At 62.2% G+C, this 230686-nt stretch carries 170 protein-coding genes and 7 pseudogenes (2 of these 177 only partly in view); 97 read left to right on the plus strand and 80 right to left on the minus strand.

All coding sequences use genetic code 11. The annotated features are described in order from the left end of the window. Both xylF and xylA read right to left on the minus strand, forming a co-directional pair. On the minus strand, positions 1-583 hold the 5' portion of the coding sequence (gene xylF / locus AYR47_RS18430; protein ID WP_061436220.1) for a D-xylose ABC transporter substrate-binding protein. Its footprint begins 410 nt before the window's first position; the window shows 583 of its 993 coding nt (coding positions 1-583); its start codon is at positions 581-583; its stop codon lies beyond the left edge, outside the window. Positions 584-630: 47 nt separating this feature from the next. Further along, positions 631-1947, minus strand: a complete 1317-nt coding sequence (xylA, locus tag AYR47_RS18435; protein WP_061436221.1) for a xylose isomerase — start codon at positions 1945-1947, stop codon at positions 631-633. A gap of 139 nt (positions 1948-2086) precedes the next feature. On the opposite strand from xylA, the gene AYR47_RS18440 reads away from it, so the two are divergent. Together AYR47_RS18440 and AYR47_RS18445 are read left to right on the plus strand one after the other, a co-directional pair. Then, complete coding sequence (locus AYR47_RS18440) at positions 2087-3259, plus strand: XylR family transcriptional regulator (RefSeq protein WP_061436223.1); 1173 nt, start codon at positions 2087-2089, stop codon at positions 3257-3259. An 88-nt stretch (positions 3260-3347) separates the two neighbouring features. Then, the gene (locus AYR47_RS18445; protein ID WP_033903113.1) at positions 3348-4325 is read left to right on the plus strand and encodes a sugar-binding transcriptional regulator; all 978 of its coding nucleotides are present in this window, start codon (positions 3348-3350) and stop codon (positions 4323-4325) included. A 71-nt stretch (positions 4326-4396) separates the two neighbouring features. Here AYR47_RS18445 and dhaL read toward each other — a convergent pair whose 3' ends face one another. Genes dhaL through AYR47_RS18470 form a run of 5 tightly spaced genes read right to left on the minus strand, consistent with a single transcriptional unit; the run spans position 4397 to position 9320 of the window. Continuing rightward, on the minus strand, positions 4397-5044 hold the full coding sequence (gene dhaL, locus AYR47_RS18450) for a dihydroxyacetone kinase subunit DhaL (protein WP_061436225.1): 648 nt from the start codon (positions 5042-5044) through the stop codon (positions 4397-4399). A 3-nt stretch (positions 5045-5047) separates the two neighbouring features. Beyond that, complete coding sequence (locus AYR47_RS18455; RefSeq protein WP_061436226.1) at positions 5048-6049, minus strand: dihydroxyacetone kinase subunit DhaK; 1002 nt, start codon at positions 6047-6049, stop codon at positions 5048-5050. 36 nt (positions 6050-6085) lie between these two features. Then, entirely contained in the window at positions 6086-6844 is a 759-nt protein-coding gene (locus tag AYR47_RS18460) for an SDR family oxidoreductase (protein WP_061436228.1), read from the minus strand. Positions 6845-6858: 14 nt separating this feature from the next. Continuing rightward, positions 6859-7836 (minus strand): ABC transporter permease, encoded by a 978-nt coding sequence (locus AYR47_RS18465; protein ID WP_061436230.1) that lies wholly within the window; start codon positions 7834-7836, stop codon positions 6859-6861. Further along, entirely contained in the window at positions 7833-9320 is a 1488-nt protein-coding gene (locus tag AYR47_RS18470; RefSeq protein WP_061436231.1) for a sugar ABC transporter ATP-binding protein, read from the minus strand. The genes AYR47_RS18465 and AYR47_RS18470 overlap by 4 nt, the downstream gene beginning before the upstream one ends. 256 nt (positions 9321-9576) lie before the next feature. Between AYR47_RS18470 and rpiB the strand changes: the two genes are divergently transcribed. Continuing rightward, complete coding sequence (rpiB, locus tag AYR47_RS18475) at positions 9577-10059, plus strand: ribose 5-phosphate isomerase B (protein ID WP_038844192.1); 483 nt, start codon at positions 9577-9579, stop codon at positions 10057-10059. Between the two features lie 6 nt (positions 10060-10065). Here the strand turns inward: rpiB and AYR47_RS18480 are convergent, their stop codons facing one another. The 5 genes and pseudogenes from AYR47_RS18480 to AYR47_RS18495 form a co-directional block, all read right to left on the minus strand. Next, positions 10066-11331 (minus strand): carbohydrate porin, encoded by a 1266-nt coding sequence (locus AYR47_RS18480; RefSeq protein ID WP_061436233.1) that lies wholly within the window; start codon positions 11329-11331, stop codon positions 10066-10068. A gap of 56 nt (positions 11332-11387) precedes the next feature. Beyond that, entirely contained in the window at positions 11388-13796 is a 2409-nt protein-coding gene (locus AYR47_RS18485) for a glucose/quinate/shikimate family membrane-bound PQQ-dependent dehydrogenase (protein ID WP_061436235.1), read from the minus strand. Positions 13797-14143: 347 nt separating this feature from the next. Continuing rightward, positions 14144-14680: pseudogene (locus AYR47_RS33435) on the minus strand (methyl-accepting chemotaxis protein); the annotation flags it as partial. A 375-nt stretch (positions 14681-15055) separates the two neighbouring features. Beyond that, positions 15056-16087 (minus strand): annotated as a pseudogene (locus tag AYR47_RS33440) (cache domain-containing protein); the annotation flags it as partial. 146 nt (positions 16088-16233) lie between these two features. Further along, positions 16234-17124 (minus strand): bestrophin family protein, encoded by an 891-nt coding sequence (locus AYR47_RS18495; protein ID WP_016978827.1) that lies wholly within the window; start codon positions 17122-17124, stop codon positions 16234-16236. Positions 17125-17494: 370 nt separating this feature from the next. On the opposite strand from AYR47_RS18495, the gene AYR47_RS18500 reads away from it, so the two are divergent. From AYR47_RS18500 to AYR47_RS18510, 3 genes are read left to right on the plus strand one after another with little or no spacing between them, the layout of a single operon-like run. Then, positions 17495-18358: a hypothetical protein gene (locus AYR47_RS18500; protein WP_061436239.1), complete on the plus strand. Its 864-nt coding sequence runs from the start codon at positions 17495-17497 to the stop codon at positions 18356-18358. Between the two features lie 26 nt (positions 18359-18384). Further along, a complete protein-coding gene (locus tag AYR47_RS18505; RefSeq protein ID WP_033903139.1) occupies positions 18385-19425 on the plus strand; it encodes a GGDEF domain-containing protein in 1041 nt (346 codons plus the stop codon). 10 nt (positions 19426-19435) lie between these two features. Then, a complete protein-coding gene (locus AYR47_RS18510; RefSeq protein ID WP_061436240.1) occupies positions 19436-19630 on the plus strand; it encodes a hypothetical protein in 195 nt (64 codons plus the stop codon). A 7-nt stretch (positions 19631-19637) separates the two neighbouring features. Here AYR47_RS18510 and AYR47_RS18515 read toward each other — a convergent pair whose 3' ends face one another. After that, on the minus strand, positions 19638-19949 hold the full coding sequence (locus tag AYR47_RS18515; protein ID WP_061436242.1) for an ArsR/SmtB family transcription factor: 312 nt from the start codon (positions 19947-19949) through the stop codon (positions 19638-19640). 78 nt (positions 19950-20027) lie between these two features. On the opposite strand from AYR47_RS18515, the pseudogene AYR47_RS18520 reads away from it, so the two are divergent. Together AYR47_RS18520 and AYR47_RS18525 are read left to right on the plus strand one after the other, a co-directional pair. Then, a pseudogene (locus AYR47_RS18520) lies at positions 20028-21120 on the plus strand (NADH:flavin oxidoreductase/NADH oxidase). Positions 21121-21320: 200 nt separating this feature from the next. Then, the gene (locus AYR47_RS18525; RefSeq protein WP_061436243.1) at positions 21321-23447 is read left to right on the plus strand and encodes a TonB-dependent siderophore receptor; all 2127 of its coding nucleotides are present in this window, start codon (positions 21321-21323) and stop codon (positions 23445-23447) included. Between the two features lie 36 nt (positions 23448-23483). On the opposite strand, the gene AYR47_RS18530 is transcribed toward AYR47_RS18525, so the two are convergent. From AYR47_RS18530 to AYR47_RS18555, 6 genes are all read right to left on the minus strand, one after another. Continuing rightward, a complete protein-coding gene (locus AYR47_RS18530; protein WP_061436244.1) occupies positions 23484-24650 on the minus strand; it encodes a M20 aminoacylase family protein in 1167 nt (388 codons plus the stop codon). Further along, entirely contained in the window at positions 24640-25869 is a 1230-nt protein-coding gene (locus AYR47_RS18535; protein ID WP_033903144.1) for a diaminopropionate ammonia-lyase, read from the minus strand. The genes AYR47_RS18530 and AYR47_RS18535 overlap by 11 nt, the downstream gene beginning before the upstream one ends. 31 nt (positions 25870-25900) lie before the next feature. Further along, complete coding sequence (locus tag AYR47_RS18540) at positions 25901-26677, minus strand: amino acid ABC transporter ATP-binding protein (RefSeq protein ID WP_033903145.1); 777 nt, start codon at positions 26675-26677, stop codon at positions 25901-25903. Further along, the gene (locus tag AYR47_RS18545) at positions 26670-27335 is read right to left on the minus strand and encodes an amino acid ABC transporter permease (RefSeq protein ID WP_033903146.1); all 666 of its coding nucleotides are present in this window, start codon (positions 27333-27335) and stop codon (positions 26670-26672) included. The genes AYR47_RS18540 and AYR47_RS18545 overlap by 8 nt, the downstream gene beginning before the upstream one ends. A gap of 8 nt (positions 27336-27343) precedes the next feature. Next, positions 27344-27985, minus strand: a complete 642-nt coding sequence (locus tag AYR47_RS18550; RefSeq protein WP_061436245.1) for an amino acid ABC transporter permease — start codon at positions 27983-27985, stop codon at positions 27344-27346. 76 nt (positions 27986-28061) lie between these two features. Next, positions 28062-28952 carry a transporter substrate-binding domain-containing protein gene (locus tag AYR47_RS18555; protein WP_061436247.1) on the minus strand — a complete coding sequence of 297 codons (891 nt, stop codon included), beginning with the start codon at positions 28950-28952 and terminating at the stop codon, positions 28062-28064. 267 nt (positions 28953-29219) lie between these two features. Between AYR47_RS18555 and AYR47_RS18560 the strand changes: the two genes are divergently transcribed. After that, on the plus strand, positions 29220-29684 hold the full coding sequence (locus tag AYR47_RS18560; RefSeq protein WP_033903149.1) for an Lrp/AsnC family transcriptional regulator: 465 nt from the start codon (positions 29220-29222) through the stop codon (positions 29682-29684). An 84-nt stretch (positions 29685-29768) separates the two neighbouring features. On the opposite strand, the gene AYR47_RS18565 is transcribed toward AYR47_RS18560, so the two are convergent. Beyond that, entirely contained in the window at positions 29769-30491 is a 723-nt protein-coding gene (locus AYR47_RS18565; protein ID WP_010211221.1) for a FadR/GntR family transcriptional regulator, read from the minus strand. 48 nt (positions 30492-30539) lie between these two features. Further along, positions 30540-32276, minus strand: a complete 1737-nt coding sequence (locus tag AYR47_RS18570) for an IlvD/Edd family dehydratase (protein WP_061436249.1) — start codon at positions 32274-32276, stop codon at positions 30540-30542. Positions 32277-32468: 192 nt separating this feature from the next. On the opposite strand from AYR47_RS18570, the gene AYR47_RS18575 reads away from it, so the two are divergent. The 7 genes from AYR47_RS18575 to araH are packed head-to-tail and all read left to right on the plus strand — an operon-like array spanning position 32469 to position 40807. Further along, complete coding sequence (locus AYR47_RS18575) at positions 32469-33791, plus strand: MFS transporter (protein WP_061436250.1); 1323 nt, start codon at positions 32469-32471, stop codon at positions 33789-33791. A gap of 15 nt (positions 33792-33806) precedes the next feature. Further along, positions 33807-34796: an AraD1 family protein gene (gene araD1, locus AYR47_RS18580; protein ID WP_061436252.1), complete on the plus strand. Its 990-nt coding sequence runs from the start codon at positions 33807-33809 to the stop codon at positions 34794-34796. Between the two features lie 11 nt (positions 34797-34807). Continuing rightward, the gene (locus AYR47_RS18585; protein ID WP_061436253.1) at positions 34808-36388 is read left to right on the plus strand and encodes an aldehyde dehydrogenase (NADP(+)); all 1581 of its coding nucleotides are present in this window, start codon (positions 34808-34810) and stop codon (positions 36386-36388) included. A 36-nt stretch (positions 36389-36424) separates the two neighbouring features. Next, positions 36425-37288, plus strand: a complete 864-nt coding sequence (locus AYR47_RS18590) for an SMP-30/gluconolactonase/LRE family protein (RefSeq protein ID WP_061436255.1) — start codon at positions 36425-36427, stop codon at positions 37286-37288. A gap of 37 nt (positions 37289-37325) precedes the next feature. After that, complete coding sequence (locus AYR47_RS18595; protein WP_016976497.1) at positions 37326-38330, plus strand: substrate-binding domain-containing protein; 1005 nt, start codon at positions 37326-37328, stop codon at positions 38328-38330. Further along, positions 38327-39829: an L-arabinose ABC transporter ATP-binding protein AraG gene (gene araG, locus AYR47_RS18600; protein ID WP_061436256.1), complete on the plus strand. Its 1503-nt coding sequence runs from the start codon at positions 38327-38329 to the stop codon at positions 39827-39829. Before AYR47_RS18595 ends, araG begins: the two co-directional genes overlap by 4 nt. A gap of 9 nt (positions 39830-39838) precedes the next feature. Continuing rightward, positions 39839-40807 (plus strand): L-arabinose ABC transporter permease AraH, encoded by a 969-nt coding sequence (gene araH, locus AYR47_RS18605; protein ID WP_033903156.1) that lies wholly within the window; start codon positions 39839-39841, stop codon positions 40805-40807. 249 nt (positions 40808-41056) lie between these two features. Here the strand turns inward: araH and AYR47_RS18610 are convergent, their stop codons facing one another. Then, the gene (locus AYR47_RS18610) at positions 41057-42205 is read right to left on the minus strand and encodes an aldose epimerase family protein (protein ID WP_061436258.1); all 1149 of its coding nucleotides are present in this window, start codon (positions 42203-42205) and stop codon (positions 41057-41059) included. Between the two features lie 137 nt (positions 42206-42342). On the opposite strand from AYR47_RS18610, the gene AYR47_RS18615 reads away from it, so the two are divergent. Then, positions 42343-43110, plus strand: a complete 768-nt coding sequence (locus tag AYR47_RS18615) for an SDR family NAD(P)-dependent oxidoreductase (RefSeq protein ID WP_033903158.1) — start codon at positions 42343-42345, stop codon at positions 43108-43110. Here the strand turns inward: AYR47_RS18615 and mug are convergent. Both mug and AYR47_RS18625 read right to left on the minus strand, forming a co-directional pair. Further along, complete coding sequence (mug, locus tag AYR47_RS18620) at positions 43085-43618, minus strand: G/U mismatch-specific DNA glycosylase (RefSeq protein ID WP_033903159.1); 534 nt, start codon at positions 43616-43618, stop codon at positions 43085-43087. The genes AYR47_RS18615 and mug overlap by 26 nt on opposite strands. After that, positions 43615-44613, minus strand: coding sequence for an AraC family transcriptional regulator (locus AYR47_RS18625; protein WP_061449446.1), 999 nt, complete (start codon positions 44611-44613; stop codon positions 43615-43617). The genes mug and AYR47_RS18625 overlap by 4 nt, the downstream gene beginning before the upstream one ends. Positions 44614-44678: 65 nt before the next feature. Here AYR47_RS18625 and AYR47_RS18630 point away from each other — a divergent pair, with 65 nt between their 5' ends. Continuing rightward, positions 44679-45905: an MFS transporter gene (locus AYR47_RS18630; RefSeq protein ID WP_061436260.1), complete on the plus strand. Its 1227-nt coding sequence runs from the start codon at positions 44679-44681 to the stop codon at positions 45903-45905. A gap of 1 nt (position 45906) precedes the next feature. Here the strand turns inward: AYR47_RS18630 and AYR47_RS18635 are convergent, their stop codons facing one another. Next, positions 45907-46764 carry a LysR substrate-binding domain-containing protein gene (locus tag AYR47_RS18635; RefSeq protein WP_033903161.1) on the minus strand — a complete coding sequence of 286 codons (858 nt, stop codon included), beginning with the start codon at positions 46762-46764 and terminating at the stop codon, positions 45907-45909. Between the two features lie 134 nt (positions 46765-46898). Between AYR47_RS18635 and AYR47_RS18640 the strand changes: the two genes are divergently transcribed. The 5 genes from AYR47_RS18640 to yghU all read left to right on the plus strand — a co-directional run bounded on the left by AYR47_RS18640 (position 46899) and on the right by yghU (position 52030). Continuing rightward, positions 46899-47948, plus strand: coding sequence for an agmatine deiminase family protein (locus AYR47_RS18640; protein ID WP_061436262.1), 1050 nt, complete (start codon positions 46899-46901; stop codon positions 47946-47948). Further along, positions 47945-48826, plus strand: a complete 882-nt coding sequence (gene aguB, locus AYR47_RS18645) for an N-carbamoylputrescine amidase (RefSeq protein WP_061436264.1) — start codon at positions 47945-47947, stop codon at positions 48824-48826. Before AYR47_RS18640 ends, aguB begins: the two co-directional genes overlap by 4 nt. After that, positions 48823-49896, plus strand: a complete 1074-nt coding sequence (locus AYR47_RS18650) for an extracellular solute-binding protein (protein ID WP_033903164.1) — start codon at positions 48823-48825, stop codon at positions 49894-49896. The genes aguB and AYR47_RS18650 overlap by 4 nt, the downstream gene beginning before the upstream one ends. A 166-nt stretch (positions 49897-50062) precedes the next feature. Next, a complete protein-coding gene (locus AYR47_RS18655) occupies positions 50063-51163 on the plus strand; it encodes an agmatine deiminase family protein (RefSeq protein WP_061436265.1) in 1101 nt (366 codons plus the stop codon). Between the two features lie 33 nt (positions 51164-51196). Next, positions 51197-52030, plus strand: a complete 834-nt coding sequence (gene yghU / locus AYR47_RS18660; RefSeq protein WP_033903166.1) for a glutathione-dependent disulfide-bond oxidoreductase — start codon at positions 51197-51199, stop codon at positions 52028-52030. Between the two features lie 131 nt (positions 52031-52161). Here yghU and AYR47_RS18665 read toward each other — a convergent pair whose 3' ends face one another. From AYR47_RS18665 to AYR47_RS18675, 3 genes are read right to left on the minus strand one after another with little or no spacing between them, the layout of a single operon-like run. Continuing rightward, entirely contained in the window at positions 52162-53088 is a 927-nt protein-coding gene (locus AYR47_RS18665) for a sugar ABC transporter substrate-binding protein (protein WP_061436267.1), read from the minus strand. Positions 53089-53107: 19 nt separating this feature from the next. Next, positions 53108-53887 carry a TIM barrel protein gene (locus AYR47_RS18670; protein WP_061436269.1) on the minus strand — a complete coding sequence of 260 codons (780 nt, stop codon included), beginning with the start codon at positions 53885-53887 and terminating at the stop codon, positions 53108-53110. After that, a complete protein-coding gene (locus AYR47_RS18675; protein ID WP_061436271.1) occupies positions 53884-54888 on the minus strand; it encodes a Gfo/Idh/MocA family oxidoreductase in 1005 nt (334 codons plus the stop codon). Before AYR47_RS18675 ends, AYR47_RS18670 begins: the two co-directional genes overlap by 4 nt. 184 nt (positions 54889-55072) lie before the next feature. Here AYR47_RS18675 and AYR47_RS18680 point away from each other — a divergent pair, with 184 nt between their 5' ends. Next, on the plus strand, positions 55073-57034 hold the full coding sequence (locus tag AYR47_RS18680; RefSeq protein WP_061436272.1) for a sigma-54 interaction domain-containing protein: 1962 nt from the start codon (positions 55073-55075) through the stop codon (positions 57032-57034). Between the two features lie 52 nt (positions 57035-57086). On the opposite strand, the gene AYR47_RS18685 is transcribed toward AYR47_RS18680, so the two are convergent. Next, complete coding sequence (locus AYR47_RS18685; protein ID WP_061436274.1) at positions 57087-58136, minus strand: LacI family DNA-binding transcriptional regulator; 1050 nt, start codon at positions 58134-58136, stop codon at positions 57087-57089. A gap of 162 nt (positions 58137-58298) precedes the next feature. Here AYR47_RS18685 and AYR47_RS18690 point away from each other — a divergent pair, with 162 nt between their 5' ends. The 4 genes from AYR47_RS18690 to AYR47_RS18705 are packed head-to-tail and all read left to right on the plus strand — an operon-like array spanning position 58299 to position 61764. Beyond that, complete coding sequence (locus AYR47_RS18690; protein WP_061436276.1) at positions 58299-59393, plus strand: fatty acid desaturase family protein; 1095 nt, start codon at positions 58299-58301, stop codon at positions 59391-59393. Positions 59394-59421: 28 nt separating this feature from the next. Next, entirely contained in the window at positions 59422-59742 is a 321-nt protein-coding gene (locus AYR47_RS18695) for a MocE family 2Fe-2S type ferredoxin (protein WP_028619741.1), read from the plus strand. A 2-nt stretch (positions 59743-59744) separates the two neighbouring features. Continuing rightward, positions 59745-60944 carry an NAD(P)/FAD-dependent oxidoreductase gene (locus AYR47_RS18700; protein WP_061436278.1) on the plus strand — a complete coding sequence of 400 codons (1200 nt, stop codon included), beginning with the start codon at positions 59745-59747 and terminating at the stop codon, positions 60942-60944. A gap of 1 nt (position 60945) precedes the next feature. Further along, entirely contained in the window at positions 60946-61764 is an 819-nt protein-coding gene (locus AYR47_RS18705) for a sugar phosphate isomerase/epimerase family protein (RefSeq protein WP_033903174.1), read from the plus strand. On the opposite strand, the pseudogene AYR47_RS18710 reads toward AYR47_RS18705, so the two are convergent. Further along, a pseudogene (locus AYR47_RS18710) lies at positions 61765-62638 on the minus strand (undecaprenyl-diphosphate phosphatase). Between the two features lie 179 nt (positions 62639-62817). Here AYR47_RS18710 and AYR47_RS18715 point away from each other — a divergent pair. Next, positions 62818-63324, plus strand: coding sequence for a GNAT family N-acetyltransferase (locus AYR47_RS18715; protein ID WP_033903176.1), 507 nt, complete (start codon positions 62818-62820; stop codon positions 63322-63324). Here the strand turns inward: AYR47_RS18715 and AYR47_RS18720 are convergent. Further along, the gene (locus AYR47_RS18720) at positions 63302-64246 is read right to left on the minus strand and encodes a GlxA family transcriptional regulator (RefSeq protein ID WP_033903177.1); all 945 of its coding nucleotides are present in this window, start codon (positions 64244-64246) and stop codon (positions 63302-63304) included. The two genes, AYR47_RS18715 and AYR47_RS18720, sit on opposite strands and share 23 nt — an antisense overlap. Positions 64247-64405: 159 nt before the next feature. Between AYR47_RS18720 and AYR47_RS18725 the strand changes: the two genes are divergently transcribed. From AYR47_RS18725 to AYR47_RS18735, 3 genes are all read left to right on the plus strand, one after another. Next, complete coding sequence (locus tag AYR47_RS18725) at positions 64406-65035, plus strand: TetR/AcrR family transcriptional regulator (RefSeq protein ID WP_033903178.1); 630 nt, start codon at positions 64406-64408, stop codon at positions 65033-65035. Beyond that, on the plus strand, positions 65032-65709 hold the full coding sequence (locus AYR47_RS18730; RefSeq protein WP_038841760.1) for a type 1 glutamine amidotransferase domain-containing protein: 678 nt from the start codon (positions 65032-65034) through the stop codon (positions 65707-65709). The genes AYR47_RS18725 and AYR47_RS18730 overlap by 4 nt, the downstream gene beginning before the upstream one ends. Before the next feature lie 79 nt (positions 65710-65788). Next, positions 65789-66913, plus strand: a complete 1125-nt coding sequence (locus AYR47_RS18735; protein WP_061436279.1) for an alkene reductase — start codon at positions 65789-65791, stop codon at positions 66911-66913. Here the strand turns inward: AYR47_RS18735 and AYR47_RS18740 are convergent, their stop codons facing one another. Both AYR47_RS18740 and AYR47_RS18745 read right to left on the minus strand, forming a co-directional pair. Continuing rightward, positions 66914-67900 (minus strand): NAD(P)H-quinone oxidoreductase, encoded by a 987-nt coding sequence (locus AYR47_RS18740; protein ID WP_061436281.1) that lies wholly within the window; start codon positions 67898-67900, stop codon positions 66914-66916. It lies immediately after the preceding gene. A 111-nt stretch (positions 67901-68011) separates the two neighbouring features. Beyond that, positions 68012-68830 carry an alpha/beta fold hydrolase gene (locus AYR47_RS18745; RefSeq protein WP_033903182.1) on the minus strand — a complete coding sequence of 273 codons (819 nt, stop codon included), beginning with the start codon at positions 68828-68830 and terminating at the stop codon, positions 68012-68014. 147 nt (positions 68831-68977) lie between these two features. Here AYR47_RS18745 and AYR47_RS18750 point away from each other — a divergent pair, with 147 nt between their 5' ends. Then, entirely contained in the window at positions 68978-70045 is a 1068-nt protein-coding gene (locus AYR47_RS18750) for an NAD(P)-dependent alcohol dehydrogenase (RefSeq protein ID WP_033903183.1), read from the plus strand. A 42-nt stretch (positions 70046-70087) separates the two neighbouring features. Here the strand turns inward: AYR47_RS18750 and mntP are convergent, their stop codons facing one another. Both mntP and AYR47_RS18760 read right to left on the minus strand, forming a co-directional pair. Next, positions 70088-70651, minus strand: coding sequence for a manganese efflux pump MntP (gene mntP / locus AYR47_RS18755; RefSeq protein ID WP_061436282.1), 564 nt, complete (start codon positions 70649-70651; stop codon positions 70088-70090). A 221-nt stretch (positions 70652-70872) separates the two neighbouring features. Continuing rightward, positions 70873-71184, minus strand: coding sequence for a hypothetical protein (locus tag AYR47_RS18760; RefSeq protein ID WP_033903185.1), 312 nt, complete (start codon positions 71182-71184; stop codon positions 70873-70875). Positions 71185-71385: 201 nt separating this feature from the next. Between AYR47_RS18760 and AYR47_RS18765 the strand changes: the two genes are divergently transcribed. Genes AYR47_RS18765 through AYR47_RS18775 form a run of 3 tightly spaced genes read left to right on the plus strand, consistent with a single transcriptional unit; the run spans position 71386 to position 73551 of the window. Next, a complete protein-coding gene (locus tag AYR47_RS18765; protein WP_051422269.1) occupies positions 71386-72045 on the plus strand; it encodes a TonB family protein in 660 nt (219 codons plus the stop codon). Beyond that, positions 72042-72587, plus strand: coding sequence for an RNA polymerase sigma factor (locus AYR47_RS18770; RefSeq protein WP_038841783.1), 546 nt, complete (start codon positions 72042-72044; stop codon positions 72585-72587). The genes AYR47_RS18765 and AYR47_RS18770 overlap by 4 nt, the downstream gene beginning before the upstream one ends. A 37-nt stretch (positions 72588-72624) precedes the next feature. Next, the gene (locus AYR47_RS18775; protein ID WP_033901546.1) at positions 72625-73551 is read left to right on the plus strand and encodes a FecR family protein; all 927 of its coding nucleotides are present in this window, start codon (positions 72625-72627) and stop codon (positions 73549-73551) included. On the opposite strand, the gene AYR47_RS18780 is transcribed toward AYR47_RS18775, so the two are convergent. After that, positions 73548-74168: a type II secretion system protein GspJ gene (locus tag AYR47_RS18780; RefSeq protein WP_061436283.1), complete on the minus strand. Its 621-nt coding sequence runs from the start codon at positions 74166-74168 to the stop codon at positions 73548-73550. The two genes, AYR47_RS18775 and AYR47_RS18780, sit on opposite strands and share 4 nt — an antisense overlap. Beyond that, positions 74165-74617: a type II secretion system minor pseudopilin GspH gene (gspH, locus tag AYR47_RS18785; protein WP_061436286.1), complete on the minus strand. Its 453-nt coding sequence runs from the start codon at positions 74615-74617 to the stop codon at positions 74165-74167. The genes AYR47_RS18780 and gspH overlap by 4 nt, the downstream gene beginning before the upstream one ends. Before the next feature lie 93 nt (positions 74618-74710). Between gspH and AYR47_RS18790 the strand changes: the two genes are divergently transcribed. Next, on the plus strand, positions 74711-75142 hold the full coding sequence (locus AYR47_RS18790; RefSeq protein WP_033901549.1) for a type II secretion system protein N: 432 nt from the start codon (positions 74711-74713) through the stop codon (positions 75140-75142). Here AYR47_RS18790 and gspI read toward each other — a convergent pair. Next, positions 75129-75494, minus strand: a complete 366-nt coding sequence (gene gspI / locus AYR47_RS18795) for a type II secretion system minor pseudopilin GspI (protein ID WP_033901550.1) — start codon at positions 75492-75494, stop codon at positions 75129-75131. The genes AYR47_RS18790 and gspI overlap by 14 nt on opposite strands. A 148-nt stretch (positions 75495-75642) precedes the next feature. Between gspI and gspG the strand changes: the two genes are divergently transcribed. The 9 genes from gspG to AYR47_RS18840 all read left to right on the plus strand — a co-directional run bounded on the left by gspG (position 75643) and on the right by AYR47_RS18840 (position 98047). Then, entirely contained in the window at positions 75643-76092 is a 450-nt protein-coding gene (gene gspG / locus AYR47_RS18800) for a type II secretion system major pseudopilin GspG (protein ID WP_033901551.1), read from the plus strand. An 8-nt stretch (positions 76093-76100) separates the two neighbouring features. Continuing rightward, positions 76101-76970, plus strand: a complete 870-nt coding sequence (gene gspK / locus AYR47_RS18805) for a type II secretion system minor pseudopilin GspK (RefSeq protein ID WP_156487804.1) — start codon at positions 76101-76103, stop codon at positions 76968-76970. After that, positions 76967-78025 (plus strand): type II secretion system protein GspL, encoded by a 1059-nt coding sequence (gene gspL / locus AYR47_RS18810; protein WP_061436289.1) that lies wholly within the window; start codon positions 76967-76969, stop codon positions 78023-78025. The genes gspK and gspL overlap by 4 nt, the downstream gene beginning before the upstream one ends. After that, positions 78018-78530, plus strand: coding sequence for a type II secretion system protein GspM (gene gspM / locus AYR47_RS18815; protein WP_061436291.1), 513 nt, complete (start codon positions 78018-78020; stop codon positions 78528-78530). The genes gspL and gspM overlap by 8 nt, the downstream gene beginning before the upstream one ends. Next, the gene (gene gspD, locus AYR47_RS18820) at positions 78527-80824 is read left to right on the plus strand and encodes a type II secretion system secretin GspD (protein ID WP_061436293.1); all 2298 of its coding nucleotides are present in this window, start codon (positions 78527-78529) and stop codon (positions 80822-80824) included. The genes gspM and gspD overlap by 4 nt, the downstream gene beginning before the upstream one ends. Before the next feature lie 823 nt (positions 80825-81647). Beyond that, entirely contained in the window at positions 81648-83066 is a 1419-nt protein-coding gene (gspE, locus tag AYR47_RS18825) for a type II secretion system ATPase GspE (protein WP_033901448.1), read from the plus strand. Continuing rightward, a complete protein-coding gene (gene gspF, locus AYR47_RS18830) occupies positions 83066-84277 on the plus strand; it encodes a type II secretion system inner membrane protein GspF (RefSeq protein ID WP_033901449.1) in 1212 nt (403 codons plus the stop codon). The genes gspE and gspF overlap by 1 nt, the downstream gene beginning before the upstream one ends. 336 nt (positions 84278-84613) lie before the next feature. Next, on the plus strand, positions 84614-85804 hold the full coding sequence (locus AYR47_RS18835; protein WP_033901450.1) for a substrate-binding domain-containing protein: 1191 nt from the start codon (positions 84614-84616) through the stop codon (positions 85802-85804). 204 nt (positions 85805-86008) lie between these two features. Continuing rightward, positions 86009-98047 carry a filamentous haemagglutinin family protein gene (locus AYR47_RS18840; protein ID WP_061436295.1) on the plus strand — a complete coding sequence of 4013 codons (12039 nt, stop codon included), beginning with the start codon at positions 86009-86011 and terminating at the stop codon, positions 98045-98047. A gap of 67 nt (positions 98048-98114) precedes the next feature. On the opposite strand, the gene AYR47_RS18845 is transcribed toward AYR47_RS18840, so the two are convergent. The 3 genes from AYR47_RS18845 to AYR47_RS18855 all read right to left on the minus strand — a co-directional run bounded on the left by AYR47_RS18845 (position 98115) and on the right by AYR47_RS18855 (position 103292). Continuing rightward, a complete protein-coding gene (locus tag AYR47_RS18845) occupies positions 98115-99701 on the minus strand; it encodes a hypothetical protein (RefSeq protein ID WP_082781510.1) in 1587 nt (528 codons plus the stop codon). Positions 99702-99768: 67 nt separating this feature from the next. Beyond that, entirely contained in the window at positions 99769-101502 is a 1734-nt protein-coding gene (locus AYR47_RS18850; RefSeq protein ID WP_061436297.1) for a hypothetical protein, read from the minus strand. Then, positions 101499-103292: a tyrosinase family protein gene (locus AYR47_RS18855; RefSeq protein WP_061436298.1), complete on the minus strand. Its 1794-nt coding sequence runs from the start codon at positions 103290-103292 to the stop codon at positions 101499-101501. The genes AYR47_RS18850 and AYR47_RS18855 overlap by 4 nt, the downstream gene beginning before the upstream one ends. A gap of 158 nt (positions 103293-103450) precedes the next feature. Between AYR47_RS18855 and AYR47_RS18860 the strand changes: the two genes are divergently transcribed. The 11 genes from AYR47_RS18860 to AYR47_RS18910 all read left to right on the plus strand — a co-directional run bounded on the left by AYR47_RS18860 (position 103451) and on the right by AYR47_RS18910 (position 114907). Continuing rightward, on the plus strand, positions 103451-103915 hold the full coding sequence (locus AYR47_RS18860; RefSeq protein ID WP_033901455.1) for an Lrp/AsnC family transcriptional regulator: 465 nt from the start codon (positions 103451-103453) through the stop codon (positions 103913-103915). A gap of 958 nt (positions 103916-104873) precedes the next feature. Further along, a complete protein-coding gene (locus tag AYR47_RS18865; RefSeq protein WP_028619777.1) occupies positions 104874-105467 on the plus strand; it encodes a transposase in 594 nt (197 codons plus the stop codon). 59 nt (positions 105468-105526) lie between these two features. Then, complete coding sequence (locus tag AYR47_RS18870) at positions 105527-107110, plus strand: ShlB/FhaC/HecB family hemolysin secretion/activation protein (RefSeq protein WP_038850813.1); 1584 nt, start codon at positions 105527-105529, stop codon at positions 107108-107110. A gap of 24 nt (positions 107111-107134) precedes the next feature. Then, on the plus strand, positions 107135-108934 hold the full coding sequence (locus AYR47_RS18875) for a DUF2341 domain-containing protein (protein ID WP_061436299.1): 1800 nt from the start codon (positions 107135-107137) through the stop codon (positions 108932-108934). Positions 108935-108945: 11 nt separating this feature from the next. After that, positions 108946-109371 (plus strand): ExbD/TolR family protein, encoded by a 426-nt coding sequence (locus AYR47_RS18880; RefSeq protein ID WP_016980095.1) that lies wholly within the window; start codon positions 108946-108948, stop codon positions 109369-109371. 3 nt (positions 109372-109374) lie between these two features. Continuing rightward, positions 109375-110079 carry an energy transducer TonB family protein gene (locus AYR47_RS18885; protein WP_033901608.1) on the plus strand — a complete coding sequence of 235 codons (705 nt, stop codon included), beginning with the start codon at positions 109375-109377 and terminating at the stop codon, positions 110077-110079. A 42-nt stretch (positions 110080-110121) separates the two neighbouring features. Next, positions 110122-111822, plus strand: a complete 1701-nt coding sequence (locus tag AYR47_RS18890; RefSeq protein ID WP_033901607.1) for a putative porin — start codon at positions 110122-110124, stop codon at positions 111820-111822. Between the two features lie 18 nt (positions 111823-111840). Continuing rightward, positions 111841-112467 (plus strand): hypothetical protein, encoded by a 627-nt coding sequence (locus tag AYR47_RS18895; protein ID WP_033901606.1) that lies wholly within the window; start codon positions 111841-111843, stop codon positions 112465-112467. Between the two features lie 20 nt (positions 112468-112487). Continuing rightward, a complete protein-coding gene (locus AYR47_RS18900) occupies positions 112488-112940 on the plus strand; it encodes a YbjN domain-containing protein (RefSeq protein ID WP_080642458.1) in 453 nt (150 codons plus the stop codon). Further along, complete coding sequence (locus tag AYR47_RS18905; protein ID WP_061436300.1) at positions 112937-113878, plus strand: peptidylprolyl isomerase; 942 nt, start codon at positions 112937-112939, stop codon at positions 113876-113878. Before AYR47_RS18900 ends, AYR47_RS18905 begins: the two co-directional genes overlap by 4 nt. Positions 113879-113929: 51 nt before the next feature. Then, a complete protein-coding gene (locus AYR47_RS18910; RefSeq protein WP_061436301.1) occupies positions 113930-114907 on the plus strand; it encodes a LysR family transcriptional regulator in 978 nt (325 codons plus the stop codon). Here the strand turns inward: AYR47_RS18910 and AYR47_RS18915 are convergent. After that, positions 114904-115770: a LysR family transcriptional regulator gene (locus AYR47_RS18915; RefSeq protein WP_061436303.1), complete on the minus strand. Its 867-nt coding sequence runs from the start codon at positions 115768-115770 to the stop codon at positions 114904-114906. The genes AYR47_RS18910 and AYR47_RS18915 overlap by 4 nt on opposite strands. A 93-nt stretch (positions 115771-115863) precedes the next feature. Here AYR47_RS18915 and AYR47_RS18920 point away from each other — a divergent pair, with 93 nt between their 5' ends. The 4 genes from AYR47_RS18920 to AYR47_RS18935 are packed head-to-tail and all read left to right on the plus strand — an operon-like array spanning position 115864 to position 118546. Continuing rightward, the gene (locus tag AYR47_RS18920; RefSeq protein ID WP_061436305.1) at positions 115864-116406 is read left to right on the plus strand and encodes a DUF4865 family protein; all 543 of its coding nucleotides are present in this window, start codon (positions 115864-115866) and stop codon (positions 116404-116406) included. Positions 116407-116459: 53 nt separating this feature from the next. Beyond that, positions 116460-117014, plus strand: coding sequence for a histidine phosphatase family protein (locus tag AYR47_RS18925; protein ID WP_061436306.1), 555 nt, complete (start codon positions 116460-116462; stop codon positions 117012-117014). Positions 117015-117059: 45 nt separating this feature from the next. Further along, positions 117060-117815, plus strand: coding sequence for a precorrin-6A synthase (deacetylating) (gene cobF, locus AYR47_RS18930; protein WP_033901602.1), 756 nt, complete (start codon positions 117060-117062; stop codon positions 117813-117815). Positions 117816-117826: 11 nt separating this feature from the next. Then, entirely contained in the window at positions 117827-118546 is a 720-nt protein-coding gene (locus AYR47_RS18935) for an alpha/beta hydrolase (protein ID WP_033901601.1), read from the plus strand. An 11-nt stretch (positions 118547-118557) separates the two neighbouring features. On the opposite strand, the gene AYR47_RS18940 is transcribed toward AYR47_RS18935, so the two are convergent. Next, the gene (locus AYR47_RS18940) at positions 118558-119112 is read right to left on the minus strand and encodes a hypothetical protein (protein ID WP_033901600.1); all 555 of its coding nucleotides are present in this window, start codon (positions 119110-119112) and stop codon (positions 118558-118560) included. A gap of 72 nt (positions 119113-119184) precedes the next feature. Then, a pseudogene (locus tag AYR47_RS18945) lies at positions 119185-120994 on the minus strand (monovalent cation:proton antiporter-2 (CPA2) family protein). Positions 120995-121237: 243 nt separating this feature from the next. On the opposite strand from AYR47_RS18945, the gene AYR47_RS32190 reads away from it, so the two are divergent. Genes AYR47_RS32190 through AYR47_RS18960 form a run of 3 tightly spaced genes read left to right on the plus strand, consistent with a single transcriptional unit; the run spans position 121238 to position 122830 of the window. Next, positions 121238-121603 carry a type II toxin-antitoxin system RelE/ParE family toxin gene (locus AYR47_RS32190; RefSeq protein ID WP_082781571.1) on the plus strand — a complete coding sequence of 122 codons (366 nt, stop codon included), beginning with the start codon at positions 121238-121240 and terminating at the stop codon, positions 121601-121603. Beyond that, positions 121596-121901 (plus strand): XRE family transcriptional regulator, encoded by a 306-nt coding sequence (locus AYR47_RS18955; RefSeq protein WP_033901597.1) that lies wholly within the window; start codon positions 121596-121598, stop codon positions 121899-121901. The genes AYR47_RS32190 and AYR47_RS18955 overlap by 8 nt, the downstream gene beginning before the upstream one ends. Positions 121902-121933: 32 nt before the next feature. Next, entirely contained in the window at positions 121934-122830 is an 897-nt protein-coding gene (locus tag AYR47_RS18960) for a LysR family transcriptional regulator (RefSeq protein WP_237142482.1), read from the plus strand. On the opposite strand, the gene AYR47_RS18965 is transcribed toward AYR47_RS18960, so the two are convergent. The 5 genes from AYR47_RS18965 to AYR47_RS18985 form a co-directional block, all read right to left on the minus strand. Further along, positions 122820-123221, minus strand: a complete 402-nt coding sequence (locus tag AYR47_RS18965) for a RidA family protein (protein WP_061436309.1) — start codon at positions 123219-123221, stop codon at positions 122820-122822. The genes AYR47_RS18960 and AYR47_RS18965 overlap by 11 nt on opposite strands. Positions 123222-123303: 82 nt before the next feature. Further along, a complete protein-coding gene (locus AYR47_RS18970; RefSeq protein WP_033901593.1) occupies positions 123304-124206 on the minus strand; it encodes an EamA family transporter in 903 nt (300 codons plus the stop codon). 53 nt (positions 124207-124259) lie between these two features. Then, positions 124260-126164: an asparagine synthase (glutamine-hydrolyzing) gene (gene asnB / locus AYR47_RS18975; protein ID WP_061436310.1), complete on the minus strand. Its 1905-nt coding sequence runs from the start codon at positions 126162-126164 to the stop codon at positions 124260-124262. Positions 126165-126209: 45 nt separating this feature from the next. Beyond that, positions 126210-127169 carry a diiron oxygenase gene (locus AYR47_RS18980; protein WP_033901590.1) on the minus strand — a complete coding sequence of 320 codons (960 nt, stop codon included), beginning with the start codon at positions 127167-127169 and terminating at the stop codon, positions 126210-126212. Positions 127170-127249: 80 nt separating this feature from the next. Next, the gene (locus AYR47_RS18985; protein ID WP_033901589.1) at positions 127250-128035 is read right to left on the minus strand and encodes a crotonase/enoyl-CoA hydratase family protein; all 786 of its coding nucleotides are present in this window, start codon (positions 128033-128035) and stop codon (positions 127250-127252) included. 107 nt (positions 128036-128142) lie between these two features. Here AYR47_RS18985 and AYR47_RS18990 point away from each other — a divergent pair, with 107 nt between their 5' ends. The 3 genes from AYR47_RS18990 to AYR47_RS19000 all read left to right on the plus strand — a co-directional run bounded on the left by AYR47_RS18990 (position 128143) and on the right by AYR47_RS19000 (position 131961). Beyond that, on the plus strand, positions 128143-128940 hold the full coding sequence (locus AYR47_RS18990; RefSeq protein ID WP_028619798.1) for an AraC family transcriptional regulator: 798 nt from the start codon (positions 128143-128145) through the stop codon (positions 128938-128940). Positions 128941-129043: 103 nt separating this feature from the next. Continuing rightward, complete coding sequence (locus AYR47_RS18995; protein WP_033901587.1) at positions 129044-130597, plus strand: DUF726 domain-containing protein; 1554 nt, start codon at positions 129044-129046, stop codon at positions 130595-130597. A gap of 41 nt (positions 130598-130638) precedes the next feature. Continuing rightward, the gene (locus tag AYR47_RS19000) at positions 130639-131961 is read left to right on the plus strand and encodes an Nramp family divalent metal transporter (RefSeq protein ID WP_061436313.1); all 1323 of its coding nucleotides are present in this window, start codon (positions 130639-130641) and stop codon (positions 131959-131961) included. A 24-nt stretch (positions 131962-131985) separates the two neighbouring features. Here the strand turns inward: AYR47_RS19000 and AYR47_RS19005 are convergent, their stop codons facing one another. The 3 genes from AYR47_RS19005 to AYR47_RS19015 form a co-directional block, all read right to left on the minus strand. Then, positions 131986-132363: a type II toxin-antitoxin system VapC family toxin gene (locus AYR47_RS19005; protein ID WP_033901585.1), complete on the minus strand. Its 378-nt coding sequence runs from the start codon at positions 132361-132363 to the stop codon at positions 131986-131988. After that, positions 132360-132719: a type II toxin-antitoxin system Phd/YefM family antitoxin gene (locus tag AYR47_RS19010; protein ID WP_237142483.1), complete on the minus strand. Its 360-nt coding sequence runs from the start codon at positions 132717-132719 to the stop codon at positions 132360-132362. The genes AYR47_RS19005 and AYR47_RS19010 overlap by 4 nt, the downstream gene beginning before the upstream one ends. Positions 132720-132860: 141 nt before the next feature. Beyond that, positions 132861-133793, minus strand: a complete 933-nt coding sequence (locus AYR47_RS19015) for a LysR family transcriptional regulator (RefSeq protein WP_061449448.1) — start codon at positions 133791-133793, stop codon at positions 132861-132863. 118 nt (positions 133794-133911) lie between these two features. Here AYR47_RS19015 and AYR47_RS19020 point away from each other — a divergent pair, with 118 nt between their 5' ends. The 3 genes from AYR47_RS19020 to AYR47_RS32195 all read left to right on the plus strand — a co-directional run bounded on the left by AYR47_RS19020 (position 133912) and on the right by AYR47_RS32195 (position 135117). Further along, on the plus strand, positions 133912-134400 hold the full coding sequence (locus tag AYR47_RS19020) for a DMT family transporter (RefSeq protein WP_033901583.1): 489 nt from the start codon (positions 133912-133914) through the stop codon (positions 134398-134400). 4 nt (positions 134401-134404) lie between these two features. Next, the gene (locus AYR47_RS19025; RefSeq protein ID WP_033901582.1) at positions 134405-134857 is read left to right on the plus strand and encodes a DMT family transporter; all 453 of its coding nucleotides are present in this window, start codon (positions 134405-134407) and stop codon (positions 134855-134857) included. Between the two features lie 89 nt (positions 134858-134946). Next, positions 134947-135117 (plus strand): metallothionein, encoded by a 171-nt coding sequence (locus AYR47_RS32195; protein WP_016977247.1) that lies wholly within the window; start codon positions 134947-134949, stop codon positions 135115-135117. 29 nt (positions 135118-135146) lie between these two features. Here the strand turns inward: AYR47_RS32195 and AYR47_RS19030 are convergent, their stop codons facing one another. Then, positions 135147-135419 carry a hypothetical protein gene (locus AYR47_RS19030; RefSeq protein ID WP_033901581.1) on the minus strand — a complete coding sequence of 91 codons (273 nt, stop codon included), beginning with the start codon at positions 135417-135419 and terminating at the stop codon, positions 135147-135149. Positions 135420-135565: 146 nt separating this feature from the next. Here AYR47_RS19030 and AYR47_RS19035 point away from each other — a divergent pair, with 146 nt between their 5' ends. The 3 genes from AYR47_RS19035 to AYR47_RS19040 all read left to right on the plus strand — a co-directional run bounded on the left by AYR47_RS19035 (position 135566) and on the right by AYR47_RS19040 (position 137584). Beyond that, the gene (locus AYR47_RS19035) at positions 135566-136330 is read left to right on the plus strand and encodes an AraC family transcriptional regulator (RefSeq protein WP_033901612.1); all 765 of its coding nucleotides are present in this window, start codon (positions 135566-135568) and stop codon (positions 136328-136330) included. Positions 136331-136420: 90 nt separating this feature from the next. Further along, positions 136421-136594, plus strand: a complete 174-nt coding sequence (locus AYR47_RS32200) for a DUF1427 family protein (protein ID WP_080642457.1) — start codon at positions 136421-136423, stop codon at positions 136592-136594. Between the two features lie 30 nt (positions 136595-136624). Further along, entirely contained in the window at positions 136625-137584 is a 960-nt protein-coding gene (locus tag AYR47_RS19040) for a quinone oxidoreductase family protein (RefSeq protein WP_061436315.1), read from the plus strand. A gap of 9 nt (positions 137585-137593) precedes the next feature. Here AYR47_RS19040 and AYR47_RS19045 read toward each other — a convergent pair whose 3' ends face one another. The 3 genes from AYR47_RS19045 to AYR47_RS19055 all read right to left on the minus strand — a co-directional run bounded on the left by AYR47_RS19045 (position 137594) and on the right by AYR47_RS19055 (position 140675). Next, complete coding sequence (locus tag AYR47_RS19045; RefSeq protein ID WP_061436317.1) at positions 137594-138619, minus strand: purine-nucleoside phosphorylase; 1026 nt, start codon at positions 138617-138619, stop codon at positions 137594-137596. Between the two features lie 14 nt (positions 138620-138633). Continuing rightward, the gene (locus AYR47_RS19050; protein ID WP_061436319.1) at positions 138634-139581 is read right to left on the minus strand and encodes a nucleoside-specific channel-forming protein Tsx; all 948 of its coding nucleotides are present in this window, start codon (positions 139579-139581) and stop codon (positions 138634-138636) included. A gap of 155 nt (positions 139582-139736) precedes the next feature. After that, on the minus strand, positions 139737-140675 hold the full coding sequence (locus AYR47_RS19055; protein WP_061436321.1) for an AraC family transcriptional regulator: 939 nt from the start codon (positions 140673-140675) through the stop codon (positions 139737-139739). Positions 140676-140936: 261 nt separating this feature from the next. Between AYR47_RS19055 and AYR47_RS19060 the strand changes: the two genes are divergently transcribed. Next, positions 140937-142196: an ABC transporter substrate-binding protein gene (locus AYR47_RS19060; protein ID WP_420492068.1), complete on the plus strand. Its 1260-nt coding sequence runs from the start codon at positions 140937-140939 to the stop codon at positions 142194-142196. A gap of 18 nt (positions 142197-142214) precedes the next feature. Next, complete coding sequence (locus tag AYR47_RS19065; RefSeq protein WP_061436324.1) at positions 142215-142988, plus strand: L-iditol 2-dehydrogenase; 774 nt, start codon at positions 142215-142217, stop codon at positions 142986-142988. A 76-nt stretch (positions 142989-143064) separates the two neighbouring features. Here AYR47_RS19065 and AYR47_RS19070 read toward each other — a convergent pair whose 3' ends face one another. Continuing rightward, positions 143065-143757 carry an NUDIX hydrolase gene (locus AYR47_RS19070; protein ID WP_061436325.1) on the minus strand — a complete coding sequence of 231 codons (693 nt, stop codon included), beginning with the start codon at positions 143755-143757 and terminating at the stop codon, positions 143065-143067. Between the two features lie 147 nt (positions 143758-143904). On the opposite strand from AYR47_RS19070, the gene AYR47_RS19075 reads away from it, so the two are divergent. The 3 genes from AYR47_RS19075 to nadE are packed head-to-tail and all read left to right on the plus strand — an operon-like array spanning position 143905 to position 146592. Next, on the plus strand, positions 143905-144552 hold the full coding sequence (locus tag AYR47_RS19075) for a nicotinamidase (RefSeq protein ID WP_033901989.1): 648 nt from the start codon (positions 143905-143907) through the stop codon (positions 144550-144552). A gap of 11 nt (positions 144553-144563) precedes the next feature. Beyond that, the gene (pncB, locus tag AYR47_RS19080) at positions 144564-145781 is read left to right on the plus strand and encodes a nicotinate phosphoribosyltransferase (RefSeq protein WP_061436326.1); all 1218 of its coding nucleotides are present in this window, start codon (positions 144564-144566) and stop codon (positions 145779-145781) included. 1 nt (position 145782) lies between these two features. Further along, on the plus strand, positions 145783-146592 hold the full coding sequence (nadE, locus tag AYR47_RS19085; protein ID WP_061436327.1) for an ammonia-dependent NAD(+) synthetase: 810 nt from the start codon (positions 145783-145785) through the stop codon (positions 146590-146592). Between the two features lie 8 nt (positions 146593-146600). On the opposite strand, the gene AYR47_RS19090 is transcribed toward nadE, so the two are convergent. Then, positions 146601-147089 (minus strand): Hcp family type VI secretion system effector, encoded by a 489-nt coding sequence (locus tag AYR47_RS19090; protein ID WP_061436328.1) that lies wholly within the window; start codon positions 147087-147089, stop codon positions 146601-146603. Between the two features lie 185 nt (positions 147090-147274). Here AYR47_RS19090 and AYR47_RS19095 point away from each other — a divergent pair, with 185 nt between their 5' ends. Then, entirely contained in the window at positions 147275-148189 is a 915-nt protein-coding gene (locus AYR47_RS19095; protein WP_061436330.1) for a hypothetical protein, read from the plus strand. Beyond that, entirely contained in the window at positions 148186-148674 is a 489-nt protein-coding gene (locus AYR47_RS19100; RefSeq protein ID WP_050572437.1) for a hypothetical protein, read from the plus strand. Before AYR47_RS19095 ends, AYR47_RS19100 begins: the two co-directional genes overlap by 4 nt. Before the next feature lie 4 nt (positions 148675-148678). On the opposite strand, the gene AYR47_RS19105 is transcribed toward AYR47_RS19100, so the two are convergent. From AYR47_RS19105 to AYR47_RS19135, 7 genes and pseudogenes are all read right to left on the minus strand, one after another. Beyond that, on the minus strand, positions 148679-149710 hold the full coding sequence (locus AYR47_RS19105; RefSeq protein WP_061436331.1) for an ABC transporter substrate-binding protein: 1032 nt from the start codon (positions 149708-149710) through the stop codon (positions 148679-148681). A gap of 14 nt (positions 149711-149724) precedes the next feature. Continuing rightward, positions 149725-150768, minus strand: coding sequence for an NAD(P)/FAD-dependent oxidoreductase (locus AYR47_RS19110; RefSeq protein WP_237142567.1), 1044 nt, complete (start codon positions 150766-150768; stop codon positions 149725-149727). A 50-nt stretch (positions 150769-150818) separates the two neighbouring features. Then, the gene (locus AYR47_RS19115) at positions 150819-152162 is read right to left on the minus strand and encodes an FAD/NAD(P)-dependent oxidoreductase (RefSeq protein ID WP_061436333.1); all 1344 of its coding nucleotides are present in this window, start codon (positions 152160-152162) and stop codon (positions 150819-150821) included. Further along, positions 152159-152449: a (2Fe-2S)-binding protein gene (locus AYR47_RS19120; protein WP_038846668.1), complete on the minus strand. Its 291-nt coding sequence runs from the start codon at positions 152447-152449 to the stop codon at positions 152159-152161. The genes AYR47_RS19115 and AYR47_RS19120 overlap by 4 nt, the downstream gene beginning before the upstream one ends. After that, complete coding sequence (locus AYR47_RS19125; protein WP_028619822.1) at positions 152449-153243, minus strand: ABC transporter permease; 795 nt, start codon at positions 153241-153243, stop codon at positions 152449-152451. The genes AYR47_RS19120 and AYR47_RS19125 overlap by 1 nt, the downstream gene beginning before the upstream one ends. 4 nt (positions 153244-153247) lie before the next feature. Continuing rightward, entirely contained in the window at positions 153248-154093 is an 846-nt protein-coding gene (locus AYR47_RS19130; protein ID WP_033897415.1) for an ABC transporter permease, read from the minus strand. Beyond that, positions 154090-155119 (minus strand): annotated as a pseudogene (locus AYR47_RS19135) (ABC transporter ATP-binding protein). Before AYR47_RS19135 ends, AYR47_RS19130 begins: the two are co-directional and overlap by 4 nt. 242 nt (positions 155120-155361) lie before the next feature. Here AYR47_RS19135 and AYR47_RS19140 point away from each other — a divergent pair. Both AYR47_RS19140 and AYR47_RS32795 read left to right on the plus strand, forming a co-directional pair. Then, positions 155362-156192: an IclR family transcriptional regulator gene (locus tag AYR47_RS19140; RefSeq protein ID WP_061436335.1), complete on the plus strand. Its 831-nt coding sequence runs from the start codon at positions 155362-155364 to the stop codon at positions 156190-156192. 66 nt (positions 156193-156258) lie between these two features. Further along, entirely contained in the window at positions 156259-157425 is a 1167-nt protein-coding gene (locus AYR47_RS32795) for a hypothetical protein (protein WP_208603906.1), read from the plus strand. Positions 157426-157457: 32 nt separating this feature from the next. Here the strand turns inward: AYR47_RS32795 and AYR47_RS19150 are convergent, their stop codons facing one another. The 3 genes from AYR47_RS19150 to AYR47_RS19160 form a co-directional block, all read right to left on the minus strand. Further along, positions 157458-158846, minus strand: coding sequence for a class II fumarate hydratase (locus AYR47_RS19150; RefSeq protein ID WP_061436336.1), 1389 nt, complete (start codon positions 158844-158846; stop codon positions 157458-157460). Between the two features lie 12 nt (positions 158847-158858). Then, complete coding sequence (locus AYR47_RS19155) at positions 158859-160163, minus strand: cation:dicarboxylate symporter family transporter (protein WP_033897419.1); 1305 nt, start codon at positions 160161-160163, stop codon at positions 158859-158861. A 128-nt stretch (positions 160164-160291) separates the two neighbouring features. Beyond that, complete coding sequence (locus AYR47_RS19160) at positions 160292-161647, minus strand: class-II fumarase/aspartase family protein (protein WP_061436338.1); 1356 nt, start codon at positions 161645-161647, stop codon at positions 160292-160294. 113 nt (positions 161648-161760) lie between these two features. On the opposite strand from AYR47_RS19160, the gene AYR47_RS19165 reads away from it, so the two are divergent. Next, positions 161761-162492: a GntR family transcriptional regulator gene (locus AYR47_RS19165; protein ID WP_177052244.1), complete on the plus strand. Its 732-nt coding sequence runs from the start codon at positions 161761-161763 to the stop codon at positions 162490-162492. Here the strand turns inward: AYR47_RS19165 and AYR47_RS33445 are convergent. Beyond that, positions 162489-163547 carry a methyl-accepting chemotaxis protein gene (locus AYR47_RS33445; protein ID WP_420492069.1) on the minus strand — a complete coding sequence of 353 codons (1059 nt, stop codon included), beginning with the start codon at positions 163545-163547 and terminating at the stop codon, positions 162489-162491. The two genes, AYR47_RS19165 and AYR47_RS33445, sit on opposite strands and share 4 nt — an antisense overlap. A 114-nt stretch (positions 163548-163661) precedes the next feature. Beyond that, positions 163662-164129, minus strand: a pseudogene (locus tag AYR47_RS33450) (methyl-accepting chemotaxis protein); the annotation flags it as partial. Positions 164130-164400: 271 nt separating this feature from the next. Between AYR47_RS33450 and AYR47_RS19175 the strand changes: the two are divergent. Together AYR47_RS19175 and AYR47_RS19180 are read left to right on the plus strand one after the other, a co-directional pair. Continuing rightward, positions 164401-164973 (plus strand): DUF2239 family protein, encoded by a 573-nt coding sequence (locus AYR47_RS19175; RefSeq protein ID WP_051421959.1) that lies wholly within the window; start codon positions 164401-164403, stop codon positions 164971-164973. A 25-nt stretch (positions 164974-164998) separates the two neighbouring features. Next, the gene (locus AYR47_RS19180) at positions 164999-166354 is read left to right on the plus strand and encodes an MATE family efflux transporter (RefSeq protein ID WP_033897424.1); all 1356 of its coding nucleotides are present in this window, start codon (positions 164999-165001) and stop codon (positions 166352-166354) included. Here the strand turns inward: AYR47_RS19180 and AYR47_RS19185 are convergent. Further along, positions 166338-166925, minus strand: coding sequence for a TetR/AcrR family transcriptional regulator (locus AYR47_RS19185; protein ID WP_033897425.1), 588 nt, complete (start codon positions 166923-166925; stop codon positions 166338-166340). The two genes, AYR47_RS19180 and AYR47_RS19185, sit on opposite strands and share 17 nt — an antisense overlap. Positions 166926-167066: 141 nt before the next feature. On the opposite strand from AYR47_RS19185, the gene AYR47_RS19190 reads away from it, so the two are divergent. Next, a complete protein-coding gene (locus AYR47_RS19190) occupies positions 167067-168239 on the plus strand; it encodes an MFS transporter (RefSeq protein ID WP_033897426.1) in 1173 nt (390 codons plus the stop codon). Here AYR47_RS19190 and AYR47_RS19195 read toward each other — a convergent pair whose 3' ends face one another. Together AYR47_RS19195 and AYR47_RS19200 are read right to left on the minus strand one after the other, a co-directional pair. Beyond that, a complete protein-coding gene (locus AYR47_RS19195; protein ID WP_033897427.1) occupies positions 168240-168605 on the minus strand; it encodes a type II toxin-antitoxin system HicB family antitoxin in 366 nt (121 codons plus the stop codon). It lies immediately after the preceding gene. Beyond that, positions 168602-168853: a type II toxin-antitoxin system HicA family toxin gene (locus tag AYR47_RS19200; RefSeq protein WP_033897428.1), complete on the minus strand. Its 252-nt coding sequence runs from the start codon at positions 168851-168853 to the stop codon at positions 168602-168604. The genes AYR47_RS19195 and AYR47_RS19200 overlap by 4 nt, the downstream gene beginning before the upstream one ends. Positions 168854-169062: 209 nt before the next feature. Here AYR47_RS19200 and AYR47_RS19205 point away from each other — a divergent pair, with 209 nt between their 5' ends. After that, positions 169063-185334 (plus strand): non-ribosomal peptide synthetase, encoded by a 16272-nt coding sequence (locus tag AYR47_RS19205; protein WP_061436341.1) that lies wholly within the window; start codon positions 169063-169065, stop codon positions 185332-185334. Positions 185335-185490: 156 nt separating this feature from the next. Here the strand turns inward: AYR47_RS19205 and AYR47_RS19210 are convergent, their stop codons facing one another. Together AYR47_RS19210 and AYR47_RS19215 are read right to left on the minus strand one after the other, a co-directional pair. After that, on the minus strand, positions 185491-187863 hold the full coding sequence (locus AYR47_RS19210) for a TonB-dependent siderophore receptor (protein WP_061436342.1): 2373 nt from the start codon (positions 187861-187863) through the stop codon (positions 185491-185493). Positions 187864-188017: 154 nt separating this feature from the next. Beyond that, complete coding sequence (locus AYR47_RS19215) at positions 188018-189670, minus strand: cyclic peptide export ABC transporter (protein WP_061436343.1); 1653 nt, start codon at positions 189668-189670, stop codon at positions 188018-188020. A gap of 200 nt (positions 189671-189870) precedes the next feature. On the opposite strand from AYR47_RS19215, the gene AYR47_RS19220 reads away from it, so the two are divergent. Next, the gene (locus AYR47_RS19220) at positions 189871-190701 is read left to right on the plus strand and encodes a N(5)-hydroxyornithine transformylase PvdF (protein ID WP_033897432.1); all 831 of its coding nucleotides are present in this window, start codon (positions 189871-189873) and stop codon (positions 190699-190701) included. 58 nt (positions 190702-190759) lie between these two features. On the opposite strand, the gene pvdO is transcribed toward AYR47_RS19220, so the two are convergent. The 3 genes from pvdO to pvdM are packed head-to-tail and all read right to left on the minus strand — an operon-like array spanning position 190760 to position 194297. Next, positions 190760-191620 (minus strand): dihydropyoverdine dehydrogenase, encoded by an 861-nt coding sequence (pvdO, locus tag AYR47_RS19225; RefSeq protein WP_033897433.1) that lies wholly within the window; start codon positions 191618-191620, stop codon positions 190760-190762. Positions 191621-191654: 34 nt separating this feature from the next. Next, positions 191655-192929 carry a pyoverdine-tailoring periplasmic protein PvdN gene (pvdN, locus tag AYR47_RS19230; protein ID WP_061436344.1) on the minus strand — a complete coding sequence of 425 codons (1275 nt, stop codon included), beginning with the start codon at positions 192927-192929 and terminating at the stop codon, positions 191655-191657. 18 nt (positions 192930-192947) lie between these two features. Beyond that, the gene (gene pvdM / locus AYR47_RS19235; RefSeq protein ID WP_061436346.1) at positions 192948-194297 is read right to left on the minus strand and encodes a pyoverdine-tailoring dipeptidase-like protein PvdM; all 1350 of its coding nucleotides are present in this window, start codon (positions 194295-194297) and stop codon (positions 192948-192950) included. Positions 194298-194439: 142 nt separating this feature from the next. Between pvdM and pvdP the strand changes: the two genes are divergently transcribed. The 5 genes from pvdP to AYR47_RS19260 all read left to right on the plus strand — a co-directional run bounded on the left by pvdP (position 194440) and on the right by AYR47_RS19260 (position 224336). Continuing rightward, a complete protein-coding gene (gene pvdP, locus AYR47_RS19240; protein WP_061436348.1) occupies positions 194440-196065 on the plus strand; it encodes a pyoverdine maturation tyrosinase PvdP in 1626 nt (541 codons plus the stop codon). Between the two features lie 234 nt (positions 196066-196299). Further along, a complete protein-coding gene (locus tag AYR47_RS19245) occupies positions 196300-209127 on the plus strand; it encodes a non-ribosomal peptide synthetase (RefSeq protein WP_061436350.1) in 12828 nt (4275 codons plus the stop codon). After that, positions 209124-220418, plus strand: coding sequence for a non-ribosomal peptide synthetase (locus tag AYR47_RS19250; protein ID WP_061436352.1), 11295 nt, complete (start codon positions 209124-209126; stop codon positions 220416-220418). The genes AYR47_RS19245 and AYR47_RS19250 overlap by 4 nt, the downstream gene beginning before the upstream one ends. A gap of 804 nt (positions 220419-221222) precedes the next feature. Beyond that, positions 221223-222374: a macrolide transporter subunit MacA gene (gene macA, locus AYR47_RS19255; RefSeq protein WP_061436354.1), complete on the plus strand. Its 1152-nt coding sequence runs from the start codon at positions 221223-221225 to the stop codon at positions 222372-222374. 3 nt (positions 222375-222377) lie between these two features. Then, positions 222378-224336 carry a MacB family efflux pump subunit gene (locus AYR47_RS19260; protein ID WP_033897439.1) on the plus strand — a complete coding sequence of 653 codons (1959 nt, stop codon included), beginning with the start codon at positions 222378-222380 and terminating at the stop codon, positions 224334-224336. A gap of 69 nt (positions 224337-224405) precedes the next feature. Here the strand turns inward: AYR47_RS19260 and AYR47_RS19265 are convergent, their stop codons facing one another. Continuing rightward, complete coding sequence (locus AYR47_RS19265; protein WP_082461441.1) at positions 224406-225077, minus strand: response regulator transcription factor; 672 nt, start codon at positions 225075-225077, stop codon at positions 224406-224408. A gap of 155 nt (positions 225078-225232) precedes the next feature. Then, positions 225233-226468: a methionine gamma-lyase gene (locus AYR47_RS19270; protein WP_033897441.1), complete on the minus strand. Its 1236-nt coding sequence runs from the start codon at positions 226466-226468 to the stop codon at positions 225233-225235. 123 nt (positions 226469-226591) lie between these two features. On the opposite strand from AYR47_RS19270, the gene AYR47_RS19275 reads away from it, so the two are divergent. The 4 genes from AYR47_RS19275 to ycaC all read left to right on the plus strand — a co-directional run. Beyond that, positions 226592-227062 carry an Lrp/AsnC family transcriptional regulator gene (locus tag AYR47_RS19275; protein ID WP_061436356.1) on the plus strand — a complete coding sequence of 157 codons (471 nt, stop codon included), beginning with the start codon at positions 226592-226594 and terminating at the stop codon, positions 227060-227062. A gap of 891 nt (positions 227063-227953) precedes the next feature. Further along, positions 227954-228544 carry an antibiotic biosynthesis monooxygenase gene (locus AYR47_RS19280; protein ID WP_033897151.1) on the plus strand — a complete coding sequence of 197 codons (591 nt, stop codon included), beginning with the start codon at positions 227954-227956 and terminating at the stop codon, positions 228542-228544. Next, the gene (locus tag AYR47_RS19285) at positions 228541-230379 is read left to right on the plus strand and encodes an amidohydrolase (RefSeq protein ID WP_033897152.1); all 1839 of its coding nucleotides are present in this window, start codon (positions 228541-228543) and stop codon (positions 230377-230379) included. Before AYR47_RS19280 ends, AYR47_RS19285 begins: the two co-directional genes overlap by 4 nt. 28 nt (positions 230380-230407) lie before the next feature. Beyond that, a protein-coding gene (ycaC, locus tag AYR47_RS19290; RefSeq protein ID WP_016980087.1) for an isochorismate family cysteine hydrolase YcaC crosses the window boundary here: on the plus strand, positions 230408-230686 show its beginning. It continues 336 nt past the right edge of the window; 279 of the gene's 615 nt are visible here — the first part of the coding sequence; the start codon lies at positions 230408-230410; its stop codon lies beyond the right edge, outside the window.

The following is a 230686-nucleotide window of genomic DNA, read 5'->3' on the forward strand; positions in this document are numbered from 1 at the left end:
CTTCAATGGGGTTCCATTCCTTGACCCACTGCTGGCCGACGATCTTGATGTCGCCCGTGTCGATGGCTGGTTGCAACACCTTCATCTGGCCTTCGCGCAACACCTTGGCGTTGTTGTCGGTGGGCGCGCCGCCGAGCAGGAAATAGTTGCCCTTGGGCGCCGCTTGCAACACGCCGCTGGCCTGCATCTCGCCGACTTTTTCGTTATCGAAGGAGATGTAGGCGTCGATGTCCGCGTTGAGAATCAGCCGGTCATAGGACACCACCTTGATTCCGGCTTTCTTGGCTTCGGCGACGGCATTGGTGAGCACTGTGGCATTGAACGGCACGATGACGATCACGTCGACGCCACGGGAGATCAGGTTTTCGATCTGCGAGATCTGCTTCTGCTCGTTGGCATCGGCTGATTGCACGAAGACCTTTGCGTCGAGTTTTTCTGCGGCGGCAACGAAGTAGTCGCGGTCGCGGGACCAGCGTTCCAGGCGCAGGTCGTCGATGGAGAAGCCGATTTTCGGGTGCGCTGAGTCGGCCATGACGGGCAAGGCGAGCAGGGCCAGGGCAGTGGCGATGAGTGTACGTTTCATGGTTGTGCGTCCTTTTATTGTTGTTGGAAGACTCTAGACAAACACGGTCACCGGTAGATAAAGCGATTCACAACACCCTCAAGCATCTCCTGCCGACCACTCACCGCCTGCGGGTTCAGCTCATGGGCAAACGCGTGCTCGGCCAGTGATTCCAGGCTGAACTCACCCGCCAGCACGGCCTGCCCCAACGGCTGCTGCCAGCCGGCATAACGCTGGTCCTTGAATTGCTGCAGCCGGTCGTTCTCGACCATCGCCGCCGCGCGTTCCAGTGCCAGGGCCAGTACATCCATGGCGGCCACATGCCCGTGGAACAGGTCCACATCGTCCAGGCTCTGGCGGCGCACCTTGGAGTCGAAGTTATAGCCGCCATTTTTGAATCCGCCAGCTTTAAGGATTTCATAGGTGGCGAGCGTCATTTCCTCGACGCTATTGGGGAACTGGTCGGTGTCCCAGCCGTTCTGCGGGTCGCCCCGGTTGGCGTCGATGCTGCCGAAGATCCCCAGGGACACGGCGGTGGCAATCTCATGATGAAAACTGTGCCCGGCCAGGGTCGCGTGGTTGGCCTCGATGTTCACCTTGATCTCCTGTTCCAGCCCGTACTCATGCAGGAAGCCGAACACCGTGGCGCTGTCGTAATCGTATTGGTGCTTGGTCGGTTCCTGGGGCTTGGGCTCGATCAGCAGGTCGCCCTTGAAGCCGATCTTGTGCTTGTGCTCCACCACCATGCGCATGAAACGCCCGAGCTGTTCGCGCTCGCGCTTGAGGTCGGTGTTGAGCAGGGTTTCATAGCCCTCGCGGCCGCCCCACAGCACATAGTTGGAACCCTTGAGCCGCAGGGTGGCGTTCATCGCGCTAAACACCTGGGCGGCGGCGTAGGCAAACACTTCCGGGTCCGGATTGCTGGCGGCGCCGGCGGCAAAGCGTGGGTTGCTGAAGCAGTTGGCGGTGCCCCACAGCAGCTTGATCCCGGTCTGTTCCTGATGCCGCTCCAGATGATCGACCATCTGCGCGAAGTGGTGGCGGTATTCCTTGAGCGAACTGCCTTCGGGGGCGACATCCGTGTCGTGAAAGCTGTAGTAGTCAATGCCCAGCTTGGAGAAAAACTCGAAGGCGGCGTCCGCCTTGCCGATGGCCAGTTCCATCGGGTCGCCAGTGCGCTGCCAAGGCCGCTTGAAAGTGCCCACCCCAAACATATCCGCCCCCGGCCAGACGAAGGTGTGCCAATAACAGGCGGCCATGCGCAGGTGTTCGCGCATGGGTTTGCCGAGGATGAGCTTGTTGGCGTCGTAGTGGCGGAAGGCGAGGGAAGCATCGCTGTGGGGGCCTTCGAAGCGAACCTTCTCGACACCGGGGAAGTACGGCATGGCGTTTTCCTTATTGTTCTTGGCGGTGGCTCGATACTAGCAACGGCGTTGGGCCTGCCGATTATGAAAATCATCAAGGGAGAGTGCGATTTTGCGTAGCAGGGGCTAGTCTGTTTCGACCGGCCCCAGGATAAAAACAATGAAAACCCTACCGCCCGTGCACCGCATTGCCTTGCTGTTCAACGGCAGCAAAATCTATGACCGTGGCATCATCGCCGGCATCGGCAATTACCTGAGCAGCACCCGCGCGTCCTGGGACTTGTTCCTCGAAGAAGACTTCCTGTGCCGCCTCAAGGGCATCGAGCGCTGGCAGGGCGACGGCATCATTGCCGACTTCGACGACCCGCTGATTGGTGAGGCGCTGGCCGGGAGCAAGGTGCCGGTGGTGGCGGTGGGCGGTTCCTATGAGGATGTGCGGGCCTATCCCAAGGGCATTCCCTACGTGGCCACGGACAACTACGCCTTGATCAAACTGGCCTATGAACATTTGATCGAAGCCGGCCTGACGCAGTTTGCCTGTTTCAGCCTACCCGAAGCCCAGGCCAATCGCTGGGCGCAGGAGCGCGAAAAAGCCTTCAAGCGCTTACTGCGAAGGGATGGCTTGCCCGTGCAGATCTATCGCGGCCTCGGCACCAGTGCGCCGCTGTGGGACAGCGCCGTCGAGCAACAGATTGCCTGGCTGCAAAGCCTGCCCAAACCCATCGGCATTATCGCCGTCACCGACGCCCGCGCGCGGCAGTTGCTGCAGGCCTGCCTGACAGCCGGCATTGCTGTGCCGGAAGAAGTGGCGCTGATCGGCATCGACAACGACCCGCTGACCCGTACCCTCACGCGGGTGCCATTGAGTTCGGTGATCCAGGGCACCGAAACCATGGGCCGCACCGCCGCTGCGCTGTTGCATCAGATGTTGCACGGCAAGCCCTGCGCGGGCACGCAGGTGCTGGTGCCGCCGGATGCGATCAACGTGCAGGCGTCCAGCTTGCATCAACCCTTGGGTCATCCTTATGTGATGCAGGCGCTGCTGTTTATCCGCCAGTACGCCTGCCAGGGCATAAAGACCGCCCAGGTGGCGGCCTATGTTGGCGTGTCCCGTTCGTCCCTGGAGGCGCATTTTCGCAAGGTGCGCGGGTGCAGCGTGCATGACGAGATCCTGCGCTTCAAACTCGCCAGTGCCGCCAAGGGGCTGGAGGACGATCACCTGGCGATTGCCGATATCGCCCAGCAATGCGGCTTCAAGTCCGCGCAGTACCTGCACACGGTGTTCCGTCGCGAGTTCGGCTGCACACCACGGGAATACCAGCAGACCCATTAGAAACTTTGCCGACTTGGCCCATTCGCCGCTGGACTTGCACCGTACAGACTAGGGAGAATGGTTTTTTGTGGCGTAAATGGAAGCTCCCATGACCGACAGTGCCCAGCGTGCCGCCAGCGACATCGACCTGATGACCGAAGTGGCCATGCTTTATTACCTCGACAACATCACCCAGGAAGCCATCGCCAAGCGCTTCGACCTGTCGCGGGTCAAGGTCAGCCGGCTGCTCAAGCGCGCCCGGGATGAAGGGGTGGTAGAGGTGCGGGTGTTGCAGCATCCGGCGTTGAACACGGAGCTGGAGCAGGCGCTGGTCGAGCGTTTCCAGCTGGACCGCGCGTTGATCGCGGTGGACCATGGCGACCCTGACACCCAGCGCTCGGCCGTGGCCAGCCTGGTCGCCAACTACCTGAACAAGACCCTCAGTGACGGCATGATCATCGCCGTTGGCATGGGCCGCAACGTCGGCGCGGTGGCCGAGAATGTGTTCCTGCCGGTGACGCGCAACTGCACGTTTGTGTGTGCGATTGGCGGCTCGCTCAAGGCGGGCGAATACATGAACCCCGACCATATCTGCCGGCGCCTGGCCCTGCGTTTTGGCGCCGAGAGCGAAACCCTGTACGCCCCGGCCCTGGTGGCCAATCCGGAACTGCGCAGCGTGTTGATCAACAACGACACCGTGCGCTCCACCCTCGACCGCGCGCGCCGCGCCGATATTGCCTTGATCGGCATCGGCGACATGAGCGAGAACAGCAACATGGTGCGCATGGGCTGGTTTTCACCTCAGGAAATCGCCCAGGCCCGTGTGTCCGGTACGGTGGGCGACATGATGGGCTACGACTTCATCGACATCCACGGCCAACCGGCGGTCAACGCCATGCAGGGCAGGGTGATCGGCTTGACGGTGCAGGAGCTGGTGCGTATTCCCGATGTGGTGGCGATTGCCAGCGAGAACACCAAGGCAGCGGCCACCCTCGGCGCGTTGCGCTCCGGGGTGATCAACACCCTGGCGACGACCGTGTCGAATGCCTACACGATCCTTGCCCTGGATGATGCGACGCGTCGCTAACGACGACCACATCCTTGTGGTGGGCAGGGCTATTGTGGAAAGCCCGCTCACCACGGGAAGTCTGCTGCCAACTAAGCAACCAACCGCGCCTCCACCGATTCGGCGAGGTCGGTGAGGATCAGGCAGCACGACACCGCGCCGGCATCCAGTACGCCGAGGGAACGTTCCCCGAGGCGGCTGGCGCGGCCGATTTTTGCCACCAGGTCGCGGGTGGAATCACGGCCCTGGGAGGCCGCGCTTTTCATCTGGCGCAAGGCCTCGCTGAACGACGCGTCGCTGGCCTGGGCCTGTTCAAAGGCTTCCACCGCCGGGATCAGCGTGTCCATCAGGCATTTGTCGCCCACACCGGCATCGCTGATGTCCTGCAAGGACGTGAGACCACCGCGCAGCAGCTTGGCGAAGGTCGCCGCGTCAATGCTGTCGCGGCCGCGCACTTCGTCGGCCATGCCGATGAACAGGCTGCCGTAGAGCGGGCCCATGGAGCCGCCGATGCCTTCCATCAGCGCCAGGGTCAGTTCGTCCAGTGCCTCGGCCAAAGACAGCTCGCGGCCTTCGAGGGTCTTGCCGCAGCGTGAGAACCCCTTGGCCATGTTGATGCCGTGGTCGCCGTCGCCGATGGCGCCGTCCACTTCGCTGAGGTATTCGCGGTTGGCGACGATGATCGACACCAGGTTGGTGACGATGGCGCTACCGGTGTTGCTGGGGAAATGCTCGCTCATGCTCTACTCCGACTGGGTCATGCCGATGGAGCGGCAGGGTTGGTCGATCAGGCTGCTCAGTTCGGCGTCGAGGCCGAGCAGGGTCAGGGTCACGCCCATCATTTCCAGCGACGTGAAATAGTTGCCCACATAGCAGCGGTGAATGCGCAGGCCCTTGGTGCGCAGTTGGCGCTCGACCTCGGCGTAGAAAATATACAGTTCCATCACCGGCGTAGCGCCCAGGCCGGAGACCAGCACCACCACGCTCTCATCTTGGGTGAAGTCGCGGTCGGCCAGGATCGGCGCGAGCATGCGTTCGGCCATGGCGGCGGCGGATTCCACCGGCACCACTTCAATGCCGGGCTCGCCGTGATGGCCGATGCCCAGTTCCATCAGGCCATCGGCAATCTGGAAGTTCGGCTTGCCCACTGCCGGGATGGTGCAGGGCGTGAGGCCCACGCCGATGGAACGGCAATGGTCCACGGCCTTCTGCGCCACACGGATCACGCCGTCGAGGTCGTAGCCCTGGGCGGCGGCGGCACCGCCGACTTTCCACATGAAAATCTCACCGGCCACGCCGCGACGCTTGGCGATGTCGGCAGCTGGGGCAGAGGCTACGTCGTCATTGGCGACCACGGTGCGAATGTTCATGTCTTTGCTGGCGGCCATTTTCATCGCCAGCTTCACGTTCATGTTGTCGCCGGCATAATTGCCGTACAGGCACGCCACCCCCGCGCCCTGGTCAGCGGCGCGGAATGCATCGAAGAAACTCTTGGCGGTGGGCGAGGAGAAAATCTCGCCGACGGCGACCGCATCCACCAGCCCTGGCCCCACATAACCCAGAAACGCCGGCTCATGCCCCGAACCGCCACCCGTGACAATGCCCACCTGGCCGGCCGGTGAAGTCTTACGCTTACCGATGACCCGTGGGTTGCTCTCGTACTGCACCAGTTCCGGGTGCGCCAGGAGGATGCCCGCGAGCATGTCCTCGACCACCAGGTCCGGATCGTTGATGACTCGATTCATAGGGTGTTTCCTTGTTCTTATCTGTCTGGAATCGGATTACTGAATGCTGTAGCCGCCGTCGATCACCACGTTTTCCCCGGTGATCATCTTGGCCGCATCGCTGACCAGATAAAGCACCAGGCCGGCGATCTCTTCCGGCTGGGCGAAGCGCCCCACCGGGATCTGCAATTTGGCCTTCTCACCCAGTTCGCCGGCCCACGCCTTCTTACCCAGGGCGGTCTCGACGATGGTCGGCGACACGGCGTTGACGTTGATGCCGTGGGGTGCCCATTCCATGGCCAGCACTTTGGTCATGCCGACCACTGCCGCCTTGCTGGCGCAGTAGGCCACATGGCGATCAAGGCCAATCACCGCCGCTTGGGAGGCCAGGTTGACGATGCGCCCGCCGCCTTGTTCGATCATATGCCGGGCACAGGCCTGGGCCACGAAGAAGCTGGCCTTGAGGTTGATGTCCAGGGTGGTGTCCCAGGCGTTTTCGCTGACGTCCAGGGCCTTGTCCAACAGCGCGACACCTGCGCTGTTGACCAGGTAATCAATGCGCCCGAGTCCGGCGTGGGCCTCGTCAATCGCAGCCTGTACCGAATCGAGCTGGCGCAAATCAGCCACCAGGCCCAAATGCCCCGTGCCGAGGCTGGCGGCCACTTCGACCACCGCGGGGTCACGATCCAACAGGACCACCCGCGCACCGCGCTCCACCAACAAACTCGCGCAGGCCAGGCCGATCCCGGCGGCGCCTCCGGTGATCACGGCGCAACGGCCGGTGAGGTCGAACGCCTGGTTCCAGAAATTGGACATTGCACACACTCCACTTAGCGTTTTTTCTTACGCCAGACATCGATCAGCACCGCAAGCACGATGATCAACCCCTTGGCCACTTGTTGGTAATACGACGACACCCCGAGCAGGTTCAAGCCGTTGTTGATCACACCGATCAGCAGCGCGCCAAACAAGGTGCCGACGATGCTGCCGGTGCCACCGGACAGGCTGGTGCCGCCGATCACCACGGCGGCAATCGCGTCCAGCTCATACGACACGCCGGCCTGGGGCAGGGCCGAGGTGGTCCGCGCCGCCAGCACCACGCCCGCGAGTCCCGCCAGCACGCCCGAAATCACATACACCGAAAACGTCACCTTGCGTACGCCAATGCCGGAAGTGCGCGCGCTTTTTTCATTGCCGCCCACGGCATACACATAGCGACCGTAAGTGGTGTAGCGCAGCACCATCCAGAAGATCAGCGCGACCACCGCAAAGATAATGATCGGCACGCCGATGGGGCCGAGCTTGCCGATACCCATAGCCAGGAAACTGTCCGGCAGGTCGGTGACCGGGCTGCCATCGTTGAGGATAAAGGTCATACCCCGCGCCACGCTGAGCATGCCGAGGGTGGCGACAAAGGGCGGAATGCTCAAATTGGCAACCATGAACCCGTTGACCACGCCCAGCATGGCCCCGGCAAACATCCCGGCACTCACCGCCGCCAGCAGGCCGAAGCCCTGGGTCGCGACCAAGGCGCTGCACAAACCGGCAAACGCCAGGATCGACCCCACCGACAGGTCGATGCCCTTGGTCAGGATCACGTAGGTCATGCCCACGGCGAGAATGCCGTTGATGGAAGTCTGGCGCAGGATGTCCATCCAATTGCGCCAGGTCATGAAGTATTCGCTGGAAAACGCCATTACCAGGCACAGCAGGATAAACACCAGCGGCAGGCCAAAACGGTCGAGGGACAGGCGCAGGCGGTTGCGCGGCGCGGCGGTAACGGGGGCGGGGAGGACTTTGCTATTCATGAGGCAAGACTCAACAAGGCTTCCTGGGAAAGGGCGGTGTCGGTGCTGACGGTCACCAGCCGGCCGCCCTTGAACACGGCGATGCGATCACTCAGGTGCAGCAGCTCCGGGGCTTCGGACGAAACCACGATGGCCGCGCCACCGGCGCGCACGAATTCATCCAGCAAGTGATAGATCTCCTGCTTGGCGCCTTCGTCGATGCCGCGCGTGGGCTCGTCGCAGAGCAGGCAGATCGGCTGCGTCGACAGGCATTTGGCGAGCACGACTTTCTGTTGGTTGCCGCCGCTCATGGACTCCACTGGCAGGTCCAACGAGGAGACTTTGATCTGCAGACGCTTGACCATGCTCTGGGCCAGGGCGTTTTCCTTGCGCGCATTGATCACCGACCAACTCGACAGCTGCTTATAGGCCGACAACGCAATGTTGGCGAGGATGCTGCCACTGAGCACCAGGCCGCTGTCTTTGCGGTCTTCGGTGACCAATGACATACCGGCGCGAATCGTCGCCGCCGGCGTGCCGGTCGGCAACGGCTGGCCTTGCAGGGTAGCGCTGCCGGCGTCTGGCAGGGTCAGGCCGTACAGGCAGTTGAGGAATTCGCTGCGCCCCGAGCCCATCAGGCCGTAGATGCCGAGGATTTCGCCCTGGCGCAGTTGCAGGCTGATGTCCTGGAACTCGCCGTCGCGGCTCAGGCCACTGACGTCCAGGCAGGTGGTGGCGGCGCATTCGCGGCCGACCTTGTGGTCGATGCGTTGCAACTCCTGTCCGACGATGCCGCGCACCAGGTGGGCGCGGTCAATATCCGCCATGCGCCCGCTTTCCACAAAGGCGCCGTCGCGAAAGATGCTGTAGTCATCGGCGATCTGCGCCAATTCGCTGAGGCGGTGGGACACGTAGATGATGCCGGCGCCCCGCGCCGTCAGGCGGCGGATCGCCTTGAACAGGGTTTCGGCTTCGCGCTCGCCGATGGCTGAAGTGGGTTCGTCCATGATCATCACCTGGCAGTCATGGCTGAAGGCCTTGGCGATCTCCACCAACTGAATCTGCGCCACGCTCAGGCGATGCATGGGGCTGGTGGCGTCGACGTCGAATTCCAGGCTTTGCAGCAATTCGCGGGTGCGCCGGTTCAGTTCCTTGCTGTCGACGATGCAGCCAGCGCGGCGCGGCTCGCGACCCAGCCAGATGTTCTCGGCCACGGTCATGTAGGGGATGGGTTCCAGTTCCTGGGTGATCATCGCCACGCCTGCGGCGAGTGCCGCACTGGGGCGGTCGAACTGCACCGGTTCGCCGTTGAGCAGGATGGTGCCGGCGTCACGCTGGGTGATGCCCATGAGGATACTGAGGAAGGTCGATTTGCCGGCGCCATTGCCGCCGCACAGTGCGTGCACGCTGCCGGCCCGCAGGGAGAGACGCCCGTCGCGCAGGGCAGGGACCCCGGCATAGGCTTTGGAAACTTGTTCAGCCTGGAGCAGTAATGGCGTGGCCATTGGTGTGTCCTCTTGCTGATTTTCTTATTAGGTAGGCTTAACCAACAGCCTGATCATATGATCGGATAGTGATCATATGTTTAAACTGCTTGAGGCGGTTTTGTCAATCCTTTGCCCACGGCTCTCGCCGAGGTTTTGGCGTTATTTAGTGTTTGGGTCTTTAAATAAGCCTTGACAGCGACCTGCTCATCGCCCGCTAATGATTGTGCATAATTTCAGTGAGTGATCATTTGATCGGTCTGATGGAGAAACAGTAATGGGTGCACAAACGACGTTTTCGGTGGCCATCGGATGCGACGAGGCGGGCTTCGAGCTCAAGGAATTGCTCAAGCGCTTTATCGAAGGCCTGGGCTATGGGGTCGAGGATTTTGGCTGTCATTCGTCCAGCCCGGTGCTGTATCCCGATATCGCGGCGGCGGTGGCCATGGCGGTGGGCGCGGGTGAGCAGCGCCTGGGCGTGTTGATTTGCGGCACGGGCATTGGCATGGCGATCTCTGCCAATAAGATCAAAGGCGTGCGGGCTGCACAGGCTCACGACACGTATTCGGCCGAGCGTGCGCGCAAGAGCAACGATGCGCAGATCCTGTCCATTGGTGCGCGGGTGATCGGGCCCGAGCTGGCCAAGAGCATCGTCAAAGTGTTTCTGGAATCGGAGTTCGAAGCGGAGCGCTCCGGCAAAAAAGTCGAGCGCATCACTGCGCTCGAACAGGCGAACAGGGCGTTGCCGTCAGACGACTGAGCCGTTTCAGAACACCGCCTTGACCTGCAGGCCCAGCACCAAGGCGTTGTCGATGTTGTCACCGGAAAACGCACCCGGCTCGATGATGTATTGCACATCCGGGCGCAGGGTCAGCCAGGGCGTGGCCTGGCAGCCGTAGCTGAGTTCGATCAGCTGTTCGGCATTGCTCAGGTTGGGGTATTCGTTGCCGGCGTTGAAGGCTGCCAGCTCCTGCACCTCGCGGCTGCGCGGGTTGGGCACGGCGCGACCGTAACCCAGGGCCAGGGTGTCACGCGGCCGGCCTTCGAACGGCTTGTACAGCACCACGCCCGCGCCATACCACTTGCTGAACGGCGAAGCCGCTTCACTGGCGGCAGAGTATTGACCGAAGGCGTGCAGCACGCGGCCGGCGGAGGAGTCGGAAGCCCAAACGGCCTGGTCGATCAGCAGGTAGTGGCCGCCGCGACCGCTGACTTCCTTGCTGCTGCCGATGCGTTTCACGTCGGAGCTGTCGTAGTAATAGCCCAGCTTGTATTCACCCGGCAGGTTGCCCGCGTGTTTGTACACCAGCTCGATCGGCACCACGGTGCCGGTGGTGTGTTTGGGTCCCAGTTTCCAGGCGCGGCTGGAGTTGCCGTTGCTCTCCGGGTCCACGTTGAACGCGGCGACGCGCAGTTGCCAGTTGGGCGCAAAGTCGTATTTCACCCGCGCACCCAGGCGCGCATTCGGGTAGTTGGTCCAGCCGCTGCCGCCGGACATGTTCAGCGGGTGCCCGCAGAAACCGGCGTTCATGAAGTTGCACAGAATACCGCTGTCCAGGCCGCCGAGGTCATTGCCCATGGCCATGTAGCCGAGCTTGACGTTGAGGGCTGGCGTGAACAGCGTGCGCTCGTAGCTCAATTCGGTCAGGCGCGTGTAGAGGCCACCGTAGTTTTCCTGGATCGGCAGGCGGTTGCCCACCAAATCTTCGGAAGCGCTGTTGCCGCGACGGTCGTTAATAGTGACTTGGATGCGGTCGCCATTATTGAAACCGTAGAGCTTGCCCAGGTCGAACTGCACGCCCAGCTTGAGGTTCTGCGAGTAGCGCGCCGAGCGGTGCTGGCCACCGTGGGCGTTGTAGGCGGTTTCACCGCTGTAGTCGCCGGTAAAGCGGATGCCTTGCGCGTCGAGTTCGCGGCGCAGGCCGCCCCAGTCACCGGTCAGGGTGGTGTCATCGGCTTGCACGGGCAGGGCGGCACCCAGGGCGAGGCCCAGCAACAGGCGCCCAAGGGGAATATGAGAAGTGGGGGTCATGCGGGTTTTTCCAGGCAGAAGGCGCGGCGCCGGGGGAGGCGCCGCGCGAACAGGGGTTATGGCAGGGCGTAGGCGATCACGTAGTCGCCACGGTCGGTGGACTGGCGTGCGCCACCGGCGGTGATCACGATGTATTGCTTACCGGTTTTCGGCGACACGTAAGTCATCGGGCCACCTTGGCTGCCCACGGGCAGGCGGGCTTTCCAGACTTCATCACCGTTACCGCTGTTGAAGGCGCGCAGGTAGAAATCCTGGGTGCCGGCGATAAAGATCAGGCCGCCCTGGGTCGACAGGGTGCCGCCGAGGGTTGGCAGGCCGATCTTGATCGGCAGGTGCATGCGAATGCCCAGCGGGCCGGTGTCTTCCACGGTGCCGACCGGCACTTGCCAGGCGACCTTTTGCGTCTTCATGTCGATCGCGGTCAAGGTGCCGAACGGCGGCGCCTGGCACGGAATACCGGCCACCGACAGGAATCGGTTCTTGTTCACGGCATACGGCGTGCCCTTGAGCGGCACGGCGCCCATGCCGGTGTTGAGCGCTTCGCCACCGGACGCGGCCTGGGCCTTGTTCTGCGACGGCACCATCTGGATCCACAGGCCCAGGCGCATGTCATTGACGAAGATAAAGCCGTGTACCGGGTCGGTGGAAATACTGCCCCAGTTCATGCCGCCCAGCGAGCCCGGGAAGCTCAGGGATTTATCAGTGCCCGGCGCGGTGTACAGGCCGTCGTAGCGCATGCCCTTGAAGTCGATACGGCACAGCAGCTGATCGTAGGGAGTGGCGCCCCACATGTCCGATTCGGTCAGGGTTTGCGCGCCGATCTGCGGCATGCCCACTGATTTCGGCTGGGTCGGGGAGTAGGGTTCGTTGGGGATGTTGGCGGCCTTGACCGGGACTTCTTTAACGTCGGTCAGCGGTTTGCCGGTGGCGCGGTCGAGCACGTAGATCTGCCCGGCCTTGGTGCCGATCACGACCGCAGGTACGGCTTTGTCGCTGCCCGGTGGCGTGAAGTCGATCAGGCTTGGCTGCATCGGCAAGTCGAAGTCCCACAGGTCATTGTGGACGGTCTGGTACACCCACTTCTCCGCGCCGGTGGAGGCGTCCAGCGCCAGCACTGAGGCGCCGTACTTGTGGTTGAGCTGGGTGCGTTCCACGCCGTAGATGTCGGTGGACGAGCTGCCCATCGGCAGGAAGACCGTGTTCATCAGCGGGTCGTAGGACATCGGCGCCCAGCTGTTCGGCGTACTGCGCACGTAAGTGCTGCCGTCAGCCGGGGCTGTTTTGTCTTCCGGGTTGCCGGGGTCGAAGGCCCAGCGCATCTGGCCGCTGATCACGTCGAAGCCACGGATCACGCCGCCGGGCATGTCGGTCTGCACGTTGTCGGCCACGCGGCCGCCGACTACCACGGTGGTGCCGGCGATCAGGGGTGCGGAAGACAGTTGGTAGTAGCTGTCCGGCACGTTACCCAGGCCGGCTTTCAAATCCACCTGGCCGTGGGTGCCGAAGTCTTCGCAGAATTTGCCGGTGTCGGCATCTACGGCGATCAGGCGCGCATCGATGGTGTTGGTCAGCAGGCGGCGCTGGCACTGTGCGCCGGCCGGCACACTGGCGGCAATGATCGGTGAACTGTTCGGCTGGGTCGGCTGGGCAATCGGCGCGGTGGCGTCGAAATACGCCATGCCACGGCAACGCTGCCACACCGCCGATTTGGCGTTGACCTCGTTCTTCCACAGCTCTTTGCCGGTGTCGGCGTCCAAGGCGATCAGGTTGTTATGGGGTGTGCAGATGAACACCTTGTTGCCGATCTGCAGGGGCGTCAGCTGGTCTTCGGCACCGTTGCCGTCGCTGATGGCCACGTCGCCGGTGTGATAGGTCCAGGCCACTTTGAGCTTATTGACCGTGTCACGGTTGATCTGGTCCAGCGCGGCGAAGCGGCTGCCGCCTTCGGTGTTGCCGTAATGCGCCCAGTCTTTCTGCGCGTCGGCCGCAGCCACCGGGGTGATACCTGGGCCGGCACCGGTCGGCGCCACGCTCGGGTGGGCGACGAACATGTTGCCCGTCGCGACTGCCACGCCCAACGCCAGTACGCCAGCCACCGCATAGGCGCCACGTGCAGGCCGGTTGACGAGCAGCGGGTACACCAGCGCCACCACCATGCCGATGGCTGCGAACATGAACACGCGGGAGAACAGCGGCCAGAACACCAGGCCCACATCCGCCACTGCCCAAATGGCCGTGCCGATCAAGAAGGCGGCGAATAACCAGGCACCGGCTGGCTTGCGGCCAGCGATCAACAGGCCGGCAATCGTCATGACTGCGCCGCCGATCAGGAAGTACCAGGAACCTCCCAGGCTGACCAATTTGACGCCGCCAATGGCCAGCGCGAGGCCGAGCAGGGCGATGATCACGCCCAGGCCCAGCAGTAATAATCTAGAGGCGCCAGCGGCGCGCGATGCTCGTTTCATGTCGACAGGACTCGAATGTGAGAGGGCAAAGACGCGATTTTAGCAAGATAAGTAACTGGTTAGTACATTAGAGTCCTGCAATAGACTATTACAGGTGCTGCGATGATGGGATGTGGTGGAATGTCGCTCAGGGTGCGATCCAACAATTGATGAGAAACCTTTGGAAATCGGGCTTGTTGTGGAGACCGGGCTTGTTGTGGTGAGCGGGCTTGCCCCGCGCCGGGCTGCGAAGCAGCCCCAAACCGGGACACCGAGATATGCCTGGATTAACTCAGTGGCCCGAGTGGGGCGGCTTCGCCACCCAGCGCGGGGCAAGCCCGCTCACCACAGGAAAAAAACCGCCTCTATTAGAACTTGAACCGACCCACCAACCCCTTGAGCTGACCCGAAATATCCGTCAACCGAGCTGACCCGGTCTGCGCCGAGTGGGCGAAGCCTTCGACCAGCTGCGCGTCGGCATGGATCTGCGCGATGTGTCGGTTGATCTCTTCTGCCACCTGGTGCTGTTCCTCGGCGGCGGTGGCGATCTGGGTGTTTTGATCGCGGATCGAGTCCACTGAACCGCGGATCTTGTCGAAGCTGTCGCGGGCCTGCTGGATACGTTCCACGCTGGTGTGGGACACCAGCAGGCTGCCTTGCATCTGTTGCGTCACTTCTTGGGTGCGGCGGGCGAGGTTGCCGAGCAGGCTGTCGATCTCGCCAGTGGAGTCGGCGGTGCGACGGGCGAGGGCGCGGACCTCGTCGGCGACCACCGCGAAACCTCGGCCTTGATCCCCAGCACGGGCAGCTTCAATCGCTGCGTTGAGCGCCAGCAGGTTGGTCTGCTCGGCAATCGAACGGATGGTGTCGAGGATGGTGTTGATGTTCTTGCTGTCCTGCTCCAGCAACTGCATGGTCTGGGTCGACTTCTGCAGGTCTTCGCTGAGCTTGAGCACGCTGCCGGTGGCTTCACCGATGTGGTGCTGGCCGTCGTGCACATCGCGGTAGCCTTCGTCGGCACTGGTGGCGGCGGCGCTGCAGGAGCGCGCGACTTCGTTGGCGGTGGCGACCATTTCGTTGAACGCCGTGCTCACCAGTTCCACGGCTTCGCGCTGGCGGCCGGCGGCCTGGTTCATGTTGTTGGCGACTTGGCTGGTGTCGGCGGCGGCGGTCTGCAGGTCCGACGAGGCGTTGCCGATTCGCTGCACCAACTGGGCGATCATGCTCAGGAACTGGTTGAACCAGCCGGCCAGGCTGGCGGTTTCGTCCTTGCCTTGCACCTTGAGCTGACGGGTCAGGTCGCCTTCACCTTCGGCGATCTCTTGCAGGCCGTCGGCCACGCCGCGAATCGGCCGCACGATCACGCTGGCAAAGCTGGCGCCGACCACCGCGAACACCAACGCCAATACCGCAGCGATGGCCGCGATCAACCAGGTCAGGCGGGTGGCGCCGGCCATGACTTCGTCGCGCTTGATCAGGCCGATAAAACGCCAGCCCAGGTCTTTGGAACTGACCATATTGGCCATGTAGGCCACGCCATCGATCTCGATCTGGGTCACGCCGTCGCCACGCTTGGCCAGTTCGGCGTAGTTCGGGCCCAGGTCAGCCAGGGGCTTGAAGTTGTGCTTGGCATCGCTGGGGTCCACCAGCACGTTGCCGTTGCCTTCCACCAGCATCAAGTAGCCGCTGTCGCCGAGCTTGATGTTGCGCACCAGTTCGGTGAGCTGCTTGAGCGACACGTCCAGGCCGACCACGCCAAGGATATTGCCGCTGGCATCGGCGACGGTGTGTACGGTGCCGATCAGCGTCACATCGTCCGGCGCCCAATAATAGGCGCCAGTGCGCACTGTTTTGCCCGGTGCGGCGATGGCCGCCTGATACCAGGGGCGTACGCGCGGGTCGTAGTTGTTGAGTTTGGTGTCGTCGGGCCAACTGGCGTAGCCGCCGTCTTTCAAGCCCAGGGACAGGTAGGCGGTGCTCGGATGGCTCTTCGCGAACTGGTCGAAAATCTCCAGCAGTTCTTTATTGGTGGGGGTGAGGGGGATTTGTGCGGCGTCGGCGCCGGCGTAGCTCTTGAGGTCCTTGGCCGCGACAACGCGCGGGTCCTTGGCCACATAGTCGACGTTCTGGCTGATGCCGTCGAAGAACTGCTTCATGCCATTGTCGATCTGGCGGATCTCACGGCCGCTGCTGTCGAGGAAATTGGCCTGGGCCCCCTCACGCAGATTCAGCACAACCAGTACCGCGACCAAAATAACCGGGACGCACGCGATGGCGGCAAACGCCCAGGTCAGCTTTTGCTTGATATTCATGACTTCACCCGCGGGTATTTATAATTTTTGGCAAGGAGAAAACAGTAGCGTCGAGCGTCGCATGTGTTGTTTTGAGAGGGGTGTGGCCCATGCGTACTCCCTGTGTATCGACTGCGGGAGCACGCACTTGAGGGCCAGAGGAGGGTTTAACCGATGCGCTCGCCACCCAGCGCATCACGCTGCATCGACTGCAGGTTTTTCTCGATGGTTTCGCAGATGGTTTCCATCTGGATCTGGTGTTCGCTGGAGTTGAACGGGCTTTGCAGGTCGGTGCCGATGCGCTCGATGGCCAGCAGCATGAAACCCACCACCGTCGAGGCCAGCGGGGTGAACCAACCCAGGGATTCCACCAGGCCCACCGGTACGATCAGGCAGAACAACGAGATAAACAAGCGCGGGAAATACACGTAGGGGTAGGGCAGCGGGGTATTGGCAATCCGTTCCATGCCGCCCTGGGCGTTGGACAAGTCCACCAGGGTCGACTCCAGTCGCGCCAGGCGGATGCTGTCCAGATGACCGGCTTTATATTCTTTGGCGAGCAGCGCGGCAGAGCCGGTGAGGATGTCGTTGGCGAAGTTGTTGGTCGCGCCATTACGCGCGAACTCTTCGCTGGGAATGAACGCGCGGACTTCTTCAGGGCATGGCTGGCCCTTGAGATGGGCGGCCAGGCAGTTCACGTACGCTACATGACGGCGCAACAGGGTGGCCTTGACCGGGTTCACTTCGCCGTCGGGGTCGTCCAGCAAGGTCAAGACCTGGCGCGCAAAGCTGCGCGAGTTATTGACCATCGCGCCCCACAGCGTGCGGGCTTCCCACCACCGATTGTAGGCGCTGCTGTTACGGAAACTGATCAGCACCACCAGCGCCGAACCCAGCAGGGTCAGGGGCATCAGCGGCAAATTGATCTTGGCGGTGAGAAACAGCATGAAGTCCACGGTGACGGCGACGTCCCACAGCAACAGCCAGAACAGCGCCCAGCCCACGTAACCCATGGTCTTGATGATCAGGCGGTACTTTTTGAGGATGGCAGCTTTCAAACGAAGACCTCGCGGCGAGCGGTAAGCAACAGTGCCTTAGCTCGGACGCCGGCGGGTGGGTAAGGTTCGCCCCGAAGACTGAAACGTTTAAGTCGGCTTGGCTGGATTTGGCTTACACCGCTTGGCTTTCAAGTGTGCGGGCGATATGTAAGTAAATGTCACAAGAGTTTTGCTGCTCACCCAGTTGCTACGGGCCATTGGAACAATTTTGGTAGCGATGGGGTCCCGTACTGTAATCACGATAGATTGCGCTTCGAGGCAAAACGCCATTAGTGGCTTTTATTCTGACGTGAGTTGTTGTGAGACCTGGTTGCATAAAGAGTGCAATTGATATCAATGAATTCAGGTTGTTTGATCAGGGCTCTTTCTCATGTGTGGTCGTTCGTTGAAGTTGGCGCTGGAGCATTCGGCACGTGTAGCCGAATGCCATGTGGAATTTGAGGCGTGCATCCGCACGCATTACACACTGCTGCTGGAGCCTTATTCAAAAAGGCCGTTTTTTTACAAGACGGCGTTTAAGTTCAATCGTTTGATGGTGTCTTTTGCGTTATTGAGTGCCTATTTTTCTCGGCCGTTGCCGTTACTTTCCGAAGTGAAAGCATTGTGTCTGGCGCGCGGATTTTGCTCGAGGAACGGCCTGGAATCGATCTTCCTGTTGTTCAGGGCCTTGGGGTTCATGAAAGTGACGGGACACCTGGAAGATAGCCGTTTCCGCGTTTTCAGCCCGTCGTCCCAGGCGTGCCAGGAAGTCAGGGCGATGCTCACTTCGGTCGTGGACCCGCTGGGCACGCTCTATCCGGAAAATACAATGATTCGGCATTTGGGTGGGGTAGATGACCGTGCTTTTCTGGCCGTTTATTTCAAAGGCTTTGCGACGATCCTTGAATGTAATTCGACCATTGATCAGTTGTTGCCGGATTGTTATTGGTTGGTCAATCGTGATGCCGGTCACTTGTTGATGTTGGCTATCTATAACGACGCGTGTGCGTTGGACAACACCGGTGCCAGTTTCCGGTCTTCCTCTTATCTTTCACTTGCCGAACAATTATCGGTCTCCAAGACGCACGTTATTCGCTTGGTTCGGGAAGGGGTGGACAGGGGATATTTCAAAATTCATTCCAAGACGCAACTGGAGGTGCTACCGCCGTTTGTGATGTTGGTCAGACGCTTCATGGCCTATTCATTTGCGATCAGCCTGCACAGTCTCCAATTGGGTCATAGCGACGGTCAGTAGGCGACTCATGTACAGGGAATGAACGAATGCCGGCGAACTTGAAGCTTCGGCCACGGATGCAAAGGCTATTGTCACCGGCGATCTTGCAGGCTGAAATCATCGGGATTATCGCCTGGTTGGGCGTATTGCTGGTCGATCCATCGATGAAGTTTGATGTGCACAAACTGATTGTCACGCTGTGTCTGCTGGTGGTCTGCCGGCTTCACCGCGCGGTGACCCACTACTACGTGTGGCGGCTGCTTGGCGTTGCCTACATGGTGTTGCTGGCTGTTGGATTCGCTTACGTGTTGCACGCCAATCTCGAACTGCAAGTATTTGCCTTGCCGCTGGCGTTGACGTTGGTGCTCAGCAGCGCAGTACTTTTTATCACGCCCCGGGATTTTCTGATGTGTGCAGCGTTGGTCTGGTGCGTGATGTGGCCAAATATCCAGATCGGTGTGTACGCTGGCGTCGAGGTTTACCTGTTCATATTTTGTCTGTCATCAGTGTCTATTGGCTTCATCCTGAATTTCTCTTACTTGAAGAACTTGCGCTCCGTGCTGCTGGTTGAAAGTGAGTTCCGCGAACTGGCACACACTGACCACCTGACGTCCCTATTGAACCGGCGCGCCTTTATGGAAAGTTTCGCCAAACTGATTGCAGCCGGTCATACCGGCTATTTCATGATGTTGGATATCGACAGTTTCAAGTTGAAGAATGACCAATTCGGGCATGACGTCGGTGACAGGATTCTCTGCGCGATGGCCGCGTGCCTGAAATCCACTCCTGGCAGCCACAGTTTCGGCAGGATCGGCGGCGAGGAGTTCGGCGTATTACTGGTCTGTGATGATCCCCACACGGCGACCGATTATGCGCTACGCCTGCTGCATGCCATTCGCTGCAGTGTCGCGCCGCCCCATGACTACACCTGCAGTGCGGGCATGACGTGCTTTACGGCGGGCGCTGAGCTGTCTGCGGTACTCAAGTGTGCCGATCGCAATCTCTATGCATCCAAGCGCAACGGCAAGGATTGCGTGCATCTGGATGGCAACCCTGTGCGACCGCGTTTGCCCGCGGCAGTTGAATAAACGAGGACGTATGAAGATCGAATTGGAAGACGTGGGCTCACCCGAAGGTTGCCTGCTGCGGCTGGGTGAATTGAGCATGATGTTCAACACGCGTCTGGAGGCGCAGCAATTTGTCGACCAACTGCAAGGGCGTATTGGCGCAATGAAGTTTGGCAGTGCGCCGGACCGAGGCGTCGAACAGGGCGAAGACGATCCGCTGGCCTGATTTTGGTTCAGTGCTGGGCGAGGATGCACCCGAGCAAACCGGGAAAGCGTTCCTCAAGCAAATCGCCGCGCAATGAATTCATGTGCGTGGTCCCCACGCTGCGGGTCTGCACCAACCCGGCATCGCGCAACACGCGAAAGTGATGGGACATGCTCGACTTGGGCCGCCCGCCGTCCAACTCGCCGCAGGTGGCTTCAGGCACGCCGGCCAGGCAGCGCACGATTTCCAGGCGCACCGGATCGCTCAGGGCGTACAGCACGCGTTCGAGGGTCAGGTCTTGAAGGGGAGGGTGTTTGAAGGCTCGCATGAAACGAATCATAACAGGGGGCTATCGTTGAACACCATAGTTCGATTACCATCGAACTATCGAATCAACCAACCACTGGCTGGAGTCAACATGTCCGCATTGTTCGAACCGTTCACACTCAAAGACGTCACCCTGCGCAATCGCATTGCCATTCCGCCGATGTGCCAGTACATGGCCGATGATGGCATCGTCAACGATTGGCACCTTGTGCACCTGGCCAGCATGGCCCGTGGCGGGGCTGGCCCTGGTAGTGGTCGAAGCTACCGCCGTCTCGCCGGAAGGGCGTATCACCCCAGGCTGCGCCGGGCTCTGGAGCGATGCCCACGCCGAGGCTTTCGTGCCGATGGTCAAGGCCATCAAGGCCGCCGGTTCGGTGCCGGGCATCCAGATCGGCCATGCCGGTCGCAAGGCCAGCGCCAACCGTCCGTGGGAAGGTGACGATCATATGGCCGCGTCCGATGAGCGCCGCTGGGAAACTATTGCACCATCGGCCATCGCTTTCGGCGCCAACCTGCCGCAAGTGCCGCGCGCCATGACCCTGGACGACATTGCCCGTGTGCGCCAGGACTTCGTCGACGCCGCCCGCCGTGCCCGCGACGCCGGTTTCGAGTGGATCGAGCTGCACTTCGCCCACGGCTACCTGGGCCAGAGCTTCTTCTCCGAGCACTCCAACCAACGCACCGACGCCTATGGCGGCAGCTTCGACAACCGCAGCCGTTTCCTCCTGGAAACCCTGGCCGCCGTGCGCGAAGTGTGGCCGGAAAACCTGCCGCTCACCGCACGTTTCGGTGTGATCGAATACGACGGCCGCGACGAGCAGACCCTCACCGAATCCATCGAACTGGCCCGTCGTTTCAAGGCCGGTGGCCTGGACCTGCTGAGTGTCAGTGTCGGCTTCACCATTCCCGACACCAACATTCCATGGGGCCCGGCGTTCATGGGCCCGATTGCTGAGCGCGTGCGTCGTGAAGCCGGCATTCCGGTGACATCGGCCTGGGGCTTTGGCACGCCGCAACTGGCGGAAGGCGCCTTGCAAGCGGGGCATTTGGACTTGGTTTCGGTGGGGCGTGCGCACCTGGCTGATCCGCATTGGGCGTACTTTGCGGCCAAGGAGCTGGGCGTCGAGAAGTCGTCGTGGACCTTGCCTGCACCGTATGCGCATTGGTTGGAACGTTATCGCTGAGGCGGTAAGGGCGTGACAGAAGCCACTCGTGAGAGTGGCTTTTTTTTGCGCGGGTTTTGCCGTGCGTTGCTACGAAGCGGTTACTCGATAAGTCGTTAATGAGAATAAATGCCAAACGGTAATGATTTGACATATCATGCCGCGCAGAATAATTGGCAGATATGCCGCCCCATCTGGCTCTTTCACTAGGTTTATCCTTCATGCGTCGTACCCTGCTTTCCGTGTGTGTGCTTCAGGCGTTTTCCCCGTTGAGCTGGGCGGAGGTCGAACCGCTTGAAAAAGCTGCGATCGAGCTGCAAACCACCAGCATTACCGGCGCGGCCGACTACGAAACCGCCCAGGGTCCGGTGCAGGGCTACCATGCCACCCGCTCGGCAAGTGCGACGCGCACTGATACCTCGATCCACGAAACCCCGCAGTCCATCAGCGTGGTGTCCAAGGCGGTGGTCGAGGACATTGGCGCCACCCGCTTGCAGGACGCGCTGGACTACGCCGGTGGCGTCGGCCGGGCCAACAACTTCGGCGGGCAGGGGCTCACCACCTTCACCGTGCGCGGCTTTACCACCGGCGAGTTCTACCGCAATGGTTTCCCGATCAATCGCGGCTACCCGAACATGCCCGACGCCAACACCATCGAACGCCTGGAAGTGCTGCGCGGCCCGGCGACCATGCTCTACGGCCGTGGCGATCCCGGCGGCACCTTCAACGTGGTCTCCAAGCAACCGCTGGCCGAGCCGACGGTGACCCTCGGTAGCCAACTGGATGACCAGGGCATGCAGCGCGCCACCCTCGACGCGTCCGGCCCGCTGGATGAAGACGGCCGCCTGGCCTATCGCTTGAACGTGGTGGGCGAGGGCGGCGACACCTTCCGTGATCACGTGGAAACCGAGCGCTACGGCGTGACCCCGGTGATCACCTGGCAGGCCACCGATGACACCAAGGTGATCTTTGAAGGTGACTTCATGCGCAACAATCACCCGCTGGACCGTGGCTTGACGCGTTACCCCAATCAAAAAGGCACGCCTTCGCGCGACACCTTCTGGGGTGAAAAAGACGCCGGCAAACTGCACAACGACAACAGCATGGCGCAACTGCGTTTCGAGCACCTGCTCAACGAAAACTGGACCCTGGGCGGCGGTTTTCAGTGGCTCGACGGCACCCTGCAAGGCAATGCCATCGAAGCCAACGGCCTGGCCGCTGACGGTCGCACCCTGGGCCGCAACTTCAACTACCGCAAGCTGGAGTGGACCGACAAGGACACCCAACTCAACCTCACCGGGCATTTCTCCATCGGCGGTTTCGACCACACGCTGCTGACCGGCGTCGAGTTCGAAGACTACGACTACAAGTCGATCATCCAGCGTTCCAGTGGCGCGGTGGGTGCCTACCCCATCGACATCTTCAACCCGGTCTACGGCCAGCCGCGCCCGGCACTCACGCGCACGCCGACCCACGACAAGGAAAACCTCAAGACCTACGCCGCCTTCGTCCAGGACCAGGTCGCCCTGACCGAGCGCCTCAAAGTGCTGGCCGGTGCCCGCTTCGAGCGCTTCGAACATGACTACCACACCTACGTGCCAGGCGGTAAAAGCTGGGAAGCCAGCGATAACGCGGTTACCCCGCGCATGGGCGTGATCTACGACCTCACCGACACCGTCGCGGTGTACGCGGACGCAGCCCGTTCGTTCAAGCCCAACACCGGTGCCAGCCGTCAGGGGGGTGGTTTTGAGCCGGAGAAAGGCAAGTCCTACGAGATGGGCATCAAGTGGGAAGCGCTGGATCGCCAACTGAGTGTCGACGCGGCGATCTACCAGATCGAGAAGAAAAACGTGCTCACCACCGACCCGCTGGACTCAACCTTCAGTGTCGCCGCCGGCCAGGTGCGCAGCCGAGGTTTCGACCTCAACGTTGCCGGCAACATCACCCCGCAATGGCGCGTGATTGGCGGCTATGCCTACGTGGACGCCGAAGTCACCAAGGACAACACCCTGCACACCGGCACCCGCTTGCTGAACATTCCGCGCAACAGCTTCAGCCTGCTCAACGTCTACGAATTCCAGGACGGCGCACTCAAGGGCCTGGGCCTGGGGGCGGGCGGCAAATACGTGGATGAGCGCGCGGGGCAGACCTCCAACACTGCGTTCTCGATGGATGCCTACACCGTGGTCGACCTGCTCAGCTACTACAAGGTCAACGACAAGATCCGCCTGAACCTGGACGTGAAGAACCTGTTCAACCGCGACTATGAAGAAGGCGCGTTCGGCAACGTGTATGCGTATCCGGGTGAGCCGCGCACGGTGCAGGTGGGGATCGCCTACACCCTGTAAAAAAACGGGGAAGAGCGGGGCGCTCTTCCCTCGATTTCACGACGCCAATGCCGCCACCGCCACCTGCGCGAAATACTGCGCGCCCGTCTCCAGCACCTGGTCGTTGAAGTCATACCGCGCGTTGTGCAGTGGCGTGCCGCCTTCGCCAGCCTGTTCCCCGTTGCCGATGAACACAAAGTTGCCCGGCACCCCTTGCAGGAACGCACCGAAGTCTTCGGAAATCATCATCGGTTGAACCTCCGGGTTCACCCGTTCAGCCCCCACCACCGCCGTCGCCGCAGCAACGGCAATCGCTGTGCAGTGTGCCCAGTTTACGGTGGGGGCGAACTCATGGGTGTACTCGAATTCACACGATGCCCCGTGCAACCGGCAGATACCTTCGCTGATTTCGCGCATGCGCTTGGCGAGCATGGCCTGCACTTCGGGCGCGTAGCTGCGCGTATCACCCTTGATCACCACGTGGGTGGGAATCGCGTTGCGGATACCGTCGGTGATGAACTCCGTGCAGGAAATCACGGCCGGCACGCTCGGATCGAGGTTGCGCGAGATGATGGTTTGCAGGGCCAGCACCACCTCGGCGGCAATCACAATCGGGTCGACACCCATGTGCGGGCGTGCCGCGTGGGTGCCGGTGCCGGTGATGCGGATCATGAAGTTGTCTTCGCTGGCCATGATTGCGCCGCTGCGTGTGGCGATGCTACCGGCGGGCAGGCCCGGCATGTTGTGCGCGCCGTAAATCGCGTCCACCGGAAAACGTTCGAACAGGCCGTCGGCGATCATGGCCTTGGCGCCGCAGCCGTGTTCTTCGGCCGGCTGGAAGATAAACCGCACGGTGCCATTGAAGTTGCGGCGCTCGGTGAGTAGCTTGGCGGCGCCCAGTACCATCGACATATGCCCGTCGTGCCCACAGGCGTGCATCTTGCCGGCAGTGACCGAAGCGTGTGCGCGGTCCGGTGCGTTTTCGTGGATATGCAGCGCATCCATGTCAGCGCGCAGGCCGACCGTGGCCGGGCTGTCCCCCAGCGTCAGGCTGGCGACCAGGCCGGTGCCGCCTATACCACGGTGTACTTCCAGGCCCATCGCCGTCAGGGCATTGGCAATGTAGTCGGCGGTCTGCACCTCTTCAAACCCGACTTCCGGATGTTGGTGCAAGTGGTGGCGCCAGCGCACCAGTTGCTGCTCAAAGGCAGTGTCATTGCTCACGGGAAACCTCCTGGGTCAGCCAATCGCGTTGGCGGGCGAGCACCGATGGCGCGGTTTCTCCCACCAACTCTGCGTAGACGGTGGGCGCAGTGGCCCCTTCGGTATTGATGATCAGCACACGGGCGTGGGGCCCCAGGCCGATTTGCTGCGCGGCGTTCGGGTCGTTCGCCAACTGCTGCAAGGCCGCCAGCCCGGCCACGCCCGACTCGCCGGCCAGGATCGGGATATCCGTCGTGCTGCCTCGCGCCAAGGAGCCCATGGCCGACACGGCAGCGTCATCGCTGATGGTCATGAAAAAGTCGATGCACGGCGCTAGAAAGCGCCAGGCCAACGGCGAAGTCTCACCGCAGGCCAGGCCGGCCATCACCGAGTCGACTGAACCGGTGGCGCTCGCCGGACGCCCTTGCAATGCGCTTTGATACAGGCAATCGGCTTGCTCCGGCTCGACCATCACAAACACCGGGCGCTGCGCCTGGGCGTGCTCCCACAGATAACTGCTGATACCGGCCGCCATTCCGCCCACGCCCCCTTGCAGGAACACATGGGTAAACGGCGGGGTGCCGGCGGTTTGCTCGATCAATTCGGCAACCAGCGTGCCATAGCCCTGCATCACATCACGGGGAACGGTTTCGTAGCCTTCGTAGGAAGTGTCGGAAACCACCGGCCAGCCGTGTTCCTCGGCCAGTTGCGCGGTATGCGCCACCGACTCGTCATAATTGCCCCTGATACGGATCACTCGCGCCCCGTACTCGGCAATCGACGCCTCGCGCTCCAGGCTGACATTCGTGTGCAGCACGATCACGCAACGACAGCCGACACTCTGCGCTGCCGCCGCCAAGGCGCGGCCGTGGTTGCCATCGGTGGCGCTGATCACCGTGAAATCCTGCAAACGCTGGCGGTATTGGCCGGTGATCAGGCCTTCGGGTTCGAACGCCTCCTGCGGCAGCATCCGCAGGATCAACCGGATCAACGCAATCGGCGCGCCCAGCGCCTTGAAGCTGCCCAGGGGCGAGCGGGTCGATTCATCTTTCACGCAAAAGCTGCCGACGCCGAGGCGGGCGGCAACCCCTGGCAAATCCCATAGCGGCGTCGCCTGGGGGCTGAGTTGATCCCAGTGCGCCAGCCAGCGCCGAGACTGCAGGGCGGCCTCGATATTCATGACCTGTTTCAGGCTGTCCGGGTACGGGCCTCGGATGGCTCGCGGATTAACACACAACATGAAAGGCTCCTTGTTGATGGAAGTGGCAGGCTTAGGCGGTCGCGGTGCGGTAGCGGCCCAAAAACTGGCGGACCCGCTCGCTGTCCGAATGGGTGAAGAATTTTTCGGGCGCAGCGCGTTCCACCACCAGGCCCTTGTCGATAAACACCACCTCATTGGAAACCGCGCGGGCGAACTCCATTTCGTGGGTGACAATCACCATGGTGAAGCCGTCTTCGGCCAGCGCACGCATCACGGCCAGCACCTCGCCGACCAGTTCCGGGTCGAGGGCCGAGGTGGGTTCGTCGAACAGGATCACCTCAGGGTTCATCGCCAGCGCACGGGCGATCGCCACGCGCTGGCGTTGCCCGCCGGACAGCGACCAGGGATAGGCATCGTGTTTATGCGACAGCCCGACCTTGTCCAGCAGTGCCGCTGCCTGTTCGTTGGCCTCTTTGCGGTTGACCCCCATGACATGGATCGGCGCCTCGGTCACGTTTTGCAGCACCGTCAAATGCGGCCACAAGTTGAAACCCTGGAACACCATCGCGGTGCGTGCGCGCATGGCGGCCAGTTCGCGGTTGGACATGGGCTTGAGGCTGTCGGGCTTGAGGCCCATGCGGTCGCCGCCCAGGTAGATCTCGCCGGCATCCGGCACTTCCAGCCAGTTGATGCAGCGCAGCATGGTCGACTTGCCGGAGCCGGAGGAGCCCAGGATGCTGACGGTCTGCCCGCGCTCGACGGTCAGGTTGATACCACGCAGCACTTCGATGCCGCCAAAATGTTTGTGCAGGTCGCGGATTTCCACGACGGGCGCTGATTTATTCATGGACCAATCCTCTTTTTTGCGCGCGCCGCGCCAGGCGCTGCAGCAGCGCTTCGACGATGAGCGTGATCGACCAGTACAGCGCGATCACCAGAATGAACGGCGGCAGGGGTACGAAATATTTGGCTTGAACAGCGGACGCGGCGGCGGTCAGGTCCATCAACGTGATGATCGAGAGAAACGCCGTGTCCTTGAGCACACACACCAGTTGGTTGCCGAACAGCGGGCCCGAGCGCATGACCATCTGCGGCAGCAGGATCCGCCAGTACATCGTTGCGTTGATAAACCCATGGGCCCACGCGGCTTCCGCCTGGCCGGCAGGCAATGCGATGCGGGCGGCACGCAGGATCTCGGCGAAGTAAGCGCCGTGGTAGGTGATCAGCGCGATAAAGCCAGCGGTCCACACGTCCAGGCGGACTCCCGCATTGGGCAGCCCGTAATACAGCAGGTACAAAAAGATCAGGAAGGGCAGCATGCGCATCAGGTCCAGCAGGCCGCGCAACAGCCTGCGTGGGAGGTTCTGCCGACCTTCGAGCAAAAACGCAATGCCGCATGCCAGCCCGAAGGCACACACCGCCGACACGCAAAACAGCAACAGGGTGTTCTGCAAACCGGTGGCAAACAGCGCGGCGTTGTCCCACAACATGGTCAAACCGTTCATGGGGCCTCCTACATGGCCAGGCGCTTGGCACGCGCATCAGCGATTCGTTGAAAGCGCACCAGGGCGCCGATGATCAGGATGTAGAACACCCCGGCGGCGAGGATCGGTGGCAGCGGGTCGTACGTGACGGCAGCGATGCGGTTGGTCACGCGGGTCAGGTCGACGATGCCGATCATCGCGATGGCCGGGCTGCTCTTGACCAGCAAAGACATCTCGTTGACCAGGCCGGGCAGGCTGGTGGTCATCATCTGCGGCAACATGATCCGGCGCAGGGTCAGGCCGGTGGTCATGCCGGCCGCCTTGGCCGCTTCCACTTGTTCGCGGGAAAAACTGTTGAGCGCGCCGCGCCAGATTTCCGCATTGAAGGCGGTGGTGTTGAGGGTCATGGCACCGATGGCGACGATGCGTGGGTCGATCTCCCAGCCGATGGACGGGGCGATCACAAACAGGAACAGCACCAGCGTGACCATGGGCGTGGCCCGGATCAGGCTGACATACAGCGCCAATAAGGGGCTGAGAAGCGGGATCTTCGCGGCCCGGAGCATCGCGACAACCAAGCCCAGCACCACCCCCAACAGGATGGAGATGCCGGATATCCAGATCGTCGTCCAGGCGGCATGAAGGAGCGTGAGCCAGTCACTGCCAGTCATCATGAATTCCTTGGATCGAGCGCGTTGCCCGGCCGCCAGCGGGCCGGATCAACGCGGGTGATAGACGCCGTGCGATCTACTGCGCGGTCAACTGCTTGAACTGTTCGACCGAGGTGATCGGCTCGCGTGGCAGGTTGTCGAAGGCTTGGCCCAGCCATTTCTTCTGCAGTTCGGCCAACTTGCCGGTGTCGCGCAAGTGATTGACGAAACCGCTCAGGTACTCCAATAGCGCGGTGTTGCCTTTTGCCACGGGCCAGGCAATGAAGCCCATGCCCGAGGTGGGCTCACCCACAGCGAAGACCTTGGGGCGTTCCTTGACCAGCATATTGGCCGGCACGATGGAGTTGACCACGTAGTCCAGACGGCCGTTGGCCAGGTCGGCGTAGGCTTCCGGATAGGATTGGTACTGCACGACCTTGCCCAATGAGCCGCCGAGGGACTTGAGCTTGGCGTCGAGCTGGGTCAGGCGCGCCAGTTGCGCACCGCCGGCCTGTACGCCCACGGTCAGGCCGGACAAGTTGGCGAGGCCCTTGATGCGCCCGTCATCCGCGCGCTTGATGTAGTAGGACACCTCGGGGGCCACCGGCGCCACGAAGTCGAAGGCGCCCAGGCGCTCTTCGGTCACGCCGGCGCCGGTGATGGCGCCGTCGTATTTGCCCGAGGTGATCCCGGCCAGCAGGCCGGTCCAGGGCATGATGTCCTGGTTGACCTTGAACGGCGCGTACTTGCGCAGTTCGGCGATCACGTCTTTATGAAAGCCGTCGGATTCGCCGTCCTTGATGAATTCGAAAGGGTAGTAGCTGTCTTCGGTGGCGACGCTCAATACGCCCTTCGCCTCGATTTGCTCCAGCGTCGCTGCCTGGACACCCAGGCTTGTGCCCAGCAGCAGTGCTGCCGCGCCAAGGATGAGATAACGCCGTGCCGTGGAGACGAAGTTGTGCCGGTTTTGCTGCTGATCAAGTTTCATGAAGGATTCCCAGTGAAAAGGCGAAGGGCAGTGGCGAGCACAAAGGGAGGGGGGCATGTGGTCTCCTTTCTTATTGTTTTTTGCGGTGCAGATGATGCTAAGGCCTGCCTTGCGCACGATTGGCCGAAAATGCACGGCGTAAATGCACCATTCTTGCGTTTTGGCATTTTGTTGCGTGGTTGGCGTGGGAAGTTGCTAGATTCTCGGTGGCTGGCGCAACGAATCTGCGTCAACCGGCGTTTTGCGCCCTTCACCGAGGAATGCCCTATGCAGTTGGATGCTTACGACAGGAAGATCCTCAGTGTTCTGCAGGAGAACAACCGGCTGTCCCAGCGCGAACTGGCAGAGTTGGTCAACCTGTCACCGTCGGCGGTGAACCGACGTATCGTCGCGCTGGAGAAAGCCGGGGTGATCAGCCAGAACGTGAGCATCGTCGACCCCACGGCCGTGGGGCGGCCGATCACGGTGATCGTTGAAGTGAAGCTGGAAAATGAACGCCTGGACCTGCTGGACGAGATCAAGCGGCGTTTCGTGGGCTGCCCGCAGGTGCAGCAGGTGTACTACGTGACCGGTGATTTTGATTTTTTGCTGGTGATGAATGTGAAGGACATGAGCGAATACGAGCAACTGACCCGTGAGCTGTTCTTTTTCGGCAACATCAAACAGTTCAAGACCTTTGTCGCCATGCAAAACAACAAGCGCACGTTTGCCATGCCCATTGAGCTGGAGTAACCGTGCAACCTGGTTTTATGGGCCGGCACGCGCCCACATTTGAATCAGTTTGCACCTGATAAAGCGTGGTTGTCGGCCTGAATGTCAAAGTGGCGTGAGCACATTCATCACCGTATCCAACGCCACCCGCGTGTCATCCAGTTGCACCAGCGACGCGTGCCGTGCGCCCAGGGCATCGCGGTTCTGAATGGCAGTGAGGATCGCCTTGTGCCGGGGCAGGCTCAGGCCCTGGATGTCCGGGCGGCGGTTGGTGATGTTGATCGACTCGCGCAACGGCAGCGACAGCATGTTGCACATGTAGGCCAGCAGGTCATTGCGGGTGGCGTCGGCAATCGCGCGGTGGAAGTCCAGGTCAGCCTGCAGCAGCTGTTCGTGGGTCTGCGCGGTTTCCATGCCCAGGTAGGCTTGCTCGATGGTGGCGATGTCTTCGTCGGTGGCGGTGGTCGCGGCCATGGCGGCGATTTCCGGTTCGAGGATGCGCCGCACGCCGGCCAGGGTGTTGAAGAACTCGCTGTGGGGCGTGGATTGCATCAACCAGGACAGCACGTCCGGGTCGAGCAGGTGCCATTTCAAGCGTGGCCGCACCACCGCGCCCACCCTCGGCTTGGAATACACCAGGCCCTTGGCGCTGAGCACGCGGGTCGCTTCACGCAACACCGAGCGGCTGACCTTGTACTCCTCGCAGAGCGTGGCCTCCATGGGCAAGCGTTCTTCGGGCTTGAAGCGACCGGAAACGATGTGCATGCCCAAATCCTGGACGATCTGGGCATGCTGGCTCTTGCGCGGCTTGGACGGCTGGTGATCCATGTCTACAGGGAGGCTCTGGCTTGAATTCGCCGCATCATAGCATCCCAATTAGTGGGAATGCCTTGGGACTTCCGCCCCGCGGCAACCCACCAGGAAGTCAAAGTCGCAGCCCTGGTCGGCCTGCAGCACATGGTCGATATACAGCTGGCGATAGCCACCGACGATCAGCTTCTCGGGTGGCGCCAGGTCGGCCATGCGGGCCGCCAGCTCTGCGTCGGGGATGTCCAGGTGCAGACGGCCGTTGGCGCAGTCCAGTTCGATCCAGTCACCTTCCTTGACCGTGGCCAACGGACCGCCGGCCGCCGCCTCCGGCGCCACGTGCAACACCACCGTGCCGTAGGCCGTGCCGCTCATGCGCGCGTCGGAGATCCGCACCATGTCGGTCACGCCTTGGGCCAATAGCTTGGCGGGCAAGCCCATGTTGCCGACTTCGGCCATGCCTGGGTAACCCTTGGGCCCGCAGTTTTTCATGACCAGGATCGAGTTGGCGTCGACGTCCAGCTCCGGGTCGTTGATACGTGCCTTGTACATGTCGAAGTTCTCGAACACCACGGCGCGGCCTCGGTGCTGCATCAGTTCAGGGCTGGCGGCGGACGGCTTGAGGACTGCACCGAGAGGCGCCAGGTTGCCGCGCAGCACGCAGATACCGCCGTCGGCGCGGATCGGGTTGTCGAGGGTGCGGATCACTTCGTCCTGGCCGTAGATCGGCGAGTCCTGGGTGTTCTCGCCGAGGGACTTGCCGTTCACGGTCAGGGCATTCGGATGGGGAATCAGGTTGGCTTCACCGAGGCGACGCAAAACAGCGGGTAGGCCGCCTGCATAGTAGAACTCTTCCATCAGGAAACGCCCCGATGGCTGCAAGTCGACGATGGTCGGCATGCCACGGCCCATGCGGGTCCAATCGTCCAGATCGAGTTCGACGCCAATGCGCCCGGCGATGGCCTTGAGATGGATCACCGCGTTTGTCGAGCCACCAATGGCGGCATTCACGCGGATCGCGTTTTCAAACGCTTCTTTAGTGAGGATCTTCGACAGCTTCAAATCTTCGCGCACCATCTCCACCGCGCGCATGCCGGACATATGCGCCAGCACATAACGCCGTGCATCCACCGCCGGAATCGCCGCGTTGTGCGGCAGCGAGGTGCCCAGTGCCTCGGCCATGCAGGCCATGGTCGACGCGGTGCCCATGGTGTTGCAGGTGCCGGCCGAGCGCGACATGCCGCCTTCGGCCGCCAGGAAATCATCCAGGGTAATCGTGCCAGCTTTCACCTGCTCGCTGAGCTGCCACACCACCGTGCCCGAGCCAATGTCCTGGCCCTTGTGCTTGCCGTTGAGCATCGGACCGCCGGTGACCACGATGGCCGGCACGTCGCAGCTGGCGGCGCCCATCAGCAGGGCGGGGGTGGTCTTGTCGCAGCCGGTCAGCAGCACCACGCCGTCAATCGGGTTGCCGCGAATCGCTTCTTCCACGTCCATGCTCGCCAGGTTGCGCGTGAGCATGGCGGTGGGGCGCAGGTTCGATTCGCCATTGGAGAACACCGGGAATTCAACCGGGAAGCCACCGGCCTCGATCACGCCGCGTTTGACGTGCTCGGCGATCTGGCGGAAATGCGCGTTGCACGGGGTCAGCTCCGACCAGGTGTTGCAGATGCCGATGATCGGTTTGCCATGGAACTGATGGTCGGCAATGCCCTGGTTCTTCATCCAGCTGCGGTACATGAAGCCGTTCTTGTCGGCAGTACCAAACCACTGGGCGGAGCGTAGGGCGGGCTTTTTATCAGACATGATCGATTCTCTTATTGTATGACTATATGTGCTACGTGTGCTTAAACATAAGCGTAAAAACCCTGCTTTGGAAGAGTTGTTTTGAAAATAGTCATACTATATAGTCGGCTTCAACTGAGGTATGGCCCTGGCGGATTTTCGCGAGAGGCGTCCCCCGAGCTTCTATAAAAACAACAATCGGAGATCGACCCCATGAGCCAGGAACTGCGGCTTATTCGGCGCATCACGCTGAAACTGATTCCCTTCCTGATCCTGCTGTACCTGATCGCCTACGTGGACCGCTCCGCCGTGGGCTTCGCCAAGTTGCACATGGGCGCCGACGTCGGCATTGGCGACGCCGCCTACGGCTTGGGTGCAGGGTTGTTCTTCATCGGCTATTTCCTCTTTGAGATCCCCAGCAACCTGATGCTTGATCGCTTCGGCGCCCGGCGCTGGTTTGCGCGGATCATGATCACCTGGGGCGCCATCACCATCGGCATGGCCTTCGTGCAGGGGCCGCACAGCTTTTACGTGATGCGCTTTTTGCTCGGCGCGGCGGAGGCGGGGTTCTTTCCGGGCGTTCTGTACTACATCACCCAGTGGTTCCCGGTGCGCCATCGCGGCAAGATCCTCGGGCTGTTTATCCTGTCCCAGCCCATCGCGATGATGATCACCGGGCCGGTGTCCGGTGGTTTGCTGGGCATGGACGGCATCCTTGGCCTGCATGGCTGGCAGTGGCTGTTCATCGTCATCGGCACGCCGGCGATCCTGCTGACCTGGCCGGTACTGCGCTACCTGCCGGACGACCCCAAGCAGGTCAACTGGATGAGCGAGGATGAAAAAGCCTGGCTGACCGGCGAACTCGCCAAAGACCTGCAAGCCTACGGCCAGACCCGTCACGGCAACCCGCTGCATGCCTTGAAAGACAAGCGCGTGCTGCTGCTGGCGCTGTTCTACCTGCCGGTGACCCTGAGCATTTATGGCCTGGGCCTGTGGCTGCCGACCTTGATCAAGCAATTCGGCGGCAGTGACCTCACCACCGGTTTCATATCTGCCGTGCCGTACATCTTCGGCATCATCGGCCTGCTGATCATCCCGCGCAGTTCCGACCGTTTGAATGATCGCTACGGCCATCTCGCCGTGCTTTACGTGCTGGGCGCCATCGGCCTGTTCTGCAGCGCCTGGCTCAGCGTGCCGGTGCTGCAAATGGCCGCGTTGTGCCTGGCGGCGTTCGCGATGTTTTCCTGCACGGCGGTGTTCTGGACCTTGCCGGGACGGTTCTTTGCCGGCGCCAGTGCGGCGGCGGGCATCGCGTTGATCAACTCGGTGGGCAACCTCGGCGGCTATATCGGCCCGTTCGTGATCGGCGCGCTCAAGGAATACACCGGCAACCTGGCGTCGGGCTTGTACTTCTTGTCCGCAGTGATGGTGTTTGGCTTGCTGCTGACGGGGGTGGTCTATCGCCTGCTCGAACGCCGGCATGTGTTGCCTGCCGACCAATTCGCCGCCAGTGCCCGTGGCGCTACACGTACTTGATTCAGGAGAAATGACATGCGTTTGGTTCAGTTTGAATTACGTAACGGTGAACGCCGCGTTGGCGTGGTGGAAGGCAGTAAAGTGCGTGAGGTCAACAGCGCCCGCACAGTGCGCGAACTGGCCCTGGCTGCGATAGACGCCGGTGTCGGCCTGGCGCAACAGGTGGACAGCCTGGGCTTGGGCGACAGCTACGATTACGCCACTTTGCTGGCCGACCTGAAAATCCTGCCGCCGTTGGACCACCCGGACCCGGCCCACATGCTGATCAGCGGTACCGGCCTGACCCACCTGGGCAGCGCCTCGGCGCGGGACAAGATGCATCAGGCCGGTGATGACACCGCACTGACCGACACCATGCGCATCTTCAAATGGGGCGTGGAGGGCGGCAAGCCGGAATCCGGTCAGGCAGGCGTGCAACCGGAGTGGTTCTACAAGGGCGACGGCAGCATTGTGGTGCGCCCCGGCGCTGCCTTCCCGTCGCCGCCTTTCGCGGAGGATGCGGGGGAAGAGCCCGAGATCGGCGGCCTCTACGTCATCGGCCCGGACAGCCAGCCCTATCGCGTTGGTTTCGCGGTGGGCAACGAGTTCTCCGACCATGTCATGGAGCGCAAGAACTACCTGTACCTGGCCCATTCCAAACTGCGCAGTTGCAGCTATGGCCCCGAGTTGCGCGTGGGCGAGTTGCCCCAACACCTGGCGGGCACCAGCCGCATTCTGCGCGACGGCGAAGTGATCTGGCAGAGCGAATTCCTCAGCGGCGAGGCCAATATGTGCCACAGCCTGGAAAACCTCGAGTACCACCACTTCAAGTACCGTCAGTTCCTCACGCCGGGCGATGTGCACGTCCACTTCTTCGGCACCGCGACCCTGTCATTCGCTGACGGTATACGTACCCAGGCTGGCGATGTGTTCGAGATCAGCCAGGCCGAGTTCGGCGCGCCGCTGGTCAATAGCGTCGGCAGCAGCGATGCGGCATTCGAGCCCGGCCACGTCATCACCCTTTAAAGGAGATTTTCATGACCCAGTCACTTGGCCACAACTACATCGGCGGCCAGCGCAGCGCCAACGGCAGCGTTAAACTGCAAAGCGTCGATGCCGCCACTGGCGAAGCCCTACCGCAGGATTTCTACCAGGCTACTCCGGAAGAAGTCGACGCCGCCGCCAAGGCCGCCGCGCAGGCTTACCCTGCGTACCGAGCGTTGAGCGCGGCGCGCCGTGCGCAGTTCCTCGATGCGATTGCCGATGAACTGGATGCGTTGGGGGATGACTTTGTCGAGCTGGTCTGTCGCGAAACCGCCTTGCCCGCCGCACGCATCAAGGGCGAGCGCGGGCGTACCAGCGGCCAGATGCGCCTGTTCGCCAGCGTATTGCGTCGCGGTGATTTCTACGGCGCGCGCATCGACAAGGCTTTGCCAGATCGCCAGCCGATGCCGCGCCCGGATTTGCGTCAATACCGCATCGGCCTGGGGCCGGTAGCCGTATTTGGTGCAAGCAACTTCCCCCTGGCGTTTTCTACTGCGGGCGGCGACACCGCCGCCGCGCTGGCGGCAAGCTGCCCGGTGGTGTTCAAGGCCCACAGCGGGCACATGGCGACGGCCGAGCGGGTTGCCGATGCAATCATCCGCGCGGCCGACACCACCGAGATGCCCGCCGGTGTGTTCAATATGATTTTTGGCGGTGGCGTCGGTGAAGCGCTTGTCAAACACCCGGCGATCCAGGCGGTGGGCTTTACCGGCTCGCTCAAGGGCGGTCGTGCGTTGTGCGATATGGCGGCAGCGCGCCCGCAGCCGATCCCGGTGTTTGCCGAAATGTCGAGCATCAACCCGGTGATCGTGCTGCCCAAGGCGTTGAAAGCGCGTGCCGAAAGCGTCGCACGTGACCTGACTGCCTCGGTGGTCCAGGGTTGCGGCCAGTTCTGCACTAACCCAGGCCTGGTGATTGGCATCGCATCGCCTGAGTTCACCGCGTTCACCCAACAAGTCGCGCAATTGATCGGCGACCAACCGGCGCAGACCATGCTCAACGCCGGCACCCTTGGCAGCTATGGCAAGGGCCTGGAAAAGCTCCTGGCACATCCGGGCATCCAGCACCTGGCGGGCCGCCAACAGGCCGGCAACCAGGCGCAACCGCAGTTGTTCAAGGCCGATGCGAGCCTGTTGATCGACGGCGATGCAGTGCTGCAGGAAGAAGTCTTCGGCCCCACCACGGTGTTTGTCGAAGTGGCCGACCAGGCCCAGCTCAGCGCCGCCTTGCAGGGGCTACACGGCCAACTCACCGCCACGATCATTGGCGAGCCGGCTGATCTGCAACAGTTCGCCGAACTCACGCCCCTGCTGGAACAGAAGGTCGGCCGCATCCTGCTCAACGGTTACCCGACCGGTGTGGAGGTCTGCGATTCAATGGTGCACGGCGGGCCGTACCCGGCCACGTCGGATGCCCGTGGCACGTCGGTCGGTACCTTGGCCATCGACCGTTTCCTGCGCCCCGTGTGCTTCCAGAATTACCCTGATAGCCTGCTGCCCGACGCGTTGAAAAACGCCAACCCGTTGCGTATCCAGCGGCTGGTGGATGGCACGCCATCTCGCGACCCGCTGTAACGCGCACCTGAGAACAACAACAATCCAGGAGGCATCATGTCGTGTATCGCCGTTACCCCGCACCGTGCGCAGTTGGGCGAAGGTCCGTTCTGGGACGCGCCGACCCAGGCGTTGTACTGGGTCAATATCGCCGGTAAACAGGCGCTGCGCCTGATGGACGGGCAATTGCAGGTGTGGCAATTGCCCGAGCATGTCTCAGCCTTCATTCCGTGTGAAAGCGGCGATGCCCTGGTGACCTTGAGCAGCGGCGTGTATCGCCTCGACCTGGCCACCGAAGCCCTGACCCTGCTGTGCGTCGCGGACCCGCAACCGGGCAACCGTGGCAATGAAGCGCGCTGCGATGCCCAGGGCCGCCTGTGGCTAGGCACCATGCAGAACAACATCGGCGAGCAGGGCGAAGATCTGCCCATCACCCGACGCTCCGGCGGCCTGTTTCGTATCGATGCTGATGCGCAGGTCACGCCGTTGCTCAGTGGCTTGGGCATTCCAAATACCTTGCTGTGGAGCGACGACGGCCGCCATGTGCACTTTGGCGACAGCCTGGACGGCACGTTGTACCGATATGGAATTAAAGCCGACGGCCAACTCGGTCCCGCGCAAGTCTGGTTCGGCCCCCACGAACGCGGCGGGCCGGATGGCTCGGCCATGGACGTTGACGGTTACACCTGGAACGCCCGCTGGGACGGCAGTTGCCTGTTGCGCCTCACGCCCGACGGCGAAGTAGACCGCATCATCGAACTGCCCGTCAGCCGCCCCACCAGTTGCGTGTTTGGTGGCCCGGATCTCACCACCCTCTATATCACCAGTGCCGCGAGCCCTTTGGCTCACCCCCTGGATGGTGCGGTATTGGCCATCGAAGTTGATGTACCTGGAAAACCCTGTCACCGCTTTGCCGGATAAACCCAAGACTTAAAAACAACAACAAGGAGTCACCCGTATGAATCGTCGTCGTGGTTTGCGTTCCCTGTGCTGCGCCGCTGTGGCGGTCTCGGCCATGAGCTTGAGCGGGCTGTTGCTGGCCGCTGAAGAAGTGAAGATCGGTTTCCTGGTCAAACAGGCTGAGGAACCGTGGTTCCAGACCGAGTGGGCCTTTGCCGAGAAAGCCGGCAAGGAACATGGCTTCACCGTGATCAAGATCGCTGTGCCCGATGGTGAGAAAACCCTCTCGGCCATCGACAGCCTGGCCGCCAACGGTGCCAAAGGCTTTGTGATCTGCCCGCCGGACGTGTCCCTCGGCCCGGCCATCGTCGCCAAGGCCAAGGCCAACGGCTTGAAAGTCATTGCAGTGGATGACCGCTTCGTCGACGCCAAAGGCAACTTCATGGAAGACGTGCCGTACCTGGGCATGGCGGCCTTCGAGGTCGGCCAGAAGCAAGGCGCCGCCATGGCCGCCGAAGCGAAAAAACGCGGCTGGGACTGGAAGGACACCTATGCGGTGATCAACACCTTCAACGAGCTCGACACCGGTAAGAAGCGCACCGATGGCTCGGTCAAATCCCTGGAAGAAGCCGGCATTCCCAAGGATCACATCTTGTTTACGGCCGCCAAGACCCTGGATGTCCCAGGCAGCATGGACGCCACCAACTCGGCCCTGGTGAAACTGCCCAGCGGCGCGAAAAACCTGATCATCGGCGGCATGAACGACAACACCGTGCTCGGCGGCGTACGCGCTACTGAAAGCGCCGGCTTCAAGGCGGCCAACGTGATCGGCATCGGCATCAATGGCACCGACGCCATCGGCGAGCTGAAAAAACCGAGCAGCGGCTTCTTCGGTTCGATGCTGCCGAGCCCGCACATCGAGGGCTATAACACCGCGCTGATGATGTACGAGTGGGTCACAAAAGGCACCGAGCCGCCGAAGTACACGGCCATGGACGAAGTGACCCTGATCACCCGTGAAAACTTCCAAGCCGAGCTGACCAAGATCGGGCTGTGGCAATGACTGCTGCCGCCTTGCGATTTGACGGCATCGGCAAAACCTTTCCGGGGGTCAAGGCGCTGGATGGCATCAGCTTCAGCGCCCACCCTGGGCAGGTGCACGCGTTGATGGGCGAGAACGGCGCGGGCAAGTCGACGCTGCTGAAGATCCTCGGCGGCGCCTACATTCCCAACAGCGGCACGCTGCAGATCGGCGAGCAGGTCATGGCCTTCAAAAACGCTGCTGACAGCATTGCCAGCGGCGTGGCGGTGATCCATCAGGAACTGCACCTGGTGCCGGAAATGAGCGTGGCCGAGAACCTGTTTCTCGGGCATTTGCCATCGAGGTTCGGCGTGGTCAACCGGGGGCTGCTGCGAGAGCAGGCCCTTGCTTGTCTGAAGGGCCTGGCGGATGAAATCGATCCTGCCGAGAAGCTCGGGCGTCTTTCCCTGGGCCAGCGCCAACTGGTGGAAATCGCCAAGGCGCTGTCCCGTGGTGCCCATGTGATTGCGTTTGATGAGCCCACCAGCAGCCTTTCCGCACGGGAGATCGACCGCTTGATGGCGATCATCGCGCGCCTGCGCGATGAGGGCAAAGTGGTGCTCTACGTGTCGCACCGCATGGAGGAAGTGTTCCGTATCTGCAATGCGGTGACGGTGTTCAAGGACGGCCGTTATGTGCGCACCTTCGAGGACATGAGCACGCTGACCCATGACCAGTTGGTGACCTGCATGGTCGGCCGCGATATCCAGGACATCTACGACTACCGCCCGCGTGAGCACGGCGAGGTGGCGCTCAAGGTCGACGGCCTGTTGGGGCCTGGCCTGCGTGAGCCGATCAGTTTCGACGTGCGCAAGGGCGAGATTCTTGGCCTGTTCGGGCTGGTCGGGGCAGGGCGCACGGAGCTGTTCCGCCTGCTCAGTGGCCTGGAGCGTGCCAGCGCCGGGCAACTGCAACTCTGTGACGAGCCGCTGCATCTGCAGTCACCACGTGACGCCATCGCGGCCGGTGTGCTGTTGTGCCCGGAAGACCGCAAGAAGGAGGGCATCATTCCGCTGTCCAGCGTCGCCGAGAACATCAATATCAGCGCGCGGGGCGCCCATTCCACGTTTGGCTGGCTGCTACGCGACGGCTGGGAGAAGGGCAACGCCGACCAGCAGATCAAGGCCATGAAGGTCAAGACGCCCAACGCCGCGCAAAAAATCATGTACCTCTCCGGCGGCAACCAGCAAAAAGCCATTCTCGGCCGCTGGCTATCGATGCCGATGAAAGTGTTGCTGTTGGACGAACCCACCCGTGGCATCGATATCGGCGCCAAGGCCGAGATCTACCAGATCATCCATAACCTCGCTGCTCAGGGCATTGCGGTGATCGTGGTGTCCAGCGACCTCATGGAAGTGATGGGCATCAGCGACCGCATCCTGGTGCTGTGCGAAGGCGCGCTGCGCGGCGAACAAATCCGCGAACACGCGACTGAATCCAACCTGCTGCAATTGGCCTTGCCGCGCAGCCTGGCGAACTGAGAGACGATTATGACCCCTCAACACAACGTGCTGCCCACCGCGCGCAAGCCCTTGGACCTGCGCGCATTGCTGGACAACTGGGCGATGCTGCTGGCCGCCGTGAGCATCTTTTTGCTGTGCGCCTTGCTGATCGACAACTTCCTTTCACCGTTGAACATGCGCGGGCTGGGCCTGGCGATTTCCACCGTGGGCATCGCGGCTTGCACCATGCTGTTCTGCCTGGCATCGGGGCATTTTGACTTGTCGGTGGGCTCGGTCATCGCCTGCGCCGGGGTGGTGGCGGCGATTGTGATGCGCGACACCGACAGCGTCATGCTTGGCATTGGCGCGGCGCTGCTGATGGGCCTGATGGTGGGGCTGATCAACGGCATCGTCATCGCCAAGCTGCGGGTCAATGCGCTGATTACCACGCTGGCGACCATGCAGATCGTGCGTGGCCTGGCGTACATCTTTGCCAACGGCAAGGCGGTGGGCGTGTCCCAGGATCAGTTCTTTGTCTTCGGTAACGGCCAGTTGTTTGGCGTGCCGGTGCCGATCCTGATCACCATTTTGTGCTTCCTGTTCTTCGGCTGGCTCCTCAACTACACCACCTACGGGCGCAACACCATGGCCATTGGCGGCAACCCGGAAGCGGCGTTGCTGGCGGGGGTGAACGTGGACCGCACCAAGATCCTGATCTTCGCTGTGCATGGGGTGATCGGGGCGTTGGCTGGGGTGATATTGGCGTCGCGCATGACCTCCGGCCAGCCGATGATTGGCCAGGGCTTTGAGCTGACAGTGATTTCGGCGTGCGTGCTGGGCGGGGTTTCGTTGAGTGGCGGGGTAGGGATGATCCGCCATGTAATCGCCGGAGTGTTGATTTTGGCAATCATCGAGAATGCGATGAACCTGAAGAACATCGACACGTTCTATCAGTATGTGATCCGGGGTTCGATCCTGCTGCTGGCCGTGGTCATCGACCGCATGAAACAACGCTGATTGTGGAGACTGGGCTTATGTGGCGAGCGGGCTTGTTGTGGCAGCCGAGCTTGTTGTGGCGAGCGGGCTTGCCCCGCGTTGGGGCGCGAAGCGGCCCTAAAACCTGCAACGGGGTTCGGACTGGAAGAATGCAGTGACTGTATTGGGGCTGCTTCGCAGCCCAACGCGGGGCAAGCCCGCTCGCCACAACAAGCCCTCTAGCCACAAACAACGGACCCGCCTCGTTAACCGAAGCGGGTTTAGGTCAGATCAGTCGGTGGTGAATTTGAAGACGGTGTTCTGGGTATAGGTCTGACCTGGGTTCAGGCGCGTAGAGGCAAACGCCGGCTGGTTAGGCGCATCCGGGAAATGCTGGGTCTCCAGCGTAAACCCGCTCCAGTGCTGATAGGTCTTCCCAGCCTTGCCCTTCACCGACCCATCCAGGAAGTTGCTGGTATAAAACTGCACCCCAGGTTCGGTGGTAAACAGCTGCAAGCGCCGCCCCGACTCAGGATCATGCACCTCGGCCGCAAGCTGCTTCACATCACCTTTGTTATCCAGCGCCCAGTTGAAGTCAAACCCACCCTGTTTCGGCTCGGCAAACTTGAGCTGCGGGTGATCCTCCTTGATGTGCTGGCCGATGGGTGTCGGTTTCAGGAAGTCCATCGGCGTGCCCATGACGGGTGCCAGTTCGCCGGTAGGGATCAGGGTGGCATTCACCGGCGTGTAATGGCTGGCGTGCAACGTGGCAACCTGCTTGAGGATGTCGCCATTGCCCGCGCCGGCCAGGTTGAAGTAGCTGTGGTTGGTGAGGTTGAGCACCGTGGGTTTGTCGGTGGTGGCCTTGTAGTCGATGTGCAGTTCGTTGTTGTCGTTGAGGCGGTAGGTGACCTCGGTCTTCAGGTTGCCGGGGAAGCCCATTTCACCGTCCTTGGACAGGTAGGTGAGGGTCACGCCCACCGAGTCCTTGGCCTTGACGGGCGTGGCTTTCCATACGTGCTTGTCGAAGCCCTGGGCGCCGCCATGCAGCGAATTGGGGCCGTCGTTGAGCGGCACCTGGTAGCGCTTGCCGTCGAGCTCAAAAGCGCCACCGGCCAGGCGATTGCCGAAGCGCCCGATGGTCGCGCCGAAAAATGCGGTGCCGCTTTGATAGCCCTGCACGTCGTCGAAGCCCAGCACCACGTCCTCGACCTTGCCGTGTTTGTCCGGCACCTTGAGCGATTGCAACACGCCGCCGTAGGTGATGACCGTGGCTTGCATGCCGTGGCTGTTGCGCAGGATGTACTGTTCGACGGCGATGCCGTCGTAGGTTTTACCGAAAGGTTTGTGTTCGCTGGTGAGGCCTGCGGCCTGGGTGCCGCCGCTGGCGATCAGCATGGACATCGCCAGGCCCGACAGCAGGTATCGAGGGTGCTTCATGATCGAACTTCCTTTTGTTGTTTTGAGTGGAATAGTTCTACTAATGTGCGATATTTTGTCGATAGAGCAGCAAATTTATAGCCTTTAACGCCATTTTTGCAAAATAAAATAAGACTAATTAAGCGAGGCAAGCTTTCATGACGACCCAGCACGCTGTTTACCCCGACCTCGAAGGCAAGACGGTCCTGATCTCCGGAGGCGCTTCGGGCATTGGCGAATTCATGGTGCGCGCCTTTGCAGCGCAAGGTGCCAAGGTCGGCTTTGTCGACCGCGCTCAAAGCCAGGGCGAACGCTTGGCGGCGCTGCTGAGTTTGCGCGGGCACACGGTTGAATTCGTAAATTGCGACATCACTGATGAGATCGCCTACAAGGCCGCCATCACGCGTTTCGAACACTCCCTGGGGCCGATCACCGTGCTGGTGAACAACGCCGCCAATGACGTGCGCCACACCTTGGAAGAGGTCGACTCGGAAATGTTCGATCGGCTGATTTCCGTCAACCTCAAGCACGCCTTCTTCGCCGCCAAGGCGGTGGTGCCGATGATGAAAAGCGCGGGCGGCGGGGCGATCATCAACCTCGGTTCAGTTGGCTGGATGATGGCCTCCGCCGGCTACCCGGTGTACGCCGCCAGCAAGGCCGCCGCCCACGGCATGACCCGCGCCCTGGCCCGGGAACTGGGACCGAGCCGGATCCGTGTGAATACGCTGGTGCCGGGGTGGGTGATGACGGAAAAACAATTGGCGATGTGGGTCGACGATGCGGCTAAAGAGCTGATCAGCCGCAGCCAGTGCCTGCCGGGCAGTGTGCTGCCGGAACACATCGCCAATATGGCGTTGTTTCTCGCCTCCGATGCCTCGGCGATGTGTTCGGCGCAGAACTTTATTGTGGATGGCGGCTGGGTGTAGGTGTTTGGCAAGCCAGGCACAGCTCGCGGTAGGCATTCACAAGCTGTTCCAGGCTGAACGCCAGGTTGCGCCCGCTGGGGTTGGGTAATACCCACACGGACGCGCCGCCCAGCAACTGCGGCTGTAATCCCCAATCAACCTGGCGCTGGCCCGACAACGCGCTATAACCGGCCTTGCCGAGAAAGGCCACGAAGCGTGGCTGATAGCGTCGGATCTTGTGTTCGAACGCCGCTGCGGCATCCGTGAACTCATGCCGGGCCAGTTCTCCGGCGCTGGCCGTGGGCCGTTCTACGACCGTGGTCAGGCCGCAGCCATAGTGCGGCAGTGTAGGGCCGTCCTCGGGACGTATCTCATGCGGCGTGAAACCGGCCAGGTGCAAGGTGCGCCAGAAACGGTTGCTGCGATTGGCAAAGTGCAGGCCCAGTGCGGCGGAGCCTTTGCCGGGGTTGATGCCGCAGAACACCACGTTCAGGTGATCGGCCAGGATGTCTTCGAGGCGGTCGTTCATGTTGGGCTCCTGCCGCGCTGACGGCTGGCCCCAGGGGGTTGGCCGGTAATACGCTTGAACGCACGGCTGAACGCTGCCTGAGAGGTATAGCCCAGGCGCAGCGCCACTGCCTCGATAGGCAAACGCTCCAGGGTCAGCCATTGGCTGGCCAGGCGCATGCGCAATTGCGTCACGTAGCGCAGGGGCGGGATGCCCAGGGTGGCCTGGAAGCGCTCGGCGAACACCGAACGGGAGGTGTGACAGTGCGCCGCCAATTCGGCCACGCTCCAATCGCGGCCAGGTTGCTGGTGCAGGACGAGCAGGGCACCGGCCAATCGCGTGTCGCGCAGCGCCGCCACCAATCCCGATGCATTCCCGCAGGCACATTCCACCCAGCCCCGCACGATCATGGCGGCGACCACATCGGCCAGGCGCGCGAGGATGCCGCAGTAGCCGATGCGGGCAGCGGACACTTCACGCTCCATCACCGCCAGGATCGGCATCAGGCCGGGGTAACGCTGGCCCTGGGCATCGATCAGCATCAAGGCCGGCATCAGGCTACCGAGCCCCTGGAGACTGCCGAGTTCGAACGCCATGCAGGCGCTGAACAGCAAGGTGCTGGGGGGCGTATCAGGGGACGCATCCACGGCGCAGACGGTATCGCCCAACGCGGTCGCGGCAAAGCCGTCAATGTCCTGCACAGGCCTGTCCGCATCGGAGGACAGCGCATGGGCGCCGCCGTGGGAGATGAACACGGCATTGCCTGCCGACAATTCAAACAGGCCACCGTCGTCGGTTTTCAGGGTGGCCGTGCCTGCGGCCAGGAAGTGGAAGTAGGCATGTCCGGGTTTGGCCGCAAAGCCCATGCCGAAGCTCGGTCCGGCCTGGATGCGCCGGTACTGCACCCCACTCAGGCGCATGCCGCGCAGCAGTTCGTCGATGAGGTCGGAGGACTGATTGAAAGGGGCCATTGCAGTCATGGTCGGGGTTTTGGTCAAAAACTCAAGGGTCTGCATCATAGATCATCCGGATGGGCGAACCTAGACTGGCCGTCGCGCTAATTTCCCGAGGATGTTGTGTGATGAATGATTATGTAGTCCAAACCGCTCACCCTGCCCAAGTGGCGCCCGATGCGCCCGCCTGGATGGCGGTGTTTTCCCTGGCCATGGGGGTGTTTGGCTTGTTGACGGCGGAGTACCTGCCGGCCAGCTTGTTGACGCCAATGGCGCTGGACCTGGGCGTGTCCGAGGCGCTCGCTGGCCAGGCCGTGACGGTGACGGCAGTGGTGGCGTTGTTCGCCGGGCTGCTGGTGCCCGGCCTCACGCGTGGGATCGACCGACGCGTGGTGCTGCTGGGTTTCTCCCTGCTCATGATTGCCTCAAACCTGTTGGTGGCGTTCTCTTCAAGCCTGGCGGTGCTGCTGCTGATGCGCATCCTGCTGGGCGTCGCCCTGGGCGGTTTCTGGAGCATGGCAGCCGCCGTGGCGATGCGCCTGGTGCCGGCGGCGCTGCTGCCCCGAGCGCTGTCGATCATCTTCAGTGGTATTGCGGTGGGCACGGTGGTCGCCGTGCCGCTGGGCAGCTACCTCGGTGGTCTGTATGGCTGGCGCAGTGCGTTCATTGCCGCCGCCGCTGTTGGTGGCGTGACGCTGGCGTTCCAACTGTTCACGCTGCCACGCCTGGCGCCCACGGGCACCGCACGTCTGCGCACGGTACTGGACGTGCTGCTGCGTCCGGGCATCGCCATCGGCATGTTTGGCTGCGTGCTGGTGCACACCGGGCACTTTGCGCTGTTCACTTACATCCGGCCTTTCCTGGAAAGCACCACGGGGGTGGGGACAGAAGGGCTGGCGTTGATGCTGCTGGGGTTCGGCGCAGCCAACTTCATCGGTACGCTGCTGGCCGGTTGGATGCTGGTGCGTTATCCACGTGGCACGTTGGTGCTGATGCCGGTATTGGTGGGCGTTGCGGCGCTCGCCTTGGTGTTGCTGCCGGCCTCCCTGCCAGGCCAGGCATTGCTGCTGGCGCTGTGGGGCATGGCGTTTGGCGGGGTGCCCGTGGCGTGGTCGAACTGGGTGGCCCGCGCCGTGCCGGATCAAGCTGAAAGTGCCGGTGGCATGGTGGTGGCGTCCGTGCAATCAGCCATTGCGGCGGGCGCGGCCGGTGGAGGAGCGATGTTCAGTCTCAGTGGCATCAGCGGCGTGTTTCTGGGCGCGGGTGTACTGATGCTGTTGGCCGCCTTGTTGATTGCGCTGCGAGTGCAGGTGCCACGCACCGAGGCAGGTATGGGCGTGGCGCTGCACCTTTGAACTAGGTCTCCAGGTGGCTCAGCAACCACGCCGTGAAACTGCGCGCCAGCGGATCCTGCTCGCTGTCGCGATGGGTCAGCAGCGCCCAGCTCGGCCCGCGAATCGTCGCGTCGACCAATGGCGTGAGCAACCCGTCGGTTTGCGCCTGACGGCTCAGCAACTGGCTGACCAAACCAATTCCCAGGCCGGTACATACGGCATCGAGCAACAGGCCGGGGTCGGAGAAATTCAGGCCCTGGTCCTGCTGCCCCACATCAATCCCGGCTTCCACCGCCCAATGGCTCCAGTCCATTTCCCGTTCACCGTGGAGGGTGGTGCGTTGTGCCAGGGGCAGCTTCAACAGCCGTGGGTGGCAGGCGGGAAACAGCCGGTCGGCGTGCAGCACCTTGAAGCTGCATTCGGCCTGGGAGCTGATGTCGTCGCGCACGGCCAGGTCGATGGTCTGGCTGGCCATGTCGGGCACTTCGTCGGTGCTGAAGATCCACAGGTCGACTTCCGGGTGTTGCTGGCGGAAATCCGCGAGCCGTGGCAACAGCCAGTGCCGGGCAAAGGTCGGCGTGGTGTTGAGCACCAGTTGGTTGGGCTTGCGGTACTGCCCCAGGCGCCGCACGCCCACCGCCAGTTGCTGCAGCAGCGCTTGGGTGGTGCTGAGGAAGTCATGGCCCGCGTCGGTCAGGCTCACGCTGCGTCCGCTGCGGAAAAACAGCGGCTGTTCCAGGTATGCCTCCAGGCTGCGGATCTGCTGGCTGATCGCCGATTGGGTCAGGTGCAGTTCTTCGGCGGCCTTGTGGAAACTGCCCAGTCGCGCCGCAGCTTCAAAGCCGCGCAGGGTGCCGAGGGGCGGCCAGTGGTTGAGCATGCTGATAAGTTCCTCTAATCAGTTTTCTACAAAATCCATCGTTTGTCCGGCTTTGCAAGCCGCAATAGCATGTATGGCAAGACTCCGTGGGCAGTTTTCACTGAACACAATGACTTAACTGAAGGGTACTTGTCATGCAGCAGAATGCAATGCAAAGCAACGGTTGGTGGATGCCTGCGGAGTGGGCCCGGCATGCGGCGACGTGGATGGTCTGGCCGCACAACCGGGCCTTGTGGGAAACCACGTGGGGCGTGACCCTGGCGCACGTGCAGCAGGATTTTGCGCGGGTAGCCAATGCGATCGCACGCTTCGAACCGGTGAAAATGCTGGTTGATCCGTCTGCCGTGGCGGGCGCCAAGGCGCTGTGCGGGCCGGGCATCGAGCTGATCGAACAGGCCGTCAACGACAGCTGGTGCCGCGATTCCGGCCCGACCTTTGTCTGCCATCCGCAGCTGGGCACGGCCGGTGTGAGCTGGCGCTTCAATGCCTGGGGTGGCAAGTCGGCCCATGATTTGGACGAAAGCCTGGCACGTCGGGTGCTCAATCACCTGGGGCTGGAATGTTTCGGCACGCCCCTGAGCAATGAAGGCGGCGCGATCCATGTGGACGGCGAGGGCACGCTGATCACCACCGAATCGGTGCTGCTAAACCCCAACCGCAACCCCGGCGTGAGCAAGGCCGAGATGGAAGCCATCTTCACGCGCCTGCTGGGCATCAAGAAGACCATTTGGTTGCCCGGCGACCCGGACTACGTCACGGGCGACATGACTGACGGGCATGTTGATGGTGTCTGCGCATTTGCCCGCCCTGGCGTGTTGCTGGTCGATGCAACTCACGATCAAAGCTCTGTATACGCCGAAGTGGTGCGGGAAAACCGTCGCGCCCTGGAACTCGCCACCGACGCCCGAGGCCGCCATTTCGAGCTGATCGAGCTGTATGAAGCCACCGATGCGGTCGACACCGACGCCGAGGTGTTCTGCGCCTCCTACACCAACTTCTACATTGCCAACGGCGCAATCATCATGCCGGCCTATGGCATTGCAGCCGATCATGTCGCGGCAGAAGTCCTGGCCCAGGCGTTTCCTGGTCGCGAGATCGTACCGGTGCAGATCAACCACCTGGCCCATGGCGGCGGCGGCGTGCACTGCATCACCCAGCAACAGCCAGCCTGGGTGAAGCCATGAGTATTCTGACCATTGCCACTACCCAAATGCCCTGCACCTGGGACCTGCCGGGCAACCTCGACCGTGCCGAGCAACTGGTGCGAGACGCGGCGGCGCAGGGCGCGCAGGTCATTCTGTTGCAGGAACTGTTTGCCACGCCGTATTTCTGCATCGAGCAGCACCACAAGCACTTGGCGCTGGCCGAGGACTATCAGCACAGTCACGTGCTCAAACGCTTCGCCGCACTGGCCAAGGAGTTGGGCGTGGTACTGCCGCTGAGTTGGTTCGAAAAGGCCGGCAATGCATTCTTCAATTCCCTCAGCGTGGCGGATGCCGACGGGCGCTTGCTCGGCGTGTACCGCAAGACCCATATCCCGAACGCCATCGGCTATCAGGAGAAGGAATATTTCAGCCCCGGCGACACAGGTTTTCGCGTCTGGGAGACGGTCTTCGGGCGCCTGGGCGTGGGCATCTGCTGGGACCAGTGGTTCCCGGAGACCGCGCGCTGCCTGGCGTTGCAAGGCGCCGAAGTGCTGCTGTTTCCCACCGCCATCGGCTCGGAACCCGGTTGTGCCACGCTCGATTCGCGGGACCATTGGCAGATGACCATGCGCGGCCACGCGGCAGCAAACCTGTTGCCGGTGGTGGCGGCCAATCGCGTCGGGCGTGAAGTGGCGACCACTGATCCGGACCTGCAAATGGACTTCTACGGCTCATCGTTCATCTGCGACCACAAGGGCAAGCTGCTGGCTGAAGCGGATCGCGACTCTACCGGCGTGCTGCTGCACCGTCTCGACCTGTCCGCCATGCGCGAAGACCGCCTGACCTGGGGCATCTATCGCGACCGTCGCCCGGAGATGTACAGCGGACTGCTGACCCTGGATGGGCGTCCATCATGAAGCGGCTATTGAGTTGTGCGCTGATCATGACGAGTGTCTGCGCCTTGGCTGAGGACAAAACCCTCAAGCTCTACAACTGGGCCGATTATTTCGCTGCCGACACCTTGTCCAGGTTCACCGCCGAGACCGGGATCCGGGTGATCTACGACGTGATGGATGGCAGCGAAACCCTGGAAGCCAAGTTGATGGCCGGCGGCAGCGGCTACGACCTGATCTTCCCCGGCGATACCGTGGCCGAACGCCTGATGCGCGCCGGCAGTCTGCAAGCACTGGACCCCGCCAAGCTCAGCGCCATGAGCGACATCGAGCCGGGGCTGCAGAAACTGCGCACCCACTACGTCAATTCGAACAAAGCCACGGTGCCCTACACTTGGGGCACGATCGGCCTGACCTACAACACCCAGCAGATCCAGCAGCGTATGCCAAATGCGCCGGTTAACAGCCTCGACCTGTTGTTCAAGCCGGAGAACGCGGCGAAATTCGCCGATTGCGGCATCTCGCTGATCGACTCGCCGGACGAAGTACTCGCCGTGGTGCTCAACTACCTGGGCCGCGACCCGCGCAGCGCCAAGCGTGAAGACCTGGCGGCGGCCAGCGATCTATTGCTCAAGGTGCGCCCGTACATCCGCAAGTTCCAGTCGCAACCGGTGACCGACCTGGTCAATGGCAACCTGTGCCTGTCCCTCGGCTACAGCGGCGACATGACCCAGGCCCAGCGCGCCGCCGATGCCGCGGGCAAAGCGGTGACCTTCGGTTATCACATCCCCCGCGAAGGCACTACGGTGTGGATGGACACCATGGCCATCCCGGTCGACGCCCAGCACCCGGAATACGCTTACGCCTTCATCAACTTCGTGATGCGCCCGCAAAACATGGCGGCCATCACCAACCTCACCGGCTACCCCACGGCGAACGCCAAGGCGCGGCCGGACGTGGAGGCAAGCATGCGCGATAACCCGGACATCTACCCGGACGCTGCCACCTTCGAACGGTTGATCGCCGGCAAGGACATCCCCCAGGCCGATATGCGCGCACGAATGCGTGTATGGACTAAATTCAAAACCATGTAGCTGAGGGGCTTTTGTGGCGAGGGGGCTTGTCCCCCGTTGGAGTGCGTAGCGCTCCCGCTTTTTTTGGGGCCGCTGCGCAGCCCAACGGGGGACAAGCCCCCTCGCCACAAAACGCTCTTCATCACAATGAACTCCATTCAATCCGAACCTTAGGCAAGAGAACCCCATGCCAACCCGTCGCACCTTCATCAAACAAGCCAGCGTGGTCTGCGCCATGACCCTGATCGCCCCCCACCTGCGCGCTGCCGCGAGCGGTCGCTTCTACATGCCCGACGAGGGCGAAAAACACCGTCAGGCCTTCATTGCCTTTGGCGCCCAGGACGCCATCTGGGAAGACTTTACCGCCGACGTGCAGGCCGCTTTGGGCCGTATCGCCAGGGCGATTGCTGATCACGAACCGGTCACCGTGTTCTGCCGTGAAGACGAACGCCATCTTGCGGAAAAACACTGCGGCACCCGCAACATCACCTTCGTGGAAACCGAGCTGGATGACATCTGGATGCGCGACACCGGCGCCAACTTCGTCATCGACGGCAGCGGCGGCCTGGGCGCGGTGGACTTCAACTTCAATGGCTGGGGCAACAAGCAGCAGCACGACGATGACGCGCTGCTGGCGGCCCAGATCGCCGAAGCAACCGGCGCCCGGCCTATCCGCAGCGAATTGGTGGGCGAGGGTGGCGGGATTGAGGTCGATGGCCTCGGCACCGGCATCATGACCGAAAGCAGTTGGATCAACCGCAACCGTAACCCGGACTGGAGCAAGGCCGAGGTCGAGGCGGAGCTGAAGGAGCGCCTGGGTCTGCGCAAGATCATCTGGCTGCCGGGCATCAAGGGCAAGGACATCACCGACGCCCACGTCGATTTCTACGCACGCTTCGTCTCCCCCGGCGTGGTGCTGGCCAACCTCGATACCGACCCTGAGTCCTATGATCACAAGGTCACTCTGGCGCACCTGGAAATCCTTAAAAAGGCCACCGACGCCGATGGCCGGCCTTTGCAGGTGCACACGGTGTCGCCACCGCTCAACCCGCGTAAAAGCAAGTTCAGCAAGGGCAATGCGGATTTTGCGGCGGGCTACATCAATTACTTCGTGATAAACGGTGCGGTGATCGCCCCGGAGTTTGGCGACCCGGTGGCGGACCGCAAGGCGCTGGACCTGCTGGCCCGGCTCTACCCGGACCGCAAGGTGGTGGCGCTGAATATCGATGCCATTGCGGCGGGTGGCGGTGGCATTCACTGTGTGACGAGCCATCAACCTTTGGTTTAGTCTGGGATCGCAAACGCCTCTGGAGCCGTCAGCATGACCGATTACGTACCCCCGAAAGTGTGGACCTGGGACACCGAAAATGGCGGCACCTTCGCCAGCATCAACCGACCGATTGCCGGTGCCACCCACGAAAAAGACTTGCCGGTGGGCAAGCACCCGCTGCAGCTGTATTCCCTGGCCACGCCTAATGGCCAGAAGGTCACGATCCTGCTGGAGGAGCTGCTGGCGCTGGGTCACAGCGGTGCGGAATATGACGCCTGGCTGATCAAGATCGGCGACGGCGACCAGTTCGGCAGCGGTTTTGTGGGGGTGAACCCGAACTCCAAGATCCCGGCTCTGCTGGATCGCAGCGGCACCACGCCCATTCGCGTATTCGAGTCGGGCGCGATCCTGCAGTACCTGGCCGAGAAGTTCGGCGCGTTCTTCCCCACCGAGCCTGCGGCCCGTGCCGAATGCCTGTCGTGGCTGTTCTGGCAGATGGGCAGCGCGCCCTACCTGGGCGGTGGTTTCGGGCATTTTTATGCCTACGCGCCGAGCAAGATGGAGTACGCGATCAACCGCTTTGCCATGGAAACCAAGCGTCAGTTGGACGTACTCGACCAGCGCCTGGCGGTGAGCGAGTACATTGCGGGTGATGAATACACCATCGCCGATATCGCTATCTGGCCGTGGTATGGCGGGTTGGTCAAAGGTCGTCTGTATGGCGCGGCGGAGTTCTTGTCGGTGCATGAGTACACGCACGTGTTGCGCTGGGCGGAGGCCATCGAGGCACGGCCGGCGGTGCAGCGCGGCCGGCGGGTGAATCGGGTGTCCGGTGAGCCCCATGAGCAATTGGCCGAGCGCCATAACGCCAGCGACCTGGACTAAAGGCCTGACGCTGTAAGAAATGTGGGAGCGGGCTTGCTCGCGAATGCGGTGGATCAGCCAATAAATTTGTTGACTGACACTCCGTATTCGCGAGCAAGCCCGCTCCCACATTTGGATTGTTGTATTTCACTCTATTTGTAGCGCTGCTCAAACACCGCCACCTGCTCCGGCTTGATCAATTCAAACGGCACCCATACCTCCGGCTCAATCGCCTCGCCCTTGATCATCCGCACCGCCGCCTGCACTGCCTGGGTTGCCTGGGCTTTCGGGTCCTGGAACACCGACGCCGTCAGCAACCCCCGCTTGATCGCCGCCAGCCCATCGGGCAAGCCATCGATGCCGACAATCGCCACGTCACCCTTGGCTTTCCCTGCCTGCTGTAACGCCATGGCCGCGCCAATCGCCATTTCATCGTTATTGGCCACGATGGCATCGAACTGCGTGCCCGCCAGCAGCCAGTTGCTGGTCAGGTCCATGCCCTTGCTGCGTTGCCATTCGGCGCTTTGCTGCTCGACCACCTTGATTCCGGGAAAGTCCTTGAGCACTTGTTTGGCGCCCTCGGTGCGGTCATGGGTGGCGTTCTGTGCAAGGTCGCCCATGATGATCGCCACATTGCCCTTGCCGCCGAGTTTTTCCGCCAAGTAGCGCATCTGCAATTGCCCGGCCTCGATGTCGTTGGAAGCCACGGTGACCACGCCCTTGGGCAAGGTGCGCTCGTCCGGATGGCGGTTGACGTATACCAGCGGCGTCTTGGCCGCCACGGCGGCGCGGGTCATGTTGGCGGTGGCGGCGGTGTCCACCGGCAGCACGATCACCGCGTCGACCTTCTGGTTGAGAAAGCCTTCGACCTGATTGAGCTGGCGCACCACATCGCCCTGGGCATCTTCGAACTGGATCTGCACATCCTGCTGCTGGGCGGCCGCTTCCAGGCCGGTGCGCACGTAGGTCATGAAGTTGTCGTCGACCCGGGCAATGCTCACGCCGATGCGATAAGCCGCGAACGTCCATTGGCTGAACAGCAGCAACAAGGTGGCAGCAAACAACGAATAGCGATTCATAAGGGTGATCCTTTTATTGTTATAGGGTGAACGCCTGGCGGAAACGCGCCAAAGCCAACTCGCTGTCGCCGCTGGCCCAGCCTTCCAGACCGACCACGCCGCTGTAGCCCATGGCGTGCAAGGCCCTGGCGATGGCCGGGTAGTGAATTTCACCGGTGCCGGGCTCCTTGCGTCCCGGCACGTCGGCCACCTGGATTTCACCGATATGTGTGCCGGCGCGCTGGATCAGTTCGATCAGGTTTCCTTCGCCGATCTGCGCGTGGTACAGGTCCAGGTTCATCTTCAGGTGCGGGCTGCCCACGGCCTCGATCAGCGCCAGGGTATCGTCGGCGCGGGCGAAGGGGGTGCCGGGGTGGTCAACTTCGGTGTTGAGGTTTTCCAGCAGGAACACCCGGCCGGCGTCTTCCCCCAAACGGGCGATTTTTTCCAGGGTCTTGCAGGCGCTCAGCCACATGCGGCCGGTGGTCTGGCTCACGGGCTGCACGGGCAGGCCGCCGTCACCCAGGCCGGTGCCGTGCAGGTTGAGGCTGGGGCAATTCAATTGCTCGGCCACCCCTAAGGATTCGCGGGCGCTGTCGAGCAGTTGGCGGATACCGTCGGGGTCGGTGAGGGTGCCGCTGATGTAGCCGGTCATAGAGGTGAAGTCGGCACCGGTAGCAGCCAGGGCGGCGATGTCCTTGTTTGTCCAGTTCCAGATTTCGGCACTGAAGCCCAGCGCATGAATGCGCTTTACGCGCTCGACAAAGGGCAGGTCGAGAAACACCATCTCCGCGCTGACAGCCAGCTTGAATGGGCTCATACGGCCACCGCCTTGCCGGTTTCGAACGACTCGATGCAGGCGCGGGCAATCGCCAATGCCGCGCGCGCGTCTTCACCGCTGGCCAGGGGTTTGGCGCCGCTGCGCAGGCAGTCGACGAAGTGGTTGAGCTCGGCGATGTAGGCGTCGCGCAACAGGTCGGTGTCCAGGCGCTGGGTGTCGGCCTGGATGCCCTCGGCCAGGTAGCGCACCAGGTCGCAATCGTTGAGGCTGCCCATGCTCAGCATGCCGGCACTGCCAAACACTTCGCCGCGCACGTCGTAGCCATACACGGCCTGGAAGTTGGCCTCGGCAGTGGCAATGGCGCCGTTGTCGAAGCGGATCGCGACCACGGCGGTATCGAGGAAGCCTTTGCTTTTGTATTCCGGGGCGATCAAAGCGTCGGCCATCACGTAGACCTGCACCGCCTCGGCGCCAGGGTTGAGGTAGCGCAGGGTGTCGAAGTCGTGGATCAGGGTTTCCAGGAAGATCACCCATTGCGGCGACTTCGCCGGGTTGTTCAACGCCGGGTCGCGGGTCAGCGAACGCAGCAGCTGCGGGGTGCCGATGCGGCCGGCGGCGACGTCGAGGTGCGCGGTGCGAAAGCTCTTGGCGAAGCGCCGGTTGAACCCGACTTGCAGCGGCACCCGCGCATCGGCCGCAGCGGCGATGGCGCGGTCAGCTTCATCGAGGGTGATGGCCATGGGTTTTTCGCAGAAGATGCCCTTGCCGGCGCGGGCGGCGCTGATCACCAGCTCGGCGTGGCTGCGGGCGGGGGCGGCGATCAGCACGCCATCGATGTCCGGGTCGTCGAGCAACTGCTGCGGGTCGGTGTAGACCTTGCTCACCCCCAGTTCAGCGGCGAGGCGGGCGGCCTGGCCTGGCGTCGGGTCGGCAATCGCTGCCAGGCTGGCGTCGGGGATATGCCGCGCGGCGGTCAGGCCGTGGAAGCTGCCCATGCGTCCGGCACCGATCAAGCCCAGGCGGATGTTTTGTGTACTCATGAAATAACCCCTTGTTGTTATTAGCCTCAGGACGGTCCTGATGGCAAAGGGGTCAGAGCAAGGGCTGTGCCATTTTGTAAGATGTTGATAAATAACGATTAATAATTATCTATAAACAAAAAGTGTTCATTTCGATGACATGCCTATACTGACATGTCAAAAACATGAACATGGATACCGCCCAATGAGCCTGGCGTTCAGCGTGCAAGACCTCGACTACCTGACGGCCCTGGGGCCTGCCGCGCTGAATGATGGACCGGTCGCTGCACTGGAACAGGCCTGGCGCGACTGCCTGGCCGGCCAGGTCGAACGCCCGGCGCACGTGCGCCAAGTGATCTGGGATTCGTGGCGGCGCAGTGTCCAGGCCGGTATCGACCCGGCCGACAACGCGTACCGCTTCGTTGCCGCCGATACGCTGGCCGCCGCCCAGGCCACCCACCGCGTGCTGATCGAGGCCGCCGCGCAAGTCATGCATGGCTTGCTGGCCTACAACCCGCGCGGTCATATCAACCTCACCGATGCCGACGGCACCACCCTGTATTTCTGTGGGCTGGACATCACCCCCGTGGGCAGTCGCCTGCTGGAATCGGTGCAAGGCACCAACTGCACCGGCCTGGCGCTGGCCGAGGATCGCCTGGTGTACGTGCTGGCCGAGGAAAACTTCGGCGTCGGCCTGCGCCAGCGCCGCATGCATTGCGCCGCCGCGCCGATCAAGAATGCGCAGGGCCAGACCGTGGCCATGCTGACGCTGACTGCCGAGCCCGGCTGGTTTCACTTCCATACCCTCGGCACGGTGCAGGCTGCGGCCGACGCGGTATCGCGGCAGATGGCCCTGCAAGGGCTGTTGGAAGAACAGCAGGCCGTCCTCGAAGTGCTCAACGAGGGCCTGGTGGTGCTGGACGATCGCGGCTGCATCAAGGCGCTCAACCGCTACGCCCGGCAGCTGTTTGGCGTTGGGCTGGAGTTGATCGGGCGGCCTTTCCAGCAACTGGGTCGTAGCGAACTGAGTAACGTTCTTGGCGAGCCCGTGCGCGACCTCGACTGCACCTTCCACCTGCACAACCGCAGTCAACTCGCCTGCCTGGTCTCGGTGTGCCCGCTGGAGCAGGGCGGGGTGATCGTGTCACTGCGCGAGAACCGCCGCATTCGCGAAATCACCCGGCGCATTATCGGCACCCAGGCCAGCTACACCTTCGACACCATCCAGGGCAGTTCGCGGGCGATCCAGGACGCGCTGCACTTGGGACGCATCGCCAGTCGCAGTGATTCCACCACCCTGATCCTCGGTGAAAGCGGCACCGGCAAGGAGCTGTTCGCCCAGGCCATCCACAATGGCAGTGAGCGCTGCAACGGCCCATTTGTGGCGGTCAACTGCGGTGCGATTCCACGGGACCTGGTGCAAAGCGAGCTGTTCGGCCACGTCGAAGGCGCGTTCACCGGCGCCACCCGTGGCGGCTCGGCGGGCAAGTTCGAACTGGCGGATGGCGGCACCATCTTTCTCGATGAGATTGGCGACATGTCCTTCGATGCCCAGGTCAGCCTGCTGCGGGTGTTGCAGGAGGGTGAAATCACCCGCGTGGGCGCGAAAAACTCGCGGCAAGTGAACGTGCGCATCATCGCCGCCACCCACCGCAACCTCAGCCAGGCGGTCGCGGAAGGCGCGTTTCGCGAAGACCTCTACTACCGCCTCAACGTACTGAACCTGACCGTGCCACCGCTGCGCATGCGCCGCGAAGATATTCCGCTGCTGGCGCGGCATTTTCTGGTCCGGTGCGCTCGTTCACTGCGTAAATCGGTGCAGGGATTTTCACCAGACGCCCTGGCGCTGCTCACCGCCTACGGCTGGCCGGGCAATGTGCGCGAGTTGGAAAACAGCATTGAACGGGCGACCAACCTGGCGATGGGAGCGCTGATCGAAACGGTGGATCTGCCGCTGGAAAGCCGACAACGCATCCCGCTGCGCACCCACGAAGCGCCACCCGCCCAGGACTTGAGCAGCCACGAAATGCACGCCATCGTCGCCGCGCTCAACAGTACCGGCGGCAACATCCGCCTGGCCGCGCAGCAACTCAACGTGTCGCGGGGTGGGCTGTACAACAAGATGAGTCGGTTTGGCTTAAGCGCCGGGGATTTCCGTCGCAACTGAGAGCCAAGAACCCCCTGTGGCGAGCGGGCTCGCCACAAAAAAACCAGCGCGTTCAGTTGCCCCTATTTTCGGACGTCACAATCTGTGGTGGCACATACACCCGCTGCCGCACCGGATCGAACCCCTCGGCACTCTGCAATTCCACCATCAACCGCACCAACGCCGTCGCTGTCTGCCCCGGCTGCGAATCCATCACCACATCAATCAACCCCTGGCCCAACGCCTGGCGCGATAGCTCGGTCGACTCCTGCAGGATGCAGCACAACGCCGGACGCTTGGGCAACTGCGCCAAGGCGCTGATGATACCGTCGCCGCCGCCGCCCACCACGCACAATCCGCGCAGGTCGCTGTGGCGGCTGATCAGGTCGAGGGTGGCTTCTTCGGTGATGTCGCAGTTGTCCAGGTTGATCAGCGGCTCCAATGGTTTGAGCGCCGGCGCGTGTTCGGCCAGGTAGCTGTGCAGGCCTTCGACCCGTGCCTGGTGGCCGAGGAAACGGTGGCCGCCGAGCAGGATGCCCACGCTGCCTTTGCGGGCGCCGCAGGTGCGGGCGAGCAGCCAGCCCATGGTGCGGCCGACCACATGGTTGTCCTGGCCGACGTAGGGTTCTTCGGCCTGTTCGTGGATACCCGAAAGCAGGGCCACCACGGGCACACCGGCTTCGCGGATCTGCTTGAGGCAGGCGTTGATCAGCGGATGGGCAAAGCTCACCACCGCAAGGCCATCGCATTGCACGGCCAGTTGTTCAATCTGCGCGACGATAGCGCTGGGCGTGCGATCGACGATGTACTCGAACTGGCACGTCAGGTTGGCGCCGGCATGCTGCTCGGCGGCGGCGCTGATGGCCTGCGCCAGGCTGGCATAGAACGCCTGGGCGGTGGCCAGCAACAGGATGCCGAAACGATAGGTCGGCCGGCGTTCGCGAATGCGCTGGCCGATCAACCTCGCCGCAAAATAGCCCACGGATTCGGCCGCCTGGAACACCTGCTCGGCGGTCTCGGGATTGACCGGCGCACGTGCATTCAACACACGGTCGACGGTGGCCACGCTGAGCCCCGCCTGGGCGGCAACGGTGGCGATGGTCGGGCGTTTATTGTTGTTCATGACAGGCCCCTTGAGCGTCTTGATAGAAAACTATCAAGCCCCGCTGGGCCTGGATGATAGCTTGATAGGGAATGGATTCAAGGCCTTGAGGGTGATTTAGGCGTTCTCTATCGTGGGTTTCACACAGCACCTGATACCACCCGCTTGCGGAGAACAATAACAATGCCTGAACACACCGCTCACACCGCCCGGCGCGACTATAGCCTCACCGGCCCCGAAGCCGCCCGCGCGGCTGAGAAGGGCCTGGTCTCGGCCAGTTGGTACCAGTCGCCCATCTCGCGCAAACGCATGAAAGAACTGATGCAGCGCCGCGACGGCCCGGCTTTGCTCGACACCGCCATCTGGCTGATCGCGCTGTTGGCCACCGGTTTTGGCGGCTACTGGTTCTGGGGCACCTGGACCTGTGTGCCGTTCTTCCTCGCCTACGGCGTGCTGTACGGCACTGCGTCCAACCCACGTTGGCACGAAACCGGCCATGGCACGGCGTTCAAGACTCGGTGGATGAACGACGGGCTGTATCAGGTCGCGAGTTTCATGTGCATCTTCGAACCTCACGTGTGGCGCTGGAGTCATGCCCGTCACCACACCGACACCATCGTGGTCGGCCGCGACCCGGAGATCGTCGAGCCGCGTCCGCCGAGCCTGTTGATGATGTTTCTGAGCCTGTTCAACCTGCCCCTGGCCTGGAAAACCTTCAGCGGTGTGGCGCGGCATGCCATCGGCAAGATGAGTGCCCAGGAGGCGGATTTCATCCCCGAGTCCGAATGGCCCAAGGTGTTTCGTGCGGCGCGGATCTGGGTCGGCATTTATGCCGTGGTGATTGGCACCGCGTTGTACCTGCACAGCTGGCTGCCGCTGATGCTGATTGGTCTGCCGAGCCTCTATGGTGCCTGGCTCGGCTATATCTTCGGCCTTACCCAGCACGTCGGTCTGGCCGAAGACGTGCTGGACCACCGTAGCAACTGCCGCACCATTTACATGAACCGCGTGCTGCGCTTTATCTACATGGACATGAACTACCACCTCGAACATCACATGTACCCGATGGTGCCGTACCACGCCCTCGCGCAACTGCACGAAGAGATCCGCAGCGACTGCCCGCCGCCGTACGCCAACCTGTTCGAGGCGTACAAGGAAATCCTGCCGACGATCTGGCGGCAGCGCAGCGATCCGACCTATTTCATCCAGCGCCCGATTCACTTGAACACTCATCCGGCTGCCTCTACCCCGGTGCATGCAGAAACCGCTGCTGGCTGATCTCCACCCAAGAACAAGAGAAAACACCATGAACGATCAATGGATCGACGTCTGCGCCGTGGGCGAAATCGACGAAGAAGACGTGCTGCGCTTCGACCACGGCCCGCACACCTATGCGCTGTACCGCTCGGCCGAGAATGAATTCTTCGCCACCGCCGGCCTCTGCACCCACGAGAAAATCCACCTGGCCGATGGCCTGGTGATGGACCACGTGATCGAATGCCCCAAGCACAACGGGCGCTTCGACTACCGCACCGGCAAGGCCCTCGGCGCGCCAGTGTGCGTCAACCTCAAGACCTACCCGGTGCGGGTCGAAGCGGGGCGGGTGTTGCTCGCGGTCACGGCCTGATGATGAACGCTCCGTTGATTATCGTCGGGGCCGGTCATGCCGGTGGCCGGGCGGCGCTGACCTTGCGCGAAGAAGGTTATACCGGGCGCTTGATTCTGATAGGCGATGAACTGCACTTGCCCTATGAGCGGCCGCCGTTGTCCAAAGGCCTGTTGCAGGGCACGACGGACCTGGCCGGCTACAGCTTGTGCGACAGTGCGCGACTGGCCGAACTGGGCATAGAGCACATCGCCGGTAACCCGGTGACTCATCTGGAACCGCAGCAGCATCGCCTGCAACTCGCCGATGGCCAATGGTTGCCCTACGCCGGTCTGCTGTTGGCCACGGGCGGCCGGGCGCGACGTTTGCCCCAGGCGCAGGCCAATGTGCTTTACCTGCGCACTCACGATGAGGCGCTCGCGTTGCGCAGCGCTTTACGCCCCGGCACGCGGCTGGTGGTGGTGGGTGGTGGTTTTATCGGCCTGGAAGTGGCGGCAACGGCACGTAGCCTCGGCTGTGAAGTGACGGTGTTGGAAGCCGGGCCGCGCCTGGCGGGGCGTGTATTGCCGCCGGTGATCTCCCAGGCGCTGCTGGATCTGCATCGCGAGCACGGTGTGCAGGTGCGTTTGAATGTGGCGCTGGAATCCATCCAGGCCGACGCCGTGCTGTTGGTGGATGGGCACCGCTTGCCCTGTGACCTGATTGTGGTCGGCATCGGCATGCAACCCAATCTCGAATTGGCGGCAGCAGCAGGGCTGGAGGTGGGGCAGGGCATTCGTGTTGATGCGTGCCTGCGCACCAGCGCGCCGAACATCTATGCCGCCGGAGATGTGTGTGAGTTTCGCCTTGACGGTCTCTATCAGCGCCAGGAAACCTGGCGCAATGCCGAAGCCCAGGGGCGGCATGCGGCGCTGAATCTGCTGGGGCGCGAAGTGCCGTTCGAGGCGCTGCCCGGTTTCTGGTCCGATCAGTTCGACTGGGGCTTGCAGACTGTCGGCGTGATCACACCGACAGTGGTCAACCGCCCATTACCGAGCGGCGGCCTGTTGCTGTTCTACCTCGATGGCGATCAGCACTTGCAAGGCGCCTGTGGTTGGGCGCCGGGCAACAGCGTGGCCAAGGACATCAAGCTCTGCGAGCGTCTGATCAGCGCGCGGATTGCGCTCGATACCGCCAGCCTGGCCAACCCCGAACTGTCCCTCAAACTCTTGCTGCGAGGCTGATATGCGCCAATTCCTGGTGTTCCAATCCCTGTGGGCGATGCAGACCGAACCCGGCTGTCTCGACACCCAACTCGACCGCATCCAGGCCGCCGGTTTTGACGGCATTACCGATCATTACTGGCAACCTGCCGATGTCGCCCGTTTGCACGCGGCGGCTAGCTCAAGAGGCTTGCAGATCGAGGGCCAGCTGTTTCCGCAATCGATCGATGACCTGGCCGCCGCACTCGATGTGATCACTCGCTACGGCTGCCACCACCTCACCCTGCAAGCCGACGTACGCCCGCGCACCCAAGCCGAGGCGGCCCGGTTGATCGAAGGCTGGCAACGCCTGGCTGAGCAGGTGGACTTTCCGGTGTTGCTGGAAACCCACCGTTATCGCCTCACCAACGACCTGCTGTTCACCCTCGACCTGCTGGCGCAAATGCCGGATTTGAAGCTGCTGGCCGACTTGTCCCACTACGTGGTCGGGCGTGAACTGCCCGAACCGGGCGCGCCGGAAGACGACACACATATCCGCACGATTTTGCGCCACAGCTGGGGGTTTCACGGTCGTGTCGCCAGCAGCGAGCAGGTGCAAGTCTCCCTGGACTTTCCCCAGCACCAAGCCTGGGTACAGCGTTTTACCCAGTGGTGGCGCTACGGGATCGAGGACTGGCTGGCCCGGCCCGACACGCCGCAGAGCCTGTCCTTCACCTGCGAACTGGGCCCGCCGCCCTATGCGATCACCGGCGCGGACGGGCGTGAGATCAGTAATCGCTGGGCCGAAGCGCTGAAAATGCAGGCGTTGATTCGCGAGGTATGGCGCAGCAGTCAGGCATGATCAGCTCAACAGCCCGGTGCTGACCGCCACAATCAGGAAGATCCCCAGCAACGCGCGATAGATCACGAACGGCCAGGTGGAGAACCGCTCCAGGAACTTCATCAGGCCCCAGATCGCAAAAAACGCCGAGAGGCTCGCGACCACCAGGCCGAACAGCAAATGCGGCCAGGCATGGGCCGGCATGTCGGCGTGCAGCAGCACCCACAGTTCCTTCAGGCCGGCGAGGGCGATGGCGGGCAAGCCGAGCAGGAAGGAGAACCGCGCGGCTTCCTCACGCTTGAAGTTGAGGAACAGCGCGGCGGTCAACGTAGAACCGGACCGCGAAACCCCTGGAATCAGCGCACCGATCTGCGCAATCCCCACGATCAACGCATCCCGCAGGCGCATCTCGCTCACCTCGCGGGTGTGGCGTGCGCGCACTTCAGCCACCGACAGCAGCACGGCCATGACCACGCAGGAAATACCGATCACCATCAACCCGCGCAACGGTGAGTTGCAGGCGTTCAGGGTCGAAGACAGCGCCAGGGCCGGCGATGCCGATGGGGAGGGTCGCCAGCACAATCGCCACCGCCAGCTTGAACCAGCGGTCGTTGTAGTCACCCCGGCGCACCGCACCAATGCTGCCGGTGGTCACCTGGCGCACATCCCGCCAGAAGTAACTGACCACCGCCGCCAGCGCCGCCAACTGCATGGCCGCCGAGAATGCTGAGCCAGGATCCTGCCAGCCGAGCAGGGCGGGGACCACGCGCATATGGGCGGTGGATGACACCGGCAGCAGCTCAGTAATGCCCTGGATCACGCCCAGGATGAAGATCTGCAGGTAATCCAGGGAGGCAAAACCCACGTCCAGGCCGGCGGTACAGGCGTTTGTCAAAATACGTGTCCTTGAAAGAGAGCGTCAATTTCGCGGAGTTTATTCGAAATGTTTCAGGGTTTCGGCCGAGGCAACACCTATTTGCAATCGGTTCAGCAAGTAGAAAGGTTGGCCGCTCTCTTGGCCTGCCCCCAGGTTTTGTGAACAATGGCGCCCTGTGTTTTTTCACCGAGAGTCTCATGCCCGAAGTCACCGTCGAATTGATCCAGACCGGCCCGGAGCACGCCGAGCTGATCCGCAATCTTTACCAGTACTACGCCTATGAATCCTCTGACTGGGAACAGGAAGATGTGGAGGCCGATGGCCGTTTCTACATCCATGACGAACACCTGGTCCGTTACTGGGAGGACCCGCAATGGAGCGCCAACCTGCTGTTGGTGGATGGTTATATCGCGGGCTTTCTGTTGATCGAAGGCAGCGAGCTGCCGGGCATCCACGCCCTGGAGCTGGCCGACTTGTTCGTCCTCAAGCGTTACCGCCGCAAAGGCATCGGCCGCGCCATCGCCAGCCAGGTGCTGTGCAGTGGCGAGGCTGATTGGCTGGTGCGCTTCTATGATCAGGACGAAGTGTCCCAAGCGTTCTGGCGCACGGTGCTGGATAACCTGCCGCGTCCGGTGCAGACGATTGAGCTGGAGGATGACCCGCAGCTGGTGAGTTACCTGATTACGCGGGCGGCACTGCATTAAACGCCTGCTGCATCACCTGCGGCGGCTGCCCGAACGCCCTTAAAAATGCCTGGCGCATGCGCTCGCGATCACCAAAGCCGGTTTCGCGGGCGACGACCTCGACCGGGTGGCGACTGGTTTCCATCATCGCCCGCGCCGCCTCTACCCGCAGCGACTCGATGGCCTTGGCCGGTGTTTGCCCGGTCTCTTCCCGGAATACCCGGCTGAACTGGCGCGGGCTGAGGCGGGCGACATCGGCCAGCGCATCTACCGACAAGTCGTGGGTCAGGTTCTCGCGGGCATAGGCCAGGGCCAGTTGCACGCGGTCCGACTTGGGGTCCAGCTCCAACAGCGCCGACAACTGCGATTGTTCACTGCCCCGGCGTTGGGCGATCACCAGTTTGCGCGCAATGCGCCGGGCGAGGTCGCTGCCCAGGTCGTTTTCCACCATGGCCAATGCCAGGTCAACCCCGGCACTCATGCCGGCGCCGGTCCACACCTGGCCGTCCACCACAAACAGCTTGTCTTCTTCCAAGTGAATGTGCGGATAGCGCTTGCGAAAGGCCGGCGCGTGAATCCAGTGGGTGGTGGTGCGCTTGCCTTCCAGCAAGCCTGCTTCGGCCAGCACGAAGATGCCCATGCACAACGAGGCGACGCGTCGCGACTGGGCGGAGGCGGCCTTGACCAGTTCCAGCAGGTTGGCCTCCGGCAGGCGGAACTCCAGGTAGCCGCTGACGATGAGGGTATCGTAACCCTCCGGCCGGATCGGCGTGGTGTTCACCGAAAAGCCCTGGGACGTCATCACCGCGCCGCCGCTTTCCGACACCAGGTGAAACTCATAGGCCGGCTCGCCACGCAACAGGTTCGCGCACTCGAACACCGAGCCCAGGCTGAGACTCAAGGACTGGAAGTTCGGGTAAACCATCAGCGCAACGCTGTGCATCGCATGTCTCCGGGTGGGGGGAGCAGGGATTGTCGGCGGCTGCCGGGAAAACGGCAACCGACTTTGGCGCATGTCCGAAATCCTTGCGGATCTGACATTGTGCGGGTTTGCCCAGGCTCCTAACATTCCCTCAACGAACTAGACGACTGGTCTAATCCGATGAGCAGCGAAACTAAAACAGTACGCCAGAGCATTCTTGACACGGCGCAATTGATTGTTGGCCGCAAAGGTTTTTCTGCGGTGGGCCTGAACGAAATACTGCAAACCGCCGAAGTACCCAAAGGTTCGTTTTATCACTACTTCACCTCCAAAGATGCGTTTGGCGTTGTATTGCTCGACCACTACTTCGACAACTACGTGCACGGCATGCAGCAACTGTTCGAGCAACCGGGTTTAACCCAGCACACCAAGTTGATGCGTTATTGGCAGTGCTGGATTGATAACCAGACCGGCTGCACCGACGCAGGCAAATGCCTTGCCGTCAAACTCGGTGCGGAGGTGTCAGACCTTTCAGAGCCGATGCGCCTGGCCCTGCAACGTGGCACTGCACGCACCATCGGTTTGCTGGCCGAGGCCTTGCAGCAGGGCGTCGAAGACGGCTCGGTAGTGATTACGCAACACCCGGACAGCCTGGCCCAGCGCCTGTATGCGTTGTGGTTGGGGACCAGCGTCATGAGCAAGATCACCCGTACTACGGCGCCTTTTGATGAGGCGTTGGGGTTGACCCGGCAGTTGTTGGGTCAGCCGCAAGAAACTGACATTCACACCTATCGAGGCACTGGAAAATGAAAGTATTAATGGTACTGACCTCTCACGACCAGCTTGGCGATACCGGGCGCAAGACCGGCTTCTGGCTCGAAGAGTTTGCTGCACCCTATTACGCGTTCAAGGACGCCGGCGCCGAGATCGTGCTGGCTTCACCGGCCGGCGGCCAGCCGCCATTGGACCCGGTGAGTGATCTGCCGGACTTCCAGACCGAACAGACGCACCGTTTCGCCGCCGACCCGGCTGCCCAGCAAGCCCTGGCCTCCACGGTGAAACTGGACTCGGTCAACGCCGACGATTTCGACACCGTGTTCTACCCCGGCGGCCACGGCCCGCTGTGGGACCTGGCCGAATCGCCGGTGTCGATCGCGCTGATCGAGTCCTTCGAGCGTGCTGGCAAGCCGATCGGCTTTGTCTGCCACGCACCGGGCGCTTTGCGTCACGTCAAGGCGGTCAATGGTGAGCCGCTGGTCAAGGGCCGTCGCGTCACCGGGTTCTCCAACTCGGAAGAGGCGGCGGTGGAGTTGACCGATGTGGTGCCGTTTCTGGTGGAAGATGAATTCAAGAAGCTGGGCGGCCTTTATGAAAAAGGCGCTGACTGGCAGTCTTTTGTCATTACCGATGGCTTGTTGGTTACCGGGCAAAATCCTGGCAGTTCCAGTGATGTCGCTAAAGCCCTGCTGAAACTGACCGCTTAATTAATTAGACCGCTGAATTCATTGGCGACTTTTATAAGTCGCCAATGCTTTAACACGTCCAGAATTTGGAAATCCTTAAATGACTGATAATGTTTTAAGTACCCCAGTAAAGTTGGGTCACCATACGCTGAACAACCGTGTTGTCTTGCCGCCGTTGACGCGCCAGCGCAGCGCCCAACCGGGTGATATCGCCACCGACTTGATGGCCGAGTATTACCGCCAGCGGGCCAGTGCCGGTTTCATGGTCAGCGAAGGCACGCAGATCGAGCCGCGTGGCCAAGGCTATGCCTGGACACCGGGCATCTACACCCCGGCGCAGATCGATGGCTGGCGCAAGGTCACCGACGCGGTGCATGCCGAGGGTGGGGTGATCTTTGCCCAGTTGTGGCATGTGGGCCGGGTGTCCCATAACGCTTTGCAGCCTGAAGGGGCGGCGCCGGTTGCACCGTCGGCCCTGCAGGCCCTGCAAGCCAAGGCCTTTATCGAAACCGCGCCGGGCGAGGGTGAGTTGAAACAGCCGCCGGTGCCACGTGCGTTGGCTACGCAAGAGGTCAAGGACTTGGTTGGGCATTATGCCCAGGCGGCACGCAATGCGCTGGATGCGGGGTTTGACGGGGTGGAAATCCATTCGGCCAATGGCTACCTGGTGAACCAGTTCATCTCGGCCCACGCCAATCAGCGTGACGATGAGTACGGTGGTTCGTTGGAAAACCGCCTGCGTTTTCTGCGCGAGATCGTCGAAGCAGTGAGCGCGGTGGTCGGGCCGGAACGCCTGGGCGTGCGCTTCTCGCCGTTGTTCAGCGGCACCGATCAGGACCGTGTGTACATCGGCCTGGTGGAAGACGACCCGCACCACACCTACATCGAAGCCATCAAGGTGCTCGAAGCGTCGGGCATCGCCTACGTCTCCATCGCCGAAGCCGACTGGGACAACGCGCCCGACCTGCCTGAAACGTTCCGCCGTGCCGTGCGCGAGACGTTCAGCGGGCGGATCATCTACGCCGGCCGCTACACCGCTGAGCGCGGTGCGCGGTGGGTAGAGGCCGGGCTGGCGGACTTGATCGCGTTCGGGCGGCCGTTCATCGCCAACCCGGATCTGCCGCAGCGTTTGTTCAATGGGTGGCCGTTGAATCCGCTGCGGGTTGAAGGGATGTACGGCGGTGGTGCTGAGGGCTATATCGATTACCCGGTTTACGCCGAATAATCAGGCAACCCGCAATACAATCTTGCCAATATGATCCCCACCTTCCATCCGCGCATGCGCCTGATCGGCCTGGGTGTAATCGAACACCTGGTCGATCATCGGCAGGCAGCGCCCGGCTGACAGCACCGGCCATACGTGCTCGCGCAGTTGGTCGGCAATTGCGGCTTTCTCGGCCTTGGTCCGTGCGCGCAGCAGCGAACCGGTGACGATTGCGCGTTTGCCTAGAATGGTCAGCAAGTCCACCTCATTGGCCTTGGCACCGCCGAGGAACCCCAGCATCACTAGGCGGCCGTCCATCGCCAGCGCCTTGAGGTTGTTGTTGAGGTAGGAGGCACCCATGATGTCGAGGATCACATTCACGCCTTGATCGCCGATCACCTGGGCAAAGTCTTGTTCGCGATAATTGATCGCTTCTGCGCCAAGCGCACGGATGGCCGTACATTTTTCCTCACTGCCGGCGGTGGCAAACGCCTGGATGCCGAACTCGCGGCACAGCATCAGTGCGGTGGTGCCGATACCACTGGTGCCGCCATGGATCAGCACACGCTGGCCCTTGTGGGCGCCGCCGATGCCGAACAGGTTGGCCCATACGGTAAAGAAGGTTTCCGGGATGGCCGCCGCTTGAATCCAGTCCATGCCTTCGGGAACCGGCAACGCCTGGCTGGCGGGCACTGCGCAGTATTGGGCGTAGCCACCGCCATTGGTGAGGGCGCACACCTTGTCACCGACGGCGTACTCGGTCACGCCGTAGCCCAGGGCCACCACTTCACCCGCCACTTCCAGGCCGGGGATCGGGCTCATGCCGGGTTTCATCGGATATTTGCCGGCGCGCTGCAAGGCGTCCGGGCGGTTGACGCCGGCGGCGTGCACGTGGATCAGGATTTCACCGGCTGCCGGGGAGGGCAACGGCGCCTGGCGCGGCTTGAGCACCTCGGGTCCGCCAGGGGTGGTGATTTCAATCAGGGTCATTTCGGTAGGCAGGGACATTTTGCGGGTCCTGTGGCGGTGAGCGTATGAAGTGGGACCACCTTACCTGGCTGTTGATTCAATCGGAACCCCGCCCTACCAGCGCATACGCGCCAGTAGGGGGAGGACGTTTCAGCGGTTCAGAAACGCCAGCAAGTCTTCGTTCAACTGCTGGGTATGGGTGGCGGCAAACCCGTGCGGCGCATCCTTGTAAACCTTCAGTTCGGCACCTTTGATCATCTGCGCCGCGACTTTACCGGTGGTTTCGAACGGCACGATCTGGTCGCCATCGCCGTGGATCACCAGGGTCGGCACGTCAATCTTGGCCATGTCCGGGCGGAAGTCGGTTTCGGAGAATGCGGTGACGCAGTCCACCGTCGCCTTGAGGGACGCCTGTAGGGCAATCTGCAACGTCTGGGTCTGCACGCCTGCGGAGACGACCTGGCCTTTGTTGAGGCCATAGAACGGCGTGTTGAAATCGCTGATGAATTGCGCGCGGTCTTTCAGCAACTCAGCCTTGAAGCCGGCGAACACGTCGAGCGGCACACCCTGCGGGTAATCGGCTTGCTGGCCGAAGATCGGCGTCACCGCACCCAGCAATACCAGGCCGGCCACGCGTGCGCTGCCATGGCGTGCGATGTAGCGCGCCACGTCGCCGCCGCCCATGGAGAAGCCCACCAGGGTCACGTCCTTGAGGTCCAGGTGCTCGATCAGTTGGGCGATATCGTCGGCGAAGGTGTCGTAGTCGTTGCCGGTCCACGGCTGATCCGACCGGCCGAAACCGCGGCGGTCGAACGCGAGGGTGCGAAAGCCACGACTGCTCAGGTATTCCATCTGGTATTCCCACATATCGGCATCCAGCGGCCAGCCATGGCTGAACAACACGGGTTTACCGCTGCCCCAGTCCTTGAAGTAGATCTGGGTACCGTCTTTGGCAACGAATGTGCTCATGGAAAACTCCTGGGAGGGTGGAAAGAGAATGCTAGCTCACTATTGCGTTAAACCGGACGAAGGGCTTGTACGCCTGTGCTCGGTTGAACGGTTGAGCGTCTATGCTGGTCGATTGACTTCCAACGTCAGATCACACAGGTGAACGAAATGGCCAAGACTTACAGCTACGCCGCCCAGAACGCCAAGGACTCCCTCAAGCCCTACACCTTCGAGCGCCGCGCGCCGGGGGCGGATGATGTGCAGATCGACATTCTCTATTGCGGGGTCTGCCACTCCGACTTGCACACCGTGCGCAACGAGTGGAACAACACCCTGTATCCATCCGTGCCCGGCCATGAAATTGTCGGTCGTGTGACTGCCGTGGGTGGAAACGTCAAGACGTTCAAGGTCGGTGACCTGGCCGGCGTCGGCTGCATGGTCGACAGCTGCCAGCACTGCGCGTCCTGTGCCGAAGGCGAGGAGCAATACTGCGAGAACGGTTTTACCGGCACCTACAACGGCCCGGTGTTCGGCGGTGAGAACACCTTCGGCGGCTACTCCGACAGCATCGTGGTCAAGGAGAAGTTCGTGCTGCGCATTTCCCACGACGCGTCCAACCTGGCCGCCGTGGCACCGTTGCTGTGCGCGGGTATCACCACCTATTCGCCGTTGCACCACTGGAAGGTCGGCCCTGGCAAGAAGGTCGGCGTGGTGGGCTTGGGCGGCCTGGGCCATATGGCGGTGAAGATCGCCCATGCCATGGGCGCCCATGTGACGCTGTTTACCACCTCACCCAACAAGCGTGAAGATGGCCTGCGCCTGGGTGCCGATCAAGTGGTGGTCTCCAAGAATGCGGACGAGATGGCCAAGGTCGCCAACAGCCTGGATTTCATCCTCAACACGGTTGCCGCACCGCACAACCTCGATGCGTTCCTCAACTTGCTCAAGCGTGACGGCACCATGACCCTGGTCGGCGCGCCCGACAGCCCGCATCCGTCGCCGACGGTGTTCAACCTGATCTTCAAACGCCGCAGCCTGGCCGGTTCGCTGATTGGCGGCATCCAGGAAACCCAGGACATGCTCGACTTCTGCGCCAAGCACGGGATTGTCTCGGACATCGAAATGATCGATATCCAGGGCATTAACGAGGCGTATGAGCGGATGCTCAAGGGCGATGTGAAGTACCGGTTTGTGATCGATATGGATAGCTTGAAGAAAGCAAGTCACGCTGCCTGATTCATCTTCTGTAGGAGCCGTTCCCTCGGCTCCTACGCTTGATTAGGCCGAAAGATGTTCGTACAGAATCGTCGCACCTACCAGCATCAGCACCCCCCCCCCGACCATCTCTGCCCGTTTGCCCACCACGGTGCCCAGCACTCGCCCAAGCATCATGCCGAGGGTCACCATGGTCATGGTCGCCAGGCCAATCGCCGCCGCTGCCACCAGGATATTCACGTCGACAAACGCCAGGCCCACGCCTACCGCCAGTGCATCGATGCTGGTGGCGAACGCCGTCACGGCGAGGATCATGAAGGAATGCTGGGTCGGCTTTTCGGCCTCTTCATCATCGGCTTTCAACCCGTTCCAGATCATGTGCAGGCCCAGCCCGACCAGCAAAGTAAAGGCGATCCAGTGGTCCCAGTTTTCCACCCAGCGGGTGGCGGCATGACCGATGGCCCAGCCGATCATCGGCGTGATGGCTTCGATCACACCAAAGATCAGGCCGGCGCGCAGGGCTTCGGTAAGGCGGGGTTTGTGCAGGCTGGAGCCTTTGCCGATGGCCGCTGCAAAGGCGTCGGTCGACATGGCCAGGGCCAGGAGGATCAGGGAAATGGGGTTCACGGTCAGGCTTCCAGTCGGGCTATGGGACACAACGACACCGCCATGCGCCCGACTTCAGGCATGGGATGTCGCTGGTCTCACCAACCGAAAAGACGGTGTTCGCACCACGGCAGGTTGCCGAATATGTTGATACGAACGCTTCCAACAGGGTCAGAAGCCGGTTACTCCCCAACGAGGAGGGCGATCATAGGCGGGCATATATGAAAATTCCGTCAAAGCCTTCAAGGCCGCTGCGGCTTGACCGACGTGCCAAAGGTGTTGCCCATGCGCACGCTGGTCGCCGCCGGGGTGGACAACCCCACTGCATTCGGCGGCCGTTTTTCCACGGGGATGTTTTGGGCTTCGCGGTTTTTCTTCGCCGCCTTGGTCGCATTGGTATCGTTGCCCATCTGCTGGCTGAGGCAGCCATAGTCGGGCGCCTTGTAGCCATCCACGCTGACTTCGGCGCACGTGCCGGCGGCGTTTTCGGCGTGGGCGAGTACGGGCAGGGCAGCGCACAGCAACAGGCTGGCGAGGGTCGGTAACAGCTTCATCGGGCCTCCTGGCAGGCCCTGAGGAGTGGGCCGGTTAGGCTTGAAAGTGTAGTGCAGCGGGCTTCTCGTCACCGTGATGTTTTTTTTGCTATCACCGTAACATCAGGTTCATAAACTGGCCTCAGGATGACGGTTTTCTAGGGCGCGTCGGCCGTGCAGCGATGCAGAGCAGGGGGTGAACAGGGAGTCTGGAGGCGCGTCATGTGTGCCCTGGTCTTGCTGTTGCTGCTGGCCGGCGGTCGTATGGCGCAGGCAGAGTCACCGCTGCTGTCGTTGAACCTGCCGGCGCAAGACCTTGAACACGCACTGCAAGCCTACAGTCGCGCCACCGGGATGGCGGTGCTGGTGGACCGCGAGTTGACGCGGGGCCGGCGCTCCATCGGGGTACGCGGGCGCTTTACGGCGCAAGAGGCACTGGCGATGTTGCTGACAGGGAGTGGCCTGATGGCACGTTATGCACGCAGCGATGCGTTTACCTTGCAGACCCCGCAGGTCAGCCAACCACCGCCCACAAAGGGGGCGGCGGCACGCAGCGCCGCGCGGATCAACAACAGCTACGCGACGGCACTGCAGCAAGCCATCGAGACCAGCCTGTGCCGCTCGCCGCTGACCCGGCCCGGCAGCTTCCGGGCCTTGGTGCAGGTGTGGGTCAACCCGGACGGAGTGATTGAACACAGTCGGTTGGTCAGCTCCACCGGCGATGAACAACGCGATGAAGCACTGGTACGCAGCCTGAGCGCGGCCCGGGTCCAACGCCCGGCACCGAGCTCACTGCGCCAACCGGTGACTTTACTTTTGATGCCTGACACAACAGGAATGCGCATGGAATGCACAGCAGCGAAAGGAGCCTGGGGCGGATGAAAAATACCGGGCACAGTGCGATGGTCAGCTTGTTCCTGGCCTCCTACGAAGACTTCAAGGTGCGTTTGCGCAAGCGCCTGGGCTCGGAAGACCTGGCCAACGACGTGCTGCACGAAACCTACTTGCGGGTCGACCGCATGGACGTGCCGCCCAACCTGCAACAACCCAACGCCTACCTCTACCGCATGGCCTTGAACATCGCCGCCGACCGCCGCCAGGCCGACGCGCGCCTGCTCACCGGCAGCGAAGTGGAAGAACTGCTGCAAAGCGCCGACGAAGCCCAGGACCCGTCGCGGGTGGTGGGCGGTCAGAAAGAAATCCAGTCCCTGGTCAAAGCGCTCTACGAACTGCCGGCCCGTCGCCGCAAAATCCTCATCGCCGCCCGCCTGGAAGAGGCGCCGCACCTGGAGATTTCCCAGCGGTTCGGCATCTCCACGCGCATGGTCGAGAAGGAAATCAAGGCCGCCCTGGGCCACTGTGCCAAGCGCCTCGAAAGAAAAGTGATTCAGCGGTTCGGTCCCGGGGCCGGAAAACCGTCTTAGTGTCGAGTCCCTGATAAATCCGTGAGTACGTGCGCGCTTGAATATTTTCAGCTTCCCCAACGCCCGGCCATCCGCCGCCAGCCCCCTGCACGATGAAGCCCGCGACTGGCTGCTCCTGCTGACTTCGGGCCGCGCCACCGTGGCCGATGCCAAGGCGCTCAAAGCCTGGTGCGCGCAGAGCCCCGAGCATGCCCAGGCATTCGAGCAGGCCAAGGTGCTGTGGCAGCAACTCACACCGGCCCTCGACCAGGTGGCGCAACCGCGCAGCTTTGGTCGGCGCGCGTTTTTGGGCGGCGCGATTGCCGCTTCGGCAGCCGTGGTGATGGTGCGCGTCGGCGTGCCGGGTGGCTTTGCCGGACTCACGGCGGACTATCGCACCGAAGTCGGTGAGCAACGCCAAGTGCTGTTGAGCGAAGGGATCAGCCTGGAACTCAACACCCAGACCCGCATCAGTCGGGTGGGGCAGGGCATTGAACTGGTCGAAGGTGAAGTCGAAGTGATCGCCCACGTTGCCCAACCGCTCAAGGTCCAGGCCGGTGATGGTTGGGTGAGCGCGGCGCAGGCACGCTTCAACGTGCGCAACACCGACCACAACGTGTGCGTGACCTGTATCGAGGGCTCGCTCTCAGTGGATATCGCCGGACGCAGTGTGCGCCTGGATGGCGGTCGGCAACTGACCTATGGCGTTGCTGGCGTCAGTGAAGTGACCACGGTAGACACCCAGGCGGTCGTGGCCTGGCGTGAACAGATACTGGTGTTCAACAACGCCACGCTGGCGACGGTGGTGGACGAAATCAACCGCTACCGGCCGGGCATGCTGTTACTGCTCAACAAAGAGTTGGGCCAGCGCCGGGTGCAGGCGCGGTTCAGTTTGCAGCAGTTGGCGGGCGTGGCGTTGTTGATTCGCGATGCGTATGGGGCCAAGTGCACGGAGTTGCCGGGTGGGGTGGTGTTGTTGAGTTAATTCAAAGACCTCAACGGGCCTACCACCTGCCGGTACTTTTCCACGCCCTGAGGCGTCTGCCGCACCAGGCTGATTTCCAGTCCCAGCGGATCCTCCCGACGATTACCGCTCAATTGTCGCCATCCCTTGTCTGCGTCCCACACTCGCACCTGCAGGTCACTCACACCGGTCAACACCACCACCCCGTCTTTCGCCGCCGGCAGCGGGTATCGGTCCCGCGCTGGCGCGGCGGCGCGGTACAGCGAGTCGCCCTTGAGCCACCAGCGCACGCGTTGCAGCCCATCCCCGGCCATCGGGGCGCTGCGGATCACGTCCAGCCTGAAGCCCTTGCTGTCGGAGCTGCGCACGGTCACGGCGGCCAGCCCTTCGGTTTTGGGCGTCTGGTCTTGCGCCATATCGGTTGCGACCAGCTCAACACTGGCGCGCAAGCTGATGTCGCGCTGCATCTGGTTCAGCGCCCGTAGCAACACCTCGGTCTGCTCGCTGCTCGCCTGCAAATGCTGATCGGCACGGGTCACGCTGTCCAGCCCGCGCCAGGCGATCAGGCTGACCACCGCCATGAGCATGATCGCCACCATCACTTCGATCAGGGTGAAGCCTTGCTGGGACCTGTTCATGGTTGACTCACCACGCGCATCAAACCCGCAGCGTCGCGTTGCAGGCTGAGGCTGTGCTGCCCATCGGACAGCACCACCCGCAACGGCGGGTTGATCCACTCGGCATTGAGTACCAGGGTTTGCCGGGGTTCGATGTTGATCTGCATGGGCGTGCTTTCCCAGAGGCGCGGGCGCAGTTGGGTGTCGCCCTGGAAGGACTCCACGCTCGTCCCGTCATCGCTACGGCGATTGAAGCGAAAGCCCTTGGCATCCGCACGCCAAGTGATGGGGCGACCGTCGGCGTGGGCTTCGGCCTGGGCCACCTGCAGCAACTGGCTCAGGCGCTCGGCGTCTTTGCGCAGCAGGTGCAGCGGGTCGGGTTTGATCGTGAGGCTGATGGCGGCACTGGCGATGCCGATGATCACCAGCACCACCATCAGCTCGATCAGAGTGAAACCTTGCTGTTTCATCGCGGGCTTCCTGGAGAACTGGGGAGTCTGTGAAATAAAAGCGTGCGAATTGATCTGTAGGCTGGTGCGACGGACAAACAGGAGGTCCTCCCCATGGCATTTGCCCCTCGTTTCACCCTGGCCCACGGCGTGCAGGCGCTGGGGGTGCTGGCCGCCCTGGCGGGCGTGGCGGTATGGACGCCGCTGCTGCTGACCACGGCAGAATCCCACACGCCCCAAGCCACGCCCCAGGCACTGGCGGCGCGCAGCGATAACCCGGCGCTGCAATGGTTTTCCAATGCGCCGACGGCGCTGCAAGTCAAAGTCACTGGCGTGTTGGCAGGCGCCCGTGGTGCGGTGGCGATCCTGAGTCTCAACGACGGCCCGCCGCGCAGCTTTCTAGTGGGTGAACGCCTCAGCCCCGGCGTGCGGCTGACCGCCATCCAAGGTGACGGTGTGGAAATCGAACGCGGTGGTGAAAAGCTGCGCGTCAACCTCGACAAGTTGCCGGACGGCCCAGCGCTGCCGCTGCTCACTCGGCCATGACCTGGGTGTCCAGCCGCGCCAGGGGCGGCGCTTCGCGGCTGGCGTCGAGCACCTGCAGGTTGACCTGAAACAGGCGGCCATCGGCGTTGATGGTCTGCTCGCAACGTAATTTCAGGCGGCCTTGATCACACTCGAAGGTCTTCTTGCCACCCCGCAAATGCCCCTCCAGCCGCAGTTCCGCCAGGCGGCTCTGCGCCGCCAGCAACGCGATGGATTTATCCCGCAGCAAACCGTTGCTCTGGGTCATCAACCCGGCCACGCGCACGGCGGCGGCCATGGCCACGGCAATGATCGCCAGCGCCACCAGCACCTCGATCAGGGTAAAACCTTGCTCCTTGCGACGGCCGTACATGGCGTTCTCAAAGCCGGGAAACAGGCCCGCAGACTAGCGCCGGCAGTTGACCGATTGGCGACCGAAACTCCCGAGGATTTTCAATACGACTGACATGTGTTCTTGCAACACTGCGGCTCGAATTGCACTCAAGCCAAGGAATGTCGAGATGGATATCGCGCGCCTAACGTCCCCATTGCCAGGCCCTCGCGGGCAGCGTGGCTTCACCTTGATCGAGATCATGGTGGTGGTGGTCATCCTCGGGATCCTGGCCGCCATGGTGGTGCCCAAGGTGCTGGACCGGCCGGACCAGGCACGTGCCACGGCGGCCAAGCAGGACATTGGTGGGTTGATGCAGGCGCTGAAACTCTATCGCCTCGACCACGGTTCCTACCCCAGCATGAACCAGGGGTTGAAAGTGCTGGTGGAGCGCCCGGCGGATGCGAAGAACAGCAACTGGCGCGCCTACCTTGAACGCTTGCCCAACGATCCTTGGGGCAACCCTTATCACTACCTCAACCCAGGCGCCAACGGTGAGGTCGACGTGTTCTCCCTCGGTGCCGACGGCCAGCCAGATGGCGATGGTGTGAATGCCGATATCGGCTCCTGGCAGTTGTAAGGCCCACTATGAAACGGTATTCGCCCCCAGCGGCGAAGCAGCGCGGCATGGCGATTATCAGCGCCTTGCTGATCGCAGCGGTGGTCGCCGTGTTGGCCGGCGCCATGCTCACGCGCCAGACCGTGTTCACCCGTGGTCTGGAAGCCGAGCAACTGCGCATTCAGGGGCAATGGTTGTTGCAGGGTGGTCTTGAACGCAGCCGGCAGATGCTCTGGGACGCACGTCAGAAGGACGTGTTGACCCGCCTTGACCAGGCCTGGGCCCGCGCCCAACGTGGCGACTTCGAGGGCCGGATCGAGGATGAACAGGGCAAGTTCAACTTGCGCAACTTGGTCAGTCGCCAGCAGGTGGACGCCGAGCAGTTGCAGAGCTTCGAACGGCTGTGCCGACTGATCGGCGTTGACCCTACGGTGAGCCGGCGCATCAGCCAGCGGGTGATTGCTTCTTATGAGCCGCCTGCCAAATACCCGATGCTGCGCAGCCTGGATGACCTGAGCGGCATCGAAGGGCTCGACCCCGTCGTGCTGCAGCGCATGCAGGCCTATATCAGCGTGTTGCCCGGCCAGACCTGGGTCAATGGCAACACTGCCAGCGCCGAAGTACTTAGCGCGGTGGTGCCGCAGCTCAGCCTGTCCCAGGCCCATGGGTTGGTGGCCGAGCGCGACAGCGGGCAGTGGTTCATCAACCGCGGGGATTTCGTCAACCGCCTGCGTTTGCCTCAGGTGGACGTGGAGTCGGTACACGTGGGCATTACCAGTGAATGGTTCCGCGTGCAGGGCCAGGCGCGGCGTGAACAGCGGCGGGTGACGATCGATGCCTTGTTGCATCGTCCTGAAGACCGTCAGCCGCGCGTGATCTGGTCGCGGGTGGGCGTATGAAACGCCTGCGCATCGGCTTGCCGCCGCTGGATCAATTGACCGCTGACAGCCAAGTCAGATTTGCCTGGCTGGAGCGCGGCGCAGTCATTGAAGAGGGGTATGAAAGCCTGGCGCAGTTGGCTAAATCGCGCCAGGCAATGGAGTGTTTCCTGCACCCGCGCGACAGCCTGCTCACCAGCCTGGAGCTGCCCCCGCTACCCGCTGCGAAAACGGCGGCGGCGGTGGCCTGCGCGGCTCAGGCGCTGATCCTCGGCCCGGTGGACCAGATGCAGGTGGCCCACGGCCCGCGCGAAAGCGATGGGCGCGTGCAAGTCGCGTGGGTGCCCAAGGCCGGGTTGGAGCGGCTCGCGCAACTGCCACTCAAGCTGCGCGGGCTTTACCCGGCCCCCTTTGCCTTGCCGGTGGGGGCTGCTGCGTTGGATGACGGCTATCTGTTGACACGTGACAGCCTGCAACAAGGCACGGTGCATCCGCTCGGCTTGCAGGCGCTGGATATACCACTGGTTGAAGCGGCGCAGCGTTGGAGTGGAGCGGTACCCACGTGGGGCTTGCACGGCCGTCTGCGTCAACCTTCGACTGTTGGATGGGGCAGGGCGCTCGCGTGTGTCGCGCTCGCCACCGCCATCTGGACCCTCGGCCTCAACCTGTATGCCGCGCGCCAGGTCGAGGAAGGCCAGCGCTTCAAAGCATTGATGAGCCAGCAGGTGCGCCAGGCGTTTCCCGAATTGCCGGTGGTGCTCAACCCCTTGCAGCAAGCCCGTCAGCAATTGGCCGCACGCCAGAGCGGTGCCGCTGCTGATCCCGGCCAACGCTTCATCAGCCTGCTGCAATTGGCGGGTAGCAACCTGCCATTTATGGTCGGCAGCGTCGACAACCTGAGCTTTGAACAGGGCAGCTTGCATGTTGAACTGCTCGCCGACAGCCGTAACCCGGCCGCCGAGGGTGAATGGCAGGCGGCATTGGCCCAGGCCGGGTTTACCGCCAGCCGCAATGAGCAGGCCTGGACGATTGCCCCGGCCCAGCCCGCAGAAAAGCCAGGAGCCGGCGATGAATAAAGTGCAGCGACTGCGCAGCCAGGCCCAGGTGTTCTGGAGCGGCCTGGCCTTGCGCGAAAAACGCCTGCTCGGCGGCGCCGGGCTGGTGCTGGCAAGCCTGCTGACCTGGCTGGTGCTGGTGCAGCCCGCGCTGAAGAAGATCGATTACTGGCAGGCCGAAACCCCCAAGCTGCGCGCCCAGGCCGCAGCCTTGCAGGTGCTGTTGCAGGATGTCGCCGCGCCGCGTCAGGGCGACGAAAGCACACTGCGCAACACCTTGGATAGCGCAGGTCTTCAAGGCCATTACCAGTTGCAGGCGCTGGAGCCCACGGGTTGGCGGCTGACCTTCGATAACGCCCCGGCCGATGCCGTGGTGGGGTGGCTGCTGGGCAATGCCCGTTCGTTTTCCCTGGAGGTGTCCGAGGCGCGATTGCAACGCAGCCTCGACACCGTTGACAACTCGGCCGGCACTGTGTCCGGGACCGTTCGCATGGATCAGGCGCTTGGCGCTAAGGAAGCTTCATGAAGTGGTCAGTTCCCCCGTTTCGTCTGGTCGCGCCGTTGCTGGTGCTGGCCCTGAGCGCGTGCAGCAGCCAGCAGGCCACCAAGCCGTTGCTGGTGGACAGCGAACTCGGCCAACCGCTTGCCGATACGCGCAGCAACGGCGAGACCTTGCAAGATCGTCTGCGCGAACCCGCCCCCAAAGCCCCCGTGCAACACCGGGTTACCAACAGCGCACGCGGCCACGCCCCGGCGGTGGTCAAGGCACGCAACCCATTGGGTGATCAGCCGGTTCAGCTCAACTTCGTCGACGCCGATATCCAGGCGGTGGTGCGCGCGCTGTCCCGCGCCACCGGCCAGCAATTTCTGGTGGACCCGCGTGTGAAGGGCAACCTCACCCTGGTCAGCGAAGGCCAGGTGCCGGCGCACCAGGCCTACGACATGCTGCTGGCGGCGCTGCGCATGCAGGGCTTCAGCGTGGTTGACGTCGGCGGCGTGGCCCAGGTGGTGCCCGAAGCCGATGCCAAATTACTCGGCGGCCCGATCTACAGCGCCGGCAGCAGTGGCATGCAGACGCGCACCTTCCGCCTGCAATATGAGAACGCGGTGAACCTGATCCCGGTGCTGCGTCCCATCGTGTCGCCGAACAACCCGATCAACGCCTACCCCGGCAACAACAGCATCGTTATTACCGACTACGCGGAAAACCTCGCGCGTGTGGCGCAGATCATCAACGGCATCGACACCCCCAGCGCCATCGACACCGACGTGGTGATGGTGCAGAACGGCATCGCCGTGGACATCGCCGCCATGGTCTCCGAACTGCTGGAAACCCAAGGCGCCGACCAGACCCAGAAGATCAACGTGATCGGCGACCCGCGTTCCAACTCGATCATCATCCGCTCCGGCAGCCCGGAGCGCACCGAGCTGGCGCGCAACCTGATCTACAAGCTCGACAACGCCCAGAGCAATCCGAGCAACATGCACGTGGTGTACCTGCGCAACGCCCAGGCGGGCAAATTGGCCCAGTCGCTGCGTGGGTTGTTGACCGGTGAGAGCGATTCCGGCGTCAGTGACGACGCGCGTGGCAAGCTCAGCGCCATGGGCGGCAATGGCAAGAACACCCAAGGCGCGAGCAACGCGCAAAACAGCAGCGGTACCCCTACCGGCAGTGGTGTGCAATCCGGTTATGGGCAGTCCACGGGTTCAACGGCTAACACCAACGGTACGGCTAATGATCAAGACACCGCGTTCAGCGCCGGCGGCGTGACCATCCAGGCCGACGCCACCACCAACACCTTGCTGATTTCTGCGCCGGATCCGCTGTACCGCAACCTGCGTGAAGTGATCGACATGCTCGACCAGCGCCGCGCCCAGGTGGTGATCGAAAGCCTGATCGTAGAAGTCGGCGAAGACGATGCCACTGAGTTCGGCGTGCAGTGGCAAGCCGGGAACCTCGGTGGCAAGGGCGGGTTTGGTGGCGTGAATCTCGGCGGCAGTGGCGTGAACAGCACGCCGACCAGCAAGACCAGTATCGATGTCTTGCCCAAGGGCCTGAACGTGGGGTTGGTCAATGGCACCGTGGATATTCCCGGTATCGGCAAGGTGCTCGACCTCAAGGTGTTGGCGCGTGCGTTGAAGAGCAAGGGTGGCACCAACATTCTGTCCACGCCCAACCTGCTGACCCTGGACAACGAAGCAGCGAGCATTTTTGTGGGGCAGACGATTCCGTTTGTCACCGGCAGCTATGTGACCGGCGGAGGGGGCACCAGCAACAACCCGTTCCAGACGGTGCAGCGTGAGGAGGTGGGGCTGAAGTTGAATGTGCGGCCGCAGATTTCCGAAGGCGGTACGGTGAAGCTGGATATCTACCAAGAGGTCAGTACGGTGGATACGCGGGCTTCGGTGGAGGCGGGGACGGTGACCAACAAGCGGGCGATCGATACCAGTATTTTGCTGGATGACGGGCAGATCATGGTGCTCGGTGGGTTGCTGCAGGATGGGTACAGCCAGAGTAATGATGCGGTGCCGTGGTTGTCGGATATTCCGGGGTTGGGGGCGTTGTTCAGGAATGAAAAGCGCAGTGTGAACAAGACCAATCTGATGGTTTTTTTGCGGCCTTACATTATTCGGGACAGTGGGGCGGGGCGCAGTATTACGTTGAATCGGTATGAGTTTATGCGGCGGGCGCAAGGGGGGTTGCAGCCGGAGCATAGTTGGGCGATGCCGGATGTGCAGGCGCCGCAGTTGCCTTCGGTGGAGAAGGCGATTCCTGGGGGGCAGGGGCCGCGGGCGGTGATTCGGGCGGTGCCTAAGTGAGCGTACATATCCGTTGCTGCGGTAACGGCCACTTAGGGTTCCGCTCTTACAGCGGGTCACTTTTGGCAAACGCCCCAAAAGTAACCAAAAGGTCTTCGCCCCACCACTCGGCACCTCGCCTAGGCTCGGTGTGCCCTCACTCCGGCTTGAATCCGTGGGCCGCCGCAATGGGCCATCCATGGCCCAGTGCGGCTAACCCGGCGTCCTGCCGGGTTACCCACGGATTCAAGCCTGCGTTCGGCCAGCGTGGTTTTACGGGGCGCCGAAGATCAAAAGCCAAAGCAAAAGCAGAGCGCGGCGGCCTTAGAGCCGACCGGTTTCTTATTGTCGACCCTTGCCAAATGTGGGAGCTGGCTTGCCTGCGAATGTATCGCCTGGGTCTATCTGATTCACCAAGGCGCCCGCATCGCAGCGGTGCGGCGATCCGACAAGCCAGCTCCCACAGAAAAGCCATCTGCGGTGCACAAAAAACAGCCTTTGCTCCACACCACTCAAGCCGGCTGTCAGGCCGCTGTGCTTTTGATTTTGATTTTGATCTTAGGCGCCCCGTCAAACACGCTGGCCGGAATTCGGCAGGGATTTGGGGGGTAAACCGGCAGGGATGCCGGTTTAGCCGCCCCGCGCCATGGATGGCGCGTGGCGGCGGCCCCCCAAATCACTGTCGGATTACGGGCATACCGAGCCTAGGCGAGGTACCGAGTGTTGGGGCAAGAGCCCTTTGGTTACTTTGGGGCTTTTCCAAAGTGACCCGCTGTAAGAGCGGAACCAATAGCCGCCGTTACCCAAAAAACGGATATGTACACCCACAACCAGGGCAAAACTCATGAGCCTATTGCCCTACGCTTGGGCCAAATCCCAACGCATCCTCCTACGCCCCACCGAAGCCGGCCACCTGCTAACCGTGTGCCCCTCAACCCCCGGCTGGTCCATCAGCGAAGTCCACCGCCAATTCGGCCAATCCCACATCGAACACGTGCGCGACGACGAACTCGACGGCCTGCTCACCAGCGCCTACGCCGACACCGGCAGTGCCGCCGCCGTAGTGGGCGCCGCCGAAAACGAAGTCGACCTCGACCGCCTCATGCAAGACATGCCCGAAATCACCGACCTGCTCGACACCCAGGACGGTGCCCCGGTGATCCGCATGATCAACGCCTTGCTCACCCAAGCCGCCCGCGACGAAGCCAGCGACATCCACATCGAGCCCTACGAAACCCACTCCGTGGTGCGCTACCGCGTCGACGGCACCCTGCGTGACGTGGTCTCGCCGCGCAAGGCCCTGCATGGCGCGCTGGTCTCACGGATCAAGATCATGGCCCAACTCGATATCGCCGAAAAACGCCTGCCCCAGGACGGCCGTATCGCCCTGCGCGTAGCCGGGCGGCCCATCGACATTCGCGTGTCCACGGTGCCCACCGGCCATGGCGAACGCGTCGTCATGCGCCTGCTGGACAAACAAGCCGGGCGCCTGCAGCTGGAAACCCTGGGCATGGAACCGCAATTGCTGGCACGCCTGGACACGCTGATCCGCCAACCCCACGGCATCGTGCTGGTCACCGGCCCCACCGGCAGTGGCAAGACCACCAGCCTGTACGCCGCCCTGGCGCGGCTGGATGCGAGCACCAGCAACATCCTCACCGTGGAAGACCCGGTGGAATACGACCTGCCGGGCATCAGCCAGATCCAGGTCAACGCCAAAATCGACATGACCTTCGGCCTGGCCCTGCGGGCGATCCTTCGCCAAGACCCGGACATCATCATGATCGGTGAAATCCGTGACCTGGAGACCGCGCAAATCGCCGTACAGGCCTCGCTCACCGGCCACCTGGTGCTGGCGACCTTGCACACCAACGATGCGGTGTCGGCGGTCAACCGGCTGATTGATATGGGCGTCGAACCGTTCCTGTTGGCCTCGTCGTTGCTCGGTGTATTGGCCCAGCGCCTGGTGCGTCGCCTGTGCCCGCACTGCAAGCAGGAAGACCCGGCCGCGCCGGGCACGTGGCGTCCGGTTGGGTGTGCGCAGTGCAACCAGATCGGCTACAGCGGCCGAACCGGTATCCATGAATTGTTTTGCGTCGATGACGATGTACGCAGCCTGATCCACCAAGGGGCCAACGAGCAGGACCTGCGCCTGGCCGCGCGCCGAGCCGGGATGTTCAGCATGCGTGAAGACGGCGAGCGCTGGGTGCGCAGCGGCGCCACAGCGCCCGAAGAAATCCTGCGTGTGACACGGGACGCCTGATGAATCGCTATCGTTATGAAGCCGCCGATGCCAGCGGCAAAGTCGAGGCTGGGCACGTGGAGGCCGACAGCCAGAGCGCGGCGTTTGCCAACCTGCGTAGCCGGGGTTTGACGGCATTGCTGGTGCAGATCGAAGGCGGCCAGCAGACGGCGGCTGGCAGCAGCCTGTTCACCGCCAAACTATCGGACAACGACCTGGCGTGGGCCACGCGGCAACTGGCGAGCCTGTTGGGCGCGAGCCTGCCGTTGGAAGCCGCCTTGAGTGCCACGGTGGAGCAGGCCGAGAAAAAACACATCGCCCAGACCCTTGCCGCTGTGCGCGCCGACGTACGCGGCGGCATGCGTCTGGCGGACGCGTTGGCGGCGCGGCCGAGGGATTTTCCGTCGATCTACCGCGCGTTGATTGCGGCGGGGGAGGAGTCCGGCGACCTGGCCCAGGTGATGGAGCGCCTGGCTGACTATATCGAGGAACGCAATAACCTGCGCGGCAAGATCCTCACCGCGTTCATCTACCCCGGCGTGGTGGGGCTGGTGTCCATCGGCATTGTGATTTTCCTGCTGAGCTACGTGGTGCCGCAGGTGGTCAGTGCGTTTTCCCAGGCGCGTCAGGATTTGCCGGGTTTGACCCTGGCGATGCTCAACGCCAGTGACTTTATTCGCGCCTGGGGCTGGCTGTGTTTTGCCGGGATCGTTGGCGGCTTCTGGAGCTGGCGCTTGTATTTGCGTAACCCGGTGGCGCGCTTGAATTGGCATAGCCGTGTCTTGGGGTTGCCGCTGATCGGGCGTTTTGTGCTGGGCCTGAACACCGCGCGGTTTGCCTCGACCCTGGCGATTCTCGGCGGTGCCGGGGTGCCGTTGTTGCGCGCCCTGGAAGCGGCGCGGCAGACCCTGTCCAATGATCGCCTGAGCCAGTGCGTCAACGACGCCACTGCCAAGGTGCGCGAGGGCGTCAACCTGGCCCCGGCGTTGGCGGTGGAGAAAGTGTTCCCGCCGGTGCTGATCCACCTGATCGCCAGCGGCGAGAAAACCGGCTCGCTGCCACCGATGCTGGAGCGTGCGGCGCAGACGTTGTCGCGGGATATTGAGCGAAGGGCCATGGGCATGACCGCGTTGCTGGAGCCGCTGATGATCGTGGTGATGGGCGCTGTGGTGCTGGTGATTGTCATGGCGGTGCTGTTGCCGATCATTGAAATCAATCAACTGGTCACCTAGCTCACCCGACCGACCTCGGGTTCCTCATTCCGTCATCTTTCTTGCGCGTCACACGGCCCGCGCTGTCTCCAGCCCAGGGCCCTCGACCGTTGCTGAAACCTTGCTGTCACCTGCGCCCAAACCGCTCAAAACCATGACCAAAACACCCGAGAATCTTTTTAAAAATCAAGGTGTTCCTCCCGAGGTTTTTTCCCACAGCTGTCATCGGAAACTGCGACTTTCTCTCCATGGTTTTCACCCCCAGCCACCCCCGCAATACGGCTTGGGACCGAAGCCATGGCGTCATGCAAGAGCCATCTACCCCAAACGTACAAACACGACGAAAGGAGATTCTTCATGTTTAAGCGCAACGTTCTCGCGGTATCCATGACCCTCGCTGCACTGTGCTCGGCACAGGCTGCATTCGCTGACGTAAACGGCGGCGGCGCAACTCTGCCACAACCGCTGTACCAGACTGCCGGCGTACTCACTGCCGGTTTCGCCCCTTACATCGGCGTGGGCAGCGGCAACGGCAAGGCTGCCTTCCTGAACAACGACTACACCAAGTTCGTGGCTGGCGTGACTAACAAGAACGTGCACTGGGCTGGCAGCGATTCGAAGCTGACCGCGACTGAACTGTCGACCTACGCCTCTGCCAAGCAACCTACCTGGGGCAAGCTGATCCAGGTGCCTTCGGTGGCCACGTCGGTTGCCATTCCGTTCAACAAGGCTGGCGATGCCAACGTTGACCTGAGCGTCCAGGAACTGTGCGGCGTGTTCTCCGGCCGTATCACTGACTGGAGCGAAATCTCCGGCGCCGACCGTACCGGCCCGATCACTGTGGTTTACCGCAGCGAAAGCAGCGGCACAACTGAGCTGTTCACCCGCTTCCTCAATGCCAAGTGCACCGAGGCTGGCGCCTTCGCTATCACCACTTCGTTCGGTTCCAGCTACGCCGGCGGCCTGCCTGCAGGTGCTGTATCGGCTACCGGTAGCCAAGGTGTGATGACTGCCCTGGCCGCCAGCGACGGCCGCATCACCTACATGAGCCCTGACTACGCTGCTTCCACCTTGGCAGGCCTGGACGACGCCACCAAGGTTGCTCGCGTAGGTAAAGACGAAGAAAACGGCATCGAAGGTGTGTCGCCAGCGCCTGATAACGTTTCGGCAGCCATCGGCCTGGTACAGGTGCCTGCCACCAGCCCTACCAGCATCCGCGCCAACCAGGACAATTGGGTTCCGGTGTTCGGTAAAGCGGGTACCGCCGGCGTTGTGGCTTACCCGACTTCGGGTTACCCAATCCTCGGTTTCACCAACCTGATCTTCAGCCAGTGCTACGCCAACGCCGGCCAGACCACCCAAGTGCGTGATTTCTTCACCAAGCACTTCGGCGCAACCGCCAACAACGACGCCGCCATTTCGGCCAACCGTTTCGTGCCACTGCCAGCTAACTGGAAAACCGCCATCACCGACACTTTCCTGACTGCCAGCAGCGACCTGAGCATCGGCAACACCAACATCTGCAACGGCAAAGGTCGTCCGCTGTAACCCAAGTTTTCACCGACCTGTAACACCCGATCAGCAACGGCCTGTGCCGTTGCTGATTTTTGCGTTTGTGTCGTTTTGTCCCGCGTTACCAGCCGGATGTGAACTTTCCATGACAGAAGTTCAGTCGCGCCCCTCGCCAACCGCCTAACCCTCATACGTGAGCTTGTCTTGCCCCTGGGCTAAAACAAAGAAGGAAGATTCCAGATGGTCCGCTGCAAATCACCGGTAAACCTGAAAGCCCAAGCGACTGTCCTGCGCCTCAAGCCGTTGGCCCATGCCATTGCGCTGTTGATGGTGGCGGGTAATGCCCAGGCGGCCACAGCGTTCAGTTCCGGCTGGTTTGCCGACAAGGGCGCGTCCCAGGCGGCCACGGCGGCGCGCACTGGCGCGGGCCAGGTGCCGGGGATTCCATCGTTGAACCAGCAGGCGCGGGTCAAGCAGCAGTTGTCGCGCTCCATCAGCACCTTGAACACCAGCGTCGCGGCGATTGCGGCCCAGCAGGCTGCGCAAGCGGCGGGGCGCCAGGCGGCGTTCGGCCAGGTCTCGAATATTCCCGATGGCCTGGGCAAGGGTGGCCTGCAAGTGGACAACGGCCTGACCCAGGGTTGGACCAACGCCAAGGGCCCGACCCAGAGCCAGTCCGGTGGCAAGACCACGGTGACCATCGAGCAGACCGCTGATAAGGCGATCCTCAACTGGGAGACGTTCAACGTCGGGCGCAACACCACCGTGGATTTCCAGCAGCAGTCCAGTTGGGCGGTGCTCAACCGCGTCAACGACCCCAACGCGCGGCCCAGCGAGATCCAGGGCCAGATCAATGGCGCCGGTACGGTGATGATCATGAACCGCAACGGCGTGGTATTCAGCGGCACCAGCCAGGTCAACGTGCGTAACCTGGTGGCGGCGGCAGCGACCATCACCGACGAACAGTTCACCCAGCGCGGCCTCTACGTCGACGCTAACGGCAGCCAGCCGACCTTCACCGATGCGGTAGGCAAAGTCGAGGTGCAACGCGGCGCCGTGATCCAGACCCGTAACCCGGCCACGTCTACCGAAGCGGGCGGCTACGCCTTGCTGCTGGGCGCGGAAGTGGAAAACGCCGGCACTATCATCACCGCCAAGGGCCAGACCACCCTGGCCGCCGGTGACAGCTTCTACATTCGCAAGGGCGTCGGCACCACCGGCAACGACCGCTCCACCACGCGCGGCAACGAGGTGGCGACCAGTCTCAACGCCGGCAGCAGCGCCGGCAAAGTCACCAACAGCGGTCTGATCATGGCCTCCACCGGCGACATCACCCTGACCGGGCATCAGGTGCAACAAAACGGCGTGGCCCTGGCTAGCACCTCGGTGGACACACGCGGCACGATTCACCTGCTCAACTCCACCACCGACAGCACCGGCAGCGTGACCCTGGGCGAGGGCAGCACCACCGCGATCCTGCTGGACAGCAGTGGCAGCACCGCGCTCAACGGGCAGAAGGACAACGGCCTGATCAAGCTCGACGGCACGCCCGCGAACCTGATCACCGGCCAGTTCAATAACCTCAGCGCCGTGGCGGACCGCACTGACCAGTCACGCATCGAGATCGTCAGCGGCGGTACGGTTGACTTCCAGAAAGGCTCGATCACCCTCGCCACCGGCGGCCAGGTGGCGGTCAGTGCAACCGGGCGCAGCCTGGTGCGCGATGGCGCGATGATCGATGTGTCGGGTGCGGTCGGCGTCAAGGTGTCGATGGAATCCAACAACATCAAGATCAACGTGCAGGGCAACGAGCAGCGCGATGCACCGGTCAACCGAGACGGCGGGCAACTGATCAACAACGATGTGTGGGTGGACCTGCGTGAGCTGGTGTTTGTACCAGCGGGCACCAACGGCTATGCGACGGATCGTTGGTACACCGCTGGCGGCCTGCTGGAGGTGGGTGGCTACCTCGGCACCCAGGGCCACTCGGTCGGCGAATGGATGGCCCAGGGCGGTACCGTGACCTTTACCGGCAACGATGTGGTGACCCAGCAGGGCGCGCAGATCAACCTGTCCGGCGGCACCGTGGATGTGCAGGCCGGTTATATCCAGCAGACCTGGCTCAAGGGCCCGAATGGCCGGTTGTATGAACTGTCCAAGGCGCCGGGCGACATCCTCTACTCGGGGTTGTACAAAGGCTATGAAGACAACAGCGTGCGCTGGGGCCAAACCGAGTATTACTACAACCCGCTGATTGCGCCGCAACGTCGTTATGAGGCCGGCTACACCGTGGGCCGCGACGCCGGCAAGCTGGTGATAGGCACCTCTAGCGCGGTGCTGGAAGGCCAGGTGATCAGTGATGTGTTCCAGGGCGACCGCCAGACCCAGGCGCCGAACATCAACCTTGACGGTTACCAGCAATCCCAGAGAGCCATGGCCCGGCGGGCGCAGTTGATCATCGGCCAGTACATTCCGATCTACAACAAGACCACCGGCACCTTGCGCTATGCCCTCAGCGGCACCGCCGACCAGGTGCTGATCGATAGTAATACGCAGAAAATCGCCGACGGCTTGGACCTCACCACCGCCTTGCCGGCGGACCGCCAAGGCAAGATGGTGCTCGACAGTGACCAGCTCAACGGTTACCAGTTGGGTGCGATCAAGGTCGGCGCCACGCAGCAGATCACCGTCAACGGCGCGCTCAAGGTGGCGGACGGCGGTGATATCACCCTGTTCGGACCTAGGGTTGATATCAATGCGAACCTGACCGCCCATGGCGGCAGTCTCAATGCGGGCAATATCCTCGGCCAGGTCAACCCGCTCAAGGCCGGGGCCGTTGAGGATGCCATCGTGGCGGGGGCGGGCACCGTCAACCTCGCCAGCGGCGTGAAACTGGACGCCAGCGGGCGCTGGAACAACCTGCCACTGAACCCTGCCGATACCGGCGGCGTGGCCTATGTCAATGGCGGCAAAATATCGCTGCGTGGCACCGGCAATGTGAACCTGGCAGACGGCAGTGTGGTAGACGCTTCTTCCGGCGCCACCCTTGGTGTGGATGGCAAGCTCATCGGCGGCAAAGGCGGCGACGTGACCTTGGCGTCCCTCGCTGCATTGGCGCTAGGCGGTGAGATTCGCGGCTACGGCGTCACGGGCGGCGGCACCCTGGCGTTGCAGGCGCGCAAGGTACAGATCGGCGACAGTGCCACGGTGCCCGCCGCCGACACCTTGAAACTGGCCGGGGATTTTTTCAACAAGGGCTTCTCCGCCTACGACATCACCGGCAACGAAGGGCTGCTGGTCACCGACGGTACCCAGGTGGATGTGACCACACCGGTCTACCGTTTGGGCCAGCAGACGTCATCCACTCCGAGTGGCAGCGACCCTGCCACTGCCCTGGAGCGCTGGACACCGGCGCTTTACCAGGAAGACGCCGCCAAGAGCGTGCTGACCCAGCGCCGCGGCGCAAGCCTGGCACTGACCGCCGGCCATCGCGATTCGACCGCCGCCGAGCTGGCAACCACCGCCCTGACCGTGGGCAAGGGCGCGGTCATCAACGTCGACCCCGGCCAGGGCATCAACCTGCGCAGCGTCGGCCAACTTACCCTGGACGGCACCCTCAATGCCTGGGGCGGCAGCGTCAGCCTCGGCGGCTTGACAGTGCAGGCTTCCGAGGCGGTCAACGCCGCTGGCCATGGCCGCTCGATCTGGGTGGGCGAGAACGCGCTGATCGACGTCGCCTCCCGCGCGTTCACGGCGGTGAACAATCGTGGCGGTGTCTACGGCCAGGTGCGCAATGGCGGCAAGATCAGCATCGGCGGCGACATCGACCTGGCCACCGGCATTGCCAAGGCCAGCGACTTGTTTGTGGTGGTGCGCGACGGCGCACGCCTGGATGCGTCCGGTACCCAGGCGGCGCTGGATGTTCCAGGCCAGGGTCGGGTGCAGGTGGCCAGCAATGGCGGCAGCATCAGCTTCGCGTCCAACAACGGCCTGTATTTGGACGGCAGCTTCTTCGCCCGTGCCGGTGGCGCCGGTGCGGCGGGGGGCAGTTTGTCCGTGGCCCTGGAAAGTCCTTACTATGCCAAGAATGCGGTCACCGACCGCGTGCTTACCCTTCGCGAACTGGTACTGAGCCAAACCCACCAGGGCAGCACATTGCCGGACACTGCCGACGCGGCGGCCGCCAGCCTGGAATATGGCCATGGTCGCCTTGGGGTGGACCAGGTCAGCGCTGGCGGTTTCGACAACCTCGCTGTGTTGAGCGACGGAATGCTGGGCTTCGACGGTGACGTATCCCTGAAAATGGGCCAGAGCCTGCGCCTCTACAGCGGCGCCATGGGCCTGACAGAGCAGGCTGCGGCCAACTCACGTATCAACCTGTCGGCGCCGTACCTGTTACTGGCGGGCATCCTTGAGCCGCTGGAAGCCAAGGACCAGTATCTGCACCCGGTATTGACCACCGGCATGTCGCAGCGCACGAGCCAAGCGCTGTTTGCGGCAAACGCTAACCTGATCGATGTGCGCGGCAATGTCCTGTTCGGCAATAACAGTAACCTACCGCTGAGCGACACCAGCCTGGTCAACGTCGACCGTCGCGGGTTCGATGATGTGCAACTGACCAGCCAGGGCGACCTGCGCTTTCTGGCCGGAGCGGGGGCGGATGTGATCGCCACAGGTATCAGTACGCAACTGATGACCCAGGGGGACATGACGCTGCGCGCGGCGCAGTTGTATCCAGCGACGGAAGTCGGGGCGCGGGTATTGGCGGGCTACCTGAGTGGCGACCCCACTGGAGGCTTCTCCTACGATCCAACCCGTACTTTGACCATCGCTCACGCCGGGAATGGCAACGCTGCCATACCGTACTCGGCGTTCGGCCGCTTGCTATTGGGCGGCCCCACTGTCAAGCAAGGTGGGGTGGTACGTGCGCCGTTGGGATTGATCGAAATCGGCAATCGGGGGACCAGCAAGGTCGAACTGTTGCCCGGCAGCCTCACCTCGGTGAGCGCAAAGGGCCTGGTACTGCCTTACGGCGGGACGACCGATGGCCAGATCTATCAGTACAACGGCAAGACCGTCACCTTTCTTGGCCAGGGCGGCAAACTGAACGCGAACGCTGGCCTGAGCGTCGGTGTGATCATGGGCGGGCAGTCAGTGGCGGTGCTACCTGACGCCACCCTGGATTTGTCCGGCGGTGGCGAACTGCTCGGCGCCGGGTTTGTCTCCGGGCGTGGTGGCTCTACGGACGCCCGCTACAACCCGTTGGTGCAGTTCGGTGCCAACGGCGGGTTTGTGCTGCCGGGGCTGGCGACCAACCCGATCTATGCGATTGTGCCAGGCGCGCAACCGGGCTACGCGCCGGTGGCGCCCGAAGGCGGCGCAGTCGACCCGCTGATCGGCCAGCAAATCACGATAGGCGCAGGCGTGCCTGGGCTGGCGGCGGGTACCTATACCTTGATGCCGTCCACCTATGCCTTGATGCCGGGGGCTTTCCGAGTAGAAATCAACGGCCTGGCCGGCGTCGGCAGTGAAGGCTTGGCCCAGGCCATGCGCAACGGCTCCTGGTCGACGGCGGGGCGTCTGTCTATCGCCAATACCGGGATCGCCAACAGCATCGCGAGCCAAGTGATCCTGACGTCCGCCGATACGTTGCGCCGCTACTCCCAGTACAACGAAACCGGCTATGCGCAATTCGCCATGGCCGATGCCGCCAGGCTCGGTGTGCCACGGCCATTGTTGCCGGTGGACGCCAAGACGTTGCAATTGGCCCTGCAAGCTGGTGCGGGCGCAGATGCGTTTTCGTTCCAGGGCGTCGGGCGCTTTGAAGCCGCCACGGGCGGTTTCGGCGGCACCGTGTCGGTGATGAACACAGGCTCAATTGGCAAGGACATCGAAATCGTCGGGCCAGGCAAGCAGGTTAGCAACGGGTTCAGCGGCGTCACCCTGGATGCGGAAAGCCTCAATGCATTGGGCGCTGCCCGCTTGATGATCGGCGGGATGACTGTCGTCGTTTACGGTCAGGGTGGTAACTACGTTGAAGTGGCCGGCGGCACCACGGGCGCCCTTATCCTACGCGACGGTGCGACCTTGGCGGCGCCGGAGGTGTTCCTGGTGGCCTCCAGCGGATCCATCGTGGTGGAGCAGGGCGCTTCGATCAATACTATCGGACGTGGCAAGGCCAGTTATGACGCGCGCGATGGCTTTGTCTACAACCTGGCCAACGTGTTGGCGGTGTCCAATGGCTTGCTCAATGTGGTTGCCAAGACGCAACCGCTGGCGGGTAAGGGTATCCAGATCGGGGTCTGCAACAGTGCGCCCTGCAGTGGGCAAACGGCTCTGTATTCAGAAGGCAGTATCGTCGCCTTGACCGACAGCACCCTGCAAATGAGTGACCAGGTGCGCTACGGCACCCGCCACCTCAACCTGGGGTTGACCAGTATCAACGTCGGCAGCCCGCAAGCCTTGGCAGATGCGGCGGCGGCCAATCGTCTGCCGGCAGGGTTGACCCTCACTCAAGACGTGCTCAACCGCCTGCTGCGCGGCGATACCCAATTTGGCGCACCGGCTCTGGAAACCTTGCAGTTGTCGGCACGGGACAGCTTCAACTTCTATGGCACCACGACCCTGGACACCTATGACGCAGTTACCGGCAAGTCGCTGCTGAACAACTTGATGCTCTCCACACCGGCGATTTACGGCTCTGGAGGCGCCAGTGATGTGGCGACCATCCGCACTGCCAACTTGATCTGGCAAGGCGCCGAGGCCCTGCCTGGCACGGTGGTGGCGGGCGGTGCGGGCACTGGCAACGGGCGCCTGGATATCAACGCCGAGCGCATCGAATTCGGCTATGGCGCGTTTGCCCAGAGCAGCACGGCGGCGACGTTGGACCGTCTGGCCCTGGGCTTTGCCAACGTCAACCTCAAGGCCAGTGATCGCATCACGGCCAATCACAAGGGCAGCCTCTCGGTGTACCAAAGCCAGGGCGCCTTTGACAAAGTCAAGGGCTTTGCCTACAGCGGCGGCAACCTGAATATCCTGACCCCGTTGATGACGGGTGAGGCCGGCTCGGTGAACAAAATCACCGCCGGTGGTGCGATTGATATCAGTGCTTCGGCCGGCCCGGTGGGCAAGGTGGAGGGCCTGGGGGGCGAGTTGTCCTTGCAGGGCGATAGCCTGCGAGTGGCCAGCGCGGTGGTACTGCCCAGCGGCAAAGTCACCTTGGGCGCCCGTGGTGATGTAGTGCTGACCGATACCGCATCGATTGATGTGTCCGGCCGGGACATTGCGTTCAATGATCTGACCAAATACAGCGCCGGCGGCGACGTGTTGCTGGAAAGCCGCGAGGGCAATGTGCTGCAGGCGGCGGGTTCGACCATCGACCTGTCGGCCAAGTACAACCAGGCAGGCAAACTGCGCGCCGTGGCTGTCGGTGGCGCGGCCGGCACCGTCGACCTCACGGGCAAGATCCTTGGCAGCAGCAGCGGTTACTACGATGCCGGCGGCACCCTGGTGCCGTACCAGGCAGGTGCGGTGGAGGTCCAGGCCCAGCACTTGGGGGGGAGTGGCAGCTTGAGCGACCAATTCGCCGCCCTCAACCAGCGCCTCAACCAAGGCCAGGTGTACGGTGCGCGCAGTTTCCAACTCAAGCAGGGCGACTTGATCATCGGTAACGACGTCAAGGCCAACACCGTGAATGTCTCGGTGGACAATGGCAGTCTGCGCGTGACCGGCCGGGTGGACGCCAGCGGCGAGCGCGTGGGCAATATCAACCTGGCCGGCAAGAACGGCCTGACCCTGGATGGCAGCGCTGTGCTCGACGCCCATGGCACGCAATTACGCGTGGACAGCTATGGCAAGATCATCGACTCGCCGAACCGCGCCACTGTGGTCCTGGGTTCCGGCACCGGCCAGCTGACCCTGGCCGATGGCATGCGCATCGACGTGCGCCATGGCACCGAAACCGCCACCGGCAATGACGGGCGCAATCGCGGCACGCTGGAGCTGAATGCACCGCGCCTGGGCGCCAACGACATTGCGATCGACGCCAGCGGCAACCTGACGATCGTGGGCGCGCGCTCGATCAACCTCAACGGCATGGTCACCTACGACGACGCGCCAACCAAGACTAATCCGACTGCCAGCGGCAAGCCGTATCAGGAAATCACCCAGGATTACTTGAATGACATCCATGGGCTGAGCACGACATTCATCACTGAGGCGTTGAAAAACACAAACTTGTTGCAAAACAAGCTGGCCGGCCTGAACAACGCCACTTACGGCGATACCTTCCACCTGCGCCCTGGCGTTGAAATCATCAGCAAAACCCCGGATGGCGACCTGGTGGTGCAGGGTGACCTGAACCTGTCCGGCTATCGCTACGCCAGCCTCACGTCGCCGACCCATGCAGTGACCGAGGCCGGCAGCCTGACCTTGCGTGCCGGCGGTGACCTGAATATCTACGGCAGCATCAACGACGGTTTTGCAGAGCCTGGGGCGACTCCGGATGACAAAGGCTGGGTGCTGCGTGCCGGCATCGACTACACCGGCGGTACGATCACGGTGCCGGGTGACGGCGTGACCCTGGCGGACGGCACCACGTTCCCTGGCGGCACGATTCTCAACTTCGACCTGCCGATCAAGGCCCGCAGCCTGCCTATCGGTACGCGGTTGCCGGTGGCGGTGACGCTCAATTCGACGTTGGCACTGCCGGCCGGTACGGTACTGGCGGGTGCTGTACGTAATGCCGCGGGCACTGTGTTGTATCCGGCGGGCACGATATTGACCGCACGCGTGAGCTTACCGAGCGGCAGCATCCTGGATGCCGGTACGGTGTTGGTGAGTCTCACCAGTGTGCGGGTGATGACTTGGCCGGCAGGCGTGCCGTTACCGGGGAAACTGGGCAGCGCCGCGACGGTGACCCTCAGTGGTGCCAAGCTGCTGCCGCGTGGGGCGCTGTTGCCAGTGGGCACCAACGTCAAGTTGCCGGGTGGCGTCGCGTCGGTAGACCTGCGTGCGGGGGGGCAGGGCAAGCTTTGGGCAGTGGCGCCGATGTTGCCAGAGGGTTCGCAGTCTTGGTCGATGCGTCTGGTGGCCGGGGCCGATACCCAGGCGGCGGACAGCCGCCTGCTGCAGCCCCATCCACAGGCAGGCAATCTGCGCCTGGCGGACAGTCACTCGTCAGTCAATAACCTGGTGGCGGGCGGCAGCCCGCGTTTCAGCGTGATCCGCACTGGCGCGGCGGACCTCGAATTGCTGGCCGGGGGCGACCTGAGCATGGATTCGTTGTTTGGCGTCTATACCGCCGGCAGCTCCGCCGCGAGTGCGTCCAGCGAATGGTTCCCGGAAGGCGGGGGGAATTTGTTGGTGAAGACGGGCGGCAACCTGACGGGGAACATCACCAGTGAGGCTGGGGATCTGGGGCGTCCGGTCGCGGGTGATGTGGGTTATGACTCCGCCAACGTAGGCGCTTGGTTGTGGCGTCAAGGCAACGGCCTGTCGGGTAGCCAGGCCAAGGCAACCGCCTGGTGGATCAACTTTGGCGCTTATACCCCTAACTATGTATTGAACAATGCGCCTGATCACATGCTCGGTTTCACCGGGTTCGGCACGCTGGGCGGGGGTAACCTGAATGTCGACGTCGGCGGCGATGCCGGGATCATCAGGCCACTGGCCACGGGTTTTGTACCTGTGAACGTCAACGCCCGTAGCCAAGGTTTGGTGCTGGCGGTGGGCAGCACTGGCCGTGTCGCGGCGGATGGCAGCCTGCAGCTCACCGGGGGTGGCGATCTGAATGTTCGGGTAGGTGGGGCCGTGAACCCAGGCAGTCAAATCACAACGGGCCATCTCAACGGCGCGGTGGTGGATCTGCGCGGGCATGTTCAATTGACGGGCGGTGCCCTGGGTAGCCTGACCTTGCGTTATGGCAACCAGCCCCAGAATCAGAGCCCCAGTGAGACACGCGCCTATGATTCGATACGCTCAACCTCTGCCACGGCGGCCGGGGGGTGGAGTTTGATGCCGGGTGACGCGACCTTCAGCCTGGCCACTCGCGGTGATCTGGTGTTGCAGGATGTCGCGGATCCGGGGCGTGCGCCACAGATGAATACGTGGGCGTATGACAACAATGGGGTCATGGGGGTGGGGCAGACATGGTTCAGCCTGTGGACCCCTGGCACTGCAATCGACCTGTTCTCCGCGGGTGGCAATCTCACGCCGCTGACCGACACCACTGAATCGGATATGGCTGCGGTGTATCCCGCCACATTACGCGCGGTAGCCGCCAACGGCAGCCTGTATTACGGGCGTGCCTCGGCCTTCAACACCAGTCCTCCACCTCCGCTCAAAGCGCTGGTGTTGGCGCCGTCTGCGCAGGGTCAACTGCAGCTGTTGGCGGGGGACTCTATCTATGGCGGTGACTTGACCATCAGCCGCTCCAGCGCCGCTGCGGATACCCTGGCGACGATTCTGCGCCCAGCGTTCCAAGGGTACGTAAAAAACCCTGTGTCCGGCGTTTATCGTCTTGTGGACGGTAATGCTTCCACGGATGCTGTTCGCGCCGAACTGGGTGGCATTGCGCCTCTGTTTGCTTTCGGTGCAAATACTGCCAGCACCTCATGGGGAGATGCCTTGGAGCCCGCGCGTTTCTATGCCTTGACCGGTGACCTGCTGGGTGTCAACAGCGGGCGTTCGATCACCATTACTACCTCGACTGACCCGCGTTTTGGGCAGACCTATCATGAAGGTGCAGGTGCGGTGTGGATGTCGGCCGGGCGAGACATCGTCGGCAGTGGTACACGATTGAGCGGTGCCAGCGGTGGTGACGCGGGGGCTGTCGAATACAGCATCGTCGGTAATCTGTTCATGCACAACGGACCCACCGATGTTTCCATCGTCAGCGCCGGCCGCGACATTCTCTTCAGCAGCTTTAACGTCGCAGGGCCGGGCACCCTGGAAGTCAGTGCCGGCCGCAATATCCTGATGGACGACAAAGTCGGCATTACCAGCCTCGGCGCGGTGGCCGCAGGCGATAACCGCCCTGGCGCCAGTATCGTGATGCAAGCCGGTGTAGGCCCCAACGGCCCGGATTACCTTCGTTTCGTCGAGGCCTACCTGAACCCGGTCAACCTGGCGCAGCCGGGCGAGTCGCTCCAGGGCAGCAAGGTGGCCAAGACCTACGAAAACGAGCTGATCGGCTGGTTGGCCGAGCGCTTCGGTTTTGTCGGCGACACCACTCAGGCCCGCGCTTACTACACGGCGCTGCCGGCTGAACAGCAACGGGTGTTTGCCCGCGATGTGTACTTCGCTGAACTCAAGGCCGCCGGCCGTGAGTACAACCAGGAGGGCAGCGTGCGCCAGGGCAGTTACTTGCGTGGCCGCGAGGCGATTGCAGCGCTGTTCCCGGACAAGGACGTGGCCGGCAACCCGGTCACCTACAAAGGCGACATCACGATGTTCGGCGGCGCGGGCGTGCACACCAACTTCGGTGGCTCGATCCAGATGCTCACCCCCGGCGGCAGCCAGACCTTCGGCATCGAAGGCACGGCGCCGCCGTCGACAGCAGGTGTGATCACCCAGGGCGCGGGGGACATCCAGCTGTATTCCCTGGGCAGCATCCTGCTTGGCCAGAGCCGCATCATGACCACCTTTGGCGGTTCGATCATGGGCTGGACCAGCGAAGGCGACATCAACGCCGGGCGTGGCTCCAAGACCACCGTGGTGTACACGCCGCCCAAGCGTGTCTACGACAACTGGGGCAATGTGGGCCTGTCGCCATCGGTGCCGAGCACGGGTGCGGGGATCGCCACGCTCAACCCGATTCCGGAAGTGCCGGCGGGGGACATCGACCTGATCGCGCCGCTGGGCACCATCGATGCGGGCGAGGCGGGCATTCGTGTGTCGGGCAACGTCAACATCGCCGCCTTGCGTGTGGTGAACGCGGCGAACATCCAGACTCAGGGCAAGTCGTCCGGGGTGCCGGTGTCTGCGGCGGTCAACACCAACGCCATGAGTTCGGCCAGCGCGGCCGGGGCGGCGGCGTCCCAGGCGGCGGAAGACGCGGCGCGCAGCCAGCAGGCAGCGGCCAAGCAGGGCCGGCCGTCGATCATGACGGTTGAGGTGTTGAGCCTCGGCAGCGAGCCATTGCCACAGGAGCCTGCACCGGCGCAGAAAACCTCTGGCTACAACCCCAACAGCCCAGTGCAGGTACTGGGCGCGGGGCCGCTGAGTGAACAGGCGCGGGCGCGGCTGACGGATGAGGAGCGTAAGCAGATCAGCCTGTAAGACTTTGGAAAGGACCTCTCGTTGTACTGTTCGGGGCGATCACTGATCGCCCCTTTTTTTGCCTCGGCTACGGATTGTCCTTGAGGGTCTTGAACGCCTCGATGCGTTTGATCAGGCGCGTATTTTTCGCGGAGTCGGCATTGCCGAACAGGAACGAGAAATCCGACGCCAGTTTGGACCCGCCGGCAATCGTCGCGTACTGATGGCAGTCGTTGCAGTTGTCGCTCTGCACATAGGTTTCCATCGTGGTGTTGGCGACGACGACACTCTGGTCGCTGACAAACGGCCCATAGGACAGCGGCACCTTCACGTTGGGCCCAGGGCCTGGATCGTTGGGCGCGTTGGGCGTCTTGGACCACAGCACATTCACCAGTTTGTAGTACTGGAACACCGACTGGCCCTGGGTCTTCTGCGCGAAAGTCTGCTGCACCGCCGTGTTCAGCGCTTGCAGGTCTTGGGGCGTGGCATTGGCCCGCGTGGCCTGCACCGGCTGATCAAGGGGCGTGCAGTTGGGCGGTGTGTGGGTGGCATCGCACTGCACCCGTGCGACGTTGGGCGTGCACGCGTCACCGGTGCAGGCCGGGTTGTTGAAGCTGTAGCCGCCGGGCGGGGTGGCGCCGCCGTCGGGCACGTTGTCGACCTGCTCGAAGGTGGTCCAGATGAAGTTCGGCTGGGTCTGGGTCTTGTTGATGATGTGCAGGCCCACCAGGCCCACTACTTCCTGGGTGCATTGCAGCGTATCCGGGCGTTGCAGCCAGGCGACGGTGGTCAGGTAACGCCCGTACAGCTCGGGTTTGTTGGTGAGTACGCGCCAGGCCGCCTTGAGTTCCAGGGCGCCGAGTTCTTCCTGGGGCAGCGCCTGGGCCGGCAGCTCACGTACCAGTTTGCCGGCGGGCAATGACAGGCCGGCCGGGTGCCGGTTGTCGCTGTTCTGCGCAACGATCAGTTGGTTGGCGGCGTCGTACAGCCCGTTGTCGACGATGTAGTCGAACTCGGCCTTGCCGACCTTGCGCTCGAAAAACACCAGGTTGCCCGACTGGTCCGTGAGCCAGCCGCCGGAAGCCTCCATGATCGAATCCGGCAAGGTCACCTGGGTGCCGCTGGACAAGTGGAAGCGGTGTTTGCGGTTGATCGCGCTTTCGGAGGTGGCCGTAATGAATTTACGCGCGCCCGTGGAAAACGCCTTGAGGTTGCCGGTGGCGGTGCAATTGGACGGCACCCGGGTTTCCACGCCCCAGCCGGAGGGCTTGGGCGCCCCGGGCAGGAAGATCTCGCTGGCATCCTTGTAGCTGGCCCATACCGGGGCATTGCTCATGGGCTGGCCGGGCGTTGGCGGCACGCCGAACTGGGCCGCGGTGCTTTGCGTGTCCGGCTCCCCGGCCAGGCTCGGGTTGGCTGGCCAGCCGGGGTTGACCGGCCAGTTCATGGCGATGAACAACTGCCAGCCAAAACAGTTGAGAAAGTCCTGCTCGGTGCCGAAGTTGTTCACCGGCAGGAAGCCGCCGCTGGTGGGGTCGAACACCAACTGACTGACGCAGCTCTGGGCATCTGACGCCGCGCTGACCGGTGCGGGTGCGAAGGGGAGAAGGGCGCAGGTGATCCAGCACAACACATTCAAGCGTGCCCGGCGCAGCGGGCGAAGCCATCCGTTCATGGTCGCATTCCTTGCTCAAGACTCAAGAGGCGGCCGCCCACGCCAGGCATGGGCGGCCGGCAGGCACTCAGGCGACGGGCACCAGCGCCAGGCCACTTTCCCATGGGTGCTGGGTGGCGCTGGGGTTGGCGGCTTCGCTGGGGTTCAGCGCGCGCACGCTGACCAGCCCCGGCGCCGCGTTGCTGCTGACGGTGACGGTCATGATGTAGCCCTGGGTGCCGCCGCTGTCGGTCTGCCCAGGAATCGCCGAAGCATCCGGCAGGAACTGCGTGACCTGGGCCGTGATGCCTGGGTTGGAGAACTGCACCCGTGCATCCGCCGCCGTGGTGTTCGGGTCGGCGCCTTGCACCACCAGCACGAACTGGCCTGAGCTGCCGGGCGCAAAGCTGGCCGGCAAGTCGCTGGGGGATTGGCCGTAGAACAGGTCAATCGGCAGCAACTGCACGGGCCAGGGTTGCGCATCGGTATTGTTGGCCGCCACGCAATCGCACTCCTTGGGCGTGCCGCTGAGCGGTGCCGGGGTGACGCTCAAGGCCACATTCAGCTCGTTGGCGATCACCCACACGTAGTCAATCGGCGTGCCGTTGATGGTGATGTCATTGATCGAGAACCCCGCGCTGGCCGGCACCTCGAACACCGCCTGCAGAATCTGGTCGGAGTTGTTCGGCCCGGTGCCGGCGGTGCCACGGGTGATGCGCCAGTAGCTGCTCACATCCTGGCCTTGCGGGCCTTTCCAGGTGCTGAAGGACTTGGGTTGTTGCAGGTACAGGCCGATGGGGTTGGTCAAGGAAATCAGGGCTTTCACGGCTTCCTGGTTAGCGGAAAAACCGATATGCGGATCGGAATTGCGATAGTTCTGCCCGTACTGGGCGCAGCAGATCAGGCTTTGCTGGTTACGGCTGCTGTTGAGCGGGCGCAAGATAGTCGCCGCCGCTGCCAGGTAGATTTCGGCACTCAAGGTATTGGGGCCGGAGGTCAGGTGCATCGCGCCGCCCGATACGCCGGGAATACGCACGGTGCCGGAATTCCATTTGTTCACGGTGTCGTAGGCGGGCTGGCCGGTGGTGGGGTCAAGCACCGGGTCACCGGCCTTGCCGGTCGGGCCGTTGGCGGTGTAGCGCAGGTACAGGTCTTCGATCTTCACTTGTGGGTCGACATAGGCTTTGTACAGCCCCAGCACGGCCTGCGGGTCGATGTTCCACATGGTCAGGAAATACGCCGGGTTCTCGCTGGTGAACATGATGCTGCGCATGTTGCCGTCGGGGTCGCGGGTGATCGACCACTCGCAGTATTCATCCAGCCAGCCCCTTGGGCCCGAAGGTGAAAAGTCGGCGTAGGGGCCGTTCCAGTTGATGGACTTGCACAGCACGCTGGGGATCTGCAGTTGGGTCGCCTTCGGGTCCGGGTAGAGCGAATACAGGGTGTTGTTGAGGGTGATCTGGCCGTGATCGGTCAACTGCATCACCTGGTCCAGGGTCATGGCCTTGCCACCCAGTTGCGGGACCACGGCGGCGCCATTGTTATAGAAAAACGTCCACAGCCGGTTGGGGAAGGGCTGCCAGGTGATGGTCACTGGCGTCTGTGTGCCGTAGCCGCTTTCGATCGGGTTGTAGTAGCCCGAGCGTGGTGCGTCGTTGAGGTTGGACCAGGGGTTGCCGATCACCGACATCTGGGTCCAGCCGGTGACGTTGTTGTTCCAGTCGGTTTCGAAGGTCGGCAACTGGTTTTCCAGGCCTAGCTTGTTGTAGTCCTTGGGGGCTTGTTCGGCCGGGGAGGTGAATTGGGTGAAGGGCGTGCTCATGTCGGTTCTCCAGCATTGGCGGTGGTGGAAGTGGAGCAGCAACCGGTACCCGGAGCGGGCCCGGCAGAGGTTTGGCGTGGGTCGTCCCACACCAGTTGCGCGATAAAGCCAGGCAGCGGCGCGTATGCATCGGGCGTCAATACCTGGCCAGTATCGGGATGGGTCACGATCAGCGATAACTGCGCTGTATCGCTCGGTTTAAGGTTCAGCGCCTGGGCGTTGCGCGCGGCATTCAGTGCGCGGCAGACGCCCTGGGTGATGCAGCGGCCCTTGTCGTCCACCAGGCCCATGCCGATGCGGCTGAAGCGTCCGACGTAATGCGGGTTGTCGGTATTCGCGTGTTGCGCCGTGGCGTCCGGTTGGTTGAGGAAAACGTCGATCAGGTAAGTGTCGTGGGTGCAGCGCACGTGATCGAACACCACCCAGGGGCCGGTGATGGCAGCCTTTTGCTGATGGCAGCACGCAGCCTTGGCTGCGCCGAACTGCGGGGCCACCGGGGTGCCGTAGTCGTAGCCGATGTGCCGGCTGTCCTGGGCCATGTCACCCAGAGTGGTGTAGCGCCAGGCGTCGGCGCTGGTGAAGCTCACCTCAGCCGCCTGATGGCCAGCGAAGGGCTGCAACAGGCATTGGGTGGTGTACTGCGCCGCCGGGTTGGCGCGGATCCAGACTTCCAGCATGCGGTCAATATTGGCGTGGTAGGAGCAGAACACCGGGTCGAACGCGGTGTAGGCGTTGTCGGCCATGTCACCACCGATCCAGCCGTGATAGTTGTCGTGGGGCTGCTCGTAGAGCCCGTCGAAATTCAGCGCGCGGTTGGGATACAGGTCATTCGGTTGCGGCGGGTCGAAGCTGGTGATGTTGGCCCAGGGGTAACCCGGCACCCCTTGGGGCTGGCTAAATGTGGTGAACGTGAGCGCATCGACCACCTGCTGCTGGAAGATCCGGCTCATGCCATACAGTTGGGTGCGCTCGAAACGAAAGGCCTCGCCCTGGGTATAGAACAGCGGGTTGCGCTGCACATACAGGCAATCCACGTCCCCGACCGGCGCGGTGGCGCACACCTTGGAACAGCCGTCTTTGGCCGCCGCATAACGCAACGGGTTGCGCCGCACTTCGCCGGTCTGCGGGTGCACATAGGTTTCATCAAGGAACGCCTGGGGCAGACCGGCCTGGGGGCTGCCGTCGATGCTGGCGTCGGCGGCCATCCAGTCCCAGTAAGGGATCGCGCAGTCGATCAACGCTTCGAGGTACAGCAGATAGGCGCGATGCCACAGGGCGAAGGCTTCCTGGTAATGCAGGCACCAGTTGGTATGGATGTAGGCGTAACGCTGCCAGGGCGAACCGCTGTCGGGGTCGCTGATGCGCATCACGTCATCCAGTTTGGCGCGGTACAGGTTCAGTTCGTCGGCGCTCAGCGAGCGGATGTCCTGGCGTACGCGCTTGACCGGGTGCGGCAGCGCTGGTGGCGGGATGCGCTCGGCCAGGTCAAACGGCGAGATGCTGTCCAGCCGCCAACCCTGGTTGACCCACAGGCGGAAGGTTTCCAGGGCATCGATGGGCCAGAACTGCTGTTGGTCGCTGGTCAGCGGCATGTTGCGCGAGGCGAGGTGCTGGTAGATGGTTTCCGACCAGGTCTTGACTGACGCCGGGTCTTCCAGGAACACATCGTAGGCATTCATGCAGCCGATCCAAGTGGCCGCAACGGCGGCGCGCTGGCTGGCGGGTATCCAGTAGGGTGCGCTGAAAAGTCCTTGGATATCAGCGGTCCATGTCGGTTTCGCGACTATCATAAGATCCCTCTCATGCCGCCTTGAGGCCAGGTGTTGGCCAGGCTGCTAAGCTGAATCGATGTTAACTAGCCACTGCGCAGGATTTGTGCAAATTGGCCCGTCAATGCGACGGATTCATTGCAATTTTCAAGGACGATTTAGAACCGATGACAGACGCCATGGATTTGAAGATCCTGGGCAAGTTGCAAAAGGATTGCGACCAGAGCCTGGAGTTGTTGAGCGACAGTGTGGGGCTGTCTTCCACCAGTTGTTACCGGCGGATTCGTCGGATGGAGAGCGTGGGGATTATCAAGGCGAAAGTGGCGGTCTTGGATGAGCGCAAGTTGGGGATCCAGGTGACGGCGTTTTTTCTGATCAAGCTGGATAGGGACAGTAATGATATTGATCGCAGGATGCAGCACATACTCTCTGGTCATCCGGAGATTCAGGACTGCTACTTGATGACCGGGGAGTTTGATTTTGTGATGGTGGCGAAGTTTCGGGATGCTGCGGAGTACACCGAGTATATCTATCGGTTTTTGGAGACTTATCGGGATATTCCGATTCGGACTTATTCTTCTACGTTGGTGGTTCGGACGGTTAAGAAGTCTTATGAGTTGCCGTTGCAGGGGGTGGGGTTTTGATTGAGTACATATCCGTTATTTGAGTGATGGCCACTATTGGTTCCGCTCTTACAGCGGGTCACTTTTGAAAAGCGCAAAAGTAACCAAAACGCTCTTGCCCCAACACTCGGCACCTCGCTTAGGCTCGGTGTGCCCTCACTCCGGCTTGAATCCGTGGGCCGCCGCGATGGGCCATCCTTGGCCCAGCGCGGCTAACCCGGCGTCCTGCCGGGTTACCCACGGATTCAAGCCTGCGTTCGGCCAGCGTGTTTAACGGGGCGCCTAAGATCAAAAGCAGAAGCAAAGCGCGGCGGCCTTAGAGCCGACCGGTATTGTGTGGTCGAACTCGGTCAAATGTGGGAGCAACTGGCTTGCCTGCGATGGCATCAACGCGGTACGTCTGATGTACTGAGTCGCTCGCATCGCAGCGGTGCGGCGATCCGACAAGCCAGCTCCCACAGTAAAGCAATCAGCGGTGCACAAAAAACTGCCTTTGCTCCACACCACTCAAGCCGGCTGTCAGGCCGCTGTGCTTTTGATTTTGATTTTGATCTTAGGCGCCCCGTCAAACACGCTGGCCGGAATTCGGCAGGGATTTGGGGGGTAAACCGGCAGGGATGCCGGTTTAGCCGCCCCGCGCCATGGATGGCGCGTGGCGGCGGCCCCCCAAATCACTGTCGGATTACGGGCACACCGAGCCTAGGCGAGGTGCCGAGTGTTGGGGCAAGAGCCCTTTGGTTACTTTGGGGCTTTTCCAAAGTGACCCGCCGTAAGGGCGGAACCAATATCAGCCATTACCCAAATAACGGATATGTACACCATAAAAAATGCCCCCCACCCAATCCAAAATGAAGCTTTCATGACAAAAGTTCGGTAGCCCCCGACCACTCCCGTCTCCTCTGTGTAACGCGCTTGAGCCCACCAGAACGTTGGGCTTTTCAGCCGCAAGCAGGATGCCAGGAGTGGGGCGATGGGAACTATGGAACGTTACTCGAAAGTCGGCATGCAGGAGCTCGACCAGCGCCTGTCAAAGATCGTCGAAGCCGCGCGCAAAAAGCCGGTGTCGGTCTATCGCTACGGCGCACCCTGGGTCTGGATCGTCTCCCAGGAAGACTGGCAAGGCGCTCGCAAGGAAGTCTCCAGCTACATCCCGGCAGGCCATTCCCTGGTGCTGCTGCGCCCACAGATCGACGAAGTGCTCGACCAGCACCGTGACTGGCTCACCGCCGAACCCGCGATGTCGATCGCCCCGCACACCGTGCTGCAGATCCTGCTGCTGCAACTGCTGTACTCGGTGCCCAGCGAACAACAGCTGCATGAACAGCTGAACTACAACCTGCTGTTCCGCTGGTTCGTCGGCCTGGACCTCAACCAAAAGGTCTGGAGCATTCACGTACTGACCCGCGACATTGCCACGCTGCTCAACAACCCGCGTGCGGTGCAACTCATCCAGAAAATCATCGGTGACGTGTTTTGTGGCGCCTTGCTGCACATGCCGGAGTTCTCGTTGAACTTCGCCCTGTTGCACACCTGGCTGGCACGCCACGGCAGCACTTCGATCACCAGCAATTGAGCAGGCCGCACGCCGGGCTTCCGGCGACGGCGCAAAAAATCAGACAGTCAGGGGGCGGTGTGGAGCATCTGTTCAAATTAACGTTGGCGCTGTGTTGCGTGACGCTGGGGAGCCTGGCGCAACCGGTGTTGGCCGAGGAGGAAGAGGGCGCGCGTAAGGTCGACGTCAACGAGTACTTCGTGCGCGGCAATACGGTGCTGGATGCGGCGACGATCGAGGAGGCGGTGTATCCGTTCCTGGGGCCGCAAAAGACCTTGGGCGATATCGAAGGCGCGCGCGATGCGTTGCAGAAGATCTACCAGTCGCGTGGCTATCAGTCGGTGTTTGTCGAGTTGCCGGAGCAGAAGGTCGATGACGGTATCGTCTACCTGCAGGTCAGCGAGACCAAGGTCGGCCGTGTGCGCGTGGTCGGTGCCAAGCACTATTCGCCGGTGGAAATCCGCGAGCAGGTGCCGGCCCTGGAGGAGGGCGCGGTGCCGGACTTTGCCACGGTGCAAACCCAGTTAGCGGGCCTCAACCGCGGCGCTGGGCGCCAGGTCACGCCGCTGGTACGCGAGGGCCAACGCCCCGGCACCATGGATGTGGATTTGCAGGTGGAAGACCAGAACCCCTGGCACGCCAGTATCGGCCTGAACAACGACTACAGCGCCGACACCGAAAAGCTGCGCTCGGTAGCGACCCTGGGGTACGACAACCTCTGGCAACTGGGTCATAGCATTTCCCTGACCTACTTCACCGCGCCCCAGGACACCGAGAATGCCAAGGTCTGGTCGGGCTCCTACAGCGCGCCACTGGATGAACGCTGGACCTTGCAGTTCTCCGGTTACCAGTCCGACAGCAACATCGCCACCATCGGCGGCAGCAACGTGTTGGGCAAGGGTCATTCCTACGGTGTATCGGCCATTTACAACCTGCCGGCGGCGGGCAACTGGGCCAACTCGTTCTCGTTTGGCGTGGACTTCAAGGACTTCGACGAACAGATGAAGTTCGGCTCCAGCAGCGATCAGGTGCCCCTCAAATACGCGCCATTCACATTCGGCTACAACGGTTTTCGCTACACCGAACAAGCGCAGTTGGGCCTGGGCTTGAACCTGGTGGTGGGTACTCGCGCGTTTTTCGGCTACGGCAGCGATGCCGAAGAGTTCGAGTACAAACGCTACAAGGCCAGCGCCAGTTTTGCCGTGCTCAAGGGCGACCTGAATTACACCTACACCTTCGCCAACGACTGGCAGTCGGCAACCAAGGGCGGCTTCCAGCTGGCGTCGGGGCCGCTGGTGTCCAACGAGCAGTATTCCGCCGGCGGCGCCACATCGGTGCGCGGTTACCTGGCGGCGGAGCGCACCGGGGATGAGGGGTACTTGCTCTCCCAGGAACTGCGCACGCCGTCGCTGGCCAAGTTCCTTGGCAGTTATGTGCAGGAGTGGCGCTTCTACGCGTTCGCCGAAGGCGCGCGCATGCGCCTGCACGACCCGCTGCCCGAGCAAGAAGACGAATACAGCCTGGCCAGTGTCGGCCTGGGCACCCGCGCCAGTTTGAGCAAATGGTTGTCCGGCAGCCTGGATTGGGGCTACCCGCTGCTCAATGGACCGAACACCCAGAAACAGGACTCGCGACTGCACTTCAGTGTGCAGGCGACTTTCTGACTTTTTCTTCCGGAGACTTCACCCATGCAACGCCTATTCCTGAGCCTGTTGATCTGCCTGGGCTTCACGCTCCCGGCCACCGCCCATGCCTGGTGGCAGGACGACTGGCACTACCGCAAACAGATTTCGGTGGACACCACCGCCCAAGGCGCCGCGATCAACCAGGCCCTGGGCCGTACCGCGCTGCTGGTGCGCCTGCACACCGGCAACTTCACCTTTGATGGGGTCAAGGATGACGGCGCCGACCTGCGTTTTGTGAGTGCCGATGACAAAACCGTGTTCAATCACCAGATCGAGAGCTTCGACCCGTTGATGGGCATGGCACTGATCTGGGTCGATGTGCCCAAGGTCGAAGGCGGTCAGCGCCAGGACCTGTGGATGTACTACGGCAACCAGAAGGCCCCGGCCACCGCCAACGGCCAACTGACCTTCGACCCGAACTACACCGCGCTTTACCATTTTGACGGCGCCAATGGCACACCAGCCCGCGACACCACGGCCTACGCCAACACCGCGTTGAACGCCACCGGTGCGAGCATCGACGGTGTGATCGGCCGTGCCTTGCAGCTCAGTGGTCAACCCCTGATGTTGCCGGCCAGCCCTTCGCTGCAACACGCTGCGGGTGGCGCCTTCACCTTCAGCGCCTGGTTGCGCCTGGACCAGGCCAGTGGCGAACAAGTCGTGCTTGCCCGCCGCGATGGCCCTCATAGCCTGTTGCTCGGTTTGAACCAAGGCATGCCGTTCTTGGAAATCGACGGCCAGCGCGCCGTGTCGAGCCAACCGCTGAACCCCGGCCAATGGCAGCACCTGGCGTTCACCGCCGAGGGTGACAAGGTCTCGCTGTATGTGAATGGCCGTGAAACCGCCATCCTGGCCGTTGCCTTGCCGGCGTTCAATTCTCAGTTGGCCATCGGTGCCGATCTGCCGGAACCGGGCAGCACGCACTTGCCATTCGCCGGAGCCATCGATGAGCTGCGTCTGTCCAAGGTAGCGCGTCCGGCGGCACTGTTGCTGGCCGATGCCAGCGCCCAGGGCGCCGAGTCGAAACTGGTGGCCTATGGTGTTGATGAAGAACAGTCCGGCTTCGGTTTCGGCAGCTTGGGCTTCTTGCTCAACGCGGTGCCGGTGGATGCCTGGGTGATCATCCTGGTGCTGGTGGCGATGATGTTCCAATCGTGGGTCATCATGCTGCGCAAGAACCGCCAGGTCAGCCGCGTGAGCAGCGCCAACGAGGTGTTCCGCGAGCATTTTGCGCAGATCGGCACGCGCCTGGAGATGTACGCCGACGACGCCCAGTTGGGTGAACGCTTGGCTCATTCTTCGCTGTGGCGCCTGTACCTGGTGGCGGTCAAGGAGATCCGCACCCGCCGTGCCCAGGGCGCGGACACCTCATCGGTCTCGGCCGCGACCATCGAAGCCATCCGCTGCTCCATGGACGGCGTGCGCACCCGCGAAAACCAGGCGCTCAGCTCCAAACTCTCGACCCTGTCCAACGCTATTGCCGGCGGCCCGTACATCGGCCTGCTCGGCACCGTGCTGGGGATCATGGTGGTGTTCCTCGGCACGGCCATGGCCGGTGATGTGAACATCAACGCGATTGCCCCCGGTATGGCGGCGGCGTTGCTGGCCACGGCCATGGGCCTGTTTGTCGCGATCCCGGCGCTGTTTGGTTACAACCGCCTGATCACGCGCAACAAGGAAGTCAGCGCGGACATGCGTGTGTTTGTCGACGAGTTCATCACCCGCCTGGCGGAGATGCACGGCGAGAGCCAGCACAGTGAAGCGGCGCACCGTCGTGACCATCACGCGCCGGTTCCGGCCTGAGGAGAACCGCCATGGCTTCCGTAAATACCTCCCACGACGATGACGATGATGCCGCCGTCGACAGCATCAACATCACGCCTCTGGTGGACGTGCTGATGGTGGTGCTGGTGATGTTTATTCTCACCGCCACCGCCCAGGTCTCGGGTATCCAGATTCACCTGCCCAAGGCCAGCGCCTCGGTGTCGTTGTCGGAGGCCAAGACCAAGGCCATCTCCGTGAACGACGGTGGCCAGGTGTTCCTCGACGCCTACCCGGTGACCCTCGGTGAGCTGGAAGAACGCCTGCGCATCGAGAAAGCGCTGAACCCGGACTTCCCGGTGATTGTGCGTGGCGATGCGATGGTGCAGTACCAGAAGGTGATCGAAGTGCTCGACCTGCTGCGTCGGCTGGAGCTGTCCCAGGTCGGGTTGGTTACCGGCAAACCGAGCCAGGGCTGAGTCATGACTGCACAGATCCCGATTGCGCCCTTGCCCGTGAAAAAGAAGCCGCCGTTGCGCCCATTGAAGTGGGGTGCGGGCCTGTTGCTGGGCGCCGTGGCGGCCTGGTGCTTGTGGCAATGGGCCAATGACATGAGCGGCGTGCGCCGCGAAGCGCCGAAGGTGCCGACGATCATCCCGTTGCCGCCGCCACCGCCACCACCGCCGGAAAAGCCCAAGGAGCCTGAGCCCCAGGTCGAAGAAAAAATCCCGGAACCGGTGCCAAGCCCCGAACCCGAGGAGGTCAAGCCGGCCGAGGAAGCGCCGCCTTCGCCTAACGAAGACTTGGCCAACCCGATGCAGATCGACGGCGATGCCCAGTCCGGCAATGACGGTTTCAACATCGGCGCCGGCAAGGGCGGTGGCATGGCCGGCAGTGGCGGTGGCGGGTTGGGGACGGGCACCTACAAACAGTACCTGGCCGGCACTTATCAGCGGCTGATGCGCGAAGACCCTGAGCTGCGCAAGAAGGCCTTCTCGATACAGATAGACCTGTGGTTGGGCGCCGAGGGCCAGGTCACCAAAGCTTTGGTGGCCAAGTCCAGCGGGGATGCCGAGACCGACGCGCAGATGCTCGCCTTGATCCAGGCACCGCGCGCCACACAGAAGCCGCCGGCGTCGCTGACGCTGCCCATGCGCCTGTCGCTCAAGGGCCGGCGTCCGGATTGAACACACCCTATTTCAACGGTTTTTTACAGGAGTTGCGTACACATGATTTCCCCCGTGAATCGACTGACCCTGGCGGTCGGCATGGTCATCGCGACCCTGGTCGGCCAGGCGGCTGCAGCCCCGGTCGCGCCCTCGGAAAACGTCACCATCAACCTGATCCGCCTGTTGGTGCAGCAAGGCGTGCTGACCCAGGACACCGCCAATGGGCTGATCGCCCAGGCTGAAAAAGAGGCCCAGCAGGCACGCCAGGCTAATGCCGCGCCGGTGGTGGCCGCAGGTCCGGCTGCAGCGCCGGGTGACGTGCGTGTGCAATACGTGCCGCAGGCGGTGAAGGATCAGATCCGCGACCAGGTCAAGGCTGAAGTCATGGCCACCGCCAAGCAGGAAAACTGGGCCCAGCCCAACACCTTCCCGGACTGGGTCTCGCGCATCAGCTTTGACGGTGATATCCGCCTGCGGGACGAGTCGCGTTACTTCTCGGGCAACAACAGCAACGAGATCGTCGACTACGCCAAACTCAATGAAAGCGGCCCGTACGACACCAACAAGGACACCAACACCAAGCTGCCGCCGCTGCTCAACACCACCAAGGACCGCGAAAACCTGTTCCGCCTGCGTGCGCGCCTGGGCATGAAAGCCGTGCTGTCACCCGACTGGACGGCCGGCATCCGTGTGGGCACCGGTTCCGACAACAACCCGGTGTCCACCACCCAGACCCTGGGCGGCGGCTTTGGCAAGAAAGACATCTGGCTCGACCAGGGTTACCTGAGCTGGAAGGCCACCCCGGACGTGACCCTCACCGCCGGGCGTTTCGCCAACCCGTTCTATTCCACGGACATGATGTATTCGGGCGACCTGAACTTCGACGGTATCGCCGCCAATTTCAACCACGCCCTGAACAGCCAGTGGGGCCTGTTCGGCACCTTGGGTGCATTCCCGGTGGAGTACACCTCCGACTCGGCCAGCAGCAACGGCTTCGACAAGGAAGACAGCGAGACCAAGTGGCTGTTTGGCGGGCAGATCGGCGCTAACTGGAAGATCAACCGCGAGAACAGCCTGAAGGGCGCGGTGGCCTACTACCACTTTGACGACATCGAAGGTAAACGCTCCGGCGCCTGCCAGCCGTGGTCCGGGCAGCCGGCGTGTGACAGCGACGGCTCGCGCCTGGCCTTCATGCAGAAGGGCAACAGCGTGTTCCTGCTGCGCGACATCACGCCGAATCCGGCCACTCCGGGCCTGACCCCACAACCGCAGTTTGTCGGCCTGGCATCCAAGTTCGACGTGCTCGACCTGAATCTGGCCTGGGATGCCGAGCTGCCCAGCGATTTCAAGCTGCGCACCCAAGGCAACTTCATCCACAACCTGGCCTACGACAAGGGCGAGATGCTCAAGCGCAGCGAAGGCGAGATCGTCAACAACATCAACAGCAAGGGCCAGTTTGAAAGTGGCGGCAATGCGCTGATGGTCTCGTTCACCCTCGGCAGCGCGCTGGAAATGCGCAAGCGCGGCGATTGGAACGTGTTGGCCGGCTACAAATACATCCAGCCTGACGCATTGCCTGATGGCTTCAACGATTCGTCATTCCACCTGGGCGGCACCAACGCCAAGGGTTATTTCATTGGCGCCAACTACGGCATCGAAAAGAACATCTACGCCAGTGCGCGTTGGTTGAGCGCGTCCGAAGTGTATGGCGCGCCGTTCGAAGTCGATGTGATGCAACTGGAACTCAACACGCGCTTTTGATGCGCACGGAGATGCCACATGAACACGCGAATCTGCGGGCTGTTGTTGCTGCTGGTCACCACCGGCGCGTCGGCTGAAGGCATGGAGGAACGCCTGCGCACGCAACTGCGCAGCACCACCCAGCAATTGCAGGCCCTGCAAAGCGAACAGGCCCAGGCCAGCGCTGCGCGGATTGCGGCGGAAAACCAGGCCAAGCAGGCCCAGGCGCAAATCAAGCAATTGACCGCCGAACTCGCCCAGGCCCGTGGCGTGGCCGAGCAAATGGCCGGTCAGCAACAGAGCCTGCACAGCCAGGCACAGGCCCAGGTGGCGGCCAGCAACGAGCAGATCGGCAAGTTCAAGAAGGCCTATGACGAGCTGCTGGTGCTGGCCAAGGGCAAAGAGGCCGAGCGTGCGCGCTTGCAGGCACAACTGAGCGACCGTGACACACAAGTGCAGCAATGTTCAGTCAAGAATCAACAGATGTACGGCGTGGCCCAGCAGTTGCTCGCGGCCTACGAAAAAATCGACGTGGCCGAGGTGATGAGTATTCGCCAGCCCTTCGCCAGCAGCGCGCGGGTCAAGTTCGAGGAACTGGCCCAGGGCTTTGGCGACGATTTGTACAAGAGCCGTTTCGATGCGCCCCAGGCAACCGCCAATCATTGATAGACAGGGAAGAAATCACCATGAGCGAATTGATCACCAGCGTCACCACCCAGAGCCTCACCGAGCTGTTACAGGAAGCCGGTTACCGGGTCAACCAGACTGAACAAAATGGCATCGTGCAATTGCTCAGTGCCAGCCAGGGCATCGGTTTTGCCGTGCGCTTTGGCAACCCGGCGGCGGAGCAGGGTACGTATGTGGATTTCACCTACAGCTGCGCGCTGCGCATCCAGGGCGAATTGCCTGAAGGTCTGGCCCAGGTGTGGAACGCATCGCGACGTTTTGCGCGGTTGTCGGTGCAGGGCGAGTTTTTGTTGATGGAAATGGACGTGGTGGTAGCCGGCGTTGGCGCCACGCACCTGCGCAGCCAGTTGGAGCTGTGGGACCGTCTGTTGCAGGAATTCATCGTTTACCTGCGTGAATACAGCCAGCAGGCCGCGCAGTTGCAGGCTGAAGCCGAGGCGCCGGTATTGTGAAGAAACCAACCCTGATGGTCGGCGCGGGTGCGCTGGCCTTGCTGGTGGTGGCGGTGGGCTTGAGCCTGCGGCCGGGCAGCGACCCGGTGGCGGCGCAGCAACCGACGCCGGTGATCAACCCTGTATCGGCCGGCCCGGCGGTGGCGCGCCTGGGCAATCAGCAGATCGACCTGACGGAACTGAAAACCGTGCTGGCCAGCCTGCCTGCCGAGTCCCGCGAGCAATTGCGCGGCAACCGTGGCGCGTTGGAAACCTGGATTCGTTCACGTTTGGCGCAAAAGGCCGTGCTCGAACAGGCCGACGCCCAAGGCTGGCGCCAGCGCCCGGACGTGGAACAGCAGACCCGCGCCGCCGCCGAGCAAATTGTGTTCCGCGACTACATGCTCTCGGTCAGCCAGGTGCCGGCCGATTACCCCAGCGCGGCGGAGTTGCAGCAGGCCTATGACAGTGGCAAGGCGCAATGGGTGACACCGCCGTTGTACCGGGTGAGCCAGATTTTCCTGGCGACCAATGACCCGCAAACCGTCGACAACGTGCGCCGCCAGGCCCAGGAACTGAGCCGTCGTGCCCAGGCTGCGCCGGGTGATTTCGCCGCCCTGGCCACGCAGTTTTCCCAGGACACCGACTCCGCCGCACGCGGTGGCGACTCGGGCATGCAGCCTTTGCAACAGCTGGTGCCGGAAGTCCGCAGTGTCGTGTCGCGCCTCAAGGTCGGTGCCGTGTCGGACGTGGTGCAGAGCGCGGCGGGGTTTCATGTACTCAAGCTCACCGGCCAGCAACCGGCGCGCAGCGCGACCCTCGACGAACTGCGCGAGCGCCTGACCCAGGCCCTGCGTGCCCAGCGCCAAGAGCAGATCGCCAAGGCCTACCTCGAAGGCATGCTTAACACCGCAACCCTGAGTATCGACGGCGCCGAGTTGAACAAGGTGCTGGAGTAACCCGCGTCAACCCGCATTGGATGCACAGACCAACAAGACAGGGAGTCTCCCATGGCATTTCTAGAACCGTCCGCCCCCCAGGGGCCGTCCTCTTATCGCGCCCCGACCGAGGGGCGCAGTAGCTGGCTGGCCCTGGCCCAGGAGATCGACCCGGAGGTGGCGCGCTACTTTCTGGTGAGTGCGCGCTGCGGCTGCTTCATGCAGGCGGCGCGCAGCCTGAATATCAAGGCAACGCTGTTACGCAAGCGCCTGGCGCAGCTTGAAGAGCATCTGCGGCATTCGCTGTTCAGTTACCAGGGCAGTGGTTTGGTGCTCAGTCGCGATGGCCAGCAGTTGCAGGCCCAATTGATTGCCCTGGCCCATGAACGGCGCTTGCCGGTCACGGAGCAGCCGTTGATTCGGCTGGCAGTGGCCGAGCCGATCCTGCACGACATCCTTGGGCGTGACCTGATCGCCTTGCTGCGGCGCAATGCCAGTGTGCGCCTGGAGATCATTTCCATCGACAGCCAGTTGTCGCTGCAAGCGGTGGATGTGGATGTGGTGCTGTGGCTGTCGGACACCGACGGCCCGGTGCCTGGCCCGAGCTTTGCTACCGAGCCGCCACAGGCCCTGGCGCGCTTGCAGTACTTGCCGCATATCGCCAAGCGTTATTCGCGGTTGACCACACGGCCGGACAGCGTGGAAGACCTTGACGACTACATGCTGGTGCAGTGGCAACCTGATGCGCAGGTGGGCGCGTTGCAGGCATGGAATCAGGTGGTGCAGCAGCGCCTGGCGGCGGTGGTGCAGGTGCACGCGTATTCGTTGATGCTGGAGATGATCCGCTGTGGCGCGTGCATCGGCTTGCTGCCCCATTACATGAGCAGTTTTGACCGGGGCCTGGTGGCGTTGCCGGGGCTGTTGGGCGAGAGCATGCAGCGGCAGGTGTGGCTGGCGGTGAATGCGCAAGTGGGGGATGTGGAGGCGGTGCGGATGATTGTGGAACTGATCATTGGCACGTTTGAGGGACGGCGGGAGTGGTTTGATTAGCGTTGCAGCACGCCGCGAAAGGTCGCGCTCAAGGCACGCAGTGTTTCCCGTGAGCGCACATCAGTGATGCGGCTGTGAAGTACCACCTCACTCACGGGCAAGGCGGGTAACCCGTATTGCTCACTCACGTCCACCGCACCTGCCGGTGCGACCCGATGGGCGAGGGCGGCGACGCCCAATCCGGCGCTGACGGCGGCACCCACCGCCATGACGCCGCCGCCAACGAACACTTCGGTCCAGTCGATGCGTGCCTCATCCAGTGCGCGTGTAGCCAGCTGGCGTACGCCGCAGGGCGCGGCCATGGTCGCCATGCGCAGGGGAGTGCCGGGGCTGTGTTGCCAGGTGGGGGCGGCGAACCAGCCAAAACGTTCCACCGCCAGCACGTCGCCGTCCTGGCGGTCGCCCTCGTTGCGCACGATCACCGCGTCCAGTTCGTTGCGGTCAAAGGCGGCCACTAGGTCGCGGGAGGAGGCGATGCGCACTTCAAGGATCACCAACGGATCGTAAGCGGCCAAGCGGCTGAGCCAGGTCGGCAAGTCGGGGCCGGCCACGTGGTCGCTGATGCCGATCACCAGGCGTCGCAGTGCGTGGCTGCGCATATCGCCCAAGGCGCGTTCATGGGCATTAAGCAGGGCGCGGGCGGCGACGATGAATTGTTCGCCTTGGGGCGACAACCGCACATGGCGCGGTGTGCGATCGAGCAGGCGATAGCCGAGGCGCTCTTCCAAGCGCTTGAGCTTGAGGCTGATCGCCGCCTGGGACGTGTCGAGGGCTTCGGCGGCGCGGGTGAAACTGGCGAAATCGGCCACCAGCACGAAGGCCTGGACGGTGTCGATATCCAGCGGTTTGGGGGTGTCAGTCATATTGGATCCTTATCGTACTTATATCGGCTGATATCTTGTTGAAATCATCACCGCTGCGCAAGCTGAACGCTCAACTTACATAGGGGTTCGTCCATGTTTGCCAAACAGTATTCACACCGCTTGCCTGCCGACTACGACATGGGCGTGATCCGCCGACGCGCCGCGCAATTGGGACCGTTGTGGGATAACGCCGAGGGGTTGCTGTTCAAGGCGTTTATCGCCCAGGAACGTGGGGGCAATGTGTATTCCTCGGTTTACCTCTGGGCCGACCCGCTGCAGGCGGCTGATTTCCTGATGGGGGAGCGCTTTCAGAAGGTGCTCGACAGCTTTGGCCGCCCACATATCGAGAGCTGGTTGCCGTTGGACCTGCAACGTGGTCCGGCACAGGGCGCGTTGAGTTTGTATCGTGAGGAGTGGGCGTTGGCGCCAGGTGCGAATCGCGCCGCGATCTTGGCCGAGGAGAAACAGCGTAATCAGCAGGTGGCTGAGCGCGGTGACACGTTCGCAGTGTTCCTCGCGTTGGATGTGCAAGCGTGGCGGTTACTGAGGTTTACGCTATCCGCCAAGGCGCTGGACGCCGAATATCCTGGCGCGGGTTACCAAGTACTCTATCTGGCACAGGGCGTTGCGCCCTAGCGCGAACTGCGCCAGTCTTGGTGGCCTCATCCTTGTCGTTGAAGCACTCTGTGATGCCCGCCACTCGTTTGACACTCATCTGCCATGCCGTGACTCCCCTGCAAAAAAAGGGGAGCTTTCCCGATGACGAGTCCGTAGCGATGGATTGGCAAAATGCGGGTTTGTCCCTTGCCGGCCGCTACAAGAAAAACCTGCGCTTATTGTGCGGTCCCGAGGCGCGTACCCGACAGACAGCAGGTATGTTCGGCAGGCATCCCCAGGTCGAAAAAGCCTTGCGCGATGGTGACTTTGGTCGGTGGAAGGGTAAGGACATCGACGAGATAGATCGCGACGAGTTGATGGATTGGCTTGGCAACAGCGCCAGTGCCTCGCATGGCGGCGAATCCGTGGACCAAGTCTGCGCACGAGTAGGCCGTTGGATGAAGTCCCTCGAAACCCAACCCGGCCATGTCGTGGCCATCACCCATCCCTTCGTGATCCGTGCGGCAATGCTGTACGTCATGGAATTTCCGATCTCGATGTTCTACCTGATCGACGTCGAACCGTTGTCCGCCACTGAGCTGCGCTTCAACGACGTCTGGCGATTGCGCCTGGAAACTCACGCCTAGGCACGTGAACATGGCAAAATCCACGCCCCGCAATGAGAGCAACCCATGAAACGCATCCTGATCATCGGCATTGGCGCCGGCAACCCTGACTACATCACGATGCAGGCCGTGAAGGCGCTCAACCGCACCGACGTGTTTTTCCTGATGGACAAGGGCCAGAGCAAAGACAAGTTGATCGACCTGCGTCGCGAGATCTGCGAGACCTACATCACCGAGCCCGGCTACCGTTTCGTCGAGGCCGATTGCCCCGAGCGTGTGCGCGGCGAGATCGACTACACCACCGCCGTGCAGGACCTCAACCGCGACAAGCAGCAGACCTTCGAACGCATGATCAACGAAGAAATGGCTGACGGTGAAGTGGGAGCTTTCCTCGCCTGGGGTGATCCAGCGCTGTACGACAGCACCATTCGCATCTTGCAGGCGATTCTTGCCAGCGGTCGCAGTGAGTTCGAGTTCGAAGTGATCCCTGGCATCACCAGCGTGCAGGCCCTGGCGGCCCAGCACAAAGTGCCGCTTAACCGTATCGGCAAGTCCATCGAGATCACTACCGGGCGCCGTTTGGCGGCGGGGCAGGCGAGTGATGCCGACACGTTGGTGGTGATGCTCGACGCCGAAGACTCCTACCGCAGCGTGGCGGATCAAGACCTGGACATCTACTGGGGCGCCTACTTGGGCACACCGGACGAGATCCTGATCAGCGGTAAAGTCAGTGAAGTCGCGGCAGAAATCGAACGGGTGCGCAAGGCCGCGCGCCTGGAAAATGGCTGGATCATGGACACTTATCTGTTACGCAAACCTTGAGGTAACGTCCCATGCTCAAACTGTTTGCCCTGGCACTTACCCTCGTGGCCGGCACCGCCCATGCCGACGACACGCTGCACACCGATTTGCCGCTGTCGTATCTGGAACAAACCCAGGGCGACGCGCGCAACCAGCCGCTGGTGATTTTCCTGCACGGGTTTGGCAGCAACGAGGAGGACCTGTTTGGCATCAAGGACGCGCTGCCCTCTACCTGGACGTACCTGTCGGCCCGTGCGCCTATGCCGGTGGACCCGCACGGCTATCGCTGGTTTACCAAGACGCCCGGTGACGGCGATTACGACGGCGAAACCGCCGACCTGCAACGCAGTGCGAAGCTGATCGAAGAGTTTGTCGGCAAAGCCACCGCCAAATATCACACCCAGCCGGATCGAGTGTTCCTGGTGGGTTTTAGCCAGGGCGCGATCATGTCCTACGAGGTGGGCCTGCGCCGGCCGGAGCTGCTGCGTGGCATTGCGGCATTGAGCGGCAGCGTGTTACCGGTGCTCAAGGCTGAGCTGAAGCAGGATGCGTCATTGGGCAAGCTGGCGATCTTTATCGGCCATGGCACCTTGGACCAGGCGCTGCCGTATGCGTCGGGGACGCGGGCCAATGAGGTGCTGACGGGGTTGGGGTTGCAGCCGGAGTTCCATGGGTACCCCGGCATGCCGCATACCATCAGCGAGGCGGAAGTGCAGGACCTGAAAGCCTGGTTGGAAAAGAGCCTGAACTGACCGCCGTAGGGTTATTTGCCGCCGGTAATCTGCTTCACCAACGCCGCATGCCCCTTGGCATCATCCGCCCGCGAAATCGCCTGGATCACCAGCAGGTGATTACCCGAACCACCGAGGAACGTGGAGTTCAGCGTTTTGCCGCCGCCTTGGGTGGCGGTGCTGTCCACCTGGCGCAGGCCCAGGCCCTTGAACGTCAGTTTTTTCTCGCTCTGTTTCTTGAAGTCAGGCAGCGCTGCGCTCTGGTCCTTGACGAACCCGGCTACGGCGCCATCAAGGAATTGCGCGTCGTTATCGCCGATGGTTACCCCGTCGTTACGCACGGTTTCGGCGACGATCACCACACTTTTCGTGGTCTGGTTGGCATACATCGTACCCTGGGTGTCAGCGGTGCCATCCTCGGCCTTGCCAGCCGGCAGGGTGTCGGCGGCGTAGGCCTTGGGCAGGTTGAAGGTGAACTTGCCACCCAAGGTGGAGATGGTTTGCGTGGTCGGCTTGGACGCGGCGAATGCGCTGCCGGCAGTCAATGCGAGGGCCAGCAGGACGGCAGTCTTGGTGAAAGTGGCCATGAAGCGCTCCAGGGGTGAACGAAATTGCGCCGTATTCTGTCAGAAAAATCGCAAAATCGTTCACCCGTAGCCTCACACCTTGTCGGACTCTTCCTCAAGTCGGTCCATCTCAAACAGCCGCGCCAGTTCTGCCCGGGCTTCCTGGGCGGTTTGCATCACTTTGGCGGCATCGTCGTAAACCGCATGTTGCGCGGCGAGCACTTGCAGGTCGTGGTTCTTGAAGCGGGTGATGCGCGCATCGGCCTGGGCCTGGCTCAACCCCAGGCCGACCAGGGTGCGACGGCTCATCTCCAGGCTGGAGTAGAACGTCTCACGAATCGGTGACGCGTCCAGGTCCACCAGGCGGTGCACGTGCTGACGGTTACGGGCGCGGGCGATGATTTTCATGTGCGGGTAGAGGTTGCGCACCAGCTCAGCGGTCTTGATGTTGATTTCCGGGTCGTCCATGGCGATTACGAAGAACTCCGCCTGGTCGACTTTGGCCGCATGCAGGATCTCGGGGCGTTGCGGGTCGCCATAGAACACCGGCATGCCGCCGAAGCTGCGGGTCAGTTCGATGGTTTCCACCGAGGTGTCCAGGGCAATGAACGAGATGTTCTGCGCACGCAGGATCCGCGCGACGATCTGGCCCATACGGCCCATGCCGGCGATGACCACGCGGGGCGCGTCGCTTTCGATGGTGCGGTATTCCTCGGGGATTTCCACCGGCTTGACCTTGGGCTTGAACAGCTTCGGGCACACCAGCAACAGCAGCGGCGTTACGGCCATGGAGAGGGTGATGGTCAGGACCAGGATGTCGTACAGGTGCGGTTCGAACAGGCCTTGATCGCGGCCGATCTTGAACACCACGAAGGCGAACTCACCACCTGCCGCCAGCACCACGCCCAGGCGCAGGGCGCTTTCGCGATTGAGGTCGCCCACCAGCCGGCCTACGGCGTAGAGCAAGGGCAGCTTCAAGCCGATCAGCAGCAGCGTCAGGCCGATCACCACCAGCGGCGAGCTGAGCAACAGGCTGAGGTTGGCGCCCATGCCCACGCTGATGAAAAACAGGCCCAGCAGCAGGCCCTTGAACGGTTCGATTTGAGATTCCAGTTCGTGGCGGTATTCCGAGTCCGCCAGCAACAGGCCGGCGAGGAAGGCGCCGAGGGCCATGGACACGCCCACCAGCTCCATCAACCAGGCCGTGCCAATCACCACCAACAGTGCGGTGGCGGTGGACACTTCGCGCAGGCCGGTCTTGGCGACGATGCGAAACACCGGCCGCAACAGGTAGCGTCCGCCGATGATCACCACCGCGATGCTGCCGAGAATCTGCAACACATGTTGCAGGCCCTGGGCTTCGGTGGTCGGGTGATCGCTGCCGGCCAGCAACGGCACCATGGCGATCAGCGGAATCGCGGCGATGTCCTGAAACAGCAATATCGCAAAGGCCAGGCGGCCGTGGGGCTGGTTCAGTTCCTTACGCTCGGCCAGGCTTTGCAGGCCAAACGCGGTGGACGATAGGGCCAGGCCCAGGCCCGAGCACGATCGCACTGTTCCACGACTGGCCAAACAGCCACAACGCCACCACGCCCATCACCAGGCCCGTCAGCAGCACCTGCGCCAGGCCGACGCCAAACACCGCCTTGCGCATCACCCATAAACGCTTGGGCGACAATTCCAGGCCGATGATGAACAGCAACAACACCACGCCCAGCTCGGAAAACTGCGCGACGCTTTGCGGGTTGCCGACCAAACCCAGCACCGACGGGCCGATGATCACACCGGCGAACAGATAGCCCAGCACCGCGCCCAGTTGCAGGCGCTTGGCCAGGGGCACGGTCAGCACGGCGGCGAGCAGGAACACCACCGCTGCTTGTAACAGGTTGCCTTCATGGGGCATTGCGAACTCCAGGATCTTTAAAACTAATCAACAGGGGGGTATTAGAGCGCTTTTTACATTTCGAAAATTGTGTTTTTGCTGAGCATGGGTGCGATAACGCGGCGATTTTATAAGGTGCTGAGTGCTCTGGTCTTCTATCCGAAGGATGTACAAACAATTTCCCAGCGCCCACGGGTGGAAGCCCTAGCACTTTATCTCCTAGTTTTAGGCTCTTGAGTTTATATTCCTTGGATGGCATATTTCATGAGCTGGGACGTTGAATACACGGATGAATTCGGAGACTGGTGGGATGACTTGGGAACAAAGGAACAAATTTCCGTTTCCGCCAGCGTTGATTTACTGGGGCTTTTAGGGCCCGGATTGGGCTTTCCCCACAGCAGCGATATCAAGGGATCCCGGCATGGCAACCTGCGGGAACTGCGCATACAGCATGCAGGGCGGCCATTTCGAGTGTTGTATGCCTTTGATCCACGACGATGCGCGGTGTTGCTGATCGGTGGTGACAAGACAGGACGGCATCGATGGTATGAGGAACACGTCCCGTTGGCTGAAAAGCTGTATGACGTGCATTTGGACACTTTGCGTAAAGAGGGCCGTAAACATGGCTAAGAAATTCGCTGAACTGCAAGCGCGCATGACACCGGAGTCCCGTGCCGAAGCCAAGCTGTTGTTCCAGCAGCACCTGCAGGAAATGCCACTGCATGAGTTGCGCAAAGCTCAGCAGCTAAGCCAGGCGAGTCTGGCGAAAGCACTGAACATCAACCAGGCGGCCGTCTCCAAGATGGAGCGGCGAACCGACATGTACATCAGCACGTTGCGCGACTATATCCGCGCGATGGGCGGCGAGTTGGAGATTATTGCGACGTTTCCCGATGGCCAGGTCAAGATCGAGAACTTTGCTTACTGAAAGCGCTTGTAGCTATCCAGAAGGTCATCCTTGTGAACCAACTTCTCGCCATGCGCGCCTTTGTTCGCGTCGTCGAAACCAGCTCATTCAGTCGTGCATCCGACCAGTTGGCACTGCCGCGCTCCACCGTGAGCAAGCTGATCACCGACCTTGAGAAACACCTGGGCATCAAGCTGATGCACCGCACCACGCGGGCTATGGCGCCCACGTCCGAGGGATTGGAGTATTACCAACATGCCCGGCGCCTGGTCGCAGAGTTGGACGAAGTGGACAGCGCCATTCGCGGGCAAGTCCTCAAGCCCCGCGGGCATCTGCGGGTCGATGCACCGGCGTCGTTTGCCAATTGCCTGCTGATTCCGGCGCTGGTGGATTTTCATCGCGAGTGTCCCGATATCACCATCGCCTTGGGTATCAGTGATCGCGCGGTGAACATTGTGGGGGAGGGTGTGGATTGCGTGATCCGTGCCGGCAAGCTGGATGACATGGCGATGATCGGGCGCAAGGTGACCGACCTGGAATATTTGACCTGCGCGGCCCCTGATTATCTGGAGCGCCGAGGTGTGCCGGTTTCCCCGGAGGATCTGGCGCTCAACCACCTCAAGGCCGGCTATTTTTTTGCCGGATCTGGTAAAGCGGAGCCACTGATTTTCGAACAGGGCGACAGGCGTATTGAAGTGGGCGATTGCGCCTATTCCACCAATGAAGGCAACGGCCTCAAGGAAATGCTGCTCGCCGGCCTGGGCGTCGGGCAGCATTTCAAAGCCATCGTTCAGTACTACGTGGACAACGGTCAATTGGTCAGTGTGTTGCCGCAGTGGTCGCGTCCGGCTACGCCGCTGCACATCCTCTATCCACCCAATCGCCACCAGAGCGTGCGGCTCAAGGTATTTGTCGAGTGGGTGATTCGCAGGTTCGGGGTCAGGGAATGATCGCAATCACGCGGATTTCCACGCGCATGGTCGGCAGGCCCAGGGCCTCTACGCCGACTTGCGTCCAGATCGGCGCATGGTGGGGCATGTACTGGCGGTAGTGCTTGACCATCGCCTCGTTGACCTCGGGCGGGAAACCACCGACGTGGTAGGAGTTGACGTGAATCACGTGCTCCCAACTGGCGCCGGCAGTCGCGAGGGTGCGTTCCAGGTTGTGGAACGCCTGAGCGATCTCGTCGGCCAGGTCGGCGGGGATCTGGAACTCATCGTCCCAGCCCCCTTGGCCTGAGGTTTCCACGCGATTACCGACTTTTACCGCTTGCGAGTAATGCAGGTGCTCGCGCATGTAATCGCCGTAGCCGGGAGTGACAAAAAATTCAGGCGTGCTCATGGTATTTCCTTCGGTTCAGTACAGGACTGGACCCAGGCTAAAGCACTCAATACACGAACAAAATCTCGAATTTATGCCATGACTATCTATCCATATGGACAATCGGCTGCGATTCCACGGGCGCGAGGTTGGCTGGCCTGCGGTACAGCCCCACCGCCAACCCGACGATGATGATCCCGATCGAGATCAGGTTCGGCGTGGAAATGCGCTCATCCAGAATCAGCATCGAACTGGTGATGCCGAATACCGGAATCAGCAACGACAGCGGCGCCACGGTGGACACCGGGTACAGCTTGAGCAACGAGTTCCAGCCCCAGTAGGCGAAGTGCGTGGCCAGGTACACCTGGAACAGGATCGACAAAACCGCCGTCAGGTCGAGGCTGGCCTGCAAGCCTTCGAACGCGGCGCTGCCGTGCATCAACCAGGCCGTGAGGAACAGCGGGATCGGCGGGATCAGGCTGGCCCACACCATGAACGAGAAGATCTCCTTGACCCCGGATTTCTTGATGATCACGTTGCCGACGCTCCAGGCCACCGCGCTGAGCACGATCAGCATGACGCCCAGCACCGCATGGTTGCCTTCCTGGGTCGAGATGATCCCCGCCAGGCCGATCAAGGCCAGCACGGCGCCGAGCATCTGCGCGCCACGGATCTTTTCCTTGAACAGCAAAAAGCCCCAGCCCATGGTGAAGAACACGCTGAGCTGGATAATCAACGAGGCGATACCGGGGCTCACGCCCACTTGGATGCCATAGTTGATCACGCCCCACATGCCCAGCCCGAAGATGAAGCCATAGGCGGCCACGTAGCTGAACTTGACGGCGGGACGTTTGATAAAGAACACCAGCGGCAGGGCGGCGAGGGCAAAGCGGATACCCGTGAGTACAAACGGGTCGATGGCACGCAGGCCGAGCTTGGTGATGGGGAAATTGACCCCCCATACCAGGGTGACGAGCACAGCAAGAGACAGATGTTTTTTCAGCATGGACCCTCCTTGGGTCAGGCGGCACACCGCAATCGCGAGGTGCCGCCGGGAAGTCAATTCAAGGCGAAGCGTTTTTGCATCAGGCACAGCCCGGCGATTTCCATCAGCAGGTTATCTGCCGAGGCGCGCTGTGCGGTGGACAGGCTTGGCAAGGTTGCCAGCAAGGCGCGTACTTTACGCGGATCGAAGAACGGCACGTTGTGCAATGCCGGGCCGCTCAACACATCGTTGATCATTTCATACAGCTTCGATTGCGGGCTTTCGGATGCCGGTGGAGCGCGGAAGTATTGCTTTTTGCGGTCCAACACGGCCTGCGGCACGTAAGGGCGCATGGCTTCGCGCAAGGCGTATTTCTCGGTGGCGCCGCGCACTTTCATGTTCACCGGCAGGCGGCACGCGGCCTCGATCACTTGGTGATCGAGCAGCGGCGGGCGGCCTTCCAGGCTGCCGGCCATTTCCATGCGGTCGCCCAGGGAGGTGAGTACCACGTTGGGCAGGCTGGACTTGGCGACCATGTACAGCGAACGGTTGACCGGTTCCCAGCCGTTGAGCGCCCGTGGGCTCAGGCGGTCGTAGAACTCACGATAGGCATCGGTGTTGCTGAAACGCTCACGGAAGTCATCGCTGTACAACTGCGCCATGGGGCCGAACAACGCAGACTGCGTTTGCAGCCAGGACACGCCGTGGCCCAGTTCGTCCTGCACCCATTTCACATCATTCTTGCCGCCGGGCAGGTAGCGATCTTCGCCGGCATGCAGGCGCCGGGTCAGTTCGGCAATCGCCGTCGGGTCCTGGTTTTCGTGGTTGTACAACACCATGTCGCGACGATAGTGCGGGTAGCCGCCGAAGACTTCGTCGGCACCTTCACCGGTCAGTACGGCGCGCATGCCCTGGTTTTGCACGTATTTGCACAGCAGGTACTTGGCCACGCTGTGAGCGTTGGCGAAGGGCATTTCGGCGTGCCACAGGGCATTTTCGAAGTTATCCGCCATGTCGGAAGAGTTCACCGACAGCACGTTGAGGTGAGCACGGTTGTGTCGGGCGGCAACTTCAGCGAATTGGCGCTCGTCGTAGGCCTGCTCGCCTTCGAAGGACAGGTGGAATGCCTGCAATGGCTGACCCGTCAGCTCGGTGGCAATTCCCAGCATGGCCGATGAATCGAGGCCGCCACTGAGGCACACGCCGACCGGTACATCGGCATGCAGGCGCAGGCGCACGGACTCTTCGATGGTGCTGCGCAGGGACTCGATCATCTCGGCTTCGCTGCGCTGTTCGGTGTCCTGGGCATCCGGGAAGTCCCAGTCCCAGTACTGCTCGGTCTGCAGGCCGCTTTCATCGGCGATGATCCAGCAACCCGGTTTCACGCTGCGAATGTTGTTGAAGACGGTACGGTCGCGCAGGATAAAACCGCGATTGGCGTAGGCTTCGTGGTCCCACTGCGCGGGCACGCCGGCGGCGAGCAAGGCTTTGATCTCGGAGGCGAAGTACCAGGCACCTTCATGCTCGGTGTAGTACAGCGGCTTGACGCCCACCCGGTCACGCACGGCAAACAGCTTTTTGCGCAGGCGATCGAAGATCAGGATGGTGAACTCGCCGCGCAGCTGCTTGAGGCCACGTACGCCATGGCGACGGTACAGGTGCATGGCGATTTCGCTGTCGGACGAGGTCTTGAAGCGGCATCCGTAGCTTTCCAGTTCGGCGCGGATGCGTTGATAGTCATAGAACTCGCCGTTGACCATCATCACCAGATCGCCTTCGTCGGCCACGATAGGCTGGGTGCCGTTACCCAGGCCGACCAGGCCCAGGCGCACATAACCAAAGGCGGCCTGGCCGTTGGGGTCGAACCACTGGCTGGAGCTGTCCGGGCCGCGATGATGGATTGCACGCAGGGCGGCATCGAACATGTTCGGGTTGAACGCACGAGGTTGTTTGGCAAAGACGCCAATGTATCCACACATGACAATTACTCTATTGAATTTGTATTGGTCAGCGGCACGCTGGTTTTAAACGGTGGTGGCCGGTTCGCTCATCACTGGCAGCTCGGGCAGCACCGCTTCGGGGTGTATGCCAATGGAGCTGAGGATCTCGGGCATGGCCGAGTAGTCCGCTTCGCCGGTCTCGGTAAATTGAGTCGGTAGCAGCAGCGATTGATCGCCGAACACTTCGAGCAGTTGCGGCAGGATGATTCGCCACGCCGAAATCTCGCGCATCGGGAAGATTCGGATCGAGTTGGCGATGCCGCGGGTGAACAAGGCGGTTTGCTGCGCGGTGAAGTCACCGACCACCTGCTGCACGAACAGCGGGAAGATGTGCTTGTGCACCAGTTCGTCTTTTTTGTGCAGGGCCACCACGTGGCGGAACACCGGCTGGATGTCTGGCGCGTCGCTGAGGTCGGCCAGGTAGTCGCTGATAAACGTCTCCGAGACCAGCGAGAAGGCCAGGCGGTAGATCTTGAAGTCCGCCTCGGACAGGGTGGCCTGGGCCTGGCTCAAGTGGCGGGTCAGTTCCAGTTCCGGCCATTTGATGCGCATGCCGCGCTGGGTGATGGCCAGCTCACACATGTTGATCGAAAACAGTGTGTGATAAGCCTCATCCGCCAGGGTTTCGGAAATCGTCGCGGCGCTGGCGGAGCTCAGGCGCGAGCCGAGCTGCAGCAGGTCGATGCAGGACGGGCAGATGATTTCGGTTTCGATGGCGATGGTTTTCTGGTTATAGATCACCCAGCCGGCCGACAGGATCAGCAGCTTCAGGGCGTGGGGGTATTGCTGGTAATGCGGATCATGGGCGAAAGGTAACAGGGCCTCGAGAAAGTCCGGCGCCTGCAGGTCAAGCTGGATATCCGGGCGCTGGGAATCGAGCTTGATCTGTGCGCGTTTGTGCCAGCTGCGTTCGATTTTGATCAATCGTTCATCGGTCGCGTCATTGCTGCGATAAAGATCGTCTTGAGTGCTGTGCTGAAACATGGTTTCACCGGGTTGATAGTGAGTTGTGAAGGCCATCCATGGTTTGCCGAGGTGTGCTCGGCAACGTTCACGACCGGGAGTTACACCGCTGGCGCGGTTTGGATCTTGTCCTTCTTGCGATCCAGAAAGTCCGCCAGGCGATCCTGTGTGCGGATGTCGGAAGACACCACGGCGGCAATCAAGGCTTCCGTCATCAGGCCGTCCTGCTGGCTTTGATCGACAATACGCGGCAGCACGTGGGTCACTGCGTAGTTGGTCATGGGCAGGTTGCCGGCGATCTTGTGCGCCAACTCGGTGGCCTTGAGCACCGCCTGGCCGACCGGCACCAGGTACTGGGCCACGCCGCGCTCATAGCTTTCCTTGGCGTAGAGCGTGCGGCCGGTGAGCATCATGTCGGTCATCAAGGCGATGCCGGCGATGCGTGGGAAGCGCACCGAGGCGCCGACACCCACATACAGGCCGCGCATGGCTTCGGGCAGCGAGAAGAAGGCGCTGTCATCCACCACGCGCAGGCTGCAAGCGGTGGCGATCTCCAGGCCACCACCGATGGCGGCACCGGTAATGGCGGCGACGACGGGCACCTTGCCGAACTGGATCAGTTCGAAGGTCTTGTGCCATTCGCGGAAGGCCTGGACGTTATCGATCACCGACTGGTCGCGGATTTCCGACAAGTCCAACCCCGTGCAGAAATGCTGGCTGGTGCTGTAGAGCACCGCGGCACCAATGCCTTCAGGCATGTTGGTAAAGGTTTCGCGCAGTTCGTGCATGACTTCCAGAGACATGGCGTTTCGCTTCTGCGGGCGGTTGAGACCCACCATCAGAACGGCGCCGTCTACTCGTACGTCCAAGTAGTTTTTGACACTCATTTTCCGAATATCCCTTCGAGATGAACCCAACTTGGGGAGCGACGATTCTAGGTGGCAGAGTAATGGCCCGCTTGCTATGTCAGGTCATACTTTGACAAAATCGGGCCATGCCGCCGACCTTTACCTATTCTCCTTACGAACCCGATAGCCCCGAAGCGGTGGTGACGCTGCGCGAGTACCCGTCCGGCACGGTGTTTCCGCGTCATACCCACCGGCGTGGGCAGTTCGCCTATGCGTCCACCGGCGCATTGAAAATGTTCACTGACCTCGGTAATTGGGTCGTGCCGCCGCAGCGCGCCATCTGGGTGCCGGGCGGGGTGTCCCACGAGATGCACATGCGCGGCGATGTGGTGATGCTCAATACCTACCTGGACGACGATGCGGCCCGACGCGCAGGGTTGCAGGACTATTGCCAGGTATTTGGCGTCTCGCCACTGTTGCGCCATCTGCTGGAAGCGGCTTTGGCGATTGGGCCATCAGCCTCGCCCAGCGTGCGTGACCGTTGCGTGTTGACCCTGTTGATCGATGAAATCGGCGCCATGCCCGAGTTGCCCCTCAGTGCGCCGTTGCCCTCCGAAGCGCGTCTGGCCCGTTCTTGTCAGCGCTTCCTTGAGGCGCCGACGCAGAAGATCTCCATCTGCGAGATGGCCGACTGGTCGAGCATGAGCCGGCGCACCTTTACCCGTAACTTTCGTGAATGCACCGGCATGACCTTTGTGTCCTGGCGCCAGCAAGTGTGCCTGTTGGAGGCGACGGCGCGGCTCAGTCACGGCTCGTCCATCACCGATGTGGCGTTCGAGTTGGGGTTCAGCAGCTCCAGCGCGTTCACCTCAGTGTTCCGCCGCAACCTGGGCGATTCGCCGGCGCGCTATCTGGCCAAGTCCAAGGCGGCCTCCCTGTTTTGAAAGGACGAGGAGGCCAATGCGGTGCCTTTTCCCCCAGCGGTACCACGTTGAACCCCGGCCTTTGTTACTATCGCCGTCCCTTGTCACTAGGAGTCATTGCCCCATGCAGCACCAGTGGGATGAAATGCACCGCACCCGCAAGCCCACGTTCTTGATGTGTGGTGAGCCCCAGGGTGATGTGCTTAATCTCTATGTCCACGGTTATTCGGCGTTCTTCAACCGGCAACAGCTGGGCAGCTTCAAGGCACAGTTGGCGGGCATCGAAGGCTCGACCAACCTGATGCTGTTCTGGCCGGCGGGGCATTTCCTGGAAAACCTGTTTGCGCCGTTCAAGGACGTGATCGGCGCGATGCTCGGCGGCGGCAGCCTGGGCGCGGCTACCGTGGGCGTCGGCAAAGCGATTGCCTACTTTCTCGACCACTATAAAAGCGTCGAGGCGCGGGTAGATGAAGTTGCCAGGAGCCTGCTGCCAGAGCTGGCCGCCTACCTGCACGGTGAATCCCTTGAAGTGCGGCGCATCAACCTGATTGGCCATTCCCTGGGCGCGCGCATCCTGGTCAAGAGTTTGCTGGCTAGCCCTGATACCGCCCGCGAGCTGCCGTTGGACAACCTGCTGTTGATGGGTGGGGCGATCTGCACGTCCAGCCCGTGGGATGACGTGTCCGCGCCGCTAAAAGGCCGCGTGATCAATTGCCACTCCAGCAAAGACTGGGCCTTGGCCCTGAAACCGGATACTGAGCGTTGCATCGGCCGCTATGCCATTCCGGTAACGCCGGCGCTCAAGGCCAAGGTCACCAATGTGCACCTGGCGACCTTCGATCACGCCGCTTACTGGCCGCAGTTGCAGACGGTGGTGCAGTACACCGACCTGCTGCACGAGCGGCGCGGCATGATCCGCTCCGACCAGCGCAGCGCCGACGTGCGTTTTGCCGAAGAGGACGCGGACCTGTTCCCGGCGTTGGTCCAGGCGCGGCCTGAGGAGTTGAAGTTCTTCGCCGAGTTGATGGCGCAAAAACGCAGTGCATCCATAGACGCCAGCGTGCGCGAGCCGCTCAAGCTGGCCATCGAGTTGCAGCGCATGGGCGGCGATACCTTTATGAACCTGGCCCGTGGCCATGGCGTGAGTTATCGCCAGATCGCCGAAGATGTCGTGCAGCGGCTGGGTATCAAGTTCGATGAACCGCTCGATACCGTCGAATTGGCTGACCTTGAAACCCAGGTCGCCGAAAAACTCATCGAACAGTACAAAGACAAACTCAGCCATGCGGACCGGCTGGTGTTCGACGCGGAACTCAAAGCTGCCGCGCAAAAGGAGCAGGGGCTGTTCAGGCGTTTTGACGTGGGCCGGTCGGCCACCACCGCGTTGAGCGGTACAGCGCTGGCCGGGTTGACCGGTTTTATCCTGCGACGCGGTGCGGCCACGGCGATTCCGGTGGTGGGGCAGGCGGTAGCTGCGGCGATGCTGGTGGTGAGCGGCGTGCGCGCGTTTTCCGGCCCTGCGTATTCGATCACCACCCTGGCGGTGCTGGTGATCGGCGTGATTCGCCAGCGCATGGAGCGTGAAGCACTGAACCAGGAGATGGACCTGGTGGTGCAAGTGGTCGAGGCGTTCGACCTGCCACGGGACACGGTGATGCGCACGGTCGCGTCCGACTGATAAGCTGCGGCCTTATCTTGTGTGTTTGCCTGGGATACCGCGTGAAATTCAGCCTGCCAAAAATCGCCACCGCCCCGTTCTGCCCGCCGGAAGTGGCGGGTTCTGTCGCCGTTGATCCCAAGGCTTCGTTCTTTAAGCGCATCCTCATGTTTGCCGGGCCTGGGCTGCTGATCTCCATCGGCTACATGGACCCCGGCAACTGGGCCACGGCCATCGAGGCCGGCTCGCGCTACGGTTACAACCTGTTGTTTGTGGTGCTGCTGGCCAGCCTGGCAGGGATGGCGGTGCAGTGCCTGTGTTCAAGGTTGGGCATCGCCACCGGCAAGGACCTGGCGCAACTCTGCCGTGAGCGCTATAGCCAGCGGTCTGCACGCACCCAGTGGGTGCTGGCGGAAATCTCCATCATCGCCACCGACCTTGCCGAGGTGCTGGGCTGCGCCCTGGCATTCCACCTGCTGCTGGGGGTGTCGCTGACCACCGGCATTGTCATCACCGCCTTCGACACACTGCTGATCCTGGCCCTGCAGAACCGGGGTTTCCGCCGTTTGGAAGCGATCATGCTGGCGCTGGTGGCGACCATCGGCGTGTGTTTCTTCATCGAACTGGTCCTGATCAAACCTTACTGGCCAGACGTGTTCAGTGGTTTCACCCCGTCACTGTCGGCCATCAGCGATGCTGCACCGCTGTATTTGGCCATCGGCATCCTCGGGGCCACGGTGATGCCTCATAACCTCTACCTGCACAGTTCCATCGTGCAAACCCGCCTGATCGGCAAGGACCTGGCCAGCAAACAGGACGCGGTCAAGTTGGCGCGTATCGACACCATCGGCTCGCTGGCCCTTGCCTTGTTGGTCAACGCCGCGATCCTGGTGCTCGCCGCCGCAGCTTTCCACAAGACCGGCCACACTGACGTGGTCGAGATCCAGGATGCCTATCACCTGCTTGATCCGCTGGTCGGCGGTGCCTTCGCCAGCATCCTGTTCGGCATTGCCTTGCTGGCCTCCGGGCAAAGCTCCACCTTTACCGGCACCATCGCCGGGCAGGTGATCATGGAGGGCTACCTCAACCTGCGCATTCCCTGCTGGCAACGGCGTTTGATCACCCGTGGCCTGGCGCTGATCCCGGCGTTTTTGGGGGTATGGCTGATGGGCGACGATGCCATCGGCAAGTTGCTGATCCTCAGCCAGGTGGTGCTCAGCCTGCAATTGCCGTTCGCGCTGTATCCGCTGATCCGCATGACCGGTGACAAGCAACTGATGGGGCCATTCGTGAATCGGCTGCCGACACGCTTGCTGGCGTGGTTTCTGTTTGCGGTGATCAGTGGGGCGAATGCCTGGTTGATAGGGCAGTGGGTGTTTGGGTAGGCGCACCGAAGCAATTGGGACGACTTACACCAGAATTGCCAGGGACGTGTATTGGGCGACCTGCGGATCGGCGGTCAATAGCTTCATGGGCTCGCTGATGGCGGTCGCAACGATGAGTCGATCAAACGGATCCTTGTGATGGTGCTCAAGGTCCTTGACCGCGATCGCATGTTCTGGAGTGATGGGCAGTTCGACGAATCCGCTTTCCAGGCAGTACTCACGGATTTCATCCAGATCGACGGTGAGTTTCCCCAGGCCGACCTTAATTGACAGCTCCCAGAATGTTGCAGCGCTGATGTAAATCTCTGCTGCGTTCTCAATCAGCTTCCTGGCTTTGCTGGATAGCTTAGGATCTTCACTCAGCGTCCAAAGCAGAATATGGGTATCCAGCAACATTCTCATAAGCGGTTGCCTTCGAAGGCATCCAGTAGGTCGTCAGGCAAGGGTGCATCGAAGTCTTCAGGAATGACGAGCTTGCCCTTCATTGCACCGATTCTCCGACCCTTGGATTTGCCGACGGGCACAAGCTGAGCCATCGCACGTCCATGCTTGGCAATGGTAATAATCTTGCCGGCGGCAGCTTCGTCAACCAGCTTCGACAGATTATTTTTCGCTTCGCCCAGAGGTACGGTCGTCATGTGGTTATCTCCATATTTTGGCCAAATATAGCCAAAACTACGTGCACTATCAAAGACGGCCAGACCGCTGGCTGAAGCAGTTCGCGCAGCGCGCGATATTTTGGGGTAAGTGAATTCCATGGCAGCTCTCTCAAAAAGATATCGTCAGAGTCTGCCGCAGCCTGCAGAGACCAGAAATACTGGCCCGGAAAATCAGAACGGACCTACCTATTTCTGTAAGGAAATTTCCTTCATAGCGACGTTCTTCTCGACTTGGAAAGGTCACCGATCCCAATACGGCACCGCTCCAAAACACTCCACAAAATAATCAATCACCGTGCGCACCTTCAGCGACAAGCGCCGGCTTCCCGGCCACAGCGCTGCAATTTGCTGGGGCTCCAATGTCGTCGCCACGTCGTACTCTGTCAGCACCGCCTGCAGAGTGCCCGCACGCAGACTGTCGCCGATCAACCAAGAGGGAAACACCACCAGCCCCAGCCCTTGTTCGGCGGCGTAGGTGAGCGTGTCGGCATGATTGCCGGTGATCGGGCCCTTGACGCTATAAGGTGTCCAGTCGCCCTGGCCCTTGCGGAAGAACCAGCGTTGCTGGCCGGTAATGCCTTTGTAGGCCAGGCACTGGTGGTTGATCAGTTCGTCAGGATGTTGCGGTGTGCCATGTCGGGCCAGGTAGGCCGGGCTCGCGGCGATGCGAAAGCGTTGGGGCGCGAAGATGCGCGCCTGCATGCTGGAGTCGTTGAGCACGCCGATCCGAAAAAGCAGGTCGGTACCGTCCTGCAACGGGTCCACATAGGTGTCGGTTTGTTGGATATCCAGTTGCAGCTTCGGATAACGCCGGCACAACTCGCCCAGCCAAGGGGAGAGATGGCGCTGGCCGAACACCATCGGCGCATTGATGCGCACCAGGCCGCTGGGCTCGCTTTCCTGTTCCTGCAGCGCCTGGCCGGCGGCTTCCAGTTGTTCCAGCATCAAGCGCGCATGTCGTCCGAGCAAGCGTCCGGCCTCGGTGGGGCTGACGGCGCGGGTGTGACGGTAGAGCAATTGCTGGCCTAGGGCCTGTTCCATCAGCTGGATCTGCCGGGAGATGGAAGAGGGCGCCAGACCCTCACGGCGAGCCACTTCGGAGAAACTACCCAAGTCCAGCACGGCGACGAACAGGCGCAGTGCCTTGAAGCTCAGTTCATTCAAGCCTTGCATCGTGCCTCCAGGCTGTGCGTTTTGCGCAAAGGTGTTGTTGGCATGCTCCCATTTATCGCACAGCACGGCCACCGGATAATGCGCGCCATCCAATCCTTTGTTGATGTGCAGGTGGTGTATGCAAGCAAGTTCCATCGAGGGCGTGGCGCCAGCCAAGCCGAAAAAAAACGGCCTGCGGCTACTGCTTTTGCCGCTGGTGATCCTGGCTGGTATGGGCCTGTCAGTTGAAGCCGGCCTGCTCGGGCCATTGGGTGTGCAGGTCGGGCATTTGTGGGCCACCTTGAGCATCTTTGGCGTGGGCTCGGCGATCCTGTTTCTACTGCTGTTGTTCAGTGGTCCGCGAAAAGGCCCGGCGTTGTCCGAGCTGCCGCGCTGGCAGTTGATCGGTGGTTTCCTGGGGCCGATCTACGTGGTGGTACTGACCCTGGCCACGCCGCATATCGGTATTGCGATGACCATGATCGCGATTCTTTCGGGGCAAGTCGGCAAGAGCGTGCTGATCGACCATTTCGGCTGGTTCGGCGCGGCGCGCAAGCGGGTCAATGGCGAACGCTGGATTGCCTTGGCACTGATTGTGGTGGCACTTGTTCTGATTGCGCGAGGTTAAAGCGATGAACCTGATTTTGTTGCTGGTAGTAGTGGTCGCCGCAGGTGCGGTGTTGAGTGTGCAAGCCGCCATCAATGGTCGTTTGGGCCAGGCGGTGGGCGTGCTGCGTGGCAGCCTGGTGACCTTTGGCGTGGGGGCGATTGTCACTGCATTGATGATCTTGTTCTTTGAGCCGGCCCAGTCGATGAGCCTGCTGGATGTGCCGAAATGGCAGCTCACGGGCGCCTTGTTCGGTGTGGTGTACATGATGGTGATGGTCGGCGCGGTGCCTGTCGTCGGTACGGCGGTGGCGACGGTGGCGGTGATCGTCGGGCAATTGGGCATGGGCATGTTGATCGACAACTTCGGTTGGCTGGGCAATCCGGCGATTGAGTTGTCGGGTGCGCGGATCGTGGCGATGGTCTGCCTGGCCCTGGCGCTGCTGTTCATGTACCGCAGCAATACCCGCGCCGACTGACGGTTTGAACCATCGCCGGCGGGCCGCAGTCCTTCATTAAGGTGCCGGCGCCCGCCGCACCGGGACGACCACGAAAAAGGAGTCTGACCATGCCAGATAAAACCTGTGCCTGCCCACACTGCAAGTGTGTGCTGGGAGCTGACGCGGTAATGAAGGACGGCAAGGGTTATTGCTGTCAGGGCTGTGCGGAGCACCATGCCCATGGTGAGCCGTGTGCGGCGGCGACCGGGTGCGAATGCGCCAAGTCCGCCAAAGGCTGACGTGCTTGCGGGAGCCGGCCAGCCGGCTCCTATTGACGTTCGAGTTCGAGCCGCAGGCTATGGTCGGCCAGGTGTCGACGATGCTTGACCACGCCACGGGTGCGCCGTCCCTCCAGCGCAAACACCAACGTACGCGCATCACGTAGATCGTCCGGCAGCGGTTGGAATACCTTCAGTACCGTCCTGGTAGCTTGGTGTTGCAAGCTCACTTGGCATTCGACATGCCGGGTAATCGGCCCGAACAGGGTGTCCTGGGTGTAATCGATCCGTGCCTTGCCGTTGACCGACAGTATTGCATCCATGGTCTCTCTCCTTGATCAAGCCTGTAGCGCACGCTTCCGAGCTGCGCCGGTATAAGCCAATGATCTCCGTGGTCCGTAAAAATTCACTCGGATTGTCGAACGGTGGTCATTACCATGGCGGCTCACCCTTGATTGATGTGTACATCATGGCCCTGGCTGCGCCTCCCGACCTCAGTGATCACGCCGTCCCCGTGCAGCCCTTGGCGCGTACTTATCCGCGTGGGCTGTACGTTGAACCGCATAGCCATGACTGGGGCCAATTGCTCTATGCCATGAGCGGCGTGATGTGGGTCGAGACGCCGCACGAAGCCCTGGTGGTGCCGCCACAGCGTGCCGTCTGGCTGCCGCCGGGGGTGGAACATGGGATTCGCGTGGTGTCGGATTTGCAGATGCGCAACATCTACCTGCGCCCGGCCCTGGCAGCCACGTTGGACAGCCAGGTGCAGGTGATCGAAGTCGGTGGGTTATTGCGTGAGCTGATCGTCACACTGGTGGACGAGGGCGATAACGGCGATGTGGCGTATTACGAAGCGCTGGTCAGCCTGGCTTTGCTGGAGCTGCAGCGGGCGCGCCGTTCACCGATGCGCATCGCCATGCCGGTGGACGCCGACCGTCGATTGATCAGTGCGTGCCAGGCGGTCATGGCTGCGCCGTCCCTGGAGATCCCGTTCGAACAGCATGCCGAAGCTGCCGGCGCCAGTGTGCGTACCTTGTCGCGGCTGTTCCAGAATAACCTGGGCATGGGCTTTGCCGAATGGCGGCGCCAGGTGCAATTGGCCACGGCGGTGGCGGAGCTGATCCAAGGCCAGCCGATCAGTGCCATCGCACGTTCCCTCGGCTATTCCCCCAGCAGTTTCAGCGACATGTTTCGCCGCGAACTCGGCGTGGCGCCTTCGCAGTACGTCGGCTGACGGGTTTGGCCGAAATCCTGAAGCACTTGGCCGATGCTTCAGGATTCAGCGCTCTAGACTGAGCGCATCCACCCACAAGGCGCTGCCCCCATGAACTACCTGATTTCCCTCGCCATCGGCCTGTTTGTCGGCGTGATCTACGGTGCCTTGGATTTCCGTTCGCCCGCACCGCCGGCCATCGCTCTGGTGGGCCTGATGGGCATGCTGCTGGGTGAAAAGCTCTGGCCCATGGGCCGACAGCTGGTGGGCGCCTGGTTCTCCTGATCTCTCTCTTAACTTCGATGGATATTGGCCATGAAAGCACTGCAATTTTCCGCCACCGGCGACCTCGCCGCCCTGCGCTTCGTTGACGTCGCCACCCCGGTGCCGGCCGCCGGTGAAGTGCTGGTTCAGGTCAAGGCCGCCGGCCTCAATCCCAGCGACGTCAAAAACGTGCTCGGCCGCTTTCCCTACACCACCTTGCCGCGCATTCCCGGTCGCGATTTTGCCGGTGTGGTGGTGGAAGGGCCGCAGGCACTGCTGGGCCAGGAAGTCTGGGGTACCGGCCGCGACCTGGGCTTTTTCGCTGATGGCTCCCACGCCCAGTACCTCACTGTGTCGGCCAAGGGCGTGGCGCATAAGCCCAGCCATTTGAGTTTTGCCCAGGCCGCCAGCCTCGGTGTGCCCTATACCACCGCTTGGGATGCCCTGGAACGCAGTGGCGTGACCCAAGGCATGCGCCTGTTGGTGATTGGTGCCAATGGCGCGGTGGGCAGCGCGACCCTGGCCCTGGCAAAAATCCGTGGTGCCCAGGTGCTGGCCGCTGTACGTCGACCAGAGCAGGTCGAGGTATTGCAGGCGCAAGGTTTTGAGGCGATTGCCTTGGGCAAACCGGAAGAGCTCGGTGCGCAGGTCAATGCGGTGTTCAAGGGCGGTGCCGATGTGATCTTCGACACCACCGGTTTCTGGCTGCCGGCAGCCGTTGCAGGTTTGGCACCGTTCGGCCGCATCGCGATCATCGCCGCGCCGGTGGACGGCCATGTACAACTGCCGGCCCTGGCGCTGTATCGCAAAGGTGGCTCGGTGGTGGGGATCAATTCGTTGCTCTACAACTGCGAGCAGTGCGCGGTGATGCTGGAGCAGTTCGGACGATTCTTTGATGAAGGCCTGTTGCCGTTGCCCACCGGCTTGCGTGAAGTGGCGCTGGCCGATGGGGTGCAGTGCTATGAGGAGGTGAATCAAGGCAGCACAGACAAAATCATCTTCCTGCCTTGATTCCGGCGGTCAGGCCTCCGGAACACCTTTCTCCCAGGCCGACCAGTTCTTGAGGATCGCCTGTACCAGCGGGTTGCCCGTGCGGTACAGGTTCTCCAGCGCCGGCACAAAACCGCCCTGATCCGCGTACTTCAGCAGGTTGTCCACTTCGCTGTAGCCAGGGTACGGGCGGTCGAAGTCGGAACCGGCACGTACCACCGCCAGGCGCTGGATATCCACCAGGCCTTCGCGGCTGGCTCGCAGCAGGGCTTCGTAGGTGGAGTTGTCTTCCTGTTGGGTGGTGCAGTATTCGCCTTTGTTGTCGGTCAACAGCTTGGTCCAGACTTCGGCGCGTTCGCTCAGGCGTGTACCGGAAAACCAGGTGTTGCCCGCCAGGGTGTCGCAGCGGGTGACTTGCGGCGGCTGGTTGGCCGGGGCGGCGGGGTAGTGTTTGCGCCAGGCGGCGGACTCCTTGCTTTCCGTCAGCTCCACTTTTTGTGACAAGGCAAACGCCTTGGCCTGCAACTTGGGGTTCAGCTCAAACACTTCGGTCTTGTAGTCCAACGGTGGTTTCTCGTTGGGGCCTTTGGTGTTGATGCCGATATAACCCGTCGGCCAATCCTTGGGCGCGTCCCGCGAATCCAACTCCCACTGGGTGCCGAATTCCACCAGGTAATGCGCCCAGGCGGCGGTGCCGATGGTGCCGTGCTTGGGGCTGATGCCAGCGATTCCGGCGATCAGGAAGTAGCTCTGGCGCAGGTCGAATTTGGGCGACAAGGCCAAGGCCAGGGTGGACGCGGCGGCGTTGGTCTGGCCCATACCGGTGACCAGCAGACACACGTCCTGGGTGTTGCAGCGGATCACCGGGTATTCGGCCGACAGCCCTGGCACGCGGACTTCCTGCTTGAGTTCCAGGCGATCGATCCAGGTTTGCGCCTCAGGGGCGAACATGGTGATCAGCATCACCTTGGGTTTGATCGGTGCGGTATCGGCCAGCACCACGTGGGGCAGCAGCGCCAGGCCGACCGCCATTGATAGACGTGTAAACGCGTTCATCTAAAGCTCCTTGATCAGAATTGGTAGCCCACGCCGGCGTAGTAACCCCAGCCATCGGAACGGGCGCGGAAGTTGCCTTCGCCGAAATTCAACTCACTGCCGTCTTCCCAGTTGCCGCCGTTATGGAAGTAACGGCCGACCAGGGTGAAACGCAGGTGGGTGAACGAGTACAGCAGCACATTGGTAGCGACCAGCGAGTTGGCGGTGCGCGCCGGGTTGTCCTTGTGCAGGTCGGAGCCGAAATCGTAGTTGGTGAAGCCGATGTAGGTCAGCGAAGCACCGTTATCGAACTTGCCGATGGGCACGATGTACTTCATCTGCGCGCGGTAGCCGTCCCATGAGTATTCATTGCTGGCGCCGTAGTTTTCCCACTGGTAACGCCCATAGAAGTTGGCCGACAGGTTCACCCGCGAATGGGTGTCGATGTCTGTGCCGAGGCCGCTGTACAGGGTGTTGGCGCGGTTTTCCTTGCGGCTGCCATGGTCGTAGATCCAGTCGAACGCCACGTACCACTCCTTGAACGGCCCGATGGCCAGGCTACGGCCCGCCAGGTAGTCGATGGAGATACGCGGCTCGTGCTCCATGAACACCGGGGAGCCATGGTCCCACACGCCTTTGTCATTACTGTTACCGATGGTGAGGATCTTCGGCACGTCGATGTAGCCGTACAGCTCAAAAGGCCCCTTACGGCCGAAGTACTCGTATTCCAGGTAGACATCATCCTGTGGCTTGGGGCCGAAGCTGATGTCTTTGCTGCCGATCAATGTCAGGTCCTGGTTGAACCAGTCCGACAGGTACACGCCTTTTTTCGCCGGGCTGGCTTCAGGGCTGAGGGTTTCGCCCTGTGCTGAGTCATCCACGGGTTTTTCCTGCGCCAAAATGGAGGCGCTGAGTACTCCCGTAACGGCGGCCAGTAGCAAGGAAACACCAAAGGAGGCAGGACGCCTTGAGGTGGGGTGCATTGAAAATCCCTATTCGTACGCGGTTTGAACCCGATTCTTCGGGTAAGGGTGAACTTGGCTGGCAAGTTCGTACCGCAAACGTTTGCACATGCTGTACCAAGTTTGCTCAATCGTTTGATCAAATTGAAAAAAGCGGGATTTAGTCGACCTTTTGGTCAGAATTGACTGGGTGTCATTTTTTCAATGTGCTTGAACAGGTGCATCGCGGTTTCACGTCGATAGTCGCTTGGCGTCTGGTGCATTTCGATACGGAAGTGTCGATTGAAGTTCGACAGATTGGCGTAGCCCACTTCAAAGCAGATGTCCGCCACCGACATGTCGCTTTGCAACAGCAGTCGGCAGGCGCGTTGCACACGGAACTTGCGCATCAGGTCGATAAAGCCGTGGCCGGTGTTGCGCTTGAAGAAGCGTGAGAAGCCCGGCTCGCTCATCTCCAGTTGTTGCGCAATCACCGACAAGCGCACATCGCCGGTCAGCTCGCGCATCAGATAATCGAACGCCTTGTTGATGCGTTCGGCGCTGCGTGCATCCAACGTCGGCGCATAACACGGGCTGGCGAGGGCCTTGACCTGTTGCGTCGGGGCGTTCTTCAGGGTGTCGAGCAATTGCAGGAACAGGATCAGGCGTTGCAGGCCGTGGGCGCTGCCGATGGCTTCCATCAAGCGCGCAGCCTGCAACGCGGCGTCGCCGGTGAATTCCAGTCCGCGCCGGGCATGCTCGAACAGCGGTTGCAGGTCACCGAGTTCCGGCAGGGTCTTGCGCAGGGTGAGGAGGGCGGCGCCGTCGAATTGCAACACCACGTCGCGACCGCTCAGGTGTTCGCCGGGGGCGAGTTCACCGATCCAGTCGTGGGGCAGGTCGGGGCCGATCAGGGCCACATGCCCGGCACTGAACGCACCGATGTAGTCGCCCGCCACCAGTTTGCCGCTGCCTTGGCGGATCAGGTGGATTTCAAATTCGGGATGGTGGTTCCAGCGCGCCAGGTCGTAGGGGTAGTCATGTTCGAACCAGCGGAAGCAATGGTCCGGCTCGGGCAGGATCACTTCGAGTTCGGCGGGGCGGTGCTCGAACAGCTTGGCGCGGCTGATGGGCATGGTGGGATTCTTATGATGCTTGGAATCGCTTCAAAATACGCGCCTCAGTCATGGGCGCGCTACTCCTGGTTTCGCCAGGTACTGATACTTTTTTAACTTTCACGCTCCGGTTAAAAAAGTACCAGTCGCCCATCCTCCAGGCGTTTGTGGGGGCTTGGCCAAGCTGCTGTAATCGGCCCTCAACAACAAAAACAACAGGTAGAAACCGCTATGTCCAAGCTCCCGCAAGCGTTGTTCCTGCTTTCCGGCCTGGCGCTGGCCATGCCTAGCCACGCCGCCGACACCGTGACCATCGCCACGGTCAACAACAGCGACATGATCCGCATGCAGCGCCTGTCCAAGGTGTTCGAAGCGCAGCATCCGGACATCAAGCTCAACTGGGTGGTGCTGGAAGAAAACGTGCTGCGCCAGCGCCTCACCACCGACATCGCTACCCAGGGCGGGCAGTTCGACGTGCTGACCATCGGCACGTACGAAACCCCACTCTGGGGCGCCAAGCACTGGCTGGAACCCTTGACCCAGCTGCCGGCCGATTATGACGCCGACGATATCTTCCCCTCGGTGCGCCAGGGCCTGTCGGTCAACAACACCCTGTACGCCTTGCCGTTCTACGGCGAAAGCACCGTCACCTACTACCGCACCGACTTGTTCAAGCAGGCCGGGTTGAGCATGCCCGCGCATCCTACCTGGACCCAACTCGGCGAGTTCGCCGCCAAGCTCACCGCCAAGGACAAGGGCCAATATGGCATGTGCCTGCGCGGCAAGGCCGGCTGGGGCGAGAACATCGCCTTGCTGAGCACCATGGCCAATGCCTTTGGCGCGCGCTGGTTCGACGAGCAGTGGAAACCCGAGCTGACCAGTCCCGAGTGGACGGCGGCCGCCAACTTCTACGTCAACACCCTCAAGCAATACGGCCCGCCGGGCGTGTCCAGCAATGGTTTCAACGAAACCCTGGCGCTGTTCAACAGCGGCAAGTGCGCGATCTGGGTGGATGCCAGCGTCGCCGGCTCCTTCACCACCGACAAGAGCCAGAGCAAGGTCGCCGACAGCGTCGGTTTCGCTGCCGCGCCTACCGAAGTCACCGATAAAGGTTCTTCGTGGCTGTATGCCTGGTCCCTGGCAATTCCGGCCACGTCCAAGCACAAGGACGCTGCCAAGGCCTTCATCAGTTGGGCGACTTCCAAGGAGTACATCCAGTTGGTCGCTGATAAAGAAGGCATCACCAACGTACCGCCGGGCACCCGACAATCCACCTACAGCGAGGCGTACTTGAAGGCCGCACCGTTTGCCCAGGTAACCCTGGAAATGATGAAGCACGCCGACCCCGCGCACCCTTCGGCCAAGCCGGTGCCTTACGTGGGCATTCAGTACGTGACCATTCCCGAGTTCCAGGCCATCGGCACCTCGGTCGGCAAGCTGTTCTCTGCGGCGCTGACCGGTGGCATGTCGGTTGACCAGGCCTTGCTGGAAGCCCAGTCCACCACCGAGCGCGAAATGAAACGCGCCGGCTACCCGAAATAACTTCAACAGGACTTTTTCATGAAACGACTCGAAGGCAAGAGCGCACTGATCACCGGTTCGGCGCGTGGCATCGGCCGCGCCTTTGCCCAGGCCTACATCGCCGAAGGCGCCACGGTGGCCATCGCCGACATCAACCTGCAACAGGCCCAGGCCACCGCTGCTGAGCTGGGCCCACAGGCCTATGCCGTCGCCATGGATGTTACCGACCAGGCGTCCATCGACAGCGCGATTGCCACAGTGGTCGGCCGCGCCGGCAAACTGGATATTCTCATCAACAACGCTGCATTGTTCGACTTGGCGCCCATTGTCGACATCACGCGCGACAGCTACGAACGGCTGTTCTCGATCAACGTCGCCGGCACGCTGTTCACCTTGCAGGCCGCCGCGCGGCAGATGATCAGCCAGGGCCATGGCGGCAAGATCATCAATATGGCCAGCCAGGCCGGACGCCGTGGCGAGCCGTTGGTGGCGATCTACTGCGCGACCAAGGCGGCGGTGATCAGCCTGACGCAATCGGCGGGGTTGAACCTGATCAAGCAGGGGATCAACGTCAATGCCATTGCTCCGGGCGTGGTGGATGGCGAGCATTGGGATGGTGTGGATACGTTGTTTGCCAAGCATGAAGGATTGGCACCGGGCGAGAAGAAAAAGCGGGTAGGGGACGAGGTGCCGTTTGGGCGGATGGGCACGGCGGAGGATTTGACCGGCATGGCGGTTTTCCTGGCCTCGAAGGACTCAGACTACGTGGTGGCCCAGACCTACAACGTCGACGGCGGTAACTGGATGAACTAGAGCCGTACATCAATCCAAAATGTGGGAGCGGGCTTGCTCGCTCCCACAGGTGATTTTCGGTGTTCTTTAAAACGCGTTACTCGGCAAAACTGCGGTCGAAGAAGTAGATTTCTCCAGGTTTGAGAACCGTCACCGTCGCCTGGGGCCTGCCGCCTTCACCATTCTTCTTGCGCCCGGTCTCGCGCAGAAACCCCGCCTCAGTCAGCTTCAGCAAGCGCTGGCGAATACTGGTCTTCAACACCGGCCGCCCCAGCACCAGGGAAAAGATCATGGTCGCTTCCGGCGCGCTGAACTCATTGCCCAGGAACATCAGCGGCAAGCTGCTGTACAGCGACTTGGAGAACAAGCGCTCCTGCACGGAGGCCACGATGCTGTTGTGATCGAACGGCAGCTTGATGCTGCCATCCGCGACCCCCGCCAGTGAAAACCAGGCCTGATGCTCACCCAGCTCTACCTCATCCGCCACGATCGCCAGGTAGTAAGTGGACGACGACCAACAGCGCGGATCACGAAACGCATCCCCCACCGTGCCCACTTGCTCGCTCCACGCCAGCGCCAGGCCCACCTTGTCACTCGCCCGCAAGCGCTCCACCGCATCCTTGAGGCTCAGATCTTGCACGCCGCCATTCACCACCACGCCCGGCAGCGCCCAATGCCCGGTGAAGGGCTCGGCGTCGCGTTTGTTCAGCAGCAATTTCAGCTCCCCTGAGGCGCGGCAATAAAACACTACGCACAGGTCGACGGTGTGGAGGTAGGGGCTCAGGGGCATGTGGACGTCCTTCTAGACAGGGATGACGCACAGTCTAACCAATCGAGCAGATATGTCATGTACTTGCTCCAGGATAGATAACCAAATGTTTCTTGCAATGAAAGTACATGACGTGTACTTTTGTTTCCAGGCCACAGGAGAACCATCATGACCCTCTCGATATCCGCCATTGCTTCATTCGACGTCGACGCCCAGAAGAGCTTCACGCCGCTGTGCCCCAGTGAGTTGCCTGTGGCCGGTGGCGACCAGATCGGGGCCGAGCTCAACTACATGGCGAGCCTGGCCGGCCATCGCGTCGGCAGCAAGGACGCCCACACCCCGCACGCGCCCTGGGTGGTGTCGCAGCACAGCGAGATGCTGCAACCCACCGGCCTGGCCCACGCCGATGTGACCTGGGTGAGCCATTGCGTGCCGGGCACCGAGGGCTTCACCTTGCTGGACGAATTGCCCACGCCTTATGACTACGACTACTTCATCTGGAAAGGCGTGGAACCCGACCTACACCCCTACGGCGCCTGCTATCACGACCTGCACGACAAGCTGTCTACCGGCGTGATCGAGTACTTGAAGGCCCAGGGCGTGAGCCGCGTAATCGTCGGCGGCCTGGCGCTGGACTACTGCGTCAAGACCACCGCGTTGCAATTGCTCAAGGCTGGCCTGGAAGTGGTTTTGCACTTGCCGGCGTGCCGGGCCATTACGCAGGAGGGCGGCGTACAGGCGGTCAATGAGTTGCTCAAGGCCGGTGCTGTCATCAGCAGCACCCGCGAAGAACTGGCCGCGATGGCCGCGCGTTAAGGAGACACACCATGGAAAGTGCCTACGACTACGAAACGCCCGTTATCCGGGGTTTGCTCGACACCGACTACTACACCTTCACCATGATGCAGGCCGTGTTGCACCAGTACCCCAATGTCGATGTGGAGTACAACTTCATTGTGCGGTCCAAGGAAAAGCTCGGTCATCTGATTCCTGAAATCCGTGCCGAGTTGGAGCAACTCGCCAGCCTGCGTATGCGCGAAGGTGAGCTGCGCTTTCTGTTCAACCCCCGCTTTCGCGAATACCTCACCCCGGACTACGAGCGCTTCCTCGGCTTGTTCCGCTTCAACCTGCGCTATATCCACGTCAGCGAAGTCGACGGCCAACTGAACATCCGCGTGGTCGGTCCTATGCTGCACTGCATCATGTTCGAACAACCGGTCCTGGCGCTGGTCAGCGAGCTGCGCAACCGCGACAAATACCCCGACGTGACCTTGGAAGACGTCACCCGCAAGCTCTACCAGAAGTTCGACTGGCTACAGAAAAATCTCAGCCGCGAAGAACTCGCCGACCTGCGAGTGTCTGACTTTTCCACCCGGCGCCGCCTGTCGTTCAAGGCCCAGCGCGAAGTGGTCGACATCATGCGCCGCGACTTTCCCGGACAGTTCGTCGGCACCAGCAATGCGCACCTGGCCTACGAATTCGACCTGCCGCTGATCGGCACCATGGCGCACCAATGGCTGATGGTGCACCAGCAACTGGGCCGCCTGCGCGAAAGCCAGAACGCCGCCCTGGAAAACTGGGTGCGCGAATACCGTGGCCGTCTCGGCATCGCCCTGACTGACTGCATCAGCACCGATTTTTTCCTCAAGGACTTCGACCTTTACTTCGCCAAGCTGTATGACGGCCTGCGCCAGGACTCCGGCGACCCCATCGCTTGGGCCGACAAAGTCCTGGACCGCTACCAGCAACTGGGCATCGACCCGATGACCAAGGACCTGATGTTCTCCGACGGCCTGAATTTCGAAAAATGCCTGCCGATCCTGCGGCACGTGCGCGGCAAGGCCAAGTTCGGCTTCGGCATGGGCACCAGCCTGGCCTGCGATGTGGAGGGCGTCGAGCCGCTGAGCATCGTGATGAAACTGGTGCGGGTGCACGGCGAACCGGTGGTGAAATTCTCGGATGATCCGATCAAGAACGTCTGCGAAGACGCCTCGTTTTTGCAGTACGCAGCACAAGTGTTCAATGTCGGCAGCGTGGAGGTGTGACATGCAAGCACGTATCGCACAGGAACTGAACATCAATCGGCAACTGGTCAAAGGCGGCGAAGCCAAAGAGATCCAGCGGCGCATCGACTTCATCAAGACCACCTTGCGCGGCTCCGGCGGCAAGGCGTTGGTACTGGGCATCAGCGGGGGTGTTGACTCACTCACCGCCGGCCGTCTGTGCCAGTTGGCCGTGGAGCAACTGCGCGGCGAAGACTACGCCGCACGCTTCATCGCCATGCGCCTGCCCTACAAAACCCAGGCCGACGAACGCGACGCCCAGGCCTCCCTGGACTTCATCACCCCGGACCAGATCGACACCCTCAACATCGCCGCCAGCGTCGACGGCCTCATGGCCAGCCTGACCGCCACCGAAGCCAGCGCCGCCCATGTCGATTTCATCAAGGGCAACGTCAAGGCGCGCACACGGATGATCGCCCAGTACGCGGTGGCCAACCTGCACAACGGCCTGGTGGTCGGCGCTGACCACGGCGCTGAAGCGTTGATGGGGTTTTTCACCAAGTTCGGTGACGGCGCCTGCGACCTGGCGCCACTGTCGGGCCTGACCAAAACCCAGGTGCGCTTGCTCGCCACGGCCCTTGGCGCCCCGAACAACCTGGTGCACAAACACCCGACTGCGGACCTGGAAGAGCTTGTGCCGGGCAAGCTGGATGAACAGGCCTACGGCTGCACTTACGCAGAGATCGACGCGTACCTGATGGGCGAGCCGGTGAGTGAGCGGGTGAGGGCGATTGTCGAGGGCGCGTACGGCAAGACAGCGCACAAGCGTGCGCTGCCTATCATTCCGGTTTGAGCCGACGATCAGATTTTGATGTTTTCGCGGATGTTCCAGCCGAACCGAATCGGCCCGCCATCTTTGCCGCCATCGGCTTTCTGTGGCTGGTAGCTGATTTCCACCCTGGCGAAGTTAAGGCTGATTTCCTCGGTCAGCACGTCACTGGTTGTCGCCGCGCGGCTGTCGTAGGAGGCGACCATCACTTCCTTCAGGATGATCACCAGGTACTCCACGCTGCTATCGCCCCCAGCCTTGCGCACCACGATTCGAGCCTCGGGGTAATGCTTGCCGGTTGCGCACGCCATCATGAGGTTGGGCGAGGATTTATCCAGCGACTTTTCAATCGCGATGTTGGCCATATCAACCTTGCCGGCACCACCGCCCGTGCCACTGTGCATCGAGCCCGATTGAGTCATCCTCCAGCCCCAGCGGGAAATATCGATTTCATCGCGATGGGCCTGGTCCCTGGACTCGCCCTTGATGTCTCCCAGTTTCAAAAACATATCGGTTGCCATGTTCGTTCCTTGTCTTGTCATCAGCCGAGAGTGGCGCGGGGCGTACTTTTCCCATTTCGACGATTGACCTCAAGACGCCAAGGTGAGAACGGGAAGTGCCTGGCTGCAAAAAGGAATATTTCCGACATTCTTGCCGGATATTGATTCTTTACGCTCTGCGCTCTTGTGCGTTCAGGAGTAAAGGAATGGCTAGCAGTGTCTTGAAGGACGGTTTCCCTAATGCCCACCTCACAACGCGTGAGCGAGTGGAAAACAGTATTGATCTGCGCCGGTTGTTTGCGGCTATCGACGCCGATCCGGCCATTGTCGGGGCAGGGGTGGTGTATCTCGATTCACAGCTGTGGCCCGTGACGTTGCGTGAGTTTCAGCCGATTTGCAGCGTGTTCCCCAAACGGGTGGTTTTGCGGGAGATGCCTGGCTCGTTGGCGAGGTTGGATTTTGTGCGCAGGTTGGAGTACGAGCCAAGAGAGTCGGAGGTAGTGTTTGAATCGATCGGAATGGGAGTGGCCTGTGGGACTGCATTATTGAGTTGGTTGGTGATCGCTGGCGGGTCCGCGCTTTCGCCGTTCACCGCAGGCCTGAGTGGTGCACTGGCCGTGATTGGGAGAGCTGCATTTGTTGCCAGTTTTGGGCAGTGTGCAAACGGTTTATACCGTGTCTACAAAGAAGCCAGGGAGCCTGCCCATATTGATTGGCTCGATAGCGAACCTTGGTATCAACACACGACGGCCATTCTGGATGCTGTGTCGTTGATAGGAGCAAGTACTTCGTTCCTGACCACGGTCAAGCTAGCAAGCGCAACCAAAGCCTCGACCGGGAGGTCGTGGCGTGATGTCCTCAGAAGGATGAATCGCCAGGAACGTGCAAAATTGACGAAGGAATTGCTCAGCATCAACCACCCGCATTTGAGCGCCAAGCTTATTAAGCTGAAACAGCTTTCTGGTGACTTTCCCAAGCGATATACCCAGGCCCAGCTTCGACATGCGACGCTCGCTCAGCTCAAGGATACCGTCGCGGTCGGAGGTGCGGTGGCAGGCAGTGCAATGTCTGGAAATCTGAGAACAATCGCAGTAGGTCTGTACGAGGAATTTGACGAATGATTCTTCTGATGACCCTTGAGCAGCTTCGGCATTTCCTGCTGCGCTATTTTCCGGTATTCGCTGCGGCAAACTTGTTTCAAATATTCGCGCTGGCGATTGGTGTTCCGATGATGTTTGACAGTTACTTCGATGCGTTACCTGCTGACTTGAATCTGAAATACTCCTTCTTATCTACTCTCGGATCAGCCTGTCTCCTTGGCCATTGCAACTTCATGATCGTGCGTGGCTACCCAAGCTGGCTATGGATCCCGGTCGTTCTGATGGTGTTTAGCCTGTTGGGTGTTTTACCGACCATCGAACACCGCCCTCACAAGGTGTTCTATGTCCTGGGCCTATTGTTCCCGCTGCTGGCTCTGCTGCTGATCAATAGTAAACGCTATCGAGAGGCCCGCGCTGAATGGGTAAAACTCCGTCAAAAGCGCCAGCGAATCGCGAAGATAATCCGTACCCAGCGTCAACGCGTTCGGCGCCGGGAAGGATTATGAAGTTCTACCGCTCGATCGACCGACTCCACCGCGCATTCCACTCCGGCCGCGCCTGGTTGACCTGGTCCCAATCAATCGAAATCGCCGTCTGCAAGTAACTTTGCATCGCTTCTACTCGGGCACGGGTCTTGTCGGTGGTCGGCGTGGTCGGGTTAGACGGGATCTGGTCGCCTTCTTCCAACGCCGGGGCCTGGGCTTGGGCGGTCAGCAAAAACGCGGCGAGTTTCTGCGCCAGTTCCGGCTGGTCGTTGCGCGCGATCACGCATTCGGCCACGTTCAGCACCACCGCGCCTTCCTTGGGTTGCGCATATTCCATGGGCACGCCGAGCAGTTTCTGGGTGGCGACCTGGGTCGGGGTGAGCGGGAAGATCGCGGCTTCATCGGTCTGCACCATTTCGGAGATCTTCGCGGAGCTGGCGATGTATTCCAGTACGTTGGGGCCGACGGTTTTTGGCCAGGCCTTGAAGCCGGGGTCGACGTTGGTTTCGTCACCGCCCTGGAGGCGGTTGAACATCAGGAAGCCATGCAGGCCGAAGGTGGAGGAGGCCAGGGACTGGAACACCACTTTGTCCTTGAAGCGCGGGTCGGCCAGGTCCATCCACGAGGTGGGTGCGGCCCAGCCTTTTTCCTTGAACATCTTGGCGTTGTAGCCCAGGCCGGTAACGCCGAGGGTCACGGCCACGGCGTGTTCCTTGATCTTCGCCTTGGCGGGGATCTGCTCCAGGGTCGGGCTGGGCGCCAGCTTGTCGCACAAACCCATGGAAATCGCGCGGTACATGATGCCGTCGTCGAGGAACATCACGTGCATCTGCGGGTTGTCTTTGTTGGCCTGGACCTTGGCGAGGATGTCCGACGAGGTACCGGGCACGATCACCACCTTGACGTTATTGGCCTTTTCGAACGCGGGCAGCACCTTGTCGGCGTACACCCGTTCCATGGTGCCGCCGTTCATGCCCAGGTACAGCGTGGGCGCGGCGTGCACCGTTGAGGCGAGTAGAGCGAGGGACAAGCAGGACAGCGCAATACGTGGGTTCATGGATGTTTTTCCTCTCAGGCTTGGAAACGACGGATGGAAAACGCTTCGATAGGTTGGCGGCTGGCACCGGTGCAGACGATCTCTGCCAGGGCTTCACCGACGGCGGGACCAAGCTGGAACCCGGCACCGGCAAAGCCGAAACCGTGGAGCAAGCCGGGTTGGGTGCTGCTGGGGCCGATTACCGGTTCGTGATCGGGTAGATAACCTTCGGTGCCACTCCAGGTGCGGATGGCCTGGGCACCCTTGAGAAACGGGTACAGCTCACCGGCATTGCGCAGGATCTCCAGCACCGCGGCTTGCCCTGGTCGTGCTTGTTGCGGACCTAGGGCAAAGCCGCGACCACCGCCGAGGATGCAATTGCCCCGGGCGACCTGTCGCGCATAGATCCCGCCGCCTTCAACGCCGGTGCTCACGTCCATCACCATCGGCAAGGGCTCAGTGACCAGCATCGCCGGGTGTGCCGAGGTCATCGGCACCGCTTCGCCAAACTGTTCGGCCACCGCCCCGGCCCACGCCCCGGCGCAATTGAGCAGCCACGGCGCTTGAAGATGCAGACTGTTGGCGCAGTGCACCTGGAAGTGCTGGCCGTCATGCTCGATACGTGTGACGGGCGACTGTTCATAAACCTGCGCGCCGTGTCGTTTAGCCGCGCGGGCAAAGGCGGGCGACACCAGGCGAGGGTTGGCGTGGCCGTCTTCCGGACACAACGAGGCACCGACGGCGATATCGCCGACCCAGGGAAATCGTGCGCGCAGCTCGGCGTAATCCAGCAACTGCAAACCCAGGCCAAATCCCCGTGTCTGCTCGGCATACGCCTGCAACGCGGCGAAATCAGCATGACTGCGCGCCAGCTTCAAATGACCGGAACGCAAGTACTCGCCGTCGATACCGATCAATCCCGGCAAGTCTGCCCACAGCTGGTGGGCACGCTGCGACAGCGGTAATTGGTGCAATGGCCGGCCTTGGCGCCGCACGCCGCCGTAGTTGACGCCACTGGAATGGGATCCGCAAAAGTCCCGTTCCACCAGCGCCACCCGCTGACCTTTCTGCGCCAGCATCAGTGCGGCCGACGCGCCGACGATCCCGCCGCCCAATACAATGACGTCGATCACGGCTGCACCTCCACGCCAAACGGCAGCGGCTTGATCGGTGCCTGGCCCCGCAAGCGGCCGACGTTTTCGATGGCCCGGCCACTGCGCTCCGCGACAATTTCCGCTGCCGCCAACCCGCACATCCGGCCTTGGCAGCGGCCCATGCCGACGCGACAGTGGGCCTTGACGCGATTGATCTCCCAGTGGCCTTCATCCACCACCGCGCGTACGTCGCCGACGCTGACTTCTTCGCAGCGGCAGAGGATCAACGCATCGGCGGCTTCGGCCGCCCACTTCTCTGGGAACGGGAACGCAGTTTCCAAACCATGACGAAAGCGTTGGATGGTCGCCAATTGTTGCTCCAGCACAGCAGGGCGGCGCTGATCGATTGCAACACCCGAGTCCTCCAGCACCGCCAGCGCTGCACGTTCACCGGCCATTTGTGCTGCGTCGGCACCCATGATTCCGGCCCCATCGCCCGCCAGGTACACGCCGCTGACGCTGCTGCGTCCGGCGCTATCCCGTTGTGGCAGCCACGCGCGGTTCAAGGCATTCCAGGCGAACTCACAGCCAAGCAAATCCGCCAGTTGCGTCTCGCTGCGCAGGGCATGGGCGAAGGCCACGGCGTCGCATTCCAAGGTCTGATCAGCCCATTGAATACCGCTGACCCGTTGCGCGCCGTTGATCTTTTCAAGCGTGGCGCCCTGGTGCACGGGAATCCCATGGGCCGTCAACCAGGCGCGGTAGTACACGCCTTTGGCCAAGGTCGCCGGTTGCCCGAGCAGCGCTGGCAATGCACGGCATTGGGCACTGAACGGCGCGCTGTCGAGCACTGCCACCACTTTGGCGCCGGCCTTGGCGTACTGGTAAGCCACCAGATACAGCAACGGCCCGCTGCCACAAAACGCCACACGCTCGCCGATGGCGCAGCCTTGGTACTTCAGCGCGATTTGCGCCGCGCCCAGGCTGTACACGCCCGGTAGGGTCCAACCCGGCACGGGCAGGATGCGGTCAGTGGCGCCCGTGGCAACGATGAGTTGCGCGTACTCGAGGCTTTCTGCGCGGCCGTTGTTGAGCATATCCAGGCGCCCGTCCTCGGCATTCCACACCAGGGTTTCCGGGCGGTAGTCGATCAGCGGTGCCAGCTCATCCATTGTGCGGTGCACGGCCTCGGCCTTGCGTGCTTCAAATCCGTAAAGCTGCTTGGCGGTGCGTTGAAATCCCTGTGGCTGACGCCGATAAATCTGCCCGCCACCGCGCAGGCTTTCATCCACCAGGCAAGGTCTGATGCCATGGTCGAGCAATGTGCGCGCCGCGTTGATCCCGGCCGGGCCTGCGCCCACAATCACCACAGGCTTCATGACTGGCGCCCCGGTTCGCGGCGGATGGCCTGGCCTTCTTCCAATAGCGTCGAACAGGCGCGTACGCGGCGCCCGTCTTCAAGTCGCACCCAGCAATCCTGGCACGCGCCCATCAGGCAGAAACCGGCCCGTGGTTCGGCGCTGAAATCACTGCCACGCAGGTGTTCGGCGCAGGTCAACACGGCGGTCAGCAGGGTGTCACCGAGCAAACCGCTGGCGGGTTGCCCGTCAAGCGTGAAGGCGAGGGCAGGGCGTTGGGTTTCGGCCAGGCGTTTGAACAGAGCCATCAGTGTTTCCCCACCAGCACGCGGTCCAGGCCATAGACCCGGTCCAGCAAAATCATGGTGGCGGCCGTGAGTGCAATCACCAGTGCCGACACCGCCGCCATCATCGGGTCGATGGACTCGGTGGCATACACATACATGCGCACCGGCAGGGTCTGGGTCGCCGGCGAGCTGACGAAGATCGACAACGTCACCTCATCGAAACTGTTGATGAACGCCAGCAACCAGCCACCCGCTACACCGGGCAGGATCATTGGCAGGGTGATCTGGCGAAACAACGTAAAGCGGCTTGCGCCCAAGGACTCCGCGGCCTGCTCGGCGCTGCGATCAATGCCGATGGCGGCGGCCAACACCAGGCGCAGCACATACGGCGTGATGATCACCACGTGCGCGAGCATCAGCCAGGTGAAGCTGCCGTTCACGCCCATCAGTGCGAACAGGCGCAGCATCGCCACGCCAAGCACCAGGTGCGGAATGATGATCGGTGACAAGAACAACGCACTGAAAAAATTACGCCCAGGAAACTGATAGCGACTGATCGCCAAGGCGGCCGGCACCGCAATCAAGGTCGCCAGGCTCGCGGCGGTAAATGCCAAAATCAGGCTGTTGTAGAACGCCTGGATAAAATCCGCGCGCTCGAACACCGCACGGAACCAGCGCAGCGAGAAGCCCGAGGTGGGCAGGCTCAAGGTGTTTTCCGGGGTGAAGGCCACCAGGCACACCACCACCAGCGGCGCCATCATGAACAGCACCACCAGGGTGTGGAAACCCAGGGCCAAAGGACCGTTTCTGGACATGCGCTTAAACCCCCAGGGACTTTTTGTAGCGGCCTTCGACCATGCGGTTCCAGCTCAGCATGATCAGCAGATTGACCAACAGCAGCACCACCGCGATGGTCGCGCCCATGGGCCAGTTGAGTTCCGAGAGGTACTGGTCGTACACCACGGTGGCGACCATTTTCAGTCGGCGCCCGCCGAGCAGGCCGGGAATCGCAAAGGAGCTGGCCGCCAGGCCGAACACGATCAGCGTGCCGGACAGCACGCCGGGCATCACTTGGGGCAATACGATCTTGCGCATCACCGTGGTCTGGCTGGCGCCGAGGGACAACGCCGCTTGTTCTGCCGACGGGTCGAGTTTCTGCAGGGAGGTCCACACCGGGATGATCATGAACGGCAGCATCACGTGCACCAGGGCGATGATCACCGCGAACGGCGTGTACAACAGCTTCACCGGGCGCCCACCGAGGAATTGAATGACTTGGTTCACCAGCCCGTCCGCGCCGAGCAGCAGGCTCCAGCCAAAGGCGCGCACCACCACCGAGATCAGCAGCGGCGTGAGGATCAGGATCAGGAAGATCGAGCGCCACGGGGTGCCCATGCGGCTGAGGATGTAAGCCTCAGGTACGCCGATCACCACGCAGAGCAGGGTGACCAAGGCGCTGATCCAGAAAGTGCGCCAGAAGATTTCGTAAAAGTATGAATCGCTGAACAGCGACAGGTAATGCGCCAGGGTCCACTCATCGCCCTTCACGCCCACCTGGTAATCGAACACGTTGAACGACAACACCAGCGTCAGGCCCAACGGCAGGATCAGCAGCCCGACAAACAGCACCAGGGCGGGCAATGACAACAGATAGCCGCGGCTCATGCGCGCACCTCATCCGCCGCCAATACGCGCAGCAGGCTGGCTTGCCAGTCCAGGCCCACCGCTGCTCCGCAACCGAGGGGCGCGCTGCCGTCGTTGCTGCGCACTACGGTGATTTCGCCAAGCTGGGTGTGGATGCGATACAGCCATTGGCTGCCGAAAAAGTAGCTGTCGAGCACCTTGCCTTGCAGTCGGCCCGGTGCCGGCGTCCACCAGTTGGATCTTTTCCGGGCGCAGGCTCAGGGTCAGTTCGCCGTTACCGCTTTCGTGGCGGACCTGTGGAGTGCCCAACTGATCGTAGTCGCCCGGCAACAGGTTGGCCTTGCCGACGAAGTCCGAGATGAAGCGCGTGCGCGGGTGTTCGTAGAGCTTGTACGGCGCGTCGATCTGGGTCACACGCCCGGCCTGCATCACCACCACGCGGTCGCTGATGGACAGCGCCTCAGCCTGGTCGTGGGTGACCATCAAGGTGGTGATGCCCACGGCGCACTGGATGCGGCGGATTTCGAACTGCATTTCTTCGCGCAGGTTGGCGTCGAGGTTGGACAGCGGTTCATCCAGCAGCAACACCGGCGGCTCGATCACCAGGGCACGGGCCAGGGCCACACGTTGGCGTTGGCCGCCGGACAACTCGCGTGGGTAACGGTCAGCGTGGGGCGCCAGACGCACCAGTTCCAATACGGTCTTGACCTTGCTGGCGATCTGCGCCGCCGGCACTTTGCGCATCTTCAGGCCGAAGGCAACGTTGTCGCGCACGGTCATGTGCGGGAACAGCGCGTAGCTCTGGAACACCACGCCCAGGCCACGGCTGGCGGGCTTGGCATGGGTGATGTCGCGGCCGTCGAGCAGGATCTGCCCGCCGCTGACGTCAACAAAGCCGGCGATCATTTGCAGGGTGGTGGTCTTGCCGCAGCCCGAGGGGCCGAGCAGGGAAACGAACTCGCCTTTTTCCACCGCAAGGTCGGTGGCGACCACCGCATCGACGGCGCCGTAGCGTTTGCTCAAGGCGTTGAGTTGGAGAAATGCCATGTCTGCGTTCCACCTTTTTTGAGTCGCGTCGAAACGCGCTTTTTTGTTTTGGGCAGATGCGAATGAAGTGTTGCCGGTGCGTTGGCGCTCGATCTTGAGTCGGCTGCCGTTAGTTGTTCATTTCGCCCCTGTGGACGCAGATTAGGACGAAGACTAGGATGGGCGGAAGATGGAATTTCACTGAACGGACTACTATTTTCATATTTATTCACTCACCGGAATTTACTGAGAGATAGGTTGTTATGGATTCCACTGAACGAAATGAAAGCGCCAAAGAAGTAGGCTCCGGTGGGGTGTCTCGGCTGTTCGCGCTGCTGCGTACCCTCGGCGACGTGCCGGAGGGTGGCGAACGCGTCACTCAGCTCGCGCAACAGGTGGGCCTGTCCCAGCCGACCACCCACCGCTTGCTGCGCAGCCTGATGGACGAAGGCATGGTCGAGCAGGACGCGCGCAGCAAGCGCTATCGCCTGAGCCTGGAGTTCTTTGCCCTGGCGGCGAATGCGGGCAAGACCGGCAACCTGCGTGACCTGGTGCGGCCAAGCATGCTGCGCCTGAGTGCTTCCTTGGGCGATTCGCTGTTCCTGCTCGCACGCTCAGGCTTCGACGCAATCTGCCTGGACCGCAGCGAAGGCCCGTACCCTATCCGCACCTTCACCGGGGACATCGGAGGGCGCGTGGCGTTGGGCGTAGGGCAGGGCAGCCTGGCCATCCTGGCGTTCTTGCCAGAGGAGGAGCGCGAGACGGTGATCCGCTACAACCTGCCACGGCTCAAGGACTTCCACCTGTATGACGAAGTGCTGTTGCGCTCGGAAGTGGAGAACGTGCGCAATCTGGGCTACGCGGCGCGTAATACCGGGGTGCTGGAAGGCATGGCGGGGTTGGCGGTGCCGATCCTCAATCGCGACGGGCATGCGGTGGCGGCGTTGAGCGTGGCGACCATCAGTGATCGGCTGGGGCCGAGCCGGTTGCCGATGGTGGTGGAGTTGCTCAAGCGCGAAGCGGCGGCGATTGGTCCAAGGATCAATCCGTTTGATCCGACGTTGCGCCGGCCTTCGCAGACCTTTGGTGGGTAGTTCAGAGGGCGGCCAACTGCGGGTGAATGGCCGTCGTTAATACGCGCAGGAACCGTTTTTCTGCTCATGGCCACAGATGGAACGTTGATCCGCCGCACAGCCGATTCGGGTGGGCAGTTATCGATTTCAGTCTCTGAGGCCTTTGCTATGTCTTATATAAACTTTCGTCAGGAAAGCCCTTTTTGCGGTGAGTTCAGTCCTCCTTGCGAGCAGCCCCGAGCGCCCTCTGCCAACGCTGGCTGGCGCGTAACCAACTCGGAGGTTGCGCGAGATTTCGCGAAAAATTTCGATTACTTCCAGAGTGCTGACAGTGGGTTTGTGACGCAGCAAACCCTCCAGCAGGTCGCCAATCGCCCGCTGACCGGTAATCCGTTCAATGATCGGATGACGTTTTTGGCAAGGGAGATTCTCCAACGTCCCGAATTGAACACGATGCTGGATTCAATCGGCCACGCAGGTTCTACAGATGGGTTGATCAGCATGGACGATGTGGAGCGCACCATTGATCAAAGTGAGCAGCAAGAAGCACCTCCCATGCGTGAGTTTCCAGGCCGGTACAGCGGCGGCATGCAGCGCCAGCGCCTGGAAAGCCATTACTCACCTCAGGCCGATTGGCAACAGCCATCCCTGTCTGCGTCGGGCCAGCGTCCTTACGCGAACGACAGCAAGGAGCAGCTTCTCAACAAGATACAGGCCCGTTTCAGTTCATTTGAAGACCCGAGTTCCCCTGGGTTGATCACCGACAAATCCCTGAATGCAGTGGCCAGTGGCTACAAACTGGATGGCCAGCCTGTCACCCAAGCCGAAAAAGATCTGGCGAATGAGCTGCTTGAGCGGGGTGATGTGTTCAAGGAACTCGACCAGAGCAGCATGGGCGTGTTCGACGGTGCCTTCTCCAGGGAAAACCTGGCCTATTCCTCGGACAAGTACAAAAACATGAGTAACCACGACTTGATTCAAGGCGTGAAAGATAACTTCAGGCAATTTACCGCTGGCGCAGACGATCAATACATCAACGTCAATGAGTTGAAGGAAGCGGCTGGTCAGACGCCATCAAATCGTACGTTCAGCCCCGAAGCACGACACGTTGCCGCTGAGCTTCTCAACCGTCCCGGGCTTTTGCGGGAGCTGGATATCGGTACCAACAACCAAGGCGGGCCAGGCTACGAGGACAAGCGCTTCGATATGGATAACATCGATTTTATCCTCGACAAAGGGCGCGTATCGGCCTGATCAGGGCGTCAACGTGCTGGCTGAGCCTGTGATCAGCCGGGGCTGATCATGCTTTCCGGCCGCACCCGTTGGTCATACTCTGCGGCGCTGATCAGCCCCAACTGCACCGCCGCCTCCTTGGGTGACAAGCCTTCATCCGCCGCCTTGCGGGTGATCTGCGCCACGCGGTCGTAACCCAGCAGCGGGTTCAGTACCGTCGCCATCAACAACGAATGCTCCACATTGCGCGCCAACTGTGGGCGGTTCAGCTCCAGGCCGCTCAGCAGCTTGTCGGTGAACAGGCTGACGCAGTCGGTGAGGACCTCGATCGAGTGCAGCAGGTTGTGGATCAGAACCGGCTTGGCCACGTTCAATTCGAAGGTACTGGAAGCGCCCGCCAGGGTAATGGTGGTGTGATTGCCCATTACCTGCATCGCCGCCTGCACCAGTACTTCGGCGATGGTCGGGTTGCGTTTTCCGGGCATGATCGAGGAGGTCAGACCATCGTCTGGCACGATCAATTCACCCAGGCCGCAACGCGGACCCGAACCGAGCAGGCGGATATCATTGGCGATCTTGGTCAAGGAAACAGCCAGTACATTCAGCGCCCCGGAGGCTTCGACCAGGGCATCGTGGGTGCCCATGCCTTCGAATTTGCAGGGGTTGGTTTCGAAGGGTTCGCCGGTGAGTCGGCTGATTTCTTCGCAAAACGCCAGGTCAAAACCGACCGGTGTGTTCAACCCGGTGCCCACCGCCGTGCCGCCCTGGGGCAGCAGGCGCAGGCGCGGCAGGCAGGCTTCGATTCGCGCGATGCCATGCTGGATCTGCTGGGCAAACGCACCAAAAGCCTGGCCCTGGCTCATCGGCACCGCATCCATCAGGTGGGTGCGGCCGATTTTCAGCACGTCCTGCCAGGCGTCTGCCTTGGCGTTGAGTCCATCACGCAGATGGCCCAATGCAGGCAGCAGGCGACCGCGCAGTTCCAGCACGGTGGTCAGGTGCATCACCGTGGGGAAACTGTCGTTGGACGACTGTGAGCGGTTCACATGGTCATTGGGATGCACCGGCGACTTGCTGCCCAGTTCACCGCCAAGCGCGAGGTTGGCGTGGTTGGCGATGACTTCGTTGGCGTTCATGTTGGTCTGGGTGCCGGAGCCGGTCTGCCAGACCGACAGCGGGAAGTGCAGGTCAAGCTCGCCGTTGGCCAAGGCCTGCGCCGCCAGTTCGATCGCGTGTGCCAGGCTCGGGGCAAGCGCGCCTAGCCGTACATTGGCGCGGGCACACGCGCGTTTTTGTTGGCCAAAGGCGCGGATCAGGCTGGCGGGGAACGGCTGTTTGCTGCCGAACACCTCCAGTGCCCGTTGGGTCTGTGCGCCCCAGTAACGGTCGGCCGGGATCGACACCGGGCCGAATGCGTCATGTTCGATTCGCAGAGCAGTCATCTCCAGGCTCCGTTAAAGTGCCGCGCCGGCAGCACGGCCGAGCACGCGTTGATATTCATCCTGGGCGGTCTGCTGGGAGAACTCGCCAGACCACTTGGACACCACCACCGTCGCCACGCTGTTGCCGATGGTGTTGCAGGTGGCAATCGCCATGGACATGAAGCGGTACACACCGAACAGCAACGCCAAACCTTCCGCCGGCAGTACGCCGATAGCAGTGACGGTCGCGGCAAACACCACGAAGCTGCCACCCGACACCGCCGCCGCGCCCTTGGAGGTCACCAGCATGATCGCGATGATGCCCAGCTGTTGCTCCCAGCTCAGCGGCACGCCGTAGGCGTTGGCGATAAACAGCACGCACAGCGACATGTAGATCGATGTACCGTCGAGGTTGAACGCGTAGCCGGTGGGCAACACCAGGCCGACGCTCTGCTTGGAGCAGCCGAATTTTTCGAGCTTTTGCAGCAGGCGCGGCAGGGCGCTTTCCGACGACGCGGTGCCGAGCACGATGAAGATTTCATCCTTGATGTAGGTGAGGAAGCGCCACAGGCTGAAGCCGCTCAACCGGCACACCGCGCCCAGCACCACAAAGATAAAGAACGCAATGCCGACGTAGAACATCAACACCAGGTTGGCCAGGGACATCAGCACCGCGGTGCCATTGCTGCCCACGGCATACGCCACCGAACCGAAGGCCCCCAGGGGCGCGAACTTCATGATCAGGTTGATGAATTCGAAGAAGCATTCGGAGATGCGGTTCAGGCCGTCTTCAATCACTTCACGACGCTCAGGCTTCAAGGCCAGCAGGGCGAAACCGAACAACACCGAGATCACCAGCACCTGTAACAGTTGGCCACCGGCGAAGGCACCGACGAAATTGTCCGGGAAGATGCCGTAGATGAAGTCCATGGTCGACGCGGGCGCATGGCCCTTGGCAACCGCAGCACTGGCGGCGGCAGCGGCGGCACTGCTCGGGTGCGCGTCGTGCATGCCGGAGCCGATCTGCAACAGGTTGCCCCACAGCAGGCCGATGGCCAGGGCGATGGTGGACACCACCTCAAAGTAGATCAACGCACGCAGGCCGACCTTGCCGACGCGCTTGATATCACCGGCCGAAGCGATGCCGTGGACCACGGTGAAAAACACCAGCGGCGCGACGGCGGTCTTGATCAGCTTGAGGAAGATATCGCCGAGGATCTTGAAACTGGCGGCCAGCTCCGGGGCGAGAAAGCCGAAGGCGATCCCGAGGAACATGGCGGCGACGACCTGGAAAGTCAGGTCCTTGTAGAGCGGTTTTTTTGCGGGGGTGGATGACATGTCTGTGATCTCATTGTTGTTATTGGCTGTGTTTGAGCGATGTGTCAGGAGCTTGGCTTTTGTGGTGAGCGAGCTTGCCTCGCGCGGGGCAAGCCCGCTCACTACAAAAACCCGATGTGCCCGAAAGATCAGCGTTTGACTGAGCCTGGGCGCGCCAGCGCGATATCGACCATCTGTGGCGCCAGCCCCAGGTAGTTGGCCGGGTCGGTCAGGCGTTGCAGTTCGGCCAGGTCCAGTTGCGCGGTGGCTTCGCCCTGGGCGAGCAGGGCGTCGAGCAGGCTGGTGCCCTGGTCATTGGCCATGCGGCATGCGGCGTAGACCACATCGTGGGCGACCTGGCGACCGAGGGCCGGGGCGAGGCCCATCATCACGGCTTCGGCGACGATCAGGCCCTGGGTCATGTCGAGGTTCTTGCGCATGCGTTCGGGGCGCACTTCCAGGCCGGCGAGCATGAAGGTCGCCTGGCCGAGGGACGCGGCGCTGAGGGCGAAGGCTTCGGGGATGGCGATCCACTCCGCCTGCCACGGACCGGTGGAGCGTTCGAAGTCCTGGATCATCGCATCGAGCATCAGCCCGGCGTGTTGGCGCACGCCCTTGGCGGCGGCGTACATCAGCTCGCAGGAAATCGGGTTGCGCTTCTGCGGCATGGTGCTGCTGGCGCCACGGCCTTTTACGAAAGGTTCGTACACTTCACCCAGTTCGCTGGTCATCATCATCATGATGTCGAGGGCAATCTTGCCCAGGGAGCCGGTGACCAGGCCGAGGAAATTCAGGGTTTCGGCGAGGCCATCGCGGGCTACGTGCCAGGTGGCTTGCGGCACGCCCAGGCCCAGTTCGGCCATCAGGGCTTCCTGTACTTCCAGGCCCTTGTCGCCGAGGGAGGCGAGGGTGCCGGCGGCCCCGGCGAACTGGCCGATTTCGACGCGTGGACGCAGCTCCACCAGGCGCTCGGCGTGGCGATCGAACATGCTCAACCACACCGCGCACTTGTAGCCGAAGGTGATCGGCAGCGCGTGTTGCAAGTGGGTGCGGCCCGCCATCGGTGTGTCGCGATAGCGCTCGGCCAGGCCGGCGAGCAAGCCGCGTACGGCCTGGATATCACGCTCGACGATGGCCAGCGCAGCGCGGACCTGCAGGACCACGGCGGTGTCCATGATGTCTTGGGTGGTGGCGCCCCAGTGCACATAGCGGCCGGCTTCACCGCAGATCTTCGACAGTTGCTCCACCAACGGCAGGATCGGGTAACCGACGATCTCGGTCTCGTGTTGCATCAGCGCCAGGTCCAGGGCCTCGTATTTCGACAGCGCGGCGATCTGCTCGGCGGCCTCGCTTGGGATCACGCCGCAACGGGCTTCGGCGCGGGCCAGGGCGACTTCCACTTCGATGTAGCGTTCGATCAGGGCTTTATCGGAGAACACGCCGCGCATTTCGGCGGTGCCGAACATGTCGCGGAACAGGGCGGAATCAAAAACGGTGCTCGACATGGGAAAATCCTAATTGTTATTTTTAAACCATACATATTTAATATGTCCGTACAATATGATTACGCCTGTGCTGATACACTGTCAACTCGACAACGAGGGTAAAAATGGAAAGCGTGAGCCAGAGGCGTTATGCGGCGGTTGCCAAGGACTTGATCGATCAGATTGGCAGCGGCCATTACCCGGTGGGGTCGTTGTTGCCGACCGAATTCGAACTCTGCTCGCTGTACGCGGTGAGCCGGCACACCGTGCGCGCGGCCATCGATCAGTTGCAGGGGCAGGGCATGGTCTCGCGGCGCAAGCGCGTGGGGACGAGGGTCGAAGCGGCCTCACCCCAGGGCGGGTATTCCCAGGCGATGGCGTCGGTGGCCGACCTGGTGCAGGTGGCCGAAACCCATATCCGCGATATCCAGGATGTTCGCGAGTTCGTCGCTGATATCGCGCTGGCGCGGCGCGTGGGGCTGGAACCGGGCGGGCATTACTTCTGCGTGTCGAGCATCAAGGTCGATGCCAGCGCCGGCAACGCGCCGCTGTGCTGGACCGACGTGTACGCCGAGCAGACCTATGCCGAGGTAATTCCCGAAGCGCGCAAGCACCCGGATGAACTGATCGCCGCGTTGATCGGCAAGGCGTTCTCGCGGCATATCGATGTGGTGGACCAACAGGTGCGGCCGGTGCAGCTATCAGCTGAGTTGGCCGCCAGCCTCAAGGCGCAGGGCGGCGCGTTGGGGCTCAATATCATCCGCCAGTATCGTGATGAGGCTGGCGGGGTGATCGCGGTGTCGGAAACGGTCTACCCCGCAGATCGTTTTACCCTGACCATGCAGATGAAGCGCGACAAACGTTAGGCCACGTTGAAAAACGCCACCTTGGTACTCAAGCGATCTGCCAGCTCCGCCAGTTCGTGATTGGAATGCTCCACCTGCTCCGAGCCCGCCGCCGATTGCACGGTGGAGCTATGGATGCGTGTGACATTCTGCGCAACTTCTTCCGCCGCCGCGCTTTGCTGCACTGAAGCACTGGCGATCTGCGCGTTCATCGCATTGATCGCTCCCACTTCCTGGCTGATCTTGCCCAGGGCCACCTGTGAGTCGCGGGTCTGCGCCACGGTGACCTGGGCCAGGCTGCGGCTGCGTTGCATGATATCGGCGGCGTCCTGGGTGCCGTTTTGCAGCTTGCCGATCATGTCGCGGATCTCCTGGGTCGATTCCTGGGTGCGCGTCGCCAGCGAGCGCACTTCATCGGCCACCACCGCAAAACCACGGCCATGTTCACCGGCCCGCGCGGCTTCGATGGCCGCGTTGAGTGCCAGCAGGTTGGTTTGGGCAGCGATGGCGTTGATCACTTCGATCACGGTTTCGATGCTTTCACTGTCGCTGGACACTTGGTTGACCCGGCTGGTGGCCTGGTCGAGGATGGTTGCGAGCTCCTCGATAGCCACGGTCACTTCGCCGACCAGGCGGTGGCCACTGTCGACTTCTGCGTCCGCCAAAATGGTCGCCTTGGACGCAGCGGATGCGTAGCCCGAGACCTCACTGACCGAGGCCGCCATTTGCGTGATCGCAGCCGCCACATGCTGGGCTTCGCTGGTTTGCAGGGTGATCTGCTGACGGTTGTCGCTGGCTACGGACAACAGGGTGACCGAAGCGTGACGCAGGGCTTGGGCTGCCGAGCGTACTTCGGTGATGGTGTCGCCCAGGCGCGCCAGGGCGTTTTTCAAAATACCCATCACGCTGTCGGGGTAGCGGGTTTCGATGGGCTGGTTCAAGTCGCCATTGGCCAGGCGACGGATCGCCTCGGCGACTTCCTCCGGCTCGGCGCCAAGAGTGGCCTTGACCTTGCGGATGATCAACAGGGACACCAGCACGCTCAAGAGGATCGCGACGGCGCTGGCCAGCAGCATCAGCACGGCAAAGTTACTGGCGGCGGCTTGCACCGTGTCCAGGCGTTGCTTGATCTGGGCTTCTTCGAAGTCGATCAGGGCATTCACGCGTTTGAGCCATTCGGTGTAGTGAGCCGACGACTGGGCCAGCAGCAAGTCCTGGGCGCCGGCGATGTCATTGCCGCGACGCAGGCTGATCACCCGTTCGGTGGAGGCCAGGGCCTGGGTCTCGATGGCCTTGATATCAGCCAAAAGACGGGATTCCTCGGCGCTGGCGGCGGCGTTGGCGAACAGGCGATCCATCATCACCGCAGAGTCCTGGTAATCGCGCTTGAGCTGGTCGATCTCGGCCAGGTGGCGGTTGAGCGACGGTTCATCCTTGACCAATACGGCATCGCGGATGGCGATGGCGCGGTTGTGCACGCTGCCACGGAAATTGATCGCATAGCGCTGCACCACAGCAGCTTTTTCGGACACTTCCTTGAGGGTGCTGTCGATAAAACCCACGCGCTGGATACCGACGGCGGTGATCAGCACCAGCAACGACAGGGTGGACGCAAAGCCCAGTCCGATACGCATCGCCAACGAGACAGGTTTTTTCATGGAAAGCTCGATATTCAGGGAGTTGAGAGGTGATGGCTAATAGCTATCTTCGCGGGGGAATCTATCGACCCGCCTGTCACGCGTCCAATCAGAAATTGCTGACCCTGTCATCGAGCGAATTGATGGAATAAAACCTGGATTGACACGTCATCCGATGTATTTTGCCGCTCAGCGGCAGGCAGTTGGAAGTTTCACCACAATATCGCCTTGCATGTCATAAAACTTTGGCTAATATGATCCGGGTAAAAATATTAATATCCGGGTAATAACTATGCCTACGCAAAACCTTCCTATGTGTACGGCCTTTGTTGGCCACCAGCGTGTGGCAGCGGGTTCTTACGCTGATGTCGCCGATGCGCTCGCCAGTCTTGATCATCCAGCGGGCAGCTTTCTGGTATTCGATGACGCCACCGGGCTCCAAGTCGACTTCCCCTGGCCCGCAGGCTATGCGCCTGAACAACCGGTCCAGGCCGAAGTCACGGACGAGCCTCCCGCTACGCCCTCGGTCGGGCGTCCGAAACTGGGGGTGGTCGCACGGGAGGTCACGTTATTACCGCGCCACTGGGAATGGCTGGGCCAGCAACGCGGCGGTGCCTCGGCGGCGTTGCGCCGGCTGGTGGATGAGGCTCGCGCGGCTCATGCTTCCCGTGATCAGATACGCCAGGCCAAGGAAGCCGGGTATCGCTTCATGAGCGCTATCGGCGGTGACCTGCCCGGTTTCGAAGAGGCTTCACGGGCGTTGTTTGCCTTTGATGCGGTGGACTTCTCCCGCAAGATCGCGCACTGGCCGCTGGACGTGCAAACGTACCTGGCCTGGTTGTCGCGCAACGCGTTCCCTGTCTGATCACCCTTCCTGGATCCCTACCTTCATGGACGTCACTCAACAACGGCCGTTGTGGCAGATCTACCTGATCTTTCTGGCACCGATGGTGCTGTCTAACTTCCTGCAAAGTTTTTCCGGCACCCTCAACGGCATCTATGTCGGGCAAATGCTCGGCACCCAAGCGTTGGCGGCGGTGTCGGGCATGTTCCCCATCGTGTTTTTCTTCATTGCCTTGGTGATCGGCCTGGGGGCGGGTGCCTCAGTGTTGATCGGCCAAGCCTGGGGGGCGCAGGAAACGGGGATGGTCAAGGTGATTACCGGAGCAACCTTGACGCTGGGCGCGCTGGTGGGTGTGATCGCAGCGGTGCTGGGCAGTCTGTTTGCACGTCCGGCGTTGCAGGCATTAGGCACGCCGGTTGATGTGCTGGACGATGCCGTCGGCTATGCGCAGAAGATGATGCTGATCATGCCGTTGTTGCTGGTGTTCATCCTTTACACCCAGTTGCTGCGCGGCGTCAGCGACACGATCTCGCCGTTGCTGGCGTTGATGGTGTCGACCCTGGTCGGCCTGTTGCTGACCCCTGCACTGATTGGCGGCTGGATCGGCCTGCCGCCCATGGGCATCCAGAGCGCGGTGTATGCCGGGCTGGTAGGTAATGCCTTGGCCATGCTGTTTTTGATCTTGCGCCTGCGCCACAAGCACCATGTGATGGCGCCGGATCGTGAGTTGCTTACGGCCTTGCGCCTGGACCGCGTGATTCTCGGCAAGGTCTTGCGCATCGGCTTGCCGACCGGCCTACAGATGGTGGTGCTGTCGCTGTCGGAATTGGTCATCCTTGCCCTGGTCAACGGCCACGGCTCCCAGGCCACGGCGGCGTATGGCGCGGTGACACAAATCGTTAACTACGTGCAGTTCCCGGCCTTGTCGATTGCCATCACCGCCTCGATCCTGGGTGCCCAGGCGATTGGTGCCGGGCGGTTGGAGCGTATCGGGCCGATTCTGCGCACGGGGTTGTTGATCAACCTGTGTCTCACCGGTGGCCTGATTGTATTGGGTTATGTGTTGTCCCACTGGTTGCTCGGGTTGTTCATTACCGACGATGCGGCACGGGTCAACGCTGAGCACCTGCTGCACATCATGCTGTGGAGCATCCTGGTGTTTGGCTTCCAGGCGGTGGTGGGCGGGATCATGCGGGCCAGCGGTGTGGTGCTGATGCCGGTGGTGATTTCGATTTTCTGCGTGCTGTGCGTGGAGCTGCCGATGGCTTACCTGTTCAACGCGCATTTTGGCCTGGAAGGCGTGTGGATGGCGTTCCCGGTGACCTACCTGGCCATGCTGGCCTTGCAGACCGCGTATTACCGGTTGGTGTGGCGACACAAGCAGATCAAGCGGTTGGTGTGAGGCTCAGGCCGCGCAGCAGCAGTTCAAGACCTAACAGGCCCTGTTCGAGTCGCTCGTCCGGGTGTTCATCCCGGGCGATCCACAGGGCAGTGCTGACCAGGCTGCCGTTGATCAGTTGCGCCAGCGCAAGGCTCGGGACGTGGGGGACGGCTCCAGCCTGCATCAACGCCTCAATCAGTTGGCGCAATGACTCCACGCAGTGTTGCTGGGAGCCCGTGTCACCCAGCACGGCCGGCGCATCCTGCAATACGATGCGTTGGATTTCGTCATCCTGTGCCATGCGCAAGTAGGCACGGCAACGTTCGCAAAAGCCGCTCCAGAGGTCTGAAGCTTCATCTGAGATGCGCTGTAAACGCGCGTCCATCTCGCTGTCGAGTTGGGCAACCACGGCGGCCAGCAGACCTTTCTTGTCCCCAAAGTGATGGTACAGCGCCCCTCGGGTCAGGCCGGCACGGGCGGTGAAGTCGTCCATCGATGTATTCGCGTAACCTTGTGTCGCAAAGGCCTGGCGCGCGCTGGCAATCAGCCGGGCGCGGGTGTCTTCGATCATTTCGGCACGGGCTCGGCTCATGGTAGGGCTCACAATCGACAAGGGAAAGATTGACATACGCTGCGTATGTTAAGCATGATTTATCACATACGCACCGTATGTATTTTGCCTCGATTCTTGCGGATAGCAAGTTTCGGGGCATTCATGAAGAGGTCGAGCAGGATGGCAAACCCTTACGCCGAGTTGTTCCAGGTCCCTGGCGCCCGGGCTTTTGTGCTGGCGGGCATGCTGGCGCGCATGCCGGTATCGATGACGGGGATCGGTTTGATCACCATGCTCTCGCAGGTGCATGGCGGCTATGGCCTGGCGGGCTCGGTCGCAGCGGTCTTTGCCTTGGCCACGGCGTTTTGTGCGCCGCAGGTGTCGCGGCTGGTGGACCAATACAGTCAGGGCCGAGTGCTGCCGATTGCCGCATTGATGGGCGGCGGGGCGTTGTTGATGTTGCTGCTGTGTACCCGTCTGCAAGCACCGAACTGGCTGCTCTTCCTGTTTGCCGCTCTGGCGGGTTGCATGCCCAACATGTCGGCCATGGTGCGGGCGCGCTGGACCGAGCTGTATCGGGGCCAACCCAAGCTGCAGACCGCGTTTGCCCTGGAGTCGGTACTGGACGAAGTGTGCTTCATCATCGGGCCACCGATTTCGGTGGGGTTGAGCGTGGTGCTGTTTCCGGAGGCGGGGCCTTTGGTCGCCGCGTTGTTGCTGGCGCTGGGTGTTACCACCTTTGTGTTGCAGCGTGACACCGAACCACCCGTGCATGCGCATCAGGGCCACCACGGCCGCTGGCTGATTGCTTCACCCTCGGTGCTGATCCTGATGATCCTGTTGCTGGCCATGGGCGTGATTGTCGGCGTGGTGGATGTGGTCAGCGTCGCCTTTGCCCAGCATCAGGGCCAGCCGGCGGCGGCGAGCATCGTGTTGTCGGTGTACGCTATTGGCTCATGCCTGGCAGGGCTGGCGTTCGGCACCCTGAAACTCAAGGCATCATTGCCCCGGCAGTTCCTATTCTGTGGCATGGCTACGGCGCTGACCACCTTGCCGTTGCTGTTGGTAACCAACATTCCGGGACTTGCGGTGGCCATCTTTATCTCCGGGCTGTTCTTCGCTCCAACGCTCATTGTATCCATGGCCTTGGTGGAGCAGATCGTACCCGCCAGCCGCTTGACCGAAGGCATGACCTGGCTGATCACCGGCCTCAGCATCGGCGTGGCCATTGGCGCTGCCAGTTCCGGCTGGATGATTGACCACTTAGGCGCCACCAGCGGGTTCTACGTGGCGTTGGCGGCGGGGGCGGTGGTGCTGGGGGCGGCAGTGTTGGGTTATCGGCGGTTGGGTTAATCAGCTAACCGCAGGGCATGCATCATTGCCATGATGCTGTAAAAACTCATTCAAGGCCTGGCGTGTCAGGTCATTGAGGGTCACTTTTTTGCGGGTTGCCGCCAGGGCTGCCGCCAAGTGCAAGTCATGGCCGACCCGGACATTGAAGGAACCCTTGCAGGGCTTCTCCGGGGTCTGCCCGAGGGTCTGGCAAGTGGCGAGGTAGTCATCCACCGCCTCACGAAATGCAGCGTCCAGTTCAGCGACGGTTTTCCCTTCATAGCTCACCAACGCCTTGATGAACAGAATCTTGCCGAACAGGCAGTTGTCTTCGACGCTGGCTTCGATGGAGCCGATGTAGCCCTTGTGTTTCAGTTGGTTGTTCACTGAATCAGTTCTCCTGATTTCAACTGTTCGATGATCTGGCGCCGAATGTAGTGTTTCAGTTCGTTGCCAGGGTGAGGCTTGTGCAAGGTGATCATTGCACTGGGGTCGCCGATGTCGAATTTGACCCGGCTTCCAGCCCCTTCAATCTGTGTGTAGCCCAGTCGTCGCAGCAGCGTTACGAGCTCAGGCCAGGTAAATGCCATGTGCTCATTGAGCCGTTTGGCGAGCAGCTGTTCATTTTTGGACACGGCGCTCCCTGAGTGTAACTAAATGTAGTTGCAAAAAGTGGTGTTCGTCAATGCTAGCTCGGGTTCGGGTGTCTCTGCTGAGATTGATGTAACCCTTGATGACACCTCGCTCCACGCCTTCCACTCCCCGCTAATTTTTCCCTGTCCGGTTCGTTTTATAGGGACGACGTGCCTTTGTGCTTCCCGCCTATTGTTCCGGACTCCAAGAAATGAATGCTGAAGACTCCTTGAAACTTGCTCGCCGGTTTATCGGGTTGCCCCTGGAAAAACGCCAATTGTTCCTGCAGGCCTTGCAGAAAGAAGGGGTGGATTTTTCCCGGTTTCCGATTCCGGCAGGGGTGGAGGCGGAGGATCGCCAGGCGCTGTCCTACGCGCAGCAGCGCATGTGGTTTCTGTGGCAATTGGACCCGGCCAGTGGCGCCTACAACCTGCCGGGCGCTGTACGCCTCAAAGGCACGTTGAACCTGGAAGCGATGGAGCAAGCATTTGCGAGCCTGGTCGCGCGCCACGAAACCCTGCGCACCGTGTTCCAGCAACAGGCCGATGAGCGCCTGTTGCAAGTGGCGACTGCAACGCCGTTGGCCGTCGAACAACTCGACCTGAGCCACCTGTCTCCTGCTGAGCGCGAACAAGCCGTCAACGACTCCGCGACCCGTCAATCGCTGCTGCCGTTCGATCTGGAAAGCGGCCCGTTGCTGCGCGTGCAATTGCTCACGCTCGACACGCAGGAACACGTGTTGCTGCTGACCCTGCATCACATCGTCTCCGACGGTTGGTCGATGAACGTGCTGATCGAGGAGTTCATCCGCTGCTACGACGCCCATGAGCGCAATGAAACGCCGCAACTGCCGGCCTTGCCGATCCAGTACAGCGACTACGCCCTGTGGCAACGCCGCTGGTTGGAAGCGGGTGAGCAGGCTCGACAATTGGAGTACTGGCAAGCGCGCCTGGGCGATGAGCACCCGGTGCTGGAACTGCCCACGGATCGCCCACGTCCGGCCATGCCGAGTTACCAGGGCACGCGCCATAATTTCGCGATCGAACCCACGCTGGCCGCACAACTGCGTAGCTGCGCACAAAAGCACAACGTTACCTTGTTCATGCTCTTGCTCGGTGCGTTCAACGTGCTGCTGCATCGCTATACCGGGCAGGTCGATATCCGTGTCGGCGTGCCAATCGCCAACCGCAACCGTACTGAAGTTGAAGGGCTGATCGGCTTTTTCGTCAATACCCAAGTGCTACGCACCGAGCTGACCGGGCAAACCCTTGTCACCGAATTACTGCAAAGCATCAAGGAGCACGCACTGGGCGCCCAGGCCCATCAGGAATTGCCGTTCGAGCGCCTGGTGGAAGCCCTCAAGGTAGAGCGCAGCCTCAGCCATACGCCGTTGTTCCAGGTCATGTACAACCACCAGCCGGTGGTGGCCGACATTGCGGGCGTCAGCACGGCCTCCGGCCTGGAACTGGCGCTGGTGGAGTGGCAAGGCCGCACCACTCAGTTCGACCTGACCCTCGACACCTATGAAAAATCCGGCACCCTGCACGCCGCGTTGACCTACGCCAATGACCTGTTCGACGCGGCGTCCATCGAGCGCATGGCTGGGCATTGGATCCGTCTGTTGCAGGCCATGGTGGCCGACGGTGCGCAGCGCATCGGTGAGTTGCCGATGCTGGATGCGGATGAGCAGCAAGTGCTGGTCCACAGCTGGAACCAGACCGCCGAGGCGTACCCGATCGAGCGCGGCATCCATCACCTGATCGAAGACCAGGTACAGGCCACGCCCGACGCGCCAGCGCTGGTGTTCGGCGCCACAACGCTGACCTATGCCCAGCTTGATGCTCGCGCCAACCAGCTGGCCCATGCCTTGCGCGAGAAGGGCGTAGGTCCGGACGTTCTGGTCGGGATCTGCGTTGAGCGCTCGATTGAAATGGTGGTCGGCCTGCTGGCTATCCTCAAGGCAGGTGGCGCCTACGTCCCGTTGGACCCTGAGTATCCCCAGGAACGCCTGGCCTACATGATCGAAGACAGCGGCATTCGGTTGTTGCTCAGTCAACACAGTCTGTTGCCGTTGTTGCCTGTCGAAGGCATCCAGGTGATTGCCCTGGACCAGCCCGCCAACTGGCTCGATGGCTACAGCACCGACTCGGCAAACGTCACCCTTCACGCGCTGAACCTGGCCTACGTGATCTACACCTCCGGCTCCACCGGCAAGCCCAAGGGCGCCGGCAACAGCCATCGTGCGCTGGTCAACCGCCTGTGCTGGATGCAGCAATCCTATGGCCTGGACGCCAGCGATGCGGTCCTGCAAAAAACCCCGTTCAGCTTCGATGTGTCGGTGTGGGAGTTCTTCTGGCCGCTGATGACCGGCGCACGCCTGGTGGTAGCAGCGCCCGGCGAGCATCGCGAACCGGCACGCCTGATCGAGACGATTGTGCAGCACGGCATCACCACGTTGCACTTTGTGCCGTCGATGCTCCAGGCGTTTATCCATGAGTCGGGCGTGCAGGCTTGCACGAGCCTGCGCCGCATCGTCTGCAGTGGCGAAGCCTTGCCGCTGGATGCGCAATTGCAAGTGTTTGCCAAGTTGCCCCAAGCCGGTCTGTTCAACCTGTATGGCCCAACCGAAGCCGCCATCGACGTCACCCACTGGACCTGCGTCGACGAAGGCGCCGACAGCGTGCCCATCGGCCGCCCCATCGCTAACCTCGGCACCTACGTGCTCGATGCCCAGCTCAACCCGGTTCCCGCTGGCGTCAGCGGCGAGCTGTACCTGGGCGGCACTGGCCTGGCTCGTAGTTATCATCGACGTCCGGCACTTACTGCCGAACGTTTTGTGCCCAGTCCTTTCGGTGACGGCACGCGTCTGTACCGCACGGGCGACCGCGTGCGTCAGCGCGCCAATGGCGTCATCGAATACCTCGGCCGCCTCGACCATCAGGTCAAGCTGCGTGGCCTACGTATCGAGCTGGGTGAAATCGAGACGCGCCTGATGCAACACCCCTCGGTGCGCGAGGCGGTGGTGCTGGTGCAGGGCGGCAAGCAGTTGGTGGCCTACCTGGTGCTGGAAGACCAGGCGCCGGTCGATCTCAAGGCCTGGCTGCTGAGCAGCCTGCCGGAGTACATGGTACCCACTCATATAATGTACTTGGCCAAGCTGCCGGTGACCGCCAACGGCAAGCTCGACCGCAAGGCCTTGCCGGTGCCGGATGCTGCACCACAACAGGCTTATGTCGCACCGGAAAACGACCTGCAAAAAACACTGGCGACTATCTGGAGTGACGTACTGGGCGTCGAGCAGATCGGCCTGGAAGACAACTTTTTCGAGCTGGGCGGCGATTCGATCATCTCCATCCAGGTGGTCAGCCGTGCGCGCCAGGCGGGGATTCGCCTCAGTCCAAGGGACCTGTTCCAGTACCAGAGTGTGCGCACCCTGGCGCTGGTCGCGACCCGCGAGCAAGCGGCTATCATCGACCAAGGGCCAGTCACCGGCGAAGTCATTCTCACGCCCGTGCAACAGAGCTTTTTCGAGCAGGCGATTCCAGTGCGTCAGCATTGGAACCAGTCGCTGCTGCTGACGCCACGGGAAACCCTGGAACCTGCACGGCTTGAAGCGGCTTTGACCCAACTGATCAACCACCACGACGCCCTGCGCCTGCGGTTTGTGCAACAGGCTGACGGGTGGCGGCAAACCCATGCCGAGCCCGTGACAACGGCTGAAGTGTGGCAAACCCAAGTCGCTGACGACGCTGAGTTGGCCGCACTCTGCGACGAAGCCCAGCGCAGTCTTGATCTTGAACAGGGCCCGTTGTTGCGTGCTGCCCTGGTGGCGATGGCCGACGGCTCCCAACGCTTGCTGTTGGTGGTGCATCACCTGGCGGTAGACGGCGTATCGTGGCGCATCCTGCTCGAAGACCTGCAACAGGTCTACCGCAATGCCGCATTGCCGGCCAAGACCAGCGCCTATCAACTGTGGGCGCAGCAATTGCAGGCCCATGCGTTGACGCTGGACGAGCAACTGCCGTACTGGCAGGCCCAGACCACGAGCGTCGATCTGCCGTGCGATAACCCCCAGGGCGGCCTGCAAAACCGCCTGGGCAGCAAAGTCGAAATTCGCCTGAGTAGCGAACATACCCGTCAACTGCTGCAAGACGCGCCAGCGGCCTACCGCACCCAGGTCAACGACCTGCTGCTGACTGCCCTGGCGCGTGTCATCAGCCGCTGGAGCGAACAGCCCGCCGCGCTGATCCAACTGGAAGGCCATGGACGCGAAGACCTGTTTGACACGGTTGACCTGAGCCGCACTGTCGGCTGGTTCACCAGCCTGTTCCCAGTACGCCTGCAAGCCGATGGCGAGCTGTCGGCTGCAATCAAATCGGTAAAAGAGCAACTGCGCGCCGTACCGCACAAGGGCGTCAGCTACGGCCTGCTGCGCTATCTCGGGACGCCTGACGCCCGCGAAGCCCTGTCGAACCTGGCTACGCCGCGCGTCACCTTCAACTACCTGGGCCAGTTCGACCGCCAGTTCAACGAGTCGGCGCTGTTCGTTCCGGCTACCCAAGGCAGTGGGCAGGCCCAGGATCCCGAGGCGCCGCTGGCTAACTGGCTGACGGTGGAAGGGCAGGTGTATGGCGGTGAACTGGCGCTGCAGTGGGGTTTCAGCCGTGAGATGTTCGATGTCGCGACGGTCCAGCGCCTGGCGGATGACTACGTGGCCGAACTCAAGGCCTTGATCGAGCATTGCTGCGACACGCCGGTGGGGCAAGTCACCCCTTCTGATTTTCCGTTGGCACGCCTGACCCAGTCGCAGTTGGACGCCTTGCCCATCGCCGGGCCGGCGATTGCCGATGTCTACCCGCTGTCGCCGATGCAGCAGGGTATGTTGTTCCATACGCTGTACGAGCCCGAGGCTGAGGCCTACATCAACCAGTTGCGCCTGGACATCGATGGTCTGGACTTGCTGGCATTCGGCCGTGCCTGGCAGGCCGCGCTGGACCGCCATGACATCCTGCGCAGCAGCTTCCACTGGCTCGGTCTGGAAAGCGCCCACCAGGTGATCCAACGCCAGGTGGATGTGCAGTTGCAAGTCATCGAAGACATCGAAGCCGATTTCGATGCGCTCGCCGCTGCCGAGCGCGGGAAAGGCTTTGCGCTGAATGCGGCGCCGCTGTTTCGCCTGATGCTGGTGCGAGGTGCCGGCACTGCCTGGCATCTGATCTTCACCAGCCACCACATCCTCATGGACGGCTGGAGTAACGCCCAGTTGCTCGGCGAAGTCATCGCTCACTACGCCGGGCAACAGGTGCCGGCGCCGCAGGGGCAGTTCCGTGATTACCTGGGGTGGTTGCAGCAGCAAGCCTCAGGTGAAGCGTTCTGGAAAACCAGCCTGGCACCGTTGCAAACGCCGACCTTGCTGGCCCAGGCGCTGCGTGTACCGACCGACGGCAAGGGAATGGCCGATCATCATGTGGTGCTGGAGGGCGATTTCACGCAGGCCCTCGGTGAGTTTGCCCGCCGCCAGAAAGTCACCCTCAACACTGTGCTGCAAGGCGCTTGGAGCCTGTTGTTGCAACGCTATACCGGGCAAGACTGCGTGGCCTTTGGCGCCACTGTCGCAGGACGCTCGGCGCCATTGCCGGGGATTGAGCAACAACTGGGCCTGTTCATCAACACGCTGCCCATCGTCAGCACAGCCTCGCCCGTGCAGTCGGTGGCCGGCTGGTTGAGCGAACTGCAAGCGCTCAACCTGAGCCTGCGCGACCACGAACATGTGCCGCTGTATGACATCCAGGGCTGGGCGGGGCAGCAGGGCAGTGCGCTGTTCGACACCTTGCTGGTATTCGAAAACTTCCCGGTGGCCGAAGCCTTGAAACAAGGCGCGCCAGCCGGCCTGGTGTTCGGCCGCCTGCACAACCATGAACAGACCCACTATCCGCTGACCCTGGGGATCGAACTGGGCGCCAGCCTGCGCCTGGAGTTTGGCTATGACCAAGCGCGTTTCAGCGCACAGCAGGTCGCTCGGCTGAGTGGCAACCTGCAACACCTGCTGGTTCAGATGCTCACGGATGCCCAGGTATCGCTTGGCAATCTGCGTCTGCTCGACGACGTTGCCCAGCGCGACATGCTCGCCCTCAGCCAGTCGCCGGGTGCCGCACAAAATGACCTGCGCGTGCACGAACGTATCGCCGCCCAGGCCGCCGCCACGCCGGAGGCGCTGGCGGTACAAGCTGGCGATGCACGCTTGAGCTATGCACAGCTCAATGCTCACGCCAACCGTCTGGCCCATCGCCTGTTGGCGCTGGGCGTTGGGCCTGGCCAACGCGTCGGCCTGGCCGCTCGACGCGGTCCGCAATTGATTGTCAGCTTGCTCGCCGTGCTCAAAAGCGGCGCCGCCTATGTGCCGCTCGACCCGAGCTACCCGGTGGATCGCCTGACCTACATGCTGTCGGACAGCCGCCTCGATCTGCTGCTCAGCGAGGTCGGTTTGCTCGCGGACCTGACACTGCCTCAAGGGCTGGCGCGTGTGGACTTCACCGCCTCCGGCACAGAGTTGGCAGACTACCCGTCGACCAATCCACTCAATCACACAAGCGCCGCTGACCTTGCGTATGTGATCTACACCTCCGGCTCCACTGGCCAGCCCAAGGGTGTGGCCATCGATCATGCCGCCCTCGGTCAATTCTGCGACAGCGCAGAGGCCTACAGCCGCTTGAGTGCTGCGGACCGCGTGCTGCAATTCGCGACCTTCAGCTTCGACGGCTTCGTCGAGCAATGCTACCCACCCCTGTGTGTCGGCGCTGCGTTGATCATGCGCGGCGATGAACTGTGGGACGCCGGGCAATTGGCTCGGGAAATCGTCGAGCAAGGCGTGACCCTGGCGGATTTGCCAGCCGCTTACTGGTACTTGCTCGCCAAGGAATGTGCTGTCGACTCACGCAGCCTGGGCAACCTGCGCCAGGTGCATGTGGGCGGCGAGGCAATGTCGGTGGAAGGGCTGCGCGCCTGGCACGCCGCTGGCCTGGGCGACGTGCGCCTGGTCAATACCTACGGGCCTACCGAGGCGACCGTGGTGTCCAGCGTGCACGACTGCCAGTTAGCGGACGCCAGCGATGCGTTTGGCGTGCCGATTGGCCGGGCGATCCAGGGGCGCTCCTTGTATGTGCTGGACAGCGGTTTCGACCTGTTGGCAACAGAGGGCGTTGGCGAATTGTGCATCGGCGCCGAACACGGCTTGGCCCAGCGCTATTTCGACCGTCCGGCGCTGACTGCTGAACGCTTCCTGCCGGACCCATTTTCCGCCGTGCCGGGTTCGCGTCTCTACCGCAGCGGCGACCTGGCCCGTTACAACGCGGCGGGTGCGCTTGAGTACGTCGGACGCATCGATCATCAAGTGAAGATCCGTGGTTTCCGCGTGGAGATGGGCGAAATCGAAGCCAGCCTGCAAGCCGTGCCGCAGTTGCGCGAAGCCGCCGTCATCGCGCAGTCAAGTGCGACGGGCACGCAATTGGTGGCGTACGTGGTGCCCGTCAATGGGCAGTCCCTGGACTTGCCCGCATTGGCAGCCACCTTGCGCCAGTCCCTGCCGGACTACATGGTGCCGGGGCATTGGGTCACCCTCGATGCGCTGCCATTGAACAACAACGGCAAGCTCGACCGTCGCGCGCTGCCGGCGCCCGACCTGAGTCAAGCGCGCCAGGCCTATGCAGCCCCGCAAAATGCCCTGCAAATGCAACTGGCCACCATCTGGCAAGCCGTGTTGCAGGTGGAGCAGGTGGGGCTCCATGATCACTTCTTCGAGCGTGGCGGCCATTCATTGCTCGCCACCCAAGTGGTCTCGCGGGTGCGCCATGACCTCAAGCTGGAAGTGCCTTTGCGCACGCTGTTCGAACAGCCGACGCTGGAAGCGTTCGCAGCTGCTTGCGCAGGGTTGCAGGCCACCACGGCACTGCCGCTTGTGGCGGTGACACGTGACCAGCCGCTGGCGCTGTCGTTTGCCCAGGAGCGTCAATGGTTCCTCTGGCAACTGGACCCGACCAGTGCGGCTTACCATGTTCCCAGCGCCCTGCGCCTCAAGGGGCTAGTGGACAAGGCTGCGTTGCAGAAGGCGTTTGATGCCCTGGTCGTGCGCCACGAAAGCCTGCGCACCCACTTCCACCAGGATGCGGAGCGCACGGTGCAAGTCATCAGTGCGTGTACACGCATCGAACTGGTGTCGGCCGACACTGACGAAGCGAGCCTTAAAGCCGAAGTTGAAGCGCGTATCGCTCAGCCATTTGACCTGCGCCAGGGCCCATTGATGCGGGTCAGCCTGTTGCGCCTGGCCCCGGACGAGCATGTGCTGGTGATCGTGCAGCATCACATTATTTCCGATGGCTGGTCGATGCAGGTCATGGTTGACGAACTGGTGCAGCTTTACACCGCCTACAGCCAAGGGCAGACGTTGCAATTACCGGCCATGTCGATCCAGTACGCCGACTATGCGCAGTGGCAGCGCACATGGATGGAGGCGGGGGAGAAGGCCCGCCAGCTTGACTACTGGTGCAAGGTGCTCGGCGGCGAGCAACCGGTGCTGGAGTTGCCGTTCGACCACCAGCGTCCGGCAGTGCCGACCCATCGCGGCGCACGCCTGAACATTGCGTTGCCGGCCACGCTGGTCGACAGCCTCAAGGCCCTGGCCCAGCGCGAAGGTGTGACCCTGTTCATGGTGCTACTGGCTTCGTACCAGGCGTTGTTGCATCGCTACAGCGGCCAGCAGGACATTCGCGTCGGGGTGCCGATTGCCAACCGTAACCGCGTTGAAACCGAGCGGCTGATCGGCTTCTTCGTCAATACCCAGGTGCTCAAGGCTGATGTCGACGGGCAGACCACCGTTCGCCAGCTACTGACCCAGGTCAAACAACGCGCGCTGGAAGCCCAGGCGCATCAGGACCTGCCGTTCGAGCAACTGGTCGAGGCCCTGCAACCCGAGCGCAGCCTGAGCTTGAGTCCCTTGTTCCAGGTTGCGTTCAACCACCACATCAGCCAGGCTGGCGAGCATTTGCAGCGCCTGGCGCAGCTGGACATGAGCCCGGTGAGCTGGGATGAAACAGCCGCGCATTTCGATCTGATCCTGGATATCGAGGAGTCCGGGAACCAGCTCGGCGCATCGCTGAGTTATGCCACCGATCTGTTTGCCCCGGCGACCATCGCGCGCATGGCCGGCCATTGGCAGAACCTGTTGCAGGCGATGGTTGCTGATCAACAACAGTCCATCAGCCAATTGAACCTGCTGGGCCAGGATGAGCAGCAGCACATTCTGCAACTGTGGAACCAGACTGATGCCGGCTTCTCGGCCAAGCGTCTTGTGCATGAGTTGGTGGCTGACCGCGCCAGGGAAAACCCCGATGCGGTCGCCGTGAAATTCGACGCGCGAACCCTGAGCTATGGCGAGCTGGACCGCCAGGCCAACCGCCTGGCCCATGCGCTGATCGCCCGTGGCGTCGGTCCGGAAGTGCGGGTGGCCATCGCCATGCCGCGCAGTGCCGAAATCATGGTGGCGTTCCTGGCGGTGATGAAAGCCGGTGGCGTGTATGTGCCGCTGGACGTGGAATACCCGCGTGACCGCCTGCTGTACATGATGCAGGACAGCCGTGCGAAGCTGTTGCTGACCCATAGCAGCGCGTTGCAGCAACTGCCGATTCCCGAAGGACTGGGCACATTGGCGATTGATCGCACCGAGGGCTGGGCGGATTACCGCGACACTGCACCGGACGTGAAGCTGGACGGCGATAACCTGGCTTACGTGATCTACACCTCGGGTTCGACCGGTATGCCTAAGGGCGTGGCGGTGTCCCACGGTCCGTTGGTGGCGCACATCATCGCCACTGGCGAGCGTTATGAAACCAGCCCGTCTGACTGCGAACTGCACTTCATGTCGTTCGCCTTCGACGGCTCCCACGAAGGCTGGATGCACCCGTTGATCAACGGCGCCAGCGTGTTGATCCGTGACGACAGCCTGTGGCTGCCGGAATACACCTACGAACAGATGCACCGTCACAACGTGACCATGGCGGTGTTCCCGCCGGTTTACCTGCAACAGTTGGCCGAGCATGCCGAGCGTGACGGCAACCCACCGAAGGTGCGTGTGTACTGCTTTGGCGGTGACGCGGTCGCCCAGGCCAGCTACGACCTGGCGTGGCGCGCGCTGAAACCGACCTACCTGTTCAACGGCTACGGCCCGACCGAAACCGTGGTCACGCCATTGCTGTGGAAGGCACGCCAGGGCGATCCGTGCGGCGCGGTTTATGCCCCAATCGGCACCCTGTTGGGCAACCGCAGCGGCTACGTACTCGACTCGCAACTCAATCTTCAACCTGTCGGCGTGGCCGGCGAGTTGTATCTGGGCGGCGAGGGCGTGGCTCGTGGGTATCTTGAGCGTCCGGCACTGACGGCAGAACGCTTTGTACCGGACCCGTTCGGCAAGCCGGGTAGCCGCGTGTATCGCAGCGGCGACCTGACCCGTGGCCGCCCGGATGGTGTGGTGGATTACCTCGGTCGTGTCGACCACCAGGTAAAAATCCGCGGTTTCCGTATCGAACTGGGCGAGATCGAAGCGCGCCTGCGCGAACAGGACAACGTCGGCGAAACCGTGGTGGTCGCCCAGGAAGGTCCGACCGGTAAACAACTGGTGGCCTACGTGGTGCCGGCCAATGCTGGCCCTGCCAACGAAACCGAGTTCCGCGAAACCCTGCGCCGCGCCTTGAAAACCCGTCTGCCCGACTACATGGTGCCGACGTACTTCATGTTCCTGGCGCAAATGCCGCTGACGCCCAATGGCAAGCTCGACCGCAAAGGCTTGCCGCAACCGGACGCAAGCCTGTTGCAACAAGCCTACGTGGCGCCGCAAAGCGAGCTGGAACAACAGCTCGCCGCCATCTGGGCCGACGTGCTGCGCTTGCCGCAGGTGGGCTTGAACGACAACTTCTTCGAGCTGGGCGGCGATTCGATCATCTCGATCCAGGTGGTCAGCCGTGCACGGCAAGCGGGCATCCGGTTCACGCCCAAGGACCTGTTCCAGCACCAGACCGTACAGAGCCTGGCCGGCGTCGCGCGCCAGGGTGTCGAAGGCTTGACCATCAGCCAGGCCGCCTTGAGTGGCGAGACGTTGCTGTTGCCGATCCAGCAAGCCTTCTTCGCCGATGAGATTGCCGAACGTCACCACTGGAACCAATCGGTGGTGCTGCAGCCCCACGAACACCTCGATGCCGCGACATTGACCCAGGCCTTGCAAGCGTTGCTGGTGCACCACGATGCGTTGCGCTCGCGGTTTGTTGAAGGCGCGCAGGGCTGGCAGGGTCTGTTCCGTGCGGCCGAGCACCATCAGGCCGATACTGTGTTGTGGCAAAGCACGCTGCACGGTGTTGAAGCACTCACGGCATTGGCCGAGGAGGCGCAACGCAGCCTTGATCTCGACCAGGGCCCGCTGATGCGCGCCGTGCTGGTTCAATTGGACGATGGTTCGCAGCGCTTGCTGCTGGTTATCCATCACTTGGTCGTCGATGGCGTGTCGTGGCGGATTCTCTTGGAGGATTTGCAAACGGCCTACCGCCAACTCGCCGCAGGCACCCCAGTGGCATTGCCTGCCAAGACCAGTTCCACCCGCGACTGGGCGCAACGTCTTCAGCAATACGCCCAAGGCGAGGCACTGACCCAGGAGCTGGCGTGGTGGCAAGCACAATTGCACGGCGCCGAGGCCGACCTGCCAAGCGCCAAGCCAGGAGCGAGCCTGAGCAATCGCCATATCGGCAGCGCAACCACGCACCTGGACGGCAGCCATACCCGTCGCCTGCTGCAGGACGCCCCGGCAGCCTATCGCACTCAAATCAACGACCTGTTACTGACGGCGCTGGCGCGGGTGATCGGGCGCTGGACCGGCCACGATTCGACCCTGATCCGCTTGGAAGGGCATGGCCGCGAAGACCTGTTCGAGGACATCGACCTGACACGTACGGTCGGTTGGTTCACCAGCCTCTACCCGGTAAAACTCACCCCGGCTTCGACCCTGGCGGATTCATTGAAGGGCATCAAGGAGCAGCTGCGCGCGATTCCCGACAAGGGCATCGGTTTTGGTGCCCTGCGTTACCTGGGCCAGCCCGATGTGCGTGACGCATTGGCACGCCTGCCGCAACCGCGCATCACCTTCAACTACCTAGGCCAGTTCGATACCAGTTTTGATGGCAATGAACAGCAGGGCTTGTTTGCGCCTTCTGGTGATGCCGCCGGCAGCGACCAGAGCCCGGATGCATCGCTGGGCAACTGGCTGGAAATCAACGGCCAGGTGTATGGCGGTGAGCTGAACCTGAACTGGAGCTTCAGCCAGCAGATGTTCGATTCGGCGAGCATCCAGCAACTGGCGGATGACTACGCGCAAGAGCTCAAGGCGCTGATCGGGCATTGCTGCCAGCCTGAACACTCCGGCGCCACCCCATCGGACTTCCCACTGGCCCGCTTGAGCCAGGTTCAGTTGGATGGCCTGGCCTTGCCGTTGAGCCAGGTCGACGATATTTACCCGCTGTCGCCGATGCAGCAGGGCATGCTGTTCCAATCCCTGTTCGGCCAGGGCTCGGGCGACTACATCAACCAGATGCGCGTTGACGTGCAAGGGCTGGATGTGGCGCGTTTCCAGGCGGCCTGGCAGGTCGCCCTGGGGCACCACGACATCCTGCGCACCGGGTTCCTCTGGCAGACCGAGCTGGAGCAGCCGTTGCAGGTGGTCTACAAGGCGGCCCAGGTGCCTTTGGTCGAGCACGATTGGCAGCAGCGTGAAGACCTCGGTGAAGCGCTCGATGCTTTGGCGCAAACCCTTCGTGCAGATGGCTTCGTGCTTGAGCAGGCGCCTTTGCTGAGCCTGGTCGTGGTGCGTACCAGCATCGACAGCCATCACCTTATTTACACCAACCACCACATTCTGATGGATGGCTGGAGTGCTTCGCAGCTGTTTGGCGAGGTGCTGCAACAATACGCCGGCGAATCGCTACGCGCGCCGAACGGACGCTATCGCGATTACATCGGCTGGTTGCAGGCACAGGATCCGCTCACCAGCGAGACCTTCTGGAAAGCCCAGCTCGCGGGCTTGCAGACGCCAACGCGACTGTCCCGTGGGCTCGCCCGCGAACAGGACGTGTCCGAGGTCAATGGCATTCACCGGCTGACCCTGGAGCAGACGGTAACCGAACAACTCAAAGCGTTTGCCCAGCGCCACAAGGTGACGCTCAATACCCTGGTGCAAAGCGCCTGGCTGTTGCTGTTGCAACGTCATACCGGCCTGGACACCGTCGCCTTTGGTGCCACGGTGGCGGGACGCCCGGCCGAATTGCCGGGTATCGAACAGCAGGTGGGTTTGTTCATCAACACGCTGCCAGTGGTGGCCACGCCGAGCCCGCAGTTGAGCGTGAATGATTGGTTGCAGCAGGTGCAGGCACAAAACCTGCGCCTGCGTGAACAGGAGCACACGCCGCTGTTCGAGATCCAGCGCTGGGCAGGGCTGGGCGGCGAGGCGTTGTTCGACAGCATCCTGGTATTCGAGAACTACCCTGTGTCCGAGGCTTTAGAGCAGGGATCCCCGACGGGCCTGCGTTTCGGCACGATGGACAGCCTGGAACAGACCCACTATCCGCTGACCGTACTGCTGGCCATGGGTGATCGCCTGGCGATGGAGTTCAACTACGATCACGCCGCGTTCGAAACGCAGGACGTCGTTAACCTGTCGGCGCATTTCCAGCAGTTGCTGCTGGCGTTGACGCTGCCGCAGGTTGAGCGCCTGGCAGACCTGCCGTCGTTGCCCGCTGCTCAGCACCAGTTGATTGTCGAGGACTGGAACGCGACAACGCGGGATTATCCATTGCACCGTGGCGTGCACCAGATGATCGAAGACCAGGTGGCCTTGGCGCCAGACGCACCGGCCCTGGTGTTTGGTGCGCAGCACCTGAGCTATGCCGAGCTGAACCGTCGCGCCAACCGCCTGGCTCATCGATTGATCGCCGCCGGCGTAGGGCCGGACGTGCTGGTGGGCCTGGCCGTAGAGCGATCCATCGAAATGGTGGTGGGCCTGCTGGCAGTGCTCAAGGCCGGTGGTGCCTATGTGCCGCTGGATCCGGAATACCCGCGTGAACGCCTGGCCTATATGCTCGATGACAGTGGCGTGAAGCTGCTGTTGACCCAGGCGCATCTGCTGGAGCAGTTGCCGATCCCGGAGGGTTTGAGCAGCCTGGTGCTGGGCGAAACAGGGTTCGAAGGCTATAGCGACGCCAACCCGGGCATCATCCTGGACGGCGAGAACCTTGCCTATGTGATCTACACCTCAGGCTCCACCGGCCAGCCCAAAGGCGCCGGCAATCGACATTCGGCCCTGGCTAACAGGCTCCACTGGATGCAAGAAGCCTACAGCCTGGACGCCGGCGACAGCGTACTGCAAAAGACCCCGTTCAGCTTCGACGTGTCGGTGTGGGAGTTCTTCTGGCCGCTGATGACCGGCTCGCGCCTGGTGGTTGCAGCGCCTGGGGATCACCGTGATCCGGCCAAGTTGATCGACCTGATCAATCAAGAGCAGATCACCACGCTGCATTTTGTGCCATCGATGCTGCAGGCGTTCCTGCAGGACTCGAAGGTGTCTACCTGCGCCAGCCTGCAGCGCATTGTCTGCAGTGGTGAAGCGTTGCCGGTGGACGCTCAGCAACAAGTGTTCGCCAAGCTGCCGCACGCCAGTCTTTACAACCTGTACGGGCCGACTGAAGCCGCTATCGACGTGACCCACTGGACTTGCGTAGAGGAGGGCTGCGATGCGGTGCCTATCGGTAAGCCGATTGCCAACCTGGGCTGCTACATCCTCGACAGCAACTTCGAGCCGGTACCGGTGGGTGTACTGGGCGAGTTGTACCTGGGTGGCATCGGCCTGGCCCGTGGTTACCATCGCCGCCCGGCACTCACCGCCGAACGCTTTATTGCGCATCCATTCGTAAGCGGCGAACGCCTGTACCGCACCGGCGACCTGGCGCGTTACCGCGACGACGGCGTGATCGAGTACGCCGGGCGTATCGACCATCAGGTCAAGTTGCGCGGCCTACGCATCGAGTTGGGCGAAATCGAAGCACGCCTGCTGGAACACGAGTGGGTGCGTGAGGCTGCCGTGCTGGCGGTGGACGGCAAGTTCCTGGTGGGCTACCTGGTGCTGCAAAACGCGGGTGACGATTGGCGCGATGTGCTGGGCGCCCACCTGGCTCAACAGCTGCCGGACTACATGGTGCCGGCGCAGTGGGTCGTACTCGACCAGATGCCGTTGAGCCCCAATGGCAAATTGGATCGCAAGGCCTTGCCAAGGCCTGATGCGGTCCAGCACGCCCAGGCTTACCTGGCACCGCAAAGCCCGTTGGAGAAACAGCTGGCAGCGATCTGGAGGGATGTGTTGGGTGTCGAAAAAGTCGGCCTGCGCGATAATTTCTTCGAACTGGGTGGGCACTCTTTGTTGATATTGATGCTTAAGGAGCGCATCAAAAACGCCTGCGGCACCAACTTGTCGGTGACCCAGTTGATGCTCAACCCTACGGTGCAAGGGCAAGTCGATTGCCTGCTGGGCAGCGCACGCCGTTCGCTGATTGTGCCGCTCAACAGCGTGGAATCGGGGACGCCGTTGTTCCTGTTCCATCCCAGCTATGGCTCGGTGCATTGCTACAAGGCCGTCGCCCTGGCGCTCAGGGAACAGCGTCCGGTGCTGGGCGTTATCTGTCGGGCGCTGACAGAAGAGGGTGGGACGGTGCCTGCCTGGGCCACTATGGTCGAGGACTACACCGAGCAATTGTTGGTCGCTCATCCGCAAGGTGCGTTCCGCCTGGCCGGTTGGTCGCTTGGGGGCAACTTGGCACTGGACGTGGCCTATCGCCTGGAGCAGGCGGGGAGGGAGGTAGAGTGCGTCGGCCTGGTCGACACGCCGCCGCCGCATGACGTGACAGCATTCTGGAAGGAAGACGATAACGCCGATGATCGACACTTGTCCGACGTTGAGCAGCGGGCTGAGTTGCTCGGCGTGATGTTCCCGGCCCAGGCCCTGCAGATCCAAACAGCCTGGCAGGAGGCCCAAGCGTGCGAGCAAGATCAAGTGCGGCAATGGGCACGACTGGATGCCTGGGCTGAGCACACCTTGGGTGAGGCCTACCTGACGCTAAAGCGCGAACTGCTGGAAGGTTCCGAGGCGCAGGTGTCCTGGGACGTCAAGCGCGAACTGGATCAGCGGCTGCAAGAGGCCCGATACTCGGCGATCACTGCACCGGTACTGTGCTGGTGGGCGGCGCAGAGCAAGGGTGGGCAGCACCGCGAGCTGATCGAGTCGAGCCTGCGGGCAGTGCTGGGGCAGATGGCAATCGAGCATTCGGTCGTGATCGACACTACCCATGAGCGGATCGTGGACAACGCCGAATTTGTCAGCAGTTTCCTGGATGTGATGGGCAGATAAACGGAGGACGAAAAGCCCCCGGTCGCGTCAGTGGCCGGGGGCTTTTTTATGGGTGATTCCTGCGGGGATGCATAATCATTTGTACGCGATGGGCACGCGCCCATAAAAAAGCCCCTGACCATTCAAGTGGCCAGGGGCTATTGTTGTTACCCGAGCTTAGAAGCTCCAGCGCGTCGTCAGCATCACATTGCGTGGGTCACCGTAGTACGCCGAGTTGTAGAACCCGATGTTGGTGTAGTACTTCTTGTCGAACACGTTGTTGACGTTGACTGTGGCAGAGACGCTCTCGGTCACCTGGTAGCGGGCCATCACGTCCACCAGCCAGTAGGGGTCTTGCGCAAATTTTTCCTTGCGGTCTGTGGTGGGGTTGGTCAGCACCTGCCAACCTTCCCCCTGCCAGCGTACACCACCGCCCAGGGTCAGCTTATCCAGAGGCCCCTTGAGTTTGTAGGTGGTGTAGAGGTTGACTTGGTCTTCCGGCTCCCAAGTGGAGACCTTTTCGCCGCTTTGGTCACGAATGACTTTATGGGTGTAGCCAGCTTGCAGCTGCCAGCCGGGGGCCAGTTCGCCGGAGATTTCCGCTTCGAAGCCCTTGGTCTTGGCTTTGATACCTTTATAAGGGTTGTCGATCAGCGATATGCCGCTGTAGTTCAAGTCGGCTTCAGCGCGGTTTTCCTCCTTGATTTCAAAGTAAGCCAGGCTGGCATTCAGGCGACCGTCGTAGAACTCACCCTTGAGGCCGATCTCGTAGTTGGTGCCTTCATCCGGTTCGAGCATTTTGTTGCTGGTATCGCGGTAAGCCGTTTGGGGCAGATAGATGTCGGTGTAGCTGGCGTACAAGGAGTAGTTGTCGTTGAGGTCATAGACCAACCCGGCATACGGGATGACTTTGCCGGTGTCCTTGGTGTCGCTGGTGCCGGTCACCTGGTAATTGGCGACCCGCGTACCCAACAACAGGTGCAGATCGTCCATCAGGCTGAAGCGCGCGGTCATGTAGTTGCCGGTCTGGCGTGTGGTTTCGTCGTTCTTGAAGCCCACTTTGCCCCAATCCGGTTCGATGCTGTCGCCATTCCAGTTGTAGAAGTCGTGAACGTTGTTGATGTAGGTCGGGCTGTAGTAGTCCTTGCCCACCCAGTGTGAAGAAGAGATCGATGAGCCGACCACCAGTTCATGCTCGCGACCGAAAAGGCTGAAGGGACCGGTCAGGTACACATCGCCGCTGTCGCTGACGGTTTCACCGGTGAACTTGTTGCCGTAGATCGAGGACAGCCCCGTCACGGGATCTGGCCGCGTGAGGGAGCCCAGCGGGGCGTTATAGCCGTTGATCTGGTGGTTGTATTGGCCTTTGGCGACCCAGCCGTTGTCGAAGGTGTGCTCGAGGGTGGCGAACGCGGTGCGCGAGTACTGCTCCCATTTGCTCCACTTGGCGCCGTTGTTGAACGAGCGCGGCAGGCTGATCGTGTTACCGGCCCGGTCATAGATGGGGCGGCTGCCGGACCAGCCGGAGCCTTTCGGATCGTTGTCCTGATAGTCGGCGCCGACGGTCAGCAGAGTGTCCTCGTCCAGGTCGAACTCGAGAATGCCGTAGAACACACTGGTCTTGCGTTCATAGTGATCCATGAACGAGTGTTCTTTCTGGTAGGCGGCGACGGCCCGGCCGCGGACGTTGCCGGTTTCCGTCAGCGGACCGCTGACATCGACTTCCGAGCGATATTTATCCCAGGAGCCCGCACCCAGTTCGATGTGGCCCTGGAACACCGAAGTCGGTTTTTTACGCACCAGGTTGATGGTCCCGCCCGGGCCGCCGGCGCCGGTCAGCAGCCCGGTGGCGCCCTTGAGTACCTCGACGCGGTCGTAGATCGCCATGTCGGTCAGGGTCTGGCCGGCGGAGTAGGGCGCGTTGCGCGTCATTGGAATGCCATCGTACTGGAAGTTCTGGATGGCAAATCCGCGTGAATAGTAGTTGGTACGCTCGCTGTCATACGTCGACACGGTAATGCCCGGCGTGTGGCGCATGACACTGTCGATACCCGTCAGGCCGAAGTCATCCATGGCCTGGCGTGTGACCACCGAGATTGATTGCGGTGTCTGGCGGGGTGTCAGAACCATGCGTGTAGCGGTAGCGATGGTGCCGGGGGTATAGGAGCCCGTGCCCTCGGTGACCGTACCCAACTGGTTGGCCATGACCTGGGTGGTACCCAGTTCCAGGGCGGATCCGCCGCTGGCGCTAATGGTCACAGCATTGCCTTGCAGGCCATAGTTGACGCCTGTGCCCTTTAGCAGGCTGGCGATAGCTTTGGTCGGCTCAAGCTTGCCTTTCACTGCAACACTGGTTTTACCCTGCACATCCGTCGGGCTGTACAGCACCTGCAGATTGGTCTGGCGACCAAACGCCTGCAACGCCGTCCCCAACGGTTGTGCAGGAATATCGATCTCGATCTCTTGGGCCTGTACATAACCAGCCATGGGCAAGGACACCGCAAGGGCGAGGGCACAAGGCTTGAGGTTGAAGTTCAGGGCCCTTCGCATGGATAGCGCTTTGCTCAGAGGGCTGAGACCGAGTCTTACTGACATGGATGAGTTCTCTTCTATGTTTTAGGTTGGCAGTTTATAGGTGTTTATTGAGGTCAATTCTCATTACCACTAGTGAGACGTTCCTACCTGCAGAAACCGGAAAAGAAATTCACGCCGGTTCCATTTCGTGCACCACTTGGCCGGCGCGCAGGCGCACCAACTGGTCGGCAATATCGAAATAGCGGTCGTCGTGGCTGATCACGATGATGGTCTTGCCCAGGCGCTTGAGGTCCGGCAGCAACTCGGTGTAGAAGACGCGACGGAAGGCCGGGTCCTGGTCGGCCGCCCATTCGTCGAACACCAGCACCGGGCGTTCTTCCAGCCAGGCGTTGACCAGGGCCAGGCGCTTGCGCTGGCCGGTGGACAGGTCGGTGGTGCTGAATACGCCGTCCTTGACGCTGACCTTGTGCGCGATTTCCAGGCGCTCCAGGTACTTGGCGGCACTGTCCAGGGACTGCGTGGCGCTGCCTTGGACCAGGTCATCGAACAGGTAGTAATCGGCGAATACGGTGGTGAACAACTGGCGATAGTCATCGCGCGCGGGGTCGGTCACGGTTTCGCCGTTAAGGCGGATTTCCCCTGCCTGCGGTTGATACAGGCCAAGCAGCAGCTTGATCAGCGTGGTTTTGCCACAGCCATTCTCGCCCACGATAAACACGATATCGCCCTGCTTGATGCTCAGGTTTATCGGCCCCAGGTGGAACGGCTGGCTGCCTTCCACCGGCGGCGGGCTGTAGCTCACGCCGCGCAATTCCAGGCTGTTGACCACCGGCGTGGGGGCTTCGCTGCCATCCATCAGCAGATGGGGTTCAGGCGACGAGAAACGGTCAGAAAGCTCGGTGATGCGCGCAAAGGCAATGCGTGCCTTGCCAATGATCGGCAAGTAACCCACCACATGCTCCAGCGGGCCTTTCATGTACAGCAGCACCAGCACGAAGCCTGTGATCACCGCCGGGTCCGGGTTGGGGTTGTAGGCCTGCATCGCCAGGGCCAGGCCGATGACCACGAAGAACAGCATCGAGCCGAACGTCTTGGCGACGATATAGATGTTCACCGAGCGCACCTGGATGTCGCTGATGCGGTCGGCGGTTTTCTGGATGCGGTGCGTGTTCATGCGGTAGCGGCGTGGCCGGTGAATACGCAGCTCCTTGGCGCCCGAGGCGATCGCAGAGTAATAGCGTTGCAGCTCGTCCTCCTGGTCGCGGGCCTCGTCGAAGCCGCGGATGCCCTTGTGGCCTGCGATAAATTGCACGCTGCTGCCAATGACGATGGCAACGATCATCATCAGGAACATCGGCACCGATAGGTACGCCAGGTAGCCCAGGCAGCCGAGGGTGACGGTGGTCGCGATGGCCAGTGGGGTGAACGCGAAGGAGAAATCGCTGATGGTGTCGACGTCATGGGTCAGCACCGGAATCAGGCGGTGGGAGCGATACTGCTCGATCTGTTCAATAGGCGCCGATAGCACCTTTTCGCCCAGGTCCTTGCGCAGGGCCGCGATAATCCGCTGGCCGACGTAGTTGGTGCCGATATCCGAGACGATCGAACTGGTCAGTGCCAGCAGGCACAGCGCCGCAAACGTCAGAATCACCCCCTGCGTCATTCCGGTGGAGGAGTGCAGGGCATTGTTGATGGTCGCCAGCAGCAACGTGATGGCCAGGCCGCCGGCCATGCCCAGGGCGACGGAGACCGTCACGATGGTGCGAAAGGGCCTGAGCAATGCGAGCAAACCGCTGAAGGCGCCGCGCTTGGGGTCGGTCATAAATACTTCCCGGAAAGTGAAAAAGAGGGGGCTGGGCACACAGACCCTTACCCATGACAAACGAAGGATTGGCGCGACTATTTAGCTCGGTGTGCCCGATGGTGGCGGGGGTGGATAAATTGCACGGTGGCTGGTTCGTTCTTGTGGTGTAGGCGCACGCGTATTGGCGCGTGCCTGATCTATCCAGCGAGAGCGAAACAATGACGAAAAAGAATCTGGTGTACGTGTGGTCCCTGCGCAATGCCGCGGCTGACAAGGCCGGGCAGCCGGTGGCCTACAAGGACCATGAGCGCTACATGATGTCGGTGTTGGAATCCCTGGCGGGGGCGCTGAACGACACGCCGCTGGGCGAGGCCTACAACCTTGTGGGCGTGGTGTATGACGACGACGAGCAGAACCCGCGGGACCAGCAATTGGTGGCCGACTACGGTTTTGCCTACAAACCTGGCCGCCAATGGTTGTATCCGGCCGACCTGCGCGTACAGGGACGTCTGGTCAATGACTTGCTGCTGAGCGTGCCGTCGACCTATCGACGCCTGCCACGGGGAAGTGCGGAACACATCGCCGGCAAGCAGGACTTCGAGCGCCGCCTGCACGACACGCTGGTGGAGTTGAAGGCCGATATCGTGGTGCTGGACGGTTTGCTGGTGATCCTGGATGAACTGGTGCGTCCCGGTGCGCCATTTGCCCGTCGTATCATGAACATCCATCCGGGCATTACCCGCATTGAATCGCCGTACGAGCGCCGCGGTGCCTATGCCACCTGGAACGCCTTGTACGGTGCGCGTGGTTTGACGATCACGGATTGGGCGACCAAGGCCACCACGCCATCGGAGCCGCTGTACCTCACCGGTGCGTCTTTCCACTACGTGGACAACGGCATCGATTCGGGTGAAGTGTTCCACGACGTGCTCAAGACCGAAATCACGCCGCAAGACACCATCCTTGAGTTGCGCTGGAACAACTTCAATAACAGCCTGTTCCCGGCGTTGCATGAAGGATTGGCGTTGCTGGCCCAAAAAGGAATCTAACGCGGGCACGGTTAAAAATGTGGGAGCGGGCTTGCTCCCACATTAAATCTCCTGTGTGTTACAGGTCGCGTACTACCCGAAACCCAATCCAATCCCCGCGCGTCTGCGGGTAGATCGTGTTGCGGTTACCCGAGCGCGAAAACACCGGCGCTTCACCCCAGTCATTACCCCGAATCATGTAACCCTCGCAGTTAGGCTCCATCCACGCGCTGCCATCGGTAGGCGCGCCGATGTAGTTGGGGTGTTCGCAGTCGGCCACTCGTTCGTAAACGTTGCCATGCATGTCGTACATGCCAAACGCATTCGGCGGGTAGCTGCCGACCGGTGACGAATAGCTGTAGCCATCTGCGGGGCCATAGGTATTGGCGTGCTTGGCGATGCTGTAGTCCTTGCCTTCATCGAACGGGAAGGGGAACGGCCCGGTAGAGCCGGCGCGCGCGGCGTACTCACGCTGGGACTCGCTGACCATGTGGTACTGCTGGCCGGTCTTTTTCGACAGCCAGGCCACATAGCGTTTGATGTCATCCATGTCCATGCACACCGCCGGCTGGCGCGGGCCTTGGGGATAGCGTGGCTTGCTGGCGATACATTCGCGGCCGGGGCGGGTGTCGCCATCGGCGATCTTCACGCCGGTCTGGCGCACGTAGCTGTCCCATTCGCCAGCGGTGATATGAAAACGGCTCATGGCAAACGGCTTGGCGAAGGTCACTTCATGCATCGGGCCTTCATCCGGCTCGCGGCCGACTTCATCCTCGGGCGTGCCCATAGTGAAGGTGCCAGCGGGCAGCACCACCATTTCCGGGCAGTCCTTGCAGTCCTTGAACACCTTGCCGGGTTGCGGCGCGGCGGCCTGGGCCAGGGTGGGCAGCAAGGCGCCGCACAGGGCGGTGAGCGCCAGGGCTGTGAGGGGTTTGTTCATGTGGGCCTCTCATTCAAAGGGGAAAAGGTGTGCGTCACGCCCGCTGGTTCAGCAGGGTCATGAAGCGCTGGATCTCGGCGGAGGAATTGAGCAGGCCGGGGGCGGTGCGGATCACCGGGCCGACATCGCGGTCCACCGCGTCGATCACTACGCGGTTTTTCATCATGTAGGCCGCCACGGCATCACTGTCCTGGCCCTTGACGCGGAAGAAGGTAAAACCGGCCGACAGTTCTGGGCTGCGCGGGGTGACCAGTTCGATCTTCGGCTCTGCCAGCAATTGCTCTTTCAGTTCGGTATTGAGTGCGTGAATCCGCGCTTGTACCTGCGCTTTGCCCAATTGCAGGTGCAGCTTGAACGCTTCGTCCGCCGCCCAGCGATGCTCGAAGGCGTGGTAGCCGCCTGGCGTCATGCTGGTGGCGAAGTCCTTATCTTCGGAGAAGGTCGGCACCATCGGGGTCACGTCGTTGTTCTGCGGGTCGCGGGCGCAGACAAGGCCCGTGCCGCGTGGGCCGAACATCCACTTGTGCGTGCCGGCAATGAAAAAGTCGCAGTGCATGTCCGGGAAATCAAGGTTTTCCACGCCGAAACCGTGGACGCCGTCTACCACATAAAGGATGCGGTCCTGCTCGTCACGGTTGCGGTTGTGTTCCTCCACCAGCTTGCCGATCTCGCCGATAGGCAGCTTCACGCCGCTGCCGGACTGCACCCAGGTCATGCCGAGTACGCGGGTGTTGGGGCGGATATTGCGCTGGATGTTGCCCAGTACTTCGTCGGCGGACACCCGGTGGGCGTTGTCGAACAGGCGAATCTTGCGGACCTGGGTCTGCTCCTTGCGCACGCGGAAATCCAGGCTGAACTCGGTGGCATAGTGTTCGTGGACGGTGGTGAGGATTTCCTGATCAGGCCGCACCTTGATCCCGCCATAAATCATCGCCAAACCTTCGGAAGTGCTGCCGGTCAGGGCGATCTGCGGTGGTGTGGCCTTCAGGTAGCGGCCAGCCCACTCGCGCACCTGGCCTTCGCGTTTCCAGGTTTCCTGCAGGTCCCAGTCCATGGCCAGCCCAGGGTTGCGGTCGATCTGCGCGCGGTAGCGTTCGATGGCCTCGCGCACCGGCTTGGGGTGAGTGGCTACCAGGAAGTTGGAAAAATGCAGGTAGTTCGGGTCCTGGTTGAACAGTTGCTTGAGTCCCGTCCATGGGTCATCGGGTGGAGCGTTGGCGGCGATGGCCTGCGGGAGCAGGGCGGCGCCCAGTGGCAGGCTGGCGGCAAATACCCCGGCCTGCTTGAGAAAGGTACGGCGGTCGGTCATGGACTGGCTTCTGGATGATTAACGGTTGGCCAAGGGCTTGGCGGATTTTTGGACCTGGTCCCATACGCGCAGGAAGTTGCCTCCCCACAGCTTGGCGATATCGGCTTCGGAGTAGCCGCGCTGGATCAGTTCGGCCGTGACGTTGCGTATTTCGCCGACGTTGTTCCAGCCCTGAACGCCGCCACCATCGTTGAAGTCCGACGATAGGCCAACATGGTCGATGCCGATCTTGCGCACGGTGTAGTCGATGGCGTCCCCCAGGTCCTTGAGGGTGGCCTTCGGTTCTTCATCGAGGATGCCGTACAGCGCACTGGCGTACTCGCCGAACTTGTGTTCCGGCCAGGCGGCAATGATCGCGTCGCCCGGCATCAGCGCCACGGCCAGGTTGGGCAGGGGTGGCAGGTCGAAGCGGGCGCGCAGGGTGTTGAGCTTGTCCTGGGTCGGCTGGCTCAGCGGGCGCAGGTAGGCGGAGAAGCCGACGATCTGCACCACGCCGCCGCTTTGCTTGATCAGTTGCAGCTCTTTGTCGCTCAGGTTGCGCGGGATATCCACGGAGGCACGTGGCGCCGAATGGGACGCCACCATTGGCGTGCGGCTCAATTGCGCCACTTGCTCCAGGGCCTTGGTCGACATTTGCGACACGTCGATGATCACCCCCAGGTCATTGAGGCGGTGCACCGCTTGTTTGCCGATATCCGACAAGCCATCAAGGGCGTCAGTGGAATCGTTGAAAAACGGCAGCGGCCGCGATGAGTCCGACCAGGCGTTATTGCCCACATAGCTGAAGCCGAACATGCGCATGCCGCGCGCCGCCCACAGGTCCAACTGGTTCAAGTCGTTGCCCAGTGGGTAGGCGTTGAGCATGCTGATAAAGATCGCAAACTTGCCTTCGCCATGCAGGCGCCGGAAGTCATCCGGGGTGTAGGCGATGGCGACCTGATTGGGGAAGTCGCGCACCATGCCGCTGATGATCTTGTAGCGCACTTCCTGCTCGTTGCGCGCGGCCTCGACAAAACCGTCGGTGGGTTTGTGCGGCGCATTGGGGCCGTTCCAGATTTCCGGCCAGCCAAAGATGGTCAGCGCTGCGCCGGACAAGCGCCCGCGTGCCGCCTTGACCAGATCGAACTGGCCTTCGCCGTCCTTGTCCGCTTCGTTGCCGGCAGTGCCGAAATCCACGGGCACGGTGATATGGCTGTCGAACGACAGCAGTCGATCCTGCATTTCGTTGGCCTGCTTGATCACCGCCAGCGGGTAACCGGCATTGCCCTTGAACCAGTGATCCCAGACCAGGAAGCCGGCCCCGGCACTGATGGCCAGTGCCAGTGGCAAGCCGATGTACAGCGCCTTTTTCGAACGTGGTTTTGTCATTGCCATCTCAGTCAGTTGAGGCCTTCGCTATCAGGGAAGAACGAGTGATCGGCGGCAAAATTTAGGCGGCGAGGGCGCCTCGGTAAATTTCCCCGGCGGGCAAACGTTCTAGCTCTGATAAAGCCGTTTCCTAAGGTAGACAATGACCATCTCTCGACGTGGGTTCATCGCAGGCCTGGCGCTGACAGGCGCCGCGGTGCCGGCCGCCTTCTATGCCCATCGCGAGTTGACGCGCGAAGAAGAATTCCCCATCACCCCCGGCGAAGCCACGGTGGACCTGGCCGACACCGCCGGCCAGCACCTGGCGAACACCCTGCGTGGGGTGTGGGACCTGCGCCTGGAAGGCCGCGACGCCGGCCTCAAAGGGCTGCCATTGCAAGATTTGCAACTGCTGCTCGACATTGCGCCCCGTGGACGCGGTTTGCGCGGTTACCTGGACACCGCCGCCCACCTGCGCGCCGAGGGCGAGCCGCGCTACCGGGTGTTGGGTGACCTGTTGACGGGGGAGAGCGCCGTGCTCTACTGGCGGCTGATCGACCGCGATTCGGCCGACGGTACGCCCGCCTATGAATTCAAGATGACCCTCGACCAGGTCTGGGCTGATTTTGCCAACGCGGGCAGTAGCACCCTCAGCGGGCAGATTCTCGACCTGGATCGTCCCCTGGCCTTGGTCGAGCGCGATAACCGTTTCATCGCCCATAAGCACTGGTTCCCAGAAGCCCGCCAACGCATCGGCCTCAATCCGACCTTGCTGGCTTGGCTGATTGCTCCCGAACACCGTCTTTTCCACCAGCTGTGGCACGCCACCCGTGACCAGTGGCACAAACTCTCCGAGGAAAAGCGCGAGGCCTTGCGCGGTATCGGCTGGCAACCCGGCCCGCGCGGCCAGGAACGCGATGCGCGGGGCAAGCGCAAAGACCGCAACGGCTCGGGTATCGACTTCTTCTTCATGCACCGCCACATGCTCGGCACCGCGCGCTCCATGCAAGACCTCCCCTCATGGCCGCAATTCCCCGAGCCGCAACCGGCCTTGGAGCGTGATCGCCACGGCTTTTTGCGCTATTTCGACAACCACGACGGTTTCGCACTGCCGCCCACTTGGTGGGCGCCGGATGACAGCGACTACACCCAGTGGGTCAGCGATATCAAGGCCGCCGAGACCTATCACAGCAACTTCCAGGTGTGGGAGTCCCAATACCGCGACCCGCGCTACCTGGCCAAATTCACCCTGGGGCAACTGGGCTCCGAGATGGAACTTGGCCTGCACGACTGGCTGCACATGCGCTGGGCCTCGGTGCCGCGTGATCCCTCCAACGGCGCCCCCGTGCCCATGGCCCGTGACCCTTCCGACTTCGCTGCACGCTGGTATGCGGCGGAAAACGACTTCCTCGGCGACCCGTTCTCATCCCACGTCAACCCGGTGTTCTGGCATTTCCATGGCTGGATCGACGACCGCATCGAAGACTGGTTTCGCGCCCATGAGCGCTTCAATCCGGGCGAAGTCCAGCGCTTGCAAGCCAACGGCGTGGCCTGGTTCGCACCGGGCCGTTGGGTGGAAGTCGGCGACCCCTGGCTGGGCCCGGATACCCATGGTTGCAGCACCACGCCGGGGTTGCAGGTGGGCAAGTCGATGGAGATGGACCCGGAGGTCATGAAGCTGGCCTTGCGCATTACTTTTGGTGAAGACGAGGGAATGTTGCAGGGCTTGTTCAAGCGGGTGCCAAAGCGGCCGTGGTATGCGCGTCACCTGAAGCTGAAAACCCCATGAATGGGGCTGTGGTGGGTGCTCCCACCACAGATTGAACCAACCCAATCCCCCCTTGTCCCCGCTTCCCATGTCACCCCCCGCCTGCCAAATCCCTTAATTTTCCAAGCCTGCCGGAAGCCTCTCCAGGCCCCCGGCTGCGCCCGCTTTTTGGATGCGGGGCGCACAGCACCCGATTCAAGCGGCAGCTGAAAACGGACTTTCTTCTCCACCGTGACTTATCAGGCAGGTTACCCCATGCAGTTCAGCGAATTATTGGCAGCGATTTCCACCCATGCGATCCGTCTGCAACTGGAAGAAGGCGACCTGATCATCCTGGGCGATGACGAAGCAATGGACGATGCGCTGTGGGATCAATTGATCGCCCACAAGCCCCGGCTGCTCGAACTGGTGGCCGAACATGGCGGCGACTGGCTGAGCCCGGCCTACCGCATCACTCCGGACATGCTGCCCCTGGTCAGCCTCGACCAGGCAGCCATCGACCGGATTGTCGCGGCCATCCCCGGCGGCGCGGCGAATGTGCAGGATATCTACCCACTGGCGCCGCTTCAGGAAGGCATGCTGTACCACCATCTGTCGGCGGAGCAGGGCGATCCGTACGTGTTGCACGCGCAGTTCGAGTTCGACAGCCGTGGGCGTCTGGAGGCGTTTGCCGAAGCGCTGCAATGGGTGATCGATCGTCACGACATCTTGCGCACCTCCATGGTCTGGGAGCGTCTCGACGAGCCGTTGCAAGTGGTGTGGCGCAAGGCGAGCCTGTCTTGCGAGGCGGTTGATTTCGATCCGCGTAGTTATCGCATGGACCTGGGCCAGGCGCCGCTGCTGCGACTGGTGTTTGCCGAGGATTCGCACACTGGGCGGGTGGCGGCGACGCTGCTGTTCCATCACACCATCCTCGATCACACCGCCCTGGACGTGGTGCGCCATGAAATCCAGCTGTACCTGGCCGGCGAGCACGCCCAGGCTGGTGAGCCGGTGCCGTTTCGCAGCTACATCGCCCAGGTACGCCATGGCGTCAGCGAGCAGACCCACGAAGCGTTCTTCCGCGAGATGCTGGCGGACATCGATGAGCCGACGCTGCCTTTCGGTTTGCAGGATGTACAGGGTGATGGCCTGGGCATCGACGAGGCACGCATCCCCGTCGACGGCACACTGAGCCGCCGCCTGCGCGCTCTGGCACGCCCCCTTGGCGTCAGCGTGGCGAGCATGATGCACCTGGCGCTGGCCCGCGTGTTGGGCGTGGTCTCCGGGCGTGATGCAGTGGTGTTCGGCACCGTGATGCTCGGCCGCATGGGCGCGGGCGAGGGCGGTGAACGAGCCCTGGGCATGTTCATCAACACCTTGCCCCTGCGTGTGGATGTGGGCGAACAGGGCGTGCGTGCCGGGGTCAAGGCCACCCATGAACGCCTCACCACCTTGCTCAATCACGAACATGCGTCCCTCGCGCTGGCCCAGCGTTGCAGTGGTGTGGCGGCACCGACGCCGCTGTTCAGCGCCATGCTCAACTACCGCCACAGCGCCGCCACGGACATGGCCGAGGTGATCGAGGTGGCCGAGGGCATCCGTGTGCTGGGCGCCGAGGAGCGCACCAACTACCCGCTGACCGTCAACGTCGATGACCTGGGGGAGGATTTCGCGCTGACCGTGATGGTCGACGCGTCCATTGGTGCTGAACGGGTTGCCACTTACCTGCACACCGCCCTGGCAAGCCTGGCTGATGCCCTGGAGCAACGACCGGACATGCCGCTCAGCGGCCTGAATATCCTGCCCGACACCGAACGCCACACCCTGCTGCACAGCCTCAATCAAAGCCCCGCGCACTACGCCGACACCGCCCTGATCCATCAGCAAGTCGAAACCCACGCCGCCGCCCAGCCCGAAGCCATCGCCTTGCGCTTCGACAACCAGCACCTCACCTACCGCCAGCTGAACGAGCGCGCCAATCAGGTTGCCCATCGCCTGCTGGCCCAAGGCATCTGCCCGGATGACCGCGTGGCGATCTGCGTGGAGCGCGGCCCGGACATGATCATTGGCTTGCTCGGTATCCTAAAGGCGGGCGCCGGCTATGTGCCGATCGACCCGGCCTATCCGTTGGAGCGCATTGCCTACACCCTGGCCGACAGCACGCCGGTGGCGGTGCTGGTGCAAGCCAACACGCGTCACTTGGTCGGCGACCTGCCACAGATCGACCTGAATGGCTTGCGCGGTGAGTCCCTCGTCAACCCTCGGGTCAGGGTCAGCCCGGCCCACCTGGCCTACGTGATCTACACCTCCGGCTCCACCGGCCAGCCCAAGGGCGTGATGATCGAACACCGCCAGGTCGCACGACTGTTCACGGCCACCGAGCATTGGTTCGGCTTCAACGCCAACGATGTATGGGCGTTGTTCCACTCGTTCGCCTTCGATTTCTCGGTGTGGGAAATCTGGGGCGCGCTGATGCACGGCGGCCAGTTGCTGATCGTGCCGCAACTGGTCAGCCGTTCGCCGGATGAATGCTATTCGCTGCTGTGCGAAGCGGGTGTGAGCATCCTCAACCAGACGCCGAGCGCCTTCCGCCAACTGATCGCGGCACAGAGCCAGAACCCGCAATCCCACTCCTTGCGCCAGGTGATCTTTGGCGGCGAAGCGCTGGAGCCGGGCATGCTCAAGCCGTGGTACGCCCGGGCGATCAACGCCGGGACGCAACTGGTGAACATGTATGGCATCACCGAAACCACCGTGCATGTGACCTATCGCGCCCTTGAAGCGGCGGATGCGCAATTAGTTGGCGTCAGCCCGATTGGCGTGCGTATTCCCGACTTGCAGCTGTACGTGCTGGATGCGCGTCGCGAGCCGCTGCCGTTGGGGGTGGTCGGTGAGTTATACGTCGGCGGCGCCGGGGTGGCGCGCGGTTACCTCAACCGTGAAGCACTGACCGCCGAGCGCTTCCTGGCCGACCCGGCCACCGGCCAGCGGCTGTACAAGACCGGCGACCTCGGCCGCCTGCTGGCCGACGGCAGCGTCGAATACCTGGGGCGCAACGATGACCAGGTGAAGATCCGCGGTTTCCGCATCGAACTGGGCGAGATCGAAGCGCGCCTGGCCACGGCTCCTGGCGTACGTGATGCCGTAGTGATCGCCCGTGAGGACGACCCGGGCGACAAGCGCCTGGTGGCCTACGTGATTGCCGAAGGCGAACTACAGGCAGCCGACCTGCGCGACCATCTGCTGCAGAGTCTGGCCGAGCATATGGTGCCCAGCGCCTTTGTGCAGCTGGATAAATTCCCGCTGACCACCAACGGCAAGCTCGACCGCAAGGCACTCCCCGCGCCGGATGCCGACGCCCTGGCCCGTCGCGGCTATACAGCGCCACAAGGCGCGGTGGAAACCGCCATCGCCACGATCTGGCAAGACCTGCTCAAGCTCGACCAGGTCGGCCGTGACGACAACTTCTTCGAACTGGGCGGCCATTCGCTGTTGGCCGTCAAGCTGATCGAACGCATGCGCCAGGTCGACCTCAGCGCCGATGTGCGCGTACTGTTCGGCCAGCCGACCCTGGCGGCACTGGCCGCAGCCGTGGGTGGGCAACAGGAGGTGCAGGTCCCGGCCAACCTGATCACGCAGGCCAGCCAGCACATCACCCCGGACATGGTGCCGTTGGTGGAACTGGACCAGGCGGCGCTCGACCACATCATCCAGAGCGTACCCGGTGGCCTCAGCAACGTGCAGGACATCTACGGCCTGGCGCCGTTGCAGGCCGGCATTCTCTACCATCACCTGGCGACCACCGAGGGCGATCCCTACGTGTTGCAGGTGCAGTTCAGTTTCAACGACCAATTGGCGGTGGACGCGTTCATCCAGGCACTGCACAGCGTGATCGAACGCAACGATATCCTGCGTACCGCGATTCTCTGGGAGGGCCTCAACGAGCCGGTGCAGGTGGTCTTGCGCCAGGCGACCTTGGCCGTTGAGCGTTGCGACGAGTCGCTTGCCCAATTGCAGCAACGCTTCGACCCGCGTCACTTCCGCCTCGACCTGACCCGCGCGTCACTGATGCGCTTCGCCTACTCGCAAGAGCAGGGCCGTTTTGTCGGCATCTTGCTGTTGCACCATATCCTGCTGGACCACACCGCGTTGCAGGTGTTGGTGGACGAAATGAGCGCCAGCCTGTCCGGCAACAGCGCACAACTGCCGGACGCCGTGCAGTACCGCAACTATGTAGCCCAGGCGCGACTCGGCGTCAGCCAGGCCCAGCACGAAGCCTTCTTCAGCGAAATGCTCGGCGATATCGATGAGCCGACCTTGGCCTTCGGCCTGCAGGACGTGAATGGCGACGGCAGTGGCATCCTCGACGCCCACCTACCGCTGGAGCCGGCGCTCAGCCTGGGCTTGCGCGAACAGGCGCGGCAACTGGGTGTCAGCACTGCAAGCCTGGTGCATTTGGCCTGGGCCCAGGTGCTGGGGCAGGTGTCTGGCCAACAGGATGTGGTGTTCGGCACCGTGTTGCTGGGCCGCATGCAGGGCGGCGAGGGCGCCGACCGCGCGTTGGGCATGTTCATCAATACCTTGCCGTTGCGGGTCAGCCTCGGCACGGTCGGCGTGCAAGCCGGCGTGCGCGCCACCCATGCGCGCCTGGCACAGTTGCTCGGGCATGAGCACGCCTCGTTATCCCTGGCCCAGCGTTGCAGCGGCGTGCCGGGTTCGTTGCCGCTGTTCAGCACCTTGCTCAACTACCGCCACAGCGCACCGGGGGAGGCGCCGGGGGACAGCCCGTTCGCCGCCTCCGGTATCCAGATTCTCAGCTCCGAAGAACGCAGCAACTACCCGCTGGTGCTCAACGTCGATGACCTGGGCACGGGCTTCGCGCTCACCGTACAGGGCGTCGCGACCCTCGATGTACAACGCGTGGGTGAGTACATGCTCACCGCGTTGCGCCATCTGGTGACCGCGTTGCAGCAGACGCCGACCACGCCGTTGCAGGCAGTCTCGATCCTGCCGGCCGCCGAGCGTCACCAATTGCTGGTGGACTTCAACGCCACCGCCCGTGAATACCCGTCCCAGCTCACCGTGCATCAGCTGTTCGAAGCCCAGGCGCTGGCCCGTCCGGAAGCCGTGGCGGCCGTGCATGGCCAGCTGTCCTTGAGCTACCGCGATCTTAACCGGCATGCCAACCGCCTGGCCCACCACTTGCTCAGCCAGGGCGTGCAACCGGGCGAAAGCGTGGCGATTGCCCTGCCGCGTTCCCTTGATCTTCTGATCTGCCAGCTGGCGATCCTCAAGTGCGGCGCGGTGTATGTACCGCTGGACGTCAACGCGCCGGTCGAGCGCCAAGCGTTTATCGTGCAGGACAGTGGTGCGCACCGGGTGCTCAACAACCTGGCCGACCTGAACCTGGACGCCCAGTCGCCGCGTAACCCTGAACTGCCGCAGTCCGCCGAAAGCGTCGCCTACATCCTCTACACCTCCGGCTCCACCGGGGCGCCCAAAGGCGTGCAAGTGCCGCACCGCGCCATTTCGCGCCTGGTGCTCAACAACGGTTACGCCGAATTCAACGCGCGCGACCGCGTGGCGTTTGCCTCTAACCCGGCGTTCGATGCCAGCACCCTCGACGTGTGGGCACCGTTGCTCAATGGTGGCTGCGTGGTGGTGGTCGAGCATGGCGTGCTGTTGTCCCAGGCGGCGTTTGCGTCGTTATTGCAGGAGCAATCCGTCAGCGTGTTGTGGATGACCGCCGGGCTGTTCCACCAGTACGCCGACGCGCTGATGCCGGTGTTCCGCCAACTGCGCTACCTGATTGTTGGCGGCGATGTGCTCGACCCGCAGGTGATTGGCCGCGTACTTGAACACGGTAAACCTCAACACCTGCTCAACGGCTATGGCCCCACCGAAGCCACCACCTTTTCCACCACCTTCGAGATCACCTCGGTGGGCGAGGGCGGCATTCCCATCGGCCGGCCGATAGCGAATGCCCAGGCTTACGTGCTCGACCCGCGCCAGCAACCCGTGCCGTTGGGCGTGGTGGGCGAGCTGTACATCGGCGGCTCGGGCGTGGCCAAGGGGTATCTGAACCAGCCGCAACTGACCGCCGAAAAATTCATCCCGAACCCGTTTAGTGAAGGCCTGCTGTACCGCACCGGTGACCTGGCCTGCTGGCAGGTCGACGGCACCTTGCTGTACCAGGGGCGCAATGACCTGCAGGTGAAGATCCGTGGTTTCCGGATTGAACCCGGCGAGATCGAAACCTGCCTGGCCAGCTTCCCCGGCGTAAAAGACGCTGTGGTCTTGGCCCGTGAAGACGAGCCCGGCGACAAACGCCTGGTGGCCTACTACACCGCCAGTGAACCATTGAACATCGAAACACTGCGCGCCCACCTGCAAGGCCAACTGCCGGATTACATGGTGCCGTCGGCTTATGTGTGGCTGGAGCTGCTACCGCTGACCGCCAACGGCAAGCTCGACCGCAAGGGCCTGCCGGTGCCGGACCAGAGTGCGCTGCTCAGCCGTGGCTTCGAAGCGCCGGAAGGCGAAGTGGAAACCCAGCTGGCGCAGATCTGGCAGGACGTGCTCAAGCTCGACCGCGTGGGCCGTCACGATCACTTCTTTGAGTTGGGCGGGCATTCATTACTGGCGGTCAGCCTGATCGAGCGCATGCGCCAGGTCGGCCTCAGCTGCGATGTGCGTGTGTTGTTCAGCCAGCCAAGCCTGGCGGCGCTGGCCGCCGCCGTGGGCAGTGGCCGGGAAGTCGTGGTGCCGGCCAACGGCATTCCAGTGGGTTGCACCCAGATCACGCCGTCCATGCTGACCCTGGTACAGCTCGACCCGACGGCTATTGCGCGTATCGTCGCGAACGTGCCGGGCGGTGCGGCGAACGTGCAGGATATCTACCCGCTGGCGCCGCTGCAGGAAGGCATTCTTTACCACCACATCAGTGCCGAGCAGGGTGATCCGTACCTGCTTCAATCGCGCATGGCATTCGACAGTATCGAGCGCCTGCACGCGTTCATGGGCGCATTGCAAAAGGTGGTGGCCCGCCATGACATCCTGCGTACCGGCGTGGTCTGGGAAGGGCTGGACAGCCCGGTGCAGGTGGTGTGGCGCGAGGCGCAACTGGTGGTGCAGGAAATCGCGCTGGACCCGGCGGACGGCGACGTCATCGAACAACTGCACGCGCGCTTCGACGCCCGCCATTACCGCCTGGATATCACCCAGGCGCCGCTGCTGCGCATGGTTTACGCCCAGGATCCGCAGCATAACCGCGTCGCAGCGATCCTGTTGTTCCACCACCTGGCGCTGGACCACACCGCCATGGAAGTAGTGGGCCAGGAGATGCGTGCGTTCCTGTTCAACCCGGCGCAGGACTTGCCCGAGGCGGCGCCGTTCCGCAACTACGTGGCCCAGGCGCGCCTGGGTGTCAGCGTGGAGGAACACGAAGCCTTCTTTCGCGACATGCTCGCTGACGTGGATGAGCCGACCTTGCCGTTCGGCGTGCAAGACGTGCAGGGCGATGGGCGTGAGATCGAAGAAGCCGAATGGCCGGTGGGTGCCGTGCTGGCCCAGCGCGTGCGCGAACAGGCGCGGCAGTTGGGCGTCAGCGCGGCAAGCCTGATGCACCTGGCCTGGGCGCAGGTACTGGGCCTGGTGTCCGGGCGTGACGACGTGGTGTTCGGCACCGTATTGATGGGCCGCATGCAAGCCGGTGACGGCGCGGACCGTGCGCTGGGCATGTTCATCAACACCTTGCCGCTGCGGGTCAATGTAGCCGCGCCGGCTGCGGTTGCGGTCAAGGCGACCCATGGGCGCTTGAGCGCCTTGCTTGGCCACGAACATGCGTCCCTGGCGCTGGCCCAGCGTTGCAGCGGCGTGGCGAATGCCTCGCCGCTGTTCAGTGCCTTGCTCAACTACCGCCACAGCACGCCTGGCGAAATGGCCCGCGACGGCCATGGCATCTGGGAAGGAGTGCAACTGCTCGGTGGTGAGGAACGCAGCAACTACCCGCTGACCTTGAGCGTGGATGACCTGGGCGAAGGCTTCGGCCTGACCGTCTTGGCACTGCCGCAGATCGGTGCCCAGCGCATGTGTGCCTATATGCATAACGCTGTCGAACAGTTGGTCGAGACGCTGGAAAACGCACCGAAGACTGTGCTGACCCAGCTACCGATCCTACCGACAGCGGAGCGCGAAACCCTGCTGCGCGAGTTCAATGCCACCGCCAGCGATTTCCCCAAGGGCCACACGGTGCATGGGGCATTCGAGGTCCAGGCCGAGCGCCAACCTCACGCCATCGCCGTGGTGCAAGACGGCGAATCGCTGACCTACCAGCAGCTCAATATTCGCGCCAACCAGTTGGCCCATCATCTGTTGCAACAGGGCGTGCAGCCCGACGATCGCGTCGCCCTGTGCTGCCGTCGCGGTCCGCAGATGCTGGTGGGCTTGCTGGGCATCCTCAAGGCCGGTGCCGGCTACGTGCCTATCGACCCGGCGTATCCCGCCGAGCGCATCGCTTACTTGCTGCAAGACAGCGCCCCCGTGGCGGTGTTGGCCGAAGCCAGTACCCGCGACCTGTTGGGCGCGGTTGCCACCCTCGACCTGCACGATCCGCGCTTGCAGCAGCAGGCCGTCAGCAACCCGCAACTCAGCGCGTTGACCCCGGCGCACCTGGCTTACGTCATCTACACCTCCGGCTCCACCGGCCAGCCCAAAGGTGTGATGGTGGAACACCGCACCGTGGAAAACCTGGTGCACTGGCACTGCGAGGCCTTTGGCCTGGCTGCGACGGGCCACACCAGCAGCGTCGCCGGTTTTGGTTTTGATGCGATGGCCTGGGAGGTCTGGCCGGCGCTGTGCGTGGGTGCCACCCTGCATCTGCCACCGGCCGATATAGGCAATGAAAACATCGATGAGCTGCTCGCCTGGTGGCTGGCGCAACCGCTGGACGTCAGCTTCCTGCCAACGCCTGTGGCCGAATACGCCTTCAGCCAGAACCTGCAACACTCCACGTTGCGCATTCTACTGATTGGCGGTGATCGCCTGCGCCAGTTCACCCAGGAACGCCGCTTTGCAGTGATCAACAACTACGGCCCCACCGAAGCCACGGTAGTTGCCACCTCCGGCCGCGTGCGCGCCGGGCAGGTGCTGCATATCGGCCGGCCCATCGCCAATGCCAGCGTCTACCTGCTGGATGCGCACTTGCGTCCGGTGCCGGTGGGTGTGGCGGGCGAGTTGTACGTCGGCGGCAGCGGCGTGGCGCGTGGTTACCTGAACCGTCCGGACCTGAGCGCCGAACGCTTCCTGCAAGACCCGTTCAACGAGGGCCGCATGTACCGCACCGGCGACCTGGCGCGCTGGTTGCCGGATGGCAATATCGAGTACCTGGGGCGTAAAGATGACCAGGTGAAAGTGCGTGGCGTGCGGGTTGAACTGGGTGAAATCGAAAGCCGCCTGGCCGCACTGGACGGCGTCGGTGAGGCGGTGGTGCTGGTGCGCGAAGGGCGCTTGATTGCCTGGTTCACCGAGCAACAACCGGTGGATATCGACACCCTGCGCGCGCAACTGCAAGCCCAGTTGCCGGATGCCCTGGTGCCGGTCGCCTATGTGAAGCTGCAGACCTTGCCCCTGACCGCCAACGGCAAGCTCGACCGCAAGACGTTGCCGGAACCGGATCAGGCGGCGTTGCTGACGCGCGATTATGAAGCACCCCAAGGCGAGGTTGAGAGCACCCTGGCGCGCATTTGGGCCGAGGTGCTGCAAGTGGAGCAGGTCGGGCGCCATGACCATTTCTTCGAGCTGGGCGGCCATTCGTTGCTGGCCGTCAGCCTGATCGAACGCATGCGCCAGGTCGGCCTGAGTGCCGATGTGCGCGTGCTGTTCAGCCAGCCGACCCTGGCCGCACTGGCGGCTGCCGTGGGCAGTGGGCGCGATGTGTCGGTGCCGGAAAACCGTATTCCGGCGGGCTGCCAGCGCATCACCCCGGACCTGTTGTCCTTGGTGCAACTCGACCAATCGACCATCGACCACGTCGTCGCCCAGGTGCCCGGTGGCGCCGCCAATGTGCAGGATATCTATCCGCTGGCGCCGTTGCAGGAGGGCATTCTCTACCACCACATCAGCGCGGGTCAGGGCGACCCTTACCTGCTGCAATCGCATCTGGCGTTCGACAGTCTCGACCGCTTGAATGCCTTCGCCCAGGCGCTGCAACAGGTGATCGACCGTCACGACATCCTGCGCACCGCCGTGGTCTGGGAAGGCCTGGCCCAGCCGCTGCAAGTGGTGTGGCGCGAGGCCCGCTTGCAGGTGCAGGCAGACGTGATCGACCAACTGCACCAGCGCTTCGACCCGCGCCAGTACCGTGTGCCGATGAATCAGGCGCCGCTGATACGCCTGGTGTACGCGCCGGACCCGGCCAATCAGCGCGTGGTCGCGATCCTGTTGTTCCACCACATTGCCCTCGACCACACCGCCCTCGACGGTGTGCGCCACGAAATGCAGGCCAGCCTGCTCGGGCAACCACAACCTGCTGGCGACGCCACGCCTTACCGCAACTACGTGGCCCAGGCGCGGTTGGGTGTCAGCGAAGAGGAGCACGAACAGTTCTTCCGTGGGATGCTCGGCGATATCAACGAACCGACCTTGCCATTCGGCCTGCAGGATGTGCGCGGCGACGGTAATGCTATCGAAGAGGTCCAGCTGAACCTGGCCCCAACGCTCAACCAGCGCCTACGGACCCAGGCGCGCTTGCTCGGCGTGAGTGCCGCCAGCCTGTTCCATCTAGCATGGGCGCGGGTGCTCGCCAGCACTTCAGGCCAGGAAAACGTGGTGTTCGGCACTGTGTTGCTGGGGCGCATGCAAGGCGGTAAAGGCAGTGACCGTGCGCTGGGCATGTTTATCAACACCTTGCCGTTGCGCGTGGACATCGATGGCAGCGGCGTGCGCGTGGCGGTCAAGCAGACCCATGCGCGGTTGACTGCATTGCTCGGGCATGAACACGCATCCCTGGCGCTGGCCCAGCGTTGCAGTGGTGTCGCCGCGCCGCAGCCGTTGTTCAGCGCGATGCTCAACTATCGCCACAGCGACAGCCAGCAGGCGCCAGTCTCCCAGGCCTGGGAAGGCATCCAGACCCTGGCCAGCGAGGAGCGCACCAACTACCCGTTGACGCTGAACGTGGACGACCAGGGCGACGGCTTCCGTCTCACTGCCATGACCGCGAAGTCGATTGGCGCGCAACGCCTCTGCGGTTATCTGCAAGTGACCTTGCAAGGGCTGGTCGACGCGCTGGAGCAGGCGCCGCAGTTGGCGGTCAATCGCCTGCCGGTGCTGGAGGCTCAGGAACGTCAGCAACTGCTGTCGGGTTTCAACGCCACTGAGGTCGCCTATGACCTCGACCAGACCTTGCACGGCCTGTTTGAAACGCAGGTTTTGCGCACACCGGACGCCATCGCCGTCACGGCAGGTGAGCTGGCATTGACCTACGCCGAACTGAACGCGCAGGCCAACCAACTGGCGCATCACCTCATAGATATGGGCGTGCAAGCCGATTCGCGGGTGGCGATTTGTGTGGAGCGCGGCCTGGACATGGTGGTCGGCCTGTACGCGATCCTCAAGGCGGGTGCCGCCTATGTGCCGCTGGACCCGGCGTATCCGCTGGAACGTATCGCCTACATGCTGGAAGACAGCGCGCCTGTCGCGGTGCTGGCCCAAGGCGCCACGCGTGGTTTGCTGGGCAACGCGCCGGTGATCGATCTGGATCGTCCGACCTGGCAACACCAATCCATTGACAACCCACAGGTGCAGGCCCTCAGCGCCTACGTGATCTACACCTCCGGTTCCACCGGCCAGCCCAAGGGCGTGATCAACGACCATCCTGGCGTGGTCAACCGCCTGTTGTGGATGCAGGACGCCTACGGCCTCAAGGCCCACGACCGGGTGTTGCAGAAAACCCCGTTCAGCTTCGACGTGTCGGTGTGGGAGTTCTTCTGGCCGCTGTTCACTGGAGCGTGCCTGGTGATGGCGCGTCCTGGCGGGCATAAAGACCCGGCCTATCTGTGCGAGGTGATCGCCACTGAGCAGATCACCACGCTGCACTTCGTGCCGTCGATGCTGGATGTGTTCCTGGCCCATGGCGACGTGAGCCAAGCGGCCGGTCTGGTGCGGGTGATGTGCAGCGGCGAAGCCTTGCCGGGCAGCTTGGTGCGGCGCTTCAAGCAGCAACTGCCGGGCATCGGCCTGTACAACCTGTACGGCCCGACCGAAGCGGCGGTGGACGTGACCGCCTGGAACTGCGCGCGCCCGGATGTGCCGGACAACACGCCGATTGGCAAACCCATCGCCAACACCCGGATGTATGTGCTCGATGCACAGCTGCAGCCAGTGCCTCTGGGCGTAGTAGGCGAGTTGTTCATCGGTGGTGTGCAAGTGGCACGCGGTTACCTGAACCGGCCGGAATTGACCGCCGAACGTTTCCTCAAGGACCCGTTCACCGATGGCCGCCTGTACCGCACCGGCGACCTGGGGCGTTACCTGCCCGACGGCAATATCGAGTACCTGGGCCGCAACGACGACCAGGTGAAGATCCGTGGCCTGCGCATCGAGCTGGGCGAGATCCAGGCCCGTTTGCTGGAACATCCACAGGTCAACGAGGCCGCCGTGCTGGCTCGCGAAGACCGGCTCGTCGCCTACTACACCGGCGTTCGGGCAACGGACCTGCGCGAACACCTGCTGCACCACCTGCCGGATTTCATGGTGCCCGCGCTGTTCGTGCACCTCGACGCGTTGCCGCTGAGCCCCAATGGCAAGCTCGACCGCAAGGCCTTGCCGGCGCCGGGCAGCGAAGCCTTGACCGTGCGCGAGTACGAAGCCCCGGTGGGCGACACCGAAATCCTCCTGGCGCAACTCTGGGCCGAGCTTCTCAACGTGGAACGGGTAGGGCGCCAGGACAATTTCTTTGAACTGGGCGGGCACTCGCTGCTCGCCGTGAGCTTGATCGGGCGCTTGCGCCAGGAAGGCATGGAAGCCGATGTGCGTGCGTTGTTCGAACAGCCGACCCTGGCTGGCTACGCCGCGATGACTGAACGAATGGAGATCGTCCTGTGAGCATTCTCGAACTGCTGGCGACGCTGAAAACCAAGGATGTGCAACTTGCGCTCAAGGGCGAGCAGTTGTCGGTGCAAGGCAACAAGCAAGCGCTGAGCGACCCGGTGATCCTCGCCGCCTTGCGTGAACACAAGCCGGCGCTGATCGAACTGATCAAGGCCGGCGAGTATTCGGCGGCTAACGAGGTGCCGGCCAATGGCATCCCGGCCAATGCCGAACGGATCACGCCGGCCATGTTGACCCTGTCCGAGCTGAGCCAGGAGGAGATCGACCGCATCGTCGCCACGGTCGACGGTGGCGTGGCGAATATCCAGGACATCTACCCGCTGGCGCCGCTGCAGGAAGGCATCCTGTTTCACCACGTCAGCACCGAGCAGGGCGATCCCTATGTGATGCAGTCGCAATTCGCCTTCGACAGTGTCGAGCGTTTCGAGGCGTTTGCCCTGGCCCTTCAGGGGGTGATCGACCGTCACGACATCCTGCGCACCGGCGTGGTCTGGGACGGATTGCAACAGCCGTCGCAAGTGGTCTGGCGCAGCGCGCAGCTGCCGGTGCAGGCGCTGGAACTCGACCCGGCCGACGGCGATATCGCCGCTCAACTGCACGCGCGCTTCGATGCTCGCCATTTTCGGCTGGACGTGACCCAGGCGCCGCTGCTGCGCCTGGCCTGGGCGAAGGACCCGGCGCAGGGGCGCATCGTCGCCATGCTGCTGTTCCATCACATGGCCCTGGACCACAGTGCCCTGGAAGTGGTGCGCCATGAAATGCAGGCGTTCCTGCAAGGCCACGCCGGGCAATTGGGTCACGCCGTGCCGTTTCGCAACTACGTGGCGCAGGCGCGGCTGGGTGTCAGCGAGCAACAGCATGAGGCGTTTTTCCAGCAGATGCTTGGCGATGTGGTCGAGCCGACCTTGCCCTTCGGCTTGCAGGATGTGCAGGGCGATGGCCGCGGGATCAATGAACTGGATTGGCCGCTGTCGGACGCGCTCAACCAGCGCCTGCGCGCCCAGGCTCGATCGCTGGGCGTCAGCGTTGCCAGCCTGTTCCACCTAGGCTGGGCCCAGGTACTGAGCGTGCTGGCCGGCAAATCCCAAGTGGTGTTTGGCACCGTACTGATGGGCCGTATGCAAGGTGGACATTCCACGGACCGCGCCTTGGGGATTTTCATCAATACCTTGCCATTCCGTGTGGACGTGGGCGGCGGCGACCTGCGCAGCGCAGTCAAGGCCACCCACACGCGCCTCACCGCGCTGTTGCGCCACGAACACGCGCCCTTGGCGCTGGCGCAACGGTGCAGTGGGGTGGTGGCGCCGACGCCGTTGTTCAGTGCGTTGCTCAACTATCGCCACAGCGGCACCGGTACCAGCAGCGAAGCCGTGGCCGCGTGGCAGGGCATCGAGACGCTGCGTTCGGATGAGCGCACCAACTACCCGCTGACCCTGAGCGTGGATGACCTGGGCGACGGGTTCATCCTGCGCCTGCTGGCGACAACCCAGGTCGATCCACAGCGTGTCTGCGCTTACCTGCAAACCGCCCTGGACAACCTGGTGACCGCGTTGGAACAGGCGCCGCACACGGCGCTCAATCAGGTGTCGGTGCTGCCTGCCGATGAACAGCGTTTGCTGCTGGAACACTTCAACGCCACGCAAGCGGATTTTTCCCAGGGCACCACGCTGCACGCTCGCGTCGAAGCCCAGGCCGCCCTCACACCGGACGCGATTGCCGCCGTGCATTCGGGCCGTCAGCTGACCTATGCCGAACTTAACCAGCAAGCCAACCTGCTGGCCCATCACCTGCTGGCGCTGGGGGTCAAGCCGGACGACCGCGTTGCCATCGTTGCGCGCCGGGGCCTGGACACCCTGGCCGGCTTGCTGGCGATCCTCAAGGCCGGCGCCTGTTATGTGCCGGTAGACCCGTCGCACCCGGCCGAGCGCCTCACGTACCTGTTGACCGACAGCGCCCCGGTGGCGGTGTTGACCCAGCACGCCTTGCTCGCACGCTTGCCGGCCCTGGAAGTGCCGGTAATCAACCTCGACCGCTACACCTGGCAGCACCATTCGGCGAGCAACCCCACGGTGGCAGTCACCCCGTCCAACCTCGCCTATGTGATCTACACCTCAGGCTCCACCGGCCTGCCCAAAGGCGTGATGGTGGAGCATCACACCGTGGCCAACCTGGTGGACTGGCACTGCAACGCCTTCGACCTGTGCGCCGGGCGCCACACCGCCAGCGTCGCCGGGTTCGGCTTTGATGCGATGGCCTGGGAAGTCTGGCCGGCGCTGTGTGTAGGCGCGACCCTGCACCTGCCACCGGCCCATGACGGCACCGAAGATATCGACGCGTTGTTGGCCTGGTGGTGCGCGCAGCCGTTGGACGTGTGCTTCCTGCCCACGCCAGTGGCTGAGTACGCCTTCAGTCAGCAGATCGAACATCCGACGCTGCGCACCTTGCTGATCGGTGGCGACCGCCTGCGGCAGTTCAACCGGGCGCAGCGCTTTGACTTGATCAACAACTACGGGCCGACCGAGGCCACCGTGGTTGCGACGTCGGGCAAGGTCGAGGCGGGCCAGCCACTGCATATCGGCAAGCCTATCGCCAATGCCACGGTCTACTTGCTGGATGAGCAACAGCGGCCGGTGCCATTGGGCGTGGCCGGTGAGTTGTACGTGGGCGGCAACGGCGTGGCGCGGGGTTACCTGAACCGCCCGGAATTGACCGCCGAACGCTTCCTGCAGGACCCGTTCAACGCCGGGCGCATGTACCGCACTGGCGACCTGGCGCGTTGGTTACCAGACGGTAACATCGAGTACCTGGGACGCAATGATGACCAGGTGAAAATCCGCGGCATGCGCATCGAACTGGGCGAAATCGAAACCCAGCTCAACCAAGTGGCAGGCATCCAGGAAGCCGTGGTGCTGGTGCGTGATGAGCGGCTGGTGGCGTATTTCACCGAAAACCGCCAACTCGACCCGTTGGCCGTGGGCGACATCCGCGCCCAGCTGGTAGCGCACCTGCCGGACTACATGGTCCCGGTCGCCTACGTGAAGCTGGACGCGCTGCCCCTGACCGCCAACGGCAAGCTCGACCGCAAGGCCTTGCCGGCGCCGGACATGGCCGCCGTGTTTACCCGCGAGTACGCCGCCCCCGAAGGCGAAATCGAAAGCGTGCTGGCGCAGATCTGGGCCGATGTGCTGCACGTCGAGCGAGTCGGGCGTCGCGATCACTTCTTCGAACTGGGCGGGCATTCGTTGTTGGCGATGCGCATGGTCTCGCAGATCCGCCAGCGCCTGGGCGTCGAGTTGCTGCTCGGCGATTTGTTTGCCAATGCCGAACTGGCGGCCGTTGCCGAGGTGCTGGCCCGGTCCGGCCGCAGCACCTTGCCGGATATCCTGCCGGCCAATCGTGATGAGCAGGTGCCGCTGTCCTTTGCCCAGCAGCGCCTGTGGTTCCTGGCGCTTATGGAAGGCGCCAACACCGCCTACAACATTCCTATCGGCCTGCGTTTGCGTGGGCAGTTGCATGTCGAGGCGCTGCAACGGGCGCTGGCCCGCATCGTCGCGCGCCACGAAACCCTGCGCAGCCGCTTCGCCCAGCACGGCGATGACGCCCAAGTGTTGATCGTACCCGCCGAAGACGTGCTGCCCCTGCAAGTGCAGGATCTGCGCCGCCACCCGCAACCCCAGCAGGCGCTGGATGCGTTGATCCACGGCGAGGCCTCGGCGCCGTTTGACCTGGAACGCGGCCCGTTGCTGCGCGGGCGCCTGATGGTCATGGCCGACGATCACCACGTGTTGCTGCTGACCCTGCACCATATCGTCTCCGATGGCTGGTCCATGGGCGTGCTCACCCGCGAGTTGATGGCGCTGTACCAGGCATTCAGCCACGGCCAGCCCGACCCATTGCCGCCGCTGCCGATCCAGTACGGCGACTTTGCCGTGTGGCAGCGCCTGTGGCTGAGCGGCGAAGTGCTGCATCGCCAGAGCCGCTATTGGCAGCAGGCGCTGGCCGGTGCGCCGGCCTTGCTGACCTTGCCCACTGACCGCCCGCGCCCGGCACAACAGGACTACGCCGGCAGCAGTGTCGAGGTGCGCCTGGACGAACGCCTCACCGCCGGGATCAAGGCCTTGAGCCAACGCCACGGCACCACGGTGTACATGACCTTGATGAGTGCCTGGGCATCCTTACTGGCGCGGCTGTCCGGGCAACAGGACGTGGTGATCGGCTCGCCCGTCGCCAATCGCACGCGCAGCGAGGTGGAAGGGCTGATCGGCCTGTTCGTCAACACCTTGGCCGTGCGCATCGACACCTCCGGCGAGCTGAGCACCGAGGCGCTGCTGGCGCGGGTCAAGGCGCTGGCGTTGGAAGCCCAGGCCCATCAGGATCTGCCGTTCGAGCAGGTGGTAGAAATCACCCGGCCGCCGCGCAGCTTGGCCCACAGCCCGCTGTTCCAGACGCTGTTGACCTGGCAGGACAGCAGCGCGCCGACCCTGGCCTTGGGCGACCTGGCCCTGGAAGGCATCGTCGAGAACAGCCATTTTGCCAAGTTCGACCTGTCCCTGGACTTGAGCGAAGTGCAGGGCACGATCATCGGCGCGCTGGAGTACGCGGTGGCGCTGTTCGATGAGTCGACGGTGCAGCGTTATGTCGGCTATTTCACCCGTGTGTTGCAGGCCATGGTCGATAACGACCAGGCGGTGCTGGAACAGGTGCCGCTGGTGGATGAGCGCGAACGTCAGCATTTGCTGTTCGACTTCAATGCCACCGAGGTGACCTACGACCTCGACCAGACTGTGCACGCTATGTTCGAAGCGCAGGTGGCGCGGACACCGGATGCCATCGCCGTCAAGGCTGATGACCGGGTACTAACCTATGCCGAGCTGAACGCACGGGCCAACCAGTTGGCGCATCACCTGCTGGACATCGGCGTTCAGCCGGATTCACGGGTGGCGATCTGTGTGGAACGTGGCCTGGAGATGGTCATCGGGTTGTACGCGATTCTCAAGGCCGGTGCCGCCTATGTGCCGCTGGACCCGGCGTATCCGCTGGAGCGCATCGCCTACATGCTGGAGGACAGCGCGCCGGTCGCGGTGTTGGCCCAGGGCGCGACACGCGGGTTGCTGGGGGATGTGCCGGTGGTCGATCTGGACCGGTCGACCTGGCAGCACCAACGTCAAGACAACCCCGGTGTGGAAGGCGTCAGCGCTTATGTGATCTACACCTCCGGCTCCACCGGCCAACCCAAGGGCGTGATCAACGACCATCCCGGCGTGGTCAACCGCCTGCTGTGGATGCAGGACGCCTATGGCCTGCAAGCCCATGACCGGGTGTTGCAGAAAACCCCGTTCAGTTTCGACGTGTCGGTGTGGGAGTTCTTCTGGCCGCTGTTCACCGGCGCGTTCCTGGTGATGGCGCGTCCTGGCGGCCACAAAGATCCGGCGTACCTGTGCGAAGTGATCGCCGCCGAGCAGATCACCACGTTGCACTTTGTGCCGTCGATGCTGGATGTGTTCCTGGCCCATGGCGATGTCAGCCAAGCCAAAGGGTTGGTGCGGGTGATGTGCAGCGGCGAAGCCTTGCCGGGCAGCCTGGTGCGGCGCTTCAAGCAGCAGTTGCCGGGCAGCGAATTGCACAACCTGTATGGCCCGACCGAAGCCGCCGTCGACGTGACCGCGTGGAACTGCGCCGGCCCGGTGACGCCGGACAACACGCCGATTGGCAAACCGATCGCCAACACCCGCATGTATGTGCTGGATGCACAGATGCAGCCGGTGCCGTTGGGGGTGGTCGGTGAGTTGTTCATCGGCGGCGTGCAAGTGGCGCGGGGTTACCTGAACCGGCCGGAATTGACCGCCGAGCGTTTCCTCAAGGACCCGTTCACCGACGGTCGCCTGTACCGCACCGGCGACGTGGGCCGCTACCTGGCGGACGGCACGATCGAGTACCTGGGGCGCAATGACGACCAGGTGAAAATCCGTGGCCTGCGCATTGAACTGGGGGAAATCCAGTCACGCCTTACTGAGTATCCGCCGGTCAACGAAGCCGCCGTGATCGCCCGCGACAATCGTTTGATCGCCTACTACACCGGGGCTTTCAGCGAGATCGACGGGTTGCGCGCGCACCTGTTGCAGCACCTGCCGGAGTTCATGGTGCCGGCGATCTTTGTGCACCTCGACAGCTTGCCCCTGAGCCCCAACGGCAAGCTCGACCGCAAGGCCTTGCCTGCGCCGGGTCTGGAGTCGGTGGTGGTACGCGAATACGAAGCGCCCCAGGGCGACACGGAAATCGCCTTGGCCAGCCTGTGGGCCGAGTTGCTCAACGTGGAGCGCGTGGGCCGTCACGACAACTTCTTCGAGTTGGGCGGACACTCGTTGCTCGCGGTGAGCCTGATGGGGCGCATGCGCCGCCTCGGGTTGTCGGCGGACGTGAAGGTGTTGTTCGGTCAGCCGACCTTGTCGGCCTTGGCGGCGACCTTGGGTGGGGGCCGGGAAGTGGCGGTGCCGGCCAATCGCATCGCGCCTGATTGCACCGCGATCACCCCGGATATGTTGCCGTTGATCCAACTGGATCAGCCGGCCATCGAGCGTATCGTCGCTTGCATTCCGGGCGGCGCGGCGAACGTGCAGGACATCTACCCGCTGGCGCCGTTGCAGGCCGGCATGCTGTATCAGCATCGCGCGGTGCAGGGCGCTGACGACTATGTGCTGCGCGCGCAATTTGCGTTCGACAGCCAACAGCGCCTGGAGGCGTTCGCCCTGGCCTTGCAGGCGGTGATCCAGCGCCACGACATCCTGCGTTCGTCGTTCCATTGGGACGGCCTGGAAGAACCGGTGCAGGTGGTGTGGCGCCAGGCGTCTCTGCGTGTCGAACACGGCGCGGTGCCGGAACGGCTTGATCTGGCGCAAGCGCCATTGATGCGCCTGGTGGTCAATGCGCACAGTGCCTCGTTGCTGTTCCACCACCTGGTGATGGACCACATCGCCCTGGAGATCCTGCAACAGGAGATGCAGGCGTTCCTCATGGGCACTCAACACACCTTGGGCGTGGCGGTGCCGTACCGCAACTATGTGGCCCAGACCCGCGTCGGTGCAGAGGATCACGAAGTGTTCTTCCGCGAAATGCTCGGTGATATCGATGAGCCGACCCAGGTCGAACGCCTGGGCGAAAATGAGCAGATTCAACACCCACTGGATGCGGAATTGAGCCAACGCCTGCGCACCCAAGCGCGGCAATCCGGCGTCAGCGCCGCCAGCCTGATGCACCTGGCCTGGGCCCAGGTGCTGGGCAAGGTCTCGGGCCGCGACAACGTGGTGTTCGGCAGCGTGATGCTCGGCCGCTTGCAAGGTGGTGAAGGCGCCGAGCGGGCCATGGGCGTGTTTATCAATACCTTGCCGCTGCGGGTCGACCTGGGTGAACACTCGGTGCGCGACGCGCTGCGGGCCACCCATGCACGTCTCAGTCAATTGCTCAGCCATGAGCAGGCGCCGCTGGCCTTGGCCCAGCGTTGCAGCGACGTGCCGGCGACGACGCCGCTGTTCGACACGCTGTTCAACTATCGCCACAGTGCGCCGCAGGCTGCCAGCGAAGCATGGCAGGGCATTCGGCTGCTCAAGGCGGAAGAGCACAGTAACTACGGCCTGTCAGTGAGCGTGGATGACCTGGGTGAGGGGTTCTCGCTGAAAGTCGTGGGGCAGGGCGCACGCCGGTTGTGCGGCTACTTGAAGGTTGCCGTGGAGCAGGTGGTGCAGGCGTTGGAACAGGGCAGCGCGGTGGGCATCAGCCACTGGCCGATCCTGCCTGCTGCCGAACGCCAGCAACTGCTGGATTTCAACGCCACCACGCGATCATTCCCGCGCGAACACACGGTGCAACGCCTGTTTGAAGCCCAGGCCCAGGCGCGTCCTGGCGCATTGGCGGCGCTGCATGGTGGGCAGTCACTGAGTTATGGCGAGCTGAATACCCGTGCCAATCGCCTGGCCCATCACCTGTTGGGCCTTGGGTTGCGTCCCGGCGATAACGTGGCGATCCTGCTGCCGCGCTGCCTGGACTTGCTGATCAGCCAACTGGCCGTGCTCAAATGCGCCGCCGCCTATGTGCCGCTGGACATCAACGCACCCGTCGAACGCCAGGGCTTCATGGTGCAGGACAGCGGCGCCGCCTGGTTGTTGACCCGCAGCGATATGGCCGTCGACTACGGTGTACAGCGGTTGGACCTGGACACCTTGGTCCTCGACCCACAACCCAGCCATAACCCCGACCTGTCGCAGTCCTCGGACAGTGTGGCGTACATCATGTACACCTCCGGTTCCACCGGCACGCCCAAGGGTGTGTTGGTGGCCCATCGTGGCATCACACGGCTGGTGATCAACAACGGCTACGCCGACTTCAACGCCAGCGACCGCGTGGCCTTCGCCTCCAACCCGGCATTCGACGCCAGCACCATGGACGTGTGGGGCCCGCTGCTCAACGGCGGCCAGGTGCAGGTGATCGACCACGCCACCTTGCTGGATCCTGCAGCCTTCGGCGTGGCCTTGGCGGACGCAACGGTGCTGTTCGTCACCACGGCCTTGTTCAACCAGTATGTGCAGCTGATTCCCCAGGCCCTGGCGGGCTTGCGCATCCTGCTATGCGGCGGCGAGCGTGCCGACCCGGCCGCCTTCCGCAGCTTGTTGGCCCAGGCGCCCGCGTTGCGCCTGGTGCATTGCTATGGGCCGACCGAAACCACCACCTACGCCACCACCTATGAGGTGCGCGCGCTGGCCGAGGAGGCCGACAGCGTGCCGATCGGCCGGCCAATTTCCAATACGCAGATCCATGTGCTGGATGCGCACCTTCAGCCAGTGCCTGTGGGCGTGACCGGTGAAATCTGCATCGGCGGGGACGGCGTGGCCCTGGGGTATCTGAATCGACCTGATCTCACCGCTGAAAAGTTTGTACGGGATCCGTTGAGTGAGGGCGCCTTGATGTACCGCACCGGCGACCTCGGCCGTTGGACGGCGGATGGCCTGCTGGACTGCATCGGGCGCAATGACGACCAGGTGAAGATCCGTGGTTTCCGCATCGAACTGGGCGAGATCGAAGCGCGCCTGGCGACCTTCGCCGGTATCCAGGACGTGGTGGTGCTGGCTCGCGAAGATGCACCGGGCGACAAGCGGCTGGCGGCCTATTTCACCTGGGCTGATCAGCCTGTCGACCTCGACAGCGTGCGCGCCTATCTGCAAAGCCAATTGCCGGAGTACATGGTGCCGTCGGCCTTTGTACCGCTGGATCACCTGCCGTTGACCGCCAACGGCAAGGTCGACCGCAAGGCCTTGCCGGTGCCGGCCCTGGACACGTTCAACCGCCGTGAGTTTGAAGCACCGGCCGATGGACTGGAACACACCCTGGCCCAGCTATGGACCGAGGTGCTGAAGCTGGAGCAGGTTGGTCGCCATGACAGTTTCTTCGAGTTGGGCGGGCATTCATTGCTGGCGATCCGGCTGGTCAACCTGATGGAAGAAGCGGGGTTGCAGGTGTCCCTGGCTGAGCTGTTCCAGCATGCCAGTGTGGCGTCCGTTGCCGCGATGCTGCGCCAGCGTACGGATGAGCCGGTGCGTGACATGTCGGTGATCAAGGTACGCAGCGGTGGTTCGCAAGCGCCGTTGTTCCTGGTCCACGAATTCAGCGGCATGGACGTGTATTTCCCGGCGCTCGGCCAGCATCTGCCGGGTGACTATCCGATCTATGGCTTGCCGGGCGTGGCGCTGGGCGAACCGCATCTGAACACGATGGAAGGTCTGGCTGCGCGGCTGGTCGGGTTGATCCGAGGCATTCAGCCCCATGGGCCTTACCGGGTTGCCGGGTGGTCATTCGGCGGAGTGCTGGCCTATGAAGTGGCGATGCAACTGCTCGGGCTGGATGAACCGGTTGAGTTCCTCGGCTTGATCGACAGCTACGTACCGCGCATGACTGACCAGGGCAAGGCGCGATGGAGCGGGCCGGACGCGCTCAAGCGGCATTTGCTGTTGCAGTGCACGGCGCATTGGAAAGCACAGGGAGGTGTGGATGAACTGGCGAGCCTTGGGCAGTTGGAGGCGAAGGTTGGACAGCTGGACTTTGCAGGCCTGTTGCAACGTTGTCGCGATGAAGGTGTGCTGCACGCGCAAATGGCAGCGGCGACGGATGCGGACCTCTTGAACTATATCGAGCGGGAAGTGGGGCATGGGCATGCGCTGGCCCATTACAGCCTGTTTCCGTTGCCGATCGCGGTGCATCTGTTCAGCGCGAGTGAGCGGCCGACCGAGTTGTCGCGGCGCAGTGAAACACTGGGTTGGAATGAGGTGTTGGCGCCGGGGCAATTGCGCCAGGCGGCGGTGCCGGGGGATCACCAGAGCATGATGCAGGCGCCGCATATCCAGGCGCTGGGTCGGGCGATGGCTGAGGCCTTGGTGACGTGCACGCCGCAGGTTCAGGCACCGCATCAGCCCTTGCTGCGGATTCAGAGTGGCCGGGCAGGGTATGCGCCGGTGTTCTGTGTGCCGGGGGCGGGGGACAGCGTCACCGGGTTTATTGGCTTGAGTGAAGCGCTGGGACGCGATTGGCCGTTGTTTGGCTTGCAGCCGCGTGGGTTGGACGGTGAGGCGGTGCCTCATAGTCAGGTGGAAGTGGCGGCGGCTTGTTACTTGAAGGCGTTGGAGCAGGAGTGTCCGCAGGGGGCGGTGCATTTGGTGGGGCATTCGTTTGGCGGCTGGGTTGCGCTGGAGATGGCGTTGCGGTTGCAGGCGGCGGGGCGGGAGGTGGCTTCGTTGACGGTGATTGACAGTGAGTCTCCGGAGCGCGCCGTCAGGCCTTATACGACGACGGCTGCGTTGATGCGGTTGATTGAGGCGATGCAGTTGTCTGCGGGTATGTCGCTGGGGATTGATCTGGGGGATTTTGCAGGAGCGGATGAGGTGGCGCAGCGGCGGCAGTTACACGCAGGGATGGTTGGCGTTGGTCTGTTGCCGGGGCGGTCGGCTGTGGATGCGATGGATGGGCCGGCGCGGACTTATGCGGCGGCGTTGCGTACGCGGTATCGGCCGGGTGCGCGATTTAACGGTGTGGTGCGGTTGGTGTTGGCTGAGGATCCGGCGTTGGATGCGGCGGGGAATCAGCGGGAGCAGGGGGGGATGGTTGAGGGGTGGAGGCGGCAGGGGAGTGGGTTGCAGGTTTGGTATGGCGGGGGGAATCACTTTACGTTGCTCAAGGCGCCCAATGTTTTGGGGTTGGCGCGGTGGTGGGTGGATGGGGTTGTTGTTGGGGAGGTGGTGTCTTGAGCGGGTTGTTTGGGTACATATCCGTTTCTTCGGTAACGGCGGCTTATGGTTCCGCTCTTACAGCGGCTCACTTTTGGAAAGGCCCAAAAGTAAGCAAAAGGCCTTCGCCCCACCACTCGGCACCTCGCCTAGGCTCGGTGTGCCCTCACTCCGGCTTTGGAGCGTGGGCCGCCGCGATGGGCCATCCTTGGCCCAGCGCGGCTAACCCGGCGTCCTGCCGGGTTACCCACGCTCCAAAGCCTGCGTTCGGCCAGCGTGGTTTTACGGGGCGCCGAAGATCAAAAGCCAAAGCAAAAGCAGAGCGCGGCGGCCTTAGAGCCGACCGGTATTGTGTGGTCGAGCCCGGTCAAATGTGGGAGCTGGCTTGCCTGCGAATGTATCGCCTGGGTCTATCTGATTCACCGAGGTGTATGTATCGCAGGCAAGCCAGCTCCCACAGAAAAGCAATTTGCGGCGCACAAAAAAACGCCTTTGATCCAACCACTCAAGCCGGCTGTCAGGCCGCTGTGCTTTTGATTTTGATCTTAGGCGCCCCGTCAAACACGCTGGCCGAACGCAGGCTTGAATCCGTGGGTAACCCGGCAGGACGCCGGGTTAGCCGCGCTGGGCCAAGGATGGCCCATCGCGGCGGCCCACGGATTCAAGCCGGAGTGAGGGCACACCAAGCCTAGGCGAGGTGCCGAGTGTTGGGGCAAGAGCCTTTTGGTTACTTTTGGGCTCTTTTCAAAAGTGACCCGCCGTAAGGGCGGAACCCATATCACCCGTTACCTAAATAACGGATATGTACACGACCAAAGGCCACCCATGGAAAAGTCAAAGCTACGCAAACTAGGAATGCTCACGGTAATCACAGTCGCCATAGGCCTAATCATCTACACGGTCCAAGCTCCCGCCGACGCACCGCAATACCTCACCGCCACCGCCTCACGCGGCAACATCGAAAACGCCGTCCTCGCCACCGGCCTGCTCGAAGGCATCAAACAGGTCGACGTCGGCGCCCAAGTCTCCGGCCAACTGAAATCCCTCAAAGTCAAAGTCGGCGACAAGGTCAAAAAAGGTCAGTGGCTGGCCGAAATCGACCCATTGATCCTGCAAAACACCCTGCGCAAAGCCCAGGTCGACGAAGAAAACCTCCAGGCCCAACGCCGCGCCACCGCTGCCCAACTCAAGCAGGCCAAGTCCGTGTACGAACGCTACAAAGGTCTGCAGATTGACGAATCGGTCTCCCGTCAGGACTTCGAAGACGCCGAATCCACCTTCCAGGTGCAACAAGCCAACCTCTTGTCCCTGGACGCGCAAATCAAAAGCGCCCACATCCAGATCGACACCGCCAAAGTCAACCTGGCCTACACCCGCATCGTCGCGCCCATCGACGGTGATGTAGTGGGCATCGTCACCCAGGAAGGCCAGACCGTGATCGCCAACCAACTGGCGCCGGTACTGCTCAAGCTGGCGGACCTGGACACCATGACCGTCAAGGCCCAGGTCTCCGAGGCGGATGTGATTCACATCAGCCCCGGCCAGCAGGTGTACTTCACCATCCTCGGTGAGGCCGACAAGCGCTACTACGCCAAGCTGCGCGGCACGGAACCGGCGCCGCAGAACTTCCTGGAAACCCAGACCGCCGGCACGCCGAAGCAGAACACGGCGGTGTTCTACAACGCACTGTTCGACGTACCCAACCCCGACCACCGTCTGCGCATCGCCATGACCGCCCAGGTACGTATCGTACTCGACACTGCCGAGGCCGCGCTGATGGTGCCGGTGGCGGCGCTGGGGGCGCGCAACAACGACGGCAGTTACTCGGTGCGGGTGCTGGACGCGAAAGGCAAGGCAGTGTCGCGGGAGGTGAAGACCGGGATCAATAACAATGTGAAGGTGCAGATCCTCGAAGGCCTGGCCGAAGGCGACAACGTGGTGATCGGCGACGCCACGCCGGCTGTGGCGGGGAACTGACGGATGACTCAGCCACTGCTGGAACTCAAGGGCATCACCCGCAGCTTCATGGCCGGCGAGCGCGAATTCATCGCGCTCAAGGGCATCGACCTGACGATCCATGCCGGGGAAATGGTCGCGATTATCGGCGCCTCAGGCTCAGGGAAATCGACCCTGATGAACATCCTCGGCGGCCTGGATTATGCCACGGCCGGCAGCTACAAGATCAACGGCATCGAAACCCGCTCCCTGGGGGATGAGCAGTTGGCCGAACTGCGCCGCGATTACTTCGGTTTTATCTTCCAGCGCTACCACTTGCTGGCGCACCTGAGTGCCTTGCACAACGTGGAAATGCCGGCGATCTATGCCGGCACTCCGGAAACCCAGCGCCACAGTCGTGCACGGGAGTTGCTCGCGCGGCTGGGCTTGTCCGGTCACACCACCCATCGTCCCAGCCAGCTCTCCGGTGGCCAACAGCAACGGGTGAGTATCGCCCGCGCCTTGATGAACGGCGGCGAAGTGATCCTCGCCGACGAGCCCACCGGCGCCCTCGACACCCACAGTGGCAAAGAGGTGATGCGTATTCTCGCCGAGCTGCACGCGGCGGGGCACACGGTGATTATCGTGACCCACGACCCCAAGGTTGCGGCGAATGCGCAGCGTATCGTCGAGGTGAGCGATGGCGAGATTGTCAGCGACAAGGCCAATGAGCGTGCTGGCCTGGAGTTGCCCAGCGAAACACCCATCGAGCCAAAACGCAGCGGCGCCCGGCGCTTGGTGGCGAGCCTGGGGTTGTTCAAGGAAGCCTTCAACATGGCCTGGGTCGCGCTGGTGTCTCACCGCATGCGCACCTTGTTGACCATGCTCGGTATCGTCATCGGCATTACTTCGGTGGTGTCGATCTCGGCCATCGGCGAAGGCGCCAAGCGTTATGTGCTCAAGGACATCCAGGCGATTGGCAGCAACACCATCGATATCTTTTCCGGCACCAGTTTTGGCGACAGCCGCGCCTCGGCCATCGAGACCTTGATGCCTTCGGACGTGGACGCGTTGAACCAGCTGTATTACGTCGACAGCGCCACGCCGGTGGTGGGCCGCAACCTGTTGCTGCGCTTTGGCAATATCGACCTGGATGCGCAGGTGAATGGGGTGAGTGACCGCTACTTCAAGGTGAAGGGACTCAAGCTCGAAGCCGGTATCGCCTTCAGCGAAAGCGATGCACGGCGCCAGGCCCAGGTGGTGGTGATCGACCACAACACCCGTCACCGATTGTTCGGCCCGAACGTTGACCCGCTGGGTCAGGTGATCCTGGTGGGAAACCTGCCGTGTACCGTGATCGGGGTCACCGCTGACAATAAGAACATGTTCGCCGCCAGCAAGGCGTTGAACGTATGGGTGCCCTATGAAACAGCAGCGGGGCGTTTGCTGGGGCAGCGCCATCTGGACAGCATCACGGTGCGTATCAAGGACGGCCAGCCAAGCAAGGTGGTGGAAGACAATGTCAACAAGCTCATGCTGCAACGCCACGGCACCAAGGACTTCTTTACCAACAACCTCGACAGCATCATGCAGACCGTGCAGAAAACCAGTCGCTCCCTGGCGTTGCTGCTGTCGTTGATCGCGGTGATTTCGTTGCTGGTGGGGGGCATTGGCGTGATGAATATCATGCTGGTGTCCGTCACCGAGCGTACCCGTGAGATCGGCATTCGCATGGCGGTGGGGGCGCGGCAGTCGGATATCCGCCAGCAGTTCCTGGTGGAGGCGGTGATGGTGTGTTTGATCGGCGGGCTGATCGGGATCTCGCTGTCCTACGCCTTGGGCTTTCTGTTTTCGTTGTTTGTGAAGGAATGGGAAATGGTGTTTTCCCTGGGCTCGATCATCACGGCGTTTGCCTGTTCGACGTTGATCGGCATTGTGTTCGGCTTTGTGCCGGCCAGGAATGCGGCGCGGCTGGACCCGATCGAGGCGTTAGCAAGGGACTGATCCCTCACAAACGATGAAGATCAAATGTGGGAGCTGACTTGCCTGCTCCCACATTCTTTCTGCGGTGGCTTAAAGGGCTGTGGTGTCCTCAGTGGCATACATCCACCGCAACAACGAATGCCGCCCGCTGATCCCCAGCTTGATCGACGCGCGCTTGAGGTAGCTCTCGATGGTGTTGACCTTCAACGCCAACTGCTCCGCCAGCTCCGGCGCCGTGCGCCCGGCCAACAGGCCCACGCACACCTCAAGCTCACGGTTGGACAAGGTCAGTCCAGACTGCACCAAGCGTTCTTCAATGCGCCTGCGCAGGGCTTCGAGGCCCTGGTTTTCCGGCGCTACCGGGTCGCTGTCCTGGCGGCACGGTTGGATCGCGGCGATGTGCTTTTCCACCATGGGCAGCAACAAGGTGGAGAAGTCCTGCAATATGCTGCGCTCCTGGGGCGAAAAGCTTTCGGACTGGTGCGAGCGATACACCGACAACACGTAGCGCACGTCATCCTTGCGGCGGGTGAGGTGCAATTGCGCGGCGGGTTGTTCGTCGCCCAACGCTTCCACCGAATCGGTGTAGACCGGGCTGATCTTGCGGCGGGTTTGCCCGTCGGCGTTGACCTGCAATTGCGTGATATGGGTGGCGTCCACTGCCAGTTGGGTGAGGATCAGGTCATGCAGCATGCGTGGGAAATGGCGGCTGCCGGTGCTGGCGATGACTTTGCCAATATGAGGGAACAGCTGTGAGTTCATCATTTCGTCCATGAGGCGTGCAGGTATTCGGCCTTATAGCGACGGGGATTAAGATGCAAGCCAATGCGAATAACCTACCGTGATAGTCCTTCCCGCCGGAACCTATGCTAGTACAGCCTGGCGACGGGAAGGGGATCCAATCTTAAAAAAACGGATTAAACACTTACCGGCTTAGAAGCACGCGTCACCGTACGTGTGCATTTGGCCAGTGCCTGCTGCACGTCCGCCAGCAGATCGGCCACGTCCTCAAGCCCCACCGACAAGCGCACCAGCCCTTCGCTGATCCCGTGCGCCGCACGCTCCTGCGGGGTGTAGGTGGAATGGGTCATGCTCGCCGGGTGCTGGGCCAGTGACTCCGCGTCACCCAGGCTGACCGCACGGGTGAACAGCTTGAGTGCATTCATGAAACGCCGACCGGTTTCGATGCCGCCCTTGAGTTCGAAGGCAATCATGCCGCCGGGCAGTTTCATCTGCTGTGTCGCCAGTTCGTACTGGGGGAAAGAACGCAATCCTGGGTATGTCACCCACTGCACGGCCGGGTGCGCCTGTAGGGCTTCGGCCACCGCCTGGGCGTTGCTGCAATGACGATCCATGCGCAGCGCCAGGGTCTTGAGGCCGCGCATCAACAGCGAGGCGTCCTGTGGCGACATCACTGCGCCGGTCAGGTCCTTGAGGCCTTGCAGGCGAATGCGTTGGGCCAGGGCCAGGCTGCTCACGGCGATGCCCGCGGTGATATCGCCGTGGCCGCTGAGGTACTTGGTGGCCGAATGCACCACGACGTCGGCGCCCAGGTCGAGGGGGCGTTGCAGGTAGGGTGTGCAGTAGGTGTTGTCGACGACCAGGGTGACATTTGGCTGCTGGTGGGCGAGGGCGGCTACGGCGGCGATGTCCACCAGTCGCAGGTTGGGATTGGCCGGGGTTTCACAATAGATCATGCGGGTGGCGGGGCTGAGAGCGGCTTGCAGGGCTTCGAGGTCGGTGAGGTCGACATGCCGCACCTTGATACCGAATTCACCGATGCCATGGTGCAGCAGGGCAAAGGTGCAGCCGTACAGGGTCTGGCTGACGATCACCTCATCACCGGGGCGCAGCAGGGTCCAGAACGTCGCGGCAATCGCACCCATGCCTGAGCTGAACGCCACGGCTGCTTCACCATTTTCCAAGGTGGCCATGCGTGATTCCAGCAGCGCCAGGGTCGGGTTGGAAATACGTGTATAGAAGTGGCCGCTCGCTTCGCCGGCAAAACAGGCGGCGCCGTATTCAGCGGTTGGGAACGCAAAGGTGGCTGACAGGTAAATCGGCGGGACGAGTGCGCCGTGGTGGTCTTTTGGGTCATAGCCGTGGTGGATGGCGCGGGTGGAAAAGCCGAATGCATTGTGTTTATTGTTCATGTCGGACGCTCCTTATTTCCTACAATGCTATGCTCATAACCAGAGATGAACTTTGCAATATTTGCTGCTGGTTCCTGTGTTTTTGGATGAAAACCTCATAAAAATAATGAATAGAGGCACGTTATGCCTGTCAGTCTGGATCGCACCGATAAAGCACTTTTAAACGCGTTGCAGGGCAATGCCCGTCTCACGGTGGCTGAATTGGCTGACCGCGTTTCCTTGACGACCTCGCCGTGCTGGCGGCGCGTGCGCAACCTGGAAGAGAGCGGGGTGATCAGTGGGTATCAGGCGATTCTCTCACCCAAGGCATTGGGGTATGGGGTGACGGCGTTTGTCAGCATCATGATGGAGAGTCACACCCAGGAAATCGCTCGGGCATTTGAGCAGCGGTTGTTGGAGATTCCGGAGATTGTGGCGTGTCATAACGTGTCCGGGCGCTATGATTTTTTGTTGGAAGTGGTGGCGAAGGATCTGGAGTCGTTTGGGGGGTTTGCGCGGGAGGTGTTGCAGACGTTGCCTTGCGTCAAGGAGATTTATTCGAGTTTTTCTTATAAGTCGGTTAGGGCGTTGAGGGTGATTCCGTTGCCGGGGTGATGGGGGATGGTGTGGTGTTGTGTGTTGTGTTGTGTACATATCCGTTGCTTCGGTAACGGCTACTTATGGTTCCGCTCTTACAGCGGGTCACTTTTGGCAAACGCCCCAAAAGTAACCAAAAGGTCTTCGCCCCAACACTCGGTGCCTCGCCTAGGCTCGGCATGCCCTCACTCCGGCTTGAATCCGTGGGCCGCCGCGATGGGCCATCCTTGGCCCAGCGCGGCTAACCCGGCGTCCTGCCGGGTTACCCACGGATTCAAGCCTGCGTTCGGCCAGCGTGTTTGACGGGGCGCCTCAGATCACAAGCAAGAGCGCGGCGGCCTAGTAGCCGACCGTTTTTTGGAAGCTGGTCTCAGTTTCAAATGTGGGAGCGGGCTTGCTCGCGAAGGCGGCGTGTCAGCGATTGCATCTCTAACTGATCCACCGCTTTCGCGAGCAAGCCCGCTCCCACAATTTAGATCTCAGGTACACATCAATCTGCTCTGGCTCTGGCTCTGGCTCTGGCTTTGCTTTTGATTTTGATCTTAGGCGCCCCGTCAAACACGCTGGCCGGAATTCGGCAGGGATTTGGGGGGTAAACCGGCAGGGATGCCGGTTTAGCCGCCCCGCGCCATGGATGGCGCGTGGCGGCGGCCCCCCAAATCACTGTCGGATTACGGGCACACCGAGCGTGAGCGAGGTGCCGAGTGTTGGGGCAAGAGCCTTTTGGTTACTTTTGGGCTCTTTTCAAAAGTGACCCGCCGTAAGGGCGGAACCAATACCAGCCGTTACCCAAATAACGGATATGTACTCAACCCAACCCAACCCCAAACAGCACGTACATCCAATTTTCCCCACCCCAACCCCCGCAAACTCCCTCATCGCTGAAACATCAAGGCAGAGGGACACCCCATGGACCCAGCAACAAAACCAGCCCCCGACGAAGTCGTCACCCTGGTGGTCAAACACCTCATCAAACCAGGCCGGGAAGCCGACTACGAAGCCTGGCTACGCCGCATCGTACGCATCGCCGGCGACCGCCCAGGCCACCTCGGTGTCGACGTGGTGCGCGGCAAGCAAGGCAACCTTGCGCTGTTCACCTGCGTATTACGCTACCGCTCCACCGAAGACCTCGAAACCTGGCTCGACTCCCCCGAACGCAAAACCCTGGTCGCCGAAGCCACCCCCATGCTCGCCGACGGCGACAACACCGAAATCGGTGCGGTCAACGAATTCTGGTTCAACCCCATAACCGAAAACGCCGCCAAGCCGCCACGCTGGAAGCAGGCCGTGGTCACCCTGTTCGTGATCCTGCCGCTGACCCTGCTGGTGCCGATCATCTGGGGCCCGGTACTGCGCCTGCACCCGTTCCTCTCCCATTACGTGGTCGCCACCTTCCTGATCACCCTGACTATCGTGTTGCTGGTGGTTTACCTGTTGATGCCGGCCGCCACCCGCCTGTTCGCCCCCTGGCTTGAAGCCTCTGCAAAGGAAACCCTATGAACGCCGATCTAATTCTGTTCAATGGCCAGTTCCACACCGTGGACCGTGAAAACCCCCGTGCTACTGCCGTCGCCATTCACCAGGGGCGCTTCGTCGCCGTGGGCACCGACGGTGAAGCCATGGCCCTGCGCGGCAGTGGCACCCAGGTCATCGACCTCAAGGGCCGCACCGTCATCCCCGGCCTCAACGACTCGCACCTGCACCTGATCCGTGGCGGTCTGAACTACAACCTGGAACTGCGTTGGGAAGGCGTGCCCTCACTGGCCGATGCCTTGCGCATGCTCAAGGACCAGGCGGACCGCACGCCGACGCCGCAATGGGTGCGCGTGGTGGGTGGCTGGAACGAATTCCAGTTTGCCGAGAAGCGTATGCCGACCCTGGAAGAGCTCAACCAGGCCGCACCGGACACCCCGGTGTTCGTGCTGCACCTGTACGACCGTGCCTTGCTCAACCGCGCCGCGCTGCGTGTGGCTGGCTACACCAAGGACACGCCGAACCCGCCGGGCGGCGAGATCGTGCGGGATAGCAACGGCAATCCCACCGGCATGCTGGTGGCGCGTCCCAACGCGATGATCCTGTATTCGACCCTGGCCAAAGGCCCCAAACTGCCCCTGGAGTATCAGGTCAACTCGACCCGCCAGTTCATGCGTGAACTCAATCGCCTGGGCCTGACCAGCGCCATCGATGCCGGCGGTGGCTTCCAGAACTACCCCGATGACTACGCGGTGATCGAGCAGTTGGCCAAGGACGAACAGTTGACGGTGCGCATCGCCTACAACCTGTTCACCCAGAAGCCCAAGGAAGAACTCAGCGACTTCAAGAACTGGACCGGCAGTGTCACCCTGCACCAGGGCGATGACTACCTGCGCCACAACGGCGCGGGCGAGATGCTGGTGTTCTCGGCGGCGGATTTCGAGGACTTTCTGGAGCCGCGTCCGGACCTGCCGTTGACCATGGAGCAGGAACTGGAACCGGTGGTACGCCACCTGGTGGAGCAGCGCTGGCCGTTCCGTTTGCACGCGACCTATGACGAGTCCATCTCGCGTATGCTCGACGTGTTCGAGAAGGTCAACCGCGACATTCCGTTCAATGGCTTGCCGTGGTTCTTCGACCACGCTGAAACCATCACACCGAAAAATATCGAGCGGGTGCGTGCCCTCGGCGGTGGCATTGCGATCCAGGACCGCATGGCGTTCCAGGGCGAGTACTTCGTCGAGCGTTACGGCGCCAAGGCGGCCGAAGCCACGCCGCCGATCAAGCGCATGCTTGCCGAAGGCGTGCCGGTCGGCGCGGGCACCGATGCGACGCGGGTGTCGAGCTACAACCCGTGGACTTCGCTGTACTGGATGGTCAGCGGTCGCACCGTTGGCGGCCTGGAGCTGCACGCCGAAGGCCTGCCGCGCCTCACTGCGTTGGAACTGTTCACCCATGGCAGCGCCTGGTTCTCGTCCGAGCAGGGCAAGAAGGGCCAGATCAAGGTTGGTCAACTGGCGGACGTAGCCGCGTTGTCAGCGGACTTCTTCAGTGTCGATGAAGAAGCCATCAAGTGGATCGAATCGGTACTCACCGTAGTCGGCGGCAAGGTGGTCTACGGCGCCGGTGACTTCGAAGATTTCGCACCGCCCCGCGTGCCGGTGCTGCCGGACTGGTCGCCGGTGGTCAAGGTGCCGGGTCACTGGCGCCCGAGTTCGCCGTTGCAGGCTCAAGTTCACCAATGCAGCGGCCCGTGCGGCGTGCATGCCCACGGCCACGAAAAAGCGCGGCTCTCCAGCGTGCCGGTCAGCGACTTCCAGGGATTCTGGGGTGCGTTTGGCTGTTCGTGCTTTGCTTTCTGATTTCCCATCCCCCGTAAGGAGTTGAACCATGGCTAGCCCTCGTTTGAACAAAGATGACGCTGTTGTACTGTTGGTCGACCACCAGACTGGCCTGATCTCCCTGGTACAGGATTTCTCACCCAACGAATTCAAGAACAACGTCCTGGCCCTCGCCGATGTGGCGAAGTTCTTCAACCTGCCGACCATCCTCACCACCAGCTTCGAAAGCGGTCCCAACGGCCCACTGGTGCCCGAGCTCAAAGAGCTGTTCCCGGACGCGCCGTACATCGCCCGCCCTGGCCAGATCAACGCCTGGGACAACGAAGAT

Origin of the sequence: Pseudomonas azotoformans, from assembly GCF_001579805.1 — a bacterium.
Lineage (GTDB): Bacteria > Pseudomonadota > Gammaproteobacteria > Pseudomonadales > Pseudomonadaceae > Aquipseudomonas > Aquipseudomonas azotoformans_A.

Coding starts and splice junctions, on each gene's coding strand:
- AYR47_RS18685 (WP_061436274.1), bottom strand. CDS start 58,136: ATGAACAACAATAAACGCCCGACCATCGCCACCGTTGCCGCCCAGGCG.
- asnB (WP_061436310.1), bottom strand. CDS start 126,164: ATGTGTGGATACATTGGCGTCTTTGCCAAACAACCTCGTGCGTTCAAC.
- AYR47_RS19110 (WP_237142567.1), bottom strand. CDS start 150,768: ATGCTGGCGCAGAAAGGTCAGCGGGTGGCGCTGGTGGAACGGGACTTT.
- AYR47_RS19215 (WP_061436343.1), bottom strand. CDS start 189,670: ATGACCGACCCCAAGCGCGGCGCCTTCAGCGGTTTGCTCGCATTGCTC.
- AYR47_RS18640 (WP_061436262.1), top strand. CDS start 46,899: ATGCAGCAGAATGCAATGCAAAGCAACGGTTGGTGGATGCCTGCGGAG.
- AYR47_RS18465 (WP_061436230.1), bottom strand. CDS start 7,836: ATGAATAGCAAAGTCCTCCCCGCCCCCGTTACCGCCGCGCCGCGCAAC.
- AYR47_RS18980 (WP_033901590.1), bottom strand. CDS start 127,169: ATGTTTCAGCACAGCACTCAAGACGATCTTTATCGCAGCAATGACGCG.
- AYR47_RS18525 (WP_061436243.1), top strand. CDS start 21,321: ATGCGTCGTACCCTGCTTTCCGTGTGTGTGCTTCAGGCGTTTTCCCCG.
- AYR47_RS18920 (WP_061436305.1), top strand. CDS start 115,864: ATGTTTGCCAAACAGTATTCACACCGCTTGCCTGCCGACTACGACATG.
- AYR47_RS18565 (WP_010211221.1), bottom strand. CDS start 30,491: ATGGATCACCAGCCGTCCAAGCCGCGCAAGAGCCAGCATGCCCAGATC.
- AYR47_RS18925 (WP_061436306.1), top strand. CDS start 116,460: ATGCCCGCCACTCGTTTGACACTCATCTGCCATGCCGTGACTCCCCTG.
- AYR47_RS19180 (WP_033897424.1), top strand. CDS start 164,999: ATGGACGTCACTCAACAACGGCCGTTGTGGCAGATCTACCTGATCTTT.
- AYR47_RS33445 (WP_420492069.1), bottom strand. CDS start 163,547: ATGCTGCTGGCCAGCGCCGTCGCGATCCTCTTGAGCGTGCTGGTGTCC.
- AYR47_RS18570 (WP_061436249.1), bottom strand. CDS start 32,276: ATGTCTGATAAAAAGCCCGCCCTACGCTCCGCCCAGTGGTTTGGTACT.
- AYR47_RS18650 (WP_033903164.1), top strand. CDS start 48,823: ATGAAGCGGCTATTGAGTTGTGCGCTGATCATGACGAGTGTCTGCGCC.
- AYR47_RS19040 (WP_061436315.1), top strand. CDS start 136,625: ATGAAAGCACTGCAATTTTCCGCCACCGGCGACCTCGCCGCCCTGCGC.
- AYR47_RS18560 (WP_033903149.1), top strand. CDS start 29,220: ATGCAGTTGGATGCTTACGACAGGAAGATCCTCAGTGTTCTGCAGGAG.
- AYR47_RS19220 (WP_033897432.1), top strand. CDS start 189,871: ATGACGAAAAAGAATCTGGTGTACGTGTGGTCCCTGCGCAATGCCGCG.
- AYR47_RS19210 (WP_061436342.1), bottom strand. CDS start 187,863: ATGCGAAGGGCCCTGAACTTCAACCTCAAGCCTTGTGCCCTCGCCCTT.
- gspI (WP_033901550.1), bottom strand. CDS start 75,494: ATGTACGGCCGTCGCAAGGAGCAAGGTTTTACCCTGATCGAGGTGCTG.
- AYR47_RS18485 (WP_061436235.1), bottom strand. CDS start 13,796: ATGAAACGAGCATCGCGCGCCGCTGGCGCCTCTAGATTATTACTGCTG.
- AYR47_RS18440 (WP_061436223.1), top strand. CDS start 2,087: ATGAAAACCCTACCGCCCGTGCACCGCATTGCCTTGCTGTTCAACGGC.
- AYR47_RS18875 (WP_061436299.1), top strand. CDS start 107,135: ATGCAACGCCTATTCCTGAGCCTGTTGATCTGCCTGGGCTTCACGCTC.
- AYR47_RS18735 (WP_061436279.1), top strand. CDS start 65,789: ATGACTGATAATGTTTTAAGTACCCCAGTAAAGTTGGGTCACCATACG.
- pvdM (WP_061436346.1), bottom strand. CDS start 194,297: ATGACAAAACCACGTTCGAAAAAGGCGCTGTACATCGGCTTGCCACTG.
- AYR47_RS18835 (WP_033901450.1), top strand. CDS start 84,614: ATGTTTAAGCGCAACGTTCTCGCGGTATCCATGACCCTCGCTGCACTG.
- AYR47_RS18895 (WP_033901606.1), top strand. CDS start 111,841: ATGAACACGCGAATCTGCGGGCTGTTGTTGCTGCTGGTCACCACCGGC.
- AYR47_RS18770 (WP_038841783.1), top strand. CDS start 72,042: ATGAAAAATACCGGGCACAGTGCGATGGTCAGCTTGTTCCTGGCCTCC.
- AYR47_RS18595 (WP_016976497.1), top strand. CDS start 37,326: ATGAATCGTCGTCGTGGTTTGCGTTCCCTGTGCTGCGCCGCTGTGGCG.
- AYR47_RS18670 (WP_061436269.1), bottom strand. CDS start 53,887: ATGAGCCCATTCAAGCTGGCTGTCAGCGCGGAGATGGTGTTTCTCGAC.
- AYR47_RS18990 (WP_028619798.1), top strand. CDS start 128,143: ATGCCGCCGACCTTTACCTATTCTCCTTACGAACCCGATAGCCCCGAA.
- AYR47_RS19015 (WP_061449448.1), bottom strand. CDS start 133,793: ATGCAAGGCTTGAATGAACTGAGCTTCAAGGCACTGCGCCTGTTCGTC.
- AYR47_RS32195 (WP_016977247.1), top strand. CDS start 134,947: ATGCCAGATAAAACCTGTGCCTGCCCACACTGCAAGTGTGTGCTGGGA.
- AYR47_RS19035 (WP_033901612.1), top strand. CDS start 135,566: ATGGCCCTGGCTGCGCCTCCCGACCTCAGTGATCACGCCGTCCCCGTG.
- AYR47_RS18540 (WP_033903145.1), bottom strand. CDS start 26,677: ATGAATAAATCAGCGCCCGTCGTGGAAATCCGCGACCTGCACAAACAT.
- gspG (WP_033901551.1), top strand. CDS start 75,643: ATGGATATCGCGCGCCTAACGTCCCCATTGCCAGGCCCTCGCGGGCAG.
- AYR47_RS18545 (WP_033903146.1), bottom strand. CDS start 27,335: ATGAACGGTTTGACCATGTTGTGGGACAACGCCGCGCTGTTTGCCACC.
- AYR47_RS18855 (WP_061436298.1), bottom strand. CDS start 103,292: ATGATAGTCGCGAAACCGACATGGACCGCTGATATCCAAGGACTTTTC.
- yghU (WP_033903166.1), top strand. CDS start 51,197: ATGACCGATTACGTACCCCCGAAAGTGTGGACCTGGGACACCGAAAAT.
- AYR47_RS18550 (WP_061436245.1), bottom strand. CDS start 27,985: ATGACTGGCAGTGACTGGCTCACGCTCCTTCATGCCGCCTGGACGACG.
- AYR47_RS18890 (WP_033901607.1), top strand. CDS start 110,122: ATGATTTCCCCCGTGAATCGACTGACCCTGGCGGTCGGCATGGTCATC.
- AYR47_RS19265 (WP_082461441.1), bottom strand. CDS start 225,077: ATGAACTCACAGCTGTTCCCTCATATTGGCAAAGTCATCGCCAGCACC.
- dhaL (WP_061436225.1), bottom strand. CDS start 5,044: ATGAGCGAGCATTTCCCCAGCAACACCGGTAGCGCCATCGTCACCAAC.
- AYR47_RS18680 (WP_061436272.1), top strand. CDS start 55,073: ATGAGCCTGGCGTTCAGCGTGCAAGACCTCGACTACCTGACGGCCCTG.
- gspF (WP_033901449.1), top strand. CDS start 83,066: ATGAATCGCTATCGTTATGAAGCCGCCGATGCCAGCGGCAAAGTCGAG.
- AYR47_RS19160 (WP_061436338.1), bottom strand. CDS start 161,647: ATGTCGAGCACCGTTTTTGATTCCGCCCTGTTCCGCGACATGTTCGGC.
- gspK (WP_156487804.1), top strand. CDS start 76,101: ATGAAACGGTATTCGCCCCCAGCGGCGAAGCAGCGCGGCATGGCGATT.
- AYR47_RS18445 (WP_033903113.1), top strand. CDS start 3,348: ATGACCGACAGTGCCCAGCGTGCCGCCAGCGACATCGACCTGATGACC.
- AYR47_RS18780 (WP_061436283.1), bottom strand. CDS start 74,168: ATGAACAGGTCCCAGCAAGGCTTCACCCTGATCGAAGTGATGGTGGCG.
- AYR47_RS18690 (WP_061436276.1), top strand. CDS start 58,299: ATGCCTGAACACACCGCTCACACCGCCCGGCGCGACTATAGCCTCACC.
- gspH (WP_061436286.1), bottom strand. CDS start 74,617: ATGAAACAGCAAGGTTTCACTCTGATCGAGCTGATGGTGGTGCTGGTG.
- AYR47_RS18965 (WP_061436309.1), bottom strand. CDS start 123,221: ATGAGCACGCCTGAATTTTTTGTCACTCCCGGCTACGGCGATTACATG.
- AYR47_RS19090 (WP_061436328.1), bottom strand. CDS start 147,089: ATGGCAACCGATATGTTTTTGAAACTGGGAGACATCAAGGGCGAGTCC.
- AYR47_RS18900 (WP_080642458.1), top strand. CDS start 112,488: ATGAGCGAATTGATCACCAGCGTCACCACCCAGAGCCTCACCGAGCTG.
- AYR47_RS18840 (WP_061436295.1), top strand. CDS start 86,009: ATGGTCCGCTGCAAATCACCGGTAAACCTGAAAGCCCAAGCGACTGTC.
- araD1 (WP_061436252.1), top strand. CDS start 33,807: ATGCGTTTGGTTCAGTTTGAATTACGTAACGGTGAACGCCGCGTTGGC.
- AYR47_RS19150 (WP_061436336.1), bottom strand. CDS start 158,846: ATGACTGCTCTGCGAATCGAACATGACGCATTCGGCCCGGTGTCGATC.
- AYR47_RS19260 (WP_033897439.1), top strand. CDS start 222,378: ATGACTCAGCCACTGCTGGAACTCAAGGGCATCACCCGCAGCTTCATG.
- rpiB (WP_038844192.1), top strand. CDS start 9,577: ATGGGTGCACAAACGACGTTTTCGGTGGCCATCGGATGCGACGAGGCG.
- AYR47_RS19175 (WP_051421959.1), top strand. CDS start 164,401: ATGCCTACGCAAAACCTTCCTATGTGTACGGCCTTTGTTGGCCACCAG.
- AYR47_RS18700 (WP_061436278.1), top strand. CDS start 59,745: ATGAACGCTCCGTTGATTATCGTCGGGGCCGGTCATGCCGGTGGCCGG.
- AYR47_RS19055 (WP_061436321.1), bottom strand. CDS start 140,675: ATGCCCATCAGCCGCGCCAAGCTGTTCGAGCACCGCCCCGCCGAACTC.
- AYR47_RS18715 (WP_033903176.1), top strand. CDS start 62,818: ATGCCCGAAGTCACCGTCGAATTGATCCAGACCGGCCCGGAGCACGCC.
- AYR47_RS19115 (WP_061436333.1), bottom strand. CDS start 152,162: ATGAAGCCTGTGGTGATTGTGGGCGCAGGCCCGGCCGGGATCAACGCG.
- pvdN (WP_061436344.1), bottom strand. CDS start 192,929: ATGACCGACCGCCGTACCTTTCTCAAGCAGGCCGGGGTATTTGCCGCC.
- xylA (WP_061436221.1), bottom strand. CDS start 1,947: ATGCCGTACTTCCCCGGTGTCGAGAAGGTTCGCTTCGAAGGCCCCCAC.
- AYR47_RS19075 (WP_033901989.1), top strand. CDS start 143,905: ATGACCCTCTCGATATCCGCCATTGCTTCATTCGACGTCGACGCCCAG.
- AYR47_RS19120 (WP_038846668.1), bottom strand. CDS start 152,449: ATGGCTCTGTTCAAACGCCTGGCCGAAACCCAACGCCCTGCCCTCGCC.
- AYR47_RS19270 (WP_033897441.1), bottom strand. CDS start 226,468: ATGAACAATAAACACAATGCATTCGGCTTTTCCACCCGCGCCATCCAC.
- AYR47_RS19070 (WP_061436325.1), bottom strand. CDS start 143,757: ATGCCCCTGAGCCCCTACCTCCACACCGTCGACCTGTGCGTAGTGTTT.
- AYR47_RS32190 (WP_082781571.1), top strand. CDS start 121,238: ATGAGCTGGGACGTTGAATACACGGATGAATTCGGAGACTGGTGGGAT.
- AYR47_RS19065 (WP_061436324.1), top strand. CDS start 142,215: ATGAAACGACTCGAAGGCAAGAGCGCACTGATCACCGGTTCGGCGCGT.
- AYR47_RS19045 (WP_061436317.1), bottom strand. CDS start 138,619: ATGAACGCGTTTACACGTCTATCAATGGCGGTCGGCCTGGCGCTGCTG.
- AYR47_RS18480 (WP_061436233.1), bottom strand. CDS start 11,331: ATGACCCCCACTTCTCATATTCCCCTTGGGCGCCTGTTGCTGGGCCTC.
- AYR47_RS18625 (WP_061449446.1), bottom strand. CDS start 44,613: ATGCAGACCCTTGAGTTTTTGACCAAAACCCCGACCATGACTGCAATG.
- AYR47_RS18505 (WP_033903139.1), top strand. CDS start 18,385: ATGCCGGCGAACTTGAAGCTTCGGCCACGGATGCAAAGGCTATTGTCA.
- AYR47_RS18725 (WP_033903178.1), top strand. CDS start 64,406: ATGAGCAGCGAAACTAAAACAGTACGCCAGAGCATTCTTGACACGGCG.
- gspM (WP_061436291.1), top strand. CDS start 78,018: ATGAATAAAGTGCAGCGACTGCGCAGCCAGGCCCAGGTGTTCTGGAGC.
- AYR47_RS18610 (WP_061436258.1), bottom strand. CDS start 42,205: ATGAAGCACCCTCGATACCTGCTGTCGGGCCTGGCGATGTCCATGCTG.
- AYR47_RS18995 (WP_033901587.1), top strand. CDS start 129,044: ATGCAGCACCAGTGGGATGAAATGCACCGCACCCGCAAGCCCACGTTC.
- AYR47_RS19205 (WP_061436341.1), top strand. CDS start 169,063: ATGAATGCTGAAGACTCCTTGAAACTTGCTCGCCGGTTTATCGGGTTG.
- AYR47_RS18665 (WP_061436267.1), bottom strand. CDS start 53,088: ATGAATCGCTATTCGTTGTTTGCTGCCACCTTGTTGCTGCTGTTCAGC.
- AYR47_RS18510 (WP_061436240.1), top strand. CDS start 19,436: ATGAAGATCGAATTGGAAGACGTGGGCTCACCCGAAGGTTGCCTGCTG.
- AYR47_RS32795 (WP_208603906.1), top strand. CDS start 156,259: ATGGCCACAGATGGAACGTTGATCCGCCGCACAGCCGATTCGGGTGGG.
- AYR47_RS18745 (WP_033903182.1), bottom strand. CDS start 68,830: ATGAGCACATTCGTTGCCAAAGACGGTACCCAGATCTACTTCAAGGAC.
- nadE (WP_061436327.1), top strand. CDS start 145,783: ATGCAAGCACGTATCGCACAGGAACTGAACATCAATCGGCAACTGGTC.
- AYR47_RS19095 (WP_061436330.1), top strand. CDS start 147,275: ATGGCTAGCAGTGTCTTGAAGGACGGTTTCCCTAATGCCCACCTCACA.
- aguB (WP_061436264.1), top strand. CDS start 47,945: ATGAGTATTCTGACCATTGCCACTACCCAAATGCCCTGCACCTGGGAC.
- AYR47_RS18730 (WP_038841760.1), top strand. CDS start 65,032: ATGAAAGTATTAATGGTACTGACCTCTCACGACCAGCTTGGCGATACC.
- AYR47_RS18675 (WP_061436271.1), bottom strand. CDS start 54,888: ATGAGTACACAAAACATCCGCCTGGGCTTGATCGGTGCCGGACGCATG.
- AYR47_RS19155 (WP_033897419.1), bottom strand. CDS start 160,163: ATGTCATCCACCCCCGCAAAAAAACCGCTCTACAAGGACCTGACTTTC.
- AYR47_RS18740 (WP_061436281.1), bottom strand. CDS start 67,900: ATGTCCCTGCCTACCGAAATGACCCTGATTGAAATCACCACCCCTGGC.
- gspL (WP_061436289.1), top strand. CDS start 76,967: ATGAAACGCCTGCGCATCGGCTTGCCGCCGCTGGATCAATTGACCGCT.
- AYR47_RS19100 (WP_050572437.1), top strand. CDS start 148,186: ATGATTCTTCTGATGACCCTTGAGCAGCTTCGGCATTTCCTGCTGCGC.
- AYR47_RS19140 (WP_061436335.1), top strand. CDS start 155,362: ATGGATTCCACTGAACGAAATGAAAGCGCCAAAGAAGTAGGCTCCGGT.
- AYR47_RS18915 (WP_061436303.1), bottom strand. CDS start 115,770: ATGACTGACACCCCCAAACCGCTGGATATCGACACCGTCCAGGCCTTC.
- AYR47_RS18615 (WP_033903158.1), top strand. CDS start 42,343: ATGACGACCCAGCACGCTGTTTACCCCGACCTCGAAGGCAAGACGGTC.
- AYR47_RS19130 (WP_033897415.1), bottom strand. CDS start 154,093: ATGAGCCGCGGCTATCTGTTGTCATTGCCCGCCCTGGTGCTGTTTGTC.
- AYR47_RS18880 (WP_016980095.1), top strand. CDS start 108,946: ATGGCTTCCGTAAATACCTCCCACGACGATGACGATGATGCCGCCGTC.
- pncB (WP_061436326.1), top strand. CDS start 144,564: ATGGAAAGTGCCTACGACTACGAAACGCCCGTTATCCGGGGTTTGCTC.
- AYR47_RS18750 (WP_033903183.1), top strand. CDS start 68,978: ATGGCCAAGACTTACAGCTACGCCGCCCAGAACGCCAAGGACTCCCTC.
- AYR47_RS19190 (WP_033897426.1), top strand. CDS start 167,067: ATGGCAAACCCTTACGCCGAGTTGTTCCAGGTCCCTGGCGCCCGGGCT.
- AYR47_RS18985 (WP_033901589.1), bottom strand. CDS start 128,035: ATGAGTGTCAAAAACTACTTGGACGTACGAGTAGACGGCGCCGTTCTG.
- AYR47_RS18585 (WP_061436253.1), top strand. CDS start 34,808: ATGACCCAGTCACTTGGCCACAACTACATCGGCGGCCAGCGCAGCGCC.
- gspE (WP_033901448.1), top strand. CDS start 81,648: ATGAGCCTATTGCCCTACGCTTGGGCCAAATCCCAACGCATCCTCCTA.
- AYR47_RS18955 (WP_033901597.1), top strand. CDS start 121,596: ATGGCTAAGAAATTCGCTGAACTGCAAGCGCGCATGACACCGGAGTCC.
- AYR47_RS18535 (WP_033903144.1), bottom strand. CDS start 25,869: ATGTTGTGTGTTAATCCGCGAGCCATCCGAGGCCCGTACCCGGACAGC.
- AYR47_RS19285 (WP_033897152.1), top strand. CDS start 228,541: ATGAACGCCGATCTAATTCTGTTCAATGGCCAGTTCCACACCGTGGAC.
- mug (WP_033903159.1), bottom strand. CDS start 43,618: ATGAACGACCGCCTCGAAGACATCCTGGCCGATCACCTGAACGTGGTG.
- AYR47_RS18655 (WP_061436265.1), top strand. CDS start 50,063: ATGCCAACCCGTCGCACCTTCATCAAACAAGCCAGCGTGGTCTGCGCC.
- gspD (WP_061436293.1), top strand. CDS start 78,527: ATGAAGTGGTCAGTTCCCCCGTTTCGTCTGGTCGCGCCGTTGCTGGTG.
- AYR47_RS18460 (WP_061436228.1), bottom strand. CDS start 6,844: ATGTCCAATTTCTGGAACCAGGCGTTCGACCTCACCGGCCGTTGCGCC.
- AYR47_RS18885 (WP_033901608.1), top strand. CDS start 109,375: ATGACTGCACAGATCCCGATTGCGCCCTTGCCCGTGAAAAAGAAGCCG.
- AYR47_RS18695 (WP_028619741.1), top strand. CDS start 59,422: ATGAACGATCAATGGATCGACGTCTGCGCCGTGGGCGAAATCGACGAA.
- AYR47_RS19280 (WP_033897151.1), top strand. CDS start 227,954: ATGGACCCAGCAACAAAACCAGCCCCCGACGAAGTCGTCACCCTGGTG.
- AYR47_RS19105 (WP_061436331.1), bottom strand. CDS start 149,710: ATGAACCCACGTATTGCGCTGTCCTGCTTGTCCCTCGCTCTACTCGCC.
- AYR47_RS18845 (WP_082781510.1), bottom strand. CDS start 99,701: ATGAACGGATGGCTTCGCCCGCTGCGCCGGGCACGCTTGAATGTGTTG.
- AYR47_RS18705 (WP_033903174.1), top strand. CDS start 60,946: ATGCGCCAATTCCTGGTGTTCCAATCCCTGTGGGCGATGCAGACCGAA.
- AYR47_RS19050 (WP_061436319.1), bottom strand. CDS start 139,581: ATGCACCCCACCTCAAGGCGTCCTGCCTCCTTTGGTGTTTCCTTGCTA.
- AYR47_RS18970 (WP_033901593.1), bottom strand. CDS start 124,206: ATGCTGAAAAAACATCTGTCTCTTGCTGTGCTCGTCACCCTGGTATGG.
- AYR47_RS18590 (WP_061436255.1), top strand. CDS start 36,425: ATGTCGTGTATCGCCGTTACCCCGCACCGTGCGCAGTTGGGCGAAGGT.
- AYR47_RS18555 (WP_061436247.1), bottom strand. CDS start 28,952: ATGAAACTTGATCAGCAGCAAAACCGGCACAACTTCGTCTCCACGGCA.
- AYR47_RS18940 (WP_033901600.1), bottom strand. CDS start 119,112: ATGGCCACTTTCACCAAGACTGCCGTCCTGCTGGCCCTCGCATTGACT.
- AYR47_RS32200 (WP_080642457.1), top strand. CDS start 136,421: ATGAACTACCTGATTTCCCTCGCCATCGGCCTGTTTGTCGGCGTGATC.
- AYR47_RS18630 (WP_061436260.1), top strand. CDS start 44,679: ATGAATGATTATGTAGTCCAAACCGCTCACCCTGCCCAAGTGGCGCCC.
- AYR47_RS19010 (WP_237142483.1), bottom strand. CDS start 132,719: ATGGAATTCACTTACCCCAAAATATCGCGCGCTGCGCGAACTGCTTCA.
- pvdP (WP_061436348.1), top strand. CDS start 194,440: ATGACCATCTCTCGACGTGGGTTCATCGCAGGCCTGGCGCTGACAGGC.
- AYR47_RS19245 (WP_061436350.1), top strand. CDS start 196,300: ATGCAGTTCAGCGAATTATTGGCAGCGATTTCCACCCATGCGATCCGT.
- AYR47_RS18635 (WP_033903161.1), bottom strand. CDS start 46,764: ATGCTCAACCACTGGCCGCCCCTCGGCACCCTGCGCGGCTTTGAAGCT.
- AYR47_RS19005 (WP_033901585.1), bottom strand. CDS start 132,363: ATGAGAATGTTGCTGGATACCCATATTCTGCTTTGGACGCTGAGTGAA.
- cobF (WP_033901602.1), top strand. CDS start 117,060: ATGAAACGCATCCTGATCATCGGCATTGGCGCCGGCAACCCTGACTAC.
- AYR47_RS19185 (WP_033897425.1), bottom strand. CDS start 166,925: ATGAGCCGAGCCCGTGCCGAAATGATCGAAGACACCCGCGCCCGGCTG.
- pvdO (WP_033897433.1), bottom strand. CDS start 191,620: ATGAACAAACCCCTCACAGCCCTGGCGCTCACCGCCCTGTGCGGCGCC.
- AYR47_RS18455 (WP_061436226.1), bottom strand. CDS start 6,049: ATGAATCGAGTCATCAACGATCCGGACCTGGTGGTCGAGGACATGCTC.
- araH (WP_033903156.1), top strand. CDS start 39,839: ATGACCCCTCAACACAACGTGCTGCCCACCGCGCGCAAGCCCTTGGAC.
- AYR47_RS18765 (WP_051422269.1), top strand. CDS start 71,386: ATGTGTGCCCTGGTCTTGCTGTTGCTGCTGGCCGGCGGTCGTATGGCG.
- AYR47_RS19020 (WP_033901583.1), top strand. CDS start 133,912: ATGCAAGCAAGTTCCATCGAGGGCGTGGCGCCAGCCAAGCCGAAAAAA.
- AYR47_RS18500 (WP_061436239.1), top strand. CDS start 17,495: ATGTGTGGTCGTTCGTTGAAGTTGGCGCTGGAGCATTCGGCACGTGTA.
- AYR47_RS18860 (WP_033901455.1), top strand. CDS start 103,451: ATGGATTTGAAGATCCTGGGCAAGTTGCAAAAGGATTGCGACCAGAGC.
- AYR47_RS18470 (WP_061436231.1), bottom strand. CDS start 9,320: ATGGCCACGCCATTACTGCTCCAGGCTGAACAAGTTTCCAAAGCCTAT.
- AYR47_RS19060 (WP_420492068.1), top strand. CDS start 140,937: ATGCCTAGCCACGCCGCCGACACCGTGACCATCGCCACGGTCAACAAC.
- AYR47_RS18910 (WP_061436301.1), top strand. CDS start 113,930: ATGGCATTTCTAGAACCGTCCGCCCCCCAGGGGCCGTCCTCTTATCGC.
- AYR47_RS19025 (WP_033901582.1), top strand. CDS start 134,405: ATGAACCTGATTTTGTTGCTGGTAGTAGTGGTCGCCGCAGGTGCGGTG.
- AYR47_RS18850 (WP_061436297.1), bottom strand. CDS start 101,502: ATGAGCACGCCCTTCACCCAATTCACCTCCCCGGCCGAACAAGCCCCC.
- AYR47_RS19125 (WP_028619822.1), bottom strand. CDS start 153,243: ATGTCCAGAAACGGTCCTTTGGCCCTGGGTTTCCACACCCTGGTGGTG.
- araG (WP_061436256.1), top strand. CDS start 38,327: ATGACTGCTGCCGCCTTGCGATTTGACGGCATCGGCAAAACCTTTCCG.
- AYR47_RS18935 (WP_033901601.1), top strand. CDS start 117,827: ATGCTCAAACTGTTTGCCCTGGCACTTACCCTCGTGGCCGGCACCGCC.
- AYR47_RS19275 (WP_061436356.1), top strand. CDS start 226,592: ATGCCTGTCAGTCTGGATCGCACCGATAAAGCACTTTTAAACGCGTTG.
- AYR47_RS18865 (WP_028619777.1), top strand. CDS start 104,874: ATGGAACGTTACTCGAAAGTCGGCATGCAGGAGCTCGACCAGCGCCTG.
- AYR47_RS18790 (WP_033901549.1), top strand. CDS start 74,711: ATGGCATTTGCCCCTCGTTTCACCCTGGCCCACGGCGTGCAGGCGCTG.
- macA (WP_061436354.1), top strand. CDS start 221,223: ATGGAAAAGTCAAAGCTACGCAAACTAGGAATGCTCACGGTAATCACA.
- AYR47_RS18515 (WP_061436242.1), bottom strand. CDS start 19,949: ATGATTCGTTTCATGCGAGCCTTCAAACACCCTCCCCTTCAAGACCTG.
- AYR47_RS18760 (WP_033903185.1), bottom strand. CDS start 71,184: ATGAAGCTGTTACCGACCCTCGCCAGCCTGTTGCTGTGCGCTGCCCTG.
- AYR47_RS18720 (WP_033903177.1), bottom strand. CDS start 64,246: ATGCACAGCGTTGCGCTGATGGTTTACCCGAACTTCCAGTCCTTGAGT.
- AYR47_RS19030 (WP_033901581.1), bottom strand. CDS start 135,419: ATGGATGCAATACTGTCGGTCAACGGCAAGGCACGGATCGATTACACC.
- AYR47_RS18575 (WP_061436250.1), top strand. CDS start 32,469: ATGAGCCAGGAACTGCGGCTTATTCGGCGCATCACGCTGAAACTGATT.